The sequence below is a fragment of the Streptomyces sp. NBC_01445 genome, assembly GCF_035918235.1.
Taxonomy (GTDB): domain Bacteria; phylum Actinomycetota; class Actinomycetes; order Streptomycetales; family Streptomycetaceae; genus Streptomyces.
Genome location: NZ_CP109485.1, coordinates 1,311,893 through 1,541,351 on the forward strand (window position 1 = coordinate 1,311,893; position 229,459 = coordinate 1,541,351).

General features: G+C 71.1%; 194 protein-coding genes, 3 pseudogenes and 2 riboswitches (1 of these 199 only partly in view). Of the genes and pseudogenes, 73 read left to right on the forward strand and 124 right to left on the reverse strand.

Annotated elements, in window-relative coordinates; genetic code table 11:
- Window positions 1-112 precede the first annotated feature (112 nt).
- Window positions 113-1,285 carry an RNA-guided endonuclease InsQ/TnpB family protein gene (locus tag OG574_RS06290; protein WP_326772253.1) on the reverse strand — a complete coding sequence of 391 codons (1,173 nt, stop codon included), beginning with the start codon at window positions 1,283-1,285 and terminating at the stop codon, window positions 113-115.
- A 425-nt stretch (window positions 1,286-1,710) separates the two neighbouring features.
- Here OG574_RS06290 and OG574_RS06295 point away from each other — a divergent pair, with 425 nt between their 5' ends.
- Both OG574_RS06295 and OG574_RS06300 read left to right on the forward strand, forming a co-directional pair.
- The gene (locus tag OG574_RS06295; RefSeq protein ID WP_326772254.1) at window positions 1,711-2,073 is read left to right on the forward strand and encodes a hypothetical protein; all 363 of its coding nucleotides are present in this window, start codon (window positions 1,711-1,713) and stop codon (window positions 2,071-2,073) included.
- On the forward strand, window positions 2,070-2,753 hold the full coding sequence (locus OG574_RS06300) for a phosphatase PAP2 family protein (protein WP_326772255.1): 684 nt from the start codon (window positions 2,070-2,072) through the stop codon (window positions 2,751-2,753). Before OG574_RS06295 ends, OG574_RS06300 begins: the two co-directional genes overlap by 4 nt.
- Window positions 2,754-2,760: 7 nt before the next feature.
- On the opposite strand, the gene OG574_RS06305 is transcribed toward OG574_RS06300, so the two are convergent.
- The 21 genes from OG574_RS06305 to OG574_RS06405 form a co-directional block, all read right to left on the reverse strand.
- Window positions 2,761-4,152 carry a glutamate-1-semialdehyde 2,1-aminomutase gene (locus tag OG574_RS06305; RefSeq protein ID WP_326772256.1) on the reverse strand — a complete coding sequence of 464 codons (1,392 nt, stop codon included), beginning with the start codon at window positions 4,150-4,152 and terminating at the stop codon, window positions 2,761-2,763.
- 7 nt (window positions 4,153-4,159) lie between these two features.
- Complete coding sequence (rfbC, locus tag OG574_RS06310) at window positions 4,160-4,711, reverse strand: dTDP-4-dehydrorhamnose 3,5-epimerase (protein ID WP_326772257.1); 552 nt, start codon at window positions 4,709-4,711, stop codon at window positions 4,160-4,162.
- Entirely contained in the window at window positions 4,708-5,946 is a 1,239-nt protein-coding gene (locus OG574_RS06315; RefSeq protein WP_326772258.1) for a polysaccharide pyruvyl transferase family protein, read from the reverse strand. Before OG574_RS06315 ends, rfbC begins: the two co-directional genes overlap by 4 nt.
- Complete coding sequence (locus OG574_RS06320; protein ID WP_326772259.1) at window positions 5,943-6,890, reverse strand: glycosyltransferase family 2 protein; 948 nt, start codon at window positions 6,888-6,890, stop codon at window positions 5,943-5,945. Before OG574_RS06320 ends, OG574_RS06315 begins: the two co-directional genes overlap by 4 nt.
- Window positions 6,887-8,185, reverse strand: a complete 1,299-nt coding sequence (locus OG574_RS06325; RefSeq protein ID WP_398376978.1) for a hypothetical protein — start codon at window positions 8,183-8,185, stop codon at window positions 6,887-6,889. Before OG574_RS06325 ends, OG574_RS06320 begins: the two co-directional genes overlap by 4 nt.
- On the reverse strand, window positions 8,182-9,465 hold the full coding sequence (locus OG574_RS06330; RefSeq protein WP_326772260.1) for a DUF4910 domain-containing protein: 1,284 nt from the start codon (window positions 9,463-9,465) through the stop codon (window positions 8,182-8,184). Before OG574_RS06330 ends, OG574_RS06325 begins: the two co-directional genes overlap by 4 nt.
- Window positions 9,453-10,478, reverse strand: a complete 1,026-nt coding sequence (locus OG574_RS06335) for an NAD-dependent epimerase/dehydratase family protein (protein ID WP_326772261.1) — start codon at window positions 10,476-10,478, stop codon at window positions 9,453-9,455. Before OG574_RS06335 ends, OG574_RS06330 begins: the two co-directional genes overlap by 13 nt.
- Before the next feature lie 3 nt (window positions 10,479-10,481).
- The gene (locus tag OG574_RS06340) at window positions 10,482-11,129 is read right to left on the reverse strand and encodes a PIG-L deacetylase family protein (RefSeq protein WP_100593144.1); all 648 of its coding nucleotides are present in this window, start codon (window positions 11,127-11,129) and stop codon (window positions 10,482-10,484) included.
- Window positions 11,126-11,920, reverse strand: a complete 795-nt coding sequence (locus tag OG574_RS06345) for a glucose-1-phosphate cytidylyltransferase (protein ID WP_100593143.1) — start codon at window positions 11,918-11,920, stop codon at window positions 11,126-11,128. Before OG574_RS06345 ends, OG574_RS06340 begins: the two co-directional genes overlap by 4 nt.
- Entirely contained in the window at window positions 11,917-13,152 is a 1,236-nt protein-coding gene (locus tag OG574_RS06350) for a class I SAM-dependent methyltransferase (protein ID WP_326772262.1), read from the reverse strand. Before OG574_RS06350 ends, OG574_RS06345 begins: the two co-directional genes overlap by 4 nt.
- Window positions 13,149-14,390: a glycosyltransferase gene (locus tag OG574_RS06355; RefSeq protein WP_326772263.1), complete on the reverse strand. Its 1,242-nt coding sequence runs from the start codon at window positions 14,388-14,390 to the stop codon at window positions 13,149-13,151. The genes OG574_RS06350 and OG574_RS06355 overlap by 4 nt, the downstream gene beginning before the upstream one ends.
- A 2-nt stretch (window positions 14,391-14,392) precedes the next feature.
- The gene (locus OG574_RS06360; protein ID WP_326772264.1) at window positions 14,393-15,697 is read right to left on the reverse strand and encodes an O-antigen ligase domain-containing protein; all 1,305 of its coding nucleotides are present in this window, start codon (window positions 15,695-15,697) and stop codon (window positions 14,393-14,395) included.
- 1 nt (window position 15,698) lies between these two features.
- The gene (locus tag OG574_RS06365) at window positions 15,699-17,240 is read right to left on the reverse strand and encodes a right-handed parallel beta-helix repeat-containing protein (protein ID WP_326772265.1); all 1,542 of its coding nucleotides are present in this window, start codon (window positions 17,238-17,240) and stop codon (window positions 15,699-15,701) included.
- Window positions 17,241-17,248: 8 nt separating this feature from the next.
- Window positions 17,249-19,225, reverse strand: coding sequence for a heparinase II/III family protein (locus tag OG574_RS06370; RefSeq protein ID WP_326772266.1), 1,977 nt, complete (start codon window positions 19,223-19,225; stop codon window positions 17,249-17,251).
- Entirely contained in the window at window positions 19,222-21,426 is a 2,205-nt protein-coding gene (locus OG574_RS06375; RefSeq protein WP_326772267.1) for a bi-domain-containing oxidoreductase, read from the reverse strand. The genes OG574_RS06370 and OG574_RS06375 overlap by 4 nt, the downstream gene beginning before the upstream one ends.
- Window positions 21,427-21,454: 28 nt before the next feature.
- Window positions 21,455-23,389, reverse strand: coding sequence for an asparagine synthase (glutamine-hydrolyzing) (gene asnB / locus OG574_RS06380; protein WP_326772268.1), 1,935 nt, complete (start codon window positions 23,387-23,389; stop codon window positions 21,455-21,457).
- Window positions 23,390-23,393: 4 nt separating this feature from the next.
- Window positions 23,394-24,920: a Wzz/FepE/Etk N-terminal domain-containing protein gene (locus OG574_RS06385; protein ID WP_326772269.1), complete on the reverse strand. Its 1,527-nt coding sequence runs from the start codon at window positions 24,918-24,920 to the stop codon at window positions 23,394-23,396.
- Window positions 24,917-26,287 (reverse strand): Wzz/FepE/Etk N-terminal domain-containing protein, encoded by a 1,371-nt coding sequence (locus tag OG574_RS06390; protein WP_326772270.1) that lies wholly within the window; start codon window positions 26,285-26,287, stop codon window positions 24,917-24,919. Before OG574_RS06390 ends, OG574_RS06385 begins: the two co-directional genes overlap by 4 nt.
- A complete protein-coding gene (locus tag OG574_RS06395) occupies window positions 26,284-27,582 on the reverse strand; it encodes a glycosyltransferase family 4 protein (protein ID WP_326772271.1) in 1,299 nt (432 codons plus the stop codon). The genes OG574_RS06390 and OG574_RS06395 overlap by 4 nt, the downstream gene beginning before the upstream one ends.
- A complete protein-coding gene (locus OG574_RS06400) occupies window positions 27,539-28,855 on the reverse strand; it encodes a nucleotide sugar dehydrogenase (protein ID WP_326772272.1) in 1,317 nt (438 codons plus the stop codon). The genes OG574_RS06395 and OG574_RS06400 overlap by 44 nt, the downstream gene beginning before the upstream one ends.
- 73 nt (window positions 28,856-28,928) lie before the next feature.
- Window positions 28,929-30,407 carry a sugar transferase gene (locus tag OG574_RS06405; protein WP_326772273.1) on the reverse strand — a complete coding sequence of 493 codons (1,479 nt, stop codon included), beginning with the start codon at window positions 30,405-30,407 and terminating at the stop codon, window positions 28,929-28,931.
- A gap of 971 nt (window positions 30,408-31,378) precedes the next feature.
- Between OG574_RS06405 and OG574_RS06410 the strand changes: the two genes are divergently transcribed.
- Window positions 31,379-31,861 (forward strand): GNAT family N-acetyltransferase, encoded by a 483-nt coding sequence (locus OG574_RS06410; protein WP_326772274.1) that lies wholly within the window; start codon window positions 31,379-31,381, stop codon window positions 31,859-31,861.
- Window positions 31,862-31,990: 129 nt separating this feature from the next.
- Here the strand turns inward: OG574_RS06410 and OG574_RS06415 are convergent, their stop codons facing one another.
- Complete coding sequence (locus OG574_RS06415) at window positions 31,991-32,725, reverse strand: class I SAM-dependent methyltransferase (RefSeq protein WP_326772275.1); 735 nt, start codon at window positions 32,723-32,725, stop codon at window positions 31,991-31,993.
- A 121-nt stretch (window positions 32,726-32,846) separates the two neighbouring features.
- The gene (locus OG574_RS06420) at window positions 32,847-33,701 is read right to left on the reverse strand and encodes an AraC family transcriptional regulator (protein ID WP_326772276.1); all 855 of its coding nucleotides are present in this window, start codon (window positions 33,699-33,701) and stop codon (window positions 32,847-32,849) included.
- A 121-nt stretch (window positions 33,702-33,822) separates the two neighbouring features.
- Between OG574_RS06420 and OG574_RS06425 the strand changes: the two genes are divergently transcribed.
- The gene (locus OG574_RS06425) at window positions 33,823-35,262 is read left to right on the forward strand and encodes an amidase (protein ID WP_326772277.1); all 1,440 of its coding nucleotides are present in this window, start codon (window positions 33,823-33,825) and stop codon (window positions 35,260-35,262) included.
- Between the two features lie 23 nt (window positions 35,263-35,285).
- Here the strand turns inward: OG574_RS06425 and OG574_RS06430 are convergent, their stop codons facing one another.
- From OG574_RS06430 to OG574_RS06445, 4 genes are all read right to left on the reverse strand, one after another.
- A complete protein-coding gene (locus OG574_RS06430) occupies window positions 35,286-36,863 on the reverse strand; it encodes an SDR family oxidoreductase (RefSeq protein WP_398376970.1) in 1,578 nt (525 codons plus the stop codon).
- 279 nt (window positions 36,864-37,142) lie between these two features.
- The gene (locus tag OG574_RS06435; RefSeq protein WP_326772279.1) at window positions 37,143-37,925 is read right to left on the reverse strand and encodes a DeoR/GlpR family DNA-binding transcription regulator; all 783 of its coding nucleotides are present in this window, start codon (window positions 37,923-37,925) and stop codon (window positions 37,143-37,145) included.
- Between the two features lie 51 nt (window positions 37,926-37,976).
- Window positions 37,977-38,990 carry a 4-hydroxythreonine-4-phosphate dehydrogenase PdxA gene (gene pdxA, locus OG574_RS06440; protein WP_326772280.1) on the reverse strand — a complete coding sequence of 338 codons (1,014 nt, stop codon included), beginning with the start codon at window positions 38,988-38,990 and terminating at the stop codon, window positions 37,977-37,979.
- 38 nt (window positions 38,991-39,028) lie between these two features.
- Window positions 39,029-40,243: a four-carbon acid sugar kinase family protein gene (locus tag OG574_RS06445; RefSeq protein WP_326772281.1), complete on the reverse strand. Its 1,215-nt coding sequence runs from the start codon at window positions 40,241-40,243 to the stop codon at window positions 39,029-39,031.
- 452 nt (window positions 40,244-40,695) lie between these two features.
- Between OG574_RS06445 and OG574_RS06450 the strand changes: the two genes are divergently transcribed.
- The 8 genes from OG574_RS06450 (at window position 40,696) to OG574_RS06485 (ending at window position 49,859) form a co-directional block, all read left to right on the forward strand.
- On the forward strand, window positions 40,696-41,676 hold the full coding sequence (locus OG574_RS06450) for an aldo/keto reductase (protein ID WP_326772282.1): 981 nt from the start codon (window positions 40,696-40,698) through the stop codon (window positions 41,674-41,676).
- Between the two features lie 33 nt (window positions 41,677-41,709).
- Window positions 41,710-42,495: an HpcH/HpaI aldolase family protein gene (locus OG574_RS06455; RefSeq protein WP_326772283.1), complete on the forward strand. Its 786-nt coding sequence runs from the start codon at window positions 41,710-41,712 to the stop codon at window positions 42,493-42,495.
- Window positions 42,495-43,448 (forward strand): phosphoglycerate dehydrogenase, encoded by a 954-nt coding sequence (locus tag OG574_RS06460; protein WP_326772284.1) that lies wholly within the window; start codon window positions 42,495-42,497, stop codon window positions 43,446-43,448. The genes OG574_RS06455 and OG574_RS06460 overlap by 1 nt, the downstream gene beginning before the upstream one ends.
- A gap of 120 nt (window positions 43,449-43,568) precedes the next feature.
- Window positions 43,569-44,996: an Nramp family divalent metal transporter gene (locus tag OG574_RS06465; protein ID WP_326772285.1), complete on the forward strand. Its 1,428-nt coding sequence runs from the start codon at window positions 43,569-43,571 to the stop codon at window positions 44,994-44,996.
- A gap of 82 nt (window positions 44,997-45,078) precedes the next feature.
- Window positions 45,079-46,725 (forward strand): PucR family transcriptional regulator, encoded by a 1,647-nt coding sequence (locus tag OG574_RS06470; protein WP_326772286.1) that lies wholly within the window; start codon window positions 45,079-45,081, stop codon window positions 46,723-46,725.
- Window positions 46,726-47,021: 296 nt separating this feature from the next.
- Window positions 47,022-48,368, forward strand: coding sequence for a diaminopimelate decarboxylase (locus OG574_RS06475; RefSeq protein WP_326778381.1), 1,347 nt, complete (start codon window positions 47,022-47,024; stop codon window positions 48,366-48,368).
- A 333-nt stretch (window positions 48,369-48,701) separates the two neighbouring features.
- Window positions 48,702-49,307 (forward strand): GPP34 family phosphoprotein, encoded by a 606-nt coding sequence (locus OG574_RS06480; RefSeq protein ID WP_326772287.1) that lies wholly within the window; start codon window positions 48,702-48,704, stop codon window positions 49,305-49,307.
- A gap of 261 nt (window positions 49,308-49,568) precedes the next feature.
- Complete coding sequence (locus OG574_RS06485) at window positions 49,569-49,859, forward strand: fibronectin type III domain-containing protein (RefSeq protein ID WP_326772288.1); 291 nt, start codon at window positions 49,569-49,571, stop codon at window positions 49,857-49,859.
- 84 nt (window positions 49,860-49,943) lie between these two features.
- Here the strand turns inward: OG574_RS06485 and OG574_RS06490 are convergent, their stop codons facing one another.
- The 8 genes from OG574_RS06490 to OG574_RS06525 form a co-directional block, all read right to left on the reverse strand.
- The gene (locus tag OG574_RS06490) at window positions 49,944-51,698 is read right to left on the reverse strand and encodes a hydroxysqualene dehydroxylase (RefSeq protein ID WP_326772289.1); all 1,755 of its coding nucleotides are present in this window, start codon (window positions 51,696-51,698) and stop codon (window positions 49,944-49,946) included.
- A gap of 226 nt (window positions 51,699-51,924) precedes the next feature.
- Window positions 51,925-53,874 carry an acetoacetate--CoA ligase gene (locus OG574_RS06495; protein WP_326772290.1) on the reverse strand — a complete coding sequence of 650 codons (1,950 nt, stop codon included), beginning with the start codon at window positions 53,872-53,874 and terminating at the stop codon, window positions 51,925-51,927.
- Window positions 53,871-54,464, reverse strand: coding sequence for an RBBP9/YdeN family alpha/beta hydrolase (locus tag OG574_RS06500; protein WP_326772291.1), 594 nt, complete (start codon window positions 54,462-54,464; stop codon window positions 53,871-53,873). The genes OG574_RS06495 and OG574_RS06500 overlap by 4 nt, the downstream gene beginning before the upstream one ends.
- Entirely contained in the window at window positions 54,461-55,732 is a 1,272-nt protein-coding gene (locus OG574_RS06505; protein ID WP_326772292.1) for an MFS transporter, read from the reverse strand. The genes OG574_RS06500 and OG574_RS06505 overlap by 4 nt, the downstream gene beginning before the upstream one ends.
- Before the next feature lie 4 nt (window positions 55,733-55,736).
- The gene (locus OG574_RS06510) at window positions 55,737-56,612 is read right to left on the reverse strand and encodes a TauD/TfdA dioxygenase family protein (RefSeq protein WP_326772293.1); all 876 of its coding nucleotides are present in this window, start codon (window positions 56,610-56,612) and stop codon (window positions 55,737-55,739) included.
- Window positions 56,613-56,645: 33 nt separating this feature from the next.
- Window positions 56,646-57,617 (reverse strand): quinone oxidoreductase family protein, encoded by a 972-nt coding sequence (locus tag OG574_RS06515; RefSeq protein WP_326772294.1) that lies wholly within the window; start codon window positions 57,615-57,617, stop codon window positions 56,646-56,648.
- Window positions 57,618-57,688: 71 nt separating this feature from the next.
- The gene (locus OG574_RS06520; RefSeq protein ID WP_326772295.1) at window positions 57,689-58,747 is read right to left on the reverse strand and encodes a 3-keto-5-aminohexanoate cleavage protein; all 1,059 of its coding nucleotides are present in this window, start codon (window positions 58,745-58,747) and stop codon (window positions 57,689-57,691) included.
- Window positions 58,748-58,964: 217 nt separating this feature from the next.
- Window positions 58,965-59,981, reverse strand: a complete 1,017-nt coding sequence (locus OG574_RS06525; protein ID WP_326772296.1) for an AraC family transcriptional regulator — start codon at window positions 59,979-59,981, stop codon at window positions 58,965-58,967.
- A gap of 253 nt (window positions 59,982-60,234) precedes the next feature.
- Here OG574_RS06525 and OG574_RS06530 point away from each other — a divergent pair, with 253 nt between their 5' ends.
- The 3 genes from OG574_RS06530 (at window position 60,235) to OG574_RS06540 (ending at window position 65,050) form a co-directional block, all read left to right on the forward strand.
- Entirely contained in the window at window positions 60,235-61,332 is a 1,098-nt protein-coding gene (locus OG574_RS06530) for a TauD/TfdA family dioxygenase (protein ID WP_326772297.1), read from the forward strand.
- Window positions 61,283-62,785, forward strand: a complete 1,503-nt coding sequence (locus OG574_RS06535; protein WP_326772298.1) for a long-chain-fatty-acid--CoA ligase — start codon at window positions 61,283-61,285, stop codon at window positions 62,783-62,785. The genes OG574_RS06530 and OG574_RS06535 overlap by 50 nt, the downstream gene beginning before the upstream one ends.
- Window positions 62,786-63,067: 282 nt before the next feature.
- A complete protein-coding gene (locus tag OG574_RS06540) occupies window positions 63,068-65,050 on the forward strand; it encodes an ABC transporter ATP-binding protein (RefSeq protein ID WP_326772299.1) in 1,983 nt (660 codons plus the stop codon).
- A gap of 44 nt (window positions 65,051-65,094) precedes the next feature.
- On the opposite strand, the gene OG574_RS06545 is transcribed toward OG574_RS06540, so the two are convergent.
- The gene (locus tag OG574_RS06545) at window positions 65,095-66,021 is read right to left on the reverse strand and encodes an RNA polymerase sigma-70 factor (protein WP_326772300.1); all 927 of its coding nucleotides are present in this window, start codon (window positions 66,019-66,021) and stop codon (window positions 65,095-65,097) included.
- A gap of 198 nt (window positions 66,022-66,219) precedes the next feature.
- Here OG574_RS06545 and OG574_RS06550 point away from each other — a divergent pair, with 198 nt between their 5' ends.
- On the forward strand, window positions 66,220-66,705 hold the full coding sequence (locus OG574_RS06550) for a carboxymuconolactone decarboxylase family protein (RefSeq protein ID WP_326772301.1): 486 nt from the start codon (window positions 66,220-66,222) through the stop codon (window positions 66,703-66,705).
- Between the two features lie 97 nt (window positions 66,706-66,802).
- Here OG574_RS06550 and OG574_RS06555 read toward each other — a convergent pair whose 3' ends face one another.
- Complete coding sequence (locus OG574_RS06555; protein WP_326772302.1) at window positions 66,803-67,459, reverse strand: DUF2238 domain-containing protein; 657 nt, start codon at window positions 67,457-67,459, stop codon at window positions 66,803-66,805.
- Between the two features lie 576 nt (window positions 67,460-68,035).
- Here OG574_RS06555 and OG574_RS06560 point away from each other — a divergent pair.
- The 8 genes from OG574_RS06560 to OG574_RS06595 all read left to right on the forward strand — a co-directional run bounded on the left by OG574_RS06560 (window position 68,036) and on the right by OG574_RS06595 (window position 76,526).
- Window positions 68,036-68,806, forward strand: coding sequence for a GntR family transcriptional regulator (locus OG574_RS06560; RefSeq protein WP_326772303.1), 771 nt, complete (start codon window positions 68,036-68,038; stop codon window positions 68,804-68,806).
- Window positions 68,807-68,847: 41 nt separating this feature from the next.
- Entirely contained in the window at window positions 68,848-69,075 is a 228-nt protein-coding gene (locus OG574_RS06565; RefSeq protein ID WP_326772304.1) for a 4Fe-4S dicluster domain-containing protein, read from the forward strand.
- A gap of 14 nt (window positions 69,076-69,089) precedes the next feature.
- The gene (locus OG574_RS06570; RefSeq protein WP_326772305.1) at window positions 69,090-70,436 is read left to right on the forward strand and encodes an ABC transporter substrate-binding protein; all 1,347 of its coding nucleotides are present in this window, start codon (window positions 69,090-69,092) and stop codon (window positions 70,434-70,436) included.
- Window positions 70,433-71,290: an ABC transporter permease gene (locus OG574_RS06575; protein WP_326772306.1), complete on the forward strand. Its 858-nt coding sequence runs from the start codon at window positions 70,433-70,435 to the stop codon at window positions 71,288-71,290. Before OG574_RS06570 ends, OG574_RS06575 begins: the two co-directional genes overlap by 4 nt.
- Window positions 71,287-72,036, forward strand: a complete 750-nt coding sequence (locus OG574_RS06580; protein ID WP_326772307.1) for an ABC transporter ATP-binding protein — start codon at window positions 71,287-71,289, stop codon at window positions 72,034-72,036. Before OG574_RS06575 ends, OG574_RS06580 begins: the two co-directional genes overlap by 4 nt.
- 29 nt (window positions 72,037-72,065) lie before the next feature.
- Window positions 72,066-74,801 carry a fumarate reductase/succinate dehydrogenase flavoprotein subunit gene (locus OG574_RS06585; protein ID WP_398376957.1) on the forward strand — a complete coding sequence of 912 codons (2,736 nt, stop codon included), beginning with the start codon at window positions 72,066-72,068 and terminating at the stop codon, window positions 74,799-74,801.
- 81 nt (window positions 74,802-74,882) lie between these two features.
- Window positions 74,883-75,440: a pyridoxamine 5'-phosphate oxidase family protein gene (locus tag OG574_RS06590; protein WP_326772308.1), complete on the forward strand. Its 558-nt coding sequence runs from the start codon at window positions 74,883-74,885 to the stop codon at window positions 75,438-75,440.
- A 96-nt stretch (window positions 75,441-75,536) separates the two neighbouring features.
- Window positions 75,537-76,526: a phosphotransferase family protein gene (locus OG574_RS06595; RefSeq protein WP_398376956.1), complete on the forward strand. Its 990-nt coding sequence runs from the start codon at window positions 75,537-75,539 to the stop codon at window positions 76,524-76,526.
- A gap of 105 nt (window positions 76,527-76,631) precedes the next feature.
- Here the strand turns inward: OG574_RS06595 and OG574_RS06600 are convergent, their stop codons facing one another.
- The gene (locus OG574_RS06600) at window positions 76,632-78,518 is read right to left on the reverse strand and encodes an SMI1/KNR4 family protein (protein ID WP_326772309.1); all 1,887 of its coding nucleotides are present in this window, start codon (window positions 78,516-78,518) and stop codon (window positions 76,632-76,634) included.
- Between the two features lie 209 nt (window positions 78,519-78,727).
- Between OG574_RS06600 and OG574_RS06605 the strand changes: the two genes are divergently transcribed.
- Window positions 78,728-79,156: a pyridoxamine 5'-phosphate oxidase family protein gene (locus OG574_RS06605; protein WP_326772310.1), complete on the forward strand. Its 429-nt coding sequence runs from the start codon at window positions 78,728-78,730 to the stop codon at window positions 79,154-79,156.
- A gap of 129 nt (window positions 79,157-79,285) precedes the next feature.
- Here the strand turns inward: OG574_RS06605 and OG574_RS06610 are convergent, their stop codons facing one another.
- The 8 genes and pseudogenes from OG574_RS06610 to OG574_RS06645 form a co-directional block, all read right to left on the reverse strand.
- Window positions 79,286-80,716 carry an FGGY-family carbohydrate kinase gene (locus OG574_RS06610; protein WP_326772311.1) on the reverse strand — a complete coding sequence of 477 codons (1,431 nt, stop codon included), beginning with the start codon at window positions 80,714-80,716 and terminating at the stop codon, window positions 79,286-79,288.
- 70 nt (window positions 80,717-80,786) lie between these two features.
- Window positions 80,787-82,250, reverse strand: coding sequence for an FAD-binding oxidoreductase (locus OG574_RS06615; RefSeq protein WP_326772312.1), 1,464 nt, complete (start codon window positions 82,248-82,250; stop codon window positions 80,787-80,789).
- Window positions 82,251-82,315: 65 nt separating this feature from the next.
- A complete protein-coding gene (locus OG574_RS06620; protein WP_326772313.1) occupies window positions 82,316-83,092 on the reverse strand; it encodes an SDR family NAD(P)-dependent oxidoreductase in 777 nt (258 codons plus the stop codon).
- A gap of 107 nt (window positions 83,093-83,199) precedes the next feature.
- The gene (locus OG574_RS06625; protein WP_326772314.1) at window positions 83,200-84,501 is read right to left on the reverse strand and encodes an MFS transporter; all 1,302 of its coding nucleotides are present in this window, start codon (window positions 84,499-84,501) and stop codon (window positions 83,200-83,202) included.
- Between the two features lie 245 nt (window positions 84,502-84,746).
- Window positions 84,747-85,313, reverse strand: a complete 567-nt coding sequence (locus tag OG574_RS06630; RefSeq protein WP_326772315.1) for a glycerol-3-phosphate responsive antiterminator — start codon at window positions 85,311-85,313, stop codon at window positions 84,747-84,749.
- A 153-nt stretch (window positions 85,314-85,466) separates the two neighbouring features.
- On the reverse strand, window positions 85,467-86,231 hold the full coding sequence (locus OG574_RS06635) for an alpha/beta hydrolase (protein WP_326772316.1): 765 nt from the start codon (window positions 86,229-86,231) through the stop codon (window positions 85,467-85,469).
- Window positions 86,232-86,428: 197 nt separating this feature from the next.
- On the reverse strand, window positions 86,429-87,196 hold the full coding sequence (locus tag OG574_RS06640; RefSeq protein ID WP_326772317.1) for an NPP1 family protein: 768 nt from the start codon (window positions 87,194-87,196) through the stop codon (window positions 86,429-86,431).
- Between the two features lie 132 nt (window positions 87,197-87,328).
- Window positions 87,329-87,689, reverse strand: a pseudogene (locus tag OG574_RS06645) (SGNH/GDSL hydrolase family protein); the annotation flags it as partial.
- A gap of 219 nt (window positions 87,690-87,908) precedes the next feature.
- Here OG574_RS06645 and OG574_RS06650 point away from each other — a divergent pair.
- Window positions 87,909-89,054 carry a S1 family peptidase gene (locus OG574_RS06650; protein WP_326772319.1) on the forward strand — a complete coding sequence of 382 codons (1,146 nt, stop codon included), beginning with the start codon at window positions 87,909-87,911 and terminating at the stop codon, window positions 89,052-89,054.
- Window positions 89,055-89,297: 243 nt separating this feature from the next.
- Window positions 89,298-90,083: an SAM-dependent methyltransferase gene (locus OG574_RS06655; protein ID WP_326772320.1), complete on the forward strand. Its 786-nt coding sequence runs from the start codon at window positions 89,298-89,300 to the stop codon at window positions 90,081-90,083.
- On the opposite strand, the gene OG574_RS06660 is transcribed toward OG574_RS06655, so the two are convergent.
- Window positions 90,080-91,501 carry an FAD-dependent oxidoreductase gene (locus OG574_RS06660; protein ID WP_326772321.1) on the reverse strand — a complete coding sequence of 474 codons (1,422 nt, stop codon included), beginning with the start codon at window positions 91,499-91,501 and terminating at the stop codon, window positions 90,080-90,082. The two genes, OG574_RS06655 and OG574_RS06660, sit on opposite strands and share 4 nt — an antisense overlap.
- Window positions 91,502-91,570: 69 nt before the next feature.
- Between OG574_RS06660 and OG574_RS06665 the strand changes: the two genes are divergently transcribed.
- On the forward strand, window positions 91,571-92,221 hold the full coding sequence (locus OG574_RS06665) for a TetR/AcrR family transcriptional regulator C-terminal domain-containing protein (RefSeq protein WP_326772322.1): 651 nt from the start codon (window positions 91,571-91,573) through the stop codon (window positions 92,219-92,221).
- Between the two features lie 109 nt (window positions 92,222-92,330).
- Here the strand turns inward: OG574_RS06665 and lysA are convergent, their stop codons facing one another.
- The 10 genes and pseudogenes from lysA to moaA all read right to left on the reverse strand — a co-directional run bounded on the left by lysA (window position 92,331) and on the right by moaA (window position 101,072).
- Complete coding sequence (lysA, locus tag OG574_RS06670) at window positions 92,331-93,668, reverse strand: diaminopimelate decarboxylase (protein ID WP_326772323.1); 1,338 nt, start codon at window positions 93,666-93,668, stop codon at window positions 92,331-92,333.
- Window positions 93,669-93,682: 14 nt separating this feature from the next.
- Complete coding sequence (locus tag OG574_RS06675) at window positions 93,683-94,111, reverse strand: SAV_915 family protein (protein ID WP_326772324.1); 429 nt, start codon at window positions 94,109-94,111, stop codon at window positions 93,683-93,685.
- Window positions 94,112-94,431: 320 nt separating this feature from the next.
- On the reverse strand, window positions 94,432-96,159 hold the full coding sequence (locus OG574_RS06680; RefSeq protein WP_326772325.1) for a serine/threonine-protein kinase: 1,728 nt from the start codon (window positions 96,157-96,159) through the stop codon (window positions 94,432-94,434).
- A 99-nt stretch (window positions 96,160-96,258) separates the two neighbouring features.
- Window positions 96,259-96,954, reverse strand: coding sequence for a L,D-transpeptidase family protein (locus tag OG574_RS06685; protein WP_100593082.1), 696 nt, complete (start codon window positions 96,952-96,954; stop codon window positions 96,259-96,261).
- 233 nt (window positions 96,955-97,187) lie between these two features.
- Window positions 97,188-97,646: an SRPBCC family protein gene (locus OG574_RS06690; RefSeq protein ID WP_326772326.1), complete on the reverse strand. Its 459-nt coding sequence runs from the start codon at window positions 97,644-97,646 to the stop codon at window positions 97,188-97,190.
- Window positions 97,647-97,789: 143 nt separating this feature from the next.
- Complete coding sequence (locus OG574_RS06695) at window positions 97,790-98,236, reverse strand: molybdenum cofactor biosynthesis protein MoaE (RefSeq protein WP_326772327.1); 447 nt, start codon at window positions 98,234-98,236, stop codon at window positions 97,790-97,792.
- 81 nt (window positions 98,237-98,317) lie between these two features.
- Window positions 98,318-98,581, reverse strand: a complete 264-nt coding sequence (locus OG574_RS06700) for a MoaD/ThiS family protein (protein WP_326778384.1) — start codon at window positions 98,579-98,581, stop codon at window positions 98,318-98,320.
- A gap of 68 nt (window positions 98,582-98,649) precedes the next feature.
- Window positions 98,650-99,840: a molybdopterin molybdotransferase MoeA gene (locus OG574_RS06705; RefSeq protein ID WP_326778385.1), complete on the reverse strand. Its 1,191-nt coding sequence runs from the start codon at window positions 99,838-99,840 to the stop codon at window positions 98,650-98,652.
- A 62-nt stretch (window positions 99,841-99,902) separates the two neighbouring features.
- Window positions 99,903-100,028 (reverse strand): hypothetical protein, encoded by a 126-nt coding sequence (locus OG574_RS06710; protein WP_326772328.1) that lies wholly within the window; start codon window positions 100,026-100,028, stop codon window positions 99,903-99,905.
- Between the two features lie 73 nt (window positions 100,029-100,101).
- Window positions 100,102-101,072, reverse strand: a pseudogene (moaA, locus tag OG574_RS06715) (GTP 3',8-cyclase MoaA).
- Window positions 101,073-101,591: 519 nt separating this feature from the next.
- Between moaA and OG574_RS06720 the strand changes: the two are divergent.
- The 4 genes from OG574_RS06720 to OG574_RS06735 all read left to right on the forward strand — a co-directional run bounded on the left by OG574_RS06720 (window position 101,592) and on the right by OG574_RS06735 (window position 107,116).
- Entirely contained in the window at window positions 101,592-103,886 is a 2,295-nt protein-coding gene (locus OG574_RS06720) for an FdhF/YdeP family oxidoreductase (RefSeq protein ID WP_326772329.1), read from the forward strand.
- A 105-nt stretch (window positions 103,887-103,991) separates the two neighbouring features.
- Window positions 103,992-105,191, forward strand: a complete 1,200-nt coding sequence (locus tag OG574_RS06725) for an MFS transporter (protein ID WP_326772330.1) — start codon at window positions 103,992-103,994, stop codon at window positions 105,189-105,191.
- Window positions 105,192-105,273: 82 nt separating this feature from the next.
- Complete coding sequence (gene fdhD / locus OG574_RS06730; protein WP_326772331.1) at window positions 105,274-106,110, forward strand: formate dehydrogenase accessory sulfurtransferase FdhD; 837 nt, start codon at window positions 105,274-105,276, stop codon at window positions 106,108-106,110.
- A gap of 76 nt (window positions 106,111-106,186) precedes the next feature.
- The gene (locus tag OG574_RS06735; protein WP_326772332.1) at window positions 106,187-107,116 is read left to right on the forward strand and encodes a LysR family transcriptional regulator; all 930 of its coding nucleotides are present in this window, start codon (window positions 106,187-106,189) and stop codon (window positions 107,114-107,116) included.
- 11 nt (window positions 107,117-107,127) lie between these two features.
- On the opposite strand, the gene OG574_RS06740 is transcribed toward OG574_RS06735, so the two are convergent.
- Genes OG574_RS06740 through OG574_RS06750 form a run of 3 tightly spaced genes read right to left on the reverse strand, consistent with a single transcriptional unit; the run spans window position 107,128 to window position 110,509 of the window.
- Entirely contained in the window at window positions 107,128-107,589 is a 462-nt protein-coding gene (locus OG574_RS06740; RefSeq protein WP_326772333.1) for a GreA/GreB family elongation factor, read from the reverse strand.
- Between the two features lie 46 nt (window positions 107,590-107,635).
- Window positions 107,636-107,911: a hypothetical protein gene (locus OG574_RS06745; protein WP_326772334.1), complete on the reverse strand. Its 276-nt coding sequence runs from the start codon at window positions 107,909-107,911 to the stop codon at window positions 107,636-107,638.
- Between the two features lie 42 nt (window positions 107,912-107,953).
- Window positions 107,954-110,509, reverse strand: a complete 2,556-nt coding sequence (locus OG574_RS06750) for an ATP-dependent Clp protease ATP-binding subunit (protein ID WP_326772335.1) — start codon at window positions 110,507-110,509, stop codon at window positions 107,954-107,956.
- A 224-nt stretch (window positions 110,510-110,733) separates the two neighbouring features.
- Here OG574_RS06750 and OG574_RS06755 point away from each other — a divergent pair, with 224 nt between their 5' ends.
- Complete coding sequence (locus OG574_RS06755; RefSeq protein ID WP_326772336.1) at window positions 110,734-111,207, forward strand: Hsp20/alpha crystallin family protein; 474 nt, start codon at window positions 110,734-110,736, stop codon at window positions 111,205-111,207.
- Between the two features lie 84 nt (window positions 111,208-111,291).
- Here the strand turns inward: OG574_RS06755 and OG574_RS06760 are convergent, their stop codons facing one another.
- A complete protein-coding gene (locus OG574_RS06760) occupies window positions 111,292-111,924 on the reverse strand; it encodes a DUF1345 domain-containing protein (protein WP_326772337.1) in 633 nt (210 codons plus the stop codon).
- A 180-nt stretch (window positions 111,925-112,104) separates the two neighbouring features.
- Between OG574_RS06760 and OG574_RS06765 the strand changes: the two genes are divergently transcribed.
- Genes OG574_RS06765 through OG574_RS06775 form a run of 3 tightly spaced genes read left to right on the forward strand, consistent with a single transcriptional unit; the run spans window position 112,105 to window position 115,523 of the window.
- Window positions 112,105-113,895 carry an FUSC family protein gene (locus OG574_RS06765; protein ID WP_326772338.1) on the forward strand — a complete coding sequence of 597 codons (1,791 nt, stop codon included), beginning with the start codon at window positions 112,105-112,107 and terminating at the stop codon, window positions 113,893-113,895.
- A gap of 51 nt (window positions 113,896-113,946) precedes the next feature.
- Entirely contained in the window at window positions 113,947-114,345 is a 399-nt protein-coding gene (locus OG574_RS06770; protein ID WP_326772339.1) for a thioesterase family protein, read from the forward strand.
- A complete protein-coding gene (locus OG574_RS06775; protein WP_326772340.1) occupies window positions 114,345-115,523 on the forward strand; it encodes a serine hydrolase domain-containing protein in 1,179 nt (392 codons plus the stop codon). The genes OG574_RS06770 and OG574_RS06775 overlap by 1 nt, the downstream gene beginning before the upstream one ends.
- 1 nt (window position 115,524) lies before the next feature.
- On the opposite strand, the gene OG574_RS06780 is transcribed toward OG574_RS06775, so the two are convergent.
- From OG574_RS06780 to OG574_RS06790, 3 genes are all read right to left on the reverse strand, one after another.
- Complete coding sequence (locus OG574_RS06780; RefSeq protein ID WP_326772341.1) at window positions 115,525-116,103, reverse strand: dihydrofolate reductase family protein; 579 nt, start codon at window positions 116,101-116,103, stop codon at window positions 115,525-115,527.
- 126 nt (window positions 116,104-116,229) lie between these two features.
- Window positions 116,230-117,768 (reverse strand): APC family permease, encoded by a 1,539-nt coding sequence (locus OG574_RS06785; RefSeq protein ID WP_326772342.1) that lies wholly within the window; start codon window positions 117,766-117,768, stop codon window positions 116,230-116,232.
- A complete protein-coding gene (locus tag OG574_RS06790) occupies window positions 117,765-119,090 on the reverse strand; it encodes an amidohydrolase family protein (protein ID WP_326772343.1) in 1,326 nt (441 codons plus the stop codon). The genes OG574_RS06785 and OG574_RS06790 overlap by 4 nt, the downstream gene beginning before the upstream one ends.
- Before the next feature lie 216 nt (window positions 119,091-119,306).
- Here OG574_RS06790 and OG574_RS06795 point away from each other — a divergent pair, with 216 nt between their 5' ends.
- On the forward strand, window positions 119,307-120,038 hold the full coding sequence (locus OG574_RS06795; protein WP_326772344.1) for a GntR family transcriptional regulator: 732 nt from the start codon (window positions 119,307-119,309) through the stop codon (window positions 120,036-120,038).
- 61 nt (window positions 120,039-120,099) lie between these two features.
- Here OG574_RS06795 and OG574_RS06800 read toward each other — a convergent pair whose 3' ends face one another.
- Genes OG574_RS06800 through OG574_RS06805 form a run of 3 tightly spaced genes read right to left on the reverse strand, consistent with a single transcriptional unit; the run spans window position 120,100 to window position 121,818 of the window.
- Window positions 120,100-120,264 carry a hypothetical protein gene (locus OG574_RS06800; RefSeq protein ID WP_326772345.1) on the reverse strand — a complete coding sequence of 55 codons (165 nt, stop codon included), beginning with the start codon at window positions 120,262-120,264 and terminating at the stop codon, window positions 120,100-120,102.
- Complete coding sequence (locus tag OG574_RS52680) at window positions 120,261-120,491, reverse strand: TetR/AcrR family transcriptional regulator (RefSeq protein WP_398376944.1); 231 nt, start codon at window positions 120,489-120,491, stop codon at window positions 120,261-120,263. The genes OG574_RS06800 and OG574_RS52680 overlap by 4 nt, the downstream gene beginning before the upstream one ends.
- Window positions 120,448-121,818 carry an MFS transporter gene (locus tag OG574_RS06805; protein ID WP_326772346.1) on the reverse strand — a complete coding sequence of 457 codons (1,371 nt, stop codon included), beginning with the start codon at window positions 121,816-121,818 and terminating at the stop codon, window positions 120,448-120,450. The genes OG574_RS52680 and OG574_RS06805 overlap by 44 nt, the downstream gene beginning before the upstream one ends.
- A gap of 169 nt (window positions 121,819-121,987) precedes the next feature.
- Here OG574_RS06805 and OG574_RS06810 point away from each other — a divergent pair, with 169 nt between their 5' ends.
- Both OG574_RS06810 and OG574_RS06815 read left to right on the forward strand, forming a co-directional pair.
- The gene (locus OG574_RS06810; RefSeq protein ID WP_326772347.1) at window positions 121,988-122,749 is read left to right on the forward strand and encodes a FadR/GntR family transcriptional regulator; all 762 of its coding nucleotides are present in this window, start codon (window positions 121,988-121,990) and stop codon (window positions 122,747-122,749) included.
- A gap of 157 nt (window positions 122,750-122,906) precedes the next feature.
- Window positions 122,907-124,283 (forward strand): pyridoxal phosphate-dependent decarboxylase family protein, encoded by a 1,377-nt coding sequence (locus OG574_RS06815; RefSeq protein ID WP_326772348.1) that lies wholly within the window; start codon window positions 122,907-122,909, stop codon window positions 124,281-124,283.
- A gap of 105 nt (window positions 124,284-124,388) precedes the next feature.
- Here OG574_RS06815 and OG574_RS06820 read toward each other — a convergent pair whose 3' ends face one another.
- Window positions 124,389-125,954 (reverse strand): flavin-containing monooxygenase, encoded by a 1,566-nt coding sequence (locus tag OG574_RS06820; protein WP_326772349.1) that lies wholly within the window; start codon window positions 125,952-125,954, stop codon window positions 124,389-124,391.
- 70 nt (window positions 125,955-126,024) lie between these two features.
- On the opposite strand from OG574_RS06820, the gene OG574_RS06825 reads away from it, so the two are divergent.
- From OG574_RS06825 to OG574_RS06845, 5 genes are all read left to right on the forward strand, one after another.
- Entirely contained in the window at window positions 126,025-127,044 is a 1,020-nt protein-coding gene (locus OG574_RS06825; protein ID WP_326772350.1) for an AraC family transcriptional regulator, read from the forward strand.
- Between the two features lie 129 nt (window positions 127,045-127,173).
- Window positions 127,174-127,731, forward strand: coding sequence for a hypothetical protein (locus tag OG574_RS06830; RefSeq protein WP_326772351.1), 558 nt, complete (start codon window positions 127,174-127,176; stop codon window positions 127,729-127,731).
- Window positions 127,732-127,782: 51 nt separating this feature from the next.
- Window positions 127,783-128,598, forward strand: coding sequence for a dienelactone hydrolase family protein (locus OG574_RS06835; RefSeq protein WP_326772352.1), 816 nt, complete (start codon window positions 127,783-127,785; stop codon window positions 128,596-128,598).
- Window positions 128,599-128,693: 95 nt separating this feature from the next.
- Window positions 128,694-129,053 carry a DUF779 domain-containing protein gene (locus tag OG574_RS06840; protein ID WP_100593059.1) on the forward strand — a complete coding sequence of 120 codons (360 nt, stop codon included), beginning with the start codon at window positions 128,694-128,696 and terminating at the stop codon, window positions 129,051-129,053.
- A gap of 74 nt (window positions 129,054-129,127) precedes the next feature.
- Window positions 129,128-130,360: a phosphodiester glycosidase family protein gene (locus OG574_RS06845; protein WP_326772353.1), complete on the forward strand. Its 1,233-nt coding sequence runs from the start codon at window positions 129,128-129,130 to the stop codon at window positions 130,358-130,360.
- A gap of 10 nt (window positions 130,361-130,370) precedes the next feature.
- Here OG574_RS06845 and galE read toward each other — a convergent pair whose 3' ends face one another.
- The 12 genes from galE to OG574_RS06905 form a co-directional block, all read right to left on the reverse strand.
- A complete protein-coding gene (galE, locus tag OG574_RS06850) occupies window positions 130,371-131,366 on the reverse strand; it encodes a UDP-glucose 4-epimerase GalE (protein ID WP_326772354.1) in 996 nt (331 codons plus the stop codon).
- Between the two features lie 80 nt (window positions 131,367-131,446).
- Window positions 131,447-133,018, reverse strand: a complete 1,572-nt coding sequence (locus tag OG574_RS06855) for a hypothetical protein (protein WP_326772355.1) — start codon at window positions 133,016-133,018, stop codon at window positions 131,447-131,449.
- A gap of 100 nt (window positions 133,019-133,118) precedes the next feature.
- Entirely contained in the window at window positions 133,119-133,313 is a 195-nt protein-coding gene (locus tag OG574_RS06860) for a hypothetical protein (RefSeq protein WP_100593056.1), read from the reverse strand.
- Between the two features lie 116 nt (window positions 133,314-133,429).
- Window positions 133,430-134,287, reverse strand: a complete 858-nt coding sequence (locus tag OG574_RS06865; RefSeq protein ID WP_326772356.1) for a phosphatidylinositol-specific phospholipase C/glycerophosphodiester phosphodiesterase family protein — start codon at window positions 134,285-134,287, stop codon at window positions 133,430-133,432.
- A 164-nt stretch (window positions 134,288-134,451) separates the two neighbouring features.
- Window positions 134,452-135,117, reverse strand: coding sequence for an ABC transporter ATP-binding protein (locus OG574_RS06870; protein ID WP_326772357.1), 666 nt, complete (start codon window positions 135,115-135,117; stop codon window positions 134,452-134,454).
- Window positions 135,110-136,024: an ABC transporter ATP-binding protein gene (locus tag OG574_RS06875; RefSeq protein WP_326772358.1), complete on the reverse strand. Its 915-nt coding sequence runs from the start codon at window positions 136,022-136,024 to the stop codon at window positions 135,110-135,112. Before OG574_RS06875 ends, OG574_RS06870 begins: the two co-directional genes overlap by 8 nt.
- A 50-nt stretch (window positions 136,025-136,074) precedes the next feature.
- Window positions 136,075-136,941 (reverse strand): ABC transporter permease, encoded by an 867-nt coding sequence (locus OG574_RS06880; RefSeq protein ID WP_326772359.1) that lies wholly within the window; start codon window positions 136,939-136,941, stop codon window positions 136,075-136,077.
- Window positions 136,934-137,899, reverse strand: coding sequence for an ABC transporter permease (locus OG574_RS06885; RefSeq protein ID WP_326778386.1), 966 nt, complete (start codon window positions 137,897-137,899; stop codon window positions 136,934-136,936). The genes OG574_RS06880 and OG574_RS06885 overlap by 8 nt, the downstream gene beginning before the upstream one ends.
- 23 nt (window positions 137,900-137,922) lie before the next feature.
- Window positions 137,923-139,524, reverse strand: a complete 1,602-nt coding sequence (locus OG574_RS06890) for an ABC transporter substrate-binding protein (protein WP_326772360.1) — start codon at window positions 139,522-139,524, stop codon at window positions 137,923-137,925.
- Between the two features lie 81 nt (window positions 139,525-139,605).
- Window positions 139,606-140,697 carry an acyl-CoA dehydrogenase family protein gene (locus tag OG574_RS06895; RefSeq protein WP_326772361.1) on the reverse strand — a complete coding sequence of 364 codons (1,092 nt, stop codon included), beginning with the start codon at window positions 140,695-140,697 and terminating at the stop codon, window positions 139,606-139,608.
- Entirely contained in the window at window positions 140,694-141,881 is a 1,188-nt protein-coding gene (locus OG574_RS06900) for an acyl-CoA dehydrogenase family protein (RefSeq protein ID WP_326772362.1), read from the reverse strand. The genes OG574_RS06895 and OG574_RS06900 overlap by 4 nt, the downstream gene beginning before the upstream one ends.
- The gene (locus OG574_RS06905) at window positions 141,878-142,852 is read right to left on the reverse strand and encodes an NADPH:quinone oxidoreductase family protein (RefSeq protein ID WP_326772363.1); all 975 of its coding nucleotides are present in this window, start codon (window positions 142,850-142,852) and stop codon (window positions 141,878-141,880) included. The genes OG574_RS06900 and OG574_RS06905 overlap by 4 nt, the downstream gene beginning before the upstream one ends.
- A gap of 168 nt (window positions 142,853-143,020) precedes the next feature.
- Here OG574_RS06905 and OG574_RS06910 point away from each other — a divergent pair, with 168 nt between their 5' ends.
- Window positions 143,021-143,965, forward strand: a complete 945-nt coding sequence (locus tag OG574_RS06910; RefSeq protein WP_326772364.1) for an SDR family oxidoreductase — start codon at window positions 143,021-143,023, stop codon at window positions 143,963-143,965.
- 41 nt (window positions 143,966-144,006) lie between these two features.
- Here the strand turns inward: OG574_RS06910 and OG574_RS06915 are convergent, their stop codons facing one another.
- The 8 genes from OG574_RS06915 to OG574_RS06950 form a co-directional block, all read right to left on the reverse strand.
- Window positions 144,007-144,852: an enoyl-CoA hydratase/isomerase family protein gene (locus OG574_RS06915; protein ID WP_326772365.1), complete on the reverse strand. Its 846-nt coding sequence runs from the start codon at window positions 144,850-144,852 to the stop codon at window positions 144,007-144,009.
- Window positions 144,853-144,912: 60 nt separating this feature from the next.
- On the reverse strand, window positions 144,913-145,671 hold the full coding sequence (locus tag OG574_RS06920; protein WP_326772366.1) for a PIG-L deacetylase family protein: 759 nt from the start codon (window positions 145,669-145,671) through the stop codon (window positions 144,913-144,915).
- An 84-nt stretch (window positions 145,672-145,755) separates the two neighbouring features.
- On the reverse strand, window positions 145,756-147,060 hold the full coding sequence (locus tag OG574_RS06925) for an alpha/beta fold hydrolase (protein ID WP_326772367.1): 1,305 nt from the start codon (window positions 147,058-147,060) through the stop codon (window positions 145,756-145,758).
- A 59-nt stretch (window positions 147,061-147,119) separates the two neighbouring features.
- The gene (locus tag OG574_RS06930) at window positions 147,120-148,142 is read right to left on the reverse strand and encodes a LacI family DNA-binding transcriptional regulator (protein WP_326772368.1); all 1,023 of its coding nucleotides are present in this window, start codon (window positions 148,140-148,142) and stop codon (window positions 147,120-147,122) included.
- 101 nt (window positions 148,143-148,243) lie between these two features.
- Window positions 148,244-149,326: a rhamnose ABC transporter substrate-binding protein gene (gene rhaS, locus OG574_RS06935; RefSeq protein ID WP_326772369.1), complete on the reverse strand. Its 1,083-nt coding sequence runs from the start codon at window positions 149,324-149,326 to the stop codon at window positions 148,244-148,246.
- Between the two features lie 29 nt (window positions 149,327-149,355).
- Window positions 149,356-150,345, reverse strand: a complete 990-nt coding sequence (locus tag OG574_RS06940; RefSeq protein ID WP_326772370.1) for an ABC transporter permease — start codon at window positions 150,343-150,345, stop codon at window positions 149,356-149,358.
- Window positions 150,338-151,378, reverse strand: a complete 1,041-nt coding sequence (locus OG574_RS06945; RefSeq protein WP_326772371.1) for an ABC transporter permease — start codon at window positions 151,376-151,378, stop codon at window positions 150,338-150,340. Before OG574_RS06945 ends, OG574_RS06940 begins: the two co-directional genes overlap by 8 nt.
- Before the next feature lie 40 nt (window positions 151,379-151,418).
- Window positions 151,419-152,915 (reverse strand): sugar ABC transporter ATP-binding protein, encoded by a 1,497-nt coding sequence (locus tag OG574_RS06950; RefSeq protein WP_100593040.1) that lies wholly within the window; start codon window positions 152,913-152,915, stop codon window positions 151,419-151,421.
- Window positions 152,916-153,128: 213 nt separating this feature from the next.
- Between OG574_RS06950 and OG574_RS06955 the strand changes: the two genes are divergently transcribed.
- The 9 genes from OG574_RS06955 (at window position 153,129) to OG574_RS06995 (ending at window position 168,085) form a co-directional block, all read left to right on the forward strand.
- Window positions 153,129-156,344, forward strand: a complete 3,216-nt coding sequence (locus tag OG574_RS06955; RefSeq protein WP_326772372.1) for an alpha-L-rhamnosidase — start codon at window positions 153,129-153,131, stop codon at window positions 156,342-156,344.
- Between the two features lie 84 nt (window positions 156,345-156,428).
- On the forward strand, window positions 156,429-159,059 hold the full coding sequence (locus OG574_RS06960; RefSeq protein ID WP_326772373.1) for an alpha-L-rhamnosidase-related protein: 2,631 nt from the start codon (window positions 156,429-156,431) through the stop codon (window positions 159,057-159,059).
- 138 nt (window positions 159,060-159,197) lie between these two features.
- Complete coding sequence (rhaI, locus tag OG574_RS06965) at window positions 159,198-160,397, forward strand: L-rhamnose isomerase (protein WP_326772374.1); 1,200 nt, start codon at window positions 159,198-159,200, stop codon at window positions 160,395-160,397.
- 5 nt (window positions 160,398-160,402) lie between these two features.
- Complete coding sequence (locus OG574_RS06970) at window positions 160,403-162,445, forward strand: bifunctional aldolase/short-chain dehydrogenase (RefSeq protein ID WP_326778387.1); 2,043 nt, start codon at window positions 160,403-160,405, stop codon at window positions 162,443-162,445.
- Window positions 162,442-163,932 carry a rhamnulokinase family protein gene (locus OG574_RS06975; protein ID WP_398376936.1) on the forward strand — a complete coding sequence of 497 codons (1,491 nt, stop codon included), beginning with the start codon at window positions 162,442-162,444 and terminating at the stop codon, window positions 163,930-163,932. Before OG574_RS06970 ends, OG574_RS06975 begins: the two co-directional genes overlap by 4 nt.
- Before the next feature lie 74 nt (window positions 163,933-164,006).
- Entirely contained in the window at window positions 164,007-164,762 is a 756-nt protein-coding gene (locus tag OG574_RS06980) for a (Fe-S)-binding protein (protein ID WP_326772375.1), read from the forward strand.
- Window positions 164,759-166,249 carry a LutB/LldF family L-lactate oxidation iron-sulfur protein gene (locus OG574_RS06985; protein ID WP_100593034.1) on the forward strand — a complete coding sequence of 497 codons (1,491 nt, stop codon included), beginning with the start codon at window positions 164,759-164,761 and terminating at the stop codon, window positions 166,247-166,249. Before OG574_RS06980 ends, OG574_RS06985 begins: the two co-directional genes overlap by 4 nt.
- Entirely contained in the window at window positions 166,246-166,899 is a 654-nt protein-coding gene (locus OG574_RS06990; protein ID WP_326772376.1) for a LutC/YkgG family protein, read from the forward strand. The genes OG574_RS06985 and OG574_RS06990 overlap by 4 nt, the downstream gene beginning before the upstream one ends.
- A 22-nt stretch (window positions 166,900-166,921) precedes the next feature.
- Window positions 166,922-168,085: an ABC transporter ATP-binding protein gene (locus OG574_RS06995; RefSeq protein WP_326772377.1), complete on the forward strand. Its 1,164-nt coding sequence runs from the start codon at window positions 166,922-166,924 to the stop codon at window positions 168,083-168,085.
- 23 nt (window positions 168,086-168,108) lie between these two features.
- Here the strand turns inward: OG574_RS06995 and OG574_RS07000 are convergent, their stop codons facing one another.
- From OG574_RS07000 to OG574_RS07025, 6 genes are all read right to left on the reverse strand, one after another.
- Window positions 168,109-169,077, reverse strand: a complete 969-nt coding sequence (locus OG574_RS07000; RefSeq protein ID WP_326772378.1) for an ABC transporter substrate-binding protein — start codon at window positions 169,075-169,077, stop codon at window positions 168,109-168,111.
- Window positions 169,077-169,748, reverse strand: a complete 672-nt coding sequence (locus tag OG574_RS07005) for an ABC transporter permease (protein WP_326772379.1) — start codon at window positions 169,746-169,748, stop codon at window positions 169,077-169,079. Before OG574_RS07005 ends, OG574_RS07000 begins: the two co-directional genes overlap by 1 nt.
- Window positions 169,745-170,461, reverse strand: a complete 717-nt coding sequence (locus OG574_RS07010; RefSeq protein ID WP_326772380.1) for an ABC transporter permease — start codon at window positions 170,459-170,461, stop codon at window positions 169,745-169,747. The genes OG574_RS07005 and OG574_RS07010 overlap by 4 nt, the downstream gene beginning before the upstream one ends.
- A gap of 115 nt (window positions 170,462-170,576) precedes the next feature.
- Complete coding sequence (locus OG574_RS07015) at window positions 170,577-171,281, reverse strand: CDGSH iron-sulfur domain-containing protein (protein WP_326772381.1); 705 nt, start codon at window positions 171,279-171,281, stop codon at window positions 170,577-170,579.
- Window positions 171,282-171,473: 192 nt separating this feature from the next.
- Window positions 171,474-172,457: a sphingomyelin phosphodiesterase gene (gene sph / locus OG574_RS07020; RefSeq protein ID WP_326772382.1), complete on the reverse strand. Its 984-nt coding sequence runs from the start codon at window positions 172,455-172,457 to the stop codon at window positions 171,474-171,476.
- A 123-nt stretch (window positions 172,458-172,580) separates the two neighbouring features.
- A complete protein-coding gene (locus tag OG574_RS07025; protein WP_326772383.1) occupies window positions 172,581-173,123 on the reverse strand; it encodes an FABP family protein in 543 nt (180 codons plus the stop codon).
- A 188-nt stretch (window positions 173,124-173,311) separates the two neighbouring features.
- Here OG574_RS07025 and OG574_RS07030 point away from each other — a divergent pair.
- Together OG574_RS07030 and OG574_RS07040 are read left to right on the forward strand one after the other, a co-directional pair.
- Window positions 173,312-174,297 (forward strand): annotated as a pseudogene (locus OG574_RS07030) (helix-turn-helix domain-containing protein).
- Between the two features lie 157 nt (window positions 174,298-174,454).
- Window positions 174,455-175,942 carry an arylsulfatase gene (locus tag OG574_RS07040; protein ID WP_326772385.1) on the forward strand — a complete coding sequence of 496 codons (1,488 nt, stop codon included), beginning with the start codon at window positions 174,455-174,457 and terminating at the stop codon, window positions 175,940-175,942.
- A gap of 24 nt (window positions 175,943-175,966) precedes the next feature.
- Here the strand turns inward: OG574_RS07040 and OG574_RS07045 are convergent, their stop codons facing one another.
- Window positions 175,967-176,734, reverse strand: coding sequence for an SDR family NAD(P)-dependent oxidoreductase (locus OG574_RS07045; protein ID WP_326772387.1), 768 nt, complete (start codon window positions 176,732-176,734; stop codon window positions 175,967-175,969).
- A 124-nt stretch (window positions 176,735-176,858) separates the two neighbouring features.
- Between OG574_RS07045 and OG574_RS07050 the strand changes: the two genes are divergently transcribed.
- Both OG574_RS07050 and OG574_RS07055 read left to right on the forward strand, forming a co-directional pair.
- Window positions 176,859-178,826: a hypothetical protein gene (locus OG574_RS07050; protein WP_326772388.1), complete on the forward strand. Its 1,968-nt coding sequence runs from the start codon at window positions 176,859-176,861 to the stop codon at window positions 178,824-178,826.
- A 64-nt stretch (window positions 178,827-178,890) separates the two neighbouring features.
- On the forward strand, window positions 178,891-179,589 hold the full coding sequence (locus OG574_RS07055) for a FadR/GntR family transcriptional regulator (protein WP_326772389.1): 699 nt from the start codon (window positions 178,891-178,893) through the stop codon (window positions 179,587-179,589).
- On the opposite strand, the gene OG574_RS07060 is transcribed toward OG574_RS07055, so the two are convergent.
- The 7 genes from OG574_RS07060 to OG574_RS07090 form a co-directional block, all read right to left on the reverse strand.
- Window positions 179,586-181,646, reverse strand: coding sequence for a SpoIIE family protein phosphatase (locus OG574_RS07060; RefSeq protein WP_326772390.1), 2,061 nt, complete (start codon window positions 181,644-181,646; stop codon window positions 179,586-179,588). The two genes, OG574_RS07055 and OG574_RS07060, sit on opposite strands and share 4 nt — an antisense overlap.
- A 199-nt stretch (window positions 181,647-181,845) precedes the next feature.
- Window positions 181,846-183,420 (reverse strand): long-chain-fatty-acid--CoA ligase, encoded by a 1,575-nt coding sequence (locus OG574_RS07065; protein WP_326772391.1) that lies wholly within the window; start codon window positions 183,418-183,420, stop codon window positions 181,846-181,848.
- A 92-nt stretch (window positions 183,421-183,512) separates the two neighbouring features.
- Window positions 183,513-184,271, reverse strand: coding sequence for a 3-hydroxyacyl-CoA dehydrogenase (locus OG574_RS07070; protein WP_326772392.1), 759 nt, complete (start codon window positions 184,269-184,271; stop codon window positions 183,513-183,515).
- A gap of 93 nt (window positions 184,272-184,364) precedes the next feature.
- Window positions 184,365-185,231 (reverse strand): acyl-CoA thioesterase, encoded by an 867-nt coding sequence (locus OG574_RS07075; protein ID WP_326772393.1) that lies wholly within the window; start codon window positions 185,229-185,231, stop codon window positions 184,365-184,367.
- A gap of 103 nt (window positions 185,232-185,334) precedes the next feature.
- Window positions 185,335-186,564: a serine hydrolase domain-containing protein gene (locus OG574_RS07080; RefSeq protein ID WP_326772394.1), complete on the reverse strand. Its 1,230-nt coding sequence runs from the start codon at window positions 186,562-186,564 to the stop codon at window positions 185,335-185,337.
- 470 nt (window positions 186,565-187,034) lie between these two features.
- Entirely contained in the window at window positions 187,035-188,606 is a 1,572-nt protein-coding gene (locus OG574_RS07085) for an IS200/IS605 family accessory protein TnpB-related protein (protein ID WP_326772395.1), read from the reverse strand.
- A gap of 366 nt (window positions 188,607-188,972) precedes the next feature.
- Window positions 188,973-189,938 (reverse strand): pirin family protein, encoded by a 966-nt coding sequence (locus OG574_RS07090; protein WP_326772396.1) that lies wholly within the window; start codon window positions 189,936-189,938, stop codon window positions 188,973-188,975.
- 184 nt (window positions 189,939-190,122) lie between these two features.
- Here OG574_RS07090 and OG574_RS07095 point away from each other — a divergent pair, with 184 nt between their 5' ends.
- The 3 genes from OG574_RS07095 to OG574_RS07105 all read left to right on the forward strand — a co-directional run bounded on the left by OG574_RS07095 (window position 190,123) and on the right by OG574_RS07105 (window position 192,446).
- Entirely contained in the window at window positions 190,123-190,413 is a 291-nt protein-coding gene (locus OG574_RS07095; protein ID WP_326778390.1) for a tetratricopeptide repeat protein, read from the forward strand.
- A gap of 176 nt (window positions 190,414-190,589) precedes the next feature.
- Entirely contained in the window at window positions 190,590-191,774 is a 1,185-nt protein-coding gene (locus OG574_RS07100; RefSeq protein WP_326772397.1) for a methyltransferase, read from the forward strand.
- A gap of 81 nt (window positions 191,775-191,855) precedes the next feature.
- Window positions 191,856-192,446 carry a histidine phosphatase family protein gene (locus OG574_RS07105; RefSeq protein WP_326778391.1) on the forward strand — a complete coding sequence of 197 codons (591 nt, stop codon included), beginning with the start codon at window positions 191,856-191,858 and terminating at the stop codon, window positions 192,444-192,446.
- A gap of 527 nt (window positions 192,447-192,973) precedes the next feature.
- On the opposite strand, the gene OG574_RS07110 is transcribed toward OG574_RS07105, so the two are convergent.
- The 5 genes from OG574_RS07110 to OG574_RS07130 form a co-directional block, all read right to left on the reverse strand.
- Complete coding sequence (locus OG574_RS07110) at window positions 192,974-193,732, reverse strand: CbtA family protein (RefSeq protein WP_326772398.1); 759 nt, start codon at window positions 193,730-193,732, stop codon at window positions 192,974-192,976.
- A gap of 20 nt (window positions 193,733-193,752) precedes the next feature.
- Window positions 193,753-193,974 carry a CbtB domain-containing protein gene (locus OG574_RS07115; RefSeq protein ID WP_100593014.1) on the reverse strand — a complete coding sequence of 74 codons (222 nt, stop codon included), beginning with the start codon at window positions 193,972-193,974 and terminating at the stop codon, window positions 193,753-193,755.
- A gap of 274 nt (window positions 193,975-194,248) precedes the next feature.
- A complete protein-coding gene (locus OG574_RS07120; protein ID WP_326772399.1) occupies window positions 194,249-195,103 on the reverse strand; it encodes an ABC transporter ATP-binding protein in 855 nt (284 codons plus the stop codon).
- Complete coding sequence (locus tag OG574_RS07125) at window positions 195,100-196,161, reverse strand: FecCD family ABC transporter permease (RefSeq protein ID WP_326772400.1); 1,062 nt, start codon at window positions 196,159-196,161, stop codon at window positions 195,100-195,102. Before OG574_RS07125 ends, OG574_RS07120 begins: the two co-directional genes overlap by 4 nt.
- Window positions 196,158-197,150: an ABC transporter substrate-binding protein gene (locus OG574_RS07130; protein WP_326778392.1), complete on the reverse strand. Its 993-nt coding sequence runs from the start codon at window positions 197,148-197,150 to the stop codon at window positions 196,158-196,160. The genes OG574_RS07125 and OG574_RS07130 overlap by 4 nt, the downstream gene beginning before the upstream one ends.
- Window positions 197,151-197,296: 146 nt before the next feature.
- Window positions 197,297-197,494, reverse strand: a riboswitch (cobalamin riboswitch).
- A 103-nt stretch (window positions 197,495-197,597) separates the two neighbouring features.
- Window positions 197,598-197,821: riboswitch (cobalamin riboswitch) on the forward strand.
- A 166-nt stretch (window positions 197,822-197,987) separates the two neighbouring features.
- On the opposite strand from OG574_RS07130, the gene metE reads away from it, so the two are divergent.
- Window positions 197,988-200,306 (forward strand): 5-methyltetrahydropteroyltriglutamate--homocysteine S-methyltransferase, encoded by a 2,319-nt coding sequence (metE, locus tag OG574_RS07135; RefSeq protein WP_326772401.1) that lies wholly within the window; start codon window positions 197,988-197,990, stop codon window positions 200,304-200,306.
- Window positions 200,307-200,377: 71 nt separating this feature from the next.
- Here metE and OG574_RS07140 read toward each other — a convergent pair whose 3' ends face one another.
- A complete protein-coding gene (locus OG574_RS07140; RefSeq protein WP_326772402.1) occupies window positions 200,378-201,802 on the reverse strand; it encodes a dihydrolipoyl dehydrogenase family protein in 1,425 nt (474 codons plus the stop codon).
- Window positions 201,803-201,929: 127 nt separating this feature from the next.
- Between OG574_RS07140 and trxA the strand changes: the two genes are divergently transcribed.
- Complete coding sequence (gene trxA, locus OG574_RS07145) at window positions 201,930-202,334, forward strand: thioredoxin (RefSeq protein WP_326772403.1); 405 nt, start codon at window positions 201,930-201,932, stop codon at window positions 202,332-202,334.
- Window positions 202,335-202,422: 88 nt separating this feature from the next.
- Here trxA and OG574_RS07150 read toward each other — a convergent pair whose 3' ends face one another.
- Both OG574_RS07150 and OG574_RS07155 read right to left on the reverse strand, forming a co-directional pair.
- Window positions 202,423-203,859, reverse strand: a complete 1,437-nt coding sequence (locus OG574_RS07150) for an aldehyde dehydrogenase family protein (RefSeq protein WP_326772404.1) — start codon at window positions 203,857-203,859, stop codon at window positions 202,423-202,425.
- Between the two features lie 114 nt (window positions 203,860-203,973).
- On the reverse strand, window positions 203,974-205,017 hold the full coding sequence (locus OG574_RS07155) for a LacI family DNA-binding transcriptional regulator (RefSeq protein WP_326772405.1): 1,044 nt from the start codon (window positions 205,015-205,017) through the stop codon (window positions 203,974-203,976).
- Window positions 205,018-205,161: 144 nt separating this feature from the next.
- Here OG574_RS07155 and OG574_RS07160 point away from each other — a divergent pair, with 144 nt between their 5' ends.
- Window positions 205,162-206,598 carry an amidase gene (locus tag OG574_RS07160; protein ID WP_326772406.1) on the forward strand — a complete coding sequence of 479 codons (1,437 nt, stop codon included), beginning with the start codon at window positions 205,162-205,164 and terminating at the stop codon, window positions 206,596-206,598.
- 6 nt (window positions 206,599-206,604) lie between these two features.
- Here the strand turns inward: OG574_RS07160 and OG574_RS07165 are convergent, their stop codons facing one another.
- The gene (locus tag OG574_RS07165; RefSeq protein ID WP_326772407.1) at window positions 206,605-206,757 is read right to left on the reverse strand and encodes a hypothetical protein; all 153 of its coding nucleotides are present in this window, start codon (window positions 206,755-206,757) and stop codon (window positions 206,605-206,607) included.
- Between the two features lie 163 nt (window positions 206,758-206,920).
- Between OG574_RS07165 and OG574_RS07170 the strand changes: the two genes are divergently transcribed.
- Window positions 206,921-207,379 carry a type II toxin-antitoxin system PemK/MazF family toxin gene (locus OG574_RS07170; protein WP_100593005.1) on the forward strand — a complete coding sequence of 153 codons (459 nt, stop codon included), beginning with the start codon at window positions 206,921-206,923 and terminating at the stop codon, window positions 207,377-207,379.
- On the opposite strand, the gene OG574_RS07175 is transcribed toward OG574_RS07170, so the two are convergent.
- Window positions 207,354-208,211, reverse strand: a complete 858-nt coding sequence (locus OG574_RS07175) for a TIGR02452 family protein (protein WP_326772408.1) — start codon at window positions 208,209-208,211, stop codon at window positions 207,354-207,356. The two genes, OG574_RS07170 and OG574_RS07175, sit on opposite strands and share 26 nt — an antisense overlap.
- Window positions 208,212-208,427: 216 nt before the next feature.
- On the opposite strand from OG574_RS07175, the gene egtA reads away from it, so the two are divergent.
- From egtA to egtD, 4 genes are read left to right on the forward strand one after another with little or no spacing between them, the layout of a single operon-like run.
- A complete protein-coding gene (gene egtA / locus OG574_RS07180) occupies window positions 208,428-209,720 on the forward strand; it encodes an ergothioneine biosynthesis glutamate--cysteine ligase EgtA (protein WP_326772409.1) in 1,293 nt (430 codons plus the stop codon).
- Complete coding sequence (gene egtB / locus OG574_RS07185; protein ID WP_326772410.1) at window positions 209,717-211,051, forward strand: ergothioneine biosynthesis protein EgtB; 1,335 nt, start codon at window positions 209,717-209,719, stop codon at window positions 211,049-211,051. Before egtA ends, egtB begins: the two co-directional genes overlap by 4 nt.
- Entirely contained in the window at window positions 211,051-211,806 is a 756-nt protein-coding gene (gene egtC, locus OG574_RS07190) for an ergothioneine biosynthesis protein EgtC (protein ID WP_326772411.1), read from the forward strand. The genes egtB and egtC overlap by 1 nt, the downstream gene beginning before the upstream one ends.
- Entirely contained in the window at window positions 211,803-212,765 is a 963-nt protein-coding gene (gene egtD / locus OG574_RS07195; RefSeq protein ID WP_326772412.1) for an L-histidine N(alpha)-methyltransferase, read from the forward strand. Before egtC ends, egtD begins: the two co-directional genes overlap by 4 nt.
- Before the next feature lie 29 nt (window positions 212,766-212,794).
- On the opposite strand, the gene OG574_RS07200 is transcribed toward egtD, so the two are convergent.
- A complete protein-coding gene (locus OG574_RS07200) occupies window positions 212,795-214,099 on the reverse strand; it encodes an extracellular solute-binding protein (RefSeq protein WP_326772413.1) in 1,305 nt (434 codons plus the stop codon).
- A gap of 213 nt (window positions 214,100-214,312) precedes the next feature.
- On the opposite strand from OG574_RS07200, the gene OG574_RS07205 reads away from it, so the two are divergent.
- Window positions 214,313-214,528 (forward strand): dodecin, encoded by a 216-nt coding sequence (locus OG574_RS07205; RefSeq protein ID WP_100592999.1) that lies wholly within the window; start codon window positions 214,313-214,315, stop codon window positions 214,526-214,528.
- Between the two features lie 54 nt (window positions 214,529-214,582).
- Here the strand turns inward: OG574_RS07205 and OG574_RS07210 are convergent, their stop codons facing one another.
- On the reverse strand, window positions 214,583-215,083 hold the full coding sequence (locus tag OG574_RS07210) for a phosphatase domain-containing protein (protein ID WP_326772414.1): 501 nt from the start codon (window positions 215,081-215,083) through the stop codon (window positions 214,583-214,585).
- Between the two features lie 47 nt (window positions 215,084-215,130).
- Between OG574_RS07210 and OG574_RS07215 the strand changes: the two genes are divergently transcribed.
- Window positions 215,131-216,138, forward strand: coding sequence for an MsnO8 family LLM class oxidoreductase (locus tag OG574_RS07215; protein WP_326772415.1), 1,008 nt, complete (start codon window positions 215,131-215,133; stop codon window positions 216,136-216,138).
- 58 nt (window positions 216,139-216,196) lie between these two features.
- The gene (locus OG574_RS07220) at window positions 216,197-218,566 is read left to right on the forward strand and encodes an excinuclease ABC subunit UvrA (protein ID WP_326772416.1); all 2,370 of its coding nucleotides are present in this window, start codon (window positions 216,197-216,199) and stop codon (window positions 218,564-218,566) included.
- Between the two features lie 107 nt (window positions 218,567-218,673).
- On the opposite strand, the gene OG574_RS07225 is transcribed toward OG574_RS07220, so the two are convergent.
- The 5 genes from OG574_RS07225 to OG574_RS07245 all read right to left on the reverse strand — a co-directional run bounded on the left by OG574_RS07225 (window position 218,674) and on the right by OG574_RS07245 (window position 223,857).
- Window positions 218,674-219,486: a lysophospholipid acyltransferase family protein gene (locus OG574_RS07225; RefSeq protein ID WP_326772417.1), complete on the reverse strand. Its 813-nt coding sequence runs from the start codon at window positions 219,484-219,486 to the stop codon at window positions 218,674-218,676.
- Window positions 219,486-220,256 (reverse strand): GNAT family N-acetyltransferase, encoded by a 771-nt coding sequence (locus OG574_RS07230; protein ID WP_326772418.1) that lies wholly within the window; start codon window positions 220,254-220,256, stop codon window positions 219,486-219,488. Before OG574_RS07230 ends, OG574_RS07225 begins: the two co-directional genes overlap by 1 nt.
- A 230-nt stretch (window positions 220,257-220,486) precedes the next feature.
- Complete coding sequence (locus tag OG574_RS07235) at window positions 220,487-221,236, reverse strand: succinate dehydrogenase/fumarate reductase iron-sulfur subunit (protein ID WP_326772419.1); 750 nt, start codon at window positions 221,234-221,236, stop codon at window positions 220,487-220,489.
- Window positions 221,233-223,182, reverse strand: a complete 1,950-nt coding sequence (locus OG574_RS07240; RefSeq protein WP_326772420.1) for a fumarate reductase/succinate dehydrogenase flavoprotein subunit — start codon at window positions 223,180-223,182, stop codon at window positions 221,233-221,235. Before OG574_RS07240 ends, OG574_RS07235 begins: the two co-directional genes overlap by 4 nt.
- Before the next feature lie 3 nt (window positions 223,183-223,185).
- Window positions 223,186-223,857 carry a succinate dehydrogenase gene (locus tag OG574_RS07245; protein ID WP_326778393.1) on the reverse strand — a complete coding sequence of 224 codons (672 nt, stop codon included), beginning with the start codon at window positions 223,855-223,857 and terminating at the stop codon, window positions 223,186-223,188.
- 131 nt (window positions 223,858-223,988) lie between these two features.
- Between OG574_RS07245 and OG574_RS07250 the strand changes: the two genes are divergently transcribed.
- Window positions 223,989-224,870 (forward strand): LysR family transcriptional regulator, encoded by an 882-nt coding sequence (locus OG574_RS07250; RefSeq protein WP_100593793.1) that lies wholly within the window; start codon window positions 223,989-223,991, stop codon window positions 224,868-224,870.
- A 344-nt stretch (window positions 224,871-225,214) separates the two neighbouring features.
- On the opposite strand, the gene OG574_RS07255 is transcribed toward OG574_RS07250, so the two are convergent.
- The 4 genes from OG574_RS07255 to OG574_RS07270 all read right to left on the reverse strand — a co-directional run.
- Window positions 225,215-225,943, reverse strand: coding sequence for a VOC family protein (locus OG574_RS07255; RefSeq protein WP_326772421.1), 729 nt, complete (start codon window positions 225,941-225,943; stop codon window positions 225,215-225,217).
- Window positions 225,944-225,950: 7 nt separating this feature from the next.
- Window positions 225,951-228,095, reverse strand: coding sequence for a putative bifunctional diguanylate cyclase/phosphodiesterase (locus tag OG574_RS07260; protein ID WP_326772422.1), 2,145 nt, complete (start codon window positions 228,093-228,095; stop codon window positions 225,951-225,953).
- Window positions 228,092-228,904 carry an SAM-dependent methyltransferase gene (locus tag OG574_RS07265; protein WP_100592988.1) on the reverse strand — a complete coding sequence of 271 codons (813 nt, stop codon included), beginning with the start codon at window positions 228,902-228,904 and terminating at the stop codon, window positions 228,092-228,094. The genes OG574_RS07260 and OG574_RS07265 overlap by 4 nt, the downstream gene beginning before the upstream one ends.
- Window positions 228,905-229,159: 255 nt before the next feature.
- Window positions 229,160-229,459, reverse strand: the end of a protein-coding gene (locus tag OG574_RS07270; protein WP_326772423.1) for an SCO0930 family lipoprotein. Its footprint extends 654 nt past the window's final position; 300 of the gene's 954 nt are visible here — the last part of the coding sequence; its start codon lies off the right edge, out of view — the gene reads right to left on this strand; its stop codon occupies window positions 229,160-229,162.

Below are 229,459 nucleotides of genomic sequence, written 5' to 3' on the forward strand. Positions count from 1 at the left end.
CTCGGGTTCTTCTAGGGCCTCGAGTCGGGTACGTCAACTACCCGGTCGTGAAACGACCGGGCTTGCTGCTCGAGTCATCACTGGCTGTGATGGGTTCGGCTGCGTCCAGGACTCACGCGATGAGGGTGAGTTCAGGGGCCGTTGACTGAGCCCCGCAGACCCACACGTACCACCCGCGGTGGGCGATGTTGTGGGACGCGTTGTGGTCCGCGTGATCAACGAATCCGCAGACCCGGCACGCGAAGCGGGCCTGGGCGGGCCTGTTTGCGCGTGCGGTGTGATGACACTGGGAGCATTCCTGGCTGGTGTAGGCCGGATCGACGTGCACGACCGGCACCCCGGCCCGCTTCGCCTTGTAGGCGATGAACGAGCCGAGCTGGGCGAAGGGCCAGGAGTGGAGCGTGGTGCGTTGGGGCTTTCTCAGCCGTGCCCGCTCGCGGATGCCCGTGAGTGTCTCCAGGGCGATCCCGCGATCGGTGCGTTCAGCCTCCGCCACGATCCGCTTCGAAATCTTGTGGTTGATGTCCTTGTTCCGCCGGGCTTCCTTGCCCGCGTACTTCTTCGCCCGCCGCTTGGCGGACTTGGTGTTCTTCTTCTGCAGCTTGGACCGCAGCTTGCGATCCTGTTCCCGCTTGCGGTTGATCCGGCGACCGCAGTGTCGTGCCCCGTCGGAGGTGACCGCGATGTTCACGATCCCCAGGTCGACGCCCAGGAACCCGACCGGGTGGGTGTTCGGGGCGGCTTCGGGGATCTCGCAGGTTGCGATCAGGAACCATTTCCCGCCCTGGCACACCAGGTCGGATTCCCCCTTGCGGTGCGCGGCAAGGACCTCCAGCTGCTCGGCCTGCCCGGTGAACGCCACGTTCTTCAGCCGGCCTGCGGTGGTCCAGATCGATACCGTGTGTGCCTGGTGCTGCCAGGACAGCATCCGGTCGTCGTAAGGCTGCGCCGCCTGGGGCCGGAAAACCACCGGCTTGCCCGAGGCCCGGGCATGACGCCTGGAACCGGGCCGCCCGTAACGTCCCGCCCGGAGGTTCGCCTTCAAGGTGGTGTAGGCATCGCAGGTCTTCTTGATCGCGTGCTGGGCGGCCTGCGCGCCCAGGCCCCACCTGACCCGGATCTCGGCATAGGTGTGCTTGCGGAGCTCCAGCGGACGTCGCGCCTCTTTCTCGAAGGCGACGGACGCGGCCCAGGTGGCGGCCTCGTTGCAGGCGTGCAGGGTCGCCTCAAGTGCCGCCGCCTGTAAGGGCGTCGGCAGCAGCTTCACCCGCACCACCAGCTTCACGATCAGCGAACCTATACACCTGGACGAAGACCCACCACACGTTCGCCCCACCTCACCCGAACGAGCGAAACCCGCCCCAGCCCTGACCGCGCACACCGCCGTAGCCCGTCTCCGCCGGAACGCCCCGGGCCGCTCCGCAGCCGTCATGGCCTGCGGCACATCACGGCGACGCTCCGCGTCGCACCCCGTGGATGCGATTCCTCCCGGGCGCGAACGCCCAGGGTTCCTCGCAAGAACCCGCTGAAGGGTACGTTGACCCTCAGGTACCCGACCTCCGTAGTGTCGTACTGCTCGTAGGGCAGGCCAGGCCGGTAAGTTCGAGGCTGCACAGGCTACGGCTCCCGCGGAGTCGTACAGGCCAGGAGCCGGTGTCCGCAGGGCTGTTGTGGACGCTGGAGGGTAGTCGGACACGACGGGGGCTCGCGTTGGATCGTCAGGCCGGAGCGGACCTGGAGGTCGCCCGAGTCCAGTTCGTGCTTGACGGGTTTGTCGTCGGGGCCGGAGAAGCAGCCGGCGACCAACGTCCCGGACGCGATGCTCTTGGCACGGGCACGGCCGGCAGTGGCCGCGACGATGCCGTTTCCGACCTGCTCGTGGCAGCCGCGGACCTGACGGGACACCTGGGCCGTGGCGTGTCCGGACCTATGGTCACCGGAGTCGCCCGGAAGCAACGCCCCTCCGTCGCGGGGCACCGGCAGGGCGGCGACGCAATCCCGCAACGCCCGACGCTGTGCACGGTGGACAAGAAGGTCACCACCGCAGGGCGACCGGACGCGGTGGGCGTGTGACCGGTCGGCCGGCGCCCGTGGTGCTGCCCCCGTCGTTGCGGATGCGGCTCGGGCTGGTTGCGGCCCTCGCCGCGCTGGTGGTCGTCGTGCTCGGGGTCCTGTATGCCGGGTCCGGCCGGCCCGGCAGGGTGGACGCGCGGATCTGGGCGGCGGTGGAGGGTGTGGGGCCGCTGTGGCGGCACGTCGCTGTGGCCACGGACTTCTTGGGCGACCCCGTGGGAGCGGCGATGCTGGTAGCGGCCACCGTGACGGGCTGCGTGCTGCTTCGGCTTCCTCGTGCAGCGGTGCTCGTCGTTGCCGGCGTCGGCATCACAGTGGGAACGACGACACTGCTCAAGCAACTGGTGGGACGCACCATCCATGGCGACGAGAACCTGTCGTACCCGAGCGGGCACACCGCCTTCGCCACTGCACTCGCCTTCGTGGTGGCGCTGCTCGCGACCGGCCGGTTCGGCCTCGGCAGGACGGCCGGCACCTCACTCGTGCTCGCCGCGGCGCTGGTCGGCGGCGCCGCCATGGGCTGGGCGCAGGTCGTCCTGGGCGCGCACTACCCGACCGACGTCGTCGGCGGCTGGTGCACCGCGCTGGTGGTGATACCGGCGACCGCGTGGCTGGTCGACCGGACGGCCGACCGGCTGGGCGACCGGACGGCCACCGCCGGTCGGCGGGCGCGACGCTGACGTCACGTCACGCCAAGCGGCGGAATACGGGCTTCACCGGCCGCCCGGCCAACCAGGGGGTGGGGTCGGCGGCGTCCAGTGCCTTCCGGTACACCGCACATGCCTGGGCCACCACGTCGACAGTGCGGTCGATGTCGGCGTCGCCGAGCGCGCTGCTCACCACGAACGACGGGGCCAGCACCCCACCGGCGAGGAGTTGGCGCAGGAACAGGGTGCGGTACTGCTGCGACGGCTGCCCGTTCTCGTCGAGGGTGGCGAAGACCAGGTTGCTGGCCCGGCCCCGGACGACGACGTGGTCGCCGACGCCCATGCTCGCCGCGGCCTCGCGGACACCGGTGGCCAACCTCTCGCCGAGGGCGTGCAGTTGTGCGGTGATGCCCTCCTCGACGTAGGTGGTGAGCACGGCCGTCGCGGCGGCCAGCGAGTGCGTTTCCGCACCGTGCGTGGTGGACAGCAGGAACACCCGCTCGCTGGAGTGACGAAGGCCGCCCCGCTCCATCAGATCGCGGCGGCCGGCCAGCGCGGACACGGCGAACCCGTTGCCCAGCGCCTTGCCGAACGTGGAGAGGTCGGGAACAACGCCGTACAGACCCTGGGCGCCCGCCTCGGACCAGCGCAGACCGGTGATCATCTCGTCGAAGATCAGTACACAGCCGTGCCGGTCGGCCAGCTCGCGCAGGCCGGCGAGGTACCCGGGAGTGGGGTCTCCACTGCTCCGGGGGCACCTCCCGGCCGAAGGCTCGGGGAGAAGTTGAGAGCTGGGGGGAGGCTCGGTGTGGCCGAGGGGTTCGAGGATCAGACAGGCGACCTCGTCCTGGTACCGGGTGAGCAGCTCCTCCGTGGCGGCCAGGTCCCCGTAGGGGAACGCCATGGTGAGCTCGGTGGTCGCCGCCGGAACACCGGCGGACATCGGCGATGTGCCGATGAACCAGTCGTCGACGGAGAAGAACGGATGGTCGCCGCAGATGGCCACCCGCGTGCGCCCGGTGACGGCGCGGGCGAGGCGCACCGCGGCGGTGGTGACGTCGGAGCCGTTCTTCGCGAACTTGACCATGTCGGCGGTCGGCACCGTGGCCAGGAAGCGTTCCGCGGCCTCGACCTCCACGATGGACGGCCGGACGAAGTTGCTGCCGCGGTCGAGTTCCCGCCGCACCGCCTCGAGCACGCGCGGGTGGGCGTGGCCGAGGCTGACCGACCGCAGGCCGGACCCGTACTCGATGTAGCGGTTGTCGTCGATGTCCCACACGTGGGCACCGCGGCCGTGGCTGATGACCGGGGCCAGGTTCTCGGGGTACTGGTCGTCGCCCTTGGCGTAGGTGTGCGCGCCCCCGGGGATCATGGCGTGCAGCCGCTCGTTCGCCAGCTGCGACCGGGGCAGGAGGAGCTCTTCGGCATCCACGCTGACTTCACGTCTCCTTTTGCTTCAGGGCCTCGGCGAGTCCCGGCGCTTCCCGGTCCCGCTGGGACATCGACATGACCGGCAGCGGCCAGGGGATGGCGAGTTCCGGGTCGTCGAAGGCGATCGTCACGTCCTCGGCCGGATCGTGCGGGCGGTCGATCCGGTACGAGGTGTCGGCGGTTTCGGTCAGCGCCTGGAAGCCGTGCGCGCACCCCGCCGGGATGTACAGGGTCACCTGCGTCTCGCCGGACAGTTCGAAGAAGGCCCGGTTGCGGTAGGTCGGTGAGTCGGGCCGCAGGTCCACGACGACGTCGAAGATGCTCCCGTACGAGCACCGGACCAGCTTGGCTTCGCCTGCGCCGGTGCGCAGGTGCAGGCCGCGCAGCACGCCCCGGACCGAGCGGGACACGCTGTCCTGGACGAAGGCGTCCGGGTCGAGGCCCACCGAGCGGACCACCTCGGCGTCGAAGGTGCGGCAGAAGAAGCCGCGTTCGTCTGCGTACGGCGTCGGCTCGAACAGGTACGCGCCGTCGATCGCCGTGACTTCGATCGCTTTCATAGGGCCTCTCGCATGGCGTGGGTGTGGGCGTGGTCGGCCGCCGGGAACAGGGCCGAGTCCAAGGCGCTGAACTGGTACTCGAGTTGCTGAACAGCGACCAGGTTCCGTTCGGTGAGGGTCCGCCGCAGCTCCGCCGATCGCTGCTCCAGCGCCCGGAACTGCTCGAGCAGCCGGTCGGCGTCGACCTCGCGAGCCGGGTGGCAGTACGTGCCCAGGCCCATCTGGGCCATGAGCGCGTCGCTCTTCGCCGCATAGGTGAGGGCGAGCGTCGGCGTGCCGACCTTCAGCGCGCATATGAGGTTGTGGTAGCGGGTCGCCACCACGGTGTCGACCGCCGCCATCTCCTTCATCAGGTCGGCCAGCGAGGCCGCCTCGGCATTGGTGACCAGCGGCGAGTCCACCGCGTCGAGGATCGCGGCGACCACCGGTGTGTCGACCTCGTCGCCGGACAGCAGCCGGACCGGCCTGCCCTCCTCGACCAGCGCGCGGACGAAGCCGATCGTCCCGTCGAGGTAGCGCCGGTGGATCTCCTCGGCCCGGGCGCGGTCGTCGTTGCCGCCGTGGAAGTCCATGACGCCGACGCCGACCGGGCCCGGCAGGCCCGACGGCACGCTCGTCCGCAGCGTCGGCAGAGAGAAGGTGAGGTCCGGGTAGACCTCGTCGCGGGTGGTGTCCACGCCCATCGCCCGCATCGAGTCGCGGGACGGGGTGTCCCGGTACGACCGGTACGCGGCCAGCCGCGCCGACCAGCGCACCAGGGCCCGGGTGGGCGGGTTGCCGATCGGGGCGGCGCCGACGCTGACCAGTGCGACCCGGGTGCCGAACAGCCGGCCGGATGCGCAGAGCAGGAACAGCGCGTACGGGAAGCCCCACGGCCGCAGCGGCAGCGTGGCCTCCAGGACGCCCATGCCCGGCACGATCACCACGTCGTGCCGACGCACCCAGGCGGCGGTGCGGACGGCGTCGACGAGTTTGCCCAGACCCTTCGCCACGATCGCGCCCGCCCGCGACGCGGTCCGGTATTCGCCGCGGTACCAGTGCAGCCGCGTCGCGCGGATCCCGAACCGGGTCGCCACGGCCTCGGGTCCGCCGCACAGCGCGTCCACGACCGCCTCCGGGTGTTCGGCGCGGAGGTACCCGAGCACGGCTTCGAGCGATCCGTCGTTGCCGAGGTTGCCGGAGCCGAGCAGGCCGAAGATCCCGACGCGCACCGGAGTTTCGTCCGCGGACGTCATGCCTGCCTCCCCTCACGGCCGGCGACGAGGGCGTCGACGGAGACAGTGAGCCCGCTCGGGTCGACCGGGGCGCGGTCCTCGACCCGCTCGCCGGCGCCGGGCCGGACCCGGCTGGACATCCATGCGGCCAGGTGGCGGTAGCACGCTCGCCGGTCGGCCTGGGACAACGGCGCCCGCCTGATCGCCGCGACGAAGCCCCAGACGTACTCGGCGAGCAGCCGGGGCGTCGGGTGCAGCAGGCCTGCCCGGCGTGGGTCCAGGTTGACGGACCGGGAGCGCTTGCCCGGGTTCGCCCGCTCGGCGCGGGTGGGGTGGTCGCGGCGGAAGTACAGCAGCTCCGGCACCTGGTGGAAGGGCCCGTGCAGGGTGATCTCGGCGACGAACGTGCGGTCCGCGTGGTGGTAGCTGTCGAGCGGCTTCACCCGGCGCAGCATGTCGGCCCGCATCACCCCGTAGAAGTCGTCGCCACCGGGCTCGAACAGCAGACTGCGGAAGCGCTCCGGCGGGTGCGGCGAGTCGGTGGCGAGCCCGTATTCGTACGGGACCTTCACCTGACCGTCGCCGTCGATGACCGCCTGGCCGCTGTGCGCGAGGATCACGTCCGGCCGCTCGTCCAGCGTCTGAACGCAGCGCTGCAGCAGGTCCCGGCCGTACAGGTCGTCGTGCGAGGCCCACTTGAACAGCTCGCCGCGGCACTCGGTGAACACACGGTTGTGGTTCGGCGTGGCGCCGATGTTCCGGGGCAGCCGGAGATACCGGATGCGCGAGTCCTGCGCGGCGTACCGGCGGCAGATGTCCTGGGTCCCGTCGGTCGAGGCGTTGTCGGAGATGACCAGCTCGAAGTCCTCGTAGGTCTGGCCGAGCAAGGCGTCGAGCGACTCGGCCAGGTATTCCTCGCCGTTGTACACGGGCAGGCCGATGCTCAGCCTGGGTTGGACGGTCATGAGGTCCTCACTTCGGGGATGCGGTTGTGGCGGTCCTCACGCAGGGCGGACCGCAGTTGAAGCCACCACACGGCCGAACCGCTGACGGTCGCGGCGGCGACGCCCCAGGCCGAGCCGACCGTGCCGGCGACGGCCGCCCCGCCGAGCCCGCAGCTCACGTAGCAGGCGGAGGCGAACAGCTGGCAGCGCAGGCTGCGCCGGGCCGCGGCGAGCGCGCGCAGCCCGGCCGCCGCGCCGGTGCCGAGGCCGGCGCCCGCGACGCCGAGGGTGATCGGCACGATGAGCTCAGCGGCGGAGTGCCAGACGCCGCCGAGCACGAGCTCGCCGAGCCGGTCCGGCATCAGCAGCAGCGCCCCGCCCCAGAGCAGCGCGGCGACGGCCTGCCCGCCGCCCAGCAGGAGGCAGAACGAACCGAGGCGCTGCGGGGCCCGCCGCAGCACCCGTGCCGCCTCCGGGACGGTGACGAGCGAAAGACCCATCAGTACGGCGAGGAACGGGCCGAGCAGCAACTCGGCACCCCGGACCGCACCCACCGCACTGACCCCGACGATCGCGCCGAGCCCGTACGCCCGCAGCTGGTTCGCGCCGCTGAGGCTGACGTTCTCGACCAGGTACCGGTAGCCGAGATCGCGCTGCTCGCGAAGCCACCCGCGCGCTCCCGTCATCCGGGGCCGGATGCCGGACTGGAAGTAGCCGTACCCCGCCGCCACCGTGGCGGACGCACCCCAGGCGAGCACGAAAGCGGCCACGGTGCCCACGCGGGCCGCCACGACCAGGGCCGGGACGAGTGCGACGCCCCAGACGAGGTCGTTCACGAACGCCTTCCGCCCGGTGCCGGCGGCGAAGAACGAGAACCGCCAGGCGTCCTGCAGCAGCAGCCCGGGCAGCATGACGCCGAGGCAGGCGAACGCGGGCCCCACGCTGCCGCCGAGACCGAGCCCGACCACCAGACACGCCACGCCGATGGCGGCGCCGACGCCGAGCGCGGTACCCGACGACCGGGCCACCGCCCCGCGCCAGGAGGCGTCCGGCGCTCCGCTGAAGCGGACCACCAGCGGGTCGGTGGCAAGGCCGCGGGAGACGTTGAGCACCACGCCGTAGGTCACCCAGGCCAGGCTGAACACGCCGAACGCGGTCACCCCCAGCGAGCGGGCCACGTAGATCCCCACCACGAAGTTGCTCATGCTGGAGGCCGCCTGGTCGGCCAGTCCCCAGGACAGCCGGCCGACAAGGGCCCGCCGGGCGGATCCGCCCGGCATCGTCGCCTTCTCCCCCGCGGTGGTCATCGGCGTCATGCCTTGATCAGCCCGGCGCCGTGCAGGGCGTCGGCCGCGACGGCGACGGTGTCGAACGGCAGCCCGGACCGCTCGGCGACGTCCAGCAGACTGTGCTCGCCGTCGGAGAGGCTGAGCACCCAGAGCATGGCCATCTGGGCCTGCTTCGCGTCGCTGCGGCCGCCGAGGGAGTCGTACAACCCGCGCCGGCCCAGCTGTGGTTCGCCGTAGGGGCTGAGGTTGAGGTACCGCCGGTTTCGGTCGAGGACGGCGAATGCCTCGCGGCAGACGGCGAGCGTGTCCGCCATTGCCTCCGGGGAGACGAAGTCCGGGTTGTCGGCCGAGGTGTGGTATTCGGGGTACCCGGCGTACGGGGTCCGGCTGAGCGAGCCCACGCCGAGATCGAACCCGGGCGAGCAGAACTGCCGCTCGTCGTAGCCGTACGGGGTGAACTCGGTGACGTGGTGCGGGCGTTCGGAGGCGCCCAGCACATGCCGCAGCACCCGGTCGATCTCCGCGTCGCCGCGCCTGCTCTGCTTGTACGTCAGTTGGCCCGAGTCCCCCGCGCAGGCCAGCACCAGGCCGTGCTTGACCCGGTCGATCCGCTCCTTGTTGCGGGCCAGCCAAGTGATCGCCCCGATGGTGCCGGGCGCGTAGATGAACCGGTAGGTGTAGTACGGCGTCTGCCCGGCCAGCGCCCGGGCCAGGTACGTCGCCACCGCGATACCGGCCAGGTTGTCGTTGGCCAGCGACGGGTGGCACACGTGGCAGGAGACGATCACCTCGTCGGGGACCTGCCCGGGAATCACATGCTCGGCGTAGGTGAGGTGGCCGTCCGCGAGCGTGGAGTCGATGCGCACCTCGTACTCGCCGTCCGGCAACGCGTCCAAGGTCTCCTGGGCCAGGCAGAACCCCCATGTCGGCTGGTAGTAACTGGTGCGGTACGGCACCCAGGCCGGGCGGTCCGGCAGGGTGTGCAGGTGTTCCCGCAGCTCGGCCAGCGGCATGGTCGCCGACACCGGCACGCTGTAGCCGAGCACGTGCAGGCTGGACGCGGCGAAGTCGACGACCCGGTTGCCGGCGGTGTCGGCGATGTACGCGTCCCGGATGTTCCACTCCTGCGGCACCGTCCAGTCGAGCACTTGCGTCCCTGTCGGCACTTCGTGCACCTGGAGCGGGACGTACTCGCCGACGATGTCCAGGGTGGCACGCACACCGTCGCCGGTGATGCTCCGGCAGAGCGGGTACAGCCGCTCCACCAGTGCATGCATCTCTTCGCCGACCGCTGTCATCGGCGCCACCGCAGGGTGCCGTCGACAGCGCCGGCCTCGGACGCCGCGCGCAGCACGGCGAGGCGGGTGAAGCGTCGCTCGAAGTCCTCCCGGGTCAGCCCGAACTTCCGGTAGGCGTCGGCGAGTTCGAGCGCTCCCTGCTTCACCGTCCACGTGCAGTCGAAGCCGGGGATCGCGGCGCGGAACCGGGAGAAGTCCACCTTGTAGGACCGCGGATCGGCACCGGTCTCCCCGGTGATCACCACCTTCGAACCGGACACCGCCTCTGCGACCTGCTCGGCGATCTCGGCGACCGTGACGTTGTTGATCTCGCTGCCGATGTTGAACGCCCGGTCGTGGACCGCTTCGCGCGGCGCGGTCAGCGCGGCCGTGAAGGCATGTGCGATGTCGGCGGCGTGCACGAGCGGGCGCCACGGAGTGCCGTCGGACATCACAAGCACCTCGCCGGACAGGAGCGCGTGGCCCACCAGGTTGTTCAGCACGATGTCGGCGCGCAGCCGGGGTGAGTAGCCGAAGGCGGTGGCGTTGCGCATGAACACCGGGCTGAAGTCGCCGTCGGCGAGCGCGTGCAGGTCGTCCTCGACCCGCACCTTGGACTCCGCGTACGGCGTCACCGGGCGCAGCGGGGCGTCCTCGCCCACCAGGTCGTCCCCGCCGGCGGCGCCGTAGACAGAGCAGGTCGACGCGTACAGGAAGCGCCGCACTCCGGCGTCGCGGGCCAGCCCGGCCAGGCGTACGGACGCGTGGTGATTGATGTCGTAGGTGAGGTCCGGTGCCAGCGATCCCAGCGGGTCGTTGGACAGCGCGGCCAGGTGGATCACGGCATCAACTCCGGTCACGTGGTCGGCCGTGACGTCGCGCAGGTCCACCCGATGCCCCGCAGGGTCCGCGGGCGGCGGGCCGAGGACGCAGTCGGTGAACAGGCCGGCGTCGAGACCGACGACGTCGTGCCCGGCGGCCGTGAGGACCGGGGCCATCACGGTGCCCAGGTAGCCCTGGTGTCCGGTGAGCAGTACGCGCAAGGTTCAGTCCCCCAGATTGAGCGTGAGTTTGGTGACGGCGAAGGCCTCGGCGTAGCGCGCGTGGCATTCGATGCCGCGGATCCGGGCCAGGCCGAGGAAGGCCTCCCGGTCGTACCAGGGCCGGTGCCGTTGCGAGGGGTAGTGCTCCTGCAGCAGCCGCACCTTCTGTTCGGCGATCTCCGGCGACAGCGGCTGGTACGCCGCCGGACGGCCGAGATCGCCGTCCCACTTGACGATCTCGTAGCCGAGCACGAGGTGGTCGCGGAATGCCGTGGTCATCAGCTTCGCCAGGCCGCGGTGATCCTGGTGCGCGTCGTCGGTACGCGGGGCAAGGACCAGGTCCGGCTCGGTCTGCCCGCGCAGCTCCTCGACCGCGGCTTTGGCCTCTTCCCAATGCGCGGGCATCCGGCCGTCCGGCAGCTTGAGCACGGTCAGCCGCAGGTCGGCGCCGGGGCAGAAGGCGGCGAGCGCGGCCTGCTCCTCCTGCTCCCGCTCGCTGCCACCGCCGGAGAGCACCAGCGCGTCGACGCGGATCCCCGGCCGTGCGTGACACAGCGTCAGTAGTGTGCCGCCGGCGCCGATGGCGATGTCGTCGCAGTGCGCCCCCACCGCGACGATCCGGTTCAAGGGCCCGGCCCCGAGCCGGATCACGCCCGAGCTCCGGCACTGTCCCGTTCCCACACGGCCCACGGCCGGTCGCCCCGGGCGTACGCGTCGTCGAGCGCGGCCCTCTCCTTCACGGTGTCGGTCGGCTTCCAGAAGCCGCGGTGCTGATGTGCCACAAGACGGCCTTGCTTGGCCAGTTGGGCACATCCGTCGGCGACCAGGTCCCCGTTCTCCGGTATGTGGTCGAAGACCTCCTGGCGGAGCACGAAGTAGCCGCCGTTCTCCCACAGCGGCATGTCGCTCACCGCGGTGATGCCCCCCACCAGGCCGTCCTCGCCCAGGTCTACGCAGTGGAACGAGGACTGCGGCGGCACCACCATCATCGACGCACCGGCGTCGCGCCGGGCGAACCGGTCGATCATCTCCGGCAGCGGGGCATCGGTGAGCACGTCGGCGTAGTTGGCGAGGAACATCTCGTCGCCGTCTAGGTGGTGCCGCACCCGGCGCAGCCGCTCCCCGATCGGCGACTCGATGCCGGTCTGCGCGAAAGTGATCGTCCAGTCGGCTATGTCGGTGGACAGCAGCTCGGTCTGCCCGCCCCGCAGCACGAAGTCGTTGGACGTCGTCTCCTCGTAGTTGAGGAAGAAGTTCTTGATGTGGTGCGCCCCGTACCCGAGGCACAGGATGAACTCCGTGTGCCCGTAGTACGCGTAGTAGCGCATGACGTGCCAGATCAGCGGTCGCGGCCCGACCATCGCCATCGGCTTGGGCATGTCGTCGGAGGCTCCGCTGCGCATGCGCAGCCCGTAACCGCCGCAGAACAGAACGACCTTCATGACTTGACCTCGACAATGCTCAGTTCCGGTATGGGGAAGACCAGCCGGCCGCCCCAGTCGTGGATGAAGGACAGTTGCTCGACCAGCTCGTCCCGCAGGTTCCACGGGAGGACGAGGACGTAGTCGGGCTTGTCGGCTGCTATCTGCTCGGGCGGCAGGATCGGGATGCGGGTGCCCGGGGTGTACCTGCCGTGCTTGTAGGGGTTGCGGTCGACCGTGTACGGGAGCAGGTCGGGCCGGATGCCGCAGTGGTTGAGCAGGGTGTTGCCCTTGCCCGGGGCGCCGTAGCCGACGACCGTCTCGCCGCGCTCGGCCGCCTCGATGAGGAACTTCAGGAGGTCCCGGCGCACCTTGGCCACCCGAGCGGAGAACTCGGTGTACCCGGACAGCTCCTGGAGTCCGGCTGCCTTCTCCCGGTCCAGGACGTCGGCCACTCGAGCGGAGGGCTCGCCGGCCACCTCGGCCGGCCGGGCCCACAGCCGGATGGATCCGCCGTGCGTGGGCAGCAACTCGACGTCCACGAGCGCGAGTCCGCCGCTCGCGAGGGCCCGGATCGCGGACGCGACCGTGTAGTACTGGAAGTGCTCGTGGTAGATCGTGTCGTACTGGTTCTCCTCGATCAGGGTCAGCAGGTGCTGCACCTCGATGGAGACCCAGCCGTCGTCGGCGACCAGGGCGCGCAGCCCCTGGGTGAACCCGACCACGTCGGGGATGTGCGCGTACACGTTGTTGGCCACGACCAGGTCCGCCGGGCCGTGCTCGGCGCGGACGGCCGAGCCGGTGGCCGGGTCCAGGAACTCCGTGAGCGTGGGCACACCCGCGTCCCGCGCCGCGGCGCCGACGTTCACCGACGGCTCGATGCCGAGGCAGCGGATCCCGCGGTCCACCATGTGCCGGAGCAGGTAGCCGTCGTTGCTCGCGACCTCGACCACGAAGGCGTCGGCGCCGAGATCAAGGCGCTGTACGGCGTCGGCGGTGAACCTGCGCGCGTGCTCCACCCAGGAGGTCGAGAAGGAAGAGAAGTAGGCGTACTCGCTGAACGTCTCCTCCGGCGTGATCAGCGGCGGGATCTGCGCGAGCCAGCAGTCGGTGCAGACCCGCAGGTGCAGCGGGTACGCCGGCTCCGGCTGGTCCAGTTGGTCCGCGGCGAGAAAGCTCTCACACGGCGGGGTCGCCCCCAGGTCGACGACGCTCCCCATCGCCGCCGAGCCGCACAGTCGGCATCGTGTCATTTACTGCCCCCATCCCCCCTGGTCGCGCGGGTGCCCCCGCCGCGAGCCAGTGCTGACCGACCCGCGATCGCGGTGCGGTACTCCTCCACCAGGCGCTCAAGGCCGACGGCCGGACTGAACCCCTGCTCGTAACGGCGCCGGGCCGCCTGGCCCATCTCCTGGTTGCGGGCCGTCCCGGCCGTGATCCGGCGCATGCGGTCCGCGAGCGAGGCAACCTCGCCCGGGCGGTGCAGCAGCCCGGTCACCCCGTCCTCGACGAGTTCGACGAAGGCGCCGTGACCGGCGGCGACGGTCGGGACCCCGGCCGCCATCGCCTCCACGACCACCAGGCCGAACGCCTCCAGCCATGTGGAGGGCGCCACCACGGCGACCGATCGCGCGATGGCCTGCCGGCACTGGGCGGTGTCGTACAGGCCGACGTACCGGACGTCGTCCCGGCCCGCCGCCCAGGCGGTGACCTCGCGCTCCAGCGGTCCCGTGCCGGCGATCACGAGCGGTACGCCCACACCCCCGTCCGCGGCGATCCGGTCCCACGCGGCCATGAGCAGCCGCACGCCCTTGGCCTCCGCGAGGCGGCCGAGATAGAGCAGATGCTCGCCGGTGCCCGTTCGGCAAGTGCCCGGCTCCGGCACGAAGTTGTGCTTCACCGCCAGCCGCTCGGGTGGCATGCCGGCCCGGACCAGGACGTCGCGCTGCGCCGCGGAGATGCAGAAGAACCGCTCCACGCCCGACCACCACCGCCGCCGGTTGACCGACAGGCTGACCGCGAGCGGCACCGTCGCAAGCCGGGAGTTCCGGTAGCAGCCGTGCCGGACGGCGGGCAGTGGTGCGGAGCCGACGCACTCGGTGCACGGTCGGCCGTCCCGCTGCAGCGTGCCGGGTGGGCAGACCTGGGTGTAGTTGTGCAGCGTGGCGACGGCGGGGACGCCGGCGTCGGCGCAGGCGGCAAGGACCGCGGGCGACAGGAGCGGGAAGACGTTGTGGACGTGGACCACGTCCGGCCGCTCGGTGCGCAGCCGGGCGGCGAGTTCCGCGCGGACCGCCGGGTTCCACGGCACAAGGAGCGGCACCGCGACCTTGCCCGGCAGGGACCGCGCGGCGATGGTGTCGCTGCGCCGCTCGAACACCTCGACCCGGTGGCCGGCCGCGCGCAGCAGCTCCACCTCCTGGTCGACGACCTTGTTCTCCCCGCTCGGCTGCGCCGAGGCGTAGCGGTTGTGCACTACGAGGACGTGCATGCTCAGGTCATCTCCGATCTCCGGGCCCATCGCGGGATGTGCCGTCGAGGGGCTGCGGGCGTCGGGAGGGGCGTGGCCGCGGCGGGTGCCGCCAACAGCGAGGCGGCCACGGCCAGATGCAGCAGATACGGCGAGGCGTCGCCAAGGCCTGCCTCGGTGTACGACGCGATCGCGCAGTAGCTGATCAGGAAGATCGCGCAGGCCCTCGACAGTGACGGTGGCCGCAGCAACGCGACGCCGCCCAGGACGATGATGATCGCCGCCACCAGGGTGACGCCGGTCAGACCCTGCTCCTGGTAAACGGCCAGCCAGCTGTTGTCGATCGGCAGCCCGCCGAACGACTTGTCGCCCAGGCCCATGCCGAACAGCTGCTCCGAGGTCGTCCGGGGCGCTGCCAGCAGGGCATCCCAGACCTTGGCCCGGCCCGTGAGGCTGGCGAAGTTCTCCTGGCTCTGTCCGCGCAGGAACCACGCCTGCAGCGCGGAGCCGAACCCCACCGCGGCCACGGCGGCGCACAGCACTGCCCAGGTGAAGAACCGGCGGGCGGCGGCGCTGGTCAGGATGAGTGAGCCGATCGCCAGGACAAGGCCGATGACCAGGCCGAGCGTGGCCGTCCGGGTATGGGTCAGCGCGAGCAGGACGAGTGACGGCACGATGACCATCGCCGCGCTTGCCCTGTCGGTCCGGCGCCCCAGTACGAGCAGCACGGTGAGCCCGGTGATCACCGCGGCGTACTGTCCGATCTGTGGCGGGGTGAGCGGCCACAACGCGCCGACGAGGCGTCCGCCGTAGAGGTCGGGCAGGGCCGCGCCCGGTGAGATGACCAGGCCGGCCGCCACCGACCCGAGCACCGCGAAGTACATCCGGATGTGGTGCCGGACGAACGTCAGGCCGCCGTCCCACCAGCGGCTGAGCAGCCACAGCGTGCCGATGAAGAGAGCCAGCCTGGCGCAGCGGAACAGCGCGCCGAACCCGGACTCCAGGTTCACGCTGGAGATCACGCTCGGCACAAGGAGCAGGGTGAGCAGGAACACGAAGGCGCCGGGTCGGATGCGCAGACGGAGATTGACTGCGAGCGCCAGCGCGAACGCGGCGACCAGCGCGCCCATGGTGACCATCTGGATGAGGGAACGGGGCAGCGGGATGATGGTCTCCGCCCCGGCGGAGCCGAGCGTGTTGAGGACCAGCAACCCCCAGACGATCCCGACGATCTTCGCTGCGCCGGCAGGGCGCGATTCCGCGCGGGGCTGCGTGTCCGCCGTGACCGGTCCGCCCGGCAGCTCACTGCTCCTCAGGCTCTCCCCCATCTCAACCACCCGCCCGTGAGTCGAGGGTGCTGCCCGCGTCCTGCTGGTACGGCGTGCCCTGCCACTGCCCGAATTCGAGCACCCGGCTCTGGTCCTGGGCGACAAATTTCCAGGGCCCGAGGTAGACGTTGTCGTGCCAGCGGTTGTGTTGCTTGTTGGTGATGGCCTCAGCCACCCGCTCGCCCTGGTACGGCGACCAGTCCGGATAGGTGCCGTAGTTGGCAAGCACCGCCATCCGGTCGCACTTCACCGTGCACTTGACGACGGACTTGTCCAGCACGAAGCGGTTGTCGTGGATGTCCACCCGCTGCGTCTTCCACCGGCAGTCGGCGTAAAGCGGTGCGGTGGCGATGGCCGGCTTCGCGCAGCGGTCGGTGTCCTTCACCAGCAAGGTGCAGTCACCGGACGAGGTGTTGGCCGGGCTGTTGCAGAACCGGTCGGCGTTCTCCCACAGGGTGATCCCGGACCAGTTGTTCTCCAGTACGTTCCGGTAGATCTCGATCTTGTTGGTGCGGGCCCGGATCCGTGGTTCGCCGCCGGACTCGGACAGATAGACGGTCGCGAACGGGAAGGTGTCGCCGCGGTCGGCTTCCCTGCGGCCCTCGACCCAGTTGTTCCGCCGGATCGTGTTGTTCCGGATGACCGCGTTGTAGCTGGTCTCGTAGATCAGCGCGGCACCGTCGTTGTCCTCGAGCACGTTCTTCTCGATGCGGAAGTCGTTGTTGTTGGTGTCCGCCCACAGCCCGGTTCCACGGTTGTCGTGCACCCAGTTGCCGCGGACGTCGGCGCCGTTGACGGCCCAGAACTTGATGCCTCCGGTGCAGCCGCAGCCCTTCCGCCGCCGCTCCCAGTCGCCGGTGTTGTTGCCCACGATCTCGTTGCCCTCGACCACCAGGCCGCTGATGCGGCCGGTGGCCTTGTACGCGTTCATTCCGTACTGACCGTTTTCGCGCAGGCAGTTGGCGCGGACCTTCTGGCGGGCACCGGCCATCAGTCCGGCACCGGAGTTGTGCTGGATCGTCGCGTGCTCGATGGCCCACCCGTCGGCCGAGTCATGGTTGACCACGCCCTCGTCCTGCGGCGCAACGAAACGTTGCACGGTCAGATAGCGGATGGTGACGTTGCGGGCGGTACCGCCGAACGCGTACTGGTTCTTCTTCCCGCCGTCGAGCACCGCGCCCGGCGCACCGAGGTAGCGGTTCCCCTCCTTGGGGATGACCTGGGCGTAGCGGTCAGGGTCGAGCCTGTGCTTGCCCGGTCGAAGCCAGAACGTGGTGTTCGGGGGGCTGCTCTTGGTCTTCGCTGCCAGGTCACCGACCACCGTGGGGTCGACCGTCACCGCGCCCGCCGGCGCCTTCGCCGGCCCGGCCGCGGGCTTGGCGCACACCCGGGCCACGGGCGTGGATGGCGCGGCGGTCGGGTTTGCCCGGGCGCCCGGCGTGTTTGCCCGGGCGCCCGGCGTGCTCTCACAGCCGGTCGCCGCCAGCAGGGCCAGCGCCAGCGGTGCCGCCGCCAACGCCCAGTGCCGCCCGTTGATCCCCACACGCCCCCCTAGCCGCGGAACCTGAGTACGGTGGTGAACCCCTCAGCGCCGTCGGCGAAGCCGCTGCCGACCAGCGTTGTGGTGGGTTCCTTGCGGCCGAAGCCGGCGGAGTACCAGCCCAGCGGCGGGTCGGTCTCTCCGCGATGCGCCCGCCAGCTCAGCTGCCCGGGCAGGTCGAGCACCGCGGAGCGGTCCTCGCCGTCCCGGGTCCAGGTGAGCACAGCCCGGTTGCCCACCAGGTCCGCGGCGATCGCCGGGCCGAGGTGGAATGCCAGGCGCACGTCCCGGCGCGGGCCGCGCACCTCGTCAACCACCCGCAACTCCTGGCTCGCGGCGGTCAGTTCCACCTGACGGCGGTGCACGGAACCCTGGTAGCCGTCGTGTTCGGCGCTCCAGCGGTCTGTCCCCCTGTCGGAGGCGCCCGATGTGTCCGTGGCCAGGACGCGACTGCGGGCATGCCGGGTCCACAGGAACGGGCCGCCGGAGACGGACTGGTCGCTGCCGTCCATTTGCAGGGTGTTGTGGCCGAGGGTCGACCGGAAGTACTGCCGCCACTCGGGTTGCCCGTGGTAGCAGAACGTTCCCGGGTCGGCGAGCACGTCGACCCCGTCGTGCCGGACCTCCACGGACAGCGCGTCCGCGTGGGCATGCGCGGCGATGGACAGGAAGCCGTGCGGACCACCGTCGCAGCGGCACCAGATCTCCTCCGGACCGCGCAGGATGGTCATGCCCGCGTCGGCGAAGTGGGCCGGTCGGCTTGCCGGGCGGATCACGGCCGGTGCGGTTTCGCTTTTCGGGTACGGCCGGATGAGCGCGGCAAGGAGCGGGGTGCGCACATCGGTGCCGGTCACCGCCGGCCACCAGTCGAGCCGGCCGAACACGGCGTCCCCGGTGGCAAGGAGCGAGGCCCAGCGGTCGGTGCCCGCGCCGTCCACGATCAGACCGTGCCCGTCGTCCGCGTCCCCCTGCCGGGGCGGACGTAGCCGGTTGTCCACGAGGGCCGCGAGCGCGTCGGTCATCCGCAGCAGTACCAGCCGGATCGACGCGGGGACCGGCACGCCTGCGGCATCCGCCTCGGCCACCGCGGCCAGGCCGAGTTCAAGGACAAGTCCGTGATATTCGGTGGCCAGCTCGCGATTGAGGCCGGAGCCGAAGGTGTTGCCGCGCAGATGCCGCTCAAGGGACCGCAGCGCACCGGCGCGCCAACGCGCCGAGGAGGGGAACCAGCCGAACGCGCAGGCTGCGGCCAACTGCCCGCCGGCCTCGGCGATGACGTGGTTGTTCGCCGAGGACCCCCTGCTGGGGAAGGCGGCCAGCCAGCGCTGATGGTGCCAGATCTGGTTCAGCGCCACCGGGTTGCCCTCGAACAGCTCGGCCGCGCCCGGCCAGCCGTCGAGCAGCCGGCGGATCCACACCCAGGAAAGGAGCCGGATCCCCAGCTCGATGCCGCTGATCCAGTGCACGCCGCGCAGCGGTGGGTTGGCCTTCCACCACGACCGCAGGTGCTCGGCGACTCGCTCGGCGTACCGCTCGTTCCCGGTGATCGCGTAGGCGGCGGCGAGCACGGTGAGGTACTGGTGCCGGGACAGCTCCCAGATCTGCTTGATGTCCCCGACCGCGTCCTCGTTCCGGTACGGCACGTCGAAGGCGTAGCCCCAGGGAGCCCGGCGCCCCGTCTTCGGGTCGCACCACCAGTCCGGGTCGTCCAGGTCGTCGCGGACCACCCCGAAATACTCGACGTGCCCGTACATCAGCCGATCCGCCTCGGCGATGAGCCGTTTCGCGGCGTCCGGAGGTATCGCTGCGATCGTCCCGGCGGGCAGGACCGCGGTGAACCGGGCGCCGGTCACGCTCGGGCAGGTGGGCCGCGCCGACCGCCACCGCCGCCTGCGCACCGCGTCGCCCACCCGGCCGCCGACCTCCCGCGGTCCCATCCGGGACAGCCGCCGCAGGTACCAGCCCGGACTCCCCGAACTCACCGTCATCGCGCCCTCGCCAGCGTCACGGGCGCGCCGCCGACCAGGCCTGCCTCCACCGCGAGGGTGGCCGTCGTGGTGGCGACCAGCGACTCCAGCGGCACCGGCATCGGCCCGCCGGTCCGCACGGCCTTGATGAACGCGGCCAGTTCGGCGGACTGGCCCTTGTCCCGGGCCTTGGGCAGCCGCGAACTGACCCACCGCTTGCGGCCGGCCCTGCCGTCCGAATACAACGAGGCACGGACGAAGTCGTCGAGCCGCAGCACCTTGCCGTCCGCGACAAGGTCCAGCGTCTCCTTGGGGAAGCCGGCCGCGCCGGTGGTGACGTAGCTGATGGTGGCGGTGGACCCGTCCGGGTAGCGCAGCACGACCTGCAGGTCCTCGTTGCCGGACGTGGCGACCGCGTACACCGAGACCGGGTCGGCGTCGAGCAGCCAGCTCGCCGTGTCGATGAAGTGTCCGCCCTCGCCGGTGAACCGCGAGCCCTCGGTGCCCTGTTGGAGGTACCAGCTGCCGTGTCCAAGGCGGCCCGCGTTGACCAGGTAGCGGAGGCTCGCCGGACCGGTGCGGGCGCCGAACCGCTTCCTGGCCTCCTGCAACAGGGGCGCGAACCGGCGGTTGAAGCCCACCTGCAGCCGGTCGTTGCCGGACTCCTCCACCGCCGCGAGCACGCCGGCCAGCTCGTCCTCGGTGAGGGCCAGGGGCTTCTCCACGAACACCGTCTTGCCGGCAAGCAGCGCCCTGCGGGTCAGTTCGGCGTGCGAGCTGTGCCGGGTGACCACGAACACCGCGTCGATGGACTTGTCGCCGAGCACGGCGTCGAGGTCGGTGGTCGCCTCGGCGAAGCCGAACTTCCGCTTCGCGTTGGCGGCGGACAGCGCCGTCGTGGTGACGACCGTGGACAACTCGACGCCGTCGCGCTGTGCCAGGTGCGGCAGCAGCATCGACGTCGCGTAGTTGCCCGCGCCGACGAACGCGAGGCGCACCGGCGTCTTGGCGGACCGGGCCGGAGTGGACGTTCCGCCGCCGCGTCGCACCTCGGGCACGGACACCGTCGGGGCCGCCGATTCCCCTTCTTCCTCGGCCTGTTCGGGGTACCGGAACAGCACAGCCACGGCCTTGAGGCCGCCGTCCTTCAAACGCTGGTACGTCTCGACGGCGTCGTCGAAGTCGGCGATGTGGGAGACCAGGGGCTCCACGTCGACGCTGCCGCGGGCGAGGAGATCGAGGAAGCACGCCAGGTTTCGGCGCTCGGTCCAGCGCACGTAGCCGATCGGGTAGTCCCGCCCCTCGAGCTCGTACTCCGGGTCGTAGCGCCCGGGGCCGTAACTGCGCGAGAACCGGACGTCGAGCTCTTTCTCGTAGTACGCGTTCCACGGCAGGTCCAGGCGGCACTTGCCGATGTCGACGACCCGGCCGCGGTCCCGGCAGAGCCGGGCGGCCAGCTCGACGGGCTGGTTGCTGCCGCCGCCGGCGGCCAGATACACCTGGTCCACGCCGTGCCCGTCGGTGAGTTCGGCGACGGCGGCCTCCACGGCCGCGGACTCGGGATCGCCGCAGGCCGCGGCGCCGAGGCGTTCGGCGAGCTCGCAGCGCACCGGGTCGGGGTCGACGCCGACGACACGGACCCCGGAGGCGGCAAGGAGCTGCACCACCAGCTGCCCGATCAGTCCGAGGCCGATGACAAGGGCCACGTCGCCAAGTTGGGGTTCGCCGCGGCGGACGCCCTGCATCGCGATCGACCCGACGGTGCCGAAGGCCGCGTGCCGCGGCGCGAGGCCGTCCGGCACCGGGGCGTAGAGGTTCTTCGGCACCCAGTTCAACTCGGCGTGCAACGCGTGCTCGTTGCCGGCGCAGGCCACGAGGTCGCCGACCTTCACGTCGTCGATCCCGGGGCCGACCTGCTCGACCACCCCGCACAGGGAGTAGCCCAGCGGCGTGTAGGAGTCCAGCTTGCCCATCACCTTGCGGTACGTGGCGGGCACCCCGTTGGTGGCCACGCTCTGCATGACCTTGGCCACCTGGTCAGGACGGGAGCGGGCCTTGCCCAGCATCGACATGCCGGCCTCGGACACCTTCATGAGCTCGGTCCCGGTGGATATCAGCGAGTAGGCGGTGCGGACCAGCACACCGCCCGGCTTGCATCCCGGCACTGGCACGTCGAGCACCGCGAGCTCGCCGCTCTTGTAGTTCTGAACTACCTGCTTCACCCGAAGTCCCCTTGTTTCTAGCCGTCTTCTACGCTGCCGAGCGAGTGCTCCGGGCGGATCCGGAGGTCGCGTCGCGGTACCAGTACTCGAGGGTCAGCACATGCCACAGATGCTTGGAGAAGTCCCGCTGCCCGGCGGCGTCCTCGGCGACCATGCGCGCCAGCGCGTCGCGGCGCAGGAGCCCGGAACTGACGAGCACGCCATCGTTGACCACCTCGCGCACCAGCGGTGCCAGATCCCGGCTCATCCAGGCCCGCAGCGGCGCGCTGAACAGGCCCTTGGGCCGGTACACGATCTCCCGGGGCAGGATCGAGGTGGCCGCCTCCTTGAGGACGGCCTTGCCCTGTCGTCCGACGATCTTGCGGTCGCCGGGCACGGCGAACGCGGCCTTGACCACCTCGACGTCCACGTACGGCACCCGGACCTCGGTCGAGGCGGCCATGCTCGACCGGTCCGTGTAAGCGAGGTTCAGGCCCGGCAGGAACATCCGGGCGTCGCCCAGGCACATGCGGTTGACGAAGTCGTCGAGCTCGTTGTCCTGGTAGATGTCCGCATGCTCGGTCAGCACGTCGTCGACCGTCCCGGCCAGGTCTGGACTGACCAGGGCGAGCAGCTCGTCCTGGTCGTACATGGTGTAGCTGCGCCGGAACGCGGTCTCCTCGGGCAGGTCGGCGAAGGAGAGGAACCGCTTCGCGAAGCGCACCGACCGGTACCCCCTGCGGGCCGTGGCGACCGGCAGCCTGTCCACGGCCTTGAACACCCCGCGCCGCAGGGGCCGCGGGACGCGCTGGTAGCGCAGTGCGAGGAGGTTGGCCAGGTGTTTGCGATATCCGGCGAACAGCTCGTCGGCACCCATCCCCGAGAGCATCACCTTGACCCCGGCCTCCCGGGCGGCCGAGCAGATCAGGAACGTGTTGATCGCGGCGGGGTCGCCGATCGGCTCGTCCAGGTGGTACGTCATCTGCGGCAACAGGTCGAGCACGTTCGGGGCGATCTCGATCTCGTGCAGGTCGACGCCGAACCGCTCGGCCACCTGCCGGGCATAGCGCAGGTCGTCCGGCATCGCCTCGAACCTGGCGTCCTCTGCGCGGAACCCGATTGTGTAAGCGGATATCCCGGGTCTGTCGCGGGCCGCAAGCGCGGTCAGGTAGCTGGAGTCAAGACCGCCGGAGAGGAAGGTCGCCACGGGTACGTCGGAGAGCAGGTGCTGCCGGGTCGACTCCTCGACGATGGCGGCCAGGTCCGGCTGCTCGCCGCTGCGTGCTCGCTCCCGGCCCTCGGCGGCGACGTCCTTCAGGTTCCAGTACCGGCCGCGCTCCACTCGGCCGTCGGGCCGGCACCTGAGCCAACTGCCCGGCGGCAGCTTCTCCGCTTCGCGGAACGCACAGCGCGAGTCCGGCACCCAGTAGTACAGCAGCGAGGCCACCAGCGCCGCATGATCGACCTGCAGCGACCCGTCGGTGACGGCGGCGAGCGCCTTGAGCTCGGAGGCGAACACCAGGCCCGCCCCGCGCCGGAGCAGGAACAGCGGCTTGATGCCCAACTGGTCGCGGGCGAGGACCAGTTCACCGGTGCGCTCGTCGAAGATCCCGAACGCGAACATGCCGCGCAGCCGGGGCAGGCAGTCGGTGCCCCAGCGCCGCCAGGCCTCAAGGAGCACCTCGGTGTCGGACGTACCGCGGAAGCGCACCCCGGCGGCTGCCAGTTCGGCACGCAGCTCGGGCGCGTTGTACAGCTCGCCGTTGTACGTCAGGACGAGGCCGCCCGAGACCATCGGCTGGGCGCCGGTCTCGGACAGGTCGATGATGGCCAGACGGCGGTGCCCGAGGTGCACTTCGCCGTCGCCGGCGGGGTGGCTGTACCGGCCCGCCCCGTCCGGACCGCGGTGGGCGAGGGTGTCGGTGAGCCGGTCGGTCACGACCTTCCCGTCCGGCCATCGATAAGTGCCTGCGATGCCACACATGTGCTTACCGCGCCTCCTGGTCGCTGTCCGGGACTCGTACCGCCCATGACGGCCGTTCCGTCCGCACCCGGCCCGTCAGGTTCTCCCGTGCCAGCCGCTCGTTGTGGCCGCGCAGCGCGGTGTGCAGCCCGTCCCACAGGGTGCCGTCGGTCCGGTCCCGCGGATCTGGGTCGATCAGCACCACGCCGATCACCGGAATGAGCAGGTCGGCGAGCTGCCGCGCCACGGTGTGCAGCCACGCGGCGCTGCCGTGCCCGGCACGCACGACGAGCACGGTCCGGGTACCGAGGTCCGGGAGGCCGGTCCACGCCGTGCCGGGCGCGACCGAGCCGACGCCGAGCCGGCGCACCTCATGCGGCACGGCCGCGGCACCCTCGACGCCGACCACGTCCGGGCCTCCTGGCTTCTGGCCGCGGTGGGCGCGCCGCAGGGCCGGCAGATCGTCGATGACGACCACCGGTCCCTCCGCCGCCAGTGCCCTGGCGAGGTCCAGGGCGATCACGCTCGTGCTGCGCGCACAGCCCAGTTCCAGCAGTGACACCGGTTCCGCGGAGCCACGCACGGTGCGGGCCAGCGTCGCGGTGAGCCGTTCGCGTGCCGCCCGGGTCCGTCGGCGCTGCCACCGCCTGGCCGGCCGGTGGGGCGCGCGGCGCAGTTCGGCGATGACCGATGCGCCCAGGTTCGCCGCGATCTCCCGGCGCAGCACGGGGCGGTCCGCCACCACCGTGCCGACCGCGGCAGCCGCGAGCCCGAGGACGAGCCCGAGGACGAGCCCGATCGCGGCGTTGGTGGCAGCGGTCCTGGGCAGGGAGTGCCGCACCGCTCGTGGGGCGTCCACGATCTGGGTGCCGGCGACAATCTGAGGCGTTCCCATGCGCGCCTCCTCGGCGCGCTGGTCGAAATCGGCGATCCGCGAGTTGAGTTCCGCCCGGCGGGCGAAGAGCGACTCGATGCTCGCCGACGCCGTCGGGTCGCTCTCCGGCGTTCTGTCCCCGATCGCCTTGTTGACCTGGGCGAGTTCGCTCCGCATTCGGTCGCCCTGGTCGCGCAGGGCCTTGGCCTCGGCCTTCGCCGCTTCCTGCATCCGCCTCACATGGTCCGCGACGAACGCATCCGCCAACGCCTTGGCTCGGGCCACCGCGTCCGCGTCGCTGTCACCTGTCACCTCGATCTGCAGCAGGTTGTTGGTCAAGCCGGTGCCCCGGTAGTCCCGCATGAAGTCTTCCGTGCGTTCCGGGGAGTTGAGGGACTGCAGGGCCTTGTCGGCGATCCGCGTGGTCCGCAGCAGCTCCACGTCGGTGCGGATCAGCGTTCCGGGGTCGTTCGGCTGGTCCGCCTGATGCGCGACCAGCACCTTGGCCTGCGCGGTCGGCGGCGGCGGCCGCAGGACGGCAAGCGCCGCGCCGACCAGCAGCCCCAGTAGCGCCAGGGAGTACCAGAGGCGGCGGCGCCTGCGCACCGCCACCACCAGTGCCTGCAGGTCCAGCAGGTGAGTGGCTGCCGACGACTCCGAAGTCGTGCTCGTCGTCACGCGGAACCTCCCGTCGAGTGGCCGGGTACCGCGAGCGCCGGAGTGGCGTCGTGCGGAGGAAGGCCGGCGGATCGCGTCGGACGGTCCCGGACCGTGCCGGCGACGACGATGCCGACGACTTCATGTCTGCCGTCCGCACACGCCTCGGCGATGCCGGCGAGCTGCCCTGCGGTCCAGTTGCCCGCGCTGAGCACGACCAGGGCGCCGGACTCGGTGCCGCGGTCCGGCACCATCGGCCGGTCCACCGAGACGTCGACCACCCGCAGCAGCGGATCGCCCTTGGCCTCGGCCACGAGCTGCCCGGCGGCCCGGCGGGCGATCTCGTCGCCGTTCGGTACGACAACCAACAGCCGCCGGGGAGCCGGTAGTCGGTCCCGGAGGCGAGCGCACACCCGCCGGTAGCGGATCCGCCTGCCGGCCTCGTCGCCGGACCTCTGCGGGGTCGGTATGTCCCACCGGGTGTCGATGCCGAGGAGTCGGCGGATCCGGGCTCGCGTGCCACGGTCTTCCGGCCGGTCCGCGGGCCGTTCACCCGGCACGTCGACGGTGCCGAGGAGCGTCGAGCCCAGCGCCGCGGCGATCTCCGGTTCGGTGCGCAGTCGGCGGTTCACCCGTGCGACGGCGAGATGGCCGATGACCGCGAGCAGGAAGAACAGCAGCGCCCCAGCGACGGTGAGTTGCATCCTCGTCGGCGGCGCCTCGCCGGTCGGCCGGGCCGCCGGCCCCATGACGACCAGGCCGGCCTTGTCGGCCGCCGGGTCCGCCTGGTCCAGCTTCGTCATGGCCTCCTCCAGCGAGGTGCGCAGCTTCTCGAGCTCGGTGCGGGCCTGCACGCTCTCCACGGACTTGCCCGGATTGGCCGCATTGGCCAGGTCAGTGATGCGACGGTTGGTCTCCACCACCTGCTGCCGCAGCGCCTCGGGCCCGGTAGCCGCGTCGGGGTCGGTGCTGCCGCCCGCGAGCCGCGCGGCGAATCCGACGAATTCCTCGGCCACCCGGTCGGAGAGCTGCTGCGCGCGCTTCGGGGTGTCGGCCGTTCCCGAGATCTTGATGATGTTCCCGTCGGCGGCCTTGGCGCTCACCCGGTCCCGCAGCCCGGCGGCGCTGACGCCCCTCCAGCCGAGCTTGGCCGCCACGGGGTCGACCACCGACGAACTGGTCGCGATGTCCACCTGGGTCAGTAGTTCGCGCTCTTCCCACTGCCCCGGCAGCAGTACCGATGTCGACGCCGTGTAGCGAGGCGGAAACACCACCACCGAGGCGCCGTAGCCGACGAGCGCGCCCACCACGGTGAGAACGGCGAGAAGCCGCCAGCGCCGACTGAGAATCCGTCCGATCGTGACCAGACGTATCGTGTCTTCGCTCAAGGGTGCTGCCTCCCCCGCGCCCGGACCGGGTCGCCCGCCGACACCGGAGTGTGGTCACGGCACGCGGCGGCGTAGGCGGCGAGCAGCGACGCCTGCGAGTTCTTCCAGGAAAGGTGCCCGCTGATCCGCTCCTGGCCGATCTTGCCCATCCGGGCCCGCTGCTCCGGATCGTCAAGCAGCAGCATGATGAGCTTGGCGAATTCGGCCTCGTCGTTGGCGGGCGCGTAGACGGCGGCGTCACCGGCGGAGACGCGCGCCTCCCGGAGGTCGAAGGAGACGATCGGACGGCCCATCACCATGTACTCCAGGACCTTGTTCATGGTCGAGACGTCGTTGAGCGGATTGCGCGGGTCGGGGGAAAGGCACACGTCCGCGGTGGACAAGTAGCGCACCAGGTCGGCGTCCGGAACGCGCCCGGTGAACTGCACCTGCTCCGAGAGCCCGAGCCGTTGGGACAGCTCCACCATCGCGTCGAACGCGTCGCCGGCGCCGACGAACACCGCATGCCAGTCGGTCCGCCCGAGTTCGTCGCGCAGCTTCGCGAGGGCCCGCAAGGCGTAGTCGACGCCGTCCTGCGGTCCCATGACGCCGAGGTAGCACAGCAGATGAGGCTTGCCGCGCCTCAACTCCGGCTCGGGCGGCACCGGATGGAACCGGTCGATGTCGGGTGCGCTGCGCACCACGAAGACGTCCGCCGGCCGCCGACCGCCACGGCGCACCGCGACGTCCCGGTAGCTCTCGTTCGTGGCGAGCACGATGTCCGCGGCCCGGTAGGTCCGCCGTTCCAGCGCGCACACAGCGCGGTAGAGCAGGTCCTCGCCGCGGTCGAACCGGGAGAGGTACAGCTCGGGTACCAGGTCGTGCTGGTCGAAGATGAACCGCGCCCCGTGCCGCTTCATCCACAGTGCCGGCAGGAACAGCAGGTCGGGCGGGTTGCAGGCGTGCACCACGTCGACGGGGCCGACCTTGCGGGCCAGCCGGAGCGTATGCCACAACGCCGTTCCGTACTCCCGCAGGTAGCCGGCCGGACCGCCGGTGGCCGCGCGCAACGGGTAGCGGTGGATCCGCACCCCGTCGATCGAAGCCTCCAACTCCGTGTCCCGCTTCTCCCCTTGAGGACAGATGACGTGCACCGTCCAGCCCGCGTCGCGCAGTGTCGTGCACTCCTGCCACACACGCCGGTCGAACGGCACCGACAGGTTCTCCACCAGGATCAGCGCGCGCCGGGCAGGCCCGGCGCCGCTGCGTACGTCACCAGACAAGGCCCATGTATCCCGGTTCGGCCCGGCGCGCATCGGCGTCGGGAATGCGGATGAGGTCGACGAGCAGCGTGCCGTCGTCATGGGGCAGCGCCGACAGCACGGCCGGATCCTTGGTCCCGACCAGGCACACCTCGGCGTGCTCGAGCACCTCGTCGACGGAGTCCACGAGCAGCTGCGCGATGTGCGGCAGCCGGGTCTCGATGTACTCACGGTTGGCGCCGAGCAGTCGTGACAGGTTCACGTTGGCGTCATAGATCCGCAGGTCGTATCCCTTGCCGATGAGCCGCTCCGCCAGCTCGACGAGCGGGCTCTCGCGGAGGTCGTCGGTGCCGGGTTTGAAGGACAGCCCGAACAGACCCGCCCGGCGCTTGCCGGTGCGCTCGACCAGCTCCACCGCGCGTTGCAGATGTGCGGAGTTGGAGGTCAGCACGTGGGCGAGTATGGGCACCGAGACGTCGGCCCGCTGCGCCGCGTGGACCAGGCTGCGCAGGTCCTTGGGCAGGCAGGAACCGCCGAAGGCGAAGCCGGGCCGCAGGTAGGCGGGGCTGATGTTCAGCTTGCGGTCGGCCAGGAACACGTCCATCACCTGGTGCGAGTCCACCCCGAGCGCCTGGCACACCGCGCCCAGCTCGTTCGCGAAGCCGATCTTCAGGCCGTGGAACGCGTTGTCCGCGTATTTGATGGCCTCGGCCGTCGAGATCGGCACCCTGAACAGCTCGCCGGGCAGGCCTTCGTACAGCGCCGCCACCGCGTCGCCGCTTGCCGGATCGAGCTCGCCGATGACGGTCTTCGGCGGGTCGAAGAAGTCCTGCACGCTCGTACCCTCGCGCAGGAACTCCGGGTTGACCGCGACCCCGAAGTCCACCCCGGCCGTGCCGCCGACGTACTTCTCCAGGATCGGTACCAGGAGGTTCAGGCAGGTGCCCGGGAGCATGGTGCTGCGGAGCACGACAGTATGCCGACCGCTCCGCTCGGCCAGCGCGGCGCCGATCTGCTCGGTGACCCGCTCCAAGTACGTCGTGCACAGGCTGCCGTTGGGCTCCGACGGCGTGCCCACGCAGACCAGCGACACCTCGCTGCCCATGATCGCCTCGTGGACGTCGACGGTGGCGCGCAACGCTCCGGTCCGCACGGCCTCGGCGGTGAGCTCGCCGATCCGCTCCTCGACCACCGGCGCCTTGCCGTCGTTGACCAGGTCGACCTTGACCTGGTTCACGTCCACGCCGATGACCTCGTGACCCAGGCTGGCCAAGCACGCGGCCGACACGCAGCCCACGTAGCCGAGCCCGAAAACACTTACTCTCATGACCCGTTCCTCCCCCCAGGCAGGCCTTTTTGGCCTGCGGTCCGCGCGCCGGCCGGACGATGACCCTCGCGCATCAGTAAGCCCCCTGCCCCTGCAGCACCGCACGCAGCGTCTTCCACAAGATCACTGCGTCCAGGGCGAGCGACCAGTCCTCCACGTACCGCAGGTCGAGCCGGACCGCCTCCTCCCACGGCAGGTCGCTGCGTCCGCTGATCTGCCACAGACCGGTGAGCCCGGGCTTGACCAGCAGCCGCCGCCGGATGTCCGGGCCGTACGCAGCGGACTCCTCCGGCAGCGGAGGCCTCGGACCGACGAGCGACATCGATCCGCTGAGCACGTTGAAAAGCTGCGGTAGTTCGTCGATCGAGTACCGGCGCAGCACTGCCCCCACCCGGGTCACCCGCGGATCCCGGCGAAGCTTGAACAGCAGGCCTGCGCCCTCATTGCGGTCGGCCAGCGCGGCCCGGGCCCCGTCAGCCCCGGCGACCATGGTGCGGAACTTGAAAATGGTGAACTCGTGGCCGTCCTTGCCGACTCTGCGCTGGCGATAGACCGCCCCGCCCCGGCTGTCCACCAGTACGAGCAGCCCGACGAGCACCATCAGCGGCGCGAACAGGAGCAGCAGGACCGCCGCGCCCATCCGATCGACGACCCCTTTGACCGCCCGGCGGCCCCCGGTGAAGGTCGGCATGCTGACCCGCAGCAGCGGGATCCCGAGCACCGCGTCGACGTGCAGCCGCGGGCCGGCCACCTCCATCAGCACGGGGGCCACGACCATCTCGGCATCGCTGCCTTCGAGGTTCCAGGCCAACCGCTGCAGCCGGTCCGGTGACCAGTGCGGGTCCGGTGTGACCGCGACGACACGGTAGCCGTCGCGGCGGACGTGGCCCGCGACGTCCGACAGCCGGCCGACGACCGGCACCCCCTCCAGTTGGTCACCGTCGAGCCCGAGACCGTCCGTCGTGCACACCGCATCCACCCGCCAGCCGAGGTGCGGGAACTTGCGGGTTCGGGCGATCAGGTCGCGCACGGTGGCCACACTCCCGGCAGCAAGCACCGGTCTCAGGCACCGTCCTGCCTTCCGCTGTTTGTGCAGCGAGACGCGGAGCAGATACCGCTCAGTCATGGTGACGAGCGCGATCGCGGGAATCGCGACGAAGATCCAGAGCTTGATGTTGCGCGAGGTGAGGGCGATCCCGCCGAGCGCCAGCACGACGGTCGCCATGAACAGCGAGCGTCCGAGCCGGCGGAATTCCTCGGCGCCCTGGCCGAGCACGGCCGGAGCCCACGACCGGCTCACCGCAAGCGCTCCCAGCACAAGGAGCTCGGTGCCGAATGCGAGAATTCCCCACTTCTCGTGCCAGTTGGCCGCGTCCCGGGCCCCGAAAAAGTTGCCGATCGCCGCCACCACCAAGGCGGTGGCCACCGTATCGCTGGTGATCACGGTACGGCGGTACCGCTGCTCCCAATCGTTGGCCAGCTGACTGATCGCCCCGTTCGCCAGACGCTCGCGCGCCGACGTTAAAGGGCCGACCAATTCCCCCTGCCGCACAGAACCCACCCCGGTCCCCAGTCGTTCGACGTGGTCGCCCAACACTGTCCCTCCCCCCAGAAGGCCCCCGCCCCGCACAGTTTTTCCCCTCGGAGGCCCCCGCCCCCCGCGCCGCGCTGTTCCTCCCCCGGGAGGCCCCCGCCCCCCGCGCACGACATCCCCGCTATTTCAGCGCTACTTGAGCAACCCACCCCGGCGACCGCAGAATCACATGTCCTGCCAGGCCCTCGATGTGCGTGCGAACCCGTCGCAACCTCGGGTGCTCCCCGCACCCAAAGCCCCTCGCAGGCCCCAAGAATTGATCACCCCCACGTCCGGCGCCGGAGACGCAGCTGCCGGCCGTCCGTCACACCTGACCTATAGATCATCATTTGTCGCCTCGTGTCCCAGCATGCGAAGCACGGTCAATCTAGACCATCGGGGCCCATCTGGAGAGAGGGATGTGTGGAATTTGTGCTCAAGATTTGAAGCTGGATCCACGGGCCGGTGGCCATCCGCGGTGCCGTGACGACGAAGAAGTGGCTCTGACCTGTGATGGCGGGAGTTCTCCGGCTGCCGGCACCGGCAATCCCGTGGCGTCCTGGCACTGCCAACTGGGCGGCCTGTCCGGCGGATCGTGCCGGTGAGCACGGGACGATGGATGTCGGGTGCGACCGATCGACGGCACGTGAGAACGGATCGCAAACGGTCGATCGGACTGCCACACGCAGACGCCATGGCAGATCCACGGGCCCGGGCACACACCTTTGAAGTCGACGCATCGCCGCCACGCGACAGACGACACCCCCCCCGCGCGCACCAGGCCGCAGCTCGCGCATCGGGCACTACGCTGCGGGCCATGGAATGTTTTGCCGCTTGGCGTACCCGTCGCTGAGGGCCCGGCTCACCGTCGATCCTTCGGCTGCGAGCGGGCCGACCGATGCCCTTGTTCCGTCCGGGTATCAAGCCCTCAGCCCGAAAGGAAGACTTCCATGTTCATCCGCGCGTTCTCCCAGCGCGACCTGGCGCCACTCACCGAACTGACCATCGAGACGTTCCGGCCGTTCTACGAGGACTCCTTCCGCCCTTTGACAGGCGACGTCATCTTTGCCATCCAGCACGGCAATTGGCGTGACGACTACCGCAAGCAGGTCGCCGAGCTCCACGCACCCGAACGGCACGCATACGTCGCCGTCGCCGAGGCCGAGGACGGCATCGCGGGCTACGTGGCGTGGAGTGTCGAACCGGTCGGCAGGAAGGGCAGTGTCACGATCCTCGCCGTCTCGGCCAAGCACCGTCGACACCGCGTAGGCACCGCACTGTGCGAGCACGCCTTCGCACAGATGCGGGCCCTCGGAGCCGAACTGGTCGAGATCGGTACCGGAGGAGACCCCTTCCACGCACCTGCTCGTGCCCTCTACGAGCAGCTCGGGTGCACGCCGTTTCCGGCGATGGTCTACTTCCGGCAGCTGTGAAGACCTGGGACGGGCGCCCTCAACGCCCGTCCCAGGCTTGGCGACCGCCCATCTCAGCGCCGCTCGTCACTTGCAGCGCGGACATCGCCCCCGGCCCACGATCGTCCCCTCAGGAGCTGTGCAACCGGCTCAGCGCTGCTTGACGGCATGCAGAAGTGTGACGCCGAGCCACGGGCCGCCGTACCAGTACTCGGGGCCCAGTCCACGCAGCGTGCCCCGCCCGATGTGCTCGGCGTACTTCCTGGCCATGGGCCAGAAGTCGGCGACGATCAACTGGCCGCCGGGGCGCAGCACCCGCACGGCCTCGTCCACCGCGCGGTACCGCTCCTCGGGCGACGGGATGTTGTGGATCGCCAGCGCGCTCGTCACGACGTCGAAGGAGCCGTCCGCAAACGGCAACTCGGTCATGTCGGCGGTACGTACCTCCACCCGGTCGGCGACCCCTGCCGCAGCCGCGTTGGCGAGCGTGACTTCGGGCCGGTTCCCGCTCTGGTCCTTTCCGGACCACAGGTCCACGCCCACGGCCTGTCCCGTCGGCAGCCGCCTGGCCGCCTCGATCAGCACCGCGCCGCGACCGCAGCCGAGGTCGAGGAGCTGCTCGTCGCCCTTCAAGTCGGCCCGGTCCAACTCCCGCCTCCAGACCCGCAGTTTGCCGTGCAGCGTGGTGTGCAGGTAGATGCCGGTGTGGGCGATCAGTACTGTGCCCGCAGCTGTCAGCGCTTCCCGTCCCGGCCGCCATCGGCCGGCGGCCAGGCAGCAGGCCGCGCCGGCGGCGCCGAGCACCGCCGGGAACGCTGGGGCGTCAATGCCGTACCGCGGCCACTGGACGCGCGGCAGCGGGGAGTCTTTCCGGTTCTTGGACATGCTCGCAGTGTCACCGGCTCGATTGCCGGGCGTCTTGTAGAAATGTTCCCCCGTGAACCGCGCGACCGCCCTCGTGCCTGCCGGGTGCGGACCGTGGGTCAAGGGTCAAGACGTCAAGACGTCAAGACGGGGACAGGTATGCGGGGGCGGCCCACGCGACGTCGTCGACCGCGAGCCACGGCGCGACCGCGACGGCCGTGGGCGTCACACCGGCGAAGGCCATGACGTCGCGATGGAGGTGGGACTGGTCGGCGTAGCCGATCTCCGCCGCCACCCGTGCGGCGCTGTGCCCCACGGCCAGACGGTGGGCCGCGTGGTCGAAACGGACCAGCTGCGCGGCGCGCTTGGGGTTGAGACCGATCTGGGCTCGGAACCGGGACCACAGACGCTTACGGCTCCAGCCGACCTCGGCTGCCAGGCGCTCGACCCGAACCGCTCCCCGATGCGTCACCATCTGCCCCCACACGAAGGCGACTTCAGGCTCGACGGCTCGGCGGCCTGCCGCGTGTCGTCGGACGAGTGCGGCCTGCGCGACCGCGAACCGGTCGTCCCAGGTCGCGGCAGCGCGTAGTTGCTCTTGGGTGCGCGCGGCGTCGCGGCCCCAGAGGTCGTCGAGGGAGACCACCGTGGCGCCCGACTCCGCACCGGCGCCGAGCACCGCGTGCGCGACCAGCGGCGACAGCCGTATCTGCAGGCATTCGACGTCCCGGCCGCGGGCTCGAACGCCGCCGGACCCGAGTCCCAGGACGACGCTGCCGCTCTGCTGCCGGCCGCTGAAGTCGTCGACGACGATCGGCCCGTCGCCGAGGTCGACGGCCACCGTGACGGCCGGGTACGGGACCACACCCAGGTCGACGAGGCCGGTCGTACGGGCGCGGAATCCGGCCATGCTGACCCCGGGCAACCGACCGTGCCGCGAGGGGGTGGCGATGTCCCACACCGACGCTGCGTCATGGGCCGGCTCGGCGGATCGCATGGCGCCAAGCTACGGGACATTCGTCCAAGACGCGACGGTCGTGACGCGACGACACTGACGGCTCCTGCAGGCCCCGTAAGCCCTGCAAGCCCTGCAAGCCCCGCACCAGATGGGAACACTCGTGACGCATTCGCCGATCGACCCGTTCATGCCCGCCGTCGAACTCGCCGCGGCCGTCCGCCGCAAGGAGGTGAGCCCCGTCGAGGTGGCCGACTGCTTCCTCGAGCGGATGGACCGGCTCGACCCCGACCTCAACGCCTTCTGCCACCGGGCCGACGACGACGTCCGCAAAGCCGCGTCCGCCGCGGCCGACGCAGTGGCGAGGGCCACGTCGGCCGACGACCTCCCGCCGTTCCACGGCGTCCCGCTGCCGGTCAAGGACCTTGTCGACGTTGCCGGTTGGCCCACCACCTACGGATCCGCAGGCGCCGGACAGGCACCGGCGCAGACATCGGACCCTGTCGTGCGACGGTTCGCGGACGCGGGCTTCGTCCTGCTCGGCAAAACCACCACCTCCGAGTTCGGCAGCCTGCCGTTCACCGAGAGCGCTGCCCTGGGCATCTCGCGCAACCCGTGGGACCCGGACCGCACGCCCGGCGGGTCGTCGAGCGGAGCGGGCGCCGCCGTCGCCGCCGGGATGGCGCCCATAGCCCACGCGGAGGACGGCGGCGGGTCCATTCGTATCCCCGCGTCGTGCAACGGCCTCGTCGGCCTCAAACCCACCCGCGGCCTGGTCACCAACGCCGTCGTGGAGGTGGAGGGCCTCGGCACCAGCGGCGTGCTCACCCACTCGGTGGCGGACGCCGCGGCGGCCCTCGATGTGCTGGCGCGTCACGATCCGGCCGCGTGGTGGTCGCCTCCGACGCCGCGCACGTCCTTCGCCGCCGCCCTGAGGACGGACCTGCCGACCGGGCTGCGGATCGCCGCGCTCACCGACTCCCCCATCGACGGGATACGCGTGCACCCGGCGTGTATCGCAGCCGTCGACAGAACTCTCCGGACGCTCGAATCGGCCGGAGCGCACCTCGTCGACACTCCTCTTCCGCTGCCGCCGACCGACGAGCTGGTCACGGCGTTCACGACCCTGTGGAACGTCGGCGGTGCCGGAATCGCGCTCGCGGAGCCGGACCGGGTCGAGCCGCACAATCGCGCCCTGCGTGCGGCGGCACGAGCGATCGACTCGTGGGCGTACGCGGAAGGGGTGCGGAAGACCCAGCAGTTGTCTCGGCGCATCGTCGAAGGTTTCCTCGCCGGCTTCGACCTCCTCGTGACGCCGACGATGGCCTGTCTTCCGCCGCTCGTCGGTGCCTGGCGGACAGGCACCGACGACGATCCCCTGAGGGCGCTGCGGAACAGCTACCCGATGGGGGTGTTCACGTCGGTGTTCAACGTGACCGGTCAGCCGGCGATCTCCCTCCCCATCCACCACGACGAGGCCACCGGCCTGCCCGTCGGCGTACAGATCGTCGCCGCACCCTGGCGGGAGGATCTCCTGCTCCAGGTGTCCCGCGCCCTCGAACTCGCACTCCCCTGGGCCGCTCGACGCCCGCCTGTCAGCTGATCCCGCGGCCGGGGGTGCACCTGCTACTGCCGCAGTCTTCGCCCGCGGCGTGAGCGCCGGATGCGGCCAGCTGGTGACGCGCTCCCTCGCGCGCTCATGCCCTTGGCGGCGGCTTGGGTGATGTTGCGGGCCATGCCGCCGAAGACGACGGCGTGGAAGGGGGAGACGGACCACCAGTAGGCATGGCCCAGGAGGCCGCGGGGGTGGAACAGAGCGCGCTGCCGGTAGCGGGTACCGCCGTCGGCGCCCGTCTCGACATACATCTCCAGCCACGCCAGGCCCGGCAGCCGCATCTCCGCGCGCAGCCGCAGTAGTTGTAGGGGCTCGATCTCCTCGACCCGCCAGAAGTCCAGCGAGTCGCCGACGCGCAGACGCTCCGCGTCGCGTCGTCCGCGGCGCAGGCCGACTCCGCCCACGAAGCGGTCCAGCCAGCCGCGGACCGCCCAGGCCAGCGGGAAGGAGTACCAGCCGTTGTCGCCGCCGATGCCCTCGATCACCTTCCACAGGGCCTCCCGGGATGCCGCGACAGGCAGTTGCCGCTCGTCCTCGTAGAGGCTGCCGCCGGCCCAGTCGGGGTCGGTGGGCAGCGGATCGCTGGGCGCCCCGGGGACGGCGGCGGACGACCACCGGGTGGCGACCTGCGCCTCCCGTACCCTCCGCAGGGCCAGGGCCAGAGCCTCGTCGAACGGCAGAGGCCGGCCCGGCGGGTCGGGCACGTAGCAGGCGATGTCGTGCTCGTGGCAGACGACCTCGTGGCGGAGCGACTCCGTCAGGGGCCGGGCGATGGATGCCGGTACCGGCGTCACGAGGCCGACCCAGTGGCTGGACAGTCCCGGAGTGAGCATGGGCACCGGCAAGATGATCCGCCGCCGCAGTCCGGCGACCTCGGCGTAGCGGCGCATCATCTCACGGTAGGTCAGGACGTCCGGCCCGCCGATGTCGAAAGCCCGGTCGACGTCGGTCGGCATGGTGGCCGAGCCGACGAGATAGCGCAGCACGTCGCGGACCCCGATGGGCTGCGTGCGGGTGTGGACCCAGCTGGGGGTGACCATCACCGGCAGCCGCTCGGTCAGATAGCGCAGCATCTCGAAGGACGCCGATCCCGAGCCGATCACCACAGCGGCCCTCAGCACGGTGGCGGGCACCGGGGCGTCGAGGAAGATGCGACCGACCTCAGCCCTGGAGCGCAGGTGCGGGGAGAGGTCGTGCTCGGGTACGTCCCGCGGAGTGAGCCCGCCGAGGTAGACGATGCGCCGTACGCCGGCAGCGTGTGCCCGATCGGCGAAGATCCGGGCCGCGCGCCGGTCGGTGTCCTCGAACCCGGAGCCGGATCCGAGGGAGTGCACCAGGTAGTACGCGACATCAACGCCGCGCATGGCCGCGGCGACCGACTCGGCGTCGGTGACGTCTCCGCCCACCGTCTCCACGGCGGCCGCCCAGGGGTAGTCACGCAGCTTGCCCGGCGAGCGGGCCATGCAGCGAACCCGGTGACCGGCCTCCAGCAGTTCCGGTACCAAGCGACCTCCGATGTACCCGGACGCTCCGGTCACCAGACAGTGCAGCTGCTCCGCGCTGTGCTCTGAGTCCGTGTCCACGACCATCTCCCCGCACACTCGATCCGACGCTGCTCCTGGCTCTCCTGTTTGATCATGGCCGATCGCCCCTCGACTTCCCGTCTCATGACGTGTTGTCGGCGCGCTCCCCAGCGGCGACGGCGAACGGCGGGGCCGCGGGCTGTTCAGTCCTCCGGACGGCCGGCGTTGCGGCGTCGCCGGGGCATGGGCGGAATGGTGGACGTCCGAGGCCCCGGACGCCGCAGATCCGTGCGGGCCCAAGGGGCGCAACGGACAGGCACCTCAGGATCGGCGACTACCGTTCCGTCACGCCCCCGCGGGCGGGGCGATCTCGACCCGCACCCCGCTGGCCTCGAAGGCGCGGATCTGTGCGTCGGGCGCCGATGCGTCCGTGACCAGGGTCCACTCCTTCCGCAGCTTCGCCCAGGCGTGGAACGGCGCGCGCCCCAGCTTGGCGCCGTGGGCGAGTACGTAGACCCGGTCGGCGCGGCGGGCCATCAGCTCCTTGAGGCGGGTCTGGCGCAGGTCCGCCTCGCAGATGCCGCGGTCGACGGTGACGCCGTCGGCACCGAGGAAGACCCGGTCGAAGGACATGTGCTCGAGCGCGGCCTCCGTGAGCGGGCCGACGAAACCCTGGCTGAGCGGGCGGAGCGTGCCGCCGAGGCATTCGACGTCCACGCCTTCCGCGTCCGCGAGGGCGTGCAGGGCCGTCAGGCCCGTGGTCGCGACCGTCAACTCCTTGGCGCCGCGCAGCTCGTGGGCCAGCGCGCCCACCGTCGTACCGGCGTCGAGGAGCAGGGTCTCGCCCGGCTCGACCTGCCGGGCGGCCCACTGCGCGATGGCCCGCTTCTCCTCGTACGCCTCCCCCGTGCGCTGCCGCAGCGACGCCTCGGGGTGCGCGGACAGCGCCATCGCGCCGCCGTAGGTGCGCGCGAGGCGGCCCTCCGTGGTGAGGCGGGCGAGGTCGCGGCGGATGGTCGAGGGGGTGACGTCGAAGAGCTGCGAGAGTTCCTCGACGCTGGCGAGGCCGGTGGTGGTGGCGAGGTGGACGATGCGGTCGCGTCGTGCCTGGGATGTGGTCGGCGGCATCTACGGAGTCCTCTACGGTGCGGTGGTAACGGCGGTGCAGGGGACGGCGGTTCAGGCCGCCGGAGCGACCGGCGCCGTCGCCATCTCAGCCGCCTGGCGCAGCGCCTCGACCATGCTACCGGCCTCCGCCGCGCCCGTTCCGGCGATGTCGAACGCGGTGCCGTGGTCGACGGACGTGCGGATGACGGGCAGTCCCACGGTGAGATTGACACCCGCCTCGATGCCCAGGACCTTGACCGGGCCGTGGCCCTGGTCGTGGTACATCGCCACGATCAGGTCGTAGTCGCCACGCGCGGCGAGGAAGAAGGCGGTGTCGGCGGGGAGCGGGCCGCGGGCGTCGACGCCCTCGGCGCGCAGCTTCTCGAGGGCCGGGACGATCTTCTCGCCCTCCTCGCCGTAGCCGAACAGGCCGTTCTCGCCTGCGTGCGGGTTGATGCCGCAGACTCCGATGACGGGGTTCGGGGTGCCGGCGCGCACCATGGCCTCGTGACCGCGGCGCACCGTGCGCTCGACGAGGCCCGGTTCGATGCGGTTGACGGCGTCGATCAGGCCGATGTGCGTGGTGACGTGGATGACCTTCACCTTCTCGGTGGAGAGCATCATCGAGACCTCCTCGGTCCCGGTCAGGTGGGCGAGGAGTTCGGTGTGACCGGGGTAGAGGTGGCCCGCGGCGTGCAGGGCCTCCTTGTTGAGGGGGGCGGTGCAGATGGCGTGCACGTCCCCTGCCACGGCGAGTTCGGCGGCACGCGCGATGTACGCGTACGCGGCGTCGCCCGCGACCGGCGACAGCTTGCCCCAGGGCAGGTCGGCGGGGAGCAGGCCGAGGTCGACGACATTGACGCGGCCCGGCGTGAACTCGGCGTCGCGCGGGTGGTCGACGGCGGCGATCTCGCAGTCCAGACCGAGAATGCGGGCGGCCTCGCGCAGGCGCTGGGCGTCGCCGATCACGACCGGACGGCAGCGGGTGAGGACGGCGTCGTCGAGCAGGGCCGCGATGACGACCTCGGGGCCGACGCCGGCACCGTCGCCCATGGTGACGGCGATGAGAGGGAGGGGGGTGCTCATACGGACAACTCCTTGACGGGAGGCGGGTGGTGAAGGGTTCAGGTGGCTACCGGGGCGGCGGCCAGGCGGGGTCGTAGCGCGGCAGCGATGCGCAGCAGCGAGTCCTCGGCGCCGTAGCTGCCGGGGCGGGTGACGACGCGGCGGCCGTCAGGGGTGCGGGAGTGGACGGCGCCGTGGTGGATCTCGCCGAGCGGCTCCAACTCTCTTATTCCCAGGGCATCCAGGGTGGTGCGAGCAGTCTCGCCGCCGGTCAGGACGAGGTCGGGGCGGCCCGGGTGCGCAGCGGCGAGTGCGCCCAGGGCGGCACTGAGGGACCGCCCCGCGCCGGGGCGCAGTCCTGCCGAACCGTCGATGGACAGCACGGTCAGGGCAGGAGCGGCGGCGATGCGCGGCAGACGGACGGTGGTGCCCGCCGCCAAGTCGGCGGGATCCAGCCGCACATGGTGAGCGCCGAGCGCCGTGAGGTGCGCGATCTGCGCAGCCGCGGCGGGCTCCGCGGTCCCGACGACGAAGAGCAGCGGGGCGCGGTCCTGGGCGGGTGCGGGCGGGTGAGTGACGGCAGCGGGACGCACCAGCGCGTGCCCGAGCGCGAGTGCCAGACCAGCGCTGCCCAGAAGCCGGTATCCGGGGCCGAGCCGCAGCGCCGCCGCGGCCACGGCATCCAGGTCGGCGTCTGTCTCGGCGTCCGGAGCGGGGTGCGCACCGGAGCCGGCGATCCGCCGGAACTCCGCTTCCAGTACGGCGGGTTCGGACCGTACGACGTCGAGGGGAACCGTTCGGACCGGCAGGCCGGACAGCGCCTCGGGGAGTGAGCGGGGCGCGGCCGCGCGCTCCGCGCGCCAGCCGTCGGTGCAGTGCAGCGGAACGCCGTTCACGTGCACCACGCCGCCGGTCACGGTGCGCCCGGCTGCGGGCAGCGCGGGGGCGATGACGACGGCCCCGGCCCCTTCGGCGTAGGCGGCTGCCTCCGCGGCGAGGTGGCCGCGCAGCTGTGAGTCGACCTTCTTGTACAGCAGCCGGGGCGGGCCGGCCTGCGCCGCGCGGAGCGCCGTCCGCACGGCGTACGCCGCTTCGGCGGCCGGCAGGTGCCGGGTGTCCAGGTCCACGACGAGGTCGTGCGCGGCAGGGCTCTCGGCCACGTCGGCGGCGGTGAGCGACAGACGGACGGGACCGCCGAGCGCACAGGCGGTCTCGGCCGCCCCGGACAGGTCGTCCGAGAGCGCGAGGACGTACCGCGGTACGGGCACAGACACGGCCGGCAGGACAGAAGGGCGTGGGCGTGGGGGCGGGGGCAGGGAAGCCACGGGATCGAACCTCCTTGGGCGCGCCCGGCGTTGGGCGGCCCGGTCCGGATCATGGCACAGATTGCGCGAAGTGCGCGAGACCTCTTGCGTGATTCACGCAGTCGTGCGAGCGTTCCGGTGGCGCCGACGGCCCTCACCCGCGGACCGCGTCGCCCTCGTGGACGCGACGCGTACCGGCTCAAACAGCACGGCGCACACCGGCTTGCACCGCACATCGCAGCACATCGCACCGCACATGGCCGCAGTGCAGCGCAGGGCCGGAAACCACCGCGGCGACCGGCCGAAGCCGCGCAGCCGCACGCCACACCCCCGCGATGCGCACATCACGCACGAGATCGCGTACGAGCACGAGACCGCACGACCCGCACCACTTGCGCTACCCGCACCGGAAGGAACCCGCCGTGACCGTCGGCCTTGAACTCCCGCACGTCCCTGTCCCGTTGTCCCCTCTCGTCCTCGGCACGATGACCTTCGGCGACACCGCGGACCGCGCGACGGCCGCTGCGATGCTGGACGCCGCGCTCGACGCCGGGATCACCGGCGTGGACACCGCCAACGGCTACGCGGGCGGCGAGAGCGAGCGCATCCTCGCCGAGCTGCTGCCCGGCCGACGCGACCAGGTGGTTCTCGCCACCAAGGCCGGCATCCCGCACCCCGACCAGGGCGACCACGCGCCGCTCTGTGCCGAGGGCCTGCGCACCGCACTCGACGGAAGCCTCAAGCGCCTGGGCACCGACCACGTCGACCTCTTCTATCTGCACCAGCCCGACCGCAGGACACCGCTCGCCGAAACCCTGGCCACCGTCGCCGAGTTCGTACAGGCGGGCAAGGTCCTCGCCCTCGGCGTCTCCAACTTCGCGGCCTGGCAGATCGCCGAGCTCAGCCGCGTGGCCGACGAGGTCGGCGCCCCGCGCCCGGTCGTCGCCCAGCAGCTGCACAACCTTCTCGCGCGCCGTATCGAGGAGGAGTACGTCGAGTACGCCGCCGTCACCGGCCTGCGCACGATGGTCTACAACCCGCTCGGCGGCGGCCTGCTCACCGGCCGCCACAGCTTCGAACAGGCCCCGGACGGCGGGCGCTTCGGCGACTCGAAGCTGGCCGCGATGTACCGCGAGCGGTACTGGAACGAGGATCTGTTCCGCGCCGTCACCGACCTCACCCGCATCGCCACAGACGCGGGCCTGCCGCTCACCGAGCTGGCCCTGCGCTGGCTCCTTTCACGGCCCTCCACCGACGCGCTGCTGCTCGGCGGCTCCCAGGTCGAGCACCTGAAGGCCAACATCGCCGCCGCGGCCGCCGGCCCGCTGCCCGCAGACGTCCTGGCCGCCTGCGACGAGGTCGGTGCCCGCCTTCGCGGCCCGATGCCCGCCTACAACCGCTGACCTCGCCCCCATCCTCGTAACGGAGACAACAACATGGCCACCGGCCGCAGTTCTGCCGAGTTCACCGCCGCCCTGCGCAATCGCGAACAGCTCATCGGCTACTGGTCGTTGCTCGACTCGCCGATCGCCGCCGAGCGCCTCGCCCGCGTCGGCTACGACTACCTGGCCTTCGACGCCCAGCACGGTCTCTTCGGCTACCAGGGCATGCTGAACAACCTCCTCGCCACCGACACCAGGGGCAGCACCTCCGTCGGCATGGTGCGCGTCGAGGCCAACGACCTCACCTACATCGGCAAGGCCCTGGACGCGGGCGCGACCGCCGTCATCGTCCCGCTGATCGACACCGCGCAGGACGCCGCCGACGCCGTCTCCGCCGTCCGCTATCCGCCTCTGGGCCGCCGCTCGTACGGCCCGATGCGCGCCCAGCTGCGCATCGGCCCGAACCCGGCCGACACACACGAGCAGACCGCCGTCCTCGCGATGATCGAGACGGCCGACGGCCTGGCCAACGTCGAGGAGATCTGCGCGACCCCCGGCCTCGACGGCATCTACGTCGGCCCGTCCGACCTGCGCCTGGCCATCGGCGGCGCGTCCTCCACCGACGCGTCCGTGCAGGACGAGTTCGAGCAGGCCCTCACCCGCGTCCGCAAGGCGGCCGAGACGGCGGGCATCGCGGCCGGCATCCACAACGCCGACGGCACGAGCGCCGCCCGCCGCCTCGCCGAGGGCTTCACGTTCGCGACGGTCGCGGCCGACGTCGTACACCTGCAGCAGATCGCCACGTCCCACCTCCAGTCGGCACGCGGCGAGGCACGCTGATGCCGACCACCCTCATCACGACGCCCACCTTCGCCCGGCACTCGGCGCGCCCCTGGCAGATCCTGGAGGAGGCCGGAGCCGGTCCCCGGCGCCCGTCCGAGGACGCGGCGCTGCCCGCCGCCGAACTCCTCAAGTACGCGGCCGCCGCGGACGCGTTGATCGTCGGCATGGATCCGATCACCGCCGAGGTGATGGACGCCGCGCCCTGCCTCAAGGTGATCGCCAAACACGGCGTCGGCGTCGACACCATCGACGTGGCCGCCGCCCGCGCGCGAGGGATTCCGGTCGTGTGCGCGCCGGGCAGCAACTCGCGTGCGGTGGCCGAGTACACCTTCGGCCTGCTGCTCTCCGCGACCCGCTCACTCGCCGCCTCGCACACCGCGGTGGAGGCCGGCGGCTGGCCGAAGCTCTTCGGCCCCGAACTGCACGGCAAGACGCTGGGCATCGTCGGCTTCGGCCGCATCGGCCGCCTTCTGGCCGGTTACGCCCGCGCTTTCGGGATGGAGCTGCTCGCCCACGACCCGTATGTCCCGGACGCCGACGTACGCGCGCACGGCGCCGAACCGGCCGCGCTCGAAGCCCTGTTGGCGCGCGCCGACGCCGTCAGCCTCCACATGCCGCCCGACCTGTCCGGCACACCGCTGCTCGACCGGGCACGCCTGGCGGCGATGAAGGAGGGCGCGGTCCTGGTCAACGCCGCGCGTGGCGGCCTCGTCGACGAGCGCGCGCTCGCCGACCTGCTCGGCTCCGGACACCTCGGGGCTGCGGCCCTCGACGCGTTCAGTACCGAGCCACTGCCCGCCGACCACCCGCTGCGCGCGGCCCCGCGCACGCTCCTCACCTCGCACATGGCCGCCTGTACGCCCGAGGCCAACCAGGCCATGGGCGCGATGGTGGCCGAGGACGTCGTCCGCGTACTGGCGGGCAAGGAGCCGCACCACCAGGCGAGTTGAGACACGGAGCACCCCCTCAGTACCTGCACCCCCGCACTACGACACCTCGGTACCACGGCACCACCCCCGTCCCATTCCGGATTCCGGCGACGACGCCGGAAGATCCCCCAAGGACCTGACATGGCCACCTCGACCGATGGCGCCACGGCGGCGCCACCCTCCGCGCAGACCGACCCGTACGCACTGCGCGCCGAAGACGCCCGCCCGGCCCCCGAGACCTTCCGCGGCCGACTGCGCCGGCTCGGCCCCGGACTCGTGCTGTCCGCCGCCGTCGTCGGCTCCGGTGAACTGATCACCACGACCTCGCTCGGCGCAAAGGCCGGCTTCGCCCTGCTGTGGCTGGTGATCGTCTCCACCATGGTCAAGGTGTGGGTCCAGATGGAGCTGGCCCGCTGGACCATCCTCAACGGCCGCCCCGCGCTCGACGGCTTCCGTGACGTCGGCCCCCGGATCGGCCGGCTGAGCTGGATCAACTGGCTCTGGATCGGCATGGACTTCGCCAAGATGTTCCAGCGCGGCGGCATCATCGGCGGTACCGCGGCGGCCTGTTCCATCCTCCTGCCGCTCCACGGTGCGTCCCTGAGCACGTCGTCGCTGACGATCTGGGCCCTCATCGTCACCGCCGCCGCCGTCCTCATCCTCCAGACGGGCAAGTACCACGTCGTGGAGCGGGTCGAGGTCATCGGCATCACACTCAAGACGGTCATCACCGTCGGCCTGGCACTCGCCCTGCCCCTCACCGCCTTCGGGTACGGCACCGAGCAGCTCGCCGACGGACTGAGCTTCCAGATCCCCGCGGGCACGGTCGGCATCGCGCTCGCCATGTTCGGCATCACCGGCGTCGGCGCCGACGAGATGACGACGTACACGTACTGGTGCCTGGAGAAGGGCTACGCCCGCTGGACCGGCCCCGACGACGGCACCGAACAGCGCGCCCGCCGGGCCGAGGGCTGGCTCAAGGTCATGCGGCTCGACGTGGGCGTGTCCTGGATCGTGTGCACCCTCTGCACCCTGTCCTTCTACGTGATCGGCGCCTCGGTGCTCCATCCGCAGGGCCTGGTGCCCGAAGGCAACGACATGATCACCACGCTGTCGCACATCTACACCGACACCCTGGGCCCGTGGGCCGAGTACCTGTTCCTGGCCGGCGCGATCGCTGTCCTGTTCTCGGTCACCGTCGCCTCGTCGGCGAGCGTGCCGCGCCTGTGGACCAACACCCTCGGCCTGCTCGGCGTGGTGAACTGGCACGACCTGCGCTCACGCACCCGCACGATCCGCATCCTCACCTGCTGCCTGCCCCCGGTGTGGATGTGCTTCTTCCTGTGGATCCAGTCCCCCGTACTGATGGTGCAGATCGGCGGTATCGGCGGCGGCGTCTTCCTGCTCGCTGTCGTGGTCGCGGTCTGGCGCCTGCGATACACCGGCGTCCCGCCCCGCTTCCGCGCCAACCCCTGGCTGACCGCCGCCCTCGTCATGAGCAGCGCGGCGATTCTGTTCCTCGGGGTGTACGCGGTGCTCGACACGCTGGGGCTCACGCCCGGCAGCTGAATGCGGCGGCGGCGCACAGTGGAGCCATGAACGCGGACGCGGCCGGGGGCGGCCGTCGGCGGGCATCGGTGACACTTGGGGCATGCAGCTTCCACCGCCCGGCCCTCCCCCTTCGCCCGATGCTGCCGCCACGCACAGCGGTGGTGCTCCCACGCTGGGGCAGGCCGTCGGTGTGGTCGGGCCCGACGTGGTGGAGGTGCTGCGGGCGCCATGCGGGACCGACGTGCCGGTGAGCGGGGCCGGGGTGTTCGACGAGGGCGAGACGCTGCAGGCACGGGGGCGGATTCTCATCGCACCCGGCGTCGACACGTCCGCGCCGGGCGCCGCGGGCGTGCTGCGCGCGGCGGACCGCGCGGGGGCGGCGGCCGTGGTGCTGCGACGTGGCGCTCACGGCGTCGCGCCGTCGCTCGCCGAGGCGGCCGATGAGGTGTCCACCGCCCTGCTCTCCCGGGCCCCGTGGATCGAGTGGGGCGAGCTGATCGGGCTGCTGCGGGCGGCCATCGCCCGCACCGGAACGGCGGCGCCCGCCGAGGCGTCGGCCGATGTGGCACTCGGTGATCTGTCGGGGCTCGCCCTCGCGCTTGCCGCGCTGGTGGGCGGCGCGATCACCGTCGAGGACCCCGAGTCGAACGTGCTGGCGTACTCGCCGACCGCCGACACCGCCGACCCGCTGCGCAGGCTGACGATCCTGGGCCGCAGGGTGCCGAGCTGGCGGGTGACCGAACTCGCCGAGAGCGGGTTCCTCACCACGCTGTGGGCGAGCGGCGACGTGGTGCACCGGCCCGCGGACGCGCGGTTTCCCGAACGCCTCGCTGTCGCCGTGCGGGCCGGCGACGAGATTCTCGGGTCGCTGTGGGCGGCCGCCGACGGTGAACCGTTGCCGCCCGGGGCCAGGGAAGCGCTGCGGCAGGCGGCCGCCATCGCCGTACCGCATCTGCTGCACCACCGGCTGCGGTCCCGGTCCGCAGCCAGTCGTCGCCGGTACGCGGTGCGGGCCCTGTTCGAGGAGCGCCCGCCGGACGTGTCCGCGGCGGCGGTCGTACTCGGGGTCGAGGCCGGACAGCCGTGCACCGTACTCACGGCGGCCGTCGCGGTGCCGATCGCACCGGACGTACTGGACCGGGCCTACCACCTGGCCTCCCTGCGCGTCGCCGCGCATCACACCCCGGCCTTCGCCCACCGCGACGGCGACCGGCTCGACGTGCTGCTGGCCGGTACCGGGGCGGGGGACGGCGTGGACCGGCTGGCACGCGACCTGGCCGGCGTGCTGCGCGGCGCCGGGGCGCGGCCGCTGGTCGCGATAGGGCCCGCAGTGGGGAGGCTCGGCGACGCCGCCGCCTCCCGTGCGGGGGCCGCCCAGGTGTTGCGGGTACTGCGCGAGCGCGGCGGGCCCGAGACGGCCTGCGCCGAGGATGTCCGGTTCGCCATGGACGCGCTGAGGGTGACCGATGCGGTCGCCGAGCACGTGCCTTCGGCCGCGGACGCGGTGGCGGCGCTGCTCGAGCACGACGAGCGGCACGGAACGGACCTGCCGCGCACCGTCGCCGCCCACCTGGTGTTCTTCGGCGACGCGGCAGCCACCGCCCGCTATGTGGGGGTGCACACCAATACGCTGCGGTACCGGCTGCGCCGGGCCGGGGAGCTGTGCGGCATCGACCTCACCGATCCCGACGTACGGCTCCTTGTGGAGCTGGGGCTGCGGCGGGCCGGGCTGATCCCACTGCCGTGAAACGGTGTGGTGCGCCCGCACCACGTCGTCCCCCTCTCTGTCGTGCGGGCGCACCATGGAGAGGTGGACGGCCCCCGGGCTTTGTGCGCGGCCACGAGGGGAGCGGCGCGGACTTCGTGCCGGTGCACGCAGACAGTGCGGGGCTCGGGGCTGCACAGTGAAATCGGGCGGAGCGCACGGGCGACAAGCCGGTGGCATGGACACCGCCCGCGGCCGCCGTATTAGGCGGCCCGCCCGGCGATCCCCCGGGCACGTAGCCGGCAGTGCGCAGCGAGAAGGCAGGAACACCCATGACCATGGCCCCGGAATCCGTCGTCCGCAGGGAGGCGGCCGTGCGAGCCGCCGCCGCGCAGGGCCTGGTCGGCGCGCAGGCGCCGGTCCTCGGCCTGCTCGATGTGGACGGGATCCGTGGCGCCGCCCGCGAGCTGCGCGAGGCCTTCGCCTTCGACGGGGTCTCGGTGCAGCACACGTTCGCGGTGAAGGCCGCCTCGCTGGTGCCGGTCCTCGCGCTGCTGGACGAGGAGGGCATCGGCGCGGAGGTGGCCAGCGCCGGTGAGCTGGCACTGGCCCGCGCCGCGGGCGTCCCCGCCGAGCGGATCGTCTTCGACTCCCCGGCCAAGACGATGGACGAGCTGCGCGACGCTCTCGCCCACGGCATCGCGGTCAACGCCGACAACCCGCAGGAGCTTGACCGTGTCGACGCCGTCGTCGCCGATCTCGGGGTCGGCCGCGCGCCCGTGGGCCTGCGGGTCAACCCGCAGGTCGGCAGCGGTTCGATCGGGGCGATGAGCACGGCGACGGCCACGTCCAAGTTCGGTGTGGCGCTGCGCGACGAGGGCGCGGAACAGTGGGTGCTCGACGCCTACCGGCTGCGTCCGTGGATGACCCGGCTGCACACCCACACCGGCTCCCAGGGTGTCGCCCTGGAACTGATGGCCGAAGGGGTGCGGGCCGCGTACGAGCTGGCGGAGAAGATCAACGCACAGGTCGGCCGGCAGCAGATCGACACCCTCGACATCGGCGGCGGCCTGCCGGTGAACTTCGCCTCGGACGAGGTGACCCCGACGTTCGCGCAGTACGCGCGGCTGCTGCGGGAGACCGTGCCCGGCCTGTTCGACGGGCGCTACACGCTCGTCACCGAGTTCGGCCGTTCGCTGCTGGCCAAGCAGGGGCTGATCGTGGCGCACGTCGAGTACACCAAGTCCTCCGGCGGCCGGCGGATCGCCGTCACACACGCCGGCGCGCAGGTGGCCACCCGCACCGTGTTCGTGCCCGAGGCGTGGCCGCTGCGCGTGGGCGCGTACGACCCCGCCGGGCGGCCCAGGGCGACCGAGCCGCTGGTACAGGACGTCGCCGGGCCGTGCTGCTTCGCCGGGGACCTGGTCGCGCGGGAGCGGGAGCTGCCCGAGCTGGCGCCCGGTGATCTGGTCGCGCTGTACGACACCGGGGCCTACTACTTCTCGACCCATTTCCACTACAACAGCCTGCCGCGTCCCGCGGTGTACGGATATGTCGTGTCCGATGCGGGGGTTGTGACGTTCGCTCCGGTCAGGCCCGCGCAGACGGTGGCCGAGGTGGTCGCGGAGTCCGGTGCGGCGCAGGCCGGTTCGCTTCTCGGGCTGACCGACCGGCCCTCCTCGTAGGGGCCCCTCCCCACCTGGGGAAAGTCGCCCCAGGAAACGGTCTAAAGCGGCGTGTCGCCGCGTGGTACTCCCGCGGCGCCCCACCGGGAACACTGTGTTCCGCTGCCCGGTACTGCTCGCGCAGCGGACGGGAGGCGAGGCGGGGCGGGGATTGCTCCGGATGGAGCCTCTCCCCCGCGCAGATGACGATCTTCTGGCCCCCTCCGTGCTGCGGATCGAATTCCCGCGCGACATGGTCGTAACAGCGCACGCATCGCCCGAGCTGCGGCGACAATCGACCGGAGAGCCGCCGACGCTCTCGCCCGCACTCGGCCAACTCATGTGGAGCCGCTGATGACCACCGCACGTGACCTCGCGATCGTTGCCCTGGCGGTGACACCCGACCACCCCGTCGAGCAGGGCGAGCTGTCGCTGGCGCTCGCGGGGGCCGAGGTGTTCGACCTCATCGAGGCCAAGGCCCTGGTCCTGGACGGCGACCACATGCTGCCCAGCGCTCAGGCACCGACAGGGGACCGCCTGCTGGATGAAGCCACCGGGGCTCTGGTGCGGCAGGAGCCGTACGAGTCGGTCGAGGACTGGCTGTGGCGCCGGGGCCGCGGGCTCTCCTCGGCGTACATCGACGAGCTGGAGCGGGAGGGGCTGACGACCCGGCCGCGGGGCCTGCGGAATCCGCTGCGGGCCGGGCGGACGGAGCCGGTCGACTCGGCGGACCGGCACCAGGCAGAGGAGCGCTTGGCGTCGGGTGAACCCGTGCTCGCCGCGCTGGCGGCCGCCGCCGGAATCCGGGACGAGCCGGCCGAGGACGCGCCCGAGCTCTCCGGGGACGCGGTCGCGGCGGTACTCGCCGCCGTCGGGAACGCCGTCCAGGAGCTGCAGGCCGTACGACAGCGCAGGGCGATCGAGGACGCGGCGTACGACAACGTTTGGCGCGGCTACTGAGAAACGGTCCCTGACCCGGCCCATCGCCTGAGACAGTGCGGTCAACTGCCCGGTCGTGAAACGACCGGCGAGGGCGAGCAGGCCGGGGCGAAGCCCAAGGAGAGCGCCGGGAGCTCGACGTCGACCAGCGGCGCCAACGGCTCCGACACAGCCAGCGGCTCCAACGGCGGCGCCACCAGTAGCGGGTCCGGATCGTCGAGTTCGGACGGCGGAGGTTCCTCCGGCGCCGGCGGTTCGTCCGCCGGCTCCCCGCCGCCCGCTATGAAGAGCTACAGCGTCAAATACACGAATTCCTGCGTCGGCGCATGCTCCATGCCGGTCCTCGTGAGCTGGCCGGCGATCTCCCGAGCGACCCGCTACGACATCCACTACACGAACAAGGGCAGCCAGTACACCGAGAAGAACGTCGACACCATCCATTCGACCGGCAACACCAGCTACACGATCACTGGGCCGTACTCCGGTGACGAGGTCTGCTTCTCGGTGCGCGCCGCCAACAAGTACGGAGCCTCTGCCTGGGCGGAGACCTGGTGCACCACGGTGCCCTACTAGGGCGTTTCTTGCGGGGTATTCGAGGTGCCCCGGCTCACCCGGCGGGAGGTGCCTGCCCCGTTGACTCGCGGGAGTCCTGGGCCCTCAGAAGTCCAGTACGTGTGGCAGCCCGAGACGGTAGCGCGTCCGGTCGGTGGCCTTGAGTACGTCGAAGCCGGGCGGCTCGGCGCCGGTGATGAGGCGGACCTCGTCCGCGCCGTCGGCTCCGGCGGCCGCGAGGACGCCGTTCGCGGCGCGCCGGCCCGTCTCGTTCGCGGTCTCCATGCACGTGAAGTCGGTGTTGCTGTGGGCGCGGACGTGGTCGCCCGCGAGGAAGAGGTTCGGGATCGCGGTGACCGCCTCGGAGCGCAGTTCCCAGGACGAGACGTCGTTGAGGAAGTACTCGTCGTCGTTGGTGAGCCCACCGCTCGCGGCCCGGGTGACCGCCGGGTCGAGGAACCAGGAGTGCACGATCCCCTCGGGCAGGACGACATCGCCGTTGTCCTCCAGGCCCGCCTTCATCTGCGCCCAGACTTCGTCGGCGATCTCCTTCGGCGTGCACTGCCGCGCGGGCTTTCCGTGGATCCGGCCCGGTGTCTCCCAGTCGGAGATGACGACGGAGAGGGACTCGGCGGCCACCCCGTCGCCCCAGGTACCGGCGAAGGGCTCCGACCAGAAGCGGGACTGCGCCACCGGGCACAGCGCCCACGGCGAGTCCATGAGACTGAGATGGGCGAGCGGCCCGCGGAACCTCTCCTTGAGCCAGAACACGATGCCCTGGCACCAGGCCGTGCGCAGCTTGTCCATCGCGGCGAGCTGCGGATCCGCACGGCGGATGCCGTCGGACCACAACTGCCGTACCCGGTCGACCGGGAGAGCCGCCACGAACCAGTCGGCGTCGATGCGCGCGGGCCCGGCCGCCGTGCGGGCGCGGGCGGCGGTGATGCGCCCGCCGGAGCCGAGTTCGAGGGACTCGACGAGATGTCCGGTCACGAACCGGACGCCGAGCGAGGTCAGATGCCGCACCCATGGGTCGATGAAGCGTTCACTGGTGGGGCCGTCGAGGATCCGGTCGAAGGGACCGTCGGGGCCCATGCCGAGTATCGAGTAGAGAATCTTGCTGATGCCCTGCCCGCAGGTGCGCGTGCTGGCCGTCTCGGGGCGCAGCGCCTGGATCACCTTCGCCGAGCCGCCCCACATCACCTGGTAGAAGTCGGACTTGTCCGCCGCCTCGATGAACTTCAGCCAGTTCAGGTGCTCCCACTGCCCGAACTGCCGCTCGTCGCAGCTCGTCATGACGATCGCCAGCTTGCGGGCGAGCAACACGACTTCCTGCGGCAGGAGTTGGGGCATGACCCGCAGCAGGCCCTCCAGGACGGCCGGCAGCGTAACGGGGTCGAGGGTGCGAGTGCTGGGCGGCAGGGTGGGCAGGAACAGGTCGCCCTTCCCGTTCTCCCGGTTGAACGCGAAGTACGGCACGGTGGTGAGGTTGTCCCAGACACCGTGTGCCTGCCCCTCGAAGGGGATCCGGCGCATGGTGTCGGGCAGGTTGGTGTAGAAGCCGAAGAAGCCACGGTGTCCGTGTTCCCCGGGCAGATCGCGGCGGCCACCGGAGGCCGTACCGCTCACCGGCACGCTGCGCGCCTTGCCGCCCCACTCGGCCCGCCGGTCGTACACCGTCACGTCGAAGCCGCGCTCGGCGAGCTCGTGGGCGGCGGTGAGGCCGCCGATCCCACCGCCGAGCACCGCCACTCTCGTACGCGCCCGCTGCGCCGCGGTCGCCCGCGAGGGCCGCAGCCCCAGTGCGCCCGCCGCCGCCATCGATCCACCCAGGGCCAGTAACTGCCTGCGTCCCGGCATCGCGCTTCCCCCGTCCCCTCCGACATTGCTGTCGGCGGGACGCTAGGGGCGACTGCTCAAGATCGGAACGAGCGGCCCGCGATATTCGCAGCTTTCACACGTGGTGGGCGCCCACTGTTGCGCCACGCGCACTGCCCACTCCTGGCTCGCGAACCGCGTCCCTACGAGCTACGTGCCCGGTGCCGAGACGTTCGGGCCCGTCCCGTCATGCGCCTCACCAGCGCTCTCAGCTCTGCCCCAGCCCGGCCGCGAAGTCCGCGAACCAAGCCAGCATGTCGGGGCGGGTCACCGCACCTTCCGCGCTGACATCCGTGACGCGGGCGCCCTGGAGGATGCGCTTGACGGGGACCTCCAGCTTCTTGCCCGTCAGGGTGCGGGGCACGGCCTCGATGGGCACCACTGCGTCGGGGACGTGCCGGGGAGACAGGCTGTGCCTGATCGCGCCGACGATCTCGTCGCGCAGCGCGTCGTCGAACCGTTCGCCGTCCGCAGGCACCACGAACAGCGGCATGTAGTAGCGGCCGTCCGCCATTTCGGCGCCGATGACAAGGCTGTCCGCGATCCGCGGGAGCCGTTCGACGACGGCGTAGAGGTCGGCGGATCCCATGCGCACGCCCATGCGGTTGAGCGTGGAGTCGGAGCGTCCGGCCAGGAAGACGGACAGGTCGGAGTCCAGGGTGACCCAGTCGCCGTGCCGCCACACGCCGGGATAGACGTCGAAGTAGCTGCTCCTGTAGCGCTCGTGGTCGGGGTCGTCGACGAAGTGGAGCGGCATCGACGGCAGGGGTGCCGTGACCACGAGTTCGCCCTGCTCCCCCACGAGCGGCTGCCCGGTGGCGTCCCAGGAGGCGAGGGCGACGCCCAAGGAGGGGCCGGAAAGCCGGCCCGTGCGCACCGGCAGCAGCGGGGAGCCTCCGGCGAGCACCGAGCAGATGTCGGTGCCGCCGCAGATCGACTGGAGCCGGGAGTCGGGGGCGAGCCGGTCGTGGACCCAGCCCCAGGTGCTGTCAGGCATCGCCGATCCCGTCTGCAGGATCGTCCGCAGCGCGCCGAGGTCCGTATCGGCGGCCGGGTGGGCGCCGGCCTTCTCCGCCGCGATCAGGTAGGCGGCGCCGACGCCGACCGTCGTGGCGCGGGAGCGTTCGGCGATCCGCCAGAGACCGTTGATGTCGGGGTGGGTGGGGCTGCCGTCGTAGAGGACGAGCGTGCTGCCGTGCAGGAGGCCCGCGACCATGAAGTTCCACACCATCCAGCTGGTGGAGGTGTGGAAGAGGTAGCGGTCGTCGGCGCGCAGGTCCACGCCGAGCCCGAGTGCCTTCAGCAGTTCGACGACGATGCCGCCGTGGCCGTGAACGATTCCCTTCGGGACGCCGGTGGTGCCCGAAGACCAGAGGATCCACAGCGGATCGTCGAACGCGACGTCGGCATACGTGAGTTGGGCTTCGCCGTCGGCCAGGTCGGACCAGTGGTGCTGTGTCACGTCCGGCCGCCGTGACCATGCCGGTCCACCGGCGGACGCGTGCAGGCGGTCGACGGCGACGAGGTGGCGGACCGTGGGCAGACCGTCCAGGATCTCGGTGATGTGCGGGCGCCGGTCGTACTCCTTGCCGCCGTGGGCGTAGCCGTCCGCGGCGACCAGGACCGTCGGCCGGGCCTGGCGCAGCCGCGCGAGGACACTGGGCGTGCCGAACTCCGGAGAGCAGACCGTCCAGGTCGCGCCGACGGCGGCGGTGGCCAGGAGGGCGACCACGGCCTGCGGGATGTTCGGCAGGTACCCGGCGACGCAGTCACCGGGGCCGACGCCCATCTCACGCAGGGCCGCGGCCGTGCCCGCCACTTCCTGGGTGAGCCGGTCCCAGGAGATCTCCACGGCGTCGCCGGTCTCGGACACGGCGATGAGCGCGGGGCGTTCGTCGGTGGCTTGGGCGAGGCACTGCTGCGCGAAGTTGAGGCGTGCTCCGGTGAACCAGGTCGCGCCGGGCATCCTCGCGTCGGCGAGCACCTCGTCGTAGTCGCTGACCGTGTCCAGGCCGTAGAACTCCCACACGGCCGACCAGAAGCCGGGCAGGTCGTCGGTGCTCCACCGCCACAGCTCGGCGTAGTCGGTGAACGACAGTCCGCGCTCCTGCGCCAACCAGCCCAGGAATTCCGTGACGTTGGAGTTCCGGGCGCTCATGCCGACGCCTTCGGCTTCGGTGTCGTACGGCAGCCGAAGGCCTGGAGGAATTCCAGGGCGCGGGGCCACTCGCCGTACCCGGAGGCGGGGTTGAGGTGTCCCACCGGGCCGAGGTCCACCAGACGACTGCCCCACGCGTCGGCCAGTGCGGCGACCCGGTCGAAGCGGGCCAGGGGGTCGTTCGTGCTCGCCGCGACGACGCTGGGGAACGGCAGTGTGGCGCTCGGCGTCGGCAGCCAGCCGTTCTCACGCAGGGCCTGCGGTCCGGGGTAGCCGTCCGGCAGCGGGGCTTCGAAGTCGGGCGGCGTCGTGAGGAGGGCGCCATGCACCGGGCGGGTGTGCCGGGCCGCCCAGTGGACGGTGGTGAGCACGCCGGCGCTGTGCGCGACGAGCACGACCGGTCCCTCGATGCCCGACACCACGTCGTTCAGAGCGGTGACCTGCGCATCGCGGCTCAGCCTGAGGTCCGTCAGGGGCGGCACGGTCACCGAACCGGGGAGGCGGGCGGCGAGGGCCGTCTGCCAGTGGTCGGGGACGTGGTCGCGCAGGCCGGGCACGAGCACGACCGTGGGCGCGGGAACGGGGTTCATATGGAGATCTCCGTCTTTTCGAGGGCCGGGGCCGGGGCCGATGCCGAGACGAGGCCCTTGTCGTAGTGGCGTCTGCCGAGGGTGAAGGCGAGGCTCGCCACGATGGCGATGAGCGGGACGAGGCGGAGTGCGCCGTCCAGACCCAGGCGGTCGGCGAGCATGCCGGTCACCGCGGGGCCCGGCGCGAGTCCCAGCAGACTGTTGGCGAGGGTGAGCGTGGCCATGGCCGTCGCCGCGACGGCGGCCGGGGTCAGGCTCGCCACCATGGCGGCGGCGGGACCCGCTGTTGCGTTGCACAGCAGCGTCCCGGCGCCGATGACGAGGAGTTGCGGTACGCCGGACGGGAGTTGGAACCCGCCGGCGAGCAGGACCAGCGAGCCGGCGCTGCACACGATGGCGACGTTCCACTTGAGGTGGGGGTTCCTGCGGCCGAGCCGGTCGCTGACGATGCCGCCGCCTATCATGCCGATCCCGGTGATCAGCGCGAAGCCTCCGGCGGCGAGTCCGGCCTTGGCGGGCGGCAGGCCGTAGTAGCGGTCGAGGAAGCTGGGCATCCAGGCCATCAGCGCCATCGCGATGAACATCTGCAGGCCGCTGCCGACGTAGGCGCACAACACGGACACCGACGAGAACAGCCGGGGCAGCAAGGTCCGTACCGGGCCTCCCGTACCCGGTGCGGGGCCGGTGCCGCGGCCGGCCGGCGCCAGTCTCCGCTCGGTCACGACGACGGCGTAGACCGCGGCGAGGACCAGCCCGAACAGCCCCATGACAGCGAACGTCCAGCGCCAGCCCAGGTGTTGGGCCACCACACCGCCGATCGACACGCCGAGTACGGAGCCGAAGGCGCCGCCCGCGATGAAGGCGCCCGACAGCGTGGCCCGCAGGCCCACCGGGAAGACGCTCAGCACCACCGCGATGCCCACACTCCCGTACGCCGCCTCGCCGACGCCCACCATGAAGCGGCCGAAGAACATCTGGCCGTAGCTCGCGGAGACGGCACAGCCCAGGGTGGCCACGCTCCACACCACCGCCGCGAGGACCAGGCTCCTGACCCGGCCCCAGCGGTCCGCGAGCAGCGACAGCGGAAAGGTCAGCAGGCCGACCATGAGGGCGACGATGCCGCTCAGCGATCCCAACTGGGTGTCGGAGAGCAGCCATTCGGCCTTCAGGAGCGGGAACACCGCGTTCAGTACCTGCCGCGACATGTAGTCGGACAGCAACAGCCCAAAACTGAGGGCGAACACCAGCCACGCGTAGCGACGGGTCATCGGCTCAGCAGGGCCTGTCACCGGCGATGCCGGCGCGCTCCATCTTGCGGACGGCGGGCCAGTAGTCCTGGACCGCGTAGTGCTGGGTGGAGCGGTTGTCCCAGAGGGCGACGCTGTTCGGGGTCCAGCGCCAGCGGACCTGGTACTCGGGGACGGCCGCCTGGCTCGTGAGGTAGTTGAGCAGGTGACTCGCGCCGGGCGCGTGGTCCTGGCCGAACCGCACGTTCTCGGGGGTGTGGTAGTTGACGAAGTGGGTGGTGAAGGAGTTGACGAAGAGGATCTTCTCGCCGGTCTCGGGGTGGGTGCGCACGACCGGGTGCTCGGCGTCCGGGTAGCGGGCCTTGAGCTGGTGGCGCTGTTCCGTCGGCATGACCGCGCCGAAGCTCGCCTCGATGCTGTGCCGGGCGCGCAGCCCGTCGATCTGGGTGCGGATGTGCTCGGGGAGCCTGCGGTACGCCTCGGCCATGTTGACCCAGATCGTGTCGCCGCCGACCTCGGGCGTCTCGACGCAGCGGAGCAGGGCGCCCATGGGCGGGCGGTCGCGCCAGGTCGCGTCGCAGTGCAGGGCGTTCTCGTAGTGCTCGGGCTTGCTGTCCAGGTCCTTGTAGATGCGGACGAGGCCCGGGTGGTCGGGGTCGCTGCCGAGGACCGGGTGGTCCTCCAGCGGGCCGAGCCGGGAGGCGAACGCGACGTGCTCGTCGCGGCTCATGTCCTGGTCGCGCAGGAACAACACCTTGTGGCGGAGCAGCAGTTCCTTGATCTTGGCGAAGAGCGCGTCGTCATGGACGGCGTCGCCGAGCTGGACGCCGTGCAGTTCGGCGCCGATGGTGCAGGTCAGCAGTTCGACCTGGATCCGGGTGCGGGCAGCGGTCCGGGGCATGGGTGCTCTCCAGGGGGTACGGGGGCTGGTTGCTCAGGGGACGAGGACGGACGAGCCCGTGGTGCGGCCCGCTTCCAGCGTGCGGTGCGCGGTCACGGCGTCGTCGAGGGCGAAGCGCTGGTCGACGCGGATCCCGATGCGGCCGGCGGCGACGTGGCCGAACAGCTCCCCGGCGAGGTCGTCCCGCTCGGCCGGGTCGGCGATGTAGTCGGCAAGGGCCGGCCGGGTCACGAACAGCGAGCCGTGCCGGACCAGCTGCATCGCGTCCAGCGGCGGCACACCGGACGAGGTGCCGAAACAGACCAGCAGGCCGCGGCGGCGCAGCGAGGCCATGGACCCGGCGACCGTGTCCTTGCCGACGCTGTCGAGGACGAGCGGGACACCGGCCCCGTCGGTCAGCTCCCGCACGCGCTCCGCGACGTTCTCCTGCCGGTACAGGATGGTGTGGTCGCAGCCGTGGGCGCGGGCGAGTACGGCCTTCTCCTCGGTGGACACGGTGCCGATGACGGTGAGGCCGAGCAGCTTCGCCCACTGGCAGACGATCAGCCCCACGCCGCCCGCGGCAGCGTGCAGCAGGATCGTGTCCCCGGGCTTCAGCGGGTGGATACGGCGCAGCAGGTACGAGGCGGTGAGGCCGCGCATGGTCATGGCGGCCGCGGTCTCGCAGTCGATGCCGTCGGGGAGCCGGATCAGGGAATCGGCGGGCATGACCCGCTCGGAGCTGTACGCGCCGAGCGGGCTGCCGGTGTACGTGACGCGGTCACCCTCGCCGACGTGAGTGACGCCCTGGCCGACGGCCTCGACGACACCGGCGGCCTCGACGCCGATTCCCGCGGGCAGCGGCGCCGGGTACAGACCGGTGCGGAAGTAGGTGTCCGCGAAGTTGAGGCCGACGGCCTCGTGCCGGACCCGGACCTCGCCGGGGCCGGGGGCGCCGACGGTGACCTCTTCGCGGCGCAGGACCTCGGGGCCGCCGGTCTCGTGGAAGCGGATGGCGTATGCCACGGGATGCTCTCTTCGTTCGGCTTGTTCAGCGTGTGCGGTGTGTGCGGCTTGTTCGGCTTGTTCGGCTGCCGTCAGCGGGCGGATCCGCCGAGCATGAAGCCGCGCTGGCCCGGACGCCGGTTGGGCACCATGCCGAGCGCGGCCAGGGTCTCGTCGGTGCCGGTGTAGTACTCGCCGATGTGGTAGATCTCCTTGGCCTCCGCGCCGTTCGCGATGTCGCGGCCGAGCGTGTCGGCGATGCTGACCATCTGCTCGACCTGCTGCACGGAGCTCATGGGCTCGCCCTTGCGGGCCCACAGGTTGTCCTCGTTGCCCACGCGGACGTGGACGCCGAGGGCGATGGCGATGGCGTTCATGGGGGCGACGGCGCGCATCGAGGACTCGATGGTGAGGACGGCGCCGTCGGGAACACGGCGGACGAACTCGATGAGGTCGGCCGGGTGGCGCCCGGAGAACCCGCCGCCGATGGCCACGTAGTTGAGGACCAGGGGGCCGGTGTACACGCCGCTGCGGATGAGACGCTCGACGGTCTCCAGCTGCGCCAGGGTGGCGAGCTGGAAGTGCGGCTGGATGTCGTTCGCGTGCAGACGCTTGAGGTGTTCGAGGTAGAAGTCGGGGCCCGCCTCGACGACCATGTCCCGGTACGCCGCGTAGTAGTCGGGCTTGGCGATGGAGGTCCCGGCGAGGTCGTCGTCGGACATGATCTCGACGATGTTCATCTGGCTGGTGTTGATGGCGATCGTCACCTGGTCGGGCCGCGGGTCGAGTTCGGCCAGCAGGTGGCGGGTGTCGTAGCTGAGCCACTTCGCCTCGGAGCCCTCGTCCTCCGGGGCGAACGAGATGGAACCACCGATCTGCAGGACCATGTCCGGGACGGCCTCGCGCAGCCGGCCGATGAGCTCGTTGAACATCGACATGCGCTTGGAGCCGTGGCCGTCAAGTTCGCGTACGTGAATGTGGAGCACGGTGGCACCGGCGTTGTAGCAGTCCACGGCGGCCTGGACGTGCTCGTCCATGGTGAGGGGCAGGTCATCGGCGTCGCCGGGGAGCCACTCGGGGCCGTAGGGGGCCGCCTGGATCACCAGCTTCTGCTGGTTCTCGGGCAGCAGGGAGTCGTCGAGGAAGTGCATGGTCATCTCCTGGTACGTGGACGCGCCGGGCGGCAGGCCTTCGCGGGCACACCGACCCAACTGATGGCTGGCGCAAGGGCGTTGCGCTGTCGAGCCGCGGTGGCCCTTGCGGTACGGCCACGTTAAGAGCGGGTTACGCGCGGCGCTTCACCACAGGTGACAGGAGACTTGTCAGTTGGGGACACGGCCGGTGGCCGGGTGGGGGCAGGGCCGGTGGTCAGTCCTGGACAGGGCCGGTGGCGGCCCGCTGAGCGCGCCATTCGCGTGCGCTGCTGCCGAATTGGTCACGGAACCAACGCGAGAAGGCACTGGGCGCGGAGAAGCCGAGGAGCCCGGCGATCTCGGTGAGGGAACGGCTCGGGTTCGCCACGAGCTGCTCGGCAAGCTGCGTGCGCGTGGTGTTGACGAGCGAGGAGAAGGTCTCGTCCGACGCGGCGAGATGCCGGTGGACGGTCCTGCGGTCGACGCCGAGGCTGCCGGCGACCTGTTCGACGGAGCAGCGCCCCGTCGGCAGCAGGACCTCGATCAGCTCGCGCACCCGATCGAGCTCGGTGGTGTCCTCGGAGACCGCGATGGAGTCGAAGTACTGTCGGGCGTAGCCGCGCAACAGGGGGTCCGACATCGCATTGGGGGTGTCGAGTTCGGTCGCGTAGAAAACGATGCCGTTGAATTCCCGGTCGAATTCCACGACGGGCCCGAAGAATCGCCGGTGTGCGGAGAGGTCGAGGGGTGCGCCGTGGGAGAAGCACACGGACAGCGGCTGCCAGCGGGCGCCGAGGAACACCCGGAGAAATCCGTGGAGCACGCCGACGGCCAGCTCGACGGACTGCCGGACCTCACGTGCCTCACCGTCGAGGCTCACCTTCACCGTGGCGAGCCCGTTCGTCTCCGTGAGCCTGCTGCGCAGCATCTCGTTGTACATACGCTCGTGGCGCACCAGGAGCCGGAGGGCGCTGCGCGCGTCGGGCTCCTCGCGCAGGACGAGGCTGATCGGGCCGAGGTTGGAGAAACGGCGCCGCTCCGCCAGGAGCAGGCCGAAGTCCTCGCGCCGCGCCGCTGCCGCCGACAGTTCGAGCAGCTCGGCGACGGCCGCGCCGGGGATCCAGCGGTCCTGAATCGTGAGTCCGACGGGGTCGAGGCCCACGCGCTTCATGAGGGCACGGGGGTCGATGCCGAGGGACTGGCTGACCTCGATGTAGCGGCTCAGTGCCGCGTTGCGGACCAGCGGTTTCATCGGCGCACTCCAGGGCTGTGTCCCAGATTGATAAGTCATTCGTCCCGTGACGTCAAGCGTTGCCCGAGGTCGTGACTTAGCGTGGCACCACCGCGAAGGACGCACGGAATTCCGATGGAAGACACCTTGGCAAAGTATCGGCCTCTTGAAAAGAGGTCGATATAGCGGCGATAGAGGCCGCGAAAGAGCCGGTGAATCCAGGTCCCGGCACCTGCTTCTCACGGAATTCCCCGGCGGAGAAAGGATGAATGTGGTGCGTGGTCGATCCCCAGAACTTCCCCGCCGCCCCTGCACCGGTCCGGCCGTGTGGCGGGGCCGGGATCTCGCAGCCTCCCGCGCCTGGGCGCTGCACCTGTCACCGGCCCGGCTCGACGAGCTGGACACGGCCCTGCGGACGGTGCGCGCCCGGGGCACGCCTGTGTTGAAGGTGACGGCCGGCGACTTCCCGCTGCCGACCCTGGCGGGCGAGCTGCGCAGTGCGGCCGACGAGTTGGAGAACGGCCGGGGCTTCGTGCTGGTACGAGGCATCCCGGTGGAGCGGTACAGCGAGGAGGCGGCCGGTGTCCTCCTGTGGGGTGTGGGACAGCACCTCGGCATCCCTGTGTCGCAGGACGCGACCGGTCACATGCTCAGGCATCTGCGGGACGCGCCCGACGCACGGGCCGCCCTGTCGCCGCGCACCGAAGCGGCCGACGCGCTCGCGCTGCTGTGCCTGCGGGCGGACGGTTCCAGCGGGCGTACGACACTCGCCGGCTCGGCGGCGGTGCACAATGCCGTGCTGGCTCGCCGGCCCGAGCTCCTGGACGGCCTGAGCCGTACACACTTCCTCGACCGCCGCGGAGAACAGCTCCCGGGCCAACTCCCCTGGCAGGCCCTGCCGCTCGCCCACCGGGACGGGGAGAGGCTCAGCCTGCGCTACGACCGCGGCCGCCTGGAGTCGGCGCAGCGGTTTCCCGAGGTACCGCGCCTGGGTCCGGCCGATCGGGAGCTTTTCGACCTGATGGACGAGGCGGCGTCATCGCCGGAGCTGCGCCTCGACATCGACCTCGCCCCCGGTGACCTGCTGCTGCTCAACAATCACGCGGTACTGCACGCCTGCGCACCGCACGACGAGGACGGGCCGCAGCGCGAACAGCCGTGGCACCTGTTGCAGTTGTGGCTGACGCCTCATCAATCACGCGCCCTGCCAGCGGAGTTCTGGGGCGATGAGCACTCCGACACCGGCGGGCGCGGTGGGGTCACGCCTCGCGATGTGATCACCCCGCACACCCCGCACACCCCGACGAAAGGTAAGCAGCCACATGTCCGACCTCTGCGCACTCCTGGCGCGTTCGGCCCGGTCCCACGCTGACCGGACCGCCGTCCGTCAGGGCAGCAGCGTCCTCACGTACGGGGAACTCGACGACCTGACCGCCCGGTTCGCGGCCCTGTTGCGGACCAGGGGCGTGCGCGCGGGCGACCGGGTGGCGATGGTCCTGCCCAACGTCGTGCACTTTCCCGTCGTGTACTACGGCATCCTGCGCGCGGGCGCCGTCGTGGTCCCGATGAATCCGCTGCTGAAGTCGGACGAGATGGCGTTCGTGCTGCAGGACTGTGCGGTCCGGTTCGTGGTGGCCGCACCTGCCGCCTCCGGCGAGGCCGTTCCGGCGGCGGCGACGGCCGGCGCGGAGTGCCTGGTCGCGGACCCCGTCGCCCTCGACGCACAGCTGCTCCTGGCCGTGCCGATGACCGGAGCGGCCGTGAACGCCGACGACGACACCGCGGTGATCCTCTACACCTCCGGCACGACGGGGACGCCCAAGGGTGCCGAGCTGACGCACCGCAATCTGGTGAGCAACGCGCTGACAGCGGCCCGGACGTTGCTGTGCGTGGGACCGGACGACGTCCTGTTCGGCGGGCTCCCGCTGTTCCACGCCTTCGGGCAGACCTGCGCCATGAACACCGCGGTCGCGGCGGGCGCCTGCCTGACCCTCCTGCCTCGCTTCGACGCGGCGGCGGCTCTGGAGATACTTCGCCGCGACGAGGCGACCGTCTTCCTGGGCGTGCCCACGATGTACACCGCGCTGCTCCAGACCGGCATCGGGCCGGCCCTGCCCCGGCTGCGCCTTGCCGTCTCGGGCGGCGCCTCGCTGCCCGTCGAACTGCTGCACGCCGCCGAGCGAGACCTGGGGGTCACGGTGCTGGAGGGCTACGGTCTGTCGGAGACGTCACCGGTGGCCTGCTTCAACCCGCCGGACCGGCCCCGTAAGCCGGGTTCCATCGGGCTTCCCGTGCGAGGGGTCGAGTTGCGGCTCGTCGGGGATGACGGCCGCGTGGTCGGCCCCGGCGCGGTCGGCGAGCTGGCGATCCGGGGCGAGAACGTGATGAAGGGGTACTGGAACCGGCGGGACGCCACCGCGGGGGCATTCCAGGAGGGCTGGTTCCACAGCGGCGATCTCGCCCGCGTCGACGAGGACGGCTACTACTTCATCGTCGACCGCAAGAAGGACCTCGTCATTCGCGGCGGGTACAACGTCTATCCGCGCGAGATCGAGGAGGTCCTGTACCGGCACCCGGACGTCGCGGAGGCGGCTGTGATCGGTGTGCCCGATCCGGCGCGCGGCGAGGAGGTGGCGGCCGTGGTGGTGCTCCGGCCCGGCGCAGGCACCACGACGGACGAGCTGCGCGACTACGTACGGCAGCGGGTGGCGGCCTACAAGTACCCGCGGATCGTGAGATTCGTCGACGCGCTGCCCAAGGGGGCGACCGGCAAGATCCTCAAGCGGAACATCGTGCTCGCCCCGCCGGCACCTTCGGGAGCCTGATCCGGCGACGCACTCGAATCCGGCCGGAACGGCCCTCTGCGCGACACGCCATCCCTCAAATGGGTAACCAACCCCGCACGGGTGATGCGAAAAGGAGATGACGGCACCACCGCCGGAGGCCACCTGCCGCGTTCCCCGCGTTCGAACTTTCGAGCGACAGATCGCCCCCTCAACACCGTTACGAGTCACAGATCGCCCCCGTTCTCCGAGCATCTGTCCGATCGCCGGCGTAGGAGGTCACATGGAGCAGCATCGGGTGTCGAGCGGAACGGGGGCAGGTGGATGAGGCTGTTGCGCCGTCCGGAGCCGGGGGCTCCCGTTGTCTCGGCCAGTGAGAGGGAGTTGTTCGGCGGGCCGTTGCGCTACGACGCGGGCTGGAGCAAGCACGAGTACGCCCGCCTCGACCTCACGCTGTGGAGTGCGCTGAGGTCCCTGCCGCATCTTGTGTTGCAGACCGTCCGACTTGCCTGGCACACGGACCGACGCTCACTGATCACCGTAGGAGTGACGGAAGTGGGCCAAGGCATCGCGGCCGCACTCAAGTTGCTGGCCGTGAACGCCGCCTTGCACGCCGTCGTCGCCACCGGCACCGACGTGCGAGGTCTGCGCGACGCCCTGCCCGCCGTGGTGATGACCGCCGTCGTCCTGGCCGCCAACGCGCTGCTCGCCTCCCGGTCCACCGCGGCAGCCGGGAGCCTGGAGCCCAAGGTCGAACGCGCCGCGTCCGAGCAGTACTTGGCGGCATGCCAGCGGGTCGAGATGTCGGCGATCGAGGACGGCACGTTCCGCGAGTTGATCGACCGGGCCCAGTACGGGGCCAACGAAGCCCGCCACATGATCGGTTCCAGCGTCGCGGCGATCAACAGCGTGCTGGCGCTGATCGCCGCGGGCGGTGTGCTGTCCGTGCTCAATCCGGCCCTGCTGCCCATGCTGTTCCTGATCGTCGCGCCGCGCGGCTGGGGTGTGATGCGCGTGGCCCAGCAGCGCTACTTCTCGACGATGACCTGGATCGAACACCTGCGGGCCAGCCGGGTGTTGTCCAATCTCCTCACCTCGGTGACCGCGGCCCTGGAGGTGCGAGTGCACCACGTGGGCGCCTTCCTGCTGCGCCACTACCGGATCATGGCGCACACGGCCGAGAGCGAACAGGCGCGATTGGCCAAGGACAAGGCCCGTACCGAACTGGCCGCGTCCGCGCTGTCCGGGCTCGGATACGCGCTCACCTTCACGGTGATGATCGGGCTGTGCCTGACCGGCCGCATGAGCGTCGCCGTCCTCGGCACGGCGATCATGGCCATCAACGCGGGCTCCGCCGGCATCGGTGCGCTCGTGAACACCATGAGCCAGCTGCACGAGCAGTCCCTGTACGTGCATGACCTCACCGACTTCCTGAAGAAGGCCGAGGACCTGGCGATCCCCGAGGGCGGCCTCGCCCTCCCCGCTCGCCCGCGGTCCATCCGCCTCGACAATGTCTCCTTCCGCTACCCCGGCCGGGACGAACCGGCCATCGACAGCGTCTCCTTCAGCATCGAACTCGGCAGCGTCATCGCCCTCGTGGGCCCCAACGGCTCCGGCAAGTCGACCCTCGTGCGCCTGCTGTCCGGCCTGCACTTACCCGGGGAGGGCCATATCCACTGGGACGACGTGGACATCTCCGAAGCCGACCGCCGGCAGCTCTTCGGCCACGTCAGCCTGCTCACCCAGACCTTCGAGCGCTGGCCCTTCACCGCCGCGGCCAACATCCGCATCGGCCAGCCGGACCGCGACGTCACCGACGAAGACCTGCGCACCTCCGCCGCGTACGCCGGAGCGGACCGCGACATCGCCGGACTCCCCCACGGCATGAACACCCTGCTGGGCAAGAACTTCCGCGGCGCCAGTGACCTGAGCGGCGGACAGTGGCAGAAGATCGGCCTGGCCCGCGCCCACTTCCGCGACGCCTGCCTGGTCATCGTCGACGAGCCGACATCCGCCCTGGACCCGGACGCGGAGCAGCGCGCCTTCGACCAGATCCTCGGCCTCGCGGGCCCGGACCGCATCATCGTCCTGGTCACCCACCGCATGGCCGCGGTGCGCCGCGTCGATCGCATCTTCGTGCTGGACGAGGGCCGGCTGATCGAGGAGGGCAGTCACGCCGAGCTGTTCGCCGCCGAACCAGCCAGCCGCTACGCACAGATGTACCGCCTGCAGGCCGACCAGTACGAACACGCACGCCCCGTCCAGCTCCCCGGTCCCACCCGGCCGCCCGCGTCCGAGCCCGCGTGACCTACGGGCGACCGGTCCGACGCGGCCGGAGTTTCCCCACGGGGTCAGCGGCTCACGGCGGTTTCGCGGTCGATGCGCGACAGCTTCTCGGGGTTGCGCACGGCGTAGAGCCCGGTGATGAGGCCGTTGTCGATGTGCACCGCCATGACGGTGTCGATGTCGCCGCCGCGCCGCAGAACGAGAGCCGGGTATCCATTGACGTGTGCCGGCCCGAGGGACATCTCGGCGTCGATCCTGCCCAGTACCTGGGCCACCTCGTCGGCGCCCACGACGGGCACCAGCGCGGCCCGCACGACTCCGCCGCCGTCGGTCAGCAGCACGACGTCCGGCGCGATCATGTCGAGCAGGGTCTTGAGGTCGCCCGTCTCGATCGCCTGCTGGAAGGCGGCGAGCGCACCACGCGTATCGGCCGGGGAGATGACCTCGCGCGGCCGGCGTGCCGCCACGTGGGCCCGTGCCCGGTGTGCGATCTGGCGGACCGCGGCCGGGCTCTTGTCGACGGCTTCCGCGATCTCGTCGTATCCCAGATCGAACACCTCGCGCAGCACGAACACCGCGCGTTCGGTCGGCGCGAGTGTCTCCAGTACCAGCAGCATCGCCATCGAGACGCTGTCGGCCAGCTCGACGTCCTCCGCCACGTCCGGCGCGGTGAGCAGCGGCTCGGGCAGCCAGGGTCCGACGTAGGACTCCTTACGGCGGCGGAGCGTACGCAGTCGGCTCAGCGCCTGGCGCGTGGTGATGCGGACCAGGTAGGCCCGGTGGTCCCGCACCGTGTCGAGGTCCACGTCCGCCCAGCGCAGCCACGTCTCCTGCAGGGCGTCCTCCGCGTCGGCCGCCGAGCCGAGCATCTCGTAGGCGACGGTGAACAGCAGATTGCGATGGGCGACGAACGCCTGGGTGGCGGTGTCCGTGCGGCTGTCGCGAGCGTGGGCGTCGGCCGTGTCGGTGCATCGCTCGGTGGGCTCGCTCATTGCCGGCTCCTGTCTGTTCTCTCACGACCGTGTCACGCACAAGACGCCGCCCCTCCCCGTCTTGTGACACCCGAGACCGGTGGTCTACGTCACATCGCCGCGCTGTCACAGGATCCGGTCGGGCGGCATCTCGTGTTTGTCAGGCTGCCGCGCGAACGATGCGCACGGCATGCGATGCACGACTGAGGAGACACCGTCATGGAACTCCGTATGAACCTTTTCGGCAACGAGATCGGTACCAAGATCGGCAAGCGGATCTACGCCGTCAGCCAGGTGATCCAGGAATCGCCGCTGCCGAAGACCATCCAGGAGCTGGTACAGCTGCGCGCCAGCCAGATCAACGGCTGCGGTTTCTGCGTCGACATCCACGGCAAGGACGCCGCGGCCGGCGGCGAGACCCATGTCCGCCTGAACCTGGTCGCGGCCTGGCGCCACTCCACCGTGTTCACCGAGGCCGAGCGGGCCGCGCTGGCGCTCACCGAGGAGGGCACGCGCATCGCCGACAACGGCCGTGGTGTGTCCGACGAGACGTGGGCCCAGGTCCGCAAGCACTATGACGAGGACCAGGCCATCGCGCTGGTCTCACTGATCGCGATGATCAACGCGACCAACCGGCTCGGCGTGATCCTGAACAACCAGGGCGGCTCCTACGAGCCGGGCAGCCTCGCCACCATCGCGACCTGATCGGCAGGTGCGTCTGGGCCGGTCCTGGATCCTTCGATCCGGGCCGGCTCAGGTGTGTCTCAAGCGCGCTTCACGGCGCTGAAGTGGCGCTCCGACGTCAGACGGCCAGGCGGTTCAGCCGGCGGTCGTGCCACTTGCTGAGCAGCAGCAGCGAGACCGTGGCGCCGATCAGCGCGCAGAACATGTCCCATTGGGTGTCCCACGCATCGCCCTGCGTGGCCAGGAAGGCGTCCGCCGCCTGCCCGCCGACGACGGCCGCCGCCCACTCGAACATCTCGAAGACCGCGCTGAACGCCAGGCACGCGCAGACCGTCAGCGGTGCCAGCCATCGGCTGCCGCGCAGCGGAGACGTGCGGATCAGCAACTCCCGTACCAGGATGGCCGGTACGAAGCCCTGCATCAGGTGTCCGAACCGGTCGTACGGATTCCGGGACAGCCCCAGTCCGTCCTGCACCCATTCGCCCAACGGCACCTGGGCGTACGTGTAGTGCCCGCCCAGCGCGAGCACCAGCGCGTGCGCCGCGAGCAGACAGCACAGCAGCCCCGACAGCTGAAAGCGTCGCCAGGTCAGGACGACCAGCGGCAGTCCGATCAGTACCCACACCACTTCCAGCAGCCAGGTCGTGCGGTCGTGCGGTGCCCAGGCGGAGAGGGCGACCCCCGCGACCACGACGGTGACGCAGACACGGGGCAGCACCGGCGACGGGGCCGGAGTGTTCGCCGCCCGGCGACGGGCAGCTGCGATCAGGGACATCGGGGCACTCCTTCTTCTCGGTCGCCTCATCGTGGCGGCCCGGAAGCCGGGTGGCCTGAGTACGGCTACTCAACCAGGAGCGGGCGAGTGGCGGTGGTGATCGCGTCGGCGGCGACAGCTCCGCCCGGTACTCGGACAGGGCCGCCGCCGGGTCTACCAGGGGCAAGCGGTGGCCGAGGTATCCGTCGGGGCGTACGACGAACCCGGTCGGGCCGTCGGGGCGGTAGAGCCGGGCGAACTCCCCTGCGGCGTCGCGGTATCCGGCAACGGCCAGGGGCGAGGTCAGTCGGCTCGACTTCACGGGCGAGGACGGCGACCGTGTCCAGGCCGGTCCCGTCGGCCGTCGGTCGCAGCCCTTCGGCCCGGACGCTCTCGGCGGCCTCCGCCAGGCCTCGCCGGGCGCCCGTTCCTCCATGCCCTGCGCGACGGACCGCTGTCCACGTGCTGGGCGGTCAAGTGGCAGATCTTGGTCGTCGGCCGGCGATTCAGCAGGTCAGAGCGGTGCGACTGGAGCCGTCAGGTGGCGCAATGCTGCCGCAACACCACCGGAGCCGCGGCGCCGGTACGTTCCCTGCCATGCCAGCCGAACGTATCCCCGCCTCGCTTCCGGTCGCCGCCGCGCGCCGTCGGCGGCTGCGTGCGGACCAGGCCCGGCAGCTCGCGGATCTGCTGCGCCACCAGATCCTGTCGGGCGGGTTCCCGCGCGGCGTCCTCCCTCTGGAGGACATCATCGCCGCCGACTACCGGGCCAGCCGCAACACCGTCCGGCAGGCCCTAGACCTGCTGCGCGGCGAGCAGCTCGTGGAGCGCAAGGCCGGCGTCGGCACCGTCGTGGTCTGCGAGAAGTACCCGCACGGCCTCGACCGGCTGCAAGGCCTGGCCGAGACCCTGCACGAGCACGGCCGGGTCACCAACGAGGTTCGTACCGTCGGACCCGTCAGCGCTCCCGGCCCGGTGGCGCGCCGACTCGGTCTGCCCGACCACACCGACGTGCTCTGTATCGAGCGGCTGCGGCGCCTCAACGGGCTGCCGCTCTCCCTGGACCTGTCGTATCTGCCCATGGATCTGGGCGGCGAGCTGCTCGGCTGCGATCTGGAGAACACCGACGTGTTCCGGCTCCTGGAGACGCTGACCGGCGGCCCGCTGGGGCATGCCGAGATCACTCTCGAAGCCGTGAACGCCGACGCGCACTCCGCCGCGGTCCTCGAGGCCCCGCGCGGGAGTGCCGTTCTGATGCTGGAGCGACTCACTCATCTGCCCGACGAGCGGCCCGTGGACCTGGAGTTCATCCGCTTCCGCGGCGACCGCATCACCATGGGCGGCGTCCTGCGCCGCCACTCAGCCTGACCCACCCCACCTTCCTGCCACCGCCCTCCCTGGAGACAGTCATGCCTGTTGTCCCGCAGCGCTCCGACGTGCCCGTGACCATCGACGAGTCGCGGTGTATCGACGGCTGCACGCTCTGCGTAGACATGTGCCCGCTCGACTCGCTCGCGATCCGCGAGGACAACGGCAAGGCGTACATGCATGTCGACGAGTGCTGGTACTGCGGCCCGTGTGCGGCCCGGTGCCCCACCGGAGCGGTCACCGTCAACATGCCCTACCTGCTCCGGTGAAAGGCCCAACTACCGTGCCATATCAGTCCGTTGTCCCACTCGCCCGGCTGCTGCCGCTCGCCCTCCTGCTGCCCCTTGCCACGGCGTGCGGTGGCGCGGCCGGGGCCGAGGGCTCCCACACCGTCACGGTGACCGTCGGATACCAGTCGAAGACCATCAACACCGTCACCGCCGGAACGCTGCTGCGCTCGCTCGGCTACTTCGAGGAGGAACTCGCGGCCCGGGGGAGGAAGGACGGCAAGACCTACAAAGTGAAATGGCAGGACTACGCGACCGGCGCCCCGATCACCGCCCAGATGACCGCCGGGAAGATCGACATCGGGTCGATGGGCGACTTCCCGCTCCTGATCAACGCGGCCCGGGGCAAGCAGCTGGGGCAGCCGACACGGCTCGTCTCGGTCACCGGATACAACCTGCGCGGCGGCCTCAACACCATTGTCACCACGCCCGGTTCACCACTGCGGTCACTGGGCGACCTACGCGGCAAGAAGGTGTCCACCAGCGTCGGGTCGGCCGCCGACGGCACCCTGGTACGGGCCCTGAAGAAGGCCGGGATCGACCCGGAGAAGGACATCAGCAAGCTCAACCAGCAGCCCAGCGTGGGCGCTTCCGCCCTGACCGGGGGCAGCGTCGACGCGCTGTCCCAATTCGTCGCGTGGCCCGGCCAGTTGGCGTACGAGGGCAAGGCGCAGGCCCTGTACGACGGGGCCGACCTGAATCTGCCGACGTTCCACGGTGTCACCGTCCGGGAGAAGTTCGCCGAGGAGCGCGCCGGGGTCGTCGACGACTTCCTCCAGGCTCAGCGGCGGGCCACCGACCATCTCCGCAAGCGGCCGGTGGCCGCCGCCGAGTCGGTGGCCAAGGAGACCGGGCTGCCGGCCGAGGCGGTCTATCTCTACAACGGTGCCCACGGCATCGCCACGTTCGACCCGGCGCTGCGGCCGGAGCTGATCGCCGCGCTGAAGAAGGACGTACCGATCCTGAAGGCTGCCAAGCTGGTGGGCGACGTCGACGTGGACTCCTTCGTCGACCCGGAGCCGCTGAAGCGGGCCGGGCACACACCCTCGTATCCGAAGGCGGGCGGCGCCAAGTCCGAGCTGTGGCTGAAGGGACAGGGCTCCACGCGCACCTTCGACAGTCCGAAGCAGCTCCTGAAGGCCGCGAAGGGCGCCGAGGTGCGGGCCGCGTACGTCCCGGACGCGCTGACCGGCACCCTTTGGTTCGCCGACAGGGCGGTGTGGGTCGCGGACGGGTCCGACCTGCGCGCCTTCGTCACTCCGAGCCACGCGAGGACGTACGTGGAACGGCACGCCGGCGCCCGCGTCGTCAGTTACGCGGACGCCGTGGGGCTCGCGTCATGAGCGCGGGCCGCTGGCTGATCCGGGCCGCCTCGCTTGCCGTGGCCCTCGGACTGTGGCAGCTGCTGACCTCCCTGGACGTCGAACTGTGGCTGCGGTTCGGCCAGTTCCCCACGGTCGGCGAGGTGGCGTCCACCTTCGGCGACCGGCTGGGCACCGCCCCGTACTGGCAGGACGTGGGCCACAGCCTGCGCCGCATCGTGATCGGATTCCTGCTCGCCACGGCGCTCGGGGTGGCGGCGGGCACGGCGATCGCGCGGTCGCGGTGGGCCGCCGATCTGCTCGGCCCGCTGGTGGAGGTGGCACGGCCGATCCCGGCGATCGCCCTGGTCCCGGTCGCGATCCTGCTGCTGCCCAGCAACGAGCAGGGCATCGTGTTCATCACCTTCACCGCGGCCTTCTTCCCGGTGCTGGTGTCTACGCGGCACGCGGTGCGCGCGCTGACGCCGGTGTGGGAGGAGGCCGTGCTCACCATGGGCGGCGGCCGGCTGCGGGTGCTGTTCTCGGTGGTGCTGCCGGGCGCGCTGCCGGGCATCTTCGGCGGGCTCTCGGTGGGCATCGGCGTCGCGTGGATCTGTGTGATCTCCGCGGAGATGATCTCCGGAGAGTACGGGGTCGGCTACCGCACCTGGCAGGACTACACGGTCGTCGACTATCCCGGCGTCTTCGTCGGCATGGCCACCATCGGCGCCCTCGGCTGGCTCACCTCCACGGCGGTGGAGTTCCTCGGCCGCCGCGCCACCGCCTGGCTGCCGCGGCCGCCGGAGCGGGCACCGTCGCGTGCCGTACGCCGCGCCGCTGCTCCCCCGGCAGTCCCGTCCCCCGCTCCGGCCCTGGAGAAGGAGCCCGTCTCATGAGTCCCACGAGCACTGCTCCCGTGCGTCAGGGTGCCGAACTCGCCCTGGCTGACGTGCGACTCGGCCATCGCGAGGGCCGGCCCCTGCCCGGTACCGTGCGCCTCCGGATCGCGCCGGGCGAACTCGTGGCCGTTCTCGGCCCGTCCGGCTGCGGCAAGTCCACGCTCCTTCGCACCCTCGCCGGGCTGCTGCCCCCGCTGGACGGGCAGGTCACCCAGGACGGGGTGCCGATCCGCGGGCCCGAGGCCGACCGGGCGCTGGTCTTCCAGGAGGACGCCCTGCTGCCGTGGCGGAGCGTCCACGCCAATGTCGAACTTCCCCTGGCGATACGGCGGTTGGGGCGCGAGGAGCGGAGACGCGTCGCGGCAGAGTGGCTGGAGCGGGTCGGCCTCGCCGGGCATGCCCGCAAGCTGCCGCACCGCCTCTCCGGCGGGCAGCGGCAGCGCGTCCAGCTCGCCCGTGCTCTGGCCGGGCGACCCCGCGCGGTCCTCATGGACGAGCCGTTCGGCGCGCTCGACCCGCACACCCGCGCCGGTATGCAGGACCTGCTCGTGGACATCCTGCGCGGCACCGGCGCGACCGTCGTCTTCGTCACCCATGACGTGGACGAGGCCCTCTACCTCGGCGACCGGATCGCCCTGCTCTCCTCCGGCGAGGTCCTGGACGTCCCGCACCCCCGGCAGCGGGACGCACGCAACGCGCCTGCCACCACCGGCCTCCGCCGCCGCATCCTCACGTCCCTCTGACCACCCGCACCCCTGTGAAAGGCCCGCCCGTGGACACCCCTCTGGCCATCCCCGCCCTCTCCGACGCGACCGAACTCTCCTGCGACGTCCTCGTCATCGGCGGCGGCACCGCGGGCACCATGGCCGCCCTGACCGCCGCCGAACGCGGCGCGGACGTACTGCTCCTGGAGAAGGCACACGTACGGCACTCCGGCGCGCTCGCCATGGGCATGGACGGCGTCAACAACGCGGTCATCCCGGGCCGGGCCGAACCGGACGACTACGTCGCCGAGATCACCCGTGCCAACGACGGCATCGTCGACCAGTCCACCGTGCGCCAGACGGCGACCCGTGGCTTCGCGATGGTCAAGCGCCTGGAGTCGTACGGCGTGAAGTTCGAGAAGGACGAGCACGGCGAGTACGCGGTCCGCCAGGTGCACCGCTCCGGCTCGTACGTGCTGCCGATGCCGGAGGGGAAAGACGTCAAGAAGGTCCTCTACCGGCAGTTGCGGCGCCGCGAGATGCGCGAGCGGATCCGCATCGAGAACCGGGTGATGCCGGTACGGGTGCTCACGCGTCCCGAGGACGGCCGGGCCCTCGGTGCGGCCGGATTCAACACCCGTACCGGCGAGTTCGTCACCGTACGGGCGGGGGCGGTGATCCTGGCCACCGGCGCCTGCGGCCGCCTCGGCCTGCCCGCATCCGGCTATCTCTACGGGACGTACGAGAACCCTACGAACGCGGGCGACGGCTACGCGATGGCGTACCACGCGGGTGCCGCGCTCACCGGCATCGAGTGCTTCCAGATCAACCCGCTGATCAAGGACTACAACGGCCCGGCGTGCGCGTACGTCGCGAACCCGTTCGGCGGGTACCAGGTGAACCGGCACGGCGAGCGGTTCGTGGAGTCGGACTACTGGTCGGGGCAGATGATGGCCGAGTTCGCGGCCGAACTCGCCTCCGACCGCGCTCCGGTGTACCTCAAGCTCAGCCATCTGCCGGAGGAGACCATCACCGCCGTCGAGTCGATCCTGCACACGACGGAGCGGCCCACACGCGCCACGTTTCACGAGGGCCGCGGCCATGACTACCGCACGCATGACATCGAGATGCACATCTCGGAGATCGGCCTGTGCGGCGGCCACTCGGCGTCCGGCGTACGGGTCGACGCCCACGCCCGCACCACCGTCCCCCGCCTGTACGCGGCCGGCGACCTGGCCTGCGTACCGCACAACTACATGATCGGCGCGTTCGTCTTCGGGGACCTGGCGGGTGCGGACGCGTCCCAGTTCCGCGCCTACGAGGGTGAGTTGCCCGGCGACCAGCTGGCTGCCGCTCACGAACTCGTCTACCGGCCGCTGCGCAACCCCGACGGGCCGCCGCAGCCACAGGTCGAGTACAAACTGCGGCGGTTCGTGAACGACTACGTGGCGCCGCCGAAGGCCGGGGCGAAGTTGTCCCTGGCCGTGGAGGCGTTCGAACGGATGAGGGGTGAGATCGCCGGGATGGGGGCTCGGACCGCCCATGAGCTGATGCGGTGCGCGGAGGTGTCGTTCATCCGGGACTGCGCGGAGATGGCGGCGCGCGCCTCGCTGGCCAGGACCGAATCGCGCTGGGGCCTGTACCACGAGCGGCTCGACCATCCCGAGCGGGACGACGCGGGGTGGCTGCACCATCTCGACGTCTACAAGTCCCGTGCGGGGGCTATGGAGTTCAGGGCCCGGCCGGTCGAGCCGTACGTCGTTCCGGTGCCGGAGTTCGAGCCGGTGGCGGCCGGGGCGGAGCGGGTGCTGGGCGAGGTCGCGTTGGTGCCGGTGGCGACGGCGGGGCAGCGGGACCTGGCGCCGGCCGCCCGCCCGGCGACGTCGCCCGCGGCGGCGCCCTCGCCCCGGTCCACCCGGACCCCCGCGTCGAGCCCCGCCCTCCTCGGTGTCCTCGCCCTGGCCGAGGAGTCCCCCGGCCTGGATGCCCTCTCCCCCTACCTTGTGGACGCCGACCCGGCGGTGCGGGCGGCCGCCGTCAACGTCCTCGCCGAGACGGTGCCCGCCGGGGCCGGCCCCGCGCTCGCCGCACGGCTGCGGGATGCCGCGCCCCAGGTCCGGGAGGCCGCGGCGGGCGCCCTGCGTGAGCTGGTCGAAGTCCTGCCCGGCGAGCCGGAGTTGGGAGACGGCCTGCGGGCGGCACTCGGCGTGACGGACCCGGCGGTGCGCGGCGCCGCGCTTGACGTCCTACGGGAGCTGCGGCTCGGCGACGCATCGGTGTACGCCACCGCGCTCTCCGACACCGACATCAACGTCCGCATCCACGCCGTCCGGGCCCTGGTCTCGGTGGACGCGACCGCCCAGCTCTCGGCGGCCACGGCCGACCTCGCCCGCGAGGTCAGGGTCGCGGTGGCCCGCGGGCTCGCGGCGGTGCGCGACCCGGCACCGGCCCCGCTCGACCCGCTCCTCGACGACTCCGACCCGCTGGTCAGGGCGGCCGCGCTCACCGCGCTGGCCGCGACGGGCTGCCCGTCCCCGTATGCCGAACGGGCGGTGGCCGCGCTTGACGACCCCGCCTGGCAGGTCCGGGCCGGCGCCGCGACCGCCCTGCGAACGTCCCTTCCCAGCACGGCAGTTCCCGCCCTCGCCAAGGCGTCGGCGGACCCGAACGCGGACGTCCGCAAGGCCGCCGTCCTCTCACTCCTCACCCACCGCGCCGACCCCGACGCCCGCGCGGCCCTCGCCACCGCGACCACCGACTCCGACGCGGACATCCGTGCCTACGCATCCCGCGCCACCGCGTGAGCGCCATACGTGGCTGACCCACGGCACACGATGTCCGTGCGGGCGGCGGATCGTTGTACGGGAGAGGAAGGGAGATCCACCATGCCGACAAAGGGACCTGCGCAGCAGCCCACGACCGAGCTCGACGCCCGCTACAGCTCCGCACTCAACCCACGCCCGGGTGACGCCGACGTCACCGCCACCGAATGGGCGGAAGCCCAGCGGCAGTTGGAGGCCGCCGAGATCTTCTGGGTGTCAACGGTGCGCCCCGACGGTCGCCTGCACGTCACTCCAGTGATCGCCGCCTGGCACGACGGGGTGCTGTACTTCTCCACCGGCCCCGGCGAGCAGAAGGCGAGGAACCTCGCTCATGACGGGCACTGCGCGCTGACCACCGGCCGGAATTCGCTCACCGAAGGGCTCGACGTCGTGGTCGAGGGCAAGGCGGAGCCGGTCGACGATCCGGCGGTGCTGGAGGAGGTGATCGCGGCATACGAGGCGAAGTACGGGGCGCACATCACCTCACCCGAGGGCACATTCCACGGGATCGGGGACGCGTTCCGGACGGGGGACGCGATGGTGTTCGCGGTGTCCCCGGCCACGGCGTACGGCTTCGGCCGGGACGACGGGGTCTACTCCCACACGCGCTGGGCGTTCTGAGCAGCAGTCCTCCGCCCGCAATCCGATCGCCTCCGCGCCGATGCTCCCGTAGGGTGCGCGGGTTGTCGCGGCGGAGGCGGAGAGGCGGTTCGGACTGTGGCACCCGGAACAGTGGCGCGGGATCAGTTGACCGGGGCTGTGCGGGCCGCGCTGGGTGGCGGGCGTCGGCTGGAGGCGGTCGAGCGCGTCGCGGGCGGTAGCAAGAAGGGCGTCTACCGCCTGGTGATGGACGACGCGACCACGGCGATCGCCTACCTGTGGGACGACGCCGAGAACTACTGGCCGGCGGCCGAGGGGGACGACGACCTCACCGACCCGTTCTCCCCCGGTCTCGGGCTCGACCTGTTCGAGGCCGCACACGCGCGGCTGGACGCGCTGGGCGTCCGCGTCCCGGCGATCCGTCTCCTCGACCGCGACGGCACTCACCTCCCGGGCGACCTCGCGATCGTCGAGGACCTCCAGGGCGAGAACCTGGAGGATGTGCTCGCACGCGACCCCCACGCGGCCGACCCGGTCATGGTCCGGCTCGGGGAGGCGCTGGAGTCGATGCGGCGCCATCGAGCTCCCGCGTACGGCAAGGTGGCCGTGGTCGACGGGGGAGGCACATCGCGCGGGACGTCGTGCGAGGGGGTCGTCCTGGACCGTGCGCTACGCGATCTCGCCGAGGCGGCATCGCGTGATCCGCGGATCGCGCGGGCGCGCGAACGGCTGGAGGAGCGGTTGCTGAGTCTCGCGGCGGCGGTACGGCCGCGCGCGGAGTACGCGGTCGTGCACGGCGAACTGGGGCCGGATCACGTGCTGGTGGACGCGGGCGGGAACCCGGTGGTGATCGACATCGAGGGCTTGATGTATTTCGATGTCGAGTGGGAGCACGTCTTCCTGCGGATCCGCCTGCACGATGCCTATCAGCCACTGCGGGTGGACGGACTCGACGAGGACCGGCTCGCGCTCTACATGCTGGCCCAGCGGCTCTCGCTGACGGCTGGCCCGCTGAGGCTGCTCGACGGGGACTTCCCCGACCGGGCGTTCATGGCATCCATCGCCGAACACAACCTGAACAAGGCGCTGGAGCTGGTCCACGCCTGAACGCGCCTCTGTTCACAGAGCCAAAGCGAGAGCAGCCCATACGAGACCCCACCACCCCGCACAAAACCGTTTCCGGTGTCGGGCGGTGCCACATCCATGCGACCCCTACCTGTGGCGCGTGAACGTGAGTCTCGCTTGCACCTGCCTCGGCTCCGGCGGCCTGAGCCACGGGCGTGTCGGGAGCGTCGGCAATCTGCCGTGGTTGAGAGCGAATTCGGGCAGGGAGGCCCCGAACCTCGTCGCTATCGCCTCCAGCGCTCGGCTCTCGTCCGAGAGGTCTGTCGCGGGGCCGGCCGGGTCCGGGAACAGGTGATCCGGGGAGAGCTCGGCGGGGATGTCGCCTGTCTGGTGGCGCTCCGCCTCGTGCACCGTGAAGGCGTACCGCTGCTGCCCGTCCTCGGCGAAGGCGAGGTGGAACAGGCCCGGCTCCCACCAGACCGTGAGGGCCCGGGTGCCCCGCGACAGCTCGGTGCCGGGGTGGGTCAGACGGGTGCGGTCGAAGCCTGGCCAGCGGGCCGATTCGAAGGCGAAGCTCCAGCCGTCGAGAGCGCCGATCCGGGCGACTGGGCCGCGCCGCTCCTGCTGTCCTGAGAACGGGAGATCCCAGAAGTCCCGCTCGCTCGCCACCCGCTCCAGCGGGCCCGTGCCGAACCGCTGCGCCAGCTCTTCGGGGCGTATGCCCTCCGCCAGAACGAACCGGTACGCGTCCCTGCGCAGCTCAACCCTGTCTTGCCGATGCGTCAGCCACGCGAGCCCGTCGCGCACGGTCTCCCCCTCGACGGCGACCGGCGCGGGCAGCACCCCCGCCTGACCCGCCCGGGGTGTCATCAGCAGCTGCCGCCCCCGCTCCGGTGTGATGAGCAGCCCCAGCAGCGGGTCCCCGAGCAGGCCGAACGGGGCCACGTGGTCCTCCCGATACGGCTCCCACTGCGGCACTGCCGCCGCGAGCACCCGCCACGCGCCATCCGTGTCACCCCAGCGCGCCAGCTCCCTGGCCTCCTCGACCGCGTGCCCGAACGGGCCGGGCGACGTGTACTCGTACGTGCGCTGCCTGATCTGCTCTAGGACGACACCGGCCCGCTCCCGGTCCGACGCGTAGTCCTCCGTCACCGGGCCGAGCACGAAGGTGTCGTCTCTCCCGTACTCGCGCAGGTGATCGCGCACCTTCAGGGGCAGCACCTCACCCGCGTACAGCGGATCGTCCATGCGCGGGTCGACCGGCACCCAGCCGTGCCCGTCGAGCAGCGCCCGCAGCTGTGCGGCCAGCAGGCCGGCCCGCGGTCTGCCGAGGTCCCCCGCCTCGCCGAAGACGGCGAGGGCCTCGTCCAACTCGCCCCTCAGGCAGGCGAGTCGGGCCTCCTCCACCTTGACGTCGAGCTGACGGGTCACCACGTTCTCGAAACCTGCGTGGCCGCCGCTCAGGCGGTAGAACTCCTTGTACATGCCCTCCATGAACGCGCGGAACGAGTCGTACCGGTCCGGCAGCTCACCACTCCACCCGTGGTACACGTACACCGCCCACTCCCCGTCGCCACCCACATCGCCCGGGTCGAGCAGCACATCCGTCAGGTCCGAGTCGAGCGAGAGCTGCAGCGCCCGGCCCCACATTCCGGCCCTGAGCACTTCCTCCTCGGTCGGGTCCTGGTCCAGATACTCCTCGTACATCGCCTGCCGGCCGTACGGATCTCCGTACGGCGCAATGCGGTCGGCCCCGGCCAGCAGGTAGACGAAGCCCCCGGCATGGCGCCAACCGTCCGTCGTCTCAAGGAAGGAGCGGAGGGACGGCGGCAGCGGCACCGCTGTCCCCAGCCCCCGGACCCGCTCCTCCAGAGCCGCCATCGCCGCCGGATCGGCCGGGCCGAACCCCAGCCAGCGACCCCGGACGATCTCCTCGTCCAGCTCCTCGAACTCCTCCGGCTCCTCCGCGGCCAGCCCTTCCAGCCATTCCTCGCTCCACCGCTTGAGCAGCGGCCCCCACTCGAAGATCTCCATACGCGCCATCGTGACACCCACCACTGACAGTCGATCATGACCGCTCCATGGCACGGGCTACGCCGCCGCCCGCGTCCCTGAACGCGCTCGCTGGCGCCTGACCGTCTCGATGGAATACCCGCCGGTGTGTTCACCGTTCTCTCCCCCGACCGGCGTTGAAGACTGCATCTCGACATGCCCGACGTGATCGACATACACGAGGAGACGCTATGCCCCTTCCGCTCGACGAGCGCGAGGCGTTCCTGGCCGAACCCCACATCGGCGCCCTGGCCGTCGCCCGCGCGCAGGCCGGCCGTGCGCCACTGACGGTCCCCATCTGGTACTGGTACGAGCCCGGCGGCACCTTCTGGATCATGACCGGCCGGGATTCGGCAAAGGCGAAGGCCATCAGGGCCGCGGGCCGCATCTCGCTCATGACCGAACGTGTCGGACCCACGGTCCGCTACGTGACCGTGGAGGGCCCGGTGACATCCGAAGTCACCTCCACAGTCGAGGAGTTGACCGATCTGGCGGCCCGCTACCTGCCCGCCGACAAGGTCGAGGAATACGTGAAGACGGCCACCGCCGAACACGGCGCACAGGTCACCTTCCACATCCGGCCCGAGCACTGGCTGTCGGCCGACCTCGGCTCCGTCTGACCCGACGAGCGTCGGCGCAGGCATCGTCGATCCAGGCCCGCGCGGTTGCGGCCCGGCACGGGCGGGGCGCGTGTTCTTGTCGGAACGCGCCCCGCCGTGGGCGTCACGCCATGGTGACGAGCGGAACCGTCAGCCGAAAACGTCGTACGACTGCCGGTAGATCCCGTCCGTGTGCTCACGAATGTCCCGGTACACCTCGCCGAGGCGTCGGTACAGGTCGTGGTTGGCCCGGTCGGGTGTGAACTCCGCGCCCGGGCGGACCATCGCGTCGATCGCCTCGTCGAACGACTTGTACGCGCCGAGTCCGACCGCCGCGCAGATCGCGGAGCCGAGCCCCGCCGCGTTGTTGACCTCGGCACGGTGTGCCGGGACGCCGAAGACGTCGGCGTAGATCTGCATCATCAGGTCGGAGCCGGCACCGCCGCCGGAGATGACCGTGTGCCGGTAGGTGGTGCCGAGTTCGGCGGCCATGTGCGTGCCGGTGGCGTGGATGGACAGGGCGAGCGCTTCGAGGATCGAGCGGTACATGTGGAAGCCGCCCTGGCGGCCGTCGAAGCCGAGGATCGTGCCCTTGCGGTACGGGGCGTCGGTGGGCGCCAGCCAGTCGAGCACCGTCATCAGGCCGTCGCAGCCCGGCGGGACCTTCGCGGCCTCGGCGTTCAGGTAGTCCTCGACGGACAGACCTGCCGCCCGCGCGCCTGCGACCGCCTCTTCGCCGAGCAGGTCGCGCAGCCAGCTGACCGTCCACATGCCGCGGCGCACGCCGAAGCTCTCGTAGAGGTAGGAGTGCGGCATGCAGGCGTAGTTGGTCCAGAAGTCGGAGGCGTCGGCCACGTTCCTGTCGCCGACGGTCATGCCCGCCACGTACGTGCCGAGGGAGACCAGGAGCGTGTCGCCGGAGCGCAGTCCGCAGCCCAGCGCCTCAACAGCCTTGTCGTTGGCGGTCGCCACGACCGGCAGGCCCTCGGGGATGCCGGTGTGGCGGGCCGCGTCGGCGGTCACCGTGCCGAGGACGTCGCCCGGCATCACCAGGTCGAAGAGCATCTCGCGCGGAATGCCGGACTTGGCGAGAACGGCGTCGTCGGGCGTCCACTGCCAGGTATCGGAGTCCAACGGCCAGGAGTCGCCCGCGTAGTTGGCGGCGGTGTCCTTCAGGACGCCGGTCATGCGGTGGCTGATGTAGCCGGAGGACGTGGTGACGTACCGCGCCTCGGGGAGGGTGTGTTCGTAGGGGCGCGAGACCCGCGCGTCCATCCAGCTCATCACCGGCTGTGCGAGTGTGCCGTCGGCCTTGAGCACGGCCCGGCAGAAGCGGATCGTGCACAGGCCGACGCCGGCGATGTCGGCCACGTCGCCGGGGAAGGCGGCCATGGCCTGGCGGCTGGCCTCTCCGATCGACGTCCACAGGTCGTCGTCCGGGTGTTCCACGACGCCGGGGCGGGGGGTGGCGTACGGACGCAGGCTCTGCCGTCCCTCGCAGACGGCCCGGCCGTGTTCGTCGAAAACGGTCACCTTCGAGCTCTGGGAGCCGTTGTCGATGCCGATGAAGTAGCGAGTCATGGCCCACTCCGGGGTGCGAGAGAGGAGGGGGCCGCCGGGCAATGGCGGCCCCCTGCACGACAGTTGGGGATCAGGCGTCGAGCGGGAAGATCGTTCCCTTGTTCATGATCCCGTTCGGGTCGAACGCCTCCTTGAGCTTGGCCAGCATGTGGTAGGCGCTGCCGTGCTCCTGCTTCGTCCACGCGGTGCGGTACTTGCCGACGCCGTGGTGGTGGACCATCGAGCCGCCGACGCGCAGCGCCTCCTCGACGATGATCGCGTTGAGCGGCACGTGGTACTTGTCGATCTCCTCCTCCGGCTCACAGTTGATCTTGTAGTCGTAGACGAAGTAGAGGTTCGTACCCGTCTGGTAGCTGTGCGAGGAGTGGGCACCGAGCAGGGTGAGGTCGTCGGCGTGCGGGTACTCGGTGCGGATGCGGTTCATGACGGCGCCGTACAGCTCGGTGACCTTCGACCAGTCGCAGGAGACCTCGGTGGTGTAGCCGAGCTCGGCCTTGGCCCGCATGACCTCCTTCTCCGCCTCGATCTTGTCCGGGCCCCAGTTGAGGTTGTCGAACCAGGCCTCGATGAGCTTCGGGTCGACCTTCTCGTGCGCGAACTGGTCGGCGACCCGCTCGATCTCCTCGCTGGTGGCGCGCACGATGCCCTTGGGGCCCTCGGCGACGAAGACGACGACGCACTTGCCCTTCGAGAAGTGCGAGAAGTGCTGGCCGGCGTCCTCGGGCGAGTAGACGCGCACGACGGACGGCTTGAATCCGCCGACGACGACCTCGCGGATGATGGCGGTGCCCGTCGCCATGTCGTCGACGAGGAAGCCGTGGAACTCGTTGTTCCCCGGCTGGTACTTGAAGATCTTCACCGTGACCTCGGTGATGTAGCACAGGGCGCCCTCGTTGCCGATGACGATGTGCCGGATGTCCGGGCCGGTCGCGCGGCGCGGGACGTTCTTGATGCGGCTGACGGTGCCGTCGGGGAAGACCGCCTCCAGGCCGACGACCATGTCCTCGATCGCGCCGTACAGGGTGGAGAACTGGCCGATCGAGCGCGTCGAGACGAGCCCGCCCATCTGGGCGAGCGGCTTGGACTGCGGGGAGTGCCCGGTCGTGTAGCCCTTGGCGCGCAGCGTGTCCTCGAGCACCTGGAGCTGAACGCCGCACCCGGCAGTGACCTGCATGTTCTCTTCGTCGATCTTGATGATCTCGTCGAGACCCGAGCCGTCGAGGACGATCGTGTCGGTGACGGCCGTCTCCAGGCCGCCCTCGGTGCCGGTGCGGCCTGTGCGGGCCACGATGTTGATGCGGTTCTCGTCGGCGAACGCGAGCACCTTCGATACGTCGTCCACGCTGGTGGCGTTGACGATCGCCGCGGGCGGCGGGGCGTCGTAGATGCCGTGCACCGCCTGGTACTTCTTGAAGCGGTCGACGCTCGCCTCGCGCAGCTGCTGCTCGTCGGTGACGACCGCGCCCGCGCCGACCAGGGAGGTGAGGCGGTCGACGATCTCTTCTCGGTTCAGCTTCGATGCGGACTGCACCATGTGGATCAACCTTCTTTGTACGTGTGTGTGTACGTGTGGGGGCGAGGGAGAAGTGGGTGTCGGGGTCAGCGGACGAGATAGCCGCCGTCGACGGTCAGGACATGGCCGTTGACGTAGTCGGCGGCGCGGCTGGCGAGGAAGACGGTGGCACCCATGAGGTCGGCGACATCGCCCCAGCGGCCGGCCGGGATGTGGTCGAGGACGCGCTGGTTGGTCTCCTGGTCGGCGCGCGTCGCCTCGGTGATCTTGGTGGCGAAGTAGCCCGGGGCGATCGCGTTGACCTGGATGTTGTGCTGGGCGAGCTCGTCGCAGTACGCCTTGGTGAAGCCGGCGATGCCGTGCTTGGTGGCGGCGTACGCGGGAGACATCTGGCCGCCCAGGAACGAGAACAGGGAGGCGATGTTGATGATCTTCCCGGAGCGCTGCGGGATCATGAACTTCGTTGCCTCGTGGGCGAGTTCGAAGGGCGCGGTGAGGTTCACGGCCAGCATCGGGTCCCACGCGGCGCGGTCGAACTCCTCGACGGAGGCGAGATTGCAGATGCCCGCCGAGTTCACGAGGATGTCGACCGACCCGAGGGTGTCCACGCAAGTCTCGACGACCTGCCGGGGCACGCCGGCGCCGGTGATGTCGGCCTCGAGGAACTCCATGCGCCGGCCCTCGGCCTCGATCAGCTTGCGCGTCTCGCCGCCGTCGTCGGCGAGCGCCGGGACGAGGACGTTGGCGCCCGCCTTGGCGAGGGCGAGGGAGAACGCCTGACCGAGGCCGGTATTGCCGCCCGTGACGATCGCGTTCTTCCCGTCGAGGGAGAAGAAGTCCCGGGAGAAGTCCGTGATGTCCATGTGATGCCTGCCGATCTTCTTACTCTTCGTGACTCTTTACGAATCTTCTGAAGCTTTGTATGGATACGTTCTACGCGCTCGGGGCGATGAGTCGAAGGACCCGGCGATCACACCCCTGCCGGCACTCGGTCGCTGACGGGGGCCGGGTGCCGGGCGGCGAGTTCGCGCCGGCGGGTGCGGGCGGTGAGTGTCGTCATCACCAGGCCGAGCAGTGCGGCCGCGAGCAGGAAGACGAACAGCGCGCTGTAGCCGCCACCCTGTTCGGGCACCTTCGGGCTCGCCGAGGAGTCGCCGATCCACCAGGCGCACAGGGACGGCAGGAACGCGTCCGGCAGGTACGCGATGCCGGAGGCGAGCCCGATGACGCCCCCGCGCTCCTGCTCGGGCACCTCCACCTCTCCGACCGTGGACCAGTAGACGCCGCGCGAGGCGAAGACCAGAGCGCACAGGACGAACATCATCAAGAGCGCGAGCCAGGCGAGCCCGGTGGTGCGCGGCAGTACGAGGAAGAGGCCGGCGAGCACCGCACTGCCGGCGAACATCCAGCGCAGGAACACCGCGGAGGAGCGCGTCACCTTGTCCACGACGACGCCGCCCGCGGGTCCGGCGACGAACTGGAAGACGTAGGACCGCACGACCCCGATGACGGCGATCATGGAGGCGGAGACGCCGTAGTTGTCCTGGAGCAGCGGCGAGAAGTAGCCGAGCGTCGTGTAGAAGCAGTACATGAGCATGGCGGTGCCGCCGATGAGCCAGGTGTACCGGTTGCGGGCCGCGGCGAGGAGCTGCTTGAGGGTGACGGTCGCCGAGTCGAGCCCGGCGAGCCGCGTCTTGTCCTCGCGGACGACGAACCACACGATCGCGGCGAAGACGAAGCTCAGCACTCCATAGATCCGGATCAGCGTGAGGACGCCGTGCGCGGGCACGACGGAGGCGGAGACGACCGCCGTGCCGATGAAGCCGATGGCCGTCGAGACGATGCCGCGGGTGCCTTCGAGGAAGCCGAAGAGCCGGCCCTGCTCGCCGGAGTCGCCGAGTACGCTGATCGACTTCACCAGCGCGGACCAGTACAGGCCCATGCCGACGACGGCCATCAGGATGTGCGCCGCCACGATTCCCCAGAAGCCGGGAACGGTGGCGAGATAAATGTCGGCAATTCCCATGCCGACGAGCGAAATCACGATGAGGAGTTTCGGCGAGAACTTGTCGGAGAACCAGCCGCCGAAGAAATACATGACGATGGCCACGGCGCCGAAAGCCGAGATGATGTTCCCGTACTGCTGCGAGCTGAGATTCAGCGCCGTATACGTAGGTTCGAGGTACACGAACCTGATGTAGGCGACCTGGAAAATGATTCCGCCGGTCATGGAGAGCGCGAGGAAGCTCAGCCACTTCTGGGCCTTGTTCATCCGGATCACCGCAGCCACCTCGTCGTGGACAGGAAATGGGCACAAAAAAAGAACAGCAAACTCCGGTGTTCGGAGGTTACTGTTCTCTGGTCTCTAGTAACTGTCCCGGCTCGAGGCCGGAACCTTTATTTGATTGTCGCGCCCGTGGCCATGACATGAACTTCGGGTGCGTTCGCCATGCTAGGCAGGGCCGATCGGCAGTGTCAATAGAGTCAGGCGTCACATTCCCTTACACGGCCGGACGCCTACATGGCCCACACATCACGATTCGACGAGGCTATGGCCGCGGCTCCTGCCTTCAGCGCGGCGAACACATCCTCGCGGTCGCACACGAGCCCGCCCGCTATGAGAGGCACCTCGATGTCCTGCACGGCCCAGGAGATGACCCGCGGCATGCAGCCCGGCAGGATCTCCACGCAGTCGGCCTTGGACTGGCGCACCTGCGGTGCGAGATTGCGGTACGACTTCGAGTCGATCAGGAAGAACCGGTGGACGGCGAACAGGCCGACCTCGCGGGCGGCCCGCACCATGTGCGCCTTGGAGCTGAGCACCCCGTCGGCGGAGGTGTGCTCCTTCACGTACTGCACCACGATGTCCTTGCCGCTGAACCCTTCGAGCAGGTCCACATTGACCAGGACGACCTTGCCGCTGTCCTTGAGCTGCTGCACGATCGTCGGGAGGTTCAGCAGGGACCCGTAGAGCAGGAAGACGACCTTGCACTCGGAGTCCATGACGGCGCGCAGCCCGTCGTCGTCGATGACACTGGCGACGACCGGGTGGTCCTCCAGGAGGACCGGAAGTGACACGTCCACGAATGACCTCCCATGGGATCGGCGGCCAATCTCCGCCGATCAGCGCCGCAGCGCAGAGTAACTTCCATCCGCCGGGAGCCGCCACCTGCACCTGGTGCCACCAGCGGGCAGCGGCGCCCGCGCGCCGCTGCCGTCAGGTCGGGTCGGGTCGGGTCACACCGGTGACGTGGCCGCCCCGCCGAGATGCCGGACGAAGAAGTGCACCGCGCTGTCGGCCTCGAACCTGGGCAGTTCCTTGTGCCGGCCCGCGTTGGCGTGCAGCGTCTTGTCCTGCGAGGCGAAGGCGTCGAACAGCGCGAGTCCGGACTCGCGGGGGATATGCTCGTCGTTCCACTGGAGCGCGAACTCGATCGGAACGGTGATCTGCTTCGCCGCCTGGGCCAGGGTCTCGGGCCAGAAGAGACCGAAGACCGCGGCGGTGATCCTGGGTTCGACCGCCGTCAGCGGCACACCGATCGCGGTGCCCATGTTCAGGCCGAAGTAGCCGACCGGCCCGTCGGTGCCGATCTGCGGGAGTTCCTGGAGGGCGTCCAGGGTCGCCTGCCACTCCGGCACGGCGCGCTCCGCCAGGTGGGCGTTGTACCGCTGGACGATCGGGCCGACCGGTTCGCCCGCCGCCATCGCCTGCTGCATCACGGCGATCTCGCGCTCGTCGTGGGCCGTACGGGGGCGGCCGCCGTGCCCGGGTGCGTCGATGGTGGCGACGTGGAATCCGCCGCCCGCCACGAGCCGCTGGGCCCGGCCGGCCATGGCCGGTGACTTCCTGTGGTTGCCGCCGCCGTGGCCCATCAGCACGAGCGGCGCACGGTCGGAGCCGGGGGCCGGCGACCAGAGCGCGCCGGTGACCTCACCCACGGTGAAGTCGCGCTCCACGACACCGTTCGACGATGTCTGCGCGGTGAATTGAACAGAGTTCATAGGTGTTGCCCTTCGGGAGTGCCTTGTGGAGGAGGCGCTCCCGGCGAGACCTACGTCAACCGCCCGACCGTGGCGAAGAGGGGAGCACCCACACAGATACAGCGTTCATGGGTCTCACCTCCTCGCACGACGTCACGGCCTGGACGGGACGCTACCAACGGGCCGTCGTCCGGCCCAACCTGTTTTCCGCCGTCCGCTCAGGCGTTGGGGTCGAACGGTATGCCGGCCGGCTCGGCCTTCTCGAGGTGGTAGTTGAAGTTGCCGTCCTTGAGGCCGAAGACCGCGCTGCCGAAGTCTGCCTGGCTGAGCTTCTCCCGCAGGCCCGAGGGGTAGCCGTTCCAACCGACGAGGGTCGGGAACTGCCAGGTGTGGCGGTGGTTCTCCGGCGGCTCGTCGTTGGCGGTCGCGGGGCGGAAGCAGTGCGTGCCCAGGCCGTCCTTGTGGTAGACGGCCTTGGGGTGGGTGCCGTCCCAGCGGATCTGGTCACGGCCGTAGACATTGAAGTTGCCGTGCGCCGAGGTGGAGACGTACTTGGCCTCGTTGTCCTGCACCCACACCACGACGTGCTCCCAGTCGTTGCGGTGCCCGCCGAGACCGCTGCCCGCGACGGCCTGGTCCTTCTCGAAGTACAGGCCGTACATGATGGCGCACCAGCCGTTGTTGCACTTGGAGCGGGAGTATCCGTTGGTGCTGTCGAGGTCCCAGGAGTCGTGGCACTGGCCGTTGACGGCCCCGGACGGGTTGAGGCCGGGGTTGATGGTGCCGTCGGGGCCGATCGCGGGCGTCGGGTAGCAGCCGTCACCGTCGTAGTCGTAGGCCGGCTGGAACGTCTGCTCCAGGCCGTCCGCGTTGGCGGGCAGCGCCGGGGGCGGGTCCGCGAGCGCGATGCCCGGGAAAACGATGACCAGCGCGACGGCGCTGCCGAGGGTGAGTGCCGCTCTGCTGATCCGCGAGCTCTTCTTCACTGCGTCCTCCTGATGAACCGTGGGGGGTGGGACACGCGCGACCGAATCTGGCATGCCCTCGTCATCATCCACGCCTCAGCTGCCCAGCGGACCCCAGCTGCGTGGCGCAATGATGAAGAGTCCGTGCCGTCGTCAACAGGCGGTCAGGTTCCTGACGTTGACGCAGTTGGCCATCGCCTGCACGCCTTGTCATTCGGGTGCAGGTGGTTGCCGCCGTCGAAGAACGAGAGGATCCGCTCGTGGTCGTACGGGCTGCGCAGGGTGCGGTCGAAGTCGGTGACCGCGTCGAACTCGCCGCTGCCCCCGATGAATTCATTGACCTCGAGGCGTACGGACTCGGCCGCGGGGTCCCACTCGGACCAGCCCTTGAACGGCCCGATGGTGGCGCCGGCGACGCACTTCCCTGCCGCATGGGCCCGTTCGGCGATGGCGCGATAGCCGTTGATCACGTCCTGGGCCGTGACGCCCGTGTGGCCTTGATGTCATTGACGCCTCAACTGCCCGTTCGTTACAGGGGATCGACCTCCATAGCTCGCTGCCACGACGCACGCACGCACCAGTCCGGTCTCAGCAAGGCATGTCAGCAGGGCGTCGCATTGGCATGGACCTGCCCATGATCCTTCGGTAGGCTCCCCAGCGGGCATTTCCTGGGAGCGCTCCCAGGCTTTGCTGTTCCACCCCCACGATGCTGGAACAACGAAGGGCCAACCCCATGAGACGCACAAAATCCCTGCGCATCGCCCTGTCCGCATTACTGGTCGCCGGAGTGTCCGCCGGGTTCATACCGGCCTCCGCCGGTGCCGCCACCCCCGCGGACGAGAAGGCACCGGCCTCCGGGTCCATGCTCGCCGCCATGCAGCGCGACTTCGGCCTCACCAGGAGCCAGGCTGAGGCTCGGCTGAGCGCGGAGAAGAGCGCCACGACCGTCGAAGGAAAGGCACGGCGAGCCGCCGGATCGTCCTACGGCGGCGCCTGGTTCACACCGGAGAGCGGCCGCCTGACCGTGGCCGTCACCGACCGGAGCAAGGCCGCGGCCGTACGGTCGACGGGCGCCGAGGCCAAGCTGGTGAAGTACAGCGCCGAACAGCTCGACGCGGCCAAGGAACGCATCGACGCCCTCAAGGCACCCAAGGGCGTGGCAAGTTGGCACGTCGATCCGGCGTCCAACCGGATCGTGATCGAGACCCTGGCCGGACGGCAGGGCGACAACGATGTCAAGCACTTCCTCGCGCAGGCCCGCGAAGCCGGCCCCGTCACCGTCGAGAAGACGGCCCACGCACCCCGCACCCTCGCCGCCGGCACGGTCGGAGGTGACCCCTACTACACGGGCAACGTCCGCTGCTCGATCGGCTTCTCGGTGAACGGCGGATTCGTCACGGCCGGCCACTGCAGCGGTGCCGGAGCCGCAGTGAACGGCTGGGACGGTTCGTACATCGGCAACTTCCAGGGGTCGTCGTTCCCGGACAACGACTACGCCTGGGTCAACGTGGGCAGCGGCTGGTGGACCGTCCCCGTGGTTCTCGGCTGGGGCACTGTCCCGGACCAGCTGGTGCGCGGCTCGGCCGAGGCCCCGATCGGCGCGTCCATCTGCCGCTCGGGCTCCACCTCGCACTGGCACTGCGGCAATGTGCTGGCCAAGAACGAGACCGTGAACTACAGCCAGGGCGCGGTGCACGAGATGACCAAGACGAACGTGTGCGCCGAACCGGGCGACTCGGGCGGCTCGTTCATCAGCGGCGACCAGGCCCAGGGTGTCACCTCGGGCGGCTGGGGCGACTGCTCCGGCGGCGGTGAGACCTGGTACCAGCCGATCAACGAGATCCTCAACCGGTACGGCCTGACGCTGACCACGGCCTGACCGCCGCACTGAGGAGCCGGGCTCGGTACGGCGTCGCAGGCGCCGCCCGCCGTACCGAGTCCCCCGCATCTCTGCCCCAACGTGGAGTCACCGCACGCGAGATGGCCCCCGCGCCTCGCACCGACAGCTCTGCCCGAAGGCGTGGCCGGTGACATAATCGCCAGGTCCTTCACGGCCTGACCCAGGGTGCGCGCAGCGGTCCCGGTGAGTCGGTCAGCGATCTAGTACACGCTGGAGTCACGCATGACGGCACAGTCCTCCGGAAGCCGTATCGACACGAGCAGGGCCCACCCGGCGCGTGTCTACGACTGGCTGCTGGGCGGCAAGGACAACTATCCGGTCGATCAGGAAGTCGGGGAGAAGCTGCCGCCGGAGTCGCGCCTCAGCGCCCGGCGCAACCGCGCGTTCATGCACCGTGCGGCGGCCTGGCTGGCCGGCAACGGCATCGACCAGTTCCTCGACGTCGGCACGGGCATACCGACGAAGCCGAACCTGCACCAGATCGTGCAGGGCATCGTGCCGTCGGCGCGGGTCGCGTACACCGACAACGACCCCATCGTGCTGCGGCACGCGGAGGCGCTCCTGGTCAGCACTCCGCAGGGGGCGACCGACTACATCGAGGCCGACGTCCGTCAGCCCAAGGTCATCCTCGACCACGCCCGTACGTTCCTGGACTTCACCCGGCCCGTCGCGCTGTCGATGCTCGCCCTGATGCACTTCATCACCGACGAGGAGGACCCGTACGCTCTCGCGCGGACCCTCATCGACGCCCTGCCCTCGGGCAGTTACTTCGTGTTCTCCCACGGCACCACCGATGAGCACCCGCACCTCGCGAAGACGGTGAAGAACACGTACCGGCAGGGCGAGATCCCGTTGCGGATGCGTACGCGGGCCGAGGTCGAGCCGTTCTTCGAGGGCCTGGAGCTGGTGGAGCCGGGGCTGGTCACTTCGACGAAGTGGTACAAGGAGACGCCCGCACCCGAGGCGGAGCTGAGCGGCTTCTACGTCGGGGTCGCCCGCGTGCCCTAGAGGCCCATCCGCCGCGCGTACGCCGCGAGTCCGTCGGCCGTGTCGCCCGCCCACCCCACGTAGCCGTCGGGCCGCACCAGGTACACGCCCGCGCCGTACACCTCGTACGCCGGGATCCGGACGGTGGGGACGCCGAGCTCAGGGAGTTCGGTGTCCGTGCCCACCGTGAGCAGCGTCCAGTGCGGGCCGCGGAAGGTGTCGAAGAGGCGGACGCCGTCCACCGTTCCGTCCGGCGCCCGGTCTCCCGCGCGGACCGGCCCCGCGGTCGTGCGGGTGTCCACCGCGAGGGACGATTCGCGGTAGCCCAGGCCCAGTTGGCGGGTCGCCTCGCCGCGGCGGATCTCCCCGCGGTGCACGCCCGTCGAAATACCGAGCATGTGCCCGGCGACCGGGCGACGCTCCTCCTCATACGTCTCGACGAGGGACTCCGGGGCGCCGTCACGCAGCACCGCACCCAGCTTCCACCCCAGGTTGTACGCGTCCTGGACGCTGGTGTTCAGCCCCTGGCCGCCGGCCGGCGAGTGGACGTGCGCGGCGTCCCCGGCCAGGAGGACGCGCCCGGCGCGGAAGCGGTCGGCCAGCGCGGCCCGCGGCCGGAAGTCCGAGGCCCAGCGCACTTCGGTCACGTCCTCGGGCGCGAGATGGGAGCGCGCGGCGACGACCTTGCGGATGCCGTCGAGGGAGAGGTCGGGCACGGTCCCCTCAGGGAACTGCGCGGTCACCTGGAAGTCCTCGATGCCGGCGAGCGGGCAGATCGCGAGGAAGCCGTCGCTCCCCTCCCGGGGCGGGAAGACGTGCCAGTTGTCGCGGTCGAGGCCCGTGATGCGCACGTCCGCCACGAGCATCGGGTGCGGGTCGACGGTCTCGCCGGTCATGCCGATGCCCAGCGCGCGGCGCACGATCGAGCGACCGCCGTCGGCGGCGACGGCGTACCGCGCGCCGACCTGCTCTCCGGCGGCGAAGTGCGCGGTCACGGCGTCCGCGTCCTGTTCCACCGCCACCAGCTCACGCCCGAACTCCACCCGGCCACCGAGCTCCATGAGCCGCTCGAACAGGATCTGCTGCGTGCGCCACTGCGGCACCATCCACGGCTCGCTGTACGGAGAGTCGTCGCTCTCCCGCGCCGGGTCGAACATCCTGTGCTCGCCGGCCCGCGCGCCGTCCTGCCAGATCATCCCGACGGGGTAGGGACCACCGGCGGCATGGATGGCGTCCAGCACGCCGAGATCGTGGAAGACCTCCCTCGTGCGCGGCTGGATCCCCTTGCCGCGCGACCCGGGGAAGAGCACGTCGGCGCGCTCGACGACGAGGGCGTCGACCCCGCGCCGGGCAAGGTCGACAGCGAGGGCGAGGCCGGTCGGGGCCGCGCCGACGACGAGGACCTCGGTGTGCGTGATCGTCCCTGTCCGGGTGCCCATGACCAGCTCCTTAACGTCGTTAAGTTCCATGCTTCGCAGCATGCGCTTAACGGCGTTAAACTGTCAAGTGTGGCTACCCCGAGATCCCCCAAGCTGGACAAGACGCAGGTCGTCGACACCGCTCTGCGCCTGCTCAATGACGTCGGCCTCGACGGCCTCACGCTCCGCGCCATCGCCAAGGAGCTGAACGTCCAGGCGCCCGCGCTCTACTGGCACTTCAAGAACAAGCAGGAGCTGCTGGACGAGATGGCGACGGAGATGTACCGCCGTATGACGGCCGACGACCCGCTCACACCCGACGCCACCTGGCGGGAGCGCCTGCTGACGTCGAACCGCGGACTGCGTACCGCGCTCCTGAGCCACCGCGACGGCGCCAAGGTCTTCAGCGGCTCGCGCTTCACCGGCACGCTGCACGCGGTCGAGATGGAGCGGACGCTGCGTCTTTTCACCGAAGCCGGGTTCACGCTCACCCAGGCGGTGCGGGCCACCACGACCGCGTACATGTACACCCTCGGTTTCGTCACCGAGGAGCAGGGCGTCCAGCCCCTGCCGGGCGAGCGCCGCGAGGGGTACGACATCGACGAACGCGCCCGCCGGATGGCCGACTTCCCCCTGTCGGCCGCGGCGGGCGCGGAGATCTTCGAGGACTACGAGCAGCACTTCGAGGACGGTCTCGCCCTGGTGATCGCGGGGATCGAAGCGCGCTACGGGACGGCCTGAGCGATTCCCGCGGTGGTGGCGAAGGGTTCACGGGAGGCAGGGGTGGCTGGGGGCCTCCGGTCGAGGGCCGACCGTCACTCGACCGGAGGCTGTACAGGAGGACCGGCGTCTACAGCCCCACGTCGCGGCTGCGGATGTCGTCCAGGGACTCGCGGCGGACCAGCAGGCGGGCGCGGCCGTCGTCCACGGCGACCACCGGCGGGCGGCCGACCAGGTTGTAGCCGGACGCCATGGACAGGTGGTAGGCGCCGGCTACGGGCACCGCGAGCAGGTCTCCGGGGTGGACATCGGCGGGGAGTTCGACGTCGGTGGCCAGGACGTCTCCGGCCTCGCAGTGGCGGCCCACCACGGTCATCGCGGTCCGGTCCGCAGTGCTGTGACGGCCGATCAGACGGGGTGCGTAGCGCACGCCGTACAGCGCCGGCCGAGGGTTGTCGCTCATGCCGCCGTCCACGGCCACGAAGGTGTGTGCGCCGGTGCGCTTGACGGCGAGTACGCGATAGAGGGCGATACCGGCCGGTCCTGCGATGGCGCGCCCCGGCTCGATGATCAGGCGGGGCACGGTGAGTCCGGCCGCCGCGCACGCCTCGGTGAGCTCCGCCCGGACCTTGCGGGCCAGGGTGGTGATGTCCAGGGCCTGTTCACCCGGCCGGTAGGCGATTCCGTGTCCGCCGCCCAGGTCGAGTTCGGGCAGGACGAGGCCGTGCTGCTCGTGCAGCCGGGCCATCAGCCCCACCATGCGCCGTACGGCTGCCAGATACGGCTTGACGCTGGTTATCTGCGAGCCCAAATGACAGTGCAGGCCGGTGAGTTCGAGCTGCGGCTGGTCCAGTATGCGGGCGATGGCGTGCTGGGCGTAGCCGTCGGAGATCGACAGGCCGAACTTCTGGTCGTCGGTTCCGGTGCGGATCTTCTCGTGGCCACCGGCGCTGATCGCGGGCACGACGCGGACCATGACCTTCTGATGTCCGTCGGGCCCGACCGCGGCGGCCAGCCGGGCGATCTCGGAGGGGCTGTCGATCACGATGCGCCCGACGCCCAGGCGCAGCGCGGACTCCAGGTCGTGCGGGGACTTGGCGTTGCCGTGCAGCACTATCCTCTCGGGCGGGAACCCGGTGGTGACCGCGAGTTCCAGCTCACCGGCCGAGCAGACGTCGAGCCCAAGACCCTCGTCGTCCACCCAGTGGGCCATGGCCCGGCACAGGAACGCCTTGGCCGCGTAGAGGACTTCGGCCTCGGGGAAGGCGTGCCGGTAGGTGCGGCAGCGCTCGCGTACCTCGCCCTCGTCGAGTACGTAGGCGGGGGTGCCGAAGCGGTCGGCGACCCCGGCGAGCGGTACGCCGCCCACGGCCAGGTCGCCCGGGTGGGGCTCGGTGGTGGAGGCGGGCCACACCGACAACTCGTCGGCGGTGGCGGTGGTGACTGCGGGTTCGTGAACAGTGGTCATCGTGCGTTTCCCTCTCAACCGATCCACAGAGCGAGCGCCGAGACGAGCGCGGCGGCGCCGGTCACCCGCAGTACCCCGACGGCCTGCGGATCCCATGTGCTCACGCGTGAACGGGAGACCCCGTCCGGCACGGGGGCGACGGGCCTGGTGGGCGCGGGAGCCGGCGCCGAGAACTGGGGGTCCACGGTGACCGTGGTGACTCCCAGCGGCGCCGCCAGCGCGCGCAGCGCGGGCTCGGCGAGCCTGATCCACGGCTGCTCGGACCCGAGCGTCGCGGTCAGCTTCCGCTCCGAGGTGAAGCCGACGGCCGTACGGTCGCCGAGGGGGGTACGGAAGAGCCGGGCCGCGCATCCTGCCGGTCCCGGCCGGACCGGAACGAACAACGGTCCGGCCGGGAACCGATCAAGAGGCTCCGGGTCTTCGGGGTACGAGGGTTGTGCCATGGGATGCCTCCTGGAGGATCCGGGGTGATTCATGTGCGGGGTCTGCGAGCCCCGGACGCCGACGGCCGCCCGGGGCTCACCGCTGAAGCTATGCCCGCACGCCCCCGCTCGCCGACACCTCATAACGGGACGCTGACGGTGATCGGGGCGACGCATACGGGACGCTGACGCGAGGAGCGCCCGACGGTGGAGACACCCGTCAGAGGAGCGCCAAGAAGTGGCGTTCGGGCTGCCCGAAGGCCCCGGGCCAGGAGTCAGATGGAACCGCGAGACACCGCCGGCTCACTGCATGAACAGGCCTCGGTACGGGAGGGGCGCTCTCAGCAGCGCGTCGACGCCCCCGACTGGTTGGTGAGGTTGTCGTTGGACATCCAGCCCGACGTGTTCGTGCCCGCCACCCGCACGTACGTCCAGTTGTGGCCGTATGCGTTGACGACCGAGCAGTGGTACCAGAGCTTGGAGCCGTTCTCGGCCAGGGCGACCGACGAGCACGTCTGGTACGGCCCGGTCACGATGTGGTAGCTGCCGGACATGTAGCCGTACGTGCCCGGGTTCGGGTCGCGGTGGGTCCAGCCGCTGCAACTCTTCGACACCGAGCTCGGCTTGGCCGTCGGAGGGGCCGGCGGCTGCGAGGCCGTGGCACCGCCGTCGCTGCTCGGTCGCGCCGACGACTCACCGCCGTCGTCCGTGTCACCCGCCCCCTCACCCCCTGCCTCACTCGGCCGCTGCGACGGTGTGCGCGACGGCTCCTGCGAGGTCGCCGACGACGAGGCGCTCGGCGACTTCTTGCCGCCGCCCACGCTTCCCCTGCTCGGCAGTTCGCTGACCTGCGAGGCACCGGAACGCGTCGGCGCCGTCCGGGCCTCGTCCGACTTCGCGTCGTCGCCGGTGCCCACCAGGGCGTACGTGATGCCGCCGCCCGCGATCACCACGGCCGCGGCCGTCGATGCGACGACGGCACGGCTGCGGCGCCGGGCGCGGCCGGAGGCGCCGCTCGCCGCCCGTCCCACGTGTGGCTCGCCGGTCTGGGGAAGCGTGCTCGCCAGGCCAGGCGTCGGGTAGCCACCCTGCGGAGGCTGAGGGTACGGCGTGGCAGGAGATCCGAACCCGGGCCCGGACTGATGAACCGCATGCGGCGCGGGGGCAACAGCCGGGGCCTGCGCCTGGGCCGGGGGCCCGAAGCTCACCGTGCTGCCCGCCGCCACCCGTTCCAGCATCTCCCGCGCCTGGCCCGCATCCGGCCGGCTCTCCGGGTCCTTCGCCATCAGCGCCCTGAGCACCGGCGCCAGCGCCCCCGCCCGCCCCGACTCAGGCAGCGGCTCGTTCACGATCGCCGCCAGCGTCGACCACACCGACGTACGGCGGAACGGCGACGTGCCCTCGACGGCCGCGTACAGCGTCATGCCGAGCGACCAGATGTCCGACGCGGGGCCCGGCTCCTTGCCCTGCGCGCGCTCCGGGGGCAGGTAGTCGAGGGAGCCGACGAGCTGGCCGCTGCGGGTCAGCTTGTCCATGGCGTCGTCGCCCGCGGCCTCCATGCTGGCTATGCCGAAGTCGGTGAGCACGACACGACCGCCGCCTTCGAGCAGTACGTTCCCGGGCTTGACGTCCCGGTGCAGCACCCCCGCCCGGTGCGCCGCGTCGAGCGCGTCCATCAACTTGGCACCGATCGCGGCCGCCTCGTGCGGCTCCAGCGCGCCGCGCTCGGTGAGCACGTCGTCGAGCGAGGGCCCGTCGACCAGCTCCATGACGATGACGGGCAGGCCGTCCTCCTCGGTCACGTCGTGCACCGTGACCACTCCGCTGTGGCGGATACGGGCGGCGGCCTGCGCCTCCCGCTGCATGCGGACCCGCAGACCGGCCAGATCGGACGCGGAGGAGTCGGTGAAGGCTCTGAGGATCTTGACGGCGACCTCTCTGTTGAGCAGCTCGTCCACCGCCCGCGCGACCACCCCCATGCCGCCGCGCCCGATCATCGAGGTGACTCGGTAACGCCCCCCGAGTACCTTGCCGATCAGCTCGCTGCCGTTCTTCTCCCCCGACGTCACCGCACGCTCCGTTCCATGACTGTTCGTCAATTCCCTTACCTGGAAGGCATAAGACTAGGGGAATGGGAACAGGGGGGAACTCGCGGCGGCCCGCTGGGCTCAGGTGCCCGGCTTGCGGCCGTAGACGTAGACGTCGTCACCCGTCTTCAGCAGGGACCAGTACTTCTTCGCGGTGGTACTGGTCATGTTCACGCAGCCGTGCGAGCCGGGCGGGTTCCACATGCTCACGCCGACCGAGTGGAAGGCCTGGCCGCCGTCGAAGAACTGGCTGTAGGGCATGGGCACGTTGTAGATGCTCGACACGTGGTCGATGTGCCGCCAGTAGATCTTCTTCAGGCCGGTGCGGGTCTCGTAGCCGTTACGGCCGGTGCGAACCGGCACCGGCCCGTAGACGAGGTTCTTGCCGTCCTGGATCCAGCTGAGCTGCAGCGTCAGGTTCACGCAGGCGATGCGCCCCTTGTTGACGGGGCATTTGCCGTCTTTGTTGGGATTGCTGCCGACGGCCTTCTGCTTGTTCATCAGGTCCATCACGCCCCACGTGACGGGCCCCGCGTAGCCGATGTTCGGGCTGATGCCGTGCTTGTTCTGGAAGGCCTGGACAGCCTTGCAGTCGGCGGCGGACTGCTTTCCGTCGACCGGCCGGCCGAGGAACCCCTCCACCTGCTTCTGATAGGGACCGGTCGATGTCGTGCAGCTCGCGGCCTGCGCGGGCGCGGCGCCCAGCGCGAGTGTCAGCGGCGCGACGAGTCCGGTGATTCCCAGTGCGACGGCTCCCCGTCTGCGTATGTCCCCCATGGCGGGCCTTTCCTTGCAGGGCGCTCGATGCGCTCGAAGCGTTTCTCTGCCAGGTAGACCGGTCGCGGGTCGCTCAGGTTGTGGCGTTGCTCGGGCTGGGACCCAATGGTGACAATTCCGAGTTCTTCGCCAGTGGGTCGCGTGACGCGGCGTGGCGATGGTGCGGGCGCGCATGACATGCCGGCGCGGGCCCGCGTGAAGGGTGTCAGCGCGGGCCCGCTTCAACGGGGGTGTCAGCGTGGAGCGATCGCCGCCTCGGTCGCCGCCTTGATCCTGGCGGCGAACGCGTCGGCGTCCTTGCGGGCGGCGGAGAGCGCCAGGCCGACGAGGAGCTTGCCCACGCCATGGCCTTCCAGCACGTTGAAAATACGGACCTGGGTCCCGCCGTCGGGCATCGGCTCCAGGTCGTAGCCGCCCTCGCGTGCCATCACGCTGTTCTTCGACACCTCGGCCCACCGGATCTTCACGGGGGCGTCGAGGGCGGTGATGCGGAACTCCCTCGCGGACTTCATCCCTGCGTCCTTCACGGTGCTCCGGAAGACGGTGCCCACAGTGGTCGGGGTGTCGGGTACGCGCTCGATCTTCAGCACCCGGGGGCTGAACTGCGGATCGTTGCGACCGTCAGCCAGGTACTCGAAGACCTCGTCGACGGACCGTGCGACCACGAACGTCGCTTCGAACTGTCCTGCCATGGGCACTCCCGCCTCGTCGTAGCAGCACCGCGACCCTATGTGACGGCCGGGCATCCCGCGCGGCGGGCCGGGCGCGGTCCCGGTCACGACTCCCTGGAGCCGGTTGCGGATGCTCCACACCCATACTGACCAGCGGCGGCGCGTCAGCAGGCGCCTACCCACTCCTCGTCGCCGTCCGAGAAGAACTGGTGCTTCCAGATGGGCACCTCGTGCTTGAGGTCCTCGACGAGGCGGGCGCAGGCGGCGAAGGCCTCCGCGCGGTGCGGGCAGGAGACCGCCGCGATGACCGCGACGTCGCCGATCTCCAGACGGCCCGTCCTGTGGACGGCGGCGAGGGCGCTGACCGGGAAGTCGGCGGCGACCTTCTCGGCGACCCGGCGCATTTCGCTCTCGGCGGCGGGATGGGCACTGTATTCGAGGGCATCCACCGACCTGCCGCCGTCGTGGTTGCGCACGGTTCCGACGAAGACGGCGGTGCCTCCGGCGGTGGCATCGCCCACGGCCTCGTACACCTCGTCCAGGGAGAGCGGGGTGTCGCGCAGTGCGAGCAGTTGAACGGGGTGGCCGGAGAGGTACGGGATGTGCGGCATGGTTCGTTCCTGAGGTCGGGGGCGTTGCGGTGCATGCAGGGGCGGCGTCAACTCCGGCTTGCGCGTGACGAGTTGGGGTGATCAGCCACCCGCGAACGGAGGCAGTACCTCGACCGTTCCCCCTTCGGCGAGGTGGACCGAAGCGTGGTCGCGCCCGCCGACCGGGCGGCCGTCCACAAGGAACGAGCAGTAGCCGAGCACGCGCGCCAACCGCGGACGGCCGTCGTGCCGGGAGCGGACGTGTTCCAGCGCTTCCGCGAGTGTCGCCGCGCGGTAGGGCTCCTGCGCCGTACCGGCCGCGGCCTTGGCCGCCGCCCAGTAGCGGATGGTTCCGGCCGGCGTCATCGGGGTCGCCACTGCTGTGCCTCCTGTTGTCGAGCTGCTCCGGCCTGCGTTCGGGTGTCCCCACACGGTCACTGTCCCGGCACCTCCAAGACTTCCGCGGTGGCCCCGGCGGGCACCCCGCCGGGCGGGACGACCGCGAGGCCGTCGGCGAACGCGAGGCCGCGCAGCATGGCCGGGCCGTCGAACGGGAGCGGTGTCACTTCGTGGTGGGTGCGTCGCACCGGCAGCAGGCGGGTGTCCCGCGGGTGTCCTGGCAGGTCGGTGGCGGTGCGCATCCGGCAGGGTTCCGCGTCCGGGTGCCCGCCGAGGTGTCGCAGCAGCGGCGCGGCGAGCGTCACCGTGCCGGCGACGGCGGCAAGCGGGTTGCCGGGCAGGCCGACCAGCCGGCGGGTGCGGCCGTCGGGGGTGGGCGGCAGCCCGGCGAGCAGCATGGGGTGGCCGGGCCGTACGGCGACGGAGTCGACGAGCAGGCGGGCGCCCGCCTCTTCGAGGGTGGCGTGCAGGAAGTCCACCGGGCCTGCGGCGGTGCTGCCGGTGGTGACGACGACATCGGCGCGCGAGTTGTGTACGGCCTCCCGCAGCAGCCCCAAGTCGTCCGCCACCCGGCGGCGCCCGATCACGTCGGCGCCGCAACTTCTCAGCCACGGCGGCAGCATGGGTCCGAGCGCGTCGCGTACCCGCCCGTGCCGGGGCAGGCCGGCCTCCAGCAACTCGTCGCCGAGCACCAGGAGTTCGACGGTCGGGCGGCGGTGTACGGCGAGCCGGTCGTACCCGGCGGCCGCCGCGAGTCCCAGCACGGCCGGGGTCACCGTGATGCCGGCCGGGATCAGCGCCTCACCCGCACGGCACTCCTGGCCACGCGGCCGGATGTCGCGGCCCGGAGCGACCGAGCCGGGCCCGGTGGAGCGATCGTGCAGGGTGCCACTCTCGGCGTCGAACTCCCCATGTTCCCTTCTCAGCACGGCTGTTGCGCCCGTCGGCAGCCGGGCGCCGGTGGCAATGGGGACGGCAGTTCCGTAGTCGCGGAGCGGCGCGGACCGGTCGCCGGCGAGGACGGCGGCGCCGCCCACCAGCCACGGTCCCGGTCCGGCCACGGCCCAGCCGTCCATCGCGGACGTGTCGAACGGCGGCAGGTCGGTGAGCGCCGTCAGCGGTTCGGCGAGCGCGTGACCGAGCGCGTCCGCCAGGGATCGGGTGACGGCGGGCAGCGGCTGTCCGACGCAGTCCCGGGCGATCCGCCGGGCCTGCTCCCAGGCCATGTGGGACTCTGCCGCCACTCGCACTCCACCCGTGCCGTCCAGGGTGTGCGCGCCGGCCGGGGTCATGCGGTCCCCGCGCTGTTCTCGGGCTCGGCAGCCCAGCGTTCGGCCGGCGCCGTCAGCTTGCGGTTCGCGACGTCAAGGTCGACGTCGAGTTCGGACTTGACGTCCTCGATCCTGTTAGGCATCCAGCTCACCTTCGTTCTTGTCTGCCTCTTATCTGCCTCTTGTCTGCCGCGGAGGCTCTTGGGGTGGGGCCCGTCAGCCGCCGATGGCCGACATCGGGCGTTCCGGGCGGCGGAACTCCGGGCTGTTGATCGCGTGGCCGGGGCCCTTGCGGCCGACCGAGGTCCGCCAGGCCGCCTCCACGGTCGCGTCGTCGGCGCCGCCTCGCAGCAGGGCCCGCAGGTCGGACTCCTCAGTGGCGAAGAGGCAGTTGCGCAGCTGCCCGTCAGCCGCACGCGGTCGCACGTGCCGCAGAACGGGCGGGTGACACTGGCGATGACACCCACCAGCGCCTCGCTGCCCGCGATCCGCCACTCCTCCGCGGGCGCGTTGTCCTGCCGCCCGACCGGCACGAGTTCGAAGCGCTCGCCGAGCCGCTCCAGGACCTCCGCGGCCGTGACCATCCGGTCCCTGTCCCAAGCTCCCTGCGCATCCAGGGGCATCGATTCGATGAACCGCATGTGGTACCCGTGCTCCGCCGCGAACGCGGTCAGGTCGACGATCTCGTCGTCGTTGACTCCCCGCACCGGCACCGCGTTGATCTTCACCGGGTTCAGACCCGCGTCGCGGGCGGCCGAGAGTCCGGCCAGTACGTCCTTGATCCGGTCGCGGCGGGTGATCTCGGCGAACCGCTCCGGGCGCAGTGTGTCGAGGCTGACGTTGACGCGGCTGAGCCCAGCCTCCCGCAGTGCGTCGGCGCTGCGCGCCAGGCCTATGCCGTTGGTGGTGATCGACAGTTCCGGAGCCGGGTCCAGGGCGGACAGGCGGGCCACCAGGCCGGGCAGGCCCCTGCGCAGCAGCGGCTCGCCGCCGGTCAGCCGGACCTCGGTGATCCCGAGGCGCTCGGTGCCGATGCGGACCAGGCGTACGACCTCGTCGTCGGTGAGGACTTCGGCACGGGGCAGCCAGTTCAGCCCCTCGGCCGGCATGCAGTACGTGCAGCGCAGATTGCAGCGGTCGGTCAGCGAGACCCGCAGGTCCGTGTGGACCCGGCCGAAGCGGTCCATGAGGGGCGACGGAACGACGGGAAGGCGCTCCGCGCGGTGGCGCCGGGACCGACCGGTCCCGGTCGGCTCGTCGCTGTGATCAAGCACGGTTGCGCCCTCCCATGAAATACCGTTAGCCGGGTTTGGTGAAACATTAGAGACCAAGGTTCGCGAATTATCCAGGGGTCGGAATCCGAAGCCTTTCTCCACTCCACCTCTTCCTTACTCATCGATCATCATGGAAAGGTTTCCCCGAGAAGTCAAAGAGGGGTTCTCGATGGCATGATCGGTCGGGGCTATCGAGCCTCGAACCCCAGGCAGGACAAGGGAAGGCGCCTTGATAAGCGGTACCTATCAGGTGATCGGAAATGCCTCTTTGACGCGCCACTCGGATTGCAGGAAGCTTCTCTCGCGGCGATGACGCGAAAACGTATCCGGCGCGCATGAGCAAACCGCGGTAAATGCGAACACGGAGAACAGGCCGCCGTTTCCCGGGGACCCGTCCGCCCAGGTGCATGGAAGAAAGAGGCAGACCAGATCATGAGCAGCAGCATCGAGGACCCGATCGACGACCTGACGGTCACGCCCCCCAAGACCTGGGCGACGGGTCTCCCCGCCGTGACGCACGCGCTGGAGTACTCCCTCGGCCAGACGTCCCCGCGCCGCACCATGCTGACGCTGCTGAACATCAACCAGGCCAAGGGCATCGACTGCCCCGGCTGTGCCTGGCCCGAGCACGCGCCGGGCAAGCGGCACATGAACGAGTACTGCGAGAACGGCGCCAAGCACATCAACGACGAGGCCACCTCGCGCCGCGTCACCCGTGACTTCTTCCGCGAGCACTCGATCGCCGAGCTGGACTCCAAGTCCGACTACTGGCTCAACCAGCAGGGCCGGCTGACCGAGCCGATGGTCAAGCGCCCCGGCGCGACCCACTACGAGCCGATCGGCTGGGACGAGGCGTTCGGCATCCTCGCCAAGGAGCTCAAGCAGCTCACCTCCCCCGACGAGGCCCTGTTCTACGTCTCGGGGCGCCTCAACAACGAGGCCGCGTTCCTCCTCCAGCTCTTCGCCCGCGCGTACGGCACCAACAACCTGCCGGACTGCTCCAACATGTGCCACGAGTCCAGCGGCTCCGCGATGTCGGAGACCCTGGGCATCGGCAAGGGCACGGTCTCGCTCGACGACCTGGAGAACTCCGATCTGGTCTTCGTCGTGGGCCAGAACCCGGGCACCAACCACCCGCGCATGCTGTCCTCCCTGGAGGAGACCAAGCGCAACGGCGGCAAGATCGTCGCCGTCAACACGCTCCCCGAGGCCGGCCTGCTCCGCTTCAAGCACCCGCAGCGCCCGCGCGGCATCATCGGCAAGGGCACACAGATCGCCGACCAGTTCCTGCACATCAGGGCCGGCGGCGACCTCGCCCTGTTCCAGGCCCTGAACCTGCTACTCCTGGAGGCCGAGGACGCCGACCCGGGCACGGTGATCGACCACGCCTTCATCGAGAAGAACACCATCGGCTACGAGGCCTTCGCGAAGCACGCGCGCCAGGTCACGTGGGAGCACATCTACGACGCCACCGGCCTCTCCCGTGAGGAGATCGACGAGGTCTTCGAGCGCGTCCTGAACGCCAAGTCGGTCATCGTGTGCTGGGCGATGGGCCTCACGCAGCACAAGCACGGCGTCCCCTCCATCCGCGAAGTCATCAACTTCCTCATGCTGCGCGGCAACATCGGCAAGCCCGGTGCGGGCGCGTGCCCGGTGCGCGGCCACAGCAACGTGCAGGGCGACCGCACGATGGGCGTGTGGGAGCGGATGCCGCAGAAGTTCCTGGACTCCCTGGGCAAGGAGTTCGGCTTCACGCCGCCCACGCACCACGGCCTGGACGCCGTCGACGGCATCCGCGCCATGTACGAGAAGCGCGCCAGGTTCTTCCTCGGTGTCGCCGGCAACTTCGTACGGGCCACTCCCGACAGCGAGGTCACCGAGCAGGCGATGCGCAACTGCAGCCTGACGGCCCACGTCTCGACGAAGCTCAACCGTTCCCACACGGTCTGCGGTGAGACCGCGCTGATCCTGCCCACCCTGGGCCGCAGCGACAAGGACTTCCAGGCCACCGGCGAGCAGTTCATCACCGTCGAGGACTCGATGAGCGACGTGCACGCCTCCCGCGGCAAGCTGCCGCCGGCCTCCCCGGACCTGCTCAGCGAGGTCGCCATCATCAGCCGCATGGCCCTCGCGACCATCGGCGACAAGTACGGCATCCCGTGGCAGGGCTTCGAGGACGACTACGGCACCGTCCGCGACCGGATCTCCCGCGTGATCCCGGGCTTCGAGAACTTCAACGAGCGTGTGTCCGAGCCGGGTGGCTTCAACCTGCCCAACCCGGCCAACCACGGCGTCTTCAACACCCCGAGCGGCAAGGCCGTGTTCACGCAGAACGAGTTCACGATGCCGCACGTGCCGGAGGGTCACCTGCTGCTCCAGACGCTGCGCTCGCACGACCAGTGGAACACCATCTGGTACGCCCCCAACGACCGCTACCGCGGCATCCACAACGCCCGCCGTGTCGTGATGGTGAACCCCGCCGACCTCAAGCTGCTCGGCATCGAGGACGGCGACATGGTCGACCTGGTCAGCGTCTGGCACGACGAGCGGGAGCGGCGCGCCGAGAACTTCAAGGTCGTCGCCTACCCGGCCAGCCCCGGCTCCGCCGCGGCCTACTACCCCGAGACGAACGTCCTGGTCCCGCTGGACAGCGTCGCCGACATCAGCAACTGCCCGACTTCCAAGGGAGTTGTAGTGCGCCTGGAGCCCGTCGGCACTCCGAGCTGACCCAACACCCGGCACTCCCGGGGCAGTTCAGGGAGTGCCGGAGTCCTCGGAGTGCCCGCCGCGACGGCGGGCCGAAGCGCCGTGTTCAGAAAGGTACTTGCCTGCATGCCCGCATCTCGCGCCGTCCGCGGCTGGCTTCCGGCGGCGGCCGCGGTGTTCGCCGCCGGGTGGGGCGCGAACCAGTTCACCCCGCTCGCGGTGGTGTACCGGACGCAGGAGCACTGGCCTCCCGTCCCGGTCGCTGCCATGTTCACCACCTACCTGCTGGGTCTGCTCCCCAGCCTGCTGCTCGGCGGCCCGGCCGCGGACCGGTTCGGCCGCTGCCTCACGGTCCGGCCCGCCCTGGCCCTGTCCGCCGCCGCGAGCGCCCTGCTGGCGGCGGCGCCGGTGAGCCCGAGCGCCGTCTACGCGAGCCGCCTGGCCACCGGATTCGCGGCAGGTGTCGTCCTGACCGCGGGGACCAAATGGCTTCGGGAGCTGTCGGCCTGGGCCGGGCGCCCGGATGCCGGTGACCGACGCGCGACGTACGCCACCGGTGGTGGCTTCGCGGCGGGTGCGGTGACGGCGGGCGCTTTCGCCGAGTGGCTGCCGCATCCGATGGTGCTGCCCGGCCTCGCCCACTGTCTGCTGGCCCTGCTGGTGCTGGGCGCGACCCGCCGCGTACCGGAGACGGCGCCGGCACCCGGTGCCGCCCCGGTGCCGTCCCGCATCGTGGACCTGCACCGGGCGGTCGTCGGGAACAGGCGCTTCCTGTGGGTCGTGCTTCCCGCGAGCCCGGCGGTCTTCGGCGCCGCGACCGTGGCGTATGTCGTGCTGCCGCCGCTGGTGGCGAACCGGGTTCCCGGATACGCGCCGCTCTTCAGCGGTCTCGTGACGGCGCTGACGCTCACCATGGGCATCGTCGTCCAGCCCCTGGCCGTACGGCTGGACCATGCGCACAGCGCGCGGGCCACCCTGACCGCCATGGTCACCGTGATCGGCGGACTCACGGTGGGCGCGATCGCCGCGCACCGGAGCTCCGCCGGTCTCGTGATGGCCGCGGCGGCCCTGCTCGGGGCCGGATACGGGCTCACGCTGGCGGCGGGCCTGATGGAGATCGAGCGGCTCCTGCCGCCGAAGGCCCACCCGTCGACGGCGCTCCTCTACCAGGGCGCCACCTACAGCGGCTTCCTCACACCGCTCCTGCTCGCCCTCACGGCGGGCGCGGGCACCGCCCCCTATCCGGCGCTCCTGGCGGGCATGGCGGCCGTGGGCCTGCTGTGCCTGGCTGTCACAGCTGGGTACAGCCGCCGGAGTCTTCCCTGATGGCGCGGCCGCAGGACGAGGTCCGCCACGCGTCATATCGTCGACAACATCGGAGTACCGCTCCGAGGAGAGGAGCACCATCATGGGACGCGTGACCGCGCGCCGGCGTGTGCTGCGAGTTCGGGACGGGGTGTCCTCGTACCGGCCGGACACCATGGCCGTCGAGGAGCCGATGGAGATCAGGGTGGGCGGACGTCCGCTCACGGTGACCATGCGGACACCGGGCGACGACTTCGATCTCGCGGCCGGGTTTCTGGTGAGCGAGGGCGTGGTGCACACCGGCGACGATGTGACGGGGATCCGTTACTGCGCGGGCGCCACGGCCGACGGCGGCAATACGTACAACGTGGTGGACGTGGCCCTGGCCCCCGGCGTGGCCGCACCCGACGCCTCTCTGGAGCGGAACTTCTACACCACGTCCTCGTGCGGACTGTGCGGCAAGGCCAGCCTGGACGCGGTGCGCACCACTGCGGCGTGGACCGTCTCCGAGGATCCGCTGCGCGTCGGTCCGGAGCTGGTGACGGCGCTTCCGGACCGGCTGCGGGCGGCCCAGAAGGTGTTCGACAGCACGGGCGGCCTGCACGCCGCCGGCCTGTTCACCGCCGACGGCGAACTGCTGTGCCTGCGCGAGGACGTCGGCCGGCACAACGCCGTCGACAAGGTGGTCGGCTTCGCTCTGCGCGAGGGGCTGCTGCCGCTGCGCGAGACCGTTCTGATGGTGAGCGGCCGGGCCTCCTTCGAGCTGGTGCAGAAGGCGCTGATGGCCGGAATCCCCATGCTGGCGGCCGTCTCCGCCCCGTCCTCGCTCGCCGTGGACCTCGCAGCCGAGAGCGGACTGACCCTGATCGGCTTCCTGCGCGGCACCTCGATGAACGTCTACACCGGTGCCGAGCGGCTGGAACAGGTGCCCGTGGCCTGATGCCCTGACCGGTGACTCGTCCGGCGGCCAGCGAGCCCGGTTGGCATTCCCCTGGGCCGTCGGGTAGACCCATGGCGTGCTGTTTCGCCAACTCGAATACCTGGTGGCCCTCTCGCGGGAGCGCCACTTCGCCCGCGCCGCCCAGGCCTGTTACGTCTCCCAGCCCGCCCTCTCCGAGGCGATCCGCAAGCTGGAGGAGGAGCTGGACGTGCCGCTGGTCCGGCGCGGCCGCAAATACGAGGGCCTCACACCCGAGGGCGAACGCATCGTGGTGTGGGCGCAGCGGATCCTCGCCGATCGTGACGCGCTCAAGGACGAGGTCGGCGCGCTGCGCACCGGACTGAGCGGCCGGATGCGGATCGGCTCGGTCCCGACCGCTTCCGGCGCCGTCTCCCTGCTGACCGGCCCGTTCTGCGCGGAGCACCCGCTGGTGACCGTCGAGGTGATAGCGGACCTCCAGTCGCGGGACATCCTCCGCCAGCTGCAGAATTTCGAGATCGACGCCGGAGTCACCTATCTGCACAAGGACCTTGCGGAGAACTTCCACACCGTCCCGCTGTACGAGGAGCGGTACGTGCTCCTGATCACGGCCGCCGATGCCCTGGCGCATCGCACGACGGCCACGTGGACGGAGGCGTCACGGCTGCCGCTGTGCCTGCTGACGGATTCCATGCAGGGGCGCCGCGTGCTGGACGAGGTGTTCGCCGAGGCCGGGACCCGGCCGTCGCCCCGGATCGAGACCGACTCGGTGGGCGCGCTGTTCGCCCATGTCAGGACGGGCCGGTGGGCCAGCATCGTGCCGCACGCGTGGCTGCATGTCTTCGGCGTCCCGCACGGCATGCGCGCGGTGCCACTCGTCGAACCCTCCCGGACCGTGCCGGTCGGACTGGTGGTCACGGCCCGCGAGCCGGGTTCGGTCATGGCCCGCGCGCTGACGGACGTCGCCCGGCACACCGATGTGGCGGCCGCGCTGGAACGCCTCCCCGGTGGTCCCGGGGCCTCCTAGACGCCTCCGGGCTACTCGCCGACGGACACGACCGTCACCGTCGCCTGCCCGTCGGGCGCGTCATAGCTGACACTGTCGCCGGCCCGGTGACCGAGCAACGCGCTGCCGAGCGGGCTGTCGGCGGTGACCAGCGTCCGGTCCAGTACCGCCGCGCTCTCACCGATCTGGACGGTCGCCACCGAGTCGTCCGAGTACCGCACCTTGAGCGTGCTGCCCACGTCCACCACGTCCGTGCTGGGCCGGCCCGCGTCGGCGGCGCCGCGCAGGCGCACCTTGATCTCGTCGATGCGGGCGTCGAGACGGTGGGTCTCGTCGGAGCGGATCAACTCGTCGGCCTGGTCGGCACGGTCGCCCACCTCGGTGGTGTCCTGCAACGTGGCGGCATCCGCGTCGCGTTCGGCCGTCACGTCGGCGAGTTCCTGCTCGAGCGCGCGGCGCTCGGTGGCGCTCATCGGTTCGGGCTCTCCGCTCATTCCTGCTCCCTTCACTTGTCGTGGCCGGTCTGCGTCTGCGGGAAGGTCACTTGTCGTAGCGGGTCGGCGGGAAGGCCTGCCGCTCCGCCCGGGACATCTTGCCGCTGGGCATCTCGCCGCTGTCGACCTCGCGGTCGACCTCCCTCTGGATCTCCTCGTACTGCTTCGCGGGCCGCTCGGGCTTCTTCACGCGCAGCCCGACGTCCCGCAAGTCCTCCTGGGTGCGCCTTTCGAGTGCATCCACGTTGGGGCGCAGGGGCATGCCGCGCCGGTCGTCGGGGTTGCCCTCGACGGCTCGGTTGGACTTGTGGTGATGGACCATGTGTCCTCCTTGTTCAGGCGCCGTCAGGCGCGCCCGACCGGATCAGGCATCGGGAGTCTGCTGCGCCTCGGCCGCGGGCGGGTCCTCCGCGGCCCCTTCGGCCTTCGCCTTCTCCCCGGCGCCGTCCTTGCGCACGGTGCAGTGGATGGTGTCGTTCTCCACGTCCGCGATGATGGTGTCCCCTGGCTCCGCGTCACCGCTCAGCAGGATCAACGCGATCCGGTTGTCGAGTTCGGCCTGGATCGTGCGCCGCAGCGGGCGCGCGCCGAACTCCGGCTGGTGACCGTGGGCGACGAGCAGCTTCTTGGCCGCTTCCGTGACGTCCAGGGTCATGCCCTGCGCGTGCACCCGGCGCTTGCTCCGGTCCAGGAGGTGGTCCACGATCTGCGAGAGGTCGTCCCCGCTGAGGCTGTGGAAGATGATGATGTCGTCGATGCGGTTGAGGAACTCCGGCAGGAACCGGCTCTGCAGGTCCTGCATCAGGTCGTCCTTGATCTCGGACGTGTCACCGTGGTGCGCGAGGATGCGGTGGGCGCCGATGTTGGACGTCATGATGACGACACAGTGCCGGAAGTCGACGGTGCGGCCCTGACCGTCCGTCAGACGCCCGTCGTCGAGGATCTGCAGCAGTGTGTTGAAGACGTCCGGGTGCGCCTTCTCCACCTCGTCGAACAGCACCACGCTGTACGGCTGCCGGCGGACCTTCTCGGTGAGCTGGCCGGCCTCCTCGTACCCGACGTATCCGGGAGGGGCGCCGACAAGCCGGGCGACGGTGTGCTTCTCCTGGAACTCGCTCATGTCGAACCGGATCATGTGATCCTCGTCGCCGAACAGCAGGTCGGCGAGGGTCTTCGCGAGTTCGGTCTTGCCGACGCCGGTGGGGCCGAGGAAGAGGAACGAGCCCACGGGGCGGTTGGGGTCACCCATGCCGGCTCGGTTGCGGCGTACCGCCTCCGAGACGGCGGTGACCGCCTCGTCCTGGCCGACGATCCTCTCGTGCATCTCCGCTTCGAGATTGAGGAGCTTCTCCTTCTCGCTCGCGGTGAGTTGGGAGACGGGGATCCCGGTGCGGCGGGAGACGATGTCGGCGATGTCGGACGCGGTGACGGAGACGACGCCCTCGCGTCGCTCCTCGATCCCGGCGAGTTCGCCTTCGAGCTGCGCGATCTGCCGCTTGAACTCCGACGCCTTCTCGAAGTCCTCACCGGCCACGGCCTCTTGCTGCTCACGCCGCAGCTTGGCGATACGGTCCTCGCGGCTGACGACCTCGGTGGAGCGCCCGGCACTGCGCAGACGCACGCGCGCGCCCGCCTGGTCCATCAGGTCGATGGCCTTGTCGGGCAGGAACCGGTCACTGATGTAGCGGTCGGAGAGCTCGGCCGCCGCCGCAAGGGCGCCGTCGGCGAAGCGGACCTGGTGGTGCGCCTCGTACGCGTCCCGCAGCCCTTCCAGGATCTGGATCGTCTGCTCGACGGTCGGCTCCGGAATCAGGACGGGCTGGAAACGGCGCTCCAGCGCGGCGTCCTTCTCGATGTGCTTGCGGTACTCGTCGATGGTCGTCGCGCCCACGAGCTGCAGCTCACCACGCGCGAGGGCGGGCTTGAGCATGTTGCCCGCGTCCATGGAGCCCTCCCCGGTCGCTCCGGCGCCCACCACCGTGTGCAGCTCGTCGATGAACAGGATGATGCTGCCGCTGGCCTCCTGGACGTCCTCGATGACCTTCTTCAGGCGCTCCTCGAACTGACCGCGGTACTGCGCGCCGGCCACCATGCCGGAGAGGTCGAGCGCGACGACTCTCTTGTCCTTCAAGGTCTCCGGGACCTCGCCCGCCACGATGCGCTGGGCCAGGCCCTCCACGATGGCGGTCTTTCCGACGCCGGGCTCGCCGATGAGTACGGGGTTGTTCTTGGAGCGCCGCGAGAGGATCTCGACGGTCTGCTCGATCTCGTCGGCCCGCCCCACCACCGGGTCGAGCATCCCGGCCTTAGCGTCCTCCGTCAGGTCCCGGCCGTACTCGTCGAGCGTCGTCGCCGGCTTCTTGGCCTCCGGGGCCCCCTCCGCGCGGGACGCCTGATCCGCGAGGCTCTCCAGACGGTCCGGGCTGAAGCCCTGCGCGCGCAGCAGTCGGGCGGCGCCGCTGTCGGTGTCGCTCAGGAGTGCCGCGAGGATGTGCTCGGGGCCGATGTACGAGGCCCCGGCCGCCTGTGAATGGGAGTAGGCGGCCTGGAGCGTGCGCTTGGCCGCCGGGGTGAGTCCGGGCTCGGCCGACGGCTGGCCGGACTCCTGCGGAAGGACGGCGGCGACTTCCGCCGACAGCGCGTCGGGATCCACTCCGATCCGGGAGAGCAGCTTCCGTGTCGGATCGATCTTCGTGGTCGCCCAGAGCAGGTGCTCGGTGTCGAGATCGGAGGTTCCGTCCTCGATCGCTTTCTGGGCGGCGAGATTGAGGAGTTCCTGCGACGAATCCGTCAAGAGCCGTCCGATCGGCACGCGTTGGACGGCCGGTGGTGAGGATGCCGGAGACATTCCGAAGAACCGGTTGAACAAGTCGCTGAAGGGGTCGGACGAGCCGAACCCTGAACCGAAGGACATCGACATTCCTGCTCCTGATGGAGAGAGAGATTGGTTCAACTCAAGCGCGATGTCAGCTGGGCCGCAACAGCAGCGAAATCGCTGCACCTGAGCGCCAGAATTGAGTGCGGAGGGGAATGCAACCCAATGGCGCGGGCCTGATTGCGGGCGGGCGGCCGGGGACGCAGGCTGTCGTCGAGAGAATCCGGCGGGTGAGCGCCGCGAGAGTCGACGGAGTCGGAGAGCACATCATGGTGGAACGCGCAGACGTCACGCGGTCGAATCCCGCACGAACTGCCTGGTGGGCAGGGGCCGATCCGGCAACGGAGCTTCAGCACCTGTGGGGCGAGGTGAGCCGCCTGCTGGAGCGCTCCTCGCAGCCGGCCGGACCTTCACAGCACTGGATGCCCGTGGTGGAGGAAGCGGACTCAGGTGTCGCCTATGTCGTGCGCGCGGAACTGCCCGGTGTCCCTCGTGAGCGCGTGAACGTAGAGGTGGACGGCAGGGAAATTCACATCTCCGGCGCCGTCGACGAAACCACGGACGGAAATGCGCTGCGTCGCCGGTCCGGGACCTTTTCCTATGGAGTTCGCGTTCCCGGCGACGTCGATATCGATCGTATCGAGGCGGATATGGCGGACGGCGTCCTGACGTTGCGCCTGCCGAAGACCGCGGCGGTGACGCGGCGAACGATCGAAATCCGCACCGATGGCAGCGAAGAATAGGAGCCGAACGGCGCCTGTCCCCTCTCAGTGTCCCCTCGCCCGCTCCGGACGTCCTGTCGGCGGAGACGTCCGGTCGTGCGGATGTCAGCCGGTGACGATTCCCGTGACGAGGTTGATGGTCGTGGCGAGGATGCTGGTGCCGAACACGTACGACAGCAGCGAGTGCCGCAGCACCACCGAGCGGATCGTCGAGGTCGAGACGTTGGTGTCGGACACCTGGTAGGTCATGCCGAGGTTGTAGCTGAAGTAGAGGAAGTCTCTGTACGCGGGCGGGTCGTCGTTGTTGAAGTCGATCCCGCCGGCGGCCGTGTAGTACAGGTACGCGTAGCGCGTGGCGTACATGAGATGGAGTGCCGCCCAAGCCATGAACACGCCGCCGAGCGCCACGGCCGCCGCGGCGTGGCCGCTTTCGGATTTGCCGAGCAGGAGCAGCAGCACGGTGGCGACCAGGCCACAGAGGGCGACGCCGACGATCACGAGCTCATCGGTGATGGGCTGGAAGTCCTCCCGTCGGGCATTGACCCGGGTGGCTTTGGCGTCCATCGGCCACAGCACCACCCAGCCCGCCAGCACGAAGAGCAGTTCGGTCGCGGCGATACCGGAGAGAACACCCAGCGCCGCGTTGTTCACCACTCCGACGATCGCCCCGACCACCGCACCACCGACCACGGCGGCACCGAGCCGGGGAACCGCGGACAAGGGCAACCAAGTGGCCATAGATCACCACACTAGTCTTTCCGCCACGTGCCAGCCTGGTGAAGCCTGCGGCGGGGGCACAGACTGGATGCAGCTGGATCCGGTGCAGTGGGCTGCAGTCGGCCGGATTCGCTGCAGTCGGCCGGAACCAGCTGCGTTCAGATCGGGAACTCCACTCGGAGCCGGTGGTATATACCGGACATGCCTTCTTCCCGCCGCCCACTCGCTGCCGTGACCAGGCACGGTTGGCGGCATGCCGTGACCAGCGCGGTGCGCCTCCTCTCCCCGCGCGGCTCACTCGCGCTCCAGCGGGCGGACGGGGCTCCTCTCTTCGCCGTACGCGGCGCCTTGGCGATGGCTCTCGTGGCGCTGCCCGTGGCGATCGCCGGGCGGCCCGATCTCTCCGTGTACGCGATGCTGGGCGCCTTCACCACGACGTTCGGGCGCAACCTGCCCTACCCGCGTCGCGCTCGTGTTCTCGCGCTGGTCGCGGTGGCCATGACGGCGTGCGTGGGCTGCGGATCGGCGCTCGCCGCGTGGGTTCGTCCGGGAGCCGGTGGCTGGGGTGCCGCCGTCGTGGTCGCGGCGACGGCGGTGGTCGCCGGGCTGGCGAAGCTGGCGTGTGACGCGACCCGGTTGAGCGGGCTCGGCGCGGTGCTGCTGCTGTTCTCCTTCGCGGTGGCGGCCAATGGCTCGCCCACCACCGCCGAAGTTCTCCCGCAGACCGGGCTTGCCGCGGCCGGCGCCGCGGTCGCCTGGGTGCTCGGAGTGTCCGGCTGGCTGGTGCACCCGGACCGTCCGCAGAGATACGCCGTGGCCAGGGCCCTGCGTGAGCTCGCGGGACTGCTGACCGGGCCTGGACCCGGCGGCGACACGCGGCAGTCGCGACACCGTACGACGGTTGCGGTGCTGCAGGCGTACCACTCGCTCGGTATCGCGCCTCCGACGCAGGCGCACCAGGCCGGCCGGGACGGAGTCTTCGTACGCCTCACCGACCTGTCGTGGTCGCTGCTGATCAGCTCGGCGCGCAGGGCGCCGGTCGACCCCGCCGCGACGGCGGAGCAGCTGCTCCGGCAGGCTCGTGTCCTCACCGAGCGGCGCCGTAGACCGCCCGTGCTGCTGCCGGAGCTGGCTGTCCCGCCTCCGGCGGCGCAGGACAGCGAGGCCGCCGTCGCGGCCTCTGCGTCCGTGGCCGCCGCAGGGCCGGCCGCGGGACCGGGCCGCCCTGTCGCCTGGCGCGCCACCGAACTTCTGATGGGGCGACGCGCTGGTGGCCCCGAACACCGGGCCGTCCTCGCCGTTCCCGCGGTGCGGATGGTCCTGGGCACCGGGATCGCGGGCGGGCTGGCCGTGGCCGGGGGGCTCGAGCACAGCTACTGGGCGTCGATCTCCGCCGCCGCCGTGCTGCACTCCGTCAACCTCCGCACCACGGCCCAGCGCGCCGTCCAGCGCACCCTCGGCACGGTCATCGGCCTGCTCCTCGCACTCGGTGTGCTCGCCACGGACCCGAGGCCGGTGGCACTCGCCTGCGTGATCGTGCTGCTCGAATTCCTCCTTGAGTACTTCGTCCCGCGCAACTACGGGCTTGGCGTCGTCTTCCTCACCCCTCTGGCTCTGCTGATGAGCGACCTCGCCGCCCCCGCCCCTGCCGGGGAACTCGTCGCCGACCGCGTGCTGGGGAGCGTGCTCGGCATCGTCGTCGGGCTCGGCTGCGCCCTTCTGGTGGTCCATGACCATGCCGCGCTGCGCGTCGAGCGGGCGCTGGCCGCCTGCACGCAGGCATCCGATCAGGCGGAACGTTCGCTGGCCGAGAGCTCGGGGCCCCAGCTTCCGGTCGTCCAGGTCCAACTGGTCCTGGCAGTGGTCGAGTTGCGCGATGCCGACGACGCCGCCGCGGGAGAGCTGTGGCCGGCGGGGATCGATCCCGCCGAACTCGCGGCCGCCGAGCAACGTGCGTATCTCCTGCTGGAACGGCTCCACCATCGGCGGTAGCGGCCTACGGCCGACGCGCGCGGGCCTGCGGCCTCGGGCTAGCGTGGTGTGATGCGCCACGAGGTGTCCGATGCCCATACCGCGAGGACGGTGGGAAGCGGTGACCTGCCCGTTCTCGCCACCCCGTGGTTGATCGCGTGGATGGAGGCGGCCACCGTACGGGCCGCCGCGCCCTTCACGGCGCAGGGCCGGACGACGGTCGGAACCGGTGTCCGCATCAAGCACCTTCGTGCCACACGCGTGGGCGCCTGGCTCGACGTCCTCGCGGAACCGCCGGCCGAAGCGGAAGGCCGCCGGCTCACCTTCCGCGTACGAGCTCTGGACAGTACGGGAGCGCTGGTCGCGACGGGCGAGATCGACCGGGCGATCGTCGACCGGCGACGCTTCCTCGCAGGGGTGTCGGACCAGGACTCCGGGATCAATCAGGGTGCGCGTGGGGACCATCCCTGATGGAAGCGCGCGGCGTCGGCGGCAAGATCGACGTCATGACATTCCTCTCGCGACGTTCCCTGTTGGCAGGCAGTGCGGCGGCGGGCACGATGCTGGTCGGCACGGGACGTGCTGCCGCGCATACGCCGTCGGGCTCAGGCTCGCCGGACACACGCGCCTTACAAGAAGCGATCTCCGACCTCACCCACCCACCGGCCACGTCCGCACAGTTGCTCGTCGACCGCCCGGGGCAGCGCTGGTACGGGACGTCGGGCGTGGCCGACATCAGAACGGCCCGTCGGGTACGCCCGGACGACGCGTTCCGCGCGGGCAGCGTCACCAAGGCATTCGTGGCGACCGCGGTTCTGCAACTGTGGTCGCGGGGACTTGTGGACCTCGATGAGCCCATCGGACGGCACCTCCCCGGGCTGCTTCCGGCCGAGTCCGCGCGGATCACCGTGGCGCAGTTGCTGAACCACACGAGCGGGCTCCCCGACCATCGCGACCTGCCCGACGTCAGCACTCCGGAAGCCGTCCTGCGCCATCGGTTCGACAGGTGGACGCCGGAGGAACTGGTGCGCACCGTGACGTTCGATCCGCTCAAGTTCCGGCCGGGCAGCAAGCAGGAGTATCGGGGTATCAATTACGTCCTGCTCGCTCTGCTGGTCGAGGCCGTCACCGGTCGCCCGTACGACGAGGTGATCAGGGAGCGTGTCGTCCGTCCGCTGGGCCTGCGAGGGACTCTGATACCGGACCGCGACCCGAGACTTCACGGCTCTCATGTGCACGGATACCTCAAGATGACCGGCGGGTCGCTCCGGGACGTCACCGTGTACGACCAGTCCGGCGCCTGGGGCGAGGGCGAACTGGTGTCGACGGTCGCCGATCTCTTCCGTTTCCATCAGGCGCTGCTCTCCGGCGAGTTGCTGCCACCGCACGCGATGAACCACCTGTTCACGCTGCCACCCGACAGCGTGCGCATGCTCGACGGCGGTCCCGCCCGGTACAGCCTGGGACTGCAGCAGGCCACGGTGAACGGCGTGACGTTCTGGGGGAAGACAGGTGACACGTATGGGTACCGGACGCGGGTGTTCTCCACTCGCGATCAGCAGCTCCGTTGGGTTCTCGCGTACACCCAGACCCCGCTGGCCTCGCCGGAGGACATGACCAACCGGGTCGTTTCCGTCCTGACCTCTTGAACTAGTGGCGGACTTTGTAAAGGAGGTGCAGTACGCGGTCGCCCTGGATCACGACGTGGGGGTCCTCGAGGAGATGCTGGGCGTCGACGGACCCGAAGTACCGCTTGCCGGAGCCGAAGACGACGGGCACGACGTCCATGGCCACCTCGTCGACCAGCCCCAGGGCGAGCGCCTGGCCGCCCGTCTCGCCGGCGGCCACCCCGACGGTGCGGTCCCCCGCGAGTTCCTTGGCCTTCGCGATCGCCTTCGCCACGTCGTCCACGAAGTAGTACAACGCCTCGGGGTGCCAGCCCTCGGGCCTTGGCCGGTGCGACACCACGACCACGTGCTCACCCGCCGGCGGTTTCCCCTCCCAGCCGTTGGTCATGTCGAACAAGTGCCGCCCGATCACCAGCGTCCCGATGCTCTCCCACATCGGCCGGACGTAGTCGGCCGAGACCTTGGACATCGACACCGTCCCGTTCGAGCCGATCTCAATGCCGCCGTTCGCGTACCAGTCGAACAGCGGGCCGACCTGGTCCTCCGAGTCGGCGATGAAACCGTCCACGGAAACGACGTTGTGCATGACCACTTTGCTCATCACATCTCCTGGGTGTCCGTCGCGTGAATCCCTTACATGCATAGACCGAGCACGCCCCCGGGACTCATCGCTCGACGAGAGACGTAAGCGGGCGGGTCGCACCGCCCGTTCACGTCACCCCGGGTGTCAGTCCCTCTCGACGTCGATGTTGGTCAGCCGGGCGTAGCGCTGCGGGTCACTGCTGCGGATGCGCAGGGCGATGCAGATGCCTGCCGCGAGGACGATGGGCAGGGGTGCCAGGAGGACGGCGTTCACCGTCCCTGAGGCGCCCGTCAGAAGGCCGAAGTGGAGGACCGCCAGGACGGTGAGGAGCGCGAGACCGGCGAACGCGATCAGCGGGGACCAGACCACGCGGGCGGCCGACATGCCCCGTCGGTCGCGCCGGAAGAAGGCCCACACGGCGAGGGCCGCCAGGGCCTGCATGACCATGATGCCCAGGACGGCGATGCTGTTGGTCCAGATCAGGACCTGCGAGAACGGGTCGGCGGCCAGCGCGGCGCCGACGAGGATCACCAGGAGGTTGAAGACGGTCTGCGTGCTCACCGCGATGCCCGGAGAGCCCTGCCGGGCGGAGACGATGCCCAGTCGCCGCGGCAGGAGTCCTTCGCGTCCGAGGGCGTAGAGGTAGCGTGCGGCGGCGTTGTGGAAGGCGAGGGTGGCGGCGAAGGCGCTGACGATGACGAGGGCGTGCATGGTGTCGGACAGCCAGGAACCTACGTACAGCTCGCCTGCCCTGAAGGTGAGTTCGGGGCCGGCGGCGGCGCGGGCCATGGCCACCGCCTTGTCCGTGCCGAACGCGCCCATGATGAGCCATGCGCCGACGGAGTAGAACAGGGCGAGGAACCCGATGGCGATGAAGGTGGCACGCGGGACGGTGCGGCTCGGTTCGCGCGCCTCCTCCGCGTAGATGGCGGTGGCTTCGAAGCCCGTGAAGGCGCCGATCACGATGACGAACATGCCCGCGATCCCTCCGGTGGCGAGCGTGCTCGGGTCGAAGGAGTGCACGTCGAGGGCCGCGGTGCCCCGGTGGCCGAGGATGCCGCCGTCCATGACGAGCAGGGTCAGCACTTCGAGGATCAGCGCGACGCCGAGGACCTTGGCGCTGAGGGTCACCCTGAGCCAGCCGAGCACACCCACGGCGAGGACGCAGACACCCGAGAGCACCCACCACGGGATGTCCGCTCCGGTCGCGTCGTGCACCGAGCCGGCCGCGAAGTAGCCGAAGGCCGCAGCCACTCCGGGGGTGACGAGGTTGTACGACACCACGGCGACGTAGGCGATACCGACGCCGAGGGTGCGTCCGAGGCCGCGGGCCACGTAGGCGTAGAAGGCGCCGGCGTTGCGTACGTACAGGCTCATCGCCGTGAAGCCCGCGGCGAAGAGGACGAGCAGGGCTCCTGAGATCAGGTAGCCGAGGGGGGCGCCGGGGCCGCCGATGGCGATGGCGACGGGTGCCACGCCGGCGAGCACCGTGAGTGGGGCGGCGGCGGCCACCACGAAGAAGACGAGATCGAAGGTGCCGATCTGTCCGGAGGAGAGACCTCCGCCCGAGTCCTGCCCGGCGTCGCCGGGTGCGGGTCTCCCGGCGGCTCCTGCCACTCCGGTGGCTCTGGTGGCTCCGGCCGCTCCGGCGGCGGGCTCGGCTGTGGACGGCTGGACGCTCATCGCTCCTCCTGCGGGGCAGAGGCGTCGCCGCCCGGTACGGAAATGGCGGGAAAGTTCGGGAAGTCGTTCTCGGGTGCGGGTCCCACGACGCGTCCGCCGTGGAGGACCAGGAGGCGTCGCGGGTGGGCCGCGACCGCCTCCGGCACGCCGCCTGCGGCGATCACTACGAGGTCCGCGCGGCAGCCGGGGGCGAGGCCGTAGCCGGTGAGGCCGAGTGCGGCGGCGGCCTCGTCGGTGGCCATCGAGGCCGCGTAACGCAGTTCCTCGTCGGTCATCAGGTCGCCCTGGAGGCCGATGACGGTGGCGCGTTCGAGCATGTCCGCGGTGCCGTAGGGCCACCAGGTGTCGCGGATGTTGTCCGAGCCGGCGAAGACGCGGACGCCGTGGTCGCGCAGGCGCAGCACAGGCGGCATGGAGTGCCGGGGGCCGTTCGTCATGATCGCCACTCCGGCCGCGGCCAGGGCGGTGGCGGTGCGGTCGAGTTCGGGGGCATCGACCTCTCCGAGGGCGAAGGCGTGGCTGACGGTGACGGTGCCGTCGAGGCCGAGCGCGGCCGTCCGCTCCGCGATGGCGCGCAGCTGCCGGGTGCCGGTCACGCCGCCGTCGTGCAGATGGATGTCGATGCCCGCTCCGTGCCGCTCGGCCAGGCCGAAGACGATGTCGAGCTGGCCGTCCACGTCCCCGTCGAAGCCCGCCGGATCGAGCCCGCCGATCAGGTCGGCGCCCTCCGAGAGCGCCGCGTCGAGGAGGTCGGCGACGCCCGGCGCGGTGACCACGCCGCTCTGCGGGAACGCGACGATCTGCATCCCCAGCCGGTCGCGGTACTTCTCCCGCACCTCGACCAGCGCGTGCAGGCCGTCCAGACGCACGTCCGGGTCGATGTCGACGTGCGACCGCACATGGCCGGTACCGAGGGACACCATGCGGTGTGCCAGGGCCGTGGCCCGGTCCGCCACCGATACGTCGACGGAGGTGCGCAGAGCCCGTTCGTTCGCGATGTGTTCGCGCAGCGTGGCCGAGGTGGGGTGCGGCTGCCAGGGTGCGCCGAGCAGCGTCTTGTCCAGGTGGGCGTGCCCGTCGACGAGCGCGGGCAGGACGAGAGCGCCCCCGAGGTCGATGCTGCCGGGCCCGACGACTGGCCCTCGGCCGGTGTCGGGCCGGCCGGCCTTGTCGGGTTGGTCGACCTTGTCGGGTTGGTCGACCAAAGCCGTGACCCGACCGTCCGCGAGGTGGATGTCGGCGCGCCGGCCGTCGGGCAGCGTGGCGTTCCTGAGTACCTCGGGGGCGAGCGGGATCGACGGGGTGTCGGCGGGATGCGACACGACTTCCTCCAAGTTCGTTCGGCGCCCGGCACGACTGACCAGCCGGTCGGCGAATCCGGCGGAACGCTGCTGATGAGCGGCGGGCAACGACAAGCTAACTGGTATACCAAATACCAGGCAATGGTCTGTGGGATCTTGTTTCCGCGGTCTGCGATGATCAGGAGCACCCCCCGGGGGCGGTCACGGCCGTGCCCGCTCGCCACTGAAGAGGACTCGATGACCACCCGCGCTGACCGCCGCCCCACGATCGGTGAGAGCCACCAGTCCCTGAGAGAACGGGTCTACGTGGAACTCCGCGAGCGGATCATCGAGGGGACGTTCCCGGCGGGCATGCGACTGGTGGAGCGCGAACTGGCGGACCAGCTGGGTGTCTCCCGTATCCCGTTGAGGGAAGCCATGCAGCGGCTCGAACGGGAGGGCTTTCTGTCCGTGCAGGCCAGGCGCGGCTCGGTGGTCACGGATTTCGGCGCGCAGGACGCGACGTACCTCTTCGACGTCCGCGAGAACCTCGAGGGCCTGGCGGCGGGACTCGCGGCGCGCCACGCGACGACCACCCAACTACGCGCGATGGAGCGCCTGTTGGCGCGCAGCCGCAAGGCATCCGACGCGGGTCGGCTGCGCCAGGCCGTGGCGCACAACGCGGACTTCCACCAGCAGATCGTCGAGGCGTCGGGCAACCCGCTCCTCCAGGAGCTGATGGCGCCTCTGGACGCGCGGCTGCGCCGGCTCTTCCGACTGACCTCCGACCTCAACGACGGCGATCCGATGTGCGGGGAGCACGAGCGTCTGTACGAGGCGGTCCGCGACCGCGACGCGGCCCGGGCAGAGGAACTGGCCCGCCACCACGTGGCCGGCACCCGCGACTCGGCGCTGCGTTACTTCTCCGACGCGGCGACGCGGATCGCCGACGGAGGCAATGGCGCGGACAGCGGCACCGACGCCGGCTGAGCGGGGCAGGAGGCCAGGGCACTCAGCTCCTGGGCCCTCAGCGCCCGGCTCCCGGGTCCCGCTACTCCTGTCCGAGGAGCAGCCCCGTACCGAGTTCCGTCAGGTGGTCCGCCAGGTTTGGGCGCTCGTCGAGGCTTCGCGTTCTGACGGCGTTGTCGATCACCATGAGGACCGCACAGACGGTGGTCCTGGCCCCGTCGAGTGCGCGGGCCAGTGGGGCGGTCATGTCCGCACGTCGCTGTTCGCCGCCGGGGATGCCGCCGCGACGGGGAGTTCCGCCTTGCTGGGGAAGTGCCTGTGGAGGGTGGGCCCGGCGCATACCACCTGCGCGATGTCGTCGGTGTTCACCGACTGGAAGCCGCGCTCGTCGAAGGCGCCGGGGCAATCTGTTCCGGGCGGGCGGGTTCCGCTACTCGACGGGTGCGGCGGCCGGAGGCACCGCCTCCTGCTCATCGAGGTCCGCAACCTCCGACTCCACGCCCGGCGCCTGCCGGAACGCGGCGAGGCAGCCCGCACTGACCAGCGCCATCACGGCGAAGGCGGTGGCGACCGGGGTCCATGAGTCTCCGGCGGCACTGAACAGCCAGGTCGCCGCCGCCGGGGCCAGCGTGCCGATGAGCCCCGCCGTCTGGAAGCTCATGGAGAGACCCGTGTAGCGCACCCGGGGAGCGAACCAACCGGATATGAGCGTGCCGATCGAGGCGTATGCGACGGTGCTGGCGAGCATCGGCAGGCACATGGCGAGCCAGAGTCCGGGCACGGAACGGGTGTCGGCGAGCCAGAACATCGGGAAGGCCACGACGAGGTGCAGCAGGATGCCGGTCAGCGTCACCCGGCGCAGCCCGAGGCGGTCGGCGACCAGGGCGGCCAGCGGGGTGCACACGATGACGACCACGGAGGCGGCCGTGCCGGCGCCCGCCACCTGCGAGTCGGTGAAGCCGAGTTCGTTGACGGCATAGGTCGACATGAAGGTGACGACCACGTAGTAGCCGCCGACGGTGATGAGGAAGGCGCCGGAGGCGAGCAGCCAGGTCTTCCAGGCGTCGCGGACGACGGCGACGAACGGTGCGGCCTGCTTCTCCTCGGCGGCCTCGGCCCGGCGCGCGGCCTCGAACTCGGGCGACTCCTCCATGGAGCTGCGGATCACGAGGCCGACCAGCACCAGGACGGCGGAGAGCAGGAAGGGCAGGCGCCAGGCCCAGCCGACGAGTGCGTCATGGCCCGCCAGTGCCGCGAGCGCGAAGACGCCGGTGGACATGAAGTAGCCGACCCCGTCGCCGACTTGGGGGAAGGAGCCGAAGAAGGCCCGGCGCCGGGGCGGGGCGTGTTCGACGGCGAACAGCACGGCGCCGCCCCACTCGCCGCCGATCGCGAGCGACTGGACCATGCGGATGAGGACGAGCAGGAGCGGCGCGGCGACGCCGATGGAGGCGTAGCCCGGGAGCAGGCCGATACAGAAGGTGGCGCCGCCCATGAGCGTCATGGACCAGATCAGGGCGCGCTTACGGCCGTAGCGGTCACCGATGTGCCCGAACACGACCGCGCCGAGCGGGCGCCCGAGGGAGCCCACGAAGAGCGTCGCGAACGACATGAGCGTGCCGAGCGCCCGGTTCATCTCGGGGAAGAACAGCTCGGGGAAGACGAGCGCGGCGGCGGTGGCGTAGATGCCGAAGTCGTACCACTCGACGCTGGTGCCGATCATCGAGGCCCCGGCGACCTTCCACGGACCGGACCGGCGCCGTGCTTCCGGGTCCGTAGCGCCACCTGCGACTGTGCTCATGTGCGTACTCCTTCACGGCCAACGATTGGGTTCGCCATGGACCCAAAAACGTGGGGGCGACGCTAAGGCGGCCGTCAGGGCCTGTCAATAGGGTTCATGCCAAGTCCAATATCATGGCCACCCGGGGGCATGACGGGACACGCGTGACCCGTGAGCTGGGAGAGGGCCCGTGAGCAACAGCGAGAGTCGTGACGAATGGACGGCCGGAACCCGCCAGGCGGCGTCGCACGCCGTGGTGGCCGAGGCGCTCCGGCAGCGCATCGCGCTCGGCGGTTTCGGACCGGGCGACCGGCTGCCCACCGAGCGGGAGCTGTCCGCCGTCTTCGGGGTGGGGCGCAACACCGTGCGGCAGGCGGTGCGCGAGCTGGCCGAAGAAGGCCTGGTCACGACCACGTTGGGGCGCAACGGCGGCACTCGCGTGGCACCCACCCCGCCCGGCGGGGAGGGTTCCCGGGCCGCGATCACCGCGACGATCCGGGCCTCGTTGCGCGACTACATGGAGTACCGCCTCGCGATCGAGCCGTACGCGGCCCGTCTCGCCGCCGAGCGCGGGGCGGGGGCGGCCCGCCGCGAACTGGTGGCGATGCTGGAAAACCGGGTCGCCGACCTCGGCGAGTACCACCGCTGCGACACCGCGTTCCACCTGGGCATCGCGGCCGCCGGCGGGAACGAGGTGCTCGCGGAGGCGGTGACGCGGGCCCGCGCCGAGATGTTCGTCGGCGGCAACGCGCTGTGGCTCGGCTCCGACTGGAGCCGCGTGTACCCGGCGGAGCGGGACTTCGGCTCCGCGTTCCGGGAGGAGCACGAGGCCATCGCGCTCGCCGTGCTGTCCGGAGACGGGGCCGCGGCCGAGGCGCGGATGCGGGATCACCTGCTCGACTCGCACCGCCAATTCCTGGCGCTGCTCGACCAGTTCGCCGCTCAGGACTGACCTCGGGTGCACCCCGCACCCCACACGACCGACCCCCGGCACCCGCAGTCCATGCGCCCGTCGATTGACGCGCGCCCTCGACGACGCCTAATCTCCGAAATGGGTCCGGTTGAGACCCAAAAAGCAATTCTGCAGCGCGCGACAGGAGAGACGCCCCGTGCACTCTTACGACGAGGACCTCACTCAGCAGGTCATGGACCACCTGCTGCACCGACTCCGGCTCGACCCGCCGCCGCTCGGCCGCCTCGGAGACCACCAGGAGCTGACCCTGGCGCTCAAGGACGCGATCGGACCCGCCCCGCAGCCCCCCGCCGACGTGCTGCGCACCTACACCGACGCCCTGGAGCCCACGGTCGTCTCGTGCGACCACCCGGCGTTCCTCGCGTTCATACCCGGCGCCCCCACCAAGGCCGCCGCCCTGTTCGACATGGTGCTCTCGGCGTCATCGCTGCACGGCGTCTCCTGGCTGGAGGCGTCCGGCGCGGTCGCGGCGGAGAACCAGGTGCTGCGCCTGTTCGCCGACCTGGCGGGGCTGCCCGCCGACGCCGGCGGCTGCTTCGTCAGCGGCGGCTCCGCCGGAAACCTCTCCGCCCTCGTCGTCGCCCGCGACACCGGCCGCCACCGCCGGGGCCTGGACGAGCGCGCTCCGGTCCGGATCGCGGTCAGCGACCAGGTCCATTCCTCGGTCGGCAACACGCTGCGCATCCTCGGCGTCGAGCCCCTCGTCGTGCCCACTTCCGACCACCGCCTCACCGGCGAAGCCCTGCGCGCCGCGCTGGACGCCGCCGAGCGGGACGGCGGCGCGCCCGTCGTCGCCGCCGTCGCCACCGCGGGCACCACCAACGCCGGCATCATCGACGACCTCGAAGGCGTCGCCGAGCAGACCCGCGCCCGTGACCTGTGGCTGCACATCGACGCCGCGTACGGCGGCGCGGCGCTCTTCGTCCCGGAGCTGCGCGAGCGCCTGCGGGGCATCGAGCACGCCGACTCGCTCGTCGTCGACCCCCACAAGTGGATGTTCGCGCCCTTCGACTGCGGCGCGCTGCTCTACCGCGATCCGAAGTCGGCCCGCGCGGTCCACACCCAGGACGCGTCCTACCTCGACGCCATCCACGGGGCGAACGGCGCCGATGACGAGACCGAGTGGAACCCGAGCGACTACGCGTACCACCTCACGCGCCGCCCCCGCGGTCTTCCGCTGTGGTTCTCGCTCGCCGTGCACGGCACCGACGCCTACCGCGACGCCGTCGCCCGGGGCGCCGACATCGCCCGTCGCACCGCCCGCCTCGTCGAGCGGACCGAGGGCCTGGAGCTGCTGCGCGAGCCCGAGTTGACCGTGGTCCTCGTGCGCCGCACCGGCTGGCAGCCGGAGGACTACTACGCCTGGTCCAAGAGGCTGCTGGCCTCGGGGACCGCCTTCGTCACCCCGAGCGTCTGGGAGGGCGAAACGGTCGCCCGCCTCGCCTTCCTCCACCCGGACATCACCGAGGGGACCGTCCGCGCCCTCCTCGACTCACTCGTCGACGAGGGGTAGTCCCGGCGCGGGACATCACGGCGACGGGGGCCCGTCACCGTGCCGTACAGGGGTCGGCACGTGGACCGGGGCCCGTCACCGTGCCGCACAGGGGTCGGCGGCTCGTCAGCGCCCGGGCGTCGCCGCCTCGACCGGCTCCTTGCCCATGCGGCTGCGGGCCGCGCGGACCGTGGACGCCGGCGTGGGGGCCAGCGTCCGGTGGAGGTTGGTGCGCATGGTCGACGCGGCGTCGAGCACGTAGTTCTGCCGGACCTTCCACGGGCTGCGGTCGCCCTGCCGGGGGAACGCGTCGATGGAGCGCTTCACGTAACCGGAGGCGAGGTCGAGCAGCGGGCGCTCGTTCAGGGCGCCCGTCGGCCTGGGCTCCACGGCTGCGTAGTCGTGGCGGCGCATGTGGTTGAGCACCTTGCACACCAGCCGCGAGGTGAGGTCGGCGCGCAGCGTCCAGGAGGCGTTGGTGTAGCCGATGCACACGGCGAAGTTGGGTACGCCGGTCATCATCGCGCCGCGCCACACGAACTGCCGGTTCAGCGCAACGGGTTCACCGTCGACGCGCGGCGCGATGCCGCCGAAGGCGAGGAGCTTGAGTCCGGTCGCGGACACGATGATGTCGGCCTCCACCACGCGGCCCGACTTCAGGCGGATGCCCTCGGGGACGAAGCGGTCGATGTGGTCGGTGACGATGTCGGCGTCACCCGAGTTGAGGACCTTGAACAGGTCCGCGTCGGGCACCGCGCACAGCCGCTGGTCCCACGGGTTGTACGACGGTGTGAGGTGCTCGTCGACCAGCCGGTCGTCCTTGACGATGCGCTTGTTGAGCCCGGTGAGCACGCGCCGCGCCACCTTCGGGCTGCGCCGGCAGAACTGGTAGACGCCGATGGTGAACAGGATGTTCTTGCTGCGCACCACCCGGTGGGCCACTCCCGCGGGCAGGGCCGCGCGGATGCCGTCGGCCAGTCTGTCGCGGGAGGGCAGCGAGCTGATCCAGGTCGGGGAGCGCTGGAGCATGGTGACGTGGGCGGCGCTCTGCGCCATCGCGGGGACCAGCGTGACGGCGGTGGCCCCGCTGCCGATGACGACGACGCGCTTGCCCGCGTAGTCCAGGTCCTCGGGCCAGAACTGCGGGTGCACGACCGTGCCGGAGAACGAGTCGGCGCCCTCGAACTCGGGGGTGTGCCCCTTGTCGTAGTCGTAATAGCCCGCGCAGGAGTAGAGGAAGTCGCAGGTGACGGTGGACAGCGTACGGTGGCCGTCCTCGTCGGTGCGCTCCAGCGTCAGGGTCCAGCGCGCCGCCTCGGTCGACCAGTCGGCGGCGAGCACCTTGGTGCCGTAGCGGATCCGGCGGTCGATGCCGAACTCGGCCGCCGTCTCCTTGATGTAGCTCAGGATGGACCCGCCGTCGGCGAGCACCTTGCGGTCCCGCCAGGGCTTGAACGGGTAGCCCAGTGTGAACATGTCGGAGTCCGAGCGCACGCCCGGGTAGCGGAACAGGTCCCAGGTCCCGCCCATGGACTGCCGCGCCTCGATGATCGCGTACGAGCGTTCCGGGCACTCGGTCCGGAGCCGGTACGCGGCGCCGACACCGGACAGGCCGGCGCCCACGATCACCACGTCGATGTGCTCGGCAGGGGCCCCGGAGCCCGCGGTGCTGGAGTCTGCGGTGTGCGTCATGTTGTCCAGTGTCGGGAACCACAGCCCGCAGGAATTGACCTGGGACGACAGATCTTTGACCCTGTACGACATGTCCGTGATCAGATCGGCGGGGCTGCGCGGCTTCCGCGCCACGGTGGCGGAGCTCGGCGGTGACGCCGACTCGTACGCACGGCAGGCCGGTTGCCCACCGGCCGCGCTCGACGTGGACGACCTCCTGGTGCCGGAGGAGGCGATGGCGACGGTGCTCGAACTCGCCGCCGCCGACCTCGGCTGCGCCGACCTCGGGCTGCGCATCGCCGCCCGGCAGGACCTGGGCATGCTCGGCGCCCTGGCCCTCGCCATCCAGAACTCCGACACCCTCGGCGACGCCCTGGAGTGCACGAGCCGCTACCTCTTCGTCCACGCCCGCTCGGTGAACCTCAGCCTCGAACCCGATCCGTACGGCACGCCGGGGATGGCCGCGCTGCGCTACGGCGTGCGCGAGGGGGTGGTCGCACCGCCGCAGGGCATCGACCTCTCCCTCGGCTTCATACACCGCGCCATCGGATATCTGGTCGGCCCGTACGGACTGGGCTCCGTGGAACTTCCCCACCCCTTGCTCGCCCCGCTGTCCGTGTACGAGGACTTCTTCGGCGTACCCGTCAAGGCCGACCGCCCCGCGGCCCTGCTGCGCGTACCGCTGAGCCTGGCCAACCGGTCGCTCGGCGGCAGCAACGCGCAGTTGCGCCATCTCGCGCTCGCGTACCTCGACGAGCAGTTGCCGAAGGAGCCGGCGGACGTCGTGGGCAGCGTCCGGGCCGTCGTCGAGCAGTCGCTCGGCACGTCGTCGCCCGAGATCGGGGCCGTCGCCGGCCTGCTCAACGTCCATCCGCGGACCCTGCAACGGCGGCTGCGCGCCGCGGGCACGACGTTCGCCGAGGTCATCGACGAGGAGCGTCGCACCGCCGCCCACCGCTACCTCACCGGCACCGACCTCCCCCTCGGCCAGGTCGCCCTGCTCCTCGGCCTCTCCGAGCAGTCGGCCCTCAACCGCTGCTGCCGGCGCTGGTGGGGCGCCACACCTCGCGCGATACGCCTGGGCGTGCCGGGACAACCGACCGACTCGTGAGCGGGCCTCGGACCCGACCGGCCGACGCGGGCCTTGGGCCGACTGACCCACTGCGCCACCCACCCCTACGCCGTCCCACTTATGGTGCTTTACGAGGATGATTCGGCCGTGAGGACATAGGGAGTGCGGATGCGGCGTCTCACGTGGGCGCGGGCCGCACTGGCGGTGGTCCTGGGGAGCGTCCTCGTCGCCGGGCCGCAGGTATCCGCCGCCCACGCCGAGAGCCGCCGCGCGGAGTGCGGCACCGACGCGTACCCGTGCCCCGGGGTGAACTGGCTGTACGAGTACAACTTCGCCCTCGGACTGCATCCCTTCACCGCCCCGCACGACGTCCGGTCCCAGCTCACGCACCACTTCTGGCTGTTTCCCGTGAGCGGCAGCGGCTGCAGGGGTTCGGTACAGCAGGGCGATCAGTGTTCGCTGGTGGGCGGCAACCCCGTGTCCGTCGAGCGCGTCGGGAGGACCTACTTCCAGATCACCACGCTGCCGGGACACACGCTCGGGAACGGTCTCCACATCCGGTTCTCCTTCTCACGGACGCTCGGCATGCACTTCCTGACCGTGCGCGCCTGGTACGACGAGGCGACGACGTGCACCAACGGCTGCAGTGTGCTGAGCGGGCTCGGCGCCCTGGCGGTGTGGCAGGTCCTTGCGGACACACTGAAGATCTCGGCGTTCGCCGCGTGAGATCGTGGGCCACGCCCGCTCGTTGCTCACTCGAGTCCAAGGAGAAGCGTCGTGACCGGATCGGCACCGACCTCTGATCTCACCGGCTGGCAGAAGGCGCCGTTCACGGGCGCCGGGCTGACCTACGACGTGTACGAGAAGGGCAGCGGGCCCGGTGTCGTACTGATCCCCGAGATCCCCGGCATCACGCCCGCCGTGCTCGGCCTCGCCGACCATCTGGTGGCGCGGGGGTTCACGGTCGCGATCCCGTCCCCGTTCGGCGAGCCGGGCCGCGAGGAGTCCGTCGGCTACGCCCTCAAGGTCCTGACCCGGCTCTGCGTCGCCTCCGAGTTCCGCGCCTTCGCGACGAACGCGCGCCGCCCGATCGCGGACTATCTGCGCGCACTGGCCCGCGATCTCGCATCGCGCACGCCGGGGCCCGGGGTCGGCGTCATCGGTATGTGCTTCACCGGAGGCTTCGCGCTCGCCGCCGCGGTGGACGACGTCGTGCTCGCGCCGGTGCTCAGCCAGCCGTCGTTGCCGTTCCCGGTCAGCGGGGCGCGGCGGGTCGACCCCGGCCTGTCCCGCGCCGAGTTCGACACGGTGGTCAGCCGTTCCAAGGAATCCGGCCTGTGCGTGCTCGGGCTGCGCTTCAGCGAGGACAGGGCGGTACCCGCCCAGCGGTTCCGCACACTGCGCGAGCATCTCGGCGACGCGTTCGAGGTCATCGAACTGGACTCGTCGCCGGGCAACGCGGGCGGCTTCGCCAGGACCGCGCACGCGGTGCTCACCGCGGAGGTGCGCGAGGAGCCGGGCAACCCGGCGCTCGCCGCCCGCGAACGTGTCGTCTCCTTCCTGCGCGAACGGCTGGTCCCCGAAGCCTCGTAGATCCCGGGGCGGCCTGGCGCGGAGCGCAACCTTCCTGCAACGTAGCGGGGAGTTGACTGTGGCCCCGCGACACCGTTCTACGGAAGGAGCCTGCCGTGAGTGACGAGGCCCCGCGTGTGGAGCTGACCCCGGCGGCCGCCGATCTGCTGCGGCGGCTGCGTTCGGCCCATGGGCCCCTGATGTTCCATCAGTCCGGCGGGTGCTGCGACGGCAGCGCTCCCATGTGCTACCCGGAGGGCGAGTTCCGTACGGGCGGCAGCGATGTGCGGCTCGCGTCCCTGACCGTGGAGGGTGTCGCGGAGCCGGTCGCGTTCTGGATGTCGAAGAGCCAGTTCGAGGTGTGGAGCCACACGCGGCTGATCGTCGACGTGGTCGAGGGCCGCGGCAGTGGCTTCTCCCTGGAAGCACCCGAAGGTGTACGTTTCCTGATCCGTTCCCGGCTGGTCGGCACCTAGCCATCGACGTGCCCCTCCGCGTCTGATGAACTCCCTTGTGACAGGGGTGAGTTACGCGGACAGCAGGGGGTCACGTGAGACATCGCGACGGACGCTACAGATCGGCTCTCGCGGCCTGTGCCGCATTCGGCGCGCTGGCCGGCACCGTCCTCGCCGGGGCGGCACCGGCCAGTGGCGCGGAGGGCGGCGGCACTTCGATCGCCCCGGGCGTCACGTACGAGGAGTTCGACATCCCCGCGGCGAAGGGCCTGACGCACGCGCATCTGCTGAGCGTCGATCTGCGCAACGCGCGCGTGCGGGTCGATCTGCTGCACCCGGACGCGGTCGGCGGACGGGCCACCGTCTCCTCGCTGGCCGACGAGAGCGGCGCGGTCGGCGGCGTCAACGGCGACTTCTTCAACATCACCGAGTCCCAGCACCCCGGCGTAGAGACCACCGGTGCCTCCGTCGGTCCGGCCGTCGCGAGCGGTCGGACACTCAAGGCCGCCGTACCGAACGGCCAGCGCTTCGGTCCCGCGCTCCCGCCCGGCACCACCACCGAGGACGTGCTCGGCGTGGGCGTCGACCACCGCGTCCGGCTCGACCGCATGGCCCTCGACGGCTCGGTCGGCGCTGACGGCCGACGGCTGCCGCTCGGCGGCCTCAACCAGTACGCACTGCCCGTCGGTTCGGTCGGCGCGTTCACCTCCGACTGGGGCGCCGTGTCGCGGGTGCGCGCCACGTGCGGCACTGACACGAACCGGGCCGCGCCGTGCAGCACGGACACGTACGAGGTGACCGTGCGCCACGGCCGTGTCGTGTCATCGGCCGAGACTCCCGGCACCGGCCCCATTGCGTCCGGCACGACTGTGCTCGTCGGGCGCGAGGCGGGCGCTCAGGAGCTGCGGAAACTGTCGGCGGGCGACCGCGTCCAGATCAGGCACCGCCTGGTGCCGGCGGCGTCGCACATTCCCTACCAGTTCGCGGTCGGCGGCTACCCCGTGCTGCGGGACGGCGCACCGCTGCCCGGCCTCGACGCGAAGACGGCCGCGGTCCGCACCGCCGCGGGCGCGACGGCAGACGGCCGCCGCCTCTTCCTCCTGGCCCTGGACGGCGCCCCGCAGTACCGCACCGGCCTGACCATCGCGGAAGTGGCGGACGCGATGCGCAAGCTGGGCGCGGACGACGCGTTCAGCCTGGACGGCGGCGGATCGTCCACCCTGGTCACGAGGGACCCTGGCGCCGCGACGACCACCGTGAGAAACCACCCGACGGACCCCCCGGAGCGCGCCGTGGCGAACGGGATCGGGGTCTTCTCCCGACGCTGACCGCCGCGCCCTACCCGGCCAGGATCTCGCCCCGGAGCGCCGCCCACCGAAGGGAGTCACGGATGCCGTCGGCGACCGAGTACTGGGACTGCCACCCGAGCAGTTCCTGCGCCCGGTCGCTGCGCGTATAGGCCCCCACGACGTCACCGGGCCGGCGTGCGGTGTCGACGGAGGAGATCGGCGCGTCCGTCACGCTGTTGAAGGCGTCAAGGAGTTCACGCACGGTGGTGCCCGTGCCGGTGCCGAGGTTGACAACGGTGGACGTGGTCGCCCCGGCGAGGAGGGTGTCGAAGGTCCGCAGGGCTGCCAGATGGGCGGCGGCCAGGTCCCAGACATGCACGTAGTCCCGGATCCCGGAGCCGTCGCGGGTCGGGTAGTCGGTGCCGGTGACCCGGAACGGGACGCCGTCCTCCTGGGCCAGGATCATCTGGCCCAGGGCATGGCTGGGGCGCGGCAGTTGCAGGCCCGTGCGCATCTTGGGGTCGGCGCCGATCGGGTTGAAGTAGCGCAGGGACAGTACGCGGAGGGGCCGGGTGGCGGCGATGTCGGCGAACATCGCCTCACACACGGCCTTGGTGCGGGCATAGGGGCTCAGTGGCTCGACGGCGGACTCCTCGTCCACGGTCAGGTCGTCGTTCGCGCGGTAGATCGAGGCGGAGGAGCTGAAGATCAGGCGGGAGCAGCCGTTGCGCAGGAGATGGCCGACGAAGTCGAGGCTCTTCCCTACGTTCGCCTCGTAGTAGCCCACCGGATCCGCGACCGAGTCCGGCACCACGATCAGGGCCGCGCACTGGATTACCGCGTCGATGTCGGGATGCTCGGCGAAGACGCGGTCCACGAGCGTGCCGTCCGCGATGTCACCCTCGTAGAACACGCGCCCTTCGGTGAACTCCCGCCTCCCCGTCACCAGGCTGTCGAGGATGACCGGGGTGATCCCGGCGTCCAGGCAGGCCGAGGCGATCGTGCTTCCGATGAATCCGGCGCCTCCGGCGATCAATACCTTCACAGCGAGCTCCTCCGTCGACCGATGCGTTCGGTTCTGTTGGATTCTGTTGAGAGGAGCCTACTCGGAGCGCGCCGCGCGTCTCATTTGCCGTCACGCACCGCCACAAGCCCGTTGAAGACCCCCACATACGCCGTGCCGTCCGGGCCGAGCGTGACCGGGGCCCAGTTGTTGTCGTAGGTGATGCCCGTTCCCGCGAGTTGCTTCCAGCGGGGTTCGCCCGTGTGGAAGTCGACTGCCGTGAGGTACCAGGCGTCTATGCCGAGGGAGTTGGGGTCCTTCGTGTAGAAGTACAGGAGGCCGTTCGCGGTGGAGAGCTTGGGGACCGTGGAGGGGGAGCGGACCTTGCTCTCCCATACGGTGTCGCAGCCCGAGCCGTCCTTGCGTACGTCGACCCGGGTGACGCCGCCGACGACGGAGCGGCCGAAGGTGAGTGAGGTGATGTTCTCGTAGCCGTAGTTGTTCTCGACGACGAGGCTGTTGCCGTAGCTGATCAGGGAGTTGTCCGTCGTGGAGGCGCCGGAGCCGAAGACGGGGACCTTGCAGACGAGGCGCTGGTCGTCGGGGACGTCGCGGCCGCGGCGGTAGACCAGGATGTTCATACGGTCGTCCGCGTTGTCGGTGATCGCGACGTAGTCCTCGCCCGCGCCGAACAAGTCGGGTGTGGTGCCCGAACCCTGGTTCACCGAGCCGGGCTTGGTGCCCGTTCCGCGGTCGTACGTCTGGCGCCAGACGGCCTTGGGAGTACCGTCCGCCGCCGCCTCGAAGCTGTAGAGGGCGTGGTCGGAGACGATCGAGACGCCGTCCTCGGCGACCGAGAAGGAGTTCTGGATCTCCTCCCCCGGCAGCTGGATCGACTTGATCGTCCCGCCGGCCGGGTCGACCGTGCCGACGCGCCCCTGTCGCGTCACCCACCAGACGCGGCCCTGCCAGTCGGGCATCACCGACGTCACGGGGTCGCATGTGCCGCTCGGATAGAGGTTCGTCCAGCTCACGCAGTCGTGCGGCACCTGTCCCGTCAGGTCCCAGTCGTCGGTGACGCGAAAGCGCCAACTGCCGTCCGCCGCCTGCTCGTGCGCGAGCCTGATGATGTGCTGGCGCGAGTCGGCGAGGACGAGCCGGTCCTCGTTGTCGAGGTACGAGTAGGCGCCGCCCGAGGTGTCCTTGAAGATCTTCGAGAAGTCGAGCCGGGTGATGGCCTCGACGGTGGACGGACGCTGCGGGAGCTTGTACTCGGCGAGGGTCTTCAGGGAGTGCGGGTCGAGCAGTTTCACCAGGAACCCTGTGAACGTGCCGCAGACGGTGACGATGCGGCCGTCCTTGTCGAAGGTGACCGTCGCGCACTCGCCGCCGAGCGCGGCCATCTTCTCGCTGCTCACCACGGGCTTGTTCCCCAGCGGCCCGCTCCAGGGGTACGTGCCGCTGCCTGCCGCGTCCGCGTGCATGCCGCTGCGGCCGTTCGCCGCGAGATACGGGTGCTGCGGCGGCGCCTGACCCGGCACGGGGCGCGCCTTTGCGGGCGCTCCCGCGTACTGCTCGACGAGCCGGTGACCGGGCGCCTTGGGGATGTCGTCCGCCTGGGCGGGGTACGCGACACCGGCCGCGGCGATCGTCATGGTCAGGGCGAGGGCACGGCTCAGAGCTCTGCTCGTCATGGCGCGAAGCTAAGGCCACACTCTTGAAGTGTCCATGCGCACACGGGTGTTGTTCATGAACCCGAAACGATCAACGGACCCGTGGGCGACGGCCGATGGATCAAGGATGCAGACTGCTCACGATCCCCGCCGTGGCCGTCAGGCCGTTGTGCAAAGTGGGCGCCATACTCGTGCCGGCCAGCAGGAATCCCAGCAGCACGCAGACCATCGCGTGCGAGATCTTCATCGCGCCGTTGCGCAGAAACACCACCGCCAGGATCAGAAGCAGCAGTACGACCGAAATCGACAGGGACATCGCCGAACCTCCTCCGCCACGCCAACACCGCGGCCTTCGGCCGCAAGTGTGGCGTAGCGGAGGCTGCGCCCGGGCGAGTGACGTGTCCGCCGAACGAGTGATGTGGCGGCGGGCGCCTACTTCTCGTGGGCGTCGAGGAACGCTTCGAGACCCGCGAGGTCGTCCGTGTTGAGGTGGTCCACGCCGGCAGCGAGCAACTCGCCCCACACGGCGTCGCGCTCGGGTCCCGCGACGTCGGGCGTCGCCCAGAAGCGGACGCGGCGGCCCTCCCGGTGGGCGGCCGACACGATGGAACGCAGCTTCTCGCGCTCGGCGGCCGGGATCGGTCCCGCGCCCTGCCAGGTGAAGTTGTTGGCCCAGTTGTCGCTGATGAGCGGAGTGAAGGAGGCGGGCGCGGCGGCGCCGAGGTCGGTGAGGCGGCCGTCGTAGAACGCGCTGCGCGCTCGCTGCCGCTCCATGGGCTCGCGGGCGGCGCGGTCCCCGGAGATCACCGCGGTGACCGCGCCGGTGCGCACGTGTCCATGGGCGTATGTGGTGAACAGGTTGCGGTGGCCACGCAGTTGGCGGTCGAGTTCGAGGTAGGTGGCCGCGCCCTCGGTCTTGATGTCGACGAGGAGCTGGAGGGGCGTGCGGTAACCCCGGTACACGGAGCCGTGGTTGGCCCTGACGCGGGCCGCGAGCGGCTCCAGGTAGAGCGCGGCGAGGGTGCGCTTCGGGTCGAGGTCGATCGGGTCGTGCGCGACGAGAAGCTCGCCGTCGACGAGGTAGATGTCCGCCTCGACGCTGGCGAAGCGGTGGTCGAGGGCGTCGAGGAGGGGCCGGGGGTGCTCGTAGTCGTTGTGTGCGTGGGCGCGCAGCAGGGGGCGGGGGCCGCGCCCCCGCTCGGACGCCTGCGCGTGCCCGGGCACGGCGACGGTCGCGGTGACCGCCGCGGCGAGGGTCGTGAGGGCTCTGCGACGGGTGAGGTGAGCCATGTGTTCCTCCCGGGGAATGCCGTACGGGCCTCAGCGAGTATGAGGTCCCGTACGTCTCAATGGGCGATACCGGGGCGGGAGTTGGCCGGACCTGCATGCCGCGTTCACCTGTGTGCTCAGAGTGAATGACGGGCTGTCGGGCGGGGGGTCGGACCGCCCCTCGTTCACCTGCCTTCTCCGGCGGAGCCCAGCGCGTCCCACTCCACCGTCCGGCCGCACCAGCGCTCGAGGAGACGCCGGTCGTGGCCCACGGCCAGCAGCCCCGCGCCCGTCTCCGCGCGATAGTTCTCCACAACGCCCACCAGGGCCGCCGTCGTGGACGCGTCGAGCATCGCCGTCATCTCGTCACAGATCAGCCAGCGGGGGCGCAGGGCGAGGGCACGGGCGAGGCAGGCGCGTTGCAGCTGTCCGTCGCTGACCTCGTGGGGCCGCCGTGACAGGAGGTCGGCGCCCAGGCCGACGGTCGCGGCCAGCTCGCCGACGCGATCGTCCGGCTTCAGGCCGGTGGCCCGCAGCGGTTCGGCGATGAGGGCGGCGAGGCGCAGCCGCGGGTCGGCCGACATGCGCGGCTGCTGGAAGACCACGCCGAACGCGGTGCGCTGCTCGCGGGGCGCGCGGTGGCGCCAGCCGCGGGCCGGCTCCCCGTCGATGACGACGCGGCCGGAGTCGGGGCGGTGGAGCAGGGCGGCGACACGGGCGAGCGTGGACTTGCCGCAGCCGCTGGGTCCGAGGAGCCCGACGGCCTCGCCGGGGGCGATGGCCAGGCCGGCGTTCCGCACGACGGGGTTGCCGCGCTCGTACCCGGCGGTGACGGAGATCAGTTCAAGCACGAGGCGCCTCCAGCGGGGCGGTCGCGGGATGGTGGCAGGCCACGCCGTCCGCGAGTGCGGGGCGGGCCCCGCAGGTGTCGGTGGCGCGGTCGCAGCGTGCGGCGAACGCGCAGCCGGCCGGGAGTGCGCCCAGTTCGGGCGGCATCCCGGGAATGGGCGTGAACTCGCGGTCCGGCAGGGCGTCGAGGAGGCCGCGTGCGTACGGGTGCCGGGGCCCGGGGCTGCCGAAGAAGTCGGCGGCGTCGGCGAGTTCGACGATGCGGCTCGCGTACATCACGGCCACGCGGTCGGCGATCCGCTCGGCCGCCGCGAGGTCGTGCGTGATGAGCAGGAGCGCGCGCTCGGCCCCGATGTGGCGGCGCAGTTCGTCGACGGTGCGCTCCACGAGGTCGCGGTCGAGCCCGGTCGTGGGCTCGTCGGCGAGGAGCAGGGGCGCGTCGCCGACCAGGGCCAGCGCGGTCGCGGCCCGCTGGGCGAGCCCGCCGGACAGTTCGTGCGGGTGCCGGTCGAGATGCCCGGCGGGGAACGCGGCGCGCTCCGCAGCCTCCTCGGCGGCGGCCCGCAGCCGTGGCCCGCGTCGCACGCCGGTCAACTCACGTACTGTTTCCTCCAGTTGGGAACGGACGGTCCGTACGGGTGTGAGGTGCGCGGCGGGGCTCTGCGGTACGAGGCCGACGCGGCGGCCGCGAACGGTGCGGGCCAGGGTGCGCCCGTCGGCGGCGAGCAGGTCGAGGCCGCCGATGAACGCGGACCCGGCGGTCTCCGCGTTGCCCGGCAGGAGCCCGAGGAGGGCCGACGCGAGCACCGACTTGCCGCAGCCGCTCTCGCCGACGAGGGCCAGGCACTCGCCGGCCGCGAGGTCGAAGCGTGCGCCGCTGACAGCCTGGACGTACGCGCCGTCTCGCATGCGGAAGCGTACGGACAAGTCCCTTACGGACAGCACGGATTGGGGCCCGGTCAAAGCATGAGCTCCGATCGGCGGCGGGGGTTGAGCCGTTCCCGCCAGGCGCCCGCGAGGCCCGCGATCGCCAGGGTCGGCACGATGATGAACAGGCCGGGGAAGAGGGTCGGCCACCACTCCCCGGCGAGCAGCGAACCCCGCGCGGACTGCACGAGGGTGCCCAGGCTCGCCTGGTGCGCGGGCAGGCCCAGGCCGAGGAACGACAGGGCGGACTCGTGCCAGATGGCGTGCGGCACCATGAGCACGGCGGCGAGCGCGGCCTGCGGAAGGACGCCCGGCAGCAGGTGGCGCACGGCGATCCGCCACCGCGAAGAGCCCCCGGACACGGCCGCGTCGATATACGGCCGTGAGCGCAGGGAGAGGACTTCGGCGCGCACGATACGGGCCGTGGACAGCCAGTGCGTGAGCGCCACGGAGACGACGACCGGCCAGACGCCCGGCCGGAACATGGCGACGATGAAGATGCCGAGGAGCAGGTGCGGCACCGACGAGAAGACGTCCACGAGCCGCATGACGACCCGGTCCGTCCAGCCGCCGACGGCGCCCGCGAGCGCGCCCACGGCCGTGCCGATGACGGTCGCCACGACGGCGGCGACGACCCCGACGAGGAGGGAGACGCGCAGCCCGTACACGCAGCGCAGCAGCAGGTCGCGGCCCACGTCGTCGGTGCCGAACAGATGGGCCCACGAGGGCGGTCGAAGCTTGGCGGCGAGGTCTACGGCCTGTTCGTCGAGGTGCGCGAGGGGCGGCACGACGAGGACGGCGAGGACGACCGCCGCGACGAGGACGGCGGACGTGCGCACCCGCCACGCGCGCGTGGAGCGACGCGCGCCGCCGTAGGTGCGCCAGGTGAGTTCAGCCATCGAAGCCCACTCTCGGGTCGGCGAGGCCGTACAGGAGGTCCGCGGCCAGGTTTCCGAGGAGGACGGCGAGCGTGGCGAGCACGGTCAGCGCGGCGAGCAGCGGGAAGTCGATGGATGTCGCGGCCTGCACGGTCGCGGCGGCGATGCCGGGCCAGCTGAACACGGTCTCCACCAGGAGTGCGCCGGTGATCAGTTCGGGTACTCGGGAGCCGATGAGGGTCAGAACAGGCAGCATTCCGGAGCGCAGGGCATGGCCGATCAGGACGGTGCGCGGGGCGAGTCCGCGTGCGCGCGCCCCGCGGACGGGATCCTCCTCGAGTGCGTCGCCCACGCCCTGGCGTACGTACAGGACGAACCAGGGAAGTTGCGAGACGGCGAGGACGGCAGCGGGGAGCGCCAGGTGCGAGGCGACCTGTCCGGCGGTGATCGTGGTGCTGCCGGTGTCGGTGAGTCCGCCGGCCGGGAGTGCGCCGAGTTTGAGGGCGAACAGCCAGACGGCGAGCAGGCCCAGCCAGAACGGGGGCGCGGCTTCGAGGGTGTAGGCGACCGCCCTGACGGCCCGGTCGAGCCATCCGCCCTGGCGTCGCGCGGCGAGGACGCCGAGCGCCGTGCCGAGCAGGACGGCGGCGAGGAAGGCGGTGGCCGCGAGCAGGACGGACCAGCCGATGCGTTCGCCGACGACGTCGGCGACGGGCTGCCGCAGTACGGAGGAGTCTCCCAGGTCGCCCCGGAGGGCGGAGGTCAGCCAGTCCCACCAGCGGGTGACGAGGGGCCGGTCGACGCCGAGGTTGGCGCGGAGCTGGTCGAGGTTGTCCTGCGAGGAGGTGAGGCCGGCCGTGCCCGCGTAGGCCTTGACGGGGTCGAAGGGGGACGCGGCGGCGATCGCGAAGACGCCGAAGGTCACGGTGGCGAGGACCGGGACGGCGAAGAGGATCCGCCGTCCCGTCAGGCGCGCCATCGGCCCCCAGGGGAGCCGCCGCTTCACGAGGCCGGCTGCCACTTCTCGACGTTCCACCAGGGGCCGGACGCGAGCCCGTGGTCGTGCGGCTCGACCTGGGTGGTGAGGTCGCCGAACCGGTCGCCGACGACATAGAGGTGGTCGATGTGGGTGAGGAAGGTGTAGCCGGGGTTCTTCACGAGTTCGCGCTGCACGGTGTCGTAGGCGGCCTTGCGGCTGTCGCGGTCGTCGGTCCTACGGGCCGCGTCGAGCGCCTTGTCGACACGCGCGTTGTCGTACCAGGCCATGTTGTTGAAGCCGTTGCCCGCGAGGGAGGACTTGAGGAGCGTGTACTGGTCGAAGTCGGGGTCGGCCGGGGAGCCGCCGCCCGCAAGGACCGCGTCCTTGGGCATGCGCGGCTCGATGACCTCCCAGGTGCCGGACTCGACCTTGATCTGGATGCCGAGCTTCTTGGCGTCGGAGGCGTAGGCGAGGGCGTGGTCCTGGCGGAGCTTGTCGCCGGTCAGGTACCAGAGCGGGAAAGAGGCTCGGACGCCGTTCCTGACCCGGATCCCGTCCTTGCCGGCCTTCCAGCCCGCGTCGTCGAGGATCCTCCTGGCCTTCGCGAGGTCGTGGGTGCGCTCGGTGCCCTCGGTGAACCAGGGGCTGTCGGTCGGGACCGGGCCGTACGCCTCCTTGCCCGCGCCGTAGAGGATCGAGTCGACCATGGCCTTGCGGTCGACGCCGATGTCGAGCGCGCGCCGCACGGCGGTGTCCCCGGCCACCTTGTTGCCGGTGGGCAGGGTCACGACGCGGTAGTCGAAGGTGCGGGCGGCGTACGTCTTCTTGTCGCCGTCGCTCTTGAACGTCGCGACGAGGTTGGGCGGCAGGATGGCGCCGTCGAGGTCGCCGGAGCGCAGCCGGGTGGCGCGCACGTCGTCGTCCTTGACGATGGCCATGGTGAAGTTCCTGACCTTCGGCTCGCCGCCCCAGTAGCGGGGGTTGGCCTTGAAGGTGAGCTTCTCTCCCTTGGACCACTTCACGAGCGTGTACGGCCCGGTGCCGATCGGCTTCGTGGTGAAGTCGCCGGTGTTGACGTCCTGCTTGCCCGCTATGTGCTCGGGCGCGATGGGCAGGACGGTGCGCTCGGCGAACGGGGCGTATGGGTACTTGAGGCGGAAGACGACGGTGTCGTCCCCCTTGGCCTCGACCGTGTCGACGGCGTCGAGTTCCGTCTTGGAGGCGTTGTTGGTCTTCTTGTCGAGGATCGTCTCGTAGGTGAAGACGACGTCCTTCGCCGAGAAGGGCTTCCCGTCGCTGAACCGCACGCCGTCGCGCAGCTTGTACGTGTACGTGCGGCCGTCGGCGCTCACCTTCGGCAGGGCGGCGGCGAGCGCGGGCTGCAGCTTCATGTCCGCGTCGTGGGTGAGCAGGCCGTCGAAGATCTTCGAGTTGCCGTCCTTGCCGTAGCCCAGGAGCGGGCTGAGCGTGTCCGGTTCGTAGGCGATGCCCACGACCGCGCTCGACGCCGCCCGCCCCTTGCCGCCCTCGCCCGAGCCGCCGGGCGCCGAACAGGCCGAGGCGGTCACCGACAATGCGGCGACCGCCGCCACCGCTGTCGCACCTCGTGCCGGCCTGACCACCATGCCTACCCCTATTGAAGATCAACTCTTATTGCGAACGAGTCGCAATAATGCCATCTCGTCAAGGGAAGGTAAAACCCGGTGTCAGGGCGCGCGGAGGTCGACCAGCTCGGCCAGCTCCTCCCGGTGCCTGCCCGCGGAACCCAGGGCGATCGAGTCGGCCTTGGCCCGCTTGAGGTAGAGGTGGACGGGGTGCTCCCAAGTCATGCCGATGCCGCCGTGCAGCTGGAGCGCCTCCTCCGCCGCATGGACGGCCGCAGGTCCCGCGTACGCCTGGGCGACGGCCACCGCGACATCGGCGTCGTCGCTCCCGGCGGCGAGGGTGTCCGCCGCGCTGCGGGCCGCGGCGCGGACGCCGACGACCTCCAGCCACACCTGGGCGAGCCGGTGCTTGAGCGCCTGGAAGGAACCGACGGGCCGGTTGAACTGGTGGCGCTCGCGCGTGTAGCGGACCGTTTCGGTCAAGCACCAGTCGGCGAGGCCGAGTTGCTCGGAGGCGAGGAGTCCCGCTCCGGCCCGCAGCGCGCGGCGGACGGCCGGGACCGCGTTGTCGGTCAGCACGCGCGCGCGTGCACCGGCGAAGGTCACCGTGGCGACGGGCCGGGTGGGGTCGAGGGACGTCCGCGCCTCGACGGTGACGCCGTCGTCGGTGACATCGACCGCGTACAGGCCGCTGCTCGTCGGTACGAGGAGCACATCGGCCGCCGCCGCGTCTGCGACGCCGGTGACCTGCCCCTCCAGCCGGCCACCCTCCTCGCGTACGCCACTGAAGGCCTGGCCGGGCGCGGCCGACAGGGGCACGGCGAGCGCGCCCACCGTGCGGCCCGACGCGAGCGCGCCGAGCAGCGCGGAGGCTTCGTCGCCCGAGCAGTCGAGGAGCGCCTCGGTCGCGACGACGGCGCTGGTGAGATAGGGAACGGGGGCGACGGAGCGCCCCAACTCCTCAAGCACCACGGCCACTTCGCGGTGCGTCGCGCCCTGGCCGCCGAGCTCCTCGGGGATCAGCAGGCCCGCGAGCCCCATGCCCTCGGCGAGGGACTTCCACAGCGCGCGGTCGTGCGGCTCGTCCGTCTCGACGCGGGCGAGCACCGACGCGGCGTCGCAGTGGGCCGCGAGGAGGCCGCGCACGGCGGACCGCAGCGCCTCTTCCTCCTCCGTGTACAGCAGATCGCTCATCGCGCGAGGTCCTTCCAGGCGACGTCCTTGTCGGTGCGCGGCTCGGACGGCAGTCCGAGGACACGTTCGGCGACGATGTTGAGCAGGACCTCGCTCGTCCCGCCCTCGATGCTGTTGCCCTTCGCGCGCAGATAGCGGTATCCGGCGTCCCGGGCCAGGAAGTCGACGACGGCCGGCCGGCGCATGGTCCAGTCGTCGTACAACAGGCCCTCATCGCCGAGGAGTTCGATCTCCAGGCCGCTGATCTCCTGGTTGAGCCGGGCGAAGCCGAGCTTCATGCCGGAGCCCTCGGGGCCCGGCTGGCCCGCGACCAGCTGCTGGCGCAGGCGCTCGCCGGTGAGACGGGCGACCTCGGCCTCGACCCACAGCTTCAGGAGCCGCTGGTGCAGGTCGTGGGTGCGCAGCTCGGGGCGTTCGCGCCAGGTCTTCGCGACCGCGGAGATCATGCCGCCCTCGCGCGGAATGCGGGAGCCGCCGATCGACACACGCTCGTTCATGAGCGTGGTCTGCGCGACCTTCCAGCCGTCGCCGATCTCGCCGAGCCGGTGCGCGTCCGGGATACGGACATCGGTGAGGAACACCTCGTTGAACTCGGCCTCGCCGGTGATCTGGCGCAGCGGCCGCACCTCGACACCCGGGTCGGTCATGTCACAGATGAAGTACGTGATGCCGCGGTGCTTGGGCACGTCCGGGTCGGTGCGGGCGATGAGGATGGCCCAGCGGGCGGTGTGGGCGCCGGACGTCCACACCTTCTGGCCGTTGATCACCCAGTCGCCGGTGGCCTCGTCGCGCACGGCGCGGGTGCCGAGGGCCGCGAGGTCGGAGCCCGCGCCGGGCTCGCTGAACAACTGGCACCACACCTCCTCGCCGATCCACAACGGGCGCAGGAAGCGCTGTTTCTGCTCGTCGGTGCCGAATCCGAGCACCGTCGGGGCGGCCATGCCGAGGCCGATGCCGATGCGGCGCGGATCGTTGTCCGGGGCGTCCGCCACGGCGAGTTCGGCGTCCACGACGGCTTGGAGCGAGCGCGGCAGACCCAGCCCGCCGAGGCCCTGCGGGTAGTGCACCCACGCGAGCCCGGCGTCGAAGCGGGCCTTCAGGAAGTCGGTACGGTCCGTGGTGGCGGGCGGATACGCGGCCAGCAACTCCTGGGTGCGGCTGCGCAGTTCGGCGGCGTCGGTCATGCGCCCGCCCCCTCGTGGCCGGGCACCACGGCGACACGGCCGGTGGTGACGCCGTCGGCGACGCGCTGCACGGCAGCCGCCGCGCCGCCCAGCGGCACGCGCTCACTGATCAGCGGCTTGATCGCGCCGCGCGCCGCGAGCTCGGTGAGCTGCTCGTGGCAGTGCGCGACCAGCTTCGGGTCCTTGGTGTTGTACAGGCCCCAGTGCAGGCCGAGGATCGCGTAGTTCTTCACCAGGGCGTGGTTGAGGGCAGGGCTCGGGATCGTGCCGCTGGCGAATCCGACGACGACAATCCGGCCCTCGAAGGCGACGACCTTCGTGGACTGCGTGTACGCCTCGCCGCCGACCGGGTCGTAGATGACGTCGGCGCCCCGGCCGCCGGTGGCCTCCTTCACGGCGGCGATGACGTCCTGGGCACGGCGGTCGATGACGACGTCGCAGCCGAGGTCGCGGGCCACCTTGGCCTTCTCCTCGCCGCCGACGACGCCGATGACGGTGGCGCCGGCCGCCTTGCCGAGCTGGACGGCTGCGCTGCCGACGCCGCCGGCCGCCGCGTGCACGAGGAGCGTCTCGCCGGCCTGGAGGTGCGCCCTGCGGTGCAGGCCGAACCAGCCGGTCTGGTAGCCGATGTGCAGGGCCGCGGCCTCGGCGTCGTCGAGCGCATCGGGCGCGGGCAGCAGGGCGGCGGCGTCCGCCACGGCGTACTCGGCGAAGCCTCCGTGCGGCAGCGCGGGGTTGGCCAGCACGCGCCGGCCGTCCTCGGTCTCGCCGCAGATCTCCACGCCGGGCGTGAACGGCATCGGCGGCCGCACCTGGTACTGGCCGCGGCACATCAGCGCGTCGGGGAAGTTGATGTTCGCCGCGCGCACCCTGAGCAGGACCTGGCCGTCGCCGGGGACGGGCCGCTCGACGTCGGCGAGCTCCATCACCTCGCTCGGCTCGCCGTTCCGGTGCACTTGCCATGCCTGCATGCGGGGCCTCCACGGGACTTCTTCGTCTTGCCGGGCTCGCTTGCATACTAAGCGGTCGCTTGGAGATCTGGGAACAGGCCGACGGGCTTTTTCGCGTACGCGTCGCGGTCATGTCCAAGGCTTGTCGCAGGCATGGAGCTTTCGGCGTCCACGCGGTATCGATACGGCATGACGGACTCGACCGGCCCCGCCCGCGCGACGACACCGCAGGGGCTGCCCACCCCTCCCCCGGCCGGCACGACAGCGCTCCCCCTGGGAACGTACCGGGGAAGCCTGGTCCTCGTCACCGGTGGCGGGACCGGGCTCGGGAAGGCCGTCGCCGCCGAGTTCGCGCGGCTCGGCGCCGACGTGATGATCGTGAGCCGCCGGGCCGCGCACCTGGAGCCCGCGCTGGAGGAACTGGGGCGCGTGAGCCGCGACGGCGGCACGGTGACGGCCGCGGTCTGCGACATCAGGGACCCGGACCGCATCGCCGAGGTCTTCGACACGGCGGAGGCGGCACACGGGCGCACCCCCGACGTCCTCGTCAACAACGCGGCAGCCAACTTCCCCGTACCCGCCGAGGACATGAGCCCGAACGCCTGGCGCACCGTCGTCGACATCACCCTCAACGGCACCTTCTACATGACCCGCGAGTTCGGCCGCAGACACCTCGCGGCGGGCACGCCGGGCTCGGTGATCGCCGTAGGCGCCTCGTACGCGTGGACGGGCGGCCCCGGCTTCGCCCACAGCGCGGCGGCCAAGGCGGGCGTGAAGAACCTGGTGGAGACGCTGGCCGTGGAGTGGGGCCCGTACGGGATCCAGGTCAACGGCCTCGTGCCGGGGCTCATGCCGCACGAGGACATGACGGGGGACATCCGCGCCAACCTCGAGAGGGGTGGCCCGGGAGGGGGCCTGGGTGGGGGCGCCGATCACGATGCCCGGCAGCCCGCCCTGCGCGTCGGCGCACCCCGCGAACTGGGCTGGGCCGCCACCTTCCTCGCCTCCCCCTACGCCCGCTTCATCAGCGGCCACACACTTGTCGTGGACGGGGCGAACTGGCAGCGGCGGGGGCTGGTGAGCCCGCCTGTGGTGACCATACGGGAACAGATGGGGAGGGGGCCGTTCCAGTAAGGACCGTCGCGGGAGGGGCCGTGACAGGCGGCCCTCAAGCTCTACTTCCCGTCGAACCGCGGCTCGCGCCGCTCCGCCTTCGCCGTGTACCCCTCCCTGATGTCCTCCGACGTGAGCGTGAGCGCCGCGCTCATCGCCACTCGGTCGAGCGCGGCCCCCATACCCGCGTCCGCGAAGGCGTCGATGTCACGCTTGACGGACTGCACGGCGAGCGACCCGTTCGCCGCGATGTCCGCGGCGACCGAGTGCGCGGCCTCTCCCAACTCGTCTGCCCCGGTGACCTGTTGGACGAGGTTCAGCCGGTGTGCCGTCGCCGCGTCGATGCGGCGGCCCGTCAGGGCGAGGAACTTGGCCCACCCCGCGCCCGCCTCGCGCGCGATCCGCAGATCGCCGCCCGCGTCGACGGCGACCCCGAGCTGCGCCTCCGGTAGCGCGAACACCGCGTCGTCGGCCGCGATCCGCACATCGGCCATCAGCGCCAGCTCGAAGCCGACGCCGAGGCAGTAACCCTGTACGGCCGCGACGACGGGCTGTGGCAGGCCGGCGAACGCGCGGAACCGTTCATGGACCCAGCGGATGCCCTCGTAGTAGTTGCGCGTCCGCTCGGACCCGGAGCGCCCGGTGATCCCGCCGCCGGGCGCCTTGATGTCGATGCCCGCGCAGAAGGCCCGCCCCTCGGCCCGCAGCAGCACCACCCGGATCGTGTCGTCGAAGCGGATCCGGTCGGCGAAAAGCCCGAGTTGGCGGCTCGACTCCCAGCTCCAGGCGTTCAGCTTGTCCGGCCGGCACAGGGTGAGGACGCCTATGCCGCCCTCCTCGACACGCAGCCGGAGCCGCCGTTCGCCGTCGCCTTCGTGGGGAAGTTCCCTGCTCGTCGTGTCGATCATCCCGCCACCACCCCCAGCTTCCTGACGTGTCATCAGAAGACGCAGGGTAGGTGACGGGTCCTACCGACTGAAGAGTTCGAACGGCACGGCCGGTGTGCCGCCGAAGCGCTCCGCGACGGCCTGGACGTTGCCGGTGAGGAACGAGCGGCAGTAGGTCTCGGGGTCCTCGTCCGTCAACACCTCGATGTACGTGCGGTGTTCGAGCAGAGAGTGCACGGCCCGTTCGATACCGGGCGTCGCGTCGACCGCGTGCGTGGGCGACGACGAGCCCGCGACGGCGACCCAGCGCACGCCGTTCCACGGCTCGAGGCCCTGCTCGATCAGCTCGGGGAAGATCCAGCGGTTGCCCGCGTCCGCCGCCGCGTCGAGGGTGGCGCGGCCGACGGCGACATGGTCGGGGGTGTTCCAGGCGACGCCGCCCCAGGTGTCGCGGTGGTTGAGCGTGATGACGAGTTCGGGCCGGTGCCTGCGGATCGCGGCGGCGATGTCGCGGCGCAGCGCCGTCCCGTACTCGACGACGCCGTCCTTGTGGTCGAGGAACTCGACGGTGTCCACGCCGACGACGGCGGCGCTCGCGCGCTGCTCCTGTTCGCGCAGGGGTGCGCACTTGGCGGGCTCGAGGGTGTCGATGCCGGCCTCTCCGCGGGTGGCGAGGACGTACGCGACCTCGCGTCCGCCGTCGGTCCAGGCGGCGATCGCCGCGGAGCAGCCGTATTCGAGGTCGTCCGGGTGCGCCACGACGGCGAGGGCCCGCTGCCAGTCCTCGGGCATGGGCTGCAGCTGGTCGGGGGCAGCGTTCTGGATCTTCGGCTCGGTCATGGCCGCACCCTAATGCGGTGCCGTCCGCGATGCGGAGGCTTTCGCGGGCGGGGAAAGCCGTCGCGCCTCCCCCGCCGGCGTGTGTCAGATGTCGCCGCGCACCATGGCGAGCAGCCGGTCGAGGACGCGCGGCGCACCGGCCCGCAGTCCGTCGTGCTCGAACTCGTCGGTGACCCATGTGCGCAGGCCCTTGATGGTGCGTGCCGTGCGCATGGCGTGGTCCGTGTCGACGTACATGTCGTCGTGGTAGACGGCGGCGACGGCCGGCACCTCGTTGGCGGCCAGGCGCGCGGGGTCGTAGAGCGGGGCCCAGTCGGTGCGGGCGGCGAGGAGTTCGGCGGTCTCGCGCAGGGGGCGCAGGGCCGGGTCGCAGTCGAACATCCACGGGTGCACGGACTCGCCCGTGAAGAGCAGGGGCCCGTCACCGGCGAGCGTCTTCCCGGCGTCGAACTGGGGGAACTCGCCGCGTACCCGCTCGGCCGACCAGTTCGTGGGCCGGGCGTCCTGCCCGTAGATGGCCTCGTGCACGAGCGCGTACAGCGGATGTCCGGCGTAGGAGAGCGTGGCCTGTACGTCCTCCTGGAAGGCGTCGGACAGTTCGACGCCGCCGGGCGTGCGGACGAAGGCGTCCTCGAGGAGGTAGTGCAGGCGGTCGCTGCCCCCGGTCCCGCCGAGCAGGATGCCGAGGGACTGGAACGCCTCGACGGTCAGCTGGTAGCCGCCGTTCAGTACGGGCTCGTGCTCGGCGAGGTACTCGGCGATACGGCGGGCGCGTTCGACGTCCTGCGGGTAGCGCGCGTAGTGGGCGGCGACCTTGCGTTCGATGCGCGGGTACGCGGCGCGGTAGACGTCGTCCGCGTGACCGTCGAGCGTGGGCAGCCCGCCGGTGATGACGGCGGCGGTGAGGCCCTCGGGGGCCGTCGACAGATAGTGGGTGGCGCAGAACCCGCCGAAGCTCTGGCCGAGGACCGTCCAGGGGGAGCCGCCGGTCACCTCGCTGCGGATGACCTCGCAGTCGCGGACGATCGAATCGGCGCGGAAGTGCGCGAGGTAGTCGGCCTGTTCGCGCGGGCCGCCGCGCAGCGGGAGCGTCTGCCGGTTGGCCGGGGTGGAGCTGCCGGTGCCGCGCTGGTCGAGGAGGAGCACCCGATGGTCCTGGAGCGCCGTGCCGAGCCAGGCCTGCTTGCCGGAGAAGCGGTTGGCGCCGAATCCGGGGCCACCCTGGAGGTAGAGGAGCCACGGGAGATTCGCGTGTTCCTTGCCGATGGCCACCACCTCCCGGGCGAACAGCTCGATGCTCTCGCCTTCGGGGTGGTCGTGGTCGAGCGGCACGGTGAAGCGGCGGTCGGTGAGGACGACACCGGGCTGGCGGTACGTGGCGGTCGTCAAGGAGGCTCCTGGGCGGCGTTCGGAATGCGATGTGCAGTGTCCGCTCAGTTCAGCACATGTCAGCGCGAGCCCAGACTCGACCCCCGTACGACCAGCTCGGGCTGGAGGACGACCCTGCGGTGGCGGTGGGGCTCGCCGCTCGCGGGTTCCGTCTCCTCCAGGAGAAGTTCGGCTGCCATCGCTCCCATGGTGACGGCGGGCTGGCGTACGGAGGTCAGGGGCACCGTGGCGGCCGACGCGAACTCGATGTCGTCGTAGCCGACGATCGCGATGTCCTCGGGGACCCGTACACCGGCCGCGTACATCGCCTGGAGGACGCCGAGGGCGAGCAGGTCGTTGGCGCAGAACGCGGCGGTGGGGCGATCGGCGAGGCCGAGCAGGCGGGCCCCGGCGTCGCGTCCCGCCGCGACGTCGAGCCGCTCCGTGGGCAGTTCGCGCAGCGCTCCGGCCGGGAGGCCCGCCTCGGCCAGGGCCTGGAGGGCGCCGGTGCGGCGGTCCTTGACCTGGTTGAGCGCTGGCGGTCCGCTGACGTAGGCGATGCTGCGGTGTCCGGCGTCGACGAGGTGGCGCACGGCGAGCGCGCCGCCGGTGACGTCGTCCACGGACACGGAGCACTCCGAGGTGCCCTCGGCGACGCGGTCGACGAGCACGAACGGGATGCCGTGCCGGCGGAAGCTCTCGATGTTGCGGCCGCTCGCCTCGGCCGGGGTGAGGAGCACGCCCCGCACGCGCTGCTCGGCGAACAGGGAGAGGTACTCGGCCTCCTCGGAGGGGTTCTGCGCGCTGTTGCACACCATGACGCCGAGCCCCGCGTCGCGCGCGGCACGCTCGGCGCCGCGCGCGACGTCCACGAAGAACGGGTTGCCCATGTCGAGGACGAGCAGCCCCATGATGCGGCTGCGGCCGGCGCGCAGCTGGCGCGCCGACTCGCTGCGTACGTAGCCGAGCCGGTCGATGGCGGACAGCACCCGGGCCCTGGTGTCGGAGGCGACGGAGTCCGGGCGGTTGATGACGTTCGAGACCGTGCCGACGGAGACTCCGGCGGCGCGGGCGACGTCCTTGATACCCACCGACTGGGCCATCGGGCGGGGACCTCCATGGGGCGATGAGCGACGGGAATGGTTCAGATTACCCGTGAATGCGCTGGTGGCGGTGGGGACGGGGGACTCGGTGGACGGCGCCCTCAGAAGTGGTAGTCGTCGATGTTCTTCCGGTCGAAGACGGTGGGCTTGCCGAGGTCGATCACACCGTCCTTGCCGATGGTGAAGGTGCCCATGCCGCCGGCCTTGAAGGTCTCGCCCTCCTTGCCGGTGATCTGCCCGGAGGACAGCGCGACGGCGGTGCGGGCGGCGAGCTCGCCGAGCTTGGCCGGGTCCCACAGCTCGAAGCCCTCGACGGTGCCGTTCTTGACGTACTTGCGCATGTCGTTGGGGGTGCCGAGGCCGGTCAGGGCGACCTTGCCCTTGTACTTGGAGCCGGACAGGTACTGGGCGGCGGCCTTGATGCCGACGGTGGTCGGGGAGATGATCCCGGCGAGCTCGGGGTGTTCCTGGAGGAGGCCCTGGGTCTGCTGGAAGGACTGCTGGGCGTCGTCGTTGCCGTACGCGACCTTCACCAGCTTCATGTCCTTGTACTTGGGCTTCTTCAGCTCGTCCTTCATGAAGTCGATCCAGGTGTTCTGGTTCGTCGCGGTCTGCGCGGCGGACAGGATCGCGATGTCGCCCTTGTAGCCGATCTGTTCACCCAGGAGCTGGACCTGGGTGCGGCCGAGCGCCTCGGCGCTGGCCTGCGAGACGAACGCGTTACGGCACTCGGGCTTGGTGTCCGAGTCGTACGTGACGACCTTGATGCCGTTCTTCATGGCCTGCTTGAGGGCGGTGCACAGGGCGCCGGGGTCCTGCGCCGAGACGGCCATGGCGTCGACCTGCTGCTGGGTGAGCGTGTTGACGTAACTGACCTGCCCGCTGGTGTCGGTGGCGCTGTTGGGGCCGGTCTCCTTGTACGTCGAGCCGAGCTCGGTGACGGCCTTCTCGCCGCCCTTGTCGGCGGTCGTGAAGTACGGGTTGTTGACCTGCTTGGGCAGGAAGGCGACCTTCAGGCCCTTCTTGGTCGCGGCTCCCGGGTCGGCCTTGGCGTGGGAGGACGTGCCGGCGTCGTCGTCCTTCGCCGAGTCCTTGGTGGTGCCGCCGCACGCGGTGGCGGCGAGCGCGAGCGAGGTGACGGCGGCGAGCGCGAGGCAGGCTCGGCGGAGTGCGGGTGCGGACATCGTGGGCCCCTTTCGGGCGGTACGTGAGGTCAGTGCGAGGGGGTGGTGGCCTGGCGGCCCGCTCGGGCGGTCGCGAGCTGCCGGGCGACGCGGGGTCCGAGCACGGAGACGACGAGCAGGACGCCGGTGACGACGATCTGCGACTGGGCGGAGACATTGAGCAGGCTCATCGCGTTCTGGAGGGCGCCGAGCAGGAACACTCCGGCGATCGCGCCGCCGAGTGTGCCCTTGCCTCCGTCGAAGTCGATGCCGCCGAGCAGCACGGCGGCGACGACGGACAGTTCGAGCCCGGTGGCGTTGTCGTAGCGGGCGCTGGCGTAGTGCAGGGCCCAGAACACGCCGGTCAGGGAGGCCATGAGGCCGGTGGCGACGAACAGCCACAGCTTGTGGCGCCGGACGCGGATACCGGCGAAGCGCGCCGCCTCCTCGTTGGCACCGATCGCGAAGAGGGAGCGGCCGAACGGCGTCGCGTGCAGGATGACGACCGCGATCGCGAGCAGCGCGAGGAAGGGCAGGAACGCGTACGGCAGGAAGGTGTCGCCGATGCGTCCCGCCGCGAAGTCCAGGTACTGCGAGGGGAAGTCGGTGACCGCGTCCGAGCCGAGGATGATCTGGGCGATGCCGCGGTAGGCGGCCATGGTGCCGATGGTCACGGCGAGGGAGGGCAGCCCGAGACGGGTCACCAGGAGCCCGTTGACGAGCCCGCAGACGATGCCGAGGACGAGGCACAGCGGGATGATCGTCTCGATGGCCATGCCCGCGTTCCACAGGGAGCCCATCACGGCCCCGGACAGGCCGGCCGTCGAGGCGACGGAGAGGTCGATCTCGCCGGCGACCACCAGGAGGGTCATCGGGAGCGCGATCAGCGCGATGGGCAGGGTGTTGCCGAGCAGGAACGACAGGTTGAGCGCGTTGCCGAAGCCGTCGACGAAGGAGAACGACGCCAGGAGCAGCACCACCAGGAGTGCGCCCACCACGGTGTCCCACCGGACGGCGCGGGCGAGGGGGAGATCAGCCATGGCGGGCGTTCCTCTTCTTCAGTGCCTTCGCGACGCGCAGGGCGACGACCCGGTCGACGGCGATGGCCAGGACCAGCAGGACGCCGTTGATCGCGAGCACCCACACCGAGCTGACGCCCAGGGCCGGCAGCACGCTGTTGATGGACGTCAGCAGGAGCGCGCCGAGGGCCGCGCCGTAGACGCTGCCGGAGCCGCCGGTGAAGGCGACGCCGCCGACCACGACGGCGCTGACGACGGTGAGTTCGTAGCCGTTGCCGGTGGCGGAGTCGACGTTGCCGAAGCGGGCCAGGTACAGGGCGCCCGCGAGCCCGGCGAGCGCCCCGCACGCGGTGTACGCGGCGAGGATCCGGCGGCGCACGGGGATGCCCGCGAGGCGCGCGGCCTCCGGGTTGGAGCCGAGCGCGTACAGCTCGCGCCCGCCGCCGAAATGCCGCAGGTAGTACGCCACCGCGATCAGGACGGCGAGGGCGATCAGCGCGAGATACGGCACCGCGGAGATGCCGCCGGAGCCGAAGTCGACGTATCCGCCCGGCAGATCGGACGCGGTGATCTGCCGCGAGCCGACCCAGATGGAGTCGATGCCGCGGATGACGTAGAGCGTGCCGAGGGTGACGACGAGGGCCGGTACCTGGCCGAGGCTGACGAGGGCACCGTTGAGGAGCCCGCAGCCGACGCCCAGGGCGACGGCGAGCGTGATCGCGACGACGGAGTTGCCGCCGCCGTGGAGGTAGTCACCGGCGGCGAAGGCGCTGATGCCGAGGGTCGAGCCGACGGACAGGTCGACGTTCCGCGTGATGACGACCAGCGCCTGCCCGGTGGCGACGAGGACGAGGATGGTGGCGTTGAGGAGCAGGTCCTTGATGCCCTGCTCCGAGAGGAACTCGCTGTTTCCGGCCTGGGTGACGCCGATCATCACCAGGAAGACGAGCAGGATGGCGAGTTCACGCATCTTGAAGACCCGGTCGACGAGCCGGGTACCGCCGGCCTTGTCGGGATCGACAGCGGGCGCGGGCGGCTGCGCGGTGACGGTCATGGGGTCCTCCTTCCGGGGTTCGCTTCGCTCGGGCCACGCATCACGCCGCCCTCCCCGTCGCCGCGGCCATCACGGACTCCTCCGTCGCCTCGGTACGCGGGATCTCCGCCGTGAGGCGGCCCTCGTGCATGACGAGTACGCGGTCGGCCATGCCGAGGATCTCCGGCAGGTCTGACGAGATCATCAGCACCGCGACGCCGTCCGCGGCGAGTCCGGACAGCAGCCGGTGCACCTCGGCCTTGGTGCCGACGTCGATGCCGCGCGTCGGCTCGTCGACGATCAGCACGCGGGGGCCGGTGGCGAGCCACTTGGCGAGGACGACCTTCTGCTGGTTGCCGCCGGACAGGGTGCCGACCGCGTCGGCGATCCGCGCGTACTTGACCTGGAGCTTCATGGCCCAGTCCAGTGAGCGGCTGCGCTCGGCCCCACGGTCCATGAGTCCGGCCCGCGCGGTCGTGCGCAACCCCGTGAGCCCGATGTTGCGTTCGATCGACATGCCCATCACGAGGCCCTGGGCGCGCCGGTCCTCGGGCACGAGGGCGAGTCCGGCGGCCATAGCGGTGCTCGGGGCGCCGTTGACGAGCGCGCGGCCGTCGACCTCGACGGTGCCCGCGTCCCGGCGGTCGATGCCGAAGACCGCCCGGGCGACCTCACTGCGACCGGCGCCGACGAGCCCCGCGAGGCCGACGATCTCGCCGCGCCGCACGTCGAACGACACGTCGGTGAAGACGCCTTCGCGGGTGAGGCGGCGCACGCTCAGGGCGACCGCGCCGATGTCGGTTGCCTGCTTGGGGTAGAGCTCGTCGAGGTCGCGGCCGACCATGCGGCGTACGAGATCGTCCTCGGTCAGGCCCTCGACGGGTTCGCTCGCGATCAGGGTCCCGTCGCGCAGCGTCGTGACGCGCTGGCAGAGCCCGAAGATCTCCTCCAGGCGGTGGGAGATGAAGAGGATGGCGGAGCCCTGTTCGCGCAGGGTGCGCACCACGGCGAAGAGGCGGGCCACTTCGCTGCCGGTGAGCGCGGCGGTCGGCTCGTCCATGATCAGGACCCGGGCGTCGAAGGAGAGCGCCTTGGCTATCTCGACGATCTGCTGGTCGGCGATGGACAGGCCGCGCGCGGGCTGCTCGGGGTCGAGGTCGACGCCGAGGCGCGCGAAGAGCGCGGCGGCCGCGGCGTTGACCGCCTTGTGGTCGATCCGGCCGAGGGAGCGGCGGGGCTGGCGCCCCATGAAGATGTTCTCGGCGACGGAGAGGTCCGGAAAGAGCGTGGGCTCCTGGTAGATGACCGCGATCCCGGCGTCGCGGGCGTCGGCGGGTCCGTGCAGGGTGACGGGCTCGCCGTCGATGAGCACGGTGCCGGCGTCGGGCCGGTGGACCCCGGCGAGCGTCTTGATGAGGGTGGACTTCCCCGCGCCGTTCTCTCCGGCGAGGGCGTGTGCCTCTCCGGCGTGGAGCTGCAGGGACACGCCGTGGAGGGCGCGCACGGCACCGAAGGACTTGTCGAGTCCCTCTACGGCCAGGACGGGGGGCTCTCTCATGGGAATGGCACCGATCGGGTCTGAAGAGCTGACTATGAAAGGTTTCAAACAGATTGCACGGAAGCTAGCCCCGTACCAACAGCGGCGTCAATGGTGGGGACTTGGAAATCCGTCAACCCGTTGCGACGCTGCGGCAAACCCTTGACAGGCCACTTTCGTCACTCTAGCTTCCCTCCCTGAAACGATTCATAGCCGAGTCGTATGGAGCCGAGTGTGATCAGCAGAAGACGACTGCTCAGCACGACCGCGACAGCCGCCCTGGGGACGGCCATCGCCTCCGCCGCACCGGGAGCCGCGCAGGCCGCGCCCGCCTCGGGAGCCGCCGCAGGGGCTCGGGCCGCGAAGGCCGTGCGCGTGAGCGCGCCCACCGTCGAGTACGTGAGCCACCCGCTCGGCCTCGACGTGCCGCATCCCAGGCTGAGTTGGCCCTTGGAGTCGGACGAACCGGGCCGGGCCCAAAGCGCCTATCAGATACGCGTCGCCACCACCGCGAGCCGCCTCGGCGACCCCGACGTGTGGGACAGCGGAAAGGTCGACTCCCCCGAGTCCACCCTCGTCCCCTACGCGGGCCCCGCCCTGGCCGCGCGTACCCGCTACTACTGGTCGGTCCGAATCTGGGACACCACGGGCCGGGCCTCCGAGTGGAGCGAGCCGTCCTGGTGGGAGACCGGTCTGACCGCCGCGTCGGACTGGTCGGCCCGGTGGATCGGCGCGCCCGCGGCGCTGATCGGGACGCCCGCGCTCGACGACGCCTCCTGGATCTGGTTCCCCGAGGGCGACCCGGCCGCCGGCGCCCCGGCGGGAACCCGCTACTTCCGCGGCCGTGCCGACGTACCCGAAGGCCTGACCCGGGCCCGCCTGGTGATGACCGCCGACGACGGCTACACCGCGTACGTGAACGGCACCGAGGTGGCGCACGCCGACCCGGACGGCCCGGCGGAGAACTGGCGCCGCCCGGCCGTCGTCGACGTCACCGCCCAACTCCGCTCCGGTAGCGCCGTGCTGGCCGTCGCCGCCGTCAACGCCACGGACAGCCCCGCCGGCCTCCTCGGCCTCCTGGAGCTGACGACGGCGGACGGGGTGAAGACCTTCGCCACGGGCGCCGACTGGAAGGCCGCCGACCAGGAGCCCGCCGGTGACTGGAAGTCGGCCGGCTTCGACGACTCCTCGTGGAAGGCGGCGAAGGCGCTCGCGAAGTGGGGTTCGGGCCCGTGGGGCAAGGTCGCGCCGTCGCACTCCCCCGCCGCCCAGCTGCGCCACGAGTTCCGGCTCAAGGGCAGGTCCGTCGCGCGGGCGCGCCTCTACGCGTCGGCGCTCGGCCTGTACGAGGCCCACATCAACGGCGAGCGGGTCGGCGAGGACCGGCTCGCACCGGGCTGGACGGACTACCGCAAGCGCGTCCAGTACCAGACGTACGACGTGACGAAGCTGGTGAAATCCGGGGCCAACGCGCTCGGGGCGACCGTCGCCGCCGGCTGGTACGCCGGGAACATCGCCTGGTTCGGTCCGCATCAGTACGGCGAACGGCCCGCGTTCCTGGCCCAGTTGGAGGTCACGTACACCGACGGTTCGACCGAGCGGGTGCTGTCCGGCACGGACTGGCGCGCCTCGACCGGACCCGTCACCGAGGCCGACCTGATGGCGGGCGAGGAGTACGACGCGCGTCTGGAGACCGACGGCTGGACGCGCGCCGGGTTCGACGACTCCGGCTGGGTAGCGGCCGCCGCCGTCGACAAGGTGAGCGCGGCCCTCGTGGCCGAGGCGGGCGGCCCCACCCGCCTCGAACGCGACCTGCCCGCACGGAAGATGACCGAGCCGAAGCCCGGCGTGTTCGTCTACGACCTCGGCCAGAACATGGTCGGCGCGGTCCGCCTCACCGTCGCCGGGAAGGCCGGCACCACCGTGCGGCTGCGGCACGCCGAGGTCCTCAACCCGGACGGCACGATCTACACCGCCAACCTCCGGACGGCGAAGGCCACCGACACGTACACGCTCAAGGGCGGCGGCAAGGAGACCTACGAGCCGCGGTTCACCTTCCACGGCTTCCGCTACGTCGAGGTGACCGGCTACCCCGGCAAGCCGCCGCTCAACGCCGTCGTGGGGCGGGTCATCCACACGTCGGCGCCCTTCACCATGGACTTCTCGACGAACGTGCCGATGCTCAACCAGCTGCACCAGAACATCACTTGGGGGCAGCGCGGCAACTTCGTCTCCATCCCCACCGACACTCCGGCACGCGACGAGCGGCTCGGCTGGACCGGCGACATCAACGTCTTCGCGCCGACGGCCGCCTACAACATGGAGTCGGCCCGCTTCCTCACCAAGTGGCTCGGCGACCTGCGCGACGGCCAGAGCGACGAGGGCGCCTTCACGAACGTGGCCCCCGACATGCCCGGCGTCGGCAACGGCGTCGCGGGCTGGGGCGACGCGGGCGTGACCGTCCCCTGGGCGCTGTACCAGGCGTACGGCGACACGCGCGTCCTCGAACAGTCCTGGGCGTCGATGCTGAAGTGGCTCGACTACCTGGAGAAGCACAGCAGCGGTTTCCTGCGCCCCGCCGAGGGCTTCGGCGACTGGCTCAACCTCCAGGACGAGACGCCCAAGGACGTCATCGGCACGGCCTACTTCGCCCACGCCGCCGACCTCGTCGCGCGGGCGGCGAAGGCGCTGGGCAAGGACCCGGCCCCGTACACCTCGCTGTTCGGCAGTGTGCGTGACGCGTTCCGCGCGGCGTACGTCTCGGACGGCGGCAAGGTGAAGGGCGACACGCAGACCGCGTATGTGCTCGCGCTGTCGATGGACCTGCTCGCGGAGGCCGACCGGGGTCCCGCCGCCGACCGTCTCGTCGCTCTCATCAAGGCCAAGGACTGGCACCTGTCGACGGGGTTCCTCGGCACTCCGCGCCTGCTGCCGGTCCTCACCGCGGCCGGTCACACCGACGTCGCCTACCGGCTGCTCGTCCAGCGGTCGTTCCCCAGCTGGGGCTACCAGATCGACAGGGGCGCGACGACGATGTGGGAGCGCTGGGACTCCATCAGGCCGGACGGCAGCTTCCAGGACGCCGGGATGAACTCGTTCAACCACTACGCGTACGGCTCGGTCGGCGAGTGGATGTACGCGAACATCGCCGGTATCGCGCCGGCCGAGCCGGGCTTCCGCAAGATCCTCGTGCGGCCACGGCCCGGTGGCGGGATCACGCGAGCGGAAGGGCGCTACGACTCCGTCCAGGGGCCGATCAGCACCAAGTGGTCGGTGGACTCCGACGGGTTCCGGCTCACGCTCACCGTGCCGGCCAACACGACCGCCGAGGTGTGGATCCCCGCTTCCGACGCGGCCGAGGTCGCCCACGGCGCGGCGAAGTTCCTCCGCATGGACGACGGGTGTGCCGTCTTCGCGGCGGCGTCCGGCACTCACCGCTTCTCCAACTGACGTACCGCGAGGCCCAGATGAGCCCATGCCTAAATCGATTCACTCCTGCCCGGTCCCGGTGCGGGCAGACGGAGGCACACAGACGTGACGGATGAAGTGAAGACAGCACAGGGGCCCGACCGGCGCGCCGTGCTCGGAGCGGGTGTGGGCGGGGCGGTGCTGGCCGCGGCCGGGCTGCCCCTCCTGGGCCCGGGAACGGCCGCGGCTGCGACGCCGGTTCAGGGATCGGCCGCCGGACCGGTCGCGGATGCGGCCTGGCACCGCTACGTCCAGGCGCCGTCCAGCCGTACGGTGCGACCGGTACGGATCGTCCGGTCCGCCGGTGACGTGACGCGTCCCGACGCCCTCCTCGAACCCGGCGGCCAGGTCACCGTCCTGCGCCGCCCCGAGCCTCCCGCGCCACCGCGCTGGCCCGACGGAACCACCGCGGAAGGCTCCACCACGCACGCCGGCAACAATGGAGGGGACGGCCAACCGCGCACGTACGACGCGCAGCACGCCGTCGACGCCGACCTCGACACGTTCTGGAACGACGACACCGAGCGCGCCTTCCCCGACACCCTGACGGTGACGGCGCCCGATGCGCTCACGCTGTCGGGCCTGACCGTGGTGTCCGACACGGACGGCGTCCCCACCGACTTCACTGTGGACGCCTGGGTGGACTCGGACTGGCGGAAGGTCGCCGCCGTCACCGGCAACAGCGCGGTGCAGCGCGCCGTCCGCTTCGACGCGCCGGTGTCCACGGCGCGGGTGCGGATCACGGTCACGTCGGCCCAGGACCTCGGGCGGGGCGTGTTCACGCGGATCAACGAGGTCTGGCCCGAGGCCGTGGACCCGGTGGTGGCGCCGAGCGTGACGCTCGACTTCGGCAAGGTCGTTGTCGGCTACCCGATGGTCGACTTCGCCTCGGCGTCCGACAACCACCCGGGGGTGCGCCTCGCCTTCTCCGAGACGCTCCAGTTCCTCACCGACCGCTCCGACTTCACCCGCAACGACCAGGCGGGCGGCGCCTCGAAGGGAACGGACCAGTACGCCGTCCCTGCGGGCGGCGCCAAGTGGACGGACCGAAAGGGCTACGCCTCGGGCGGCGACAAGGTGTACGCGGACGGCCTGCACGGCTTCCGCTATCTCAGGATCACGCTGGACGCGCTGCCGTCCGACGCTCCCGCCGCACAGCCGTGGGGCACCGTGGCCGTGGACTCCGTGTCGCTCGACTTCACGGCGTATCTCGGCACACCGCAGTCGTACCGCGGCTGGTTCCTGTGCTCCGACGAGGAGCTGAACCGCTACTGGTACGGCGCCTCCTACACGAACGAGCTGGTCGTCGACACGTTCCGCGAGGACGACGTGGACCCGCGGGACGCCTTCAGCGCGTCGCTCGACGGGAAGCTCGTCCTGCACGACGGCGCGAAGCGGGACCGTGATCCGTACGTCGGCGACGTGGCGGTGGCGGGGCGCACCCTCTATCTCACGCACGACGACGCGGCCGAGGCCGCGCGCAACGTGCTGGCGGACCTCGCCGAGCACCAGCGGGCCGACGGCTGGATCCCGCCGGCCTCCATCAACCACTACACGCTCCCGCTGTTCGACTACCCGCTGTGGTGGGTGACGTGCAGCTGGGACTACGTCCTCTACACCGGCGACAAGGACTACGCCGAGCGCTACTACCCACAGCTCGTCGAGGTCCTCGACACGTGGTACCCGAGCGTGACGGACGACGCGGGCCTGCTGAGCAAGGGCCTCAACGGCACGTCCGGGTACGGGGATTACGCGTTCCTCGGGCGCACAGGGCGCATCACCTACTACAACGCCAACTATGTGCAGGCGCTGAGGGACGCGGCCCGTATCGCGGAACACGTGGGCCATGACGCGGACGCGGCGCGGTGGCGGGAGCGGGCGGACAAGGTCGCCCAGGCGGTCAACACGCATCTGTGGGACGAGGCGGCGGGCGCCTATCTGGACTCCGCGACCGGCGCCGTCCGGCACGCGCAGGACGGCAACGCGATCGCCATCACGTCGGGCGTCGCGGGCGCGGAGCGGGCGGCGTCGGCTCTCGCCCACCTGGACACGACGACGAAACGCCGGTACGGCAACGCCTTCATGGACAACGACACCCTCTTCGGCGGTGCCTCCCAGCGGGTGTACGCCTTCACCTCGTACCCGGAGTTCGTGGCGCGCTTCGAGAACGGTCTGGCCGACTCGGCGATCGACCAGATCAAGCGCACCTACGGGTGGATGGAGAGCCACGACCCCGGCATCACGCACTGGGAGGGCATCGGCCCGAACGGCTCGCTGTACGAGGGCGCGTACACGAGCATGGCGCACGGGTGGTCCACCGGAGTGCTGCCCGCGCTCACCCATCAGCTGCTCGGCGCCAAGCCGACCTCGCCTGGGTACGCCGCTTGGGAGGTGCGTCCGTGCACCGGCTCGGTGCGCTGGGCGCGGGGTGAACTACCCACACCACACGGGCCGTTGGCGGTGGAATGGGAGCGTGAGGGCGACACGTTCGCCTTGACCGTACGTGCGCCGCGGGGCACTCGGGGGGCCCTCGCGCTGCCCACGGACGGCCGGGGCGCGACCGTGCGTTCCGGCGGGCGGACGCTCTGGCGGGACGGCAGATCCGCGGCGCCCGGGGTGCGCCTGGACTCCGGCCGTGTGACGGTCTCCGGTCTCGCGCCGGGCACCCACCGCTTCACGCTGACGCACGCGAGCTGAACTGTGCCTGCGGCCTGGGCGATCGGGTCGCAGGCGCGTCACCGACAAGGCCGTGCGGGGCCGTTGACACACCCCGCACGGCCCTTTAGCGTCAGGCTTTGAATCGTTTCACAACGATCGTTCGTTCACAGGAGAGACATGACCGGGTCCACAGCACACGAGGCGCGGACAGCGGCCGCCAAGGCCGTCCTGAAGCGCCAGTCGATCGAGACACCGTCCTGGGCATACGGAAACTCGGGCACCCGCTTCAAGGTGTTCGCCCAGGCCGGCGTGCCCCGCACCCCGCGGGAGAAGCTCGACGACGCCGCGCAGGTCCACGCGTTCACGGGGGCCGCGCCGACCGTGGCGCTGCACATACCGTGGGACCGCGTCGAGGGCGGACCCGAGGGATACGCGAAGCTCGCCGCGTACGCCGAGGAGCGCGGCGTGAAGCTGGGCGCGGTCAACTCCAATGTCTTCCAGGACGACGACTACAAGCTGGGCAGCGTCACCAACCCGGACCCCGCGGTGCGGCGCAAGGCCGTCGGCCACCTCCTGGAGTGCGTCGACATCATGGACGCCACCGGCTCGCGCGATCTGAAGCTGTGGTTCTCCGACGGCACCAACTACCCCGGCCAGGACGACCTCAGGGACCGCCAGGACCGGCTCGAAGAGGCACTGCGGACCGTGTACGAGCGGCTGGGCGACGACCAGCGCATGGTGCTCGAGTACAAGCTCTTCGAGCCCGCCTTCTACGCCACCGACGTGCCCGACTGGGGCACGTCGTTCGCGCACTGCCTCAAACTCGGCGAGAAGGCGCAGGTGTGTGTGGACACCGGGCATCACGCGCCGGGCACCAACATCGAGTTCATCGTCGCGTTCCTGCTGCGGGAGGGCCGGCTCGGCGCGTTCGACTTCAACTCGCGCTTCTACGCGGACGACGACCTGATGGTCGGCGCGGCGGACCCCTTCCAGCTGTTCAGGATCCTGTACGAGGTGCGGCGGGGCGGCGGTCTGGACGCCGACTCCGGGATCGCGTTCATGCTCGACCAGTGCCACAACATCGAGGCCAAGATCCCCGCGATCATCCGCTCGGTGATGAACGTCCAGGAGGCGACGGCCAAGGCGCTGCTCATCGACACCGGGGCGCTCGCGGCGGCGCAGCGGGAGGGCGACGTGCTGGCGGCCAACGGGGTGCTGATGGACGCGTACAACACGGACGTGCGTCCCCTACTGGGGGAGGTCAGGGAAGAGCTGGGGCTCGACCCGGATCCCATGGCGGCCTACCGGCGGTCAGGATGGCAGGAGCGGATCGTGAAGGACCGCGTCGGAGGCGTACAGGCCGGATGGGGGGCATGAGCGACATGGCGGAGCAGCACGCATGCGTGAACGAACTCCTCGAACGTTCACACCGGTTGGGCGCGGATCCGCGCAATACGAACTATGCGGGGGGCAACACCTCGGCGAAGGGCACGTCGACCGACCCGGTGACCGGCGGTGACGTCGAGCTGATGTGGGTCAAGGGCTCGGGCGGTGACCTGGGGACACTCACGGCCGACGGGCTCGCGGTCCTGCGCCTGGACCGGCTGCGCGCGCTGGAGGGCGTCTATCCGGGGGTGGAGCGCGAGGACGAGATGGTCGCCGCGGTCGACTACTGCCTGCACGGCCGGGGCGGCGCCGCGCCGTCCATCGACACGGCGATGCACGGCCTGGTGGACGCGGCGCACGTGGACCATCTGCACCCCGACTCCGGGATCGCGCTCGCCTGCGCCGCGGACGGGGAGAAGCTGACCGCCGAGTGCTTCGGCGACACCGTGGTGTGGGTGCCGTGGCGCAGGCCCGGGTTCCAGCTCGGCCTGGACATCGCCGCGGTCAAGGAGGCCAACCCGCGCGCGATCGGCTGTGTCCTCGGCGGTCACGGCATCACGGCGTGGGGCGACACGGCACAGGAGTGCGAGCGGCGTTCCCTGCACATCATCCGTACCGCGGAGGCGTTCCTCGCCGAGCGGGGCAGGGCCGAGCCGTTCGGACCGCTGCTCGCGGGATACACCGGCGCAGGACCGGCGGCGCGAAGGGAGCGGGCCGCCGCGCTCGCCCCGTTCATCAGGGCGCTCGCCTCGCAGGACCGCCCCCAGGTGGGCCACTTCGACGACTCGGACGTCGTGCTCGACTTCCTGTCGCGCACCGAGCACCCGCGCCTCGCGGCCCTCGGCACGTCCTGCCCCGACCACTTCCTCCGTACGAAGGTCAGGCCCCTGGTCCTCGACCTGCCGCCGTCCGCCCCCCTGGACGAGGCGGTCGCGCGCCTGAAGGAGCTGCACGCCGAGTACCGCGAGGAGTACGCGGCCTACTACGCGCGGCACGCGGGCCCGGACTCGCCGGCGATGCGGGGAGCCGATCCGGCGATCGTGCTCGTGCCCGGCGTCGGCATGTTCAGCTTCGGCAAGGACAAGCAGACGGCGCGCGTCGCGGGCGAGTTCTACGTCAACGCGATCAATGTGATGCGGGGCGCCGAAGCCGTGTCGGCGTACGCGCCGATCGAGGAGTCGGAGAAGTTCCGCATCGAGTACTGGTCCCTGGAGGAGGCCAAGCTCCGGCGGATGCCGAAGCCCAAGCCGCTCGCCACGCGGGTCGCGCTCGTGACGGGCGCGGGCAGCGGCATCGGGAAGGCGATCGCCCGCAGGCTCGTGGCGGAGGGCGCGTGCGTGGTGGTCGCGGATCTGAACGGGGACAACGCGGCTGCCGTGGCCGAGGAGTTGGGCGGCCCCGACAAGGCGGTGGCCGTCACGGTCGATGTGACGTCGGAGGAGCAGATCGTCGACGCGTTCGGGGCGGCGGTCCTGGCGTTCGGCGGGGTCGACCTCGTGGTGAACAACGCGGGCATCTCCATCTCGAAGCCACTCCTGGAGACCACGGCCCGGGACTGGGACCTCCAGCACGACATCATGGCGCGCGGCTCCTTCCTCGTCTCGCGCGAGGCCGCCCGTGTCATGCGGGCTCAGGGGCTGGGCGGCGACCTCGTGTACATCGCCTCGAAGAACGCGGTGTTCGCGGGCCCGAACAACGTCGCGTACTCCGCGACCAAGGCCGATCAGGCACATCAGGTCCGGCTCCTGGCAGCCGAGTTGGGCGAGCACGGCATCCGGGTCAACGGGGTGAATCCGGACGGTGTGGTGCGCGGTTCCGGGATCTTCGCGGGCGGCTGGGGGGCGCAGCGCGCGGCGACGTACGGGATCGAGGAGGAGAAGCTCGGCGAGTTCTACGCGCAGCGGACCATCCTCAAGCGCGAGGTGCTGCCGGAGCATGTCGCGAACGCGGTGTTCGCACTGACGGCCGGGGACCTCACGCACACGACGGGGCTGCACATACCCGTGGACGCCGGCGTCGCCGCGGCCTTCCTGCGATGAGCTCCGTGGCGAGGGGTCCGGTGGGGGCGCGCGAGGGCGCGTTCGCCGCGGTCGATCTGGGTGCCTCCAGCGGGCGCGTCATGATCGGCCGGGTCGGCCCCGGCAGCCTCGGCCTGGTGGAGGCCCACCGCTTCCCCAACCGTCCGGTGCGGCTTCCGGAGGGGCTGCGCTGGGACGTGCTCGGCCTGTACGCGGGTGTGCTTGACGGGCTGCGGGCCGCTGGGGCGACGGCGGGCGGGCGGCTCGCGTCCGTCGGTATCGACAGCTGGGCCGTGGACTACGGCCTCCTCGACGCGGACGGCGCGCTGCTCGGCCAGCCCGTGCACTACCGCGACGGGCGCACCGAGGGCGTGGCGGAGAAGGTGTGGGCGAGCGTGCCGGCGGCAGAGCTGTACGCGGCGACTGGGCTGCAGTACGCGCCGTTCAACACGCTCTACCAGCTCGTGGCGGCACAGGGATCCGCTCAACTGGCGGCTGCGCGCCGCCTGTTGCTGATCCCCGATCTGATCTCGTACTGGCTGACCGGCGAGCAGGGCACTGAGGTGACCAACGCCTCGACGACCCAGCTGATCGACCCGCGCACCGGTGAGTGGGCATCCTCGGTCGCCGAGCGCCTCGGAGTCGATCTCGGGCTCTTCGCGCCGCTGCGGCGGCCCGGGGACCCGGCGGGGCAGCTGCTGCCGGAGGTCCTGGACGAGACGGGGCTGACGGGTCCGGTTCCCGTGACGGCCGTCGGCTCGCACGACACGGCCTCCGCGGTGGCCGCCGTCCCAGCCGCACCCGGCGAGCGGTTCGCCTACATCTGCACCGGCACCTGGTCGCTGGCCGGTCTCGAACTCGACGCCCCTGTCCTGAGCGAGGCGAGCCGCGCCGCGAACTTCACGAACGAGCTGGGCCTGGACGGCACGGTCCGCTATCTGCGCAACATCATGGGCCTGTGGCTGCTCCAGGAGTGCCTGCACGCCTGGGGGGATCCCGAACTGGGAGCGCTGCTGCGGGAGGCGGGGGACGTCGCGCCGCTGCGGTCGGTGGTGGACGCCGGGGACGCCGCGTTCCTCGCCCCGGGCCGGATGCCCGAGCGCATAGCCGAGGCGTGCCGGGTCACGGGCCAGCCCGTGCCCCGCACCCGGGCCGAGACGACCCGGTGCATCCTCGACTCCCTGGCGCTCGCGCACCGGCGGGCGATCGCCGACGCGGCACGCCTGGCCGACCACGCGGTCGACGTCGTGCACATCGTGGGCGGCGGCGCCCGTAACGCCCTGCTGTGCCAGCTGACCGCCGACGCGTGCGGTCTCCCGGTGGTGGCGGGCCCGGCCGAGGCGGCGGCCCTGGGCAACGTACTCGTGCAGGCGCGCGCCCATGGCCTCGTCGGCGACCGGGAGGCCATACGCGAACTCCTCGCCCGCACCCAGTCCCTGACCCGGTTCGAACCACGGGGGAACCACGCCGCGTGGCGGGCCGCCGAGCGGCGTCTCACCGAACGGTGACGCCAGGTGTCTCCCCTCCGGGCCGCCTGCCGCGTACCCTGCACCCATCCGATGATCGATACGAAGGGGCCGCGATGCGCGTCGCACTGTTCCTGACGTGTGTCAACGACACGCTCTATCCGGACACCGGCCGTGCGGTGGTGAAACTCCTGACCAGGCTGGGTGTCGACATCGACTTCCCGATGGGGCAGACCTGTTGCGGGCAGGCGCACTACAACACCGGCTATCGCCATGAGGCGGAGCCGCTCGCCCGGAAGTTCTCCGATGTATTCGGTGAATACGACGCGATCGTGACGCCGTCGGGGTCATGCGGGGCGATGGTGCGCGAGCTGTATCCGCGGATGGGCGAGCGCGCCCGCGCGGAGGGCCGCGGCGACGGGCTCGCGGCCACTCTGGCGCCGGTCGTGCCGAAGACGTACGAGCTCACCGAGTTCCTGGTGGACGTGCTCGGCGTGACGGACGTGGGCGCGTACTACCCGCACACGGTGACGTACCACCCGACGTGCCACGGCCTGCGCTCCCTCGGCCTCGGCGAGCGGCCCTACCAACTGCTCAAGGCGGTCAAGGGACTTGAGATCAAGGAGCTGCCGGGTGCGCAGGAGTGCTGCGGGTTCGGGGGCACGTTCGCGGTGAAGAACTCCGATGTCTCGGCGGCGATGGGAGAGGACAAGGTCCGCAACGCCGGGTCGACCGGCGCCGACGTCCTGTGCGCGGCGGACAACTCCTGCCTGATGCACCTCGGCGGCACGATGTCCCGCCTGCACACCGCGATGCGCCCCGTCCACATCGCGGAGATCCTGGCGAGCACGGAAGAGGAGCCCCTGTCATGAGCGGCAGTACCTTCGTCGGCATGCCTGCATTCCCGAAGGCCGCCCATGAGGCCGTCGGCAACACCACCCTGCGCGCGAACCTCCGGCACGCCACACACACCATCCGCGACAAGCGTGCCAAGGCCGTCGCGGAGCTCGACGACTGGGCGCTCCTGCGCGAGGCCGGCAAGCAGATCAAGGACCACACGCTCCGCCATCTCGACACCTACCTCGTGCAGTTGGAGGAGGCGGTCACCGCGGCGGGCGGCGTCGTCCACTGGGCCGCCGACGCCGACGAGGCCAACCGGATCGTGACGCGCCTGGTCAAGGAGACCGGCGAGTCCGAAGTGGTCAAGGTCAAGTCGATGGCCACCCAGGAGATCGGACTGAACGAGGCGCTGGAGGCCGAGGGCATCCACGCCTACGAGACCGACCTCGCCGAACTGATCGTGCAGCTCGGCCACGACCGCCCCTCCCACATCCTCGTCCCCGCGATCCACCGCAACCGCGGCGAGATCCGCGACATCTTCGCCAAGGAGATGGGCGCGTGGGGCCGCCCCGCCCCCGAAGGCCTCACCGACACACCCGCCGAGCTGGCCGAGGCCGCGCGCCTCCACCTTCGCGAGAAGTTCCTGCGCGCCAAGGTCGGCATCTCCGGCGCCAACTTCATGGTCGCCGAGACCGGCACCCTCGTCGTCGTCGAGTCCGAGGGCAACGGCCGCATGTGCCTCACCCTCCCCGAGACCCTGATCTCCGTCGTCGGCATCGAGAAGATCGTCCCCACCTGGCGCGACCTCGAAGTCTTCCTCCAGACGCTCCCCCGCTCCTCGACAGCCGAGCGCATGAACCCGTACACGTCGATGTGGACCGGCACCAGCGACGCCGAGACCGCGGACGGCCCGCGCGCCTTCCACCTCGTCCTCCTCGACAACGGCCGCACCGACACCCTCGCCGACGAGGTAGGCCGCCAGGCCCTGCGCTGCATCCGCTGCTCGGCCTGCCTGAACGTGTGCCCGGTGTACGAGAGGGCCGGCGGGCACGCATACGGCTCCGTCTACCCCGGCCCCATCGGCGCGATCCTCAGCCCTCAACTGAGGGGCACGGCCAGCGAGATCGACGCCTCGCTCCCCTACGCCTCCAGCCTGTGCGGCGCCTGCTACGAGGTGTGCCCGGTCGCCATCGACATCCCCGAGGTCCTCGTCCATCTGCGCGAGCGGATCGTGCAGGGCGGGCCGGCCACCCGGCACGGCAACAGGGTGGTCCTGAAGCCGGCGAAGGGGCATGCGGCTGAGCGGGCGGCGATGCGCGCGGCCGGCTGGGCGTTCACCCACCCCGGGGCGCTGCGCGCCGGCCAGCGCGTGGCCTCGCGCACGCGCCGCTTCCATCCTCGTACGCTCCCCGGTCCCGGCCGGGCCTGGAGCGCGACGCGGGATCTGCCGCTGGTGCCGGCGGAGCCGTTCAGGGACTGGTGGCAGCGCACGCACGGCGACAAGGAGAGCGGCAAGTGAGCAGCAGGGACATCATCCTGGGCCGGGTGCGGCGCGCGCTGGGCGAGGCGCCCCGGGGCGATGCGCCGGAGTCGTACGAGACGGCCGTGGACCGGGAGTACCGGCGCGAGCACGGCGCCCGGACCACCGAGGAGACCGTCGACCTGCTCGCGGAGAACCTGGCGGACTACCGGGCGATCGTGCACCGCACGGACCCGGAGGAGCTGCCCCATCTGATCATGCGGCTGCTCAACGAGCGGTGGCCGGACACCGTGCTGGTACCGCCGGGGCTGCCGCCCGAGTGGATGTCGGCCGCCGACCCGCCGCGTATCCACGACCGCGCGGTCAGCACCGCCGCGGAGCTGGACCGGTCCGGGGCCGTCGTCACCGGCTGCGCGGTCGCCATCGCCGAGACGGGGACGATCGTGCTCGACGGCTCGCCCGACCAGGGCCGCAGGCGCATCACGCTGATCCCCGATCACCACATCTGCGTCGTCCGCGTCCCGGACCAGGTCGTCTCCTCCGTCCCGCAGGCCCTTGAACGGCTCGACCCCACGCGTCCCCTGACGTGGATCTCCGGTCCGTCCGCCACGAGCGACATCGAACTCGACCGGGTCGAGGGCGTGCACGGCCCACGCACCCTGGAGGTGGTGCTGGTGAGCGGGGGGTGACGGACGCGGCTAGCGTGAGGGAATGATCCGGTTCGACCAAGTCACCAAGCGGTACGCGGACGGCACCATGGCCGTGGACGACCTGACCTTCGAGGTCGGCGAGGGCGAACTGGTCACCCTGGTCGGCCCGTCGGGCTGCGGGAAGACCACCACGATGATGATGGTCAACCGGCTCATCGAACCCACGTCCGGCCGGATCTTCGTCGACGGTGAGGACATCTCCGAGGTCGACCCGGTCAAGCTGCGCCGCCGCATCGGATACGTCATCCAGCAGGTCGGCCTCTTCCCGCACCGCACGATCCTCGACAACACGGCGACCGTGCCCGCGCTGATCGGCTGGAAGAAGTCCAGGGCGCGTGCCCGGGCCGCCGAGCTGCTCGACCTGGTCGGACTCGACCCGAAGCTGTACGGGTCCCGCTACCCGGAACAGTTGTCGGGCGGCCAGCGCCAGCGCGTCGGCGTGGCCCGCGCGCTCGCCGCCGACCCGCCGGTGCTCCTGATGGACGAGCCGTTCGGCGCGGTCGACCCGGTGGTCCGCGAGCAGTTGCAGGACGAGTTCCTGCGGATGCAGGCCGCCGTGCGCAAGACGGTTCTCCTGGTCACGCACGACATCGAGGAGGCCGTCAGGCTCGGCGACCGGATCGCCGTGTACGGGCAGGGCCGTATCGAGCAGTTCGACACGCCGGGTGCGGTGCTCGGCACGCCCGCGACCCCGTACGTCGCCGAGTTCGTCGGCGCCGACCGTGGTCTGAAGAGGCTCTCCGTGACGGAGATCGAGCCGGACGACCTGGACCAGCCCGCGGTGGCCCGCGCGGGCGAGCCCGCCCGGGACGCCGCTGCCCGGCTGCGTGACGAGGACGCGCGCTGGGCCGTCGTCCTCGACGCGGACGGCGATCTGCACGGCTGGGTGGGCATCGACGAGGTGTCGCTCGCGGGCGAGGACGGGCTGGTCGGCGACCTGGCCCACCGCATGAACGCCTGGGTCCCTGTCGGCGCCCCGCTCAAGCAGGCGTTCGGGGTGATGCTCCAGCACGACGCGGGGTGGGTCGCCGTCCTCGACGGCGCCCGCTTCCTCGGCGTGCTGACGCCGGCGAAACTCCATGAGGCGCTGCGCCGCTCGGTGGACGCGGACGCCCGGGGTGTGGCGCGGGACGAGGTGAGTTTCGACTCGGTCGCCGACGCGTGACGGGCCCGCCCTCTCGTAGAAGTTCAGCCCTTGAGCAGCCCCTTCGACTCCAGGTACGAGCGCGCCACGTCCTCCGGAAGCCTGCGCCAGCTGTCCACCTGCTCGTTCATGGACGCCAGGTCCTGGGTGGTCAGTACGGAGTTCAGTGCGCCGAGGACCTTGGCGACGCGCTCGCTGCCCGCCCGCGACCGGTTGACGACCGGCACGATGTAGTCGGCGTTCTGCAGATGCTTGTCGTCGGCGAGCAGCACGAGGCCGAAGTCGGACAGGGTCGCGTCGGTCGTCGTGGTGAGCACCATCTGGTCCTTGCCGTCCTGGACCGCCTTCTTCGACTGGGTGGTGCCGACGCCCTTGGGGTCGACGCCGGTGACGTCGATGCCGTACGTCTCCTTCAGGCCCGGCTCGCAGTAAGGCCGTTGGACGCACTCGTCGCCCGCCGCGAGCCGCACCTTCAGGCCGGACGCGCCGAGGTCGCTGAGCGTCTTGAGTCGGTGCTGCCTCGCGAAGGCGGTGGTCACCGCGAAGGCGTTCTGGTCGACTGCCTTGCCCGGGTCGAGGACGGTGAGCCCGCGCGGGGCGGCGAGGCCGCGCAGCGCCTTCATGGTGGCGTCGAGGTCGGGCGATCCGACGGGCGGGGCCTTGGCGCCGTTCGTCTTGGCGTTGAGCCAGTCGGCGAAGGTCGCCGCGTACTCGGGCACGACGTCGATCTGCCCGGATTCCAGGGCGGGTTCGTACAGTTCGCGGTTGGCGACGGACAGGATCTCGGTGCTGTATCCCGCCTGCTTCAGGAGCAGGGCGTACATCTGGGCGAGCACGTCGCTCTCGGTGAAGCCGGCCGTGCCGATGGTGAGGTGCTTACTGTCTCCGGGCGGGGCGGTGACCGCGCCCTGGTTCTCCAGGGAAGGTCCGCCGGAGCATGCGCCGACCAGAAACAGCGGGAGGAGCGGGAGGAGTACGGCTGTTGCTGTGGCCCGTCGCCGTAAGGCCCTCATCAGGACCTCCCCCGGGCGAGGGCGGGCGCGAACCGTTCGGCGAGCTCGAAGACCCCCTCGACGAGCAGCGCGAAGACGGCGACGAGGACGGCGCCCGCGACGACCTGCGGGGTGCTCGCCAGGTTGAACCCGGCGGTGATGATGCGCCCGAGGCCGCCGCCGCCCGCGAGGGCCGCGATCGTCGCGGTGGCTACGAGCTGCACGGCGGCGATCCGCACCCCGTTCATGATCATCGGCAGGGCGAGGGGCGCCTCCACCTGGAACAGCATCTGCCGCCCGGTCATCCCCATGCCGCGGGCGGCCTGGACGATGTCACGGTCGACGCCGCGCATCCCGACGTAGGCGTTGGTGAGCAGCGGCGGCACCGCGAAAAGCACCAGGGCGACGACAGTGGGTCCCTCGCCGTACTTGCCGAGCGGGGTCAGCAGGAGCAGGACGAGGACCGCGAAGGTGGGGACGGCCCGGCCTACGTTGGAGATGTTCACGGCGAGCGCGCCGCCCTTGCCGAGGTGGCCGAGGACGAGCGCGACGGGCAGGGCGATCAGGCAGCTGATGACCAGGCAGACGAAGGTCAGGACGACGTGCTGGGCGAGCCGGTGCCAGATGCCGTCGCCGCCGGACCAGTGCGAGGCGTCGGCGAGCCAGCCCCAGGCGTCGGTGAGGGTCTTCACGCGTGGCTCGCTCTCGTCCAGGGAGTGAGGATCCGCTGCACCCCGAGCAGCAGCAGGTCGGCGGCGACCGCGATGACGACGCACAGCACGGACGCGGTGAGGACCTGGGCCTTGAAGAACGTGTTCATGCCCGCGTAGATGAGATTGCCGAGGCCGCCGTAGCCGACGATGGCGCCCACCGTGACGAGGGAGACGGCGGAGACCATGGCGATGCGCAGGCCCGCCATCGCGGCCGGCAGGGCGAGGGGCAGCTCCACGGTGAGCAGCAGCCTGACCGGCCCGTATCCCATACCGCGCGCGGCCTGCCGGGTGTCTTCGGGCACCGCGCGCAGGCCCGCGAGGATGTTCCGCACGAGGAGGGTGAGCGAGTACAGCACGAGCCCCGCGACGACGAGGGACGCGGACAGGCCGTACGCGGGCAGCAGCAGCGAGAACATCGCGAGCGACGGGATCGTGTAGAGGATCGTTGTCAGCCCGAGGACGGGGCCTGCCGCGAGGGACCAGCGGCGCGCGAGAACGGCGAGCGGCACGGCGATCACCAGCGCGATCAGGACGGCGAGCGCGGTGAGCTGGAGGTGCTGGACGACCGCGTCGAGCAGGATGTGGCGGCGGGTGCTCAGGTACTCGCCGCAGATCCAGTCGTTGTTCGCCAGACAGTCGTCGGACGGCGCGCTGCCGGGGCTCGGGGTGAGGGGTCCGCTCCATGGAGGCACTCGTCCATTCCAGTGGCAGCCGCGGACGGCGGCGCGCTGGATGACCCGTACGGCGTACGGCCGCGGGTGCCGGAGCCGGCTCGGTCGGGCGTCCTCGCGACGCAGTGCGCCCCGGTCAGGTGCCCTTGAAGCCGATCGACGCGTGGGTACCGTCGCAGAACGGCTTGTTGCGCGAGGCGCCGCAGCGGCACAGCGTCACGCGGTTGCGGACCTCGTACGGCGCGCCGTCGGCGGCGGTCACCGAAATGCCGCCGCGCACCCAGATCCCTCCGCTGACGCCTTCCTGCGGGTCCTCGATGATGCCGATGGACGGCGGGAGTTCCGGCTCGACGGGGCGCCGCTCGGCGAGGTTCCAGGCGACGAGGCGCCCTGAGGGGCAGTCGCCCGTCTCGCGTTCCACCACGTCGGCGGTGCCCTTCTCCTCGACGAGGTTCCACACCTGCCCGTCGGCGTCGCAGAACCGCGCGAAGGCGCACAGGGGCTGGGCGTCGGTGAGGGTGAGCTCGGGTCCGTCCTGCTCGTCGGCCTGCTCCAGATAGGGCAGCCGGCTCGCGGTCTCGGTGCCGTCGAACCCGGCCCGCACATGGCTGCGGTCGCAGAACGGCTTGTTCGCGGACTGCCCGCAGCGGCACAGCTCGTACGTCTCCTCGGTGTCGTACGTGCGCTGCTGCCACCACTCGACGGACTGGCCCCGCGCGTCGGTGACGATGACGAGCTGGATGAGAGGGACACCGCCGGTGACGAGGTACGGCCCGTTCTCCGAGACGCGTACGCCCTGCGCCGAGGCGGAGTGCGGGGCGGGGTCCTGCGCGTCCGGCATGTGGGCCCTTCCTGATGCTGCGTGCGGCGGCCCCTGCTCCAGCCTTGCGGAGGGGGTCGCGGGGCGCCACAGGAGAGGGTCCGTGCCGAGGGCCCGCGCTGCCCGAGGTCCGGGAGCGGCCCACCTCCCCCACACCCGCGAAACCGCTTCCCGACGCCGGACCTCCACGACCCGGCGCCGGGCGCGGGTCGCTCAGCGTCCGGCCTGGAGCGGGTAGTGGTCCGACAGGTTGTCGTACGTGTAGCTCGTGCCCCAACTGCTCACGGTCCAGGGCGCGGTGGTCTCCTTGACCACGTTGTTGACCCACCCCGTCGGCCGCGCATGACCCTGGACGTGCAGGACGTAGTCCAGGTCCTCCTTGGGTTCGCCCGGGTAGCGGTAGCTCGCGATCGAGTTCGCCTCGGTGTCGAACGAGTACGGGTGCCCGGTCCGCGAGTCGGCCCCGACCAAGCCGCCGTCGGCGAGCATGGAGGCGTACTCCGTGCCGTGCGAGTCGACGTTCAGGTCGCCCGCCACCATGACCTGCTCGCCGGCCGGGATGTGCTTGGCGTCCAGGAAGGACTTGATGGCCTTGAACTGGAGGCTGCGGTCCTTGACCGCCTCACCGGCCCCGCACCCGGAGTCCGTGGACTGGGTGTGCGTCCCGACCACGTGCACCTTCGAGCCGTTCACGTCGAGGACGGCGTAGACGAAGCCCTTGTTGGACCACCAGTCGGAGCCGCACGCGTCCTTGTAGACGTACTGCTCCTTGTGCACGATCGGCCACTTGCTGAGCAGCGTCACGCCGCCGTCCTCGGGCGTCGTCGACGAGTACGAGCCGCCGGTGGCGTCCCACCCGTCCTTGGACCGCCCGACGACGGGGGTCTGGTACGGGTACTGCGCCGCCGCGTTGCTCTTCAGCGCGTCGGACGTCGTGTTGTCGAACGCCTCCTGGAGCACGACAACGTCGTTGCCCTGGAAGAACGGCGCGGCCGGGATGGCCGCCGCGCGGTGCGCCTGACCCCAGTTGGGGTAGAGGTTCGTGCTCATCAGAAACGTGTTGTACGTCAGGACCTTGAGCCTCGGCGTATCGGCCGATGTCGCCGCCGACGCCTGCGGGGCGGTCAGGACCGCGGAGGCGGCGGCGAGGGTGACGGCGAGGGCGGAACCGGTCGTGCGGCGGGCAACGCGGGACACGTGGCCTCCCGTTTCTTGTGGGGGAGTTGTGAGGGACGTGAGCACGCCACATCAAAGCAGCCACAGTTACTTCCGGGTAACCACCCGGTGGCCACTTTCTGCCAATCCCCTTACCTGCGTGCGCTAGCCCACGCGCCGCAGCCGTGCCGACAGGTGGTGCTGGAGCGGCATCCCGACGGCCTCGAGGTCGTGGGTGAACGTGAGCGTGCCGTCGTCGGCCAGCGCGTAGCGGCGGCGCGTGGCCTTGACCTCCTTGGCGGTGGGCGTGAGCGCCACCTGGTCGGTGGAGAGGTCGACCGTGTTGCCGTCCGCGGCGCCGACGGAGATCTCCGCGATGCCGGTCGGCTGCGTGATCAGTGACTCCACCCGGCCCTCGGGCTGGAGCCGCCACCAGCCGATCTCCCGCGCCGACGGCCGCAGCGGCGCACCGTCGGCGTCGAGCAGCCAGGCCCGGGCCTCGAAGCGGAGGAACGGCCGGCCGTCGTGGCTGAAGGTGATCTCCTGCGCGTAGGTGAACTCCCCCTCGAGCGTGGGATACCCGCCCTGTCCGCGTCCGCGCCAGATGCCCAGAAGGCCCAGCACGGGCGCCAGCAGCGGGTGCGGGGCGGGAGCCTCGTCCGGGCTGGTGCTGTCGGGGTACGGGTGGGCCGGTGCGGGGTCGTACACGGTGCGCGCTCCTTGAGGTCGGTGCCTGTGCCTCGTGAAGCCTAGGCCTTCTCGTTCGGACCAGGCTGGGCTCGCGGGGCCCGGCACGCACATCTGCCTCTCCCCGGGTGGCACCCTGATCCGTCCATCGGACGTTTATCGTCGACGTGTTTGATCTTCTGACGGGCACGGAACGGGGAGAAGAACACGTGCTGAACGAGACGGAGTTCCGGAGTGCGGACGTGCCGGCGGCGGACCGGCTGGCGTACTGGGCGGAGCGGGTGGGGCAGACCCACGCGCCGGTGCGGATGACCAGCGATCACGCCCATGACTTCCGGGCCACCCAGCGGGTGCTCGACCTCGGTGCCGTGTCCGTGTGGCCTGCCACGTTCCAGCAGCTGATCATCCGGCGCACGCCGAAGCTGATCCGCCGCTCCGACCCGGAGCTGTACCACCTCTCTTTACTCGTGGGCGGGACGGGGACCGGCACCTGGGACCGCGAGGAGGCCGTGTACCGGCCGTCCGACCTGCACATCAACGACTCGTCGGTGCCGTGGGAGATCCGCACCGGCAAGGACCCGGTGACGGCCGTGGGCCTCGAACTGCCCAAGGCGCTGGTGCCGTTGCCCCGCGGGGCGCACGGCCGCTCCCTCCCGAAGCGGGTGCCGGCCGGGACGGGGATCGGCGTGCTGCTCGCGCAGTTCCTGTCCCAGCTGATCGCCGACACCGCGTGCTACCGGCCGTCCGACGGGCCCCGGCTGGGAGGGGTCGTGACCGATCTGGTCACCGCGGTCTTCGCCCACGCCCTGGAGGCCGAGAACAGCCTCCCCCGGACACGCACCGGCGCGCCCTCCTGCTGCGTATCAAGAAGTTCGTCCAGGAGCACCTGCACGACCCGCAGCTCACCCCCGCGGGCGTCGCTGCCGCGCACCACATCTCCACCAGCTATCTGCACCGGCTGTTCGAGAACGAGGAGGCCACGGTCGCCGCCTGGATCCGCCGCCGGCGCCTGGAGGCGACCCGTCGCGACCTCGTCGATCCGGCGCTGAGCTCCTGCCCGATCCACACCGTGGCGGCCCGCTGGGGCTTCCCCCGCGCGGCCGACTTCAGCCGCGCGTTCCGCGCCGCGTACGACATCACGCCGACGGAGTACAGGAGCCGGGCCGCCGCTGTGGACACGCCCCCGCGTCGCTGAGCGCGCCATGACTCCTTGTCGCCAAGTCGACTGTGCGCGCTCGACGTAATCGCCCGCGCACCCTGTTCGGGCCGCCCCGCTCCAGGCATGATCGTCACCGTCGCCCACCCGTCGGCGGTGACCGGGGCCGACGGGATTCCCGGACCCGGAGCCCCTCTTGCGCCAGCCCAATGTCGTACTGATCTGTGTGGACCAGTGGAGGGGCGACTGCCTCTCCGCCGCGGGCCACCCCGACGTCCACACCCCTCACCTGGACGAACTCGCGGGCGAAGGCGTGCGTTTCGACCGCGCCTACTCCGCGACGCCGACCTGTGTCCCCGCTCGCGTGGCCCTCTTCACGGGCCAGTCGCAGGAGCGGCACGGCCGGGTCGGGTACCGCGAGGGTGTGCCCTTCGAGCAGGTCCACCCGGTGACGCTGCCGGGCGAGTTCCGGCGCGGCGGCTACCAGACGCAGGCCGTCGGCAAGATGCACGTGTTCCCTGAGCGCGCACGCCTGGGCTTCGACGACGTACGGCTGCACGACGGCTATCTGCACCACGCGCGCAGGCGTCACAGCCGCAACTTCGAGTTCTTCGACGACTACGTGCCCTGGCTGCGCCGCCAGCCGGGGATGACGCCGGCCGCCGACTACGCGGACCACGGCGTCAGCTGCAACTCCATCGTCGCGCGCCCCTGGGACAAGCCCGAGGCGCTCCATCCGACGACGTGGGCGGTGACCGAGGCGATCGAGTGGCTGCCGCGCCGCGACCCCACCAAGCCGTTCTTCCTCTATCTGTCGTTCCACCGGCCGCACCATCCGTACGACCCGCCCGAGTGGGCCTTCGACCAGTACATGGCGCTCGACCCGTACGAACCCGTGGTCGGTGACTGGGTCGACCACTATGCGCCGTACCGCAAGGACGGCCATCACGAGGCCGCCGTCGGCGTGATCGATCCCCGTCTGGTGCACCGGGCGCGGGCGGGCTACTACGGGCACATGGCGCACATCGATCTGCAGATCAAGCGGTTCCGCGAGGCGCTGGTCGAGGCGGGTCTCGGTGACGACACGATGTTCTGTTTCGTGTCGGACCACGGCGAGATGATGGGCGATCACCACATGTTCCGTAAGGCACTCGGCTTCGAGGGCTCGGCGCGGGTGCCGATCCTGATGAACCTCGCGCCGTCGATGCGCGGGGGCGCGGGCGGCTCGGTGGCCGACGAGGTCGTGGAACTGCGCGACGTGATGCCGACGCTGCTCGAGGCTGCGGGACTTCCGGTGCCGGACAGTGTCGACGGGCGCAGCCTGCTGCCGTTCCTGCGCGGTGAACGCCCGGACGACTGGCGGGAGTACCTGCACGGCGAGCACACCTATCTGGGGCAGTCGCTTCAGTGGGTGACCGACGGGCGGCACAAGTATCTGTGGATGTCCGGCGACGGGCACGAGCAGCTCTTCGATCTCGCCGAGGATCCGAAGGAGTTGGTGAACCTGGCGCGGCGGCCCGAACACGCCGCGCTGCTGGAGCACTGGCGCGGGCGGCTGATCGACGCGCTGCGCGACCGCGAGGAGGGCTTCGTGGACGACGGCGAACTGGTGACGGGCCGGCCGGTGGTCACCGAGCTGCGGCACACCCGGGAGCGCATCGCCGCCGCGACCGGGGTCGGCTGACAGGGGGACTTCTGGTGAGGGAGATCAGGCGAACCGCACTCCGAGCCCGCCGTCCACGGCCCACTCCGCGCCCGTGACGAAGGACGCCGCGTCGGAGGCGAGGAAGCAGACCACTTCGGCGACCTCCTCGGGGGTGCCGATCCGGCCCAGCGGATGGACGTCGAGCGCCTTGCGCTCGGCGTCCCGGTCCGGGTGCTGCTCGAAGTACTCGTCGACCAGTGCCGTCCTGATGTAGCCGGGGCTGACCGCGTTGACCCGTACGCCGTGCGGCGCGACCTCCAGGGCCATCGAGCGGGTCAGCCCGACAAGTCCGGACTTGGCCGCCGCGTACGGGTACATACCGGCGCAGGTCAGCTTCGCGTGCAGGGACGCGATGTTGACGATCGCCCCGCTGCCGCGCTCGATCATCGACGGCAGGGTGTGCTTCGCGCAGAGGAAGGCCGCCTTCAGGTCTACGTCGAAGACCTGGTCCCATTCCGCCTCGGTCATGGCGACCGGCTCGGCGTAGACGTTGCGTCCTGCGTTGTTGACCAGGATGTCGAGCGGTCCGAGCGTGGCGGTCACGTCGTCCACGGCGTCGGCGACCGACTGCCCGTCCGTGACGTCGACCCGGCGGAAGGCGACGCGGGCGCCCCTGCCGGAGAGTTCGTCGCGCAGCGCCGCTCCGGACTCCTCGTCCAGGTCGAAGAACGCCACGGCCGCGTCCTCGCGCACGGCCGTCTCGACGACCGCCCGGCCGATGCCGCGCGCCCCGCCCGTCACCAGGACCACCCGGTCCGCCAACCGCCCCATCGCCACTCCTCGATCGCTCCGCCTGCCCGGCCCTCGCCCGGCTCTTGACAGCCTAGCTGCTAAGTAGCGACCCTTGCTGTCGCCCCGCGCCCCGGCCGGGCCCCGAGACCGAAGGTGCGAACGAGTGACCTCACGCTATGTGCTCCGACTCCAGGTGGATCCGGCCGACGATCCGACGCAGGCCGGCGACAGGCTGCTCGCCCTGGCGCGGGCGGCGCGAGCCGAGGAGATCTGCGTATTCCTCTTCGGCCTGGAGTTCAACGACGGCCACGAGAGCCTCGACGGCGTCGCGCACTGGCTGGCGACCACGCGCCCGTGGCGCACCCGGCTCCGCGCCGAGGGCATCGCCGTGAGCCTCAACCCCGGCCACACCGTGGGCCACAGCGACTGGGCCCGCTCCCTCAAGCCCGGCCAGACCTGGCAGACGATGACCGACCAGCACGGGACGGCCGCCGCCGTGCAGGTGTGCCCGCTGGACCCCGGCTGGCGCGCGTACTTCGCGCAGACCCTGCGTCTGTACGCAGCCGAGGACGTCGACACGGTGTGGATCGAGGACGACATCCGGCTGCACAACCACCGCCCGCTCGACTGGGGCGGCTGCTTCTGCCCGCTCCACCTGGCCGAGTTCGCCCGCCGCACCGGCATCGAGACGACGCGCGAGAAGCTGGTCGCGGCCTGTACCGCGCCCGGCGACCCGCACCCCTGGCGGGAGCGCTGGCTGGACTTCTGGGACACCACGCAGCGCGAACTCCTCACGTCCTGGCGCGAGATACTCGGCGACCGGCTCGGCCTGATGTCCTCACGCACGGACTCCCACGCCGCCGAGGGCCGCGACTGGCAGTCCTGGCTGGACCTCCCGACCGTGCACCGCCCGCACTTCTGGGGCTACTCCGACGGCGCCGGACCCGAACTTCCGCGCGCGATCCAGCAGTTGGACATGCAGCGCACGGTGCAGCCCGAGGGCCTGCGCAGCTTCCCCGAGATCGAGTGCTGGCCCTACGGACACTGGAACAAGTCCTTCCGCCAGACGGGCGCCCAGATGTCCCTGGCCCACATCCTCGGCAGCGACGGCCTCGCGATCAGCCTCTACGACTTCCTCGGCAACCACCCGGACGACGAACCCCGCCGCGCCTCCTTCCTCGCAAAGTGGCGGGACACCTTCGACTGGCTGTCGGAGACGTTCCCGAAGACCCTGCGGACCGTCGGCGTCGGTCTGCCCTGGTCGGAGCGGACCGGACGGCGCACCCGCACCGAGCGCGAGGGCTGGCAGTCGCTCGTCGTCCCGCACGGCTCATGGGCCGGACTGCTCGGCGCCGCGGGCCACGCAGTGACCGCCCGGGGCGGCGCGAGCGTGAACGCCCTGTCCGGAGAGGCGACCTGGTCCTTCGAGGACGCCGAACTGCGTGAGTGGCTGGGCCAGGGACTCCTGCTCGACTCGGTGGCGGCCCGCATCCTCTTCGAGCGCGGCTACGGCCCGCTGATCGGCGTGACGGGGGCGCTGCCGTCCCCCGAGGGGTACGCCCGCGAGATCTGCACCGACCCCGAGTTCTCCCTGCGCCCCGGCTGCGCGATCTCCCTGGACACCGAGAGCTACGACCGTTCCACCGTGGTCGCGTTCGACCCCGCGCCGGACGCGCGCGTCGCCAGCGTGGTCCGCGACCAGCTCGACCGCGAGAGAGGCAGCGGACTCCTCCTGTACGAGAACGCGCTGGGCGGCCGGGTCGCCGTCACTCCCTGGCCCGCCCACACCCCCGGCATGACCCTCATGAACGCACAGCGCGAGGCGCAGTTGGGCGCCGTACTCGACTGGCTGGACCGGGGTGCGCACGCGCGGGCCACAGGTCATCCGTGGCTCGTCACACAGGCGCTGACGGACGGCACTCGCTGGCGCGTCGTGGTGTGGAACGCGTCGCCGGACGAGGCCGACGACTTCCGGCTCCGGCTGCCGCAGGGCATGCCGGAACCACGCTCGGTGGTCCAGGTGACGGCCAGGGGCGAACGCCTCACCGCGGCCTGGCGCGACGGCCGTCCGCTGCTGTCGCGCCCGCTCGGGCAGTGGGAGTACGTGGTGCTGAGCAGCAAACACGCCTGATTCCCGCCGAGACGCCAACGGTACGCTGGGGCCCGCCCGGCACGTCCCCCTAAGGAGTTCCCACGTGGCAGTGCGCCGCACCACACTGTTCGATCAGGTCGCCGGCGAGATCGTCGATCTGATCGAGGAGTCGGGGCTCGAGCCCGGCGACGACGTGCCGTCGGAGGGCGAACTCGCGGCCCGGTTCGGGGTCAACCGGCTCGCGGTGCGCGAGGCGATCCGGGTGCTGTCCGCCCGCGAGATCCTCGTGTCGAGCCAGGGCCGGCCGGCCAGGGTCAACGTCCCCTCGGCGCGGGTGTTCGGGCAGATCCTCCAATTCCGCCTGCGCCAGCAGTCGTTGGAGGTCGCCGACGTCCTGGACGCGCGCGCCGCCATCGAGGGAGCGCTGGCGTCCCGCGCGGCGGCGCGGGTCGCGTCCGGCGACGCCTCCCCCGACGCGGCGGGCGCGCTGCTCGACGAGATGGAGGACGCCGTCGAGGACCGCGACCGCTTCGTGGCCCTCGATCTCGCCTTCCACCACGAGATCGCGCGCATGGCCGGGAACGGCATGCTGGAACTCGTATTGGAGTCGCTCTCGGACATCCTCACCGCACACCGGCTGGCCAGCTACGAAGGGCGGTCCCGCCGGGGCGACAGCCAGCGGGCGACGATCACGGCCCACCGGCGGATCCTGGCCGCCATCGCGACGGGCGCACAGGACGATGCGGTCGCCGCCATGGCGGCCCACCTCGACGAGACCGGCGAGGATCTCGCCGTGCCTTAGGCGCGCCCAGGTGGCCCCACCTCCGCGAACTCGCACCACACCGCCTTCCCTTCACCCCGCGGTTCGACACCCCAGGAGTCCGCGACCGCGTCGACGAGCAGCAGCCCGCGACCGGATGTCGCGGCCTCGCCCGGTGTGCGGCGGCGCGGGAACACGCTCGACCGGTCCTTGACCCAGAGCCGGACGCACCGCGCCGGGCCCGGCAGCACTTCGAGGGTGATGACGGCGCCGGCCTCCGTGTGCAGGAGCGCGTTCACCATCAGCTCACCGGCAGCGACCTCGACGTCGTCCGCTACCGCCGCGAATCCCCAGTCCTCCAGGGCCCTTCGCAGCGCTGTGCGGGTCTCGACGAGACCCTGCGGGTCCGCCGGGTGAAGGTACTGGTGGATGCGCGGCGCGAGCGGGGTTCCCGGGTCGAGGTCCCGGCGCAGGACGAGCAGTGCCACGTCGTCGGCGGTCGGCGTGACCTGCGAGACCCGTTCCGACAGATGCTCGGCGATGGCCCGCGCCTGGACGGCCCCGTTGCGCACCGCTTCGGTCATGGCCTTCACGCCTGCCGTCACGTCGCGCCCCCGATGCTCGACGAGGCCATCCGTGAACAGGACGAAAGCCTCGCCGGGCAGCAGGTCGAGCCGTGTCTCGGGATACTCCTCCTGCTCGAACTCCGTGGCCAGGCCCAGCGGGAGTCCGCCCCGCACCGGCGGGGTGCTGACGCGGCCGTCCGCGTGCCGTAGTACGGGTTCCAGGTGGCCGGCCCTGATGGCCCGTACATCTCCGGTGGCGGGGTCGACCTGGGCGTACGTGCAGGTGGCGAAGCGGTCGGTGTCGAGTTCGGCGAGGAAGCGCGAGGCGCGCGCGATGACCGTGGACGGCGGGTGGCCCTCACCCGCGAAGGCACGGAGCGCGATGCGCAACTGGCCCATGACGGCGGCGGCCTGGGTGTCGTGCCCCTCGACGTCACCGACGACGATCCCGATCCTGCGCCGGGGCAGCGGGATCACGTCGTACCAGTCGCCGCCGACCTCCCGTCCGCTGCCCGCCGCGTGGTAGCGGGCGGCGATCTCGACGCCCGGGAACTTGGGGATGTGCCGGGGCAGCATGCTCGACTGCAGACCCGTGGCGAAGTCGCGTTCGTTGTCGAAGAGGATGGCCCGCTGGAGGGACTGGGCGACGATGCCCGCGAGGCCGACGCACAGGTCGCGGTCCTCCGCCGTGAACTCGTCGCGCCCCCGGAAGAGCAGCGCGAGGCCTCCCACGGAGCGGGCCTGGGCGACCAGCGGCAGGAAGGCGGCCGCGTCCAGCTCAAGGCGTTTCGCGTACGGGCCGAGGCGCGGGAAGGTGTCCGCGAGTTCGCGCAGGGAGGTGACGAAGCGGGGGCGCTGGGTCATCACCGCCTGGGCGAGGGGCAGCGACTCGTCGAGGCGGTGCAGCTTGAGCTCCTCGAGGACGGACGTCGACTCACCTGCCAGGGCGATGAGTTGGAGCGCGTCGCCCTCGACGAGGCCGAGGACGAGTCCCTCCGCGCCGAAGCGTTCGAGCCCGCCCGGACCGGTGAGGACGGCGGTCACGTCGGACACCGTCATGGCGTGGGACAGGGCGTCGGCGGTGCCTTGAAGGACGGTGGTCATCCGCTGCCACCCCGCGAGCTGTCCGGGGCTGGTCATGGCGAGCTGGGCGCGGTCCGCGTCGGCGTCGCGCACGATACCGACCACACGCAGCGGGGTGCCGCTCTCGTCCCTCAGGACCCGGCCGCGCATATGCGTCCACTGCTGTTCGCCGTCGCGGCGCCGCACGCGGAAGTACGCACCGCAAGAGGAGCGTCCCGCATGGATCGCCGTCATCGCGGCGGCGCCGATCCGGGCGCCCTCCTCGGGCGCGACCTGGGACAGCAAGGACTCGGGCCGGCCGTCGTACTCGTCGGGCCCGATGTCGAGCACGGCGAAGCCCGCCGCGTCCAGCTCGAGGGTGCCCTCCTCCAGGTCCCAGTCGAAGGTGCCCACGCGGTTCAGGGCGAGGCGCTCCCCGAGGCCGATCTCCGCCCTGCGCCTTCCTGCCATGCGTTCGCTCCGGAGAAGTGAGCCGGGAAACCCCGGCCAGCCGGCCGGGCCTGTCGCCTCCGGCGCTCCGTCCAGCCCCGCGCGGTCAACGCCGGGAGCCCTCCGAGCATAGCTTTGTGGAATTTATAACGCATTTCTACGCATATGCGGCACGACTTTCTCTGCATATGCGGCACGACGATCAGCGTGTTCCCGCCGCTCAGGGCTCGCGCGGGGCCAGGTTCTGGCGCAGGACCCGCTTGAGGATCTTTCCGCTGGGGTTGCGGGGCAGCTCCTCCACGAAGTGGACGATCCGCGGCTTCTTGTACGAGGCGATGCGCTCGCGCGCGAAGTCGATGAGGTCCTGTGCGGTGACCGCGTCTGCCCCGGGCCGCAGCACGACGGCAGCGGTGACGGCCTCCCCCCACAGCTCGTCAGGGGTGCCGAACACGGCGACATCCAGGACCGCGGGGTGCTCGGCGAGTACGGACTCGACCTCGATCGGGTACACGTTCTCGCCGCCCGTGATCACCATGTCCTTCATCCGGTCGGTGATGAACAGGTAGCCGTCCTTGTCCAGGTATCCCGCGTCGCCGGTCCTGAGCCAGCCGTCGGCGGTGAACAACGCCTCGTTCTCCCGCGGCCGTTTCCAGTAGCCCGGGGTGACCTGCCGGGAGCGGGTGAGGATCTCGCCCACGACACCCGGCGCCACATGATCGCCGGTGACCGGGTCGGCGATGGCGACCTCGACCTCGGGCCACACGTTGCCCGCCGAACGCAGCAGCGCGGAGCGCGGTCCGTCCACGACGTGGTCCTCGGGCAGCAGCCGCGCGGCGGAGCCGGTCGTCTCGGTGAGGCCGTACTTCTGGTAGAAGCCGCAGCCGAACGCTTCCATGGACCGGCGCAGCAGTGCGGGCGTGATGGGCGAGGCGCCATAGACGATCAACTGGAGGGCGGAGAAGTCGCGTTCGTCGATGTCGGGCAGTGCGGTGAGGAGGTGGAGTATGGCGGGCACGAAGAACGTGTGTGTGACCCGGTGGCGCTCCATGAGATCGACGACGGCGGCCGGGACGAGGTCGGGGACCAGTACCGTGTGGGCGCCCGCGGCGAGCGCGTTCACCAGCCAGCCGGTCCCGGCGATGTGGAAGACGGGCATGACGTTCAGGGAGACGGACGCCGTCGTCCAGCCCATCTCGCGCAGCTGGGCCTCGCTCGCGCTGCAGTTGTTCAGCGTGAGCTGGACGCCCTTGGGCAGCCCCGTGGTGCCGGAGGTGTAGAGCTGGAGGAAGACCGCGTCCTCGCTCCCGGCACCGGGGTCGACGTCGCTCGCCGCGGCCAGCCACTTCTCGTATGTGTGCTCGCCTGCGTCCGCCTCGCTCTCGGTGACGAGGGTGATGCCGGGAAGCGCGGCGCGGACGGCACGCGCGCCGGGCAGGAACTCGGTCTGGGTGAGGACGACGGCGAGTTCGGCGTCCTGGGCGACCGCGACCAGTTCGCGCTCGGCCAGGCGCCAGTTCAGCGGGGTGGCGACGAGCCCTGCCTTGGCGCAGCCCATGAGGAGCTCCGCCGAGAGGACACCGGGGCGTACGAGATATCCGACGTGGGCGCCCTTGGGCAGGCCCGCGGCGAGGAGGGCCTGCGCGACACGGTTGCCGCGCCGGTCGAGCTCGGCGTAGGTCAGCGTCCGTGGGCCTTCGGTGACGGCTGGGGCGCCGGGGTGCAGCGCGGCGTGCTGTCGTACGGCGTCGGGCAGGAACGGGCCCATGCGGGAGTCCTCCATCGGCGTCGGCTTCATCGACTGTTCGCAGGACAGGAGCGGACCGTGAGCATCCCGGCCCGGCAGCACGGCGTCAATGCGTTGAACACACGTTCAGGGCCGGTTCGCGGCTACTTGGGGGCCATGCGGATCGAGCCGTCGAGGCGGATGGTCTCGCCGTTCAGCATCGGGTTGGTGACGATCGCCTCGACGAGCTGCGCGTACTCGGCGGGCTGTCCGAGGCGGCTGGGGTGCGGGACCTGTGCGCCGAGCGAGTCGCGGGCCTCCTGCGGCAGCCGCCCCAGCAGCGGCGTCTCGAAGAGGCCGGGGGCGATCGTCATCACGCGGATGCTCGTCCGCGCGAGGTCGCGGGCGATCGGCAGGGTCATGCCGACGATGCCGCCCTTGGACGCGGAGTACGCGCACTGGCCGATCTGCCCGTCGTACGCGGCCACGGAGGCCGTGTTGACGATCACGCCGCGGTCGCCGTCGAGCGGCTCGTTGCCGCCCATCGCCTGGGCGGCCAGGCGGATCACGTTGAAGGTTCCCACCAGGTTGACCTCGACGACCTTGCGGAACTGGTCGAGGTCGTACGGGCCCTCCTTGCCGACGGTGCGGCCCGCACCGCCGATCCCGGCGCAGTTGACGGTGACGCGCAGCGGGGCGAGCGCGGCGGCGGCGCCGACCGAGGCGGTGACGTCGGCCTCGCTGGTGACGTCACCGGCAACGAACGTCGCGCCGATCTCCTTGGCGACGGCCGCACCGTCGGAGGAGGCCAGATCGAGGATGACGACGCGCGCACCGTTCGCGACGAGCCGCTCGGCGGTCGCCCGCCCGAGGCCGGAGGCTCCACCGGTGACGAGGGCGGACGAACTGGCATTGATCTGCATGGGTTTCCCGTCTCTCCGCTCGCTCTTCTTGAACGATCGTTAAATTATGCCGGGAAGCAGATCCTGTCCATGCGGCGAGCCGGGCGAACCGGTTCACGCGGGCCCGGATTCCTCCGGCATCCGCAGCAGCGCCTCCTGGACGACCGACGCGACGAGCTGCCCGTCCCGGTCCCAGAACTCCCCGTACGCCAGGGTGCGCCCGTCGCCCGCGAGGCGACTGCGGCAGGCGTACAGGAGCCAGGCGTCGGCCCGGAACGGGCGGTGGAACCACATCGCGTGGTCGAGCGAGGCGAGGACGATGCCGGCCGGCCGCGGTTCCCCGTACGGCACGAGGGCCGTGGGGGCCAGCGGTGCGTCGGAGATGTACGCGAGGGCGCAGGCGTGCAGCGCGGGGTCGTCGGGAAGGGCGCCGACCGTGCGGAACCACCCGAACCGTTCGATCTGCCCCTCGTCCGCGCCGTGGACGTCCGGCACCTTCCGGTACTCCACCGCCGTGCGCAGCGGATGCGTCGCCGGACGGGACGAGAAGCCGTCGTCGAGGTCTTCGGGTCCCGGAACGTCCGGCATGCCGGGCTGCCGCCAACTCCCGTCCTGCTGTGGCAGTTTGAAGGACACGCTCATCGTGAGCGCGTCCTTGCCGTCCTGGGTGGCGGTCACCTGGCGCACGGAGTAGCTCCACCCGTCCCGCACCACGTCGGACACATAGCGCGCGGGCCGCTCGGGCGCGACGGGGCGCAGGAAGTAGGCGTGCAGGGAGTGCACGGCGCGGTCGTCCTCGACGGTGCGGTACGCCGCGGCCAGCGCCTGGCCCACGACCGCCCCGCCATAGGCGCGCCGCGGCGCGCGGCCGGCGTGGCAGTACCCCTGGAGGACGCCCGAGCCGACGTCCTCCAGGGCGAGGCGCTCGCCCTTGCCGAGGGGACCGAAGGGCTGCGCCTGCTCCAGAACTCTGTTGATCATTCGTTAAGTGTCCAGGCCACGCACCCCGCCTGTCCACCCTTCGCGATCCCGGCACCCGCCCGCAGCTCCGGTGCCGGGATCGGATCACCGTCCTCTCCCGGCGTCAGTCGTCGATCGCCTGGTAGAGCGTGGTCCAGAAGTCGAGCATGAGATGCACCGGATCCGGGACGGACGCCCCCACCTGGGTGAGCAGGATTCCGGTGAGCTGGTTGTCCGGGTCGGCATAGGTCGAGGTGCCGCTTCCGCCGTCCCAGCCGAACTGGCCGATGGGCGCGTAGTCACCGCGATAGGTGCGCACCGCCATCCCGAAGCCCCAGCCGCCGTGCTGCCCCTGACCGTGGGACACATGGACGTTGTCGACCGCCAACTTGTGCCGGGCGGCGTGCTGTTCGGGCGAGAGGCGGTTGGTGGTCATCAGCTCGACGGCGGCCCGCGACAGGATCCGTTCGCCCTCGTGCATCCCGCCGTTGAGCAGCATCCGGAAGTAGGCGTGGTAGTCGTCCGCGGTGGAGTTCAGTCCGCCGCCCCCACCCTGGAACGCCGGCGGCGCGCTGTGGCGTCCCGTCTCGGCCTCGTCCCACACCTGGAACTCGCCGGTCCCCGGGTCGGGGGCGTACAGGGGCGGCAGCCGGTGGAGTTGGTCGGCCGGCACGTGGAACCCGGTGTCCTTCATGCCCAGCGGCTCGAAGACACGCTCGCGCAAGAACGACTCGAACGACTGCCCTGCGACCCTGGCGACGAGCACTCCCACCAGATCGCTGCTGATCTGGTACTGCCAGCACTCTCCGGGCTGGTACATCAGCGGAAGCGTGCCCAGACGGCGCATCCACTCGTCCGGCTCGGGCATCGGCTCCGGCAGGTTGGGGGTGATCCCCTGCTCGAAGACGGCGTTCATGATCGGCGTGCCGAGCACCGTCATATCCATGCCGAGGCCGAACGTGGAGGTCAGCACGTCCCGTACGGTGATCGGCCGGCGTGCCGGCACGGTCTCGTCCAGCGGGCCGTCGACCCGCTTCAGCACCTGGCGGTCGGCCAGTTCCGGAAGCCACTGGTCCACGGAGTCGTCGAGGCGCAGCCTGCACTCGTCGAGCAGGACCATCGCCGCCGCGATGGAGACCGGCTTGGACGTGGAAGCCATCCGGAAGATCGTGTCCCGGCGCATCGGCGCGCCGCCGTCGTGACGCACCGTCCCGATCGTTTCGACATGGCTCTCGTCACCCCGGCTGAACAGCGCGACAAGGCCGGGAATCTTCCCTGAGTCGACATGCCGCGACAGCACGTCGTGCACCCGGTTCAACCCCGTCTTGGTGAAGCCGCTTATGCCAGTCCCCATCATCAATCTCCCCTATGCAGTGTTCGATACATGCAGTGCTCGATACATGCAGTGCTCGACACAAGCGGGACCCGCCCCCGTCTGGCGCTCATGGCTTCCACGAGCGGCGCGCGGACCGCTCTGCGCGGGCTCCGTCCGGTCAGGTCACGCAGCTGCCGCAGCCGGCCCGCCGACTCCTCACTCACTCTCGCCAGCCCCCCTGCAGGTTCATCTCATCCGATGATCGCAGGAAACGGCCTCCTCCTCCCGGGAGTAGCCGACTTTCCTCAAGTCCCCTGCGGACATCTTTCACCGACGCGCGGCAAGGGGAAGGCTGTTGCTTGCCCTTGCGGTCCGTCCAGGTTCTCAAATCACCATGAACCAGCCGGACTTGGCTCGCCCGGCCGCGCGGCTCAGCGCACTCGGCCTCGCGGTTTGAGTGGCACAGCCGGCAGTTCGGGAGCAGCCAGCGGATCGCCTTCGTACCGTTCCTAGATAGTGAGCGGGAGCGAGTCGTAAATCCACTCTCGTTCGCTACGCCCGTCCCGAACGGTGTTGGGCGGGCTGGGTCGCCGCTTTCGCTTCCCTGGTGGCGTCACCACTGCTGGTGGTGGTCCGGTCCGGGGTGGGCGGTCTCCCTCACGTCCGGGGTTTCGGGGTGCGGCCTGGGCGATCCGATGCCCCACGCGATCTCTCCGGTCGCGCGGGGGCGGTGTCGTCCGTCGCCGCGCCCCGAATCCCTGGGCGCGCCTTCCGATCACGAGGCTCGCGGCCTCATGTCGGGTGGTCTGATGGGTGGGGCTGCTGGTCGGCTTCTGCCAGTGCTCGGCGCCCCACCGGCTGCTGTACGCGGCATCGACCGCGATCACGCTGATGCCCTGCTCGGCAGCCATCGAAGTGAGCCGGGCAGCCAGCCGTGCGGTGGGAAAGCGAGAGATCAGACGGCGGAAACGCTTGTTACGGCCGTGCTTCTCTCGGGTCTTGGAGTCCGCGAAATCGAGGTCCTCGATCGCAATAGCGCTCGCGCCACACTGTTGCACGTAGTGGAGCAGGCGGCTGGTGGCGTGCCGGATCTGCGCATCCCGATGTAGGGCATTGCCGGACAGGTCATAGAAGAAACGCTCTGGACGCCCGACCGGGTTGCCGTGGACATCGATGCGCCAGGCGGCGTAGTGATCGTTGTTGGTGTCCACGCCGATCACGGTCCCGTCTGCCAGGGCGGCTTCCAGGGTGAGGGGAGGGGCTGGGGTGCGTTGCCAGGATGCCGTCACATACCAGCGGTCTCGCACCACATCGTGGTGGATGCGATACGCAACTGCCCGGTGATCGGCGACCCTGTCCGCCCACTCCTGGCCCTGGTGCGCGAACACCGCCCGGGCGGCCAGCACGTAGCGGCCGTGCGGGGCGTTCGCCAAGTGGGCGAGCGGGGCGGGGAGTTTGAGGCTCAACTGCCCGTCAAGATCGAGACGGATAGTCTCGTTGCCGAGGCGTTTGCCGGACTCGCCGTCAGCGGACAGGAACATCCGGGCCGCCTCCCAACGAGAGCGCCACCCCTGCTCGCTGAGCCCGGCCGTATCCAGGTGATGCCGGGTATTGGCCAGCCGCTTGCCGCCACGCACCACCCGCACCCGGCCCGTCACCCAATCTGCGCGCGCCAGGGCCAAACCGTCCTCAAGGACGTGCAGGCGGCGGGACTTGGCATGCCACTCACGCCGGGAGCGATACCCGCCCGGCATTCCCCGCTGGCCCTTGGCGCCCAGCTCCAGCGCGAGGCGCTGCCGGATGCAGGTGATGCCCGCTTCCAGCTCCCGGATATGCGCGGCCAGGCACCGCCGCGCGAGCGCCCACTGGTCATGCGAGGCCTTGGTAATCGACCCTGCCCACCGCGCCGATGAGAGGGCACTCAATTCCCGTTTACGCGCCGCCCATTGACCGGCATCGTGACTGAGTCCAGCCCTGCTGCGGACCTTCAGATCCCGTCCGGCCAACGATCCCAAATGCCGCCCCACCACACCGAGCACCTCGGTATCGGTTGCGGACAGGCCCTTGAGACGGGTCCGCACCGCTACCCCGCTCGGGGACGGAGTCACGAACGGAGCCGCCAACACCCGCAACGCCTTCCCCGCCACCCCACCCACTCCGTCCAGCGAGCCACTCGCGCAATCCGATCATCAGTCCACCCACCCAACGAGCCCCACCCGACCGAGGTCACGCATTCGACACAGGATTCCGTGTTCCCACCGGACGCTCCACACACTCACACTCACTCCTGCGCGGATGAGGGCTGCCCATGGGTGACGAGACCTGCGACTCGCGGACGTGGAGTCACAGTCCCCCGAACAGCGTTTGCGATCGCAGTGAAGGGAAGCCGGGCGAGTCGACTTCGCCGTGCGCCCGGCCTCGCAGAGGTCACGCCACAAAGATGCAGTTCAACGCACCCGGCCTCGGGGTTTAAGCGGCACAGGCGGCAGCTCGGGCGCAGCCAACGGATCCCCGCCGTACCCCTTCACCTCCCCGAACCTCGACCCGCTCATCCAGTCCTCCCGGGCCTGGGTGATGTCGTCGTGCGACCGGCCGATGAAGTTCCACCACATGATCAGTTCCTCCTCGAACGGCTCGCCGCCGAGGAGCATCAGGGAAGCGTCCGACTCGGCGCGCAGGGGGAGTTCGGTGCGGCCGCAGCCCAGGTAGAGCATGGAGCCGGGCAGGACAGGGACGCCGTCGACGTGGGCCTCGCCCGACATGGACAGGACCGCGTACTCGAAGTCCGGTTCGAGGGGGACGCTGAGATCGGCCCCGCGCGTGAGGCTGAGGTCCGCCCCGACGATGGGCGTGTACGTCGTGCCGGGTGACGCGGCGCCGTCCAGCTCGCCGAGGATCAGGGTCGCGCTCAGGCCGGGGGCCGTGACCTGGGGCAGGTCGGCGTGGTGCTCGAAGCGGGGTTCCGTGTGGCGGTGGCTGTCCGGCAGGGCGACCCACAGCTGCGCGCCGTGCAGAAGGCGGGCGTGCGGGCGCGGGCTCTCCTCGGAGTGGCTGATGGCCCGTCCGGACGTCATGAGTCCCAGCTCGCGGGGCCTGATCGTCTGGAGGCTGCCCGTGGAGTCGCGGTGCAGGACCTCCCCCTCGTGCAGCCAGCTCACCGTCTGCAGCCCCATGTGGGGGTGGGGCGGCACCTGCATGCCGGGTTCGTCGGCGATGTCGTCGGGCCCGTAGTGATCGACGAAGGCCCAGGCGCCGACCATGCGGCGGCCGAGGTTCGGAAGCAGCCTGCGGACCTCGGTGGACTCGCCGAGCTTCACGCGCCGGGGGGAGAGGAGTTCACGTACGGGCTCCGCCACGACGAAGCCCCGGCCGCCGCACATGGTCGGCACCGCCTCGCGATCAAGATTGCTCATGGCTCACAACCTAGACCCGTCCCGGCCGTCACGTCAGGCACGCGTACGGGTGGACCCGCGCGCTCACCAGGACGGAATATGCGCCGGGTCCGTGCCGTTGACAGCGGTCGAGGAGGCACCAGTGGTGAACACGAACAACTACTACACGCAGGGCACCCCCGCGGAGCGCTGGGAGCGCGCGCGGATGTTCTTCGACGCCAAGGAGTACACGCTCGCGGCGCAGATTCTCGACGACCTGGTCGCCGAGATCCCCGAGCAGGTGGCGGCGCGGCTGCTGCTGGCCCGCGCGTACTACCACTCGGCCCAGCTGGGCCGCGCCGAGGCCGAGCTGCGCACGGTCGTGGAGCGTGACCCGGTCGAGCACTACGCCCGTCTGATGCTGGGCCGCACCCTGGAGCGCCAGGGGCGCCACGAGGAGGCTGGACCGCATCTGCGGATGGCGGCCGCGTTCGCGGGCGACTTCGGCGACGCCTGAGCCGCACCACCGGGGGACGCCTGAGCCGCACCGCCGGGGACGCCTGAGCCGTACGGCCCGCGACGCGTGAGCCGTACGGCAGGGGCCGGCCGCTGGGCCGGTCGGCCCCGATCCGGCGACGCTACGGCCCTGCCCCCGGCCTCGCTGATCTGCGGCTCCGCTAGCCTGGCGGGACGATGAGCAACCGTTTCGAGACGTCATGGGGCGAGTTCGACCTCGCCCGCTTCCCCGAGGACTCCCACGACCCGCTGCGCGCGTGGGATGCCGCGGACGAGTACCTGCTGCGGCATCTCGCCGACAGTGCCACCGATCTTTCGGGGTCGGTGGTCGTGATCGGCGACCGGTGGGGCGCCCTCGCCACGTCCCTGGCCGGGCACTGCGACCGGCCGACCGCGATCTCCGACTCCTACCTCGGGCAGCACGCGACCCGCGCCAACCTCGACCGGGCCGGCTTCGACGAGAACGCCGTGCGCCTGCTGACCACCCAGGACACCCCGCCGGAGCGCGTGGACGTCCTGCTCGTACGCGTTCCCAAGAGCCTGGCGCTCCTCGAGGACCAGCTGCACCGCATCGCGCCCGCCGTCCACGAAGACACCGTGGTGATCGGGACCGGCATGGTCAAGGAGATCCACACCTCGACGCTGAAGCTGTTCGAACGGATCATCGGCCCGACCCGCACGTCCCTCGCCGAGAAGAAGGCGCGGCTCATCTTGACCACGCCGTTCCCGGCGCTCGCCCGGCCGCGGAACCCGTGGCCGCACAGGTACGCCCTGCCCGACGGTGTCGGCCCCGTGTCGGGCCGGACCGTCACCAATCACGCCGGGGTGTTCTGCGCCGAGCGCCTCGACATCGGCACCCGGTTCCTGCTCCAGCACCTGCCCCGCAGCGAGGGCGCCGAGCGCGTCGTGGACCTGGGCTGCGGCAACGGCGTCGTCGGTACGGCGATGGCGCTGGAGAACCCGCGCGCCGAGATCGTGTTCACGGACGAGTCTTTCCAGGCGGTGGCCTCGGCCGAGGCGACGTACCGCGCGAACATCGACCCCTCGGAACACCCCGAGGCGAGGGCGGAGTTCCTCGTGGGCGACGGCCTCGCGGAGCTGCCCGCGGGCAGTGCGGACCTGGTCCTGAACAATCCGCCGTTCCACTCGCACCAGGCGACGACCGCCGCCACGGCCATGCGCATGTTCTCCGACGCGCGCGACGCGCTGCGCCCGGGCGGTGAGCTGTGGGTCATCGGCAACCGCCACCTCGGCTACCACGTGAAGCTGCGCCGCCTGTTCGGCAACAGTGAACTCATCGCCAGCGACCCGAAGTTCGTGGTCCTGCGCGCCGTCAAGAAGGAGCGCGAGCCGCGTTCATAGGCGCGTCGCGCGCCACGAGGGGGACGCGCGGGCATGGCGCGTCGCCCGGTCGCCCAACACATCAAGGACAGGACCGAACCCGTGACCAGCCGCGTCACCTTGATCTCTGCCGCCACGAGCCGGTCGCTGCGGGAGGCCCGGTTCGATGACGGGTGTGCGCTCGACGCGAGCGCCGCGGCACGGACCCGGGCGGCGGCGGGTTCCCTGCCCGCGGCCGAGCGGCTACTGGTCTCCCCCACGGTGCGCTGCCGGGAGACGGCGACGGCCCTCGGACTCGTCGCTGTCGAGGCCCCGGAGCTGGCCGGGCTGGACGTGGGCCGTTGGCGGGGCCTGACGCTCGACGAGGTGAGCGCCGAGGACCCGGTCGGCATCGCCCTCTGGCTCTCCGACCCCGGCGCCGCGCCACACGGCGGGGAGTCCGTACGTGCCCTGTGCGCACGGGTAGCTCGCTGGCTGGACTCTTCGGCGGAGCTCGACGGCCGGACGCTCGCCGTTGTGGAGCCGGAGGTGGTGAGGGCGGTGGCCGTCACGATCCTCGACGCGCCCGGATCGGCGTTCTGGCGGCTCGACGTACCGCCCCTGACCGCGACCGATGTCAGCGGGCGCTCCGGGCGCTGGAACATTCGGCTCGGACGGGCCATCGGCCCGTCGGAGGACGGCTCCGGGAGCTGACCCGAAGTGGACCACCTGCTCACCGCTGCCCCTACTGGCTCTACGGTGAGCAGCACTCCTCTCCAACTTCCCCCGGCGGCAGGCCCGTTGACACCCGATGCCGCAGGAGCAGTGCCGCCAGCGCGCATCGCAGGCAGTCGCTGTCCGTCGCTCCCGGAGGTTCGTCCGCCTCGCCGTCCGGCCCTCCGCTCCCCCGTCGGGACCTAGGGCCGTGGCACCCGTGCGACGGGCAGCCGACCAGTGACTCGATCTCCCTCAGCAGCTCCTCGCTCTCCTTCGCCCGCTGCGCCAGGACTCGTACACGCGCGCTCTGACCGCCGATCTGCCGTCTGCTGGCGATCAGTTGCTCGTACTCCTCCAGGGTCAGCGCGACCGCCTCGCGGCCGCCGAGTGTGATGTGGCGCGGTTGGGGCTGTCTGGCCACGCGGGTCTCCGCCCTCGGAAGAAAGCGAGAGGGCCGACCGGATGGTTCCGGCGGCCCTCTGCGCTTGATCGCCTGTCTGGGTCCGGGCTGTGGCGCGGTTCTCTCAGTGGGGTACGGGAGTTGCCTTGCCGGACGCGACGGCCTCGGTGCGCGGGGCGAGCTGACGCTGTGCCAGTTCACCGAAGATCAGGCCGAATCCGGTCCACATGGTGAGCTGGATGGCGAGGGCCGAGGTGCGGAACCGCCACAGCAGTGTGGCGGGGAAGTCCTTCGGCACCTCGTTGATGACTGGCAGGAACGCGTATGCGAGCCCGATCGTGAGGACGAAGAACGCGACCGCGGCCACGGTGGCGTACCAGGTGCCCAGGCGGGGAGCGAGCCGCTTCCCGATGATCACCGCGGCGACGGCGAGGAGCACGCTGAGCACCATCATCAGGAAGTACAGCGTCGTGCGCTTGCTGATGGTGCCGGGGTCCCCGACGGACGGCGGGTTGGCGGGGTACTTCAGGAACGGCACGACGTACACGGCGAGCAGGGCCGTGCCGGAGAGCAGGAGTGCCGTGGCCCGGGGTGTGAACCGGCCGACGCGGCCGAGCGCGAAGCAGTACGCGAGGGCGGCGATGCCGCCGAAAGCGATGCCGTAGAGCAGGATGCCGGTGGCGAGGCCGCCGGTGGACTGCATGCTGCGGCTGACGAGTTCGACCTCGTGGTGGTGCGCGGGTGCGTGGGCCTCCTCGTAGCCGATGGCGCTGTCGACGCTGGGTTCGCCGAGGAGGTAGGCGACGATCAGGGCGAGCAGACCGGCGCCGAGGCCGGCGAGCATGCCGCGTACGAGAAGATTTCTCACTGTTGCGGAGTTCATGAGCTTTGCGGCGTCCCTCGTCAGTGGCAGGGGAAGCCGAGCAGGTGGCGGGCGTCGTGCACCCATTCATGAACGCCCTCGCCGGAGACGACGGCCGTGGCGCCCTGCTCGGCGCCGACGAAGTAGAGAAGGACCAGCATCAGGATGCCGAAGAAGACCGCCCAGGGGGCAATCGCCTTCAGGGGCAGCGCTGCGGGAAGAACGGGGGTGGTGGCTGTCGGCTGAGCGACGGTCTGCGCCATGGCAGGGCCTCCTCTGGGAGTTCGCGTCCCATCTCGGTGGTGCACAAGTACGACAGCTGCGGGTCTGACTCGCGAGGTCCTTGCCCGTCCGGGCGAGTAGCTCGTCTCACAGTGGCGCGACCGTGCCGGATTCCCACCGGCTTCCGCGCTGCCATCGTCAATATCGGTCAGACCGTACCGCGTAAGGGGCGCACGGCCAAGACCGGGCCGTGCGCAGTGATCTTGGTCATGGCCGCTGCCACGCAGCCCTGGTGCGCGGTATGGCAGTGCCGTCTCAGGGAGCGGACGTTCTCAGGAAGCGGATGTACGGGCGCTCCCCCGGCTCGGTGGCCGGGAAGACGGTCGCGCGCACTCCGTAGACCCTCGCTATGAGGTCTTCGGTGAGTACGTCTTCCGGGGCGCCGGCGGCGACCACACGTCCTTGCCTGAGCACGACGAGCTGGTCGCAGTACATCGCGGCCAGATTGAGGTCGTGCAGGGCGATCACGCTGGTCAGTCGGAGTTCGGCGAGCAGGTCGAGGAGGTCCAGCTGGTGCTGGATGTCCAGGTGGTTGGTCGGCTCGTCCAGGAGGAGTTCGCGTGGCCGCTGTGCGAGGGCCCGGGCGATCTGGACGCGCTGGCGCTCGCCGCCGGACAGGGTGTGCCAGTGCCGGTGCGCGCGGTCGGTGAGATCGGTGCGGGCGAGGGCGGAACGTACGGCTTCCTCGTCCTGGGCCGACGGGGGCATCCAAGCCCTGCGGTGCGGGACGCGGCCCAGACGCACGACGTCGCCGACCGTCAACTCGACCTGTGTGTCCGCCTGTTGCTCGACCACGGCGATGCGGCGTGCGAACTCCCTGCGGCCCACGGTACTCAGCGGTGAGCCGTCCAGGGTCACCACTCCGGCCTGGGGCGTGAGGATGCCCGCGAGCAGCCGCAGGAGTGTGGTCTTGCCCGAGCCATTGGGTCCGATGAGGCCCGTGATACCTCCGGGGGCCGGGTGCACGCTCACGCCGTCCAGGATGAGGTGCCCGCCGGTCTCGCGACGGACTCGGTCGGCCCGCAGCCCGTCGGCGACGGCTGGGCCGGCGGTGGCTGGGCCAGGAGCGGGTGTGCCGGTTGCGGGTACGCCGGTGGCGGGCTGGGTCATCGGCGCAGGCTCCGGGTGCGGTACAGGACGAGGACGAAGGCCGGTACGCCGATCAGCGAGGTCACCACACCGACCGGCACCTCCTGCGGGTCGAGGACGGTGCGGGCGAGCGTGTCCACCCACACGAGGAAGACCGCGCCGGCCAGGGCCGTCACCGGCAGCAGCCGGGCGTGGCCCGGACCGGCCAGGGCACGCGCCGCGTGCGGCAGCACCAGGCCGACGAAACCGATCGCACCGGCCGAACTGACCAGGGCGGCCGTGAGCAGGGCGGTCGTGCACAGCAGGACCAGACGCGTACGTGCCACGTTCACGCCGAGGGACGCGGCGGCGTCCTGCCCGAACGCGAAGGCGTCGAGCGTACGGGCGTGTCCGACGCAGATCACGAGCGTCGCCACGAGCAGCACCAGGCACATCCGGACGTCGGTCCAGCCCGCCCCGCTGAGCGAGCCGAGGAGCCAGAACAGGACGCCGCGCGTCGTCTCGGCGTCCGCCGCCGTCAGCACGACGACGGAGGTCAGTGCGGAGAACAACTGCATGGCGGCCACCCCGGACAGCACCACGCGGTCGGTGGAACCGCCGAGGGCCTGGCTGAGCGCCAGTACCAGCGCGAAGGAGACCACCGCGCCGAGGAAGGCACCGCCCGAGACCGACAGGGCGCCGCCGCCGACGCCGAGTACGACGACCAGGACCGCGCCGGTCGAGGCGCCCGAGGAGACGCCGAGGACGAAGGGATCGGCGAGCGGGTTGCGCAGCAGCGACTGCATCACGGCGCCGCACACCGCGAGCCCCGCGCCGCACACGGCGGCCAGCAGGGTGCGCGGCAGCCGCAGGTTCCACACGATGCCGTCGCGGATGGGGGTCAACTCCGGTTCGCCCAGGCCGAGATGGGAGACCACGGCGGACCAGACATCGGTCATGCCGATGTCGGCCGGACCGATGGTGATGGCCAGGGCCACGGAGGCGATGAGCACCGCGAAGCCCGCCGGCCAGGCGAGCACGCCGCGCACCGCATGTGGACGCTTCCCGGTGGCCGGAGACGGCGCCGCTTCCACGCTCATCCCGCGAGACCGAACGCCCGTAGTTTCGCGGCGATCTGCTCCACGCCTTCCACCGTACGGATGGTCGGGTTCATGGCCTGCCCGCTGAGCAGCACGTACCGCTTCTTCTTCACCGCGGTCATGTTCTTGGTCACGGCGTTGGACTCGAGGAACTCGATCTTCTTGGCGGCGGATTCGGCGGTCTGCGAGCGGCGCGTCAGGTCGCCGATGACGAGCACGTCCGGGTCCCGGTCGGCGACCGTCTCCCAGTTGATCTGGGGCCATTCGTCGCGGGTGTCGTCGAAGACGTTCTTCGCTCCCACCTCACGGGTGATGACGCCGGGCGCGCCGCAACAGCCCGCCATATAAGGGGAGTCGGAGTTGGCGAACCAGTACAGGAGAGTCGTCCGGGAGGCGTCGATGCCGCCGGTGGCCTTCTTCACTCGGTCCTTGAGTGCGGAGACGAGCCGCTCACCCCGCTCCGGCACATCGAAGACCGCGGCGAGGTCGCGGACCTCGCCGTAGACGGTCTCCATGCTCAGGGTCCTGGTGCGGGCGCCGTCGCCGCCGCCGCTGTTGTCCTTGCCGACACAGTCGGAGGGCGAGAGATACGCCGGTACGCCCAGCTTCTCGAACTGGTCGCGCGGCGCCACTCCGCCCTTGCTCAGCGTGGCGCCGAACGACGCGGCGACGAAGTCGGGTTCGGCGTCCAGGACCTTCTCGAAGGACGGGTAGCGGTCGGCGAGCCGCTGGACCTTCGCGTTCTCCTTCTCAAGTCCCTTCATCACAGGGTCCGTCCAGGTCCCCGTGCCGGCCATGCGATCGCCGAGGCCGAGGGCGAGCATGATCTCGGTCGAGCCCTGGTCGAGGGAGACGGCACGCTCGGGCGCCGCTTTCACCTCGACCCGCGTACCGCAGTTGTCGAGTGCGACGGGATATCCGGCGGCACTGCCCTTGGCTGCCGGTGTGCGGGCGGAGCCGCCGCTGCCGCATGCGGCCAGCATCAGCATCCCGGCCAGGCAGAGCGCGGCGTGGGGTATGAGGCGGCGCGAGCCGCGGCGTGTGGCGGGGTACGCGAAGAGCACGGGGACTTCCTCGATGTCGAGGGCTCATGCGCGGAGCCCGGTCGCACGGTCTCCCCCGCCGCCCCGACCGGAGCCCGCGAAGGCTGCCAGCAGGTCTTCGGACTCGGGGTCACGCGGACGGTGCGCCTTCCCGGACCGCGTGCGGTCCAGTGGCCGATGCCCCGCCCGTCGCCCTCACCGCTGCGCGTCAGCTCCGGATTCGCACCGGATTCCCTGACACATACCTGTCCAAGATCCCGCAATGCGGGGCAGACGGGCATGAGTTCGACTGGCCTTGGAAAGCTACCACGCCGCCCGAAATCAGACGGCGGCCCCTTCTCCGAGGGTGTCCGCGGTGCGGGGCGGGCTCGCGCAGGAACGTCCCGCGTGCGTAGGGTGACCGGTGCAGTTGGTTCGCCCCGTCCGCCAGGCGGGAGCGTCGTAAGAGGGAACCCGGTGGGAATCCGGGACTGCCCCGCAGCGGTGAGCTGGAACGACCGCCGTCACACGCACTGGCCCGATGGATCGGGCTGGGAAGCGACGGCCAGTAGGTGTCCGCCCGACATCGGGTGGACGTGCCCGCGAGTCCGAAGACCTGCCCGTTGCCCGCGCGTGAACCATTCGCACGCGGATATCCCGGTGACCTCGTGGGCGGGTCGGCGTACACACCGAACGGGCGCGCGTGCCCTGCCGTACGCGACCGCGCCGTCCGGTCCGTGTCACCCTTCGCGCTCTCGTCCCCTCTCCGGGATCTCAGGGATTCATCTCGCGAAGGAGATCTCCGTGACCACCGATACCGCAGCCGCGGCAGCACGGGCCACCGTGTACGGCTACCCCCGCCAGGGCCCTGCCCGCGAACTCAAGAGGGCCGTCGAGGGCTACTGGAAGGGCCACGTCGGCGCCGACGCCCTCCGCTCGACCGCCGCCGGCCTGCGCCGCGCGAACTGGCACGAACTCGCCGACGCGGGCATCGGCGAAGTACCCACCGGCGACTTCTCGTTCTACGACCACGTCCTGGACGCCACCGTCATGGTCGGCGCCATCCCCGAGCGGCATCGCCCGGCCGTCGAGGCCGACGCGCTGGACGGCTACTTCGCCATGGCGCGCGGCACGCAGGACGTGGCGCCGCTGGAGATGACGAAGTGGTTCGACACCAACTACCACTATCTCGTACCGGAGTTGGGCCCAGGAACCGTGTTCACGGCCGACTCGGCCAAGCAGGTCGCCGAGCTCAAGGAGGCCCTCGCCCTGGGTCTGCCGGCCCGGCCCGTGCTCGTCGGCCCGGTCACCTATCTGCTGCTCGCCAAGCCCGCGCCCGGGGTGGCCGCCGACTTCGAGCCGCTGACCCTGCTCGACCGTCTGCTGCCGGTCTACGCCGAAGTCCTCGCCGACCTGCGCGAGGCGGGCGCCGAGTGGGTACAGCTCGACGAACCCGCCCTCGTCCAGGACCGCACGCCGGCCGAGCTGAACGCCGCCGGGCGCGCCTACCGCGACCTCGGCGCCCTCACCGACCGGCCCAAGATGCTGGTCGCCTCGTACTTCGACCGGCTCGGCGATGCCCTGCCCGTCCTGGCGGGAGCGCCGGTCGAGGGGCTCGCGCTCGACTTCACCGAGGCTGCCGCCGCCAACCTGGACGCCCTTGCCGCCGTCGGCGGGCTGCCCGGCAAGCGCCTGGTCGCGGGCGTCGTCAACGGCCGCAACATCTGGGTCGACGACCTGGAGAAGGCGCTGGCCACGCTCGGCACCCTGCTCGGCCTGGCCGACCGGGTCGACGTGGCCGCGTCCTGCTCACTCCTGCACGTCCCCGTCGACGCGGCGCTGGAGCGCGACATCGAGCCGCAGATCCTGCGCTGGCTCGCCTTCGCGCGCCAGAAGACCGCCGAGATCGCCACCCTCGCACGCGGCCTGACGCAGGGCACCCACACGATCTCGGCCCAACTCGCCGCCAACCGGGCCGCCCTGGCCTCCCGGACCGCCTCCGCCCTCACCCGTGACCCCGCCGTGCGCGCCCGCACCGCGGCGGTCTCGGCGGCCGACGCCCGCCGCGCGCAGCCGTACGCGGAACGTGCGGCAGCCCAGCGGGGCAGCCTCGGCCTCCCACTGCTGCCGACGACGACCATCGGCTCCTTCCCGCAGACGGCCGAGCTGCGCACCGCACGGGCCGGCCTGCGCGCCGGGCGGATCGACGACGCCGCGTACGAGGAGCGCGTCAGGGCCGAGATCCAGGAGGTGATCGCCTTCCAGGAGAAGGCCGGCATCGATGTCCTGGTGCACGGGGAGCCCGAACGCAACGACATGGTGCAGTACTTCGCCGAGCAGCTCACCGGGTATCTGGCCACGCAGCACGGCTGGGTGCAGTCCTACGGCACGCGCTATGTCCGTCCGCCGATCCTCGCCGGTGACATCTCGCGCCCCGAGCCGATGACGGTGCGCTGGACGACGTACGCCCAGTCGCTCACGGGCCGCCCGGTCAAGGGCATGCTCACGGGTCCCGTCACCATGCTCGCGTGGTCCTTCGTCCGTGACGACCAGCCGCTCGCCGACACCGCGCGCCAGGTCGCCCTCGCCCTGCGGGACGAGGTCGACGACCTCGAGAGGTCCGGGACTTCGGTGATCCAGGTCGACGAGCCCGCCCTGCGCGAGACCCTCCCGCTGCGCGCCGCCGACCACGCCGCCTACCTCGCGTGGGCGACGGAGGCGTTCCGGCTCACCACGAGCGGGGTCAGGCCGGACACCCAGGTCCACACCCACATGTGCTACGCCGAGTTCGGGGACATCGTGCAGGCCATCGATGACCTCGACGCCGACGTGATCAGCCTGGAGGCGGCCCGGTCACACATGCAGGTCGCCCGCGAACTGGCCGCCCACGGCTACCCGCGCGAGGCCGGACCCGGCGTGTACGACATCCACTCGCCGCGCGTGCCCGGCGCCGGCGAGGCTGCGGCCCTGCTGCGCAAGGGACTTGAGGCGATCCCCGCCGAGCGGCTGTGGGTCAACCCCGACTGCGGGCTGAAGACCCGCGGCTGGCCCGAGACCCGCGCCTCCCTGGAGAACCTGGTCGCGGCGGCCCGCACGGTCCGCGGGGAACTCTCCGCGTCCTGATCCCGGGGTGAGACTGTCCGGGCGGAGGGCATCGTGTCCCGCCCGGACAGCCACGCACAGAGGGACATCCCTCAGCCGCGGTACGTCTCCAGCAGCCTCAGCCACACCTCGCTCACCGTCGGATAGGACGGGACCGCGTGCCACAGGCGGTCGATCGGGACCTCGCCCGCCACCGCGACCGTCGCGGAGTGGATGAGTTCGCCGACGCCCGGGCCGACGAAGGTCACGCCCAGGAGGATCTCGCGGTCGAGGTCGACGATCATGCGGGCGCGGCCGCGGTAGCCGTCGCCGTACAGGCCGGCGCCCGCCACCGAGGCGATGTCGTAGTCGACGGCGCGGACGCGGTGGCCCGCTGCCTCGGCCTCCGCGAGGGTGAGGCCCGCCGAGCCCGCCTCCGGGTCGGTGAAGACGACCTGCGGGACGGCGGAGTGGTCGGCGGTCGCCGCGTGGGCGCCCCAGCGGTCGGTCTCCAGGAGCGGCACGCCCTGGGCGCGGGCCGCGATGGCCGCGCCCGCGATACGGGCCTGGTACTTGCCCTGGTGGGTTAGCAGCGCGCGATGGTTCACGTCCCCGACCGCGTACAGCCAGGTGCTGCCGTCCACGCGGAGGCTGTCGTCGACGGGGAGCCACGAGCCGGGTTCGAGGCCGACGGTCTCCAGGCCGATGTCTTCCGTGCGGGGCGCGCGGCCCGTGGCGAAGAGGATCTCGTCGGACTCCAGGGTCGAGCCGTCGTCCAGGGTGGTGACAACGGTGCCGCCCTCACGGGTGACCCCCTTCACAGAGACACCGGTCCGCACCTCCGCGCCGGCCTCGACGAGGGCCTGGGCGACCAGCTCGCCGGCGAAGGGCTCCATCCGGGACAGCAGCCCCGATCCCCGTACGAGCATCGTGACCTGCGAGCCGAGCGCCTGCCAGGCCGTGGCCATCTCCGCGGCGACGACTCCGCCGCCCACGACGACGAGGCGGCCGGGCACCTTCTGCGCGCTGGTGGCCTCGCGGCTCGTCCACGGCTCGACGTCGGCCAGGCCGGGGAGGTCGGGGAGCGCGGCGCGTGTGCCCGTGCAGACCGCCACGGCGTGTCGCGCCGTGAGGACGTGCTCGGTGCCGTCGGGTCCGGTGACGGTGACCCGGCGGGGGCCCGCGAGGCGGCCCTGGCCCCGGTAGAGGTCGGCGCCGATGGACTCCAGCCAGCCCACCTGGCCGTCGTCCTTCCAGTGTGACGTGTGTACGTCACGGCGAGCGAGGACGGCGGGCGCGTCCAGAGGACCCTGCACGGACTCCAGCAGGCCCGGCAGGCGCCTCGCGTCGGCCTGGGCGATGACCGGGCGCAGCAGGGCCTTGCTCGGCATGCACGCCCAGTAGGAGCACTCGCCCCCGACCAGTTCGCTCTCCACCACGGCGGTACTGAGGCCCGCCGCGCGTGCCCGGTCCGCGACGTTCTCCCCGACCGGCCCGGCGCCCAGAACCACCACGTCGTATGTGTTCTCATCCGTCATGGGCCCCAGTCTGGTCGCAGGTGTGCGCCGGGGCCACACGGGTACGTGCGCGGAATACGTCCATTACCGGGACCGTTGTGAACAGCGGCTTCAGCACCGCAACCAGGAAGCAGGAAGAGGGCACATCATGAGCAGCACCACCGTGGAGCTCACCAAGGAGAACTTCGACCAGACGGTCACGGACAACGGGTTCGTGCTGATCGACTTCTGGGCGTCGTGGTGCGGGCCGTGCAAGCAGTTCGCGCCCGTCTACGAGAAGGCCGCGGAAGCCAACCCGGACCTGATCTTCGGGAAGATCGACACGGAGGCCCAGCCGGAGCTCGCGTCCGCGTTCGGTATCCAGTCGATCCCGACGCTGATGATCGTCCGCGACCAGGTCGCCGTGTTCGCCCAGCCCGGGGCGCTTCCGCAGGAGGCCCTGGACGACGTGATCGGCCAGGCCAGGAAGCTGGACATGGACGAGGTGCGCAAGTCGATCGCCGAGCAGCAGGCGAAGGCGGGCGAGGACGGCGCGGAGGGCGCGCAGGCCTGACGCCGGCCCCACAGTGACATAGCGAAGGCCGCCGGGCCCGTACTTTCCGTACGGGCCCGGCGGTCGTTTCCCGCTCGCGTGCACGGGGTCAGAACGGATAGCCCGCCACGTCGCCGCGGACCGTCGTCCACCGGGTCTCGGTGAACGCCTCGATGTTCGCCTCGCCGCCGAAGCGGGCTCCCGTGCCGGACGCCGCGACCCCGCCGAACGGGGCGACCGCCTCGTCGTTCACCGTCTGGTCGTTGATGTGGACGATGCCGGTGGGGATGCGCTCGGCGAGGTCGAGCCCGCGCGCCGGGTCGCGGGTGACGATGCCGAGGGAGAGGCCGTACGGGCTCGCGGCGGCCAGCGCGGCCGCCTCGTCGGCGTCGGTGAAGGACCGGACGGGTGCGACGGGGCCGAAGACCTCCTCGGCGTATGCGGGGGTGCTGTCGTCGACGCCCGCGAGAACCGTCGGCCGGTAGAAGAGGTCGCGGTGCTTGCCACCCGCGGCGAGCTTCGCCCCCGCTGCGGTGCTGGCCTCCACCAGGCCGTGGATCTTGGCGAGTTGGGCCGCGTCGATGACGGGGCCGAGGTGAACCTGTTCGCGGTGCGGATCGCCGACGGCGAGAGAGTCGGCCTTCGCGGCGAGGCGTTCGACGTACTCCTCGTAGAGCGAGGCATGGACGAGGTGGCGGCCGGTCGTCATGCAGATCTGGCCCTGGTGGAAGAAGGAGCCCCAGGCCGCGGTGGAGATGACGGCATCGAGGTCGGCGTCCGCCAGGACGATCAGGGCGGAGTTGCCGCCGAGTTCCAGGTGTGCGCGCTTGAGGTGGCGCCCCGCGGCCTCGCCGACGGCCCGGCCCGCGCCGGTGGAGCCGGTGAAGGAGATGACGGGGACGTCCGGGTCGGCTACGAGCGCCTGGCCCGCGTCCGCCCCGCCTGGCAGCACGTGGAGGACGTCCTCCGGCAGACCCGCGGCGGCGAGGACGGCCGCTAGGGCGAGACCGCCGCAGACCGCCGTGCGCGGGTCCGGCTTGAGGACGACGGCGTTGCCGAGCGCGAGGGCCGGGGCGACGGAGCGGATGGAGAGGATGAGCGGGGCGTTGAAGGGGGCGATGACGCCGACGACACCGGCCGGGACGCGGCGTGTGTACGAAAGGCGCGGCGCCTCGCTGGGCAGGACGTGGCCGGCGGGCCGGGATGCCAGGGCTGCGGCCTCGTAGCACTCCTGGGCGGCGACGTGCAGCTCGAAGTCGGCCTTGCCCGGGATGGATCCCGACTCGCGCACGAGCCAGGTGCGCAGCTCGTCGGCGTGCTCGGTGAACAGGTCGCCCGCGCGGCGCAGGACGGCGGCGCGCGCGAAGTGGGGCTGCCGGGCCCAGTCGCCCTGGGCCGCTGCGGCGGCCTTCGCCGCGGTGCGGACGTCGTCCGGGGAGGCGAGCGTGACGGTGGCGAGGCGCTCGCCCGTGGCGGGCTCCGTGACCTCGTGCTCATCGCCCGACAGCGGGCGGGCCTGCCAGGTCTTCGGGTCGAGCAGGGGCATGCCGGATCTCCGATCGGTCACTGATCTCCGGGGCGGCGCGCGGGACAGGTGCGCCGGCCCATGTTGTTGAGCACGCAACATCCTAGTCGCGTGGGCCTTGCGGGACCCCGGCCGTCAGGTCGACTGTCTCGCCACGACGCGGGCCCGGAGCATGTCGTGCGACTCGGTGACGGCGCCCGGGTCGCGTACCAGGCGGTCGACGAGAGCGGCGAGCTCCTGGCCGGACGGCAGCTCGATACGGACCGTGCTCAGCCGGGGCCGCAGCAGCCGCCCGAGCATCAGGTCATCGGCCCCGATGACAGCTGTCTCCTCCGGAATGCCGACGCCCGCGTCCTGGAGCGCCCGCATCAGGAGCATCGCGTACTCGTCGTTGTACGCGAACACGGCGTCGAGCCCCAACTCCCTGATCCTCGGCACCAGTTGGGCCGCCGAATCCTCGTCGTAAGTGAGGGGCAGCTCGAAGACCTCGGCGCAGGTACCGAGGACCTCGTTCCGTATGCCTTCCAGGCGCGGCCGCGCGAAGTGGTCGAGGCCGGGCTCCGTCGGCAGTACGACGCCGATGCGGCGCCGACCGCGTTCGACGAGGTGGGCGCCCGCGCTGTGGCCGACCTCACGGTGGTCCATGAGCAGCGCGTGCGCGCCCTCGGCGCGCTCCGGGCCGAGCGTGATGACGGCCCTGGCGCCGGAGCGGCGGAGCACCTCGATCCCCTCGGTGCCCAGGTCGGGCGGTGTGAGTACCGCGACCGGGCGCAGCTCCGCCCAGGCGCGCGCCGCGTCGTCGCCGCGCAGGCTGACGCTGCCGTACTGCACGACCGTGTAGTCGAGGCGGCTCAGCGCCCACTGGAGGTCGTTGAAGAACGTGTTGTAGAGCGGTCCGGCCGGGACGCTCGGGGAGGGCATCAGGACGATGCGGGTGTGCCCGGCGCGCAGGCTGCGGGCCGCCGCGTGCGGCACGTAGCCGAGCTCCTTCGCGGCCTCGTGGACGCGGCGGCGGGTGGGCTCACTGATTCTGACGGCGCTGGTGTTGTTCAGGACGTAGCTGACGGTGGCGCGCGAGACCCCGGCGAGCCGGGCGACATCGGCGCTCGTCGGCGCCGGGCTCGGCGCGGCGGACTCCCGCGATGTGCGGGCGGACTGCGGCTTCGGTATCTGCACCATGACGCACCGCATCTTTCCAGACGGGTGCGGCCGTGTTCCCGGCCGGGCATACCGGTCGGGGCCCGCGACCGCTAGCGTGCGTGCACTCAAGCGTTCGAAGTTCCGAAGTTCCGTATCCCGTATTCCGTACGAGGAGGTGTCCGCATGGCGTCCGACCGTGCCGCCGGGCTCGCCGCGACCGCCCGCGCACTCGCCGAGGGGGACGTGTCGTCGCGCGTCCTCGTCGAGGAGGCCCTGGCGCGCATCGAGGCGACGCAGCCTGCCCTGAACGCTTTCCGCACAGTCCGCGGGGAGGCCGCCCTCGCCGAGGCGGACGCCGCGGACCGCGAACGCGCGGCGGGCGAGGGCGCGTCAGGAGGCAGTCGGCCGCTGCTCGGCGTGCCGCTGGCCGTGAAGGACGACATGGACGTGGCGGGCGAGCCGACCGCGTTCGGCTGCCCCGGCGACTTCCCGCCGAAGGCAGAGGACGCGGAGGCCGTACGCCGGCTGCGCGCGGCGGGCGCCATCGTCATCGGCAAGACGAACACGTGCGAGCTGGGGCAGTGGCCCTTCACCGAGGGGCCCGCGTTCGGCGACACCCGCAACCCGTGGAATCACGGGCACACGCCCGGCGGTTCGTCGGGCGGCTCGGCGGCGGCCGTCGCCGCGGGGATCGTGCCGGCCGCGCTCGGCTCGGACGGGGCGGGCAGCATCCGTATCCCCGCCGCGTGGACGCACCTCGTCGGTATCAAGCCGCAGCGCGGCCGGATCTCGACGTGGCCCTGGGCGGAGTCCTTCCACGGGATCACCGTGAACGGCACGCTCGGCAGGACCGTCGAGGACGCGGCGCTGCTCCTTGACGCGGCGAGCGGTCCGCACGACGGCGACCTGCACCGTCCGCCGCGGATCGGGGCGGCGCAGGCGGCCCGCGACGAGCCGGGAAAGCTGCGTATCGCACTGTCCCTGCGCATGCCGTTCACCGCAACTCCCAAACGCCTGGACCCCGTTGTGCGGGCCCGGGTCGTCGCGCTGGCGGAGCGGCTCGCCGCGCTCGGGCACGACGTGGAGGAGGCCGACCCGCGCTACGGGCAGATCGGCCTCGCGTTCGTGCCGCGCGCCACCGCGGGCGTCACCGAGCGGCTGCGCGACGTTCCCGACCCAGCGCTGCTCGACCCGCGGACCCGGGAGTCCGCCCGGATGGGGCGGGTACTCGGCGGCGCTCCGCTGCGGCTCGCCCGGCGCGCCGAGGCCTCGCTCCAGCGCAGGGTCGGCGCTGTCTTCGACACGTACGACGTGGTCCTCGCCCCGACGACGGCCACTCCCCCGCCCCGCATCGGCGCGATGGCGTCGCTGGGCGGCTGGCGCACCGACCGGGCGATGATCGCGGCGTGTCCGTACGCATGGCCGTGGAACGTCCTCGGCTGGCCCGGCGTGAACGTCCCCGCGGGCTTCACCGGCGACGGGCTGCCCGTCGGCGCTCAGCTGCTCGGCCCGGCGAACAGCGAGCCGCGGCTCATCTCGCTCGCGTCCCAACTCGAAGCGGATCAGCGGTGGTTCGAGAAGTGGCCCGAGAACCTCCAGGAGTCGCGCACCGGCGCCTAGAGCGGGTCACGCACCCCGGGCGAGCACCGCCCACAGGCCCGGGTCCTCGAAGTCGAGGGCCCACAGCACCGTGTTGCGCACCCTGTAGCGGCGCAGCACGGGCAGGTGCGGGGCGGGGGCGCGGCCTCGCCCCGGGCGGGGGCGAGGGCGGCGCCGCACAGCGCGAGGACGATGGCACCCGTGAGCGCGAGGAAAGAAGGGCGGCCCGGGCGTCCCCGTCGTACGGCTCGGGCGGTTATGGGGGTCTTCATGCGCCGAGCCTGTGTCCCACCGGCCGGGCCCGCCCTGCGGGTTGAGCCGGTCAGGCCCTAACGTGACCCGCGTGACTGCCTTCATCGATGACCCGCATGCCCACGAGCACCCCGGCCGTGCCGGCGCCACCGCCACGGTCGAGGCCGCGCCGCGCGAGGTGGGCCGGGTGCGCACCGAGTACGCGCCCGCCCACGACGGCGACCCCGATCCCGGCGAGATCGTCTGGACGTGGGTGCCGTTCGAGGAGAACGACGGCCGCGGCAAGGACCGTCCTGTGCTCGTCGTCGCCAGGGAGGCCGCCGGCACGCTCCTCGCCGTACAGCTGTCGAGCAAGCGGCACGACCACGACAGGGAGTGGGTGCCGATCGGCAGCGGGCCGTGGGACACCGCGGGCCGCGACTCGTGGGTGGCGATCGACCGCGTCCTTCGGGTCCACGAGCGCGGCATGCGCCGGGAGGCGTGCGCCCTGGACCGCATGCGGTTCAACCTCGTGGTGCTGCGGCTCAGGGAGCGGTACGGCTGGCGCTGACCGCCGGCGAGGCCGCGAAGGCCCGCTCGAAGGCCGTCCTGGTCCGTGCGTCCGGCGTGCGGTCCAGGACGCCGAACACGATGTGGTCGAAGCGGCCCGCGAACCGGCCGCCCCCGTCGAGGAGCGCCCGGAACGCGTCGGCGACCTGCGCCGGGTCGTTCTGGAACACACCGCAGCCCCAGGCGCCGAGCACGAGGCGCCGGTAGCCGTGCGCCGCGGCCGTCTCCAGGACCCGCTCGGCCCGTGACGCGAGGGCCCCCGCGATCTCGCCCGCCCGCTCCGGGGTGCTGCGGCGTACGACGCCCGCGTTCGGTGCGGGTGAGGTGAGGAAACCCGCGGCGTACGGCGCGTCGAGCAGCCGTCCGCGGTCGTCGCGGAAGACGGGGACCTGGGGTGAATGGATCACGCGGTCCGTGTAGAACGGGTCGCGGTTCTCGCGGTGGTGATCGTAGAAGTCGCGGGCCCGCAGCAGGCACGTGTACAGGGCCGAGGCCCGGCACACGGCTTCCTCCTGGGCCTGTGCGCCGTTGAGATAGCCGCCGCCGGGATTGCGGGCCGAGGCGAAGTTCAGTACGGCGACCGGGTCCTGACCGGCGGTGACCAGGCGGCGCGCGGCTTCCAGGCTGGACTCGCCGGTGACCTCGACGGCCGTATCCGCGGGCCGGCCCGGCTCGGGCACATCGACCGGGGCCGGACCGTACGTGCGGGTCGCATCCCGCGCTGCCGTCACCGCGTCCGCGATCGGCACGACCGCGCCGCCCGGCGCCGTGTACCGCCCCGCCGCGACGATCTCCTCCGTCTGCTGCGCGATCCCCCGCAGCCGGGCGCTCACGCCCGCTCCCCCGTGGTCGTCCTCATGAACGCATGATGTGCGCCGGGCGACTCCGCGAGCAACAGATTTTCAGTGTCCGAGGGGCACTCTTGTGCGATTCGCCGTGAGGGTTTTGGGTGGTACGAGCACTGCCCCGGCCCGGCCCATCCCCGTCGAGTCGACGGCACGGCCCCTACCGGGGACGATGAAGGCGAACGGATCAGGAGGATCCTGAACATGCCCGAAGGAGACTGTACGGAGCTCGGCACGGCGGCCCTGGTCACCGAGGCCGAGGTCGAGGCGCTGGTCCGCGGGATCTGCTTCAAGACCGGACCACCTCGCACCGTGGGTGTCGAGGTGGAATGGCTCGTCCACGAGCCGCGCAGGCCGCGGCTCCCCCTGGCACCGGAACGGCTCGACGCGGCGTACGCCGCACTGGGCGCCCTGCCCCTCAGCTCGGCGCTCACCGTAGAACCCGGCGGACAGCTGGAGCTCAGCTCCCTGCCCGCCTCATCGCTCATGGACTGCGTCTCGGCCGTCTCGGCCGATCTGACGGCGGTCCGCACCTCGCTCGCTGCCCGTGGCCTCGCGCTGACCGGCCTCGGCACCGATCCCTGGCGCCCGCCGCGGCGGCTGCTCCACGAGCCGCGCTACGACGCCATGGAGTCCTGGTTCGACCGGACCGGTCCCGCGGGCCGCGCCATGATGTGCTCGTCGGCGTCGGTGCAGGTCTGCCTCGACGCGGGGCACGAGGAGCCGGGGCCGCTCGGCCACGGCAGGCGCTGGCGGCTCTCGCACCTGCTCGGCGCCGTCCTGGTCTCCGCGTTCGCCAACTCACCGATGCTGTGCGGGCGTCCGACCGGCTGGCGCTCCACCCGCCAGGCGGTGTGGGAGGAGATCGACCCCGGCAGGTCCGGGGCACCGCCCCTCGACGTGGAGCCGCGCGAGGCCTGGGTCCGGCACGTCCTGGACGCGCCGGTGATGTGCGTCCGCAAGGACAGCGGGCCCTGGGACGTGCCCGACGGCATGTCCCTGCGGACGTGGCTGCGTACCGGTGGGCCTCGGCCCGCCACGCGCGGTGACGTCGAGTACCACCTGTCCACCCTGTTCCCTCCGGTGCGCCCGCGTGGCCACCTCGAACTGCGCATGATCGACGCGCAGCCGGGCGACGACGGCTGGATCGTGCCGCTCGCGGTGACGACCGCGCTGTTCGACGACCCGGAGGCCGCCGAGACCGCGTACCGCACCGTGAAGCCGCTGTCCGAACGGGCGGGCCCGCTGCCCGCGCCGCACAATCGACTGTGGCGCGACGCGGCGCGGCACGGGCCCTCGGACCCCGAGCTCGCCGAGGCGGCCGTCACGTGTTTCGCGGCGGCGCTCGACGCGCTGCCGAGGCTCGGCGCGTCACCCAGGGTGCTCGCCGCCGTCTCCGCTTTCATGGACCGCTATGTCGTGCGCGGCCGGTGCCCCGCCGACGACGTGCTCGACCGCATCGATGCCCCCGCCCCCGGGAGGACCGTCACCTCATGACCGCACAGAGCGAAGACACCGCCCCGGACCCCGAGGCACTGCGGGAGCGCGCGCGGACCGCGCTGCTCACCGCGCGGGACCGCACGACGCTGCTCACGAGCTGCGTCGAGGGGCCCGAACTGACTGCACAGCACTCACCGTTGATGTCGCCGCTGGTGTGGGACCTGGCGCACATCGGCAACCAGGAGGAGCAGTGGCTCCTGCGCGCGGTCGCGGGCCGCGAGGCGATGCGCCCGGAGATCGACCCGCTGTACGACGCCTTCGAGCACCCGCGCTCCGAGCGGCCCAAGCTGCCGCTGCTCGCACCCAAGGAGGCGCGCGGTTACGCGGCCGAGGTGCGGGGCCGCGCGCTCGACGTCCTGGAGAGCACGCCGTTCCACGGCACCCGGCTCACCGAGGCGGGGTTCGCCTTCGGGATGATCGCCCAGCACGAACAGCAGCATGACGAGACGATGCTGATCACCCATCAGCTACGGTCGGGAGCACCGGCGCTGACGGCCCCGGATCCCGACCCCGTCTCCCCTGCTTTCCGCGGTCCGTCCGAAGTCCTCGTGCCCGGCGGCCCGTTCACGATGGGGACGACCGCAGAGCCGTGGTCGCTGGACAACGAGCGGCCCGCGCACGCGCGCCTCGTCCCGCCGTTCCACATCGACACCGCACCGGTCACGAACGGCGCGTATCTGGCCTTCATGGACGACGGCGGCTACGACAACTCCCGCTGGTGGACGCCCGAGGGCTGGGCCCTGGTGCGGGACAACGGCCTGCGGTCGCCGCTGTTCTGGCGGCGTGAGGCAGGGCAGTGGCTGCGGCGCCGCTTCGGGGTGACCGAGGTGGTCCCGCCGGACGAGCCCGTCGTGCACGTCAGCTGGTACGAGGCCGACGCGTACGCGCGCTGGGCGGGCCGGCGCCTGCCCAGCGAGGCCGAGTGGGAGAAGGCGGCCCGCTTCGATCCCGCGTCCGGGCGGTCGATGCGCTACCCGTGGGGCGACGCGGACCCGACGCCGGAGCGCGCCAACCTCGGCCAGCGCCACCTGCGCCCGGCCCCTGCGGGCAGCTACCCGGCCGGTGAATCGCCGCTGGGTGTACGGCAGTTGATCGGCGACGTGTGGGAATGGACGTCGAGCGACTTCCTGCCGTACCCGGGGTTCGTGGCCTTCCCGTACAGGGAGTACTCGGAGGTGTTCTTCGGCCCGGACCACAAGGTGCTGCGCGGCGGCTCGTTCGCCGTGGACGCGGTGGCATGCCGCGGCACGTTCCGCAACTGGGACTATCCGGTGCGCCGGCAGATCTTCGCCGGCTTCCGCACCGCGCGCGACGGGGAGGGTGCCTGATGTGCCGGCAACTGGCCTACCTGGGCCCTGCGGCGCCACTCGGCGACGTGCTCGTGACACCGCCCCACAGCCTGCTGCGCCAGTCCTGGGAGCCGCGCCGCCAGCGGCACGGGACCGTGAACGCCGACGGCTTCGGCGTGGGCTGGTACGCGGACGGGGACCCGGTGCCCGCGCGCTACCGCAGGGCCGGGCCGATCTGGGGCGACCAGTCGTTCGCCGACCTCGCGCGGGTCGTGCGCTCGGGGGCCGTGCTCGCCGCGGTCCGCGACGCCACGCTCGGCGGCGCGGACGGCGAGGCAGCGGCGGCGCCGTTCGCCTCCGGCCCGTGGCTGTTCTCCCACAACGGCGCGGTGAAGGGCTGGCCGCGCTCGCTCGCCCCGCTCACCACAGCGGTGCCGCCGATCGACCTGCTGTCCCTGGAGGCCCGCTGCGACTCGGCGTTCGTCTGGGCACTGCTGCTGCACCGGCTGCGCTCGGGCGACGACCAGGGGCAGGCACTCGCCGACACCGTCCTCGAAGTCGCCGAGGCCGCCCCCGGATCACGGCTCAACCTCCTCCTCACCGATGGGGAGACGATCACCGCGACCGCCTGGGGCGACAGCCTCTGGTATCTCACCGAACCCGGCCGCAGCACCGTCGTCGCCTCCGAGCCGTACGACGACGATCCGCACTGGCGCGAGGTGCCGGACCGCACCTTGCTCGCCGCGAGCCGCACCGACGTCCTGCTGACCCCGCTCAAGGAGCCCTCCGCGTGAGCCCGTACCAGCTGACCCGCACCCTGCCCGAGGACGCCACCGGCGCCGCCCTGCGCGCCGATGTCCTCAGCGGCCTGACCGGCACGCCGAAAACGCTGCCGCCCAAGTGGTTCTACGACGCGCGCGGCAGCGAGCTGTTCGACGAGATCACGACCCTGCCCGAGTACTACCCGACGCGCGCCGAGCGGGAGATCCTGCTGGCCCGCTCCCAGGAGATCGCCGACGCCACCGGCGCACGCACCCTCGTCGAGCTGGGCTCCGGCTCGTCGGACAAGACCCGCCACCTGCTCGACGACCTGCCGGTCCTGGAGACGTACGTCCCCGTGGACGTCAGCGAGAGCGCGCTGCGCGGCGCCGCCGAGGCGCTCGGCGCCGAGCGGCCCGGGCTGAACATCCACGGGCTGATCGCCGACTTCACGCTCGGACTCACCCTGCCGGACACTCCGGGGCCGCGCCTGGCCGCGTTCCTCGGCGGCACGATCGGCAACCTTCTGCCGGCCGAGCGCGCCGCGTTCCTGACCTCCGTACGCGCCCTGCTGCGGCCCGGCGACATGCTGCTGCTCGGCACGGACCTGGTGAAGGACGAGTCGGTCCTCGTCGCGGCTTACGACGACGTGGCGGGCGTGACGGCCGCGTTCAACAAGAACGTGCTCAGCGTCATCAACCGCGACCTGGGCGCCGACTTCGACCCGAGCGCCTTCGAGCACGTCGCCCTGTGGGACGCGGACAACGAGTGGATCGAGATGCGGCTGCGCTCCACGGCCGCGCAGACCGTCAAGATCCCGGCGCTCGGCCTCGCGGTCGACTTCGAGGACGGGGAGGAGATCCGCACGGAGATCTCGGCGAAGTTCCGCGAGGAGGGCGTGCGGGCCGAACTGGCGGGCGCGGGGCTGCGCATGACGCACTGGTGGACGGACGCGCAGAACCGCTTCGCGCTCTCGCTCAGCCTCGTGGACTGACGGCCCCGAACCCAGTGGCAGGCGGCGGGTCACGGTCCGCTGGCGTCCAGCTCCTTGGTGATCCGTCGGGAAGCCGCCCCGGCCGCCTCGGCCGGGGCGGCCCCGGCGAGCACCTTCGACATGTACGCCTTGATCGGGTTGTCGGCCTCGACCCTCGCCCACAGCGGGGACACCGGCGTGGCCCGGCCGCGTGCGGCGCCCGCCGCCATCGCGGCCACGCCCGGCTCGTCGGCGACGGCGTCGCTCAGGGTCGTCTTGTTGGGCACGTAGTTCATGGTCCTGGCCAGGTCCTTCTGCCACTTCTCGCCGGACAGGGCCTTGACGACCGCGACGGCTCCGTCGCGGTCGTCGGTGTTCTCGGGCACGACCAGGTCGGAGCCGCCGGTGAAGACGGATCCCGGCTTGGCCGCCGTCTTGCCGGGGATCGGGAAGTAGCCCAGCTTTCCCTTGAGTTCGGGGTTCTGCTGCTCGACAGCCTGGGCGACGCCGGGCACGGCGACGATCTGGCCGACGTCGCCCTTCGCGAACTCGCCCGACTGCGGGGGGTGTTCCTCATCGGCGTCCTTGGGCCCGTGGCCGAGCGCCTGGAGCTGCCGGTAGAACTCCATGCCGCGCAGCGCCGCCGGGGTGTGCAGGCTGCCCTCCCAGATGCCGCCGTGCTCCGTCGCGAGGTCGCCGCCCTCGTCCCAGATGAATCCGGAGAGCGTGTACCAGTCCTGGCCGGCCAGGTAGATGCCCTGGTCACCGTGGGTGTTGAGACGCCGTGTGTCGTCGAGCCACTCGGCGCGGGTGCGGGGCGGCTGCTTGATGCCCGCCTTGGCGAACAGGTCCTTGTTGTAGATCACCACCCGGTTGGCCGCGTACCAGGGGATGCCGTACTGGCGCGAGTGGAACATGCCGGGGTCGGCGAGTCCGGGCAGCCACTCCTCCATGCCGAAGTCGCGCGCGGACTCCAGGCTGAGGTCGAGCAGTCCGCCCTCGTCGACGTACTGGGGCACCTGCGTGTTGCCGACCTCGATGACGTCGGGCGCCGGTCCGTCCGCCGCGTCGCCACTGGCCGTGGCGCCCTTGTCCTGGGTGAGGGCCGCGCTCACCTTCTCGCCGATGCCGGTCCACTCCTGGATACGGATGTCCAGGCGCAGGCCGGGGTTCTTGTCCTCGAAGCTCTTCGTGAACCGCTTGAGGAACGCGTCCGACGCGCTGTCCTTCATCAGCCAGACGGTCACGGTGCGCTGCTCGTCGCCCGCTCCTGGCAGATAGCCGCAGCCCGTGAGCAGCGAGGCGGACACGAGGGCGAGGGGGATGAGGGACGCGGCGGTGCGGCGGTACTTCACGTGGGTCACTTTCTGCCTGCGGACAGGGAGGGGCGGCCCGACGTGGGGGATGAGCGTGACGCTCGCACGGGTGTGGCTGGATTTTGGTATGGACCAATCGAACGGTCAAGGGGGTGGCGGCCGGTAAGTCGAACATCTGCGCTCTCGCTCGCGGTCCACGGTGACCTGAGGCACCGTGGAGGGACGTCCACCGCACGGGCCGAGGAGGCCTTCATGTCCGATCACACGTACCGGGTCACAGAGATCGTCGGCACCTCCCACGAGGGAGTCGACCAGGCCATCCGCAACGGCATCGCCCGCGCGTCGCAGACGCTGCGCGGCCTGGACTGGTTCGAGGTGTGCCAGGTACGCGGCCACATCGAGAACGGTCAGATCGAGCACTACCAGGTCGGCCTGAAGGTCGGCTTCCGGCTGGAGGACGAGGCCTGAGCGTGCGCGCCGGGGCCACTCGGGTGCGGCTCCGATCCCGCTCGCCCGGTCCGCTCAGGTCCGCCCCTCGCGCTCCTGGGCGTCCTTCAGCGCCTCGGAACCGCTCGCCCAGCGGGCGCGTACGACGGTGAAGCCCGCCCGTTCGGCCTCGTCGCACACGAGCTCGTCGTCGTCGACCAGCATGCGTACCTCGCGGCCGCGGGAGAGCGTGCGCAGCGTCTCCAGTTTGGTGCGGCGCGCGGGCCTGCGGTCGTTGTTGCGGCGCATCCAGACGCGCCCCTCTGGCAGACCCTGTTCGGCGAGCCAGGCCACGGTGTCGGCGCGGCACCGCTCCGGCCTGCCCGTGAGGTAGACGACCTCACACTCGCGGGCGCTCTCCAGCGCCAGCTCGACGCCGCGCGCGAGCGGTGGATCTTCGGGCGCCGCCCCGAAGAAGGCCGACCAGTCACGCGGGGTGCGCTCAAGGAAGCGCTGCCGGTGGGCCGTGTCGGCGAGGGTGTTGTCGAGGTCGAACACGGCCAGGGGTCTGGCGAGAGGTCTGCTGTTGTCGATCACACGCCAAGCGTAGGGAATCCTGAAGCGGCACAGACGTTGAACGGTGTGTGAGCTCAGTGATCGCATCGACCCGGTTCTCCGTCCTCGACCGTTCGCGCACCCGCGAGGGGCACGACGGGCCCTCGGCCCTGCGCGACACCGTGCGCTTCGCGCGCGAGCTGGACACGCTCGGCTATCACCGTGTCTGGGTGTCGGAGCACCACGGGGTGCCGGGCGTCGCGGGGTCCGCGCCGACCGTGCTCGCCGCGGCGGTCGCGGCCGCCACCCGCACGATCCGGGTCGGCACCGGCGGCGTGATGCTGCCCAACCATCAACCCCTGGTGGTGGCCGAGCAGTTCGGGGTCCTGGAGTCGCTGTTCCCCGGGCGGATCGACATGGGTCTCGGCCGTTCGGTGGGCTTCACGGGCGGGGTACGCAAGGCGCTCGGGCGGGACAAGGACGATGCCGACGACTTCGCGGCGCAGCTCGCCGAACTGCTCGACTTCTTCCGGGGGACCTCCACGACCGGGGTACGCGCACGCCCCTCGGACGGCCTGACCGTCCGGCCGTTCGTGCTCGCCATGGGCGAGGGCGCGACGATCGCCGCCGAGGCCGGACTCCCGATGGTGATCGGCGACCTGAGGAACCGCGAGAAGATGCTGCGCGGGATCGACCGGTACCGCGCCACGTTCCGGCCGTCCGCGTGGGCGGGCGAGCCGTACGTCGTCGTCTCGGGGACGATCGCGGTCGCCGGGAGTCCGGAGGCCGCCCACCGCCTGCTGATCCCGGAGGCCTGGTCGATGGCGTACTCCCGCACCCACGGCACGTTCCCGCCGCTGCCGCCCGCCGAGCGCGTGGCGGCGCTGACGATGACGACGAAGGAGCGGGACCTCTACGAGTCCGGGCTGCGCGGCCACATCGCGGGCACGGAGGACCAGGTCGCGGACGAGCTGGAGACCCTGATCAAGGAGAGCGGCGCGCAGGAGGTCCTGGTCACGACCAGCTCGTACGACCGCGAGGGACTCCTGGAGTCCTACCGCGGGCTCGCCCGGGTCGCGGGGCTGCGGCGGGCCTAGAATCGTGGGGTTTGCCCCCGCGTGACAGCGCATCCAGCCGCCCTACGGAGCCCGCCCCATGCACGAGCCCGACCACGATCCGTTCGTCCGTGTGCGGGGTGCCCGTGAGCACAATCTGCGGGGCGTCGACGTGGACATCCCGCGCGACGTGCTCGCCGTCTTCACGGGGGTCTCCGGCTCCGGGAAGTCCTCGCTCGCCTTCGGCACGATCTACGCCGAGGCGCAGCGCCGCTACTTCGAGTCCGTGGCCCCGTACGCGCGCCGCCTCATCCACCAGGTCGGTGCGCCCAAAGTCGGCGAGATCACCGGGCTTCCGCCGGCCGTCTCGCTCCAGCAGCGCCGTTCCTCCCCCACGTCCCGGTCCTCCGTCGGCACGGTGACGACGCTCTCGAACTCGCTGCGCATGCTGTTCTCGCGCGCGGGCGACTACCCGCCCGGCGCGCAGCGGCTCGACTCCGACGCCTTCTCGCCGAACACGGCGGCCGGGGCGTGCCCCGAATGTCACGGGCTCGGCGTGGTGCACCGCACGACGGAGGCGCTCCTCGTGCCCGACCCGTCCCTGTCCCTCCGCGAGGGCGCGATCGCCGCGTGGCCGGGTGCCTGGCAGGGCAAGAACCTGCGCGACGTCCTGGACGCGCTCGGGTACGCCGTCGACCGGCCCTGGCGTGAACTGCCGCAGGAAGAACGCGACTGGATCCTGTTCACGGACGACCAACCCGTCGTCACCGTGCACCCCGTGCGGGACGCGGGCCGGATCCAACGTCCGTACCAGGGCACGTACATGAGCGCGAACCGCTACGTGCTCAAGACGTTCGCGGACTCCAAGAGCCAGACGCTGCGGACGAAGGCCGAGCGGTTCCTCGACAGCGCGCCGTGTCCGGTGTGCGGCGGGGCGCGGCTGCGGGCCGAATCGCTCGCGGTGACGTTCGGCGGACGGACGATCGCGGATCTCGCGCATCTGCCGCTCGCGGACCTGGCGAAGATCCTCGACGCCCCCGGCGACGCCTCGGAGACGGCGCGGGTCCTCACCGGCGACCTCCTGGCCCGCATCGCCACCGTCGCCGAGCTCGGCCTGGGCTACCTCAGCCTGGACCGCGCCACGCCCACGCTGTCCGCCGGTGAGCTCCAACGCCTGCGTCTGGCCACACAGTTGCGCTCCGGACTCTTCGGCGTGGTCTACGTGCTCGACGAGCCGTCGGCGGGCCTGCACCCGGCCGACACCGAGTCGCTCCTCACCGTCCTCGACCGGCTCAAGGCGTCCGGCAACTCGGTGTTCGTCGTCGAGCACCACATGGATGTCGTCCGCAAGGCCGACTGGCTCGTCGACGTCGGCCCGCTCGCGGGCGAGCACGGCGGCCGCGTCCTGCACAGCGGTCCCGTCGCGGATCTGGCGTCCGTCGCGGAGTCGGCGACGGCCCGCTACCTGTTCGACCGCGAGCACGTGCCCTTGCGCACGGTGCGGGAGCCGCGCAGCTGGCTGAAGGTCGGCCCGGTGACCAGACACAATCTGCGCGATGTGTCGGTGGACGTACCGCTGTCCACGTTCACGGCCGTCACCGGTGTCTCCGGGTCCGGGAAGTCCACGCTCATCGGCTCGATCACCGAGGAACTGGAGGGCGTGGGCCGCCTCGTGGTCGTCGACCAGAAGCCGATCGGGCGCACCCCGCGCTCCAACCTGGCCACGTACACGGGCCTGTTCGACGTCGTACGGAAGGTGTTCGCGGCCACCGACGAGGCCAAGGCCCGCAAGTACGGCGTGGGGCGCTTCTCGTTCAACGTGGCCGGCGGCCGGTGCGAGACCTGCCAGGGCGAGGGCTTCGTCAGCGTCGAGCTCCTCTTCCTGCCGAGCACCTACGCGCCCTGCCCGGACTGCGGCGGCGCGCGCTACAACGCCGAGACGCTGGAAGTCGCCTACCGGGGGCGGACCATCGCCGAGGTCCTCGATCTGACGGTGGAGAGCGCGGCGGAGTTCTTCGCGGACACGCCGGCCGTGGCGCGCAGCCTCGGCACGCTGCTCGACGTGGGGCTCGGCTATCTGCGGCTCGGGCAGCCCGCCACCGAGCTGTCCGGCGGGGAGGCCCAACGCATCAAGCTCGCGAGCGAGTTGCAGCGCGGGCGGCGCGGTTCCACGTTGTATCTGCTCGACGAGCCGACGACCGGTCTTCATCCGGCCGATGTCGAGGTTCTGATGCGGCAGTTGCACGGGCTCGTCGACGCCGGGCACACCGTGGTGGTCGTCGAGCACGACATGGCGGTGGTCGCGGGCGCGGACTGGGTGATCGACCTGGGGCCGGGCGGCGGCGACGCGGGCGGTCGGATCGTCGCCACGGGGCCGCCGACGGAGGTGGCGCGGGCGAGCGGGAGCACTACGGCTCCCTATCTCGCCCGTGCCTTTCCGCCAGGCGCTCTGCCGGAAGCGCGGTCATGACCGGCGGGCCGTACGTGGCTGGTCGTGCCCACGCGGCTGAGCCGCATATCGGCACAACCCCACGCCCCTGAAGCACCGGAGTTCGCCAGATCCCCTTCGGTGAGTCCTCAGGCCACCAGCGCGGTGTGGGTCCTACGGGGCCGGCCCGTCGTCCCCGACTCGGCGGCCCGGGCCAGTGAGCGGCGGTCGAGGTGAGAGCCCGGCGGGATCACGTCCCGTATCTCGACCTCGGCCACCAGCCCCCGTGTCGACGCCACCCGCCACAGCGAGGCGAGCAGCGTGTCGTCGCCGACGAACGCGGCTGCGGTGCCGGCCGCCCCGTCGGCGAGCCGGTACCGGACGCTGACCGGCTGGACCGGGACCTCCGCGTCCAGCGCGGCCTGGAAGACGGCGCGCCGGAAGTGCCCCTGCGCACGGCCGCACCAGGTGCTGCCCTCGGGGAACGCGACGACCGCGGAGCCGGCCCGCAGCGCCTCGGCGATGCGGGCGACCGTGTCCGGGAGGGCACGCAGTCGGTCCCGCTCGATGAACAGGACGCCGCTGCGCGCGACCACCGGCCCGGCCAGGGGCCACCGCCCGATCTCAGCCTTGGCGAGCATCCGGGCCGGCCGCACGGCGCCGAGCAGCGGGATGTCCAGCCAGGAGATGTGGTTGGCGACCAGGAGCAGACCGCCGGTGGGTGCGGCGGCGGTGCCGGTGACGCGGACCTGGACCCCGATGGCCCGCGCGATCGCCCGGCACCACCGCCTGACCAGTCCGGCGGGGATCCGTCCGCCGAACGGTGACAGCGCGATCCCGGTCAGGACCAGGACCACGACCGCCGTCATCCGCAGCACGGCCCGGGGTACGGCCGTCGCTGACCCCGCCGGCTCCAGGCATGCCTTTGGGGTGCAGGGCGCGCTGGGCAGCCAGACGCTCATCAGGCCGGGGCGAATGAGAGGAAGTGCCGCAGATAGCGCGGGTTGACACGGCGCATCGACAGCAGCACGTACAGGTCGGCGACCCCGAAGTCCGGGTCGTGGGCCGGCTCCGCGCACACCCAGGCACCGAGGCGGAGGTAGCCGCGCAGCAGCGGCGGAAGCTCGGTGCGGGCGGGGAACTCCACACGCTCCGCGTTCCAGGGCAGCAGCGGTCGTACGCGGTACTCCTCGGGAGCCAGGTGCTTGGTGCGCACGCGGTCCCAGGTGCCCGCCGCGAGGGCGCCGCCGTCGGCCAGCGGGATGGAGCAGCAGCCGGCGAGCCATTCGTGGCCGCGGTCGACCATGTAGCGGGCTATCCCGGCCCAGATGAGTCCGATGACGGCGCCGTCCCGGTGGTCGGGGTGCACGCAGGAACGGCCGACCTCGACGAGGCCTGGCCGGATCTCGTCGAGGGCGGTCAGGTCGAACTCGCCCTCCGAGTACAGTCGTCCGGCGACGGAGGCCCGCTCCGGCGGCAGCAGCCGGTAGGTGCCGACGACCTGGCCGGTCACCGTGTCGCGGACGAGCAGGTGGTCGCAGTACGCGTCGAAGGCGTCGACGTCGAGGCCCGGTTGCGTGGTGGTCAGCAGGGCGCCCATCTCGCCCGCGAAGACGTCGTGCCGCAGCCGCTGCGCGGCACGGACGTCGTCCTCGTCGCGGGCCAGTGTGACGGTGTAGCGGGTGGGTGCCTCGGGCTGTGGGGGACGGTCGAGCGTGGTGACGCCGGTCATGGCTCTCTCCTGGTCACGGGCCGGTTCGGCGGAGCGATAGGCGGGCCGGAGTGTCGTGCGGCCTGCCGCTCCTGTTCTTCCGATACCGGTTGTCGTGTACGTGACCTGTGCCAGGAGAGGGGATGTGGGGATGTTGAATGCCAGGAGCGCCGGCGAAAGCGAGACGGGGCCGGGGATGAGCACCACTCCCGGCCCCGCCCGTCCGCACGTTGACGGCGAACGACGTACGGCTAACGCCTGCCCGCCTTACGGGTCGCGCGCAGCCATTCTCTGTTCATCCCGGTGATGGAGACCAGCGGGATGCCCTTCGGGCAGGCGGTGGCGCACTCACCGGTGAGGGTGCAGCCGCCGAAGCCCTCGGCGTCCATCTGCCCGACCATGTCGAGGACGCGGGTCTCGCGCTCGGGCGCGCCCTGCGGCAGGACGTTCAGGTGGTTGACCTTCGCCGAGGTGAACAGCATCGCCGAGCCGTTCGGGCAGGCCGCCACGCACGCACCGCAGCCGATGCACTCGGCGTGCTCGAACGCGAAGTCCGCGTCGGGCTTGGGCACAGGCGTGGCGTGCGCCTCGGGCGCGGCCCCGGTCGGCACGCTGATGTAGCCACCGGCCTGGATGATCCGGTCGAACGCGGTGCGGTCGACGACGAGATCCTTCACCACGGGGAAGGCGGAAGCGCGCCACGGCTCGATGTCGATCGTGTCGCCGTCCTTGAAGGACCGCATGTGGAGCTGGCAGGCGGTGGTCCGCTCGGGGCCGTGCGCGTCGCCGTTGATGACGAGCGAACAGGCTCCGCAGATGCCCTCACGGCAGTCGTGGTCGAACGCGACGGGGTCGTCGCCCTTGACGATGAGCTCCTCGTTGAGCGTGTCGAGCATCTCCAGGAACGACATGTCCTGCGAGATTCCGTCCACGTCGTACGTGGACATGGCGCCTTCGGCGTCGGCGTTCTTCTGGCGCCAGACGCGCAGGGTGAGCTTCATGCGTAGCTCCGCTGAGTGGGGTGGACGTACTCGAAGACGAGGTCTTCCTTGTGCAGGACGGGGGAGTCGCCGGTGGCGGTGAACTCCCAGGCGGCCGCGTAGGAGAACTCCTCGTCGCGGCGGGCGGCCTCGCCGTCCGGGGTCTGGGACTCCTCGCGGAAGTGGCCGCCGCAGGACTCGGCGCGGTGCAGGGCGTCGAGACACATGAGCTCGGCGAGCTCCAGGTAGTCGACGATGCGGTTGGCCTTCTCCAGCGACTGGTTGAACTCCTCGCCGGTGCCCGGCACCTTGATGCGGCGCCAGAACTCCTCGCGGATCTGCGGGATCCGGTCGAGGGCCTTGCGCAGGCCCTCGTCCGTACGGGCCATGCCGCAGAACTCCCACATGACTTCGCCGAGTTCGCGGTGGAAGGAGTCGGGGGTGCGGTCGCCGTCGACGGCGAGGAGGAGGTTGATCCGGTCCTCGGTCTCGGCCAGCACGTCCTGGACGACGGGGTGTTCGGCGCTCACCTCTTCGTGGTGCGGGTTGCGCGCGAGGTAGTCGTTGATGGTCGACGGAAGCACGAAGTAGCCGTCGGCGAGACCCTGCATGAGCGCGCTCGCGCCCAGGCGGTTGGCGCCGTGGTCGGAGAAGTTGGCCTCGCCGACCGCGAACAGGCCCGGGATCGTGGTCTGGAGGTCGTAGTCGACCCACAGTCCGCCCATCGTGTAGTGCACGGCGGGGTAGATCCGCATGGGCACCTCGTACGGGTTCTCCGCGGTGATCCGCGCGTACATGTCGAAGAGGTTGCCGTACTTCTCCTCGACGGCCTTCTTGCCCATGCGGCTGATCGCGTCGGCGAAGTCGAGGTACACGCCCTGGCCGCCGGGGCCCACGCCCCTGCCCTCGTCGCACACGTTCTTCGCGGCGCGCGAGGCGATGTCGCGGGGCACGAGGTTGCCGAACGCCGGGTAGATGCGCTCCAGGTAGTAGTCGCGCTCGTCCTCGGGGATCTCGTTCGCCGGGCGCGTGTCGCCCTTCGCCTTCGGTACCCAGATGCGTCCGTCGTTGCGCAGCGACTCGCTCATCAGCGTCAGCTTCGACTGGTGGTCGCCGGTGCGCGGGATGCAGGTGGGGTGGATCTGGGTGAAGCACGGATTGGCGAAGTAGGCGCCGCGCCGGTGCGCCCGCCAGACGGCGGTCGCGTTGGAGTTCATGGCGTTCGTCGACAGGTAGAAGACGTTGCCGTAGCCGCCGGACGCGAGGACGACGGCGTCGGCGAAGTACGTGTCGATCTTTCCGGTGATCAGGTCGCGGGCGACGATGCCGCGCGCCTTGCCGTCGACGACGATCACGTCGAGCATCTCGGTGCGCGCGTGCATCTCGATGTTCCCGGCGGCGATCTGCCGCGACAGCGCCTGGTAGGCACCGAGGAGGAGCTGCTGGCCCGTCTGGCCGCGGGCGTAGAACGTACGGGAGACCTGGACGCCACCGAAGGAGCGGGTGTCGAGCAGGCCGCCGTACTCGCGGGCGAACGGGACGCCCTGCGCGACGCACTGGTCGATGATCTCGACGGAGATCTGCGCGAGGCGGTGGACGTTCGACTCGCGGGCGCGGAAGTCGCCGCCCTTCACCGTGTCGTAGAAGAGACGGTGAACGGAGTCGCCGTCGTTGCGGTAGTTCTTCGCGGCGTTGATGCCGCCCTGCGCGGCGATCGAGTGGGCGCGGCGCGGGGAGTCCTGGTAGCAGAACTGGACGACGTGGTAGCCCTGTTCGGCGAGCGTGGCGCCCGCGGAGCCGCCGGCCAGGCCGGTGCCGACGACGATCACGGTGTGCTTGCGGCGGTTGGCCGGGTTGACCAGCTTCGCCTCGAAGCGGCGGGTGTCCCAGCGCTCGTGGACGGGGCCCTCGGGGGCCTTGGTGTCGACGACCGGCTCTCCGGTCGCGTACTCCGCGTAGGAATTCATGGGTCAGCTCACCACTCCGGTCATGACGCCCACGGGTACGGCGATGAAGCCGGCCGTGAGCAGCAGCGCGAGAACATTGGCGATGGTCTTCAGGACGCGGTCGCGGGTCGCGCTGCCCACGCCGAGGGTCTGCGCCGCGCTCCAGAAGCCGTGCTGGACGTGCAGTCCGAGTGCGAGCATCGCGACGATGTAGACGACGTTGCCGTACCAGGTGGAGAAGGTGTCGATCACGTTCTGGTACGGGTGGCCCGGCTGGAAGCCGCCCGGGTGCGCGGTGCCGGTCGTCAGGTCGAGGAGGTGCCACACGATGAACAGCGCGAGGATGATGCCGCCCCAGCGCATCGTGCGGGTGGCGTAGCTCGAACGCGCCTTCTTGTGCACGTACTTGGCCGGGCGGGCCCTGATGTCGCGCCGGCTCAGCTGGTACGCGGACGTGGCGTGCGCGACGACGGCGACCACGAGCACGATGCGGACGAGCCAGAGCGTCCACTCGTAGTGCATGAACGGCTCACCGACCGTGCGCAGCCAGTGGGCGTAGTGGTTGAACTCGCCCGGCCCGAAGAAGATCTTCAGGTTGCCGATCATGTGGACGACCAAGTAGAGCAGCATGATCAGGCCGCTCACGGCCATCACTGCCTTCTTGCCGACGGACGAGTCCCAGAGCGTACGCGTCATGGACGGCCGTCGGTCCGTCCGTGTTGCCAGAGCCATGTCACGCACGCTAGAGCCGGAGGGCCCGATCGGTCCAAGACATGGTCCGGCTCATTTCCATAGGCGCAGACTATCGAGCGATTACTGTGGGGGTCATGCAGTTCCAGCAGCTCCAGTACTTTGTCGCGGTTGCCGAGACCCGGCACTTCACCCGGGCCGCCGAGGTGGTCCATGTCGCCCAGCCGTCGCTGTCCCAGCAGATCCGGTCCCTGGAGCGGGAGCTGGGCGCGGATCTCTTCCTGCGCGCCCGCGGGAACATCACGCTCACCGACGCAGGTGAGGCGCTCCTGCCGCTGGCCCGCCGCATCCTCGCCGACGCGGACACGGCGCGGCAGGAGGTGCAGGAGCTGGCGCAGCTCAAGAGCGGCCGGGTGCGGCTCGGGGCCACGCCCTCGCTGTGCACCGGCCTGCTGCCCGATGTGCTGCGCAGCTTCCACGACCGGTATCCCGGGATCCGCTTGATGATCGAGGAGGGCGGCTCCCACGATCTCGTACGCGAACTGGCGCGCGGCGCGCTGGATCTGGCTCTCGTGGTGCTGCCACTGCCCGCGCCGGCGCCGGCGCTGACGACCGTGGAGCTGCTGCGGGAGGATCTGGTGGTCGTGTCGTCGCCGGATGCGCCGCGGCCCGGGCGGGGGCGGTCCGTGCGCATTGCCGATCTTGAGGGTGAGCGGCTTGTGATGTTCCGGCACGGCTATGACCTGCGAGAACTGACCGTCACCGCGTGCCGGGCGGAGGGGTTCGAGCCGGATTTCGCGGTGGAGGGCGGGGAGATGGACGCGGTGCTGGGGTTTGTGCGGGCGGGGCTTGGGGTGGCCGTCGTGCCGCACATGGTCGCGACGCGGGCGGGGGCCGATCTGCGGGTGACTCCGCTTGCCCGTCCCGGGCTGCACCGGACGATTGCGCTGGCGCATCGCAGCGATGTGGCTCCGCCTCGGGCCGCGCGGGAGCTTCAGCGGATGTTGTTGGAGGGGTGACGTGATTTTGGGCGGGGGAATTTGTGCGGGTGGGTCTTTGAGGGTTTTGCGCAGTTCCCCGCGCCCCTGATCGGGGGGCCTCAGCGGCTTGGTCGGGTGCCGGTGGGTCGTGGGGTTTGCGCAGTTCCCCGCGCCCCTGATCGGGGGCGACCGGATCGCGGCTGCGGGTTGTTCGTGGGATTTTGCGCCGTTCCCCGCACCCCTGCGCCATCGAGCGGCCTCGGCGGCTTGGTCGGGTGCCGGTGGGTCGTGGGGTTTGCGCAGTTCCCCGCGCCCCTGATCGGGGGCTGGGCTTGTTTGGGACGTGCGGGTTGTCGGCGTTTCTTGTGCCGTTGCCCGCGCCCCTAGGGGGTGGGGGGTCTGGATGTTAGGCAATACGTTGTTGCCGATGGGTCCTGCAGGACCAGCCAGTGTGCGCCCTTTGATATGAGTTTCGCGCCCAGGGATTCGTGCCAGGCTCGGGTTGATTCCGTGTTTGTGCAGGCCAGGTCCAGGTGGGCGGCTGTAGGGCGGGCGGCCGTCAGGCGTTGCAGCAGGATTTGTACGGGGAGTTCCATCGGGGGGCGGATCGTGTGGAACTCCGGGAGCGTGCCCGGCGACGAGGTCCAGGCGGTGAACTCGGTCCAGAAGTCGATCTCCGCCTCGTACACCGCCGGGGCCAGATCGATGCAGACCTGGTCCAGGCGGCTCGTCGTCCCGTCGGGGGCCGTGACGGGGGCGGGGCGCCGGTGTTCGCCGGACCACGGGACCAGGCAGAACAGCTGGCCGCCGGGTGAGCGCAGGACCTCCAGGCCGTCCTCCGTGTGGACGGGCGTCGCGCCGAGGCGGTGCGCCAGGCCAGTTGTCCGAGCGAGGTCGTCCACCGCGAAGTCCAGGTGTGCGCCGCCGGGGCCGTTGACCGCCTGCGCCTTCAGGTACGGATCGACGGAGCCGTCCGGCAGCAGCGTCGCGAACTCGTCGTGGTCGCCGCGGGGCGCGGACAGGTGCGTCCCCGTGACCCGCGTCCAGAAGTCGCAGGCCGCCTCGAAGTGCGCCTCCGGCCGGTCGATGAAGGCGTACACCCAGCGGATCACCAGGGCCTCATCCCGACGCGTCGCACAGGGCGAGCTCGTGCAGGCGGTCCGGCGGGCCCGGGCGGGCGTAGTACCAGCCCTGCGCGGTGTCGCAGCCCAGGTCGCGCAGCTGCTCGGCCTGTGCTCCCGTCTCCACGCCCTCCACTGTGACCGAGAGGTCGAGGCTGTGCGCGAGCGCGACGATGCCCTCGACGATCTTCAGGTCGACGGGGTCGGCGGGGTACCGCTGCATGCCCTGCGTGAAGGAGCGGTCCAGCTTGAGGACGCTCACAGGGAGCCGGCGCAGGTTCGCGAGGTTCGAGTAGCCCGTACCGAAGTCGTCCAGCGCGATGTCCACGCCCATCTCGGCGAGCCGCCGAAGGGGCTTCAGGAGAGCGTCATCCGCGCCGATCAGGGCCGATTCGGTGACCTCAAGGCACAGGGCGCCGGGTTCGAGTCCGAAGCGCTCCAGGATGTCGACGGTGTCGGAGACCAGGCCGGGGTGGGTGAGCTGCATCGGGGACAGGTTCACGTTGATGCGCAGGGGCCCGGCGTCCTCGTAACGCTCCTGCCAGACCCGGGCCTGGCGCACTGACTCCTCCAGGACCCAGCGCCCGAGCGGCACGATGAGGCCGGTGTCCTCGGCGAGCGGGATGAACTGGTCGGGCCCGAGCACACCGTGCTGCGGATGCAGCCACCGCACCAGCGCCTCGGCGCCCCGCACACTGCCGTCGCCGAGGTGCACGAGCGGCTGGTACTCGATGAAGAACTCGCCGCGCTCCAGGGCCGCGGGCAGCGCGGTCGTGAGGCCGTGCCGGGTGATGGCGCGCGCGTCGGCCTCGGGGTCGGCGAGCTCGTAGCGGTTGCCGCCCGCCGACTTGGCCCGGTACATGGTGATGTCGGCGCTGCGCAACACCTCCGCCGGGCTGCGCTCCCCCGCCGCGGGGCCCTCCACGATGCCGATGGAGCCGCGCACGGTCAGCTCGCGGCCGTCGATGCGGATGGGGGCGGCCAGCGCGTGCATGATGCGCCCGGCGAGGTCGTCGACCTCTGCCGCGGTGTCACGGCCGGTGGTCAGCGCGACGAACTCGTCGCCGCCGAGCCTCGCCACCATCTCGCCGGGCGCGGTGGCGCAGGCCTGGAGACGGTCGGCGACCTCGACGAGGAGCCGGTCTCCCGCCGCGTGGCCGAGGCTGTCGTTGATGGTCTTGAAGCCGTCGAGGTCGAGGTAGCACAGGCCGAAGCGCATGCCGTCGCCGGCCGCGAGGGCCTTCTCCAGGCGCTCGAAGAACAGGGTCCTGTTGGGGAGCCCGGTGAGCGCGTCGTGGGTGGCCTCGTAGCGCAGCCGCAGGTTCAGGAGGCGGCGCTCGGTGGTGTCCTCGATCAGCGCCAGCTGATACTGCGGCACTCCGTCGGCGTCCCGCAGCAGGGAGACGGTCAGGTTCGTCCACAGGGCGGTGCCGTCGGGACGGTAGAACGCCTTCTCGACGCGGTAGTGCTCACGCTCGCCGCGCACCAGCTCCTCGTACAGGCGCCAGACGTGCGGGGCGTCTTCGGGGTGGGTCCACTCGACGACGTTGCGGCCGCGCACCAGGTTCTCGGCGCCGCCGAACATGCGCACCAGCGCGTCGTTGGCCTCCAGGACCGTGCCCTCGAGGTCCGCTATGCCGATGCCGATGGCCGCGCCGTGAAACACCGCTCGGAACCGGGCCTCGCTCGCGTGCAGCGCCTCGGCGACCGCGCTGCGCGCGCTCAGGGCGGCCCGCGAGATGGCCTCCTGCTCGACGAGGGTCCGCTCGCGCAGGGCCTGTGCGAAGCCGGCCGCGACGGAGTGCTGGAGCCGGGCGCAGCGCGCCCGAAGCTCTTCCTCGCGCCGGTCCTCGTCGGTACGGCAGTACAGGACGAGGTAGGCGTCGACGACGTCGAGGGTGCGGGTGAGCGCCTCGGGGTCGGTGCAGTGCACGCCGATCAGTGCCGCGCCGACGGCCTGGGCCGCGGGCGCGTCCAGGGTCCGCTCGCCGAGCGCGTCCCGCAACCGCCGCGCGAGCGGCATGAGTTCCTCCTCGAACTCGACCCGGGTCAGGGAGGTCGCCGTCACCGGGAAGATCGCCCGGCTCCAGATGGTGGCGAACCTGCGCAGTCTGCCCTCGGGCCCGTCCGGTTCGCCGCTCACGCCTTGCGCCCCACGCCGGCGCAGCCCGAGAAGGCATATGGATCCTCGTCCGCGGGCGCGTTCTCCGGCCGCCATTCGGGCATCTGTACGAGTCCGGGTTCCACCATCTCGTATCCCTCGAAGAATCGCGCGATCTCCTCGCGCGAGCGCATGATCAGCGGGTTGCGTATGTTCTTGTACACGTCGACCGTGCCGGCGGCGCGCGCGGCGGGTACAGGGATGCCCTCGTACGCGGCGTGCGTGACGATCAGGAGGCTGCCGGGCGCGAGGGCGTCACGCAGCTCGGCGACAGCGCTCTGCGGGTCGTCGGCGTCCTCGACGAAGTGCAGGACGGCGACGAGGAGCAGGGCGACCGGCTTGTCCAGGTCGAGGAGTTCACCGACCTCGGGGGCCGCGAGGATCTCCCGGGGCTTGCGCAGGTCGGCGGTCACGACGGCCGCGCGGTCGTTGCCGTCGAGGACGGCCCGGCTGTGCGCGACGGCGACCGGGTCGTGGTCGACGTACACGACGCGCGCTTCGGAGTCGGCCGCCTGTGCCACCTCGTGGACGTTGCCGAAGGTGGGGATTCCGGATCCGATGTCCAGGAACTGGGTGACGCCCTGCTGGACCGCGTAACGCACTGCCCGGCGCATGAAGGCACGATTCGCCTGCATGATCTTCGGGAGCCCCGGCATGAACTCCATCGCCTTGCGGGCCGCCTCCCGGTCCACCTCGAAGTTGTGCGAGCCGCCCAGGTAGTAGTCGTAGATCCGGGACACGCTGGGCACCGAGATGTCGATGCCCTGAGGGGCCCAGGCGGGACGCTCCATCAATGTCTCCAAGGCGTAGGCGAGCCGGTGTTCGAGCTGAGGCTACTGATCGCCCGCCAATGGAGCGAGTCAAAACGGAAATTGACCGTCCGTTCTCGGTCACTGCCTCCGGCAAGTGCCGAATGGCAATGATCCGAAATCACCCCGAAACCCTCACTGTCGCAACGGAAAAGAACCGGCCTGTTCCCTCCGCGTGATCACGGGGGGAACAGACCGGCGATTCGTCAAATCCGCAGCAGACTCTACGCGGTGCGCCTACTTCGGCGCTCCCACGGGCTTTCCGTCGGGCGCAGCGGCGTACCAAGTGCCGCCCACGCCCTGCCCATTGGTGTCGCCGGGCTTCTTGTCGCCGGAGTAGGTGTAGATCGGCCAGCAGTTGATCGTCTGCTGCTTGCCTCCGTCGGGGCGGTCGTACGTCATGAAGCCCTTCTTGAGGATGCCCTTGGTGTCGTTCTTCGCGACGGGCGGGACGGCCGGCCAGTTCTCCGCGCAGGTGTCGACACAGTTCGACTTGATGGGCCAGGCCGAGTCCTTGAGGAACCGGTAGACGGTCAT

Excerpts from the sequence above, each read along its gene's own strand:
- OG574_RS07130 (WP_326778392.1), bottom strand. The coding sequence starts at position 197,150 with ATGCTGATGCTGGCCGCATGCGGCAGCGGCGGCTCCGCCCGCACACCG.
- OG574_RS06900 (WP_326772362.1), bottom strand. The coding sequence starts at position 141,881 with ATGACCGACGCCGCCGAACTGCGCAGCCGCACCCAGGAGTTGCTGGCC.
- OG574_RS06800 (WP_326772345.1), bottom strand. The coding sequence starts at position 120,264 with ATGACCGCCCCACTGGCCCGCGCACTCGACGGGGCCAGGACCACCGTC.
- OG574_RS07160 (WP_326772406.1), top strand. The coding sequence starts at position 205,162 with ATGGCGTCCGACCGTGCCGCCGGGCTCGCCGCGACCGCCCGCGCACTC.
- OG574_RS06820 (WP_326772349.1), bottom strand. The coding sequence starts at position 125,954 with ATGACGCACACCGCAGACTCCAGCACCGCGGGCTCCGGGGCCCCTGCC.
- lysA (WP_326772323.1), bottom strand. The coding sequence starts at position 93,668 with ATGACCACTGTTCACGAACCCGCAGTCACCACCGCCACCGCCGACGAG.
- OG574_RS06560 (WP_326772303.1), top strand. The coding sequence starts at position 68,036 with ATGCCAGCCGAACGTATCCCCGCCTCGCTTCCGGTCGCCGCCGCGCGC.
- OG574_RS06750 (WP_326772335.1), bottom strand. The coding sequence starts at position 110,509 with ATGTCGATGTCCTTCGGTTCAGGGTTCGGCTCGTCCGACCCCTTCAGC.
- OG574_RS06400 (WP_326772272.1), bottom strand. The coding sequence starts at position 28,855 with ATGAGAGTAAGTGTTTTCGGGCTCGGCTACGTGGGCTGCGTGTCGGCC.
- OG574_RS06705 (WP_326778385.1), bottom strand. The coding sequence starts at position 99,840 with ATGGCCTGGGAGCAGGCCCGGCGGATCGCCCGGGACTGCGTCGGACAG.
- OG574_RS06950 (WP_100593040.1), bottom strand. The coding sequence starts at position 152,915 with ATGAGAGAGCCCCCCGTCCTGGCCGTAGAGGGACTCGACAAGTCCTTC.
- OG574_RS06320 (WP_326772259.1), bottom strand. The coding sequence starts at position 6,890 with ATGACCGTCCAACCCAGGCTGAGCATCGGCCTGCCCGTGTACAACGGC.
- OG574_RS06875 (WP_326772358.1), bottom strand. The coding sequence starts at position 136,024 with ATGCGAGACGGCGCGTACGTCCAGGCTGTCAGCGGCGCACGCTTCGAC.
- OG574_RS06805 (WP_326772346.1), bottom strand. The coding sequence starts at position 121,818 with ATGAGCACAGTCGCAGGTGGCGCTACGGACCCGGAAGCACGGCGCCGG.
- OG574_RS06740 (WP_326772333.1), bottom strand. The coding sequence starts at position 107,589 with ATGAGCGGAGAGCCCGAACCGATGAGCGCCACCGAGCGCCGCGCGCTC.
- OG574_RS06455 (WP_326772283.1), top strand. The coding sequence starts at position 41,710 with ATGGCCACCGGCCGCAGTTCTGCCGAGTTCACCGCCGCCCTGCGCAAT.
- OG574_RS06350 (WP_326772262.1), bottom strand. The coding sequence starts at position 13,152 with ATGACACGATGCCGACTGTGCGGCTCGGCGGCGATGGGGAGCGTCGTC.
- OG574_RS06580 (WP_326772307.1), top strand. The coding sequence starts at position 71,287 with ATGAGTCCCACGAGCACTGCTCCCGTGCGTCAGGGTGCCGAACTCGCC.
- OG574_RS07000 (WP_326772378.1), bottom strand. The coding sequence starts at position 169,077 with ATGAGGGCCTTACGGCGACGGGCCACAGCAACAGCCGTACTCCTCCCG.
- OG574_RS06460 (WP_326772284.1), top strand. The coding sequence starts at position 42,495 with ATGCCGACCACCCTCATCACGACGCCCACCTTCGCCCGGCACTCGGCG.
- OG574_RS06555 (WP_326772302.1), bottom strand. The coding sequence starts at position 67,459 with ATGTCCCTGATCGCAGCTGCCCGTCGCCGGGCGGCGAACACTCCGGCC.
- OG574_RS06605 (WP_326772310.1), top strand. The coding sequence starts at position 78,728 with ATGCCCCTTCCGCTCGACGAGCGCGAGGCGTTCCTGGCCGAACCCCAC.
- OG574_RS06475 (WP_326778381.1), top strand. The coding sequence starts at position 47,022 with ATGGCCCCGGAATCCGTCGTCCGCAGGGAGGCGGCCGTGCGAGCCGCC.
- OG574_RS07100 (WP_326772397.1), top strand. The coding sequence starts at position 190,590 with ATGAGCAACCGTTTCGAGACGTCATGGGGCGAGTTCGACCTCGCCCGC.
- OG574_RS06490 (WP_326772289.1), bottom strand. The coding sequence starts at position 51,698 with ATGCCGGGACGCAGGCAGTTACTGGCCCTGGGTGGATCGATGGCGGCG.
- OG574_RS07080 (WP_326772394.1), bottom strand. The coding sequence starts at position 186,564 with ATGGGGACTGGCATAAGCGGCTTCACCAAGACGGGGTTGAACCGGGTG.
- OG574_RS06905 (WP_326772363.1), bottom strand. The coding sequence starts at position 142,852 with ATGCAGGCATGGCAAGTGCACCGGAACGGCGAGCCGAGCGAGGTGATG.
- OG574_RS06500 (WP_326772291.1), bottom strand. The coding sequence starts at position 54,464 with ATGAACCCCGTTCCCGCGCCCACGGTCGTGCTCGTGCCCGGCCTGCGC.
- OG574_RS06795 (WP_326772344.1), top strand. The coding sequence starts at position 119,307 with ATGACCACCCGCGCTGACCGCCGCCCCACGATCGGTGAGAGCCACCAG.
- OG574_RS07125 (WP_326772400.1), bottom strand. The coding sequence starts at position 196,161 with ATGAGCGTGGAAGCGGCGCCGTCTCCGGCCACCGGGAAGCGTCCACAT.
- OG574_RS06635 (WP_326772316.1), bottom strand. The coding sequence starts at position 86,231 with ATGAACTCTGTTCAATTCACCGCGCAGACATCGTCGAACGGTGTCGTG.
- OG574_RS06910 (WP_326772364.1), top strand. The coding sequence starts at position 143,021 with ATGACGGACTCGACCGGCCCCGCCCGCGCGACGACACCGCAGGGGCTG.
- OG574_RS06825 (WP_326772350.1), top strand. The coding sequence starts at position 126,025 with ATGTCCGTGATCAGATCGGCGGGGCTGCGCGGCTTCCGCGCCACGGTG.
- rfbC (WP_326772257.1), bottom strand. The coding sequence starts at position 4,711 with ATGAAAGCGATCGAAGTCACGGCGATCGACGGCGCGTACCTGTTCGAG.
- OG574_RS06315 (WP_326772258.1), bottom strand. The coding sequence starts at position 5,946 with ATGACGTCCGCGGACGAAACTCCGGTGCGCGTCGGGATCTTCGGCCTG.
- OG574_RS06420 (WP_326772276.1), bottom strand. The coding sequence starts at position 33,701 with ATGCGATCCGCCGAGCCGGCCCATGACGCAGCGTCGGTGTGGGACATC.
- OG574_RS06505 (WP_326772292.1), bottom strand. The coding sequence starts at position 55,732 with ATGACCCGTCGCTACGCGTGGCTGGTGTTCGCCCTCAGTTTTGGGCTG.
- OG574_RS06855 (WP_326772355.1), bottom strand. The coding sequence starts at position 133,018 with ATGACGAGCAGAGCTCTGAGCCGTGCCCTCGCCCTGACCATGACGATC.
- OG574_RS06525 (WP_326772296.1), bottom strand. The coding sequence starts at position 59,981 with ATGAAACCGCTGGTCCGCAACGCGGCACTGAGCCGCTACATCGAGGTC.
- OG574_RS06940 (WP_326772370.1), bottom strand. The coding sequence starts at position 150,345 with ATGGCTGATCTCCCCCTCGCCCGCGCCGTCCGGTGGGACACCGTGGTG.
- egtC (WP_326772411.1), top strand. The coding sequence starts at position 211,051 with ATGTGCCGGCAACTGGCCTACCTGGGCCCTGCGGCGCCACTCGGCGAC.
- OG574_RS06545 (WP_326772300.1), bottom strand. The coding sequence starts at position 66,021 with ATGAGCGAGCCCACCGAGCGATGCACCGACACGGCCGACGCCCACGCT.
- OG574_RS06745 (WP_326772334.1), bottom strand. The coding sequence starts at position 107,911 with ATGGTCCATCACCACAAGTCCAACCGAGCCGTCGAGGGCAACCCCGAC.
- OG574_RS07090 (WP_326772396.1), bottom strand. The coding sequence starts at position 189,938 with ATGAGCAATCTTGATCGCGAGGCGGTGCCGACCATGTGCGGCGGCCGG.
- OG574_RS06880 (WP_326772359.1), bottom strand. The coding sequence starts at position 136,941 with ATGGCTGAACTCACCTGGCGCACCTACGGCGGCGCGCGTCGCTCCACG.
- OG574_RS06650 (WP_326772319.1), top strand. The coding sequence starts at position 87,909 with ATGAGACGCACAAAATCCCTGCGCATCGCCCTGTCCGCATTACTGGTC.
- OG574_RS07015 (WP_326772381.1), bottom strand. The coding sequence starts at position 171,281 with ATGCCGGACGCGCAGGACCCCGCCCCGCACTCCGCCTCGGCGCAGGGC.
- OG574_RS06485 (WP_326772288.1), top strand. The coding sequence starts at position 49,569 with ATGAAGAGCTACAGCGTCAAATACACGAATTCCTGCGTCGGCGCATGC.
- OG574_RS06550 (WP_326772301.1), top strand. The coding sequence starts at position 66,220 with ATGGAACTCCGTATGAACCTTTTCGGCAACGAGATCGGTACCAAGATC.
- OG574_RS06495 (WP_326772290.1), bottom strand. The coding sequence starts at position 53,874 with ATGAGCGCCCGGAACTCCAACGTCACGGAATTCCTGGGCTGGTTGGCG.
- OG574_RS06620 (WP_326772313.1), bottom strand. The coding sequence starts at position 83,092 with ATGGACATCACGGACTTCTCCCGGGACTTCTTCTCCCTCGACGGGAAG.
- fdhD (WP_326772331.1), top strand. The coding sequence starts at position 105,274 with ATGGGACGCGTGACCGCGCGCCGGCGTGTGCTGCGAGTTCGGGACGGG.
- OG574_RS07110 (WP_326772398.1), bottom strand. The coding sequence starts at position 193,732 with ATGAACTCCGCAACAGTGAGAAATCTTCTCGTACGCGGCATGCTCGCC.
- OG574_RS06430 (WP_398376970.1), bottom strand. The coding sequence starts at position 36,863 with ATGGTCGTGGACACGGACTCAGAGCACAGCGCGGAGCAGCTGCACTGT.
- OG574_RS07265 (WP_100592988.1), bottom strand. The coding sequence starts at position 228,904 with ATGGAGCGTCCCGCCTGGGCCCCTCAGGGCATCGACATCTCGGTGCCC.
- OG574_RS06765 (WP_326772338.1), top strand. The coding sequence starts at position 112,105 with ATGCCTTCTTCCCGCCGCCCACTCGCTGCCGTGACCAGGCACGGTTGG.
- OG574_RS06480 (WP_326772287.1), top strand. The coding sequence starts at position 48,702 with ATGACCACCGCACGTGACCTCGCGATCGTTGCCCTGGCGGTGACACCC.
- OG574_RS06775 (WP_326772340.1), top strand. The coding sequence starts at position 114,345 with ATGGAAGCGCGCGGCGTCGGCGGCAAGATCGACGTCATGACATTCCTC.
- OG574_RS06980 (WP_326772375.1), top strand. The coding sequence starts at position 164,007 with ATGCGCGTCGCACTGTTCCTGACGTGTGTCAACGACACGCTCTATCCG.
- rhaI (WP_326772374.1), top strand. The coding sequence starts at position 159,198 with ATGACCGGGTCCACAGCACACGAGGCGCGGACAGCGGCCGCCAAGGCC.
- egtB (WP_326772410.1), top strand. The coding sequence starts at position 209,717 with ATGACCGCACAGAGCGAAGACACCGCCCCGGACCCCGAGGCACTGCGG.
- OG574_RS06945 (WP_326772371.1), bottom strand. The coding sequence starts at position 151,378 with ATGACCGTCACCGCGCAGCCGCCCGCGCCCGCTGTCGATCCCGACAAG.
- OG574_RS07045 (WP_326772387.1), bottom strand. The coding sequence starts at position 176,734 with ATGGGGCGGTTGGCGGACCGGGTGGTCCTGGTGACGGGCGGGGCGCGC.
- OG574_RS06725 (WP_326772330.1), top strand. The coding sequence starts at position 103,992 with ATGCCCGCATCTCGCGCCGTCCGCGGCTGGCTTCCGGCGGCGGCCGCG.
- OG574_RS07115 (WP_100593014.1), bottom strand. The coding sequence starts at position 193,974 with ATGGCGCAGACCGTCGCTCAGCCGACAGCCACCACCCCCGTTCTTCCC.
- OG574_RS06690 (WP_326772326.1), bottom strand. The coding sequence starts at position 97,646 with ATGGCAGGACAGTTCGAAGCGACGTTCGTGGTCGCACGGTCCGTCGAC.
- OG574_RS06970 (WP_326778387.1), top strand. The coding sequence starts at position 160,403 with ATGGCGGAGCAGCACGCATGCGTGAACGAACTCCTCGAACGTTCACAC.
- OG574_RS06930 (WP_326772368.1), bottom strand. The coding sequence starts at position 148,142 with ATGGCCCAGTCGGTGGGTATCAAGGACGTCGCCCGCGCCGCCGGAGTC.
- OG574_RS07205 (WP_100592999.1), top strand. The coding sequence starts at position 214,313 with ATGTCCGATCACACGTACCGGGTCACAGAGATCGTCGGCACCTCCCAC.
- OG574_RS07075 (WP_326772393.1), bottom strand. The coding sequence starts at position 185,231 with ATGATCAACAGAGTTCTGGAGCAGGCGCAGCCCTTCGGTCCCCTCGGC.
- OG574_RS06625 (WP_326772314.1), bottom strand. The coding sequence starts at position 84,501 with ATGAACAAGGCCCAGAAGTGGCTGAGCTTCCTCGCGCTCTCCATGACC.
- OG574_RS06565 (WP_326772304.1), top strand. The coding sequence starts at position 68,848 with ATGCCTGTTGTCCCGCAGCGCTCCGACGTGCCCGTGACCATCGACGAG.
- OG574_RS06700 (WP_326778384.1), bottom strand. The coding sequence starts at position 98,581 with ATGACGCCGGCCGGAACCATCCGCTACTGGGCGGCGGCCAAGGCCGCG.
- OG574_RS06885 (WP_326778386.1), bottom strand. The coding sequence starts at position 137,899 with ATGGCGCGCCTGACGGGACGGCGGATCCTCTTCGCCGTCCCGGTCCTC.
- OG574_RS07150 (WP_326772404.1), bottom strand. The coding sequence starts at position 203,859 with ATGCCCCTGCTCGACCCGAAGACCTGGCAGGCCCGCCCGCTGTCGGGC.
- OG574_RS06590 (WP_326772308.1), top strand. The coding sequence starts at position 74,883 with ATGCCGACAAAGGGACCTGCGCAGCAGCCCACGACCGAGCTCGACGCC.
- OG574_RS06535 (WP_326772298.1), top strand. The coding sequence starts at position 61,283 with ATGTCCGACCTCTGCGCACTCCTGGCGCGTTCGGCCCGGTCCCACGCT.
- OG574_RS06540 (WP_326772299.1), top strand. The coding sequence starts at position 63,068 with ATGAGGCTGTTGCGCCGTCCGGAGCCGGGGGCTCCCGTTGTCTCGGCC.
- OG574_RS06575 (WP_326772306.1), top strand. The coding sequence starts at position 70,433 with ATGAGCGCGGGCCGCTGGCTGATCCGGGCCGCCTCGCTTGCCGTGGCC.
- OG574_RS06615 (WP_326772312.1), bottom strand. The coding sequence starts at position 82,250 with ATGGTGCAGTCCGCATCGAAGCTGAACCGAGAAGAGATCGTCGACCGC.
- asnB (WP_326772268.1), bottom strand. The coding sequence starts at position 23,389 with ATGTGTGGCATCGCAGGCACTTATCGATGGCCGGACGGGAAGGTCGTG.
- OG574_RS07065 (WP_326772391.1), bottom strand. The coding sequence starts at position 183,420 with ATGAAGCCGACGCCGATGGAGGACTCCCGCATGGGCCCGTTCCTGCCC.
- OG574_RS06655 (WP_326772320.1), top strand. The coding sequence starts at position 89,298 with ATGACGGCACAGTCCTCCGGAAGCCGTATCGACACGAGCAGGGCCCAC.
- OG574_RS06360 (WP_326772264.1), bottom strand. The coding sequence starts at position 15,697 with ATGGGGGAGAGCCTGAGGAGCAGTGAGCTGCCGGGCGGACCGGTCACG.
- OG574_RS06895 (WP_326772361.1), bottom strand. The coding sequence starts at position 140,697 with ATGAGCGATCTGCTGTACACGGAGGAGGAAGAGGCGCTGCGGTCCGCC.
- OG574_RS06830 (WP_326772351.1), top strand. The coding sequence starts at position 127,174 with ATGCGGCGTCTCACGTGGGCGCGGGCCGCACTGGCGGTGGTCCTGGGG.
- OG574_RS06780 (WP_326772341.1), bottom strand. The coding sequence starts at position 116,103 with ATGAGCAAAGTGGTCATGCACAACGTCGTTTCCGTGGACGGTTTCATC.
- OG574_RS07230 (WP_326772418.1), bottom strand. The coding sequence starts at position 220,256 with ATGACCGGCGTCACCACGCTCGACCGTCCCCCACAGCCCGAGGCACCC.
- OG574_RS06415 (WP_326772275.1), bottom strand. The coding sequence starts at position 32,725 with ATGTCCAAGAACCGGAAAGACTCCCCGCTGCCGCGCGTCCAGTGGCCG.
- OG574_RS07120 (WP_326772399.1), bottom strand. The coding sequence starts at position 195,103 with ATGACCCAGCCCGCCACCGGCGTACCCGCAACCGGCACACCCGCTCCT.
- OG574_RS07060 (WP_326772390.1), bottom strand. The coding sequence starts at position 181,646 with ATGGCAGGAAGGCGCAGGGCGGAGATCGGCCTCGGGGAGCGCCTCGCC.
- OG574_RS06465 (WP_326772285.1), top strand. The coding sequence starts at position 43,569 with ATGGCCACCTCGACCGATGGCGCCACGGCGGCGCCACCCTCCGCGCAG.
- OG574_RS06470 (WP_326772286.1), top strand. The coding sequence starts at position 45,079 with ATGCAGCTTCCACCGCCCGGCCCTCCCCCTTCGCCCGATGCTGCCGCC.
- OG574_RS06675 (WP_326772324.1), bottom strand. The coding sequence starts at position 94,111 with ATGGCACAACCCTCGTACCCCGAAGACCCGGAGCCTCTTGATCGGTTC.
- trxA (WP_326772403.1), top strand. The coding sequence starts at position 201,930 with ATGAGCAGCACCACCGTGGAGCTCACCAAGGAGAACTTCGACCAGACG.
- OG574_RS06755 (WP_326772336.1), top strand. The coding sequence starts at position 110,734 with ATGGTGGAACGCGCAGACGTCACGCGGTCGAATCCCGCACGAACTGCC.
- OG574_RS07245 (WP_326778393.1), bottom strand. The coding sequence starts at position 223,857 with ATGACGCGTACGCTCTGGGACTCGTCCGTCGGCAAGAAGGCAGTGATG.
- OG574_RS06770 (WP_326772339.1), top strand. The coding sequence starts at position 113,947 with ATGCGCCACGAGGTGTCCGATGCCCATACCGCGAGGACGGTGGGAAGC.
- OG574_RS06410 (WP_326772274.1), top strand. The coding sequence starts at position 31,379 with ATGTTCATCCGCGCGTTCTCCCAGCGCGACCTGGCGCCACTCACCGAA.
- OG574_RS06685 (WP_100593082.1), bottom strand. The coding sequence starts at position 96,954 with ATGGGGGACATACGCAGACGGGGAGCCGTCGCACTGGGAATCACCGGA.
- rhaS (WP_326772369.1), bottom strand. The coding sequence starts at position 149,326 with ATGTCCGCACCCGCACTCCGCCGAGCCTGCCTCGCGCTCGCCGCCGTC.
- OG574_RS06785 (WP_326772342.1), bottom strand. The coding sequence starts at position 117,768 with ATGAGCGTCCAGCCGTCCACAGCCGAGCCCGCCGCCGGAGCGGCCGGA.
- OG574_RS06355 (WP_326772263.1), bottom strand. The coding sequence starts at position 14,390 with ATGCACGTCCTCGTAGTGCACAACCGCTACGCCTCGGCGCAGCCGAGC.
- OG574_RS07235 (WP_326772419.1), bottom strand. The coding sequence starts at position 221,236 with ATGAAGCTCACCCTGCGCGTCTGGCGCCAGAAGAACGCCGACGCCGAA.
- OG574_RS06865 (WP_326772356.1), bottom strand. The coding sequence starts at position 134,287 with ATGGCTCACCTCACCCGTCGCAGAGCCCTCACGACCCTCGCCGCGGCG.
- OG574_RS06975 (WP_398376936.1), top strand. The coding sequence starts at position 162,442 with ATGAGCTCCGTGGCGAGGGGTCCGGTGGGGGCGCGCGAGGGCGCGTTC.
- OG574_RS07250 (WP_100593793.1), top strand. The coding sequence starts at position 223,989 with ATGCAGTTCCAGCAGCTCCAGTACTTTGTCGCGGTTGCCGAGACCCGG.
- OG574_RS07240 (WP_326772420.1), bottom strand. The coding sequence starts at position 223,182 with ATGAATTCCTACGCGGAGTACGCGACCGGAGAGCCGGTCGTCGACACC.
- OG574_RS06995 (WP_326772377.1), top strand. The coding sequence starts at position 166,922 with ATGATCCGGTTCGACCAAGTCACCAAGCGGTACGCGGACGGCACCATG.
- OG574_RS06395 (WP_326772271.1), bottom strand. The coding sequence starts at position 27,582 with ATGCGCGCCGGGCCGAACCGGGATACATGGGCCTTGTCTGGTGACGTA.
- OG574_RS06510 (WP_326772293.1), bottom strand. The coding sequence starts at position 56,612 with ATGCCCCGGACCGCTGCCCGCACCCGGATCCAGGTCGAACTGCTGACC.
- OG574_RS06520 (WP_326772295.1), bottom strand. The coding sequence starts at position 58,747 with ATGCACTTCCTCGACGACTCCCTGCTGCCCGAGAACCAGCAGAAGCTG.
- OG574_RS06760 (WP_326772337.1), bottom strand. The coding sequence starts at position 111,924 with ATGGCCACTTGGTTGCCCTTGTCCGCGGTTCCCCGGCTCGGTGCCGCC.
- OG574_RS06345 (WP_100593143.1), bottom strand. The coding sequence starts at position 11,920 with ATGAAGGTCGTTCTGTTCTGCGGCGGTTACGGGCTGCGCATGCGCAGC.
- OG574_RS06720 (WP_326772329.1), top strand. The coding sequence starts at position 101,592 with ATGAGCAGCAGCATCGAGGACCCGATCGACGACCTGACGGTCACGCCC.
- OG574_RS06920 (WP_326772366.1), bottom strand. The coding sequence starts at position 145,671 with ATGACCGAGCCGAAGATCCAGAACGCTGCCCCCGACCAGCTGCAGCCC.
- OG574_RS06860 (WP_100593056.1), bottom strand. The coding sequence starts at position 133,313 with ATGTCCCTGTCGATTTCGGTCGTACTGCTGCTTCTGATCCTGGCGGTG.
- OG574_RS06660 (WP_326772321.1), bottom strand. The coding sequence starts at position 91,501 with ATGGGCACCCGGACAGGGACGATCACGCACACCGAGGTCCTCGTCGTC.
- OG574_RS06890 (WP_326772360.1), bottom strand. The coding sequence starts at position 139,524 with ATGGTGGTCAGGCCGGCACGAGGTGCGACAGCGGTGGCGGCGGTCGCC.
- egtA (WP_326772409.1), top strand. The coding sequence starts at position 208,428 with ATGCCCGAAGGAGACTGTACGGAGCTCGGCACGGCGGCCCTGGTCACC.
- OG574_RS07140 (WP_326772402.1), bottom strand. The coding sequence starts at position 201,802 with ATGACGGATGAGAACACATACGACGTGGTGGTTCTGGGCGCCGGGCCG.
- OG574_RS06985 (WP_100593034.1), top strand. The coding sequence starts at position 164,759 with ATGAGCGGCAGTACCTTCGTCGGCATGCCTGCATTCCCGAAGGCCGCC.
- OG574_RS07070 (WP_326772392.1), bottom strand. The coding sequence starts at position 184,271 with ATGCAGATCAATGCCAGTTCGTCCGCCCTCGTCACCGGTGGAGCCTCC.
- OG574_RS06915 (WP_326772365.1), bottom strand. The coding sequence starts at position 144,852 with ATGATCGACACGACGAGCAGGGAACTTCCCCACGAAGGCGACGGCGAA.
- OG574_RS52680 (WP_398376944.1), bottom strand. The coding sequence starts at position 120,491 with ATGAGCAGGAGGCGGTGCCTCCGGCCGCCGCACCCGTCGAGTAGCGGA.
- OG574_RS07225 (WP_326772417.1), bottom strand. The coding sequence starts at position 219,486 with ATGAGCGTCTGGCTGCCCAGCGCGCCCTGCACCCCAAAGGCATGCCTG.
- OG574_RS07220 (WP_326772416.1), top strand. The coding sequence starts at position 216,197 with ATGCACGAGCCCGACCACGATCCGTTCGTCCGTGTGCGGGGTGCCCGT.
- OG574_RS06600 (WP_326772309.1), bottom strand. The coding sequence starts at position 78,518 with ATGGAGATCTTCGAGTGGGGGCCGCTGCTCAAGCGGTGGAGCGAGGAA.
- OG574_RS06610 (WP_326772311.1), bottom strand. The coding sequence starts at position 80,716 with ATGACTCGCTACTTCATCGGCATCGACAACGGCTCCCAGAGCTCGAAG.
- OG574_RS06370 (WP_326772266.1), bottom strand. The coding sequence starts at position 19,225 with ATGACGGTGAGTTCGGGGAGTCCGGGCTGGTACCTGCGGCGGCTGTCC.
- OG574_RS06325 (WP_398376978.1), bottom strand. The coding sequence starts at position 8,185 with ATGACGCCGATGACCACCGCGGGGGAGAAGGCGACGATGCCGGGCGGA.
- OG574_RS06710 (WP_326772328.1), bottom strand. The coding sequence starts at position 100,028 with ATGCCTAACAGGATCGAGGACGTCAAGTCCGAACTCGACGTCGACCTT.
- pdxA (WP_326772280.1), bottom strand. The coding sequence starts at position 38,990 with ATGAGCACCCCCCTCCCTCTCATCGCCGTCACCATGGGCGACGGTGCC.
- OG574_RS06435 (WP_326772279.1), bottom strand. The coding sequence starts at position 37,925 with ATGCCGCCGACCACATCCCAGGCACGACGCGACCGCATCGTCCACCTC.
- OG574_RS07095 (WP_326778390.1), top strand. The coding sequence starts at position 190,123 with ATGTTCTTCGACGCCAAGGAGTACACGCTCGCGGCGCAGATTCTCGAC.
- OG574_RS07155 (WP_326772405.1), bottom strand. The coding sequence starts at position 205,017 with ATGGTGCAGATACCGAAGCCGCAGTCCGCCCGCACATCGCGGGAGTCC.
- OG574_RS06695 (WP_326772327.1), bottom strand. The coding sequence starts at position 98,236 with ATGCCGCACATCCCGTACCTCTCCGGCCACCCCGTTCAACTGCTCGCA.